Genomic DNA, 230686 nt, shown 5'->3' with positions numbered 1-230686 from the left:
ATTTTAGCTGTTGTATGGCGAAAATGGCTTTTACCGGAAAACTCCTTCAGCACGATGTTGTCGCAGCGATAAACCGTGCAACCTTGGCTGACGGCCTCCATGGCGAGCAACGTGTCCTCCCCAAGCCCGGTATGGGGTGGCGTAAGAATTTGGGGCCGACCCGAAAGCCGGAAGTTTCTGACGATAAACAAGCTGCCCTTGAGATCGTAATTACCGGAAAATATATGGTGGTCCCGATATATGACCGGATCAGCTGACCATATCGTGTTGTGTCCGGGCGGTTTTCCCGGATTGATTGGAAAGAAAAAGTCGATGTCGTCATACGCCCCGGAATCGTTTTTTGCCATCTCCGAAAAGAATGCTGCGCCGCTATTATGATTGGGACTATCATAGAGAATAGCATCGTCGTCCATGATGATTCCCCAAGGATGATCACTCGCATAAAATGCTTCCAGAGCAGCATTCCGATTGAGAACAACGGATTGCGCGGGCGCTTGAATTACACCACCGCCACGCGCCACTAGACGGCCGAGTTCTCGCGCATTCTTCAACGCAAGCGGTCCCCAGTTGGAGGCGATGACGTGAATAGGGATATCGGTCATCAGCTCCCACCAGCGTAGCTGCTTTTCAAGATCGAGCCGCCGCGAGTCCTGATGCTTTTGGTTGTTTGGCATAAAGGAGACGATGTACGCCGCGAAAAGACCGCCGGATGAATACGGCGTATCGGGGAATGTGACGGGTATGCTGCCGTAGGTTTTGTCGATTGTGGGCATTGGTAGACTTTCGTTTTGAGGAGAGTTTGTGGCGAGGCGTTTCCATCTATCTGACGTAGCCATCTGAACTGCCTGCCTCTTCCTCGAGGCTCAGTGGCCTTTTTAACATGAGCGTACGCAAGGAATTGAGGGCCTTGCCCGATTGTCGGCCAGCGAATGTCTCATCGATCAGAGTGATGCAGCGTTGCAGGCTATAGGCCACGGCGGAATTTTTTCCCTGTTGGGCCATGTCTGCTAGGCGGTTCGCCTGCATGATTGCGGAAAGCTCACTGTGAACGGCATGATTAGACACCATCATATTACCGATAGTATCCACTGCGGCTTTGGAAGGATCGTTACCCGGCATGAAATCGCCGTTAGTACATAGGTCGGCCAAAGGGCTGCGGTATGGAAACGGAGCGCCCGGATTAAACTCACCACCGCGGGCAGGAAGCGTATGATTGCTCAACCGAAAGCCGGTATCGGTTGCGACGAGGCCGGTGGTAATCTGACCGTTGCGCTGCGCAATCGCAAAACCAAGAGAGCTATCGAAGCTTACAGAAATATCCGTTCGCACATGTTTCCGCAAAGCACGTTGCAAGGCAGTCGCGAGAACCGCAAAGGTCGGCTGACTGGTGCCGAGGAAATGAATATGGGCGACGTGGTCGAACTTGCCCGCGTCGAGCATGTCGACAAACCTAGCAGCCCAAAACCACATGTCCAGTCTCGTATGGCCGCCGATCGCAAGCCCCTCAAGCGGCAGATCAGCGATTCCACCGCACCAGAGTTTCGCTTCCTTATGGTTCCGTCCCTGGTGAACTGACAGAAGGCGGAGGTCCGGGTTTGACCGGTTATCTTTGGCGAACCTCAGATTATCCATTGTTCGAGTTAGACATTCTTCAAACGATGTGACGCCGCTTTTCGGCACATCGAGACTACGGGTGGGAACGTCGAGAATAATACCAACATCGCAGCACCGCTCCTGCCAAAGAAGAACCTCTTTCCGAAATGACGCCTGAGAAGACTTTACTGCTCCGTTGATCAGCGAAAAGCCGCCGCTGTCCCCAACTACGAAACTCGCGCTGCGGTCGCGCTGGCCGATCATGTCGGGCTGCTTGTCCCCGACTGCGAAGGCAGCTGTGTAAAGAGCGTTGGGCCACGTAAAAAGTTTGCTCCCTGAGCCGAGAAAATCGAAATCCTTCGGCTTCACCTCATGAGGCAGTCGTGCCGATAGTTCGGCGGTTGCAGTCTTGACCGCGAAGTGCGCGTAATTTTGATTGGGCGCGGGTAGATAGAGGGCATAATCCGCCCAAAGTTTCGCAAAATCCATTGAGACGTTCCTTTTAGAGGAAGAGGGGAAGGCCGAGAGCTTTACTCTCGGCCCGTATAGATCACGCCTTGGAGGTGTTCTCACCAGCGTCGGCATCCGCTCCTGCAACGGCCTGCGGCTCCGGCCATGCGACGGGATCAAGCTTCATGATGTGCCGGTTCGAACGAACCATTTTTTGCAACGCCGAAGGAATGTGGATGCTGTAGTGGGCGAACTCAGTCTTGAACGAAATCACCAGCATGTCCGGGTCGATGGCCACACTGAAATCGCCATGGACCTCGACCGTTTTGATCGCTGCGGTGACTGCAAAGAAATCGTCAGGGCGAACATCAACGCGCGCCTTGCTGTTTACTGCGTCGATCTGGACCGCCTCTGTTTTTGAATAACCCGAAAACGAAAGTTTTTCGGCTTCTGCGGTGACCTTTACAGACATGTCGTTTTTCCGCATCTTTTTTGCGGACTGCGATACTGCATCCATCTTGTCCAGCAGCCCCCGCACAGAGCCGAGATCAATTTTTGGGGAGAAGACAGGATCGATGATCAGCGGGAGATTTCCCTGCTTCGAACGAACATGCTCAATTAGCAGCCCCACGTCCTTAAGCTTGTCGGCATCAAAACTTGCAGCAGGAGTCGTAAGTTTGATGCGCCCTACGCCTTCCGTCTCAGCCGCATCGGCCCACTCGAAATCGAAAGCGTCTTGCCTCGCGCCTGCAATGTTGATAGCAGCGCGGCGCCGTCCAAACGTCTGAAACTTGATGTGGCCTTCGACAGTGACATCCAGCAGGTCAAGCTTTGGCTCAACAACGATGACTACACTCGTATCTCTCAAAATCGGCGATACTGTCATTTTCCCATCAGGGTGGAACACATACTGGCGTGATGCCACGCGGCGCGCAGCATAGGCATCATTTGGATCATCTGTCTCCGGGTTCACGAGATGGTCGGTTTTCTCTTCGACAACTGCCTCACCGATCGCGAACAATTCCGCCAGGAAGCGAATTCGGGGATCCGCCAGCTTCAGCTGCGGGTAAATGAAGACCATAGCTTCCGGCGGCAATGACAATGGTTGCGTCACCATTGCATTTTCGTCTTCCCCCGGTTTGGTAACAGCAAGAACGATTTCACCCCGACCAATAAGAAGCCCTTCCCGACGGCTCGCCAGACGGTCTGATGAAAGTACGATCGACTTTAGCTTATCATCTACGATATTGCCGTTTGCGAGGGCCATCGCATTTATACCACCCTCGCGAATGACGATCTTGAGAAGATCGGTAACGCCTTTGGCGTCGTAGCTGACGTTGATCTGACCGCGTTCTATCCCAAGTTCCTTGCGACCCAGGGCGATTAGGCGCTGCCCCGCCGAAACGAGACGATTGAGCGTCTTGGAATTGTCGGTAGCTATCTTTTTGTTCGCGTCGGATACATCAAGCTTAAGGTGCCACGCTATGCCGTATGTCAGCGTTTCCTTTTTCTGCGGAAGCCCCAGGCCCGCCTCTTTAAGTTTTGTCTCGTAGAAGCTGTAGGTATGGAGTTGAGTGTCCATCACGATCATGGCAAATGTCTGCCGGGTCGCGTCCCGTTTTTTGTCGGCAAATGTGATGGCTTCACCGGCACAGGTCTTGGTGGCTTCATGCCAAGTATTAGCGTCGGCAGCACCTGGAGCAGACCCAAGCGATGGAATATTCGGTAAGGCGAGCTGGACATCAGGTTTGTACGCTGCTGCAATAGCGACATCGGATGTCGAAGTAAGAGTTTTGGAGTTCGTAGACATAATTCACCCTTCAATCGAAAGGTGAGCCGAGGCATTTTGCGTTTGCGCACAACAGCTCACCCCCGGAGTTAACCGGTGTTGGTGAGCCGCATCGCAGAACGGTCTCTTGTTGGTGCCGCCTCTATACTGACGGTTCCTATCGTTGCCGATAGCCCTTTGAAGGGGACAGATTTCTCATTCCATACGAATGGAAATTTAACTGTTTTTTTGAACCGCGCCCCTCTCGGAGCTGCACCTGCCTGCTCCATGATGCTGGACGAAACCGACTTAACCTGCTTCAAACAGGAAAGTTGCCCGAAGGCCGCAACATGGATTGGTTTCAGGGCTGCCGCCCTTTTCCACTTACTGCTCTTGTTGTGGAGCAGTCTTCCGGCTGGCAATAAGCCGGAACCACGATGGGCTTTAGATGGAGTAAACCTAGATAATTGTCAATGGAGATAATCAATATATAATTGATTTTTTGAATTATTATGGAAAATTCAGCCATATGTTCCTCTAAGAGGAAGTTTCAGCAAGAGAAGTGTGCAGAATGGCTTTTATTAGGTGGGGTTTAATAGTATTGATGTTTGATCATCTATGATCTTGCTTCATTAAATGCTTGCATATCATTTTAAAGATGTCTTCATCTCCACTGAACCTTATCATCTAATGGTAGAATTCCATTGCCGCTCTTGAGAAGCAGCAGGATTTTTAGACATGCAATGCGCGCAAATGCAACGTAGGCGTGGCCACACGGATTTACGCGTATCTATAGTTCAATGCTTCATAAACTGGCTGACGAGCACGACCTGATCGCCGTCGAACGAAAAGGTTGCCATTTCCTTTGTGCAATAGCCAGCAACGCCAGCAGCATCATGAACGGGCCGGAAATCTGTTGTCCCTGCTTTGGTCAGAACATTCCATTTGCGTGCTGTCAGGAGCGGAAGGTCAACCGTCAGGCTGTCTGGGAACCTGAGCAGTCCGTGGGCGTGTATGTTCGTCTTTGCATGCTCGATGAAAAAGACACCGTTCGTGCGCCTATCGATCGAGTATGTGTGGAACTTATGCCCGCAAATTTCCCGATCCATCATGCCGCAGAACTTGCCGATGAGCCTCGTCATTTCCGCTATTTCACCGATGTCGTTGATAACCAGGGTGACGAATGCATTTGGTTCCATCTGCTCAACGAATTCTACATAACTGTCTCTTAGCCGTTGACGCCGCGCCTGATTGTTCTGTGTCATGCCATCTCCTTGCTGCTCCTTCAGCAGCGACCGTTGATAAATAACTGAGTTATTTATGCCTCAGCAGCACACGGCGGCGCGCTGGGAAGGTTTTCGAAGGAGGATGTTATGGGACAGGATGTCGAGTTGCTTGAGATGCTATATCAACGGCTATCAGACGCCGGATTGGTGCAAAGCAAGGCGGAATTCTCAACTGAGCTGTTGGGCAAAGGTGCGAGCTACCTCACCTCAATGAGTGCGCGCGACCGACAGGTTCCTGAAGCTGTATTACGTTCGCTGCTTGAACGCCTTGAGCTTGATACCAAGTCAGCAGATCATCGCATCATTGAGCTTGAGGCAGAACATCTGCTGTTCCGGGCTCAGCAGTATCAACGGAAACTGGTTCTCCAACTGCTCTTTGAACGGTTCTCGACGGACAAGCCAAGGGGGAGCCTTTATGCCCGCGTCTGGTTGTCTGCGTTGCAGCCCTTGCTGACATCAATCGGCCTCTATCGCATTCGACACGCGGCAACCATGAAAATTCCACACCGCGCTGTCTGAGACGAATCTCACAGTCTTTCCCACATCTATGATCGTATTGGCGAAACTGTTCGGCTGATAGGCCGGATATGCCGCCACCTTCATTGGCTCGTCCCGGTCGTTGACACAATTGAACTGAATGTTCTTCAACGGAACCTGATCGCGGTTGGCCACGTAAAAATCAGTCCTGCCGTCGTTGACGTTGCGTTTAACGCGCAGCTCAATCTTGTATGGCAATGGCGTGACGAACGTTGCGTCTTTCGGCCAGCATTCCATGAGGTTCGGATCACTCCGGTAGCGTTTGAAATCGGTGGGTGTCGCCACAAGCGTCGTCTTGCCGTATCCAGTATCAAGCTGCGCCAACCGGCCAAACCCGCCGTTGAGCAGCTTGGCGACCGGCTCGCCGTTATCGTGAAAGATGCGACACGCTACGTTGGCAGAGATCATTGGGTCTTTGCCAACATTCGTGATGCGGACAGCGCCGGTCGCGCTACCGTTATTGCGCAATATCTCTATCTTGATCGGCACGTTTTCAGTGAGCTTGTACGTAGGCAGATCAAGCGCCCAAAATCTGAAGGTCGCTCCGAGAATATAGGAAAGCCCAATGAGCCCGACGACAATCAACCAGGAATATGCGCCAAGTCCCGCCCACGCGGTCACGCGGATTGCAATGACGCCGCTGACAAATAATGCCAGGAGGATCACGACATAGAACGAGCCGAACATGTAAGAGAACGAGCCACCACCTGCCCACGTGGACAGAACGACCAGAGCGAAAACAATCAGATGAGTCATGCTTCACCTCACAGCAAATCGACGGCGGCTTTCATCATGTCGTCCCGAACATCGATATAGCGTTGAGTGGTGGTGAGGTTACGGTGACCGGCGAGCGTCATGATGACCTTAGGACTGACCCCGGAATGCGCAAGCCGGGTGATGAACCAGCGGCGACCGCTATGCGAGGTCGCCCCCTCAAGCCCGGCCAGCTTGTAAATCTGTCCCATCAACTGGCAGAGTGTGTTTGCAGAAAATGGCGTACGTTTCTGTGTAAGGAGCAACGGCGCGTCAGCATCTCCGCTTTCGGGCCGATCCATGCTGAACCGCTCTATCTCGCGTCGCAGCCGTTCATTCAAAAAGACCGTCCGAGCATGGCCGCCTTTGGTGATTTCAGCCCGAAGCCGCAGTTGCTCCCGAACCTCACGTTCACCGTCGAAGACATCGCGCATGGTTAGCGCCGCAATTTCACCTACACGCAAGCCTGCGAGATGGGAGAGCATCAACGTCAGCCTATTGCGCCCGGCATGTTTCATCTGCGCGACGACAGCCAGTACCCGTTTGAATTCTGTTTCCGTTAAAACCCGAGCTTGCTTCACCTAAACCTCACAAAAAGCAGCGTTTACATGCCATTCGTTATGTTGCCGATGACACGGAAGGGCGAGCAGAGATTGTGCGGAGGACATTGCTCTACGGATCCAAGAGTTTAGTAGGGCTAAGGACTGAAACCTCAGAAAATGTGCATTAAATTATATTTAGATGGACAAATCAGGCTGCCGTTCTGTACCAAATTGACAAGCTTCGCGGATAAGTAGCATTTGGGGGATGCATGCCATATTTTTACGAAAATCTCGATGAAGATCGCTTTCAGCGATTAGCTCAAGCCGTACTGACGACCACATTTCCCAACGTCCAGTGTCTTCCGGTAAAGCAACCCGACGGTGGGCGTGATGCCTTTTTCCCCTACTACCTTAACGGCAAGCAAGAATTTTATGTATTTCAGGTCAAGTTCTCTCGCGCACCCAACACAAAGAGCGAACGTGAGGCCATCGAAGCTGTAATAGCAACAGAGGGCGAAAAGGTTGAAGCTCTAAAGAAAAAGGGAGCGACTGCTTATTATCTAATCACGAACGTGGCTGGCACCGCTCATCCTGACGTAGGTTCGATCGACAGAACTAACGTTGCCCTAAGTGCGGCGTTTGGGATCCCAAGTTACTGTTGGTGGCGGGATGACCTTGATAGCCGAATAGATGCGAATGGCTCGATAAAATGGAGTTATCCCGACATAATAAAAGCTTCGGACTTAATTCCGGTTCTTCTAGGAGGCTTGTGGGGAAGTCAGTCAAGAGAGCAGGCGCTTAAGTCTTATCTTGCGATACAGTATGCAAACGAGGCCGAGGTTAAATTTAAACAAGTGGAGCTTCAAAATAAGCTTCTTGACCTTTTTGTTGACGTTCCAGTGGCGCCTATAAATCAACACGAAGATAGAAATTTTATATATTCCAATATCAGGGCTGGAGTTCTTGTAGCGCAACACGAATTTGTTGAATTCGAAGAGGGGGAAATTGAGTACGCCGAAGATGATGATGGGCCAGTTTATATAAGACATGGCCGACGTTCGCTATCGGCATCATCACTTCTATTGAATTCAACTGTCGATAATAACTGTATCGTTTTGGAGGGCGCTCCGGGGCAAGGCAAATCGACAATCACGCAATACATATGCCAAGTTAACAGGATTAAGTTGCTGGGAAAAGCAGCTGAACGGGAGTTTGTGGACAAAGCCCATCTTGCGGCTCCCACTCGATTTCCTTTTCGAGTGGATCTACGCGACTATGCAGCTTGGCTTGGAGGCAGGAATCCCTTCACCAATGAGTCCTTTAGCCCGCCTAGTATCTCACTCGAAGCTTTTATCGCCGCCCAGGTCGAATTTCTTTCTGGTGGCCATGAATTTTCGGTTGCGGACTTGGTTACGTTTATGAAAAACGGCCACGTATCCGTTGTTCTCGATGGCTTCGATGAAGTCGCCGACATTCCCACTCGCCGAAAAGTTGTTGAGGAAATATCAAAGGCGGCGATCAGGCTTCAAACGCATCAAAAAGACATACAATTCATGGTCACCAGCCGGCCCGCAGCGTTCGCGAATTCGCCTGGGTTTTCGTATGAGGCATGGAACCACTTTGAGCTTCAATCAATGACCCAGGCGCAGATACGCGAATATTCCGGAAAATGGATGAATGCTAGGAGATTGCCCGCTAAGGAAAAGTCTGAATTCAGCAAACTTTTAAACGAAAAGTTGGAACAGCCGCATATGCGGGATCTCGCTCGTAATCCAATGCAGCTAGCGATCCTCTTAGCGCTAATTCACACTCGCGGTCTTTCTCTGCCCGATAAAAGAACGGCGCTATACGATAATTATATGGAGCTTTTCTTTAACAGAGAAGCCGAGAAATCTCGTGTGGTTCGCGAGCACAGAGATCTGTTAATTGATATACATCGGTACATTGCTTGGGAGCTGCATACTTCGGCGGAGCAGGGCGGCAGCGACGGTAGCGTCAGCGAAGCGGAGCTGAGAGCGGTACTAGTGTCATATCTCCAAAAAGAAGGACATGACGGGTCTCTAGTTGATAGGCTTTTCGTAGGTATGATCGAGCGAGTTGTCGCTCTCGTTTCTCGAAAGCAAGGATCTTACGAGTTCGAGGTCCAGCCACTGAGAGAATATTTTGCGGCAAGGCACCTCTATGAGACGGCCCCTTACTCGCCCCCTGGTAAGGAAGTAGGAGGCACTAAGCCGGATCGATTTGAGATCTTGTCTCGGAATTTCTATTGGCTCAATACGACGCGGTTCTATTGCGGGTGCTACAGCCGTGGAGAGCTGTCTTCTCTCGCTGATGGTCTTGAAGAATTATCTCGGCACGGTCTTTACGAGCTTATATACCATCCAAGAAATCTCGCATTGATGCTTCTCGGAGACTGGGTGTTCAGTCAGCAGCCTTTGCTTGTAAAGCGACTAATAAAGTCTCTATTTGAACCCCGCACTCTGAAGATTGTGATCTCAGGAGCTATGCGCGGCCGAGGGGAGCCGATAGCGCTACCTGATAAGTGTGGCCGTCTGGATCTCGCCGAGGGTGCATTAGAAGCCTTATCGCTCAAATCCAGCGAGGAAGATAGGCAAGCTATCCTCCAGATATATCGGGCAAACACTTCTGATCAGGAGCGGCTCGAATGGTGGCTAAAGCAAGTCAATGGTGCTGGCTTTGATTTAAAGGGATGGCTGGAGGACGGCCGTTTATTAGCGTTGCTTGGAACCGTTTCACATGAGAAGATCAGAGAATATTTGGACGGAAATGAGGCCGTTGCAGTCTCCTCCCTACTCGAGGTGAACCGGCTAGATATCCTGCACAGTTCCGATGTTTGGTTAGACGCTTCTATTTCTCTAATAATCTCTGGCCACTTCATGTCGGGCCTTCAGCCGTTCCATCGGAGTCCGCCTTCGGATCTCAGTTACCTTCAGGGGCTGATATCCCCATACCTATTCCACAAGGTATTTTCTGAGCATAAACAAGCTGACATTATCCAAAGCCTTTCACGTTCCTATGGGATATCGATAGCGAAGTTGTCTTCCGACGGTCTGTCTCGTTCTTCCAAACTATTGACGCTCAGGAAGACGATCGAAGTGGCGGTAGAGCTTCTTGTGAACAATAAGAAGAGTTGGAGCTCTGAGCTTCTACCTTGGCAGCAATACGTCGATAACTTCAGGCAATTTCTAGGTAACAGTTGGGCACTGCGAACTCTTTGCGTGATTTCAGCTGGTATTAGGTCTACGACGGAATTGGGCGCTTGGAGCGATCAGGCATGGGTTTTTGATGAGAGGTTTTGTGAACGTATTCGTTTCGCTCGATTGAAGGCTGGCAATATCCAGTGGTGGAAGGCTCAGTTCGAGCAAATCTCCGCCGACGTGGAAGAGCGGCGTACGATGCTCCTCACTTTTGTTGCTTGGGCATCGCCGAAAACTATGCTTGCCTTGGCCTCAGAAATCTCAAGCGTTTTGGATGATATGTCGGATGAGGACTGGAGTCTGCTTCTCAAGGCGTTCCGCCAAGTAAATGCGATCACGGGAAAGACGAAAAGCGTCATCGCAGGGACATTGCCGATACCGACAGACTTAGTTTCTACACGTTATCTAGCGGTGTTAAACATTCGGGGATCAGACGAATATAAATCGGAAATATATCTCAAGTTTGGCCGGTCATATTCAGGTAAGGAGGCTTCAGTGCTAACCGCATTTGCGACGACAGCGCTGAAGCTGGCTAGAGACGCGAAGATCGACTGGGATGAAGCTTTATCCCAGGCAAGGAAAGCATACGGCGAAGGCGCACAGCTCTTTGAGCACGTGCTGGACCCAATTGATCCGCCGCTGTCTGCAGCCAAGCAAATCTGTACGGACGCGTGTTCTTACCCCCAGTTCATCGTACGACGGGCTCAAGGTGTGCTAGCTGCACAAGCTGGAGTAGAGACGGTGAAACTCAAAGACGCATCGGAAGACGGACATTGGTTTGACGAGTGGTTGCCCAGCTTTGAAATGTAGGGAAGACATGACACCGATATAGCACGCCGTTAGCGCACCGCTCATATGCATCAAAGAAAACAACTGGTTGTATCAGTAGCTTCCAGTTGAAAATCCGCGTGTCGGTGGCCCGAAATCCGCCTTCGGGCACCATTTTTCTTCTTCGAATGTCTGATGTCAGGTCAACCGCACGTTAGCGTGGGGACGCAACGTTCTCCAGTTCGTGTGGCGCTCATGCCAACTGTCGCCGATCGTTGTCGCCAGAACCGTTACGCAAATGGTTATTCTGCGTATACTTCGCCAGCGGATGTGATGATCTGCCATTTGCCGTCGATGTTGTTCATGGAAAGCAGGCGGCTGTCGTCGGGGAGGACGGAGCCAATTTGGACGAGGAACATGCCGGATTTGTCTTCGATTAGCGCACGTCCGTTGGAGACGTGGAGGAGTTTGAAGCGGGTGCCGCCGGGGAAGGGTTGGGATTTGCCGTCGCCGTTGGCGTTTCGGGCATCTCCTGCCGCTTGTACGGTTGCCGTCGTCAAGGCATCAATGTCGTTGCGGGTCGCGTCGGTGCGGCCTTCTGACGTCAGGCCCTCTTCGATATGCGGGATGACGGCATCCACGCCGCCGCCTGCGCGCTGAGGGACGTGTTTCAACGCTTCCCAGCCTGCACCGCTCATGCCGAATTTTTCAGGATTGAAGAATACGTACCAGGGCAGGGCTGCTGCGGCTGCCGCGATTACGACGAGGCCGCCCGTCAGTACGCGGTCGAAATCGCGGATGGAGCGTCTCTGCCTGGCCTCGCCGGACTCGGTATTGGTCTTTATTTGCATGAATTTCATCGTCAGGGCCCCCGTCGCTGTATCGGCGCTGGCTGGTTGTTGACCGGTGCGTTTCTCAATGCGTTGGCGAGTTCGGCATAGGCATCGATGACGGTAGGGTCGCCGGGTGATTGCTTGAGAACGTCGTAGACGAAAGGCACCTGCTTGACGGCCATGTCGAGCTCTGCATCGACGCCGGGACGATAGCCGCCGATGAGACGCAGGTCCTTGGTCTCTTCGTAGTTGTGAATGAGCGACTTCAGCCGCGACACCAGCTTTTGCTGATCTGGCGTCCATGCCTTGTGCGACAAACGCGAAATCGAGGCGAGCGGATTGATCGGCGGATATCGGCCCTCATCGGCAAGCGAACGGTCGAGTACGATGTGCCCGTCCAGAATGCCACGCGTCGAGTCGGCAATCGGGTCGTTGTGATTGTCGCCGTCCACCAGGATGGAGATGATGGCGGTCACCGTTCCCGTGCCCTCTTCGCCGGGGCCGGCACGTTCCAAGAGGCGGGGCAGTTCGGTGAAGACGGATGCCGGGTAGCCGCGCGCAATCGGCGGCTCGCCTGCGGCAATCGCCACTTCGCGGATGGCATGGGCAAAACGGGTGATACTGTCGGCGATGAAGAGGACGTTTTCGCCCTTGTCGCGAAAATGCTCGGCCACCGTCATGGCCACCAGCGGCGCCATCTTGCGAAGCATTGGGCTTTCATCGCTGGTCGCGACGATGGCGATGGATTTCTTCATGTTGTCACCGAGTGTGTCCTCGATGAATTCGCGCACTTCGCGGCCACGTTCGCCGACGAGCGCGATGACGACCTTGTCGAAGGCATCCGCGCGGGCCAGCATGGACAGCAGCGTGGATTTACCCACGCCCGATCCGGCGAAAATACCAAGGCGCTGGCCCAAACAAAGCGGCGTGAAAATGTCGATCGCCTTGACGCCGGTGCGGAAACCGGTGTCCACACGGCTGCGCGTCATAGATGGTGGCGGCAGCGTCATGACGGAGCGTTTCTTCGGCCCCTTCATCAACGGGCCCTTATTGTCGATGGGCTTGCACAGCGAGTTGATGGTGCGTCCGCACCAGCTATCGTCGGGCTCGACCCGGAATTCGCCCTCGCGCAGAACGATGTCGTTGACGCCGATGGGGTCGCCCGGTTCGATGGGGCAGACATAGATCAGGTCAGGCTCGACACGCACCACTTCGCCCAGATGCAGGCCGGTTTCGCTCTTGTGCACCACGAATTCGCCGAGACGGACATGGGGTGAAAGGCCGCTGACGGTGTAGTGACCGGCGGCGATGGTTCTGACCCGTCCGCCACGCGCAAGCGGCGTGCCGGATGCGACCTGTGTTTCCACCATCTGCGCCAGAGCGTCGAGTCTGGTGAAGATGTTGGCAGGCGGCGCAAGCACAGGCTTCATCAAGGCCTCTGGCAGGGTGTCGATCTCGGATTCGATCTGGGTTTCCATTTACGTCACGCGCCGCTTACTGGCCGCCGCCCAGAGTCCGGATGGCCTGCGAGAAGGAATCTTCTGTCGACTTCATCAGCGACGAAATGCCTTCGAAGGCGCGATTGACCTGCACCAGCTGCGTCATCTGACTGATGGCATTGACGTTTGACTGCTCGACATAACCCTGAACAACGCCGACGGCGCCGCTGTCTACCACGGGCTGTGGGGCTTCGGAGAAGATGACGCCGCTATTTTCGTAGCGCACGAAGCCCTTGTTGGCATCGGCAGTGAAGAGGCCGAGCTGGGCGACAGTGGCGCCATTCTGAAGAATGCGCCCATCAGAGCCGACGGTTGGTTCACCGGCTGCAGGGTTGAGCTGGATCGGCGCGCCGCCTGCATCCAGAACCGGGTAGCCCTGCGTGGATACGAGTTCACCAGTGATGCCCATGGAAAAGCGGCCATCGCGGGTCATGACCTGACCCGCAGGCGTGTTGATTGCAAACCAGCCGTCGCCCTTGACCGCAAAATCGAAGGAGTTGCCGGTACGGATCATTTCACCATTGCGGGTGGACAGATAGTCGCTGCCCTGTGTCACGAAAGCGATGTCAGCCTTGAGATCATTGCGCGTCTGGCTCATCACCTGGTCGAACTTCACTTCCGTACCGCGAAAGCCGACCGTATTCATGTTGGCAATGTTGTCTGCGATGGTGGTGAGACGACGTTCCAGTGCGATCTGGGAGGATATGCCTACGTAAATACCAGACTGCATGTCGGTCTCCTGTCCATGACTTCAAGAAAAGGCGCACTGGTGACACGGCAACCTCATATTCCTCCCGAAACTAGTCATGCTTGCTTGTGCGAAGCTTTTGAACGGCAGCTTATAAAGGAATGATGGCGGCAGGCTTCTGCAGGGGGCGCAATATGTTGCATTTGCCATGGCGGAAAGACGGCAGCGCGAAACCGCGTTCGCAAGCCAGCCTCGCACAAGGCATGTCGCCTATCCCTTGCAATGCGAAATTGGCATCAGACGCGAGCTTCAGATGAACATTATTATCGGACTAGTCATTACCTTCGGCTGTATCATCGGCGGTTACATGGCCATGGGCGGTCACCTGGACGTGCTTGTCCAGCCGTTCGAGCTTGTCATCATCGGCGGCGCCGGTATCGGTGGCTTCATTATGGCCAACCCGATGAAGGTCGTAAAAGACAGCGGTAAGGCCATCGGTGAGGCGTTCAAGTTCGCGGTGCCGAAAGAGCGCAATTATCTCGATGTGCTGGGTGTTCTCTACTCGCTGATGCGCGATCTGCGCACGAAGTCGCGCAACGAGATCGAAGCTCACATCGACAACCCCGACGAATCCTCGATCTTCCAGACGGCACCTTCGGTTTTGAAGAACAAGGAACTGACCTCGTTCATCTGCGATTATGTCCGTCTGATCATCATCGGCAACGCCCGCAGCCACGAGATCGAGGCGCTGATGGATGAGGAAATCGAAACAATCCTCAACGACAAGCTCAAACCTTATCACGCGATCACGGCCATGGGTGACTCGTTCCCTGCCATCGGTATCGTCGCCGCCGTTCTCGGCGTTATCAAGGCCATGGGCAAGATCAACGAATCGCCTGCGGTTCTCGGCGGCCTCATCGGCGCGGCGCTCGTGGGGACCATGCTCGGCATCATTCTGTCCTACTCGATCTGTAACCCGCTGACGTCGCAGATCAAGATCGTCCGCACCAAGCAACACCGGCTCTACATCGTCGTGAAGCAGACGCTCATCGCCTATATGAACGGTTCGGTTCCGCAGGTTGCGCTTGAATATGGCCGCAAGACGATTTCAGGCTACGAGCGTCCGTCGATCGACGCCGTGGAGCAGGAAATGATGAACCCCGGCGGCGACCAGAAGGCGGCTTGATGATGGCGAATGCTGCACAATCAAATGTTACGCCCATGGAGCCCGCTCTTCTGGCCAAGCTGACGGGTGGTCTGGGTGACAGCAAGAGGGTTGCCAAGATCGGTGCGGATATCGGCCAGATCTATAGCCACTTTCTTCCGGATATCTTTCACAGCGAAACCGGCATTGCCATCGATGTCGATTATCTGGGTTGCGAGTCCGGTCTGATGACCGACCTCGTACAGAAGCTCGGCAAGGATTTTGCCGTTGCAGACTGCTCGCTTCGCAACTGGTGCCCCAATTTTCTGATGGCGACCGGTACGGCCTTCATCATGGCTTTGATGGAGCGCATGCTGGGCGCGGCACCCGATACGATCATGGAGCCGGAGGTTCGGGCGCTGTCGCAGATCGAGCTTGATCTGGCTGCACTCGTCATGGGGCGTCTGGGCGATGTGCTTCGTTCGGCCGTCAACGCGCCCGGTGGTTTTGAAGCAACCATCGATCCGCCCTTCAACGGCAATGGCAAGACGATTTTCGAAGAGGCGATTTCCGCTCAATTCGGCATGCTGATCCGCCTGAAGGTAGAAATCGGCAAGGTTGCGTCTGAATTCGCTCTGGTCATTCCGCAGCGTACGCTGCTGAAGACGACCATTGTTGCGCCCAAGCCATCGGCACAGGCGCTGAAGAAGCAGGAAGAATGGATGGAGATGATCTCCGAACAGGTGAAGCGTTCGCAGGTTACGCTGGAAGCGAAAATACGACTTCAGAGTCTGACTTTGAAGACAATTTCGCGACTGGTGGAAGGCGACGTCATTCCCTTCCGCGACGTTCGACAGGATGACATCTGCGTCGAGGTCAGCGCCAATGGTGCAAATATGTACAACTGTGAATTCGGGCGGGCGGGAGACAGATACACGGTTCGCGTGAAAAACAACGTCAGTACCGACGACGAAATTCTTAGACATTTGATGGGTTGAATGCCGGACACGCCTATTCGAAGGCATGGGCAGCTTGACGCAAGTTTCAAAGGGAATAATTAGCGCATGGCTACGAAAAAGACACCAAAACCCGAAGATGATTTGATGGCTTCGCTGGATGATACCGGCGATCTGGATCAGGCAATCGGTGATCTGCGCGGTGTGCTGAAAAGCGATTCGGAAGGGTCGCTTTCGGACTTCGGCGATTTCGGCGACTTTGGTTCTACCGCCGTCGAGCCGGCAGCGAGCGACGACCTGGGTGCATTCGGTGGCGGAATGGACAGCTTCGGCATGTCCGATTTCGGCTCCAGCGCCGCTACGGTTTCCGCTTCGCCATCACCACTCGGCAGCGGTCTGTCGGACAATCTCGATCTGATCATGGACATCCCAATCGATGTTCAGATCGTACTGGGCACCAGCCGCATGCTGGTGTCGGGCCTGATGGGCCTGGAAGAAGGCGCGACGATCGCTCTTGAGCGCAGGATCGGCGAGCCGGTGGAAATCATGGTGAACGGCCGCTGCATCGCACGCGGCGAAATCACCGTGCTGGAAGATGACGATACACGCTTTGGTGTGAAGCTGATCGAAGTAATGAGTACGAAGAAGACCTAATCCCTGTGGGGACGGAGAGGAAAGACCATGATGGACTTTGAGGATTTCGGTAACCCAATCGCTGGGAAACCGTTGTCTCAGGCTGATAAGGCCGCCGCCGTACTTCTGGCGATGGGAAAAGGCGTGGCCGGAAAACTCCTCAAGTTTTTCACCCAGGCCGAGTTGCAGACCATCATCAATTCGGCCCAGACACTTCGGGTTATTCCGCCAGACGAGCTGGCACAGATCGTGGCGGAATTCGAAGACCTCTTCACCGAAGGCACTGGCCTCATGGACAATGCCAAGGCCATCGAAAGCATTCTTGAAGAAGGTTTGACACCTGAGGAGGTCGATGGTCTTCTGGGCCGCCGTGCGGCATTCCAGGCATATGAGACCTCGATCTGGGATCAGCTGCAGGATGCCGATCCGCAGTTCATCGGCAAGTTCCTGATGCGCGAGCACCCACAGACCATCGCCTACATCCTCTCCATGCTGCCTTCGTCTTTCGGGGCGAAGGTGCTTTTGACCATTCCCGACGAGCAGCGCGCCGACATCATGAACCGTACGGTCAACATGAAGGATGTTAGCCCTGCCGCCACGCAGATCATCGAAAAGCGCGTCATGACGCTGATCGCCGAACTGGAAGCCGAGCGCAATGCGGCAGGTTCGACGAAGGTCGCCGACCTGATGAACGAACTCGACAAGCCGCAGGTCGATACCCTGCTCAGCTCGCTCGAAACGCTCAGCAAGGAATCGGCCAACAAGGTCAAGCCGAAGATCTTCCTGTTCGAAGACCTTCTTTACATGCCACAGCGCAGCCGCGTTTCGCTGCTCAACGACGTCTCGGCAGATATTCTCACCATGGCGCTGCGTGGCGCCACCACCGAGATCAAGGAATGTGTCCTGTCGTGCATCAGCCCGCGCCAGCGCCGCATGATCGAATCGGATTTGGCCGTGCCGACAGCATCGCTCAACACCCGCGAGGTGGCGATTGCCCGCCGCGCGGTTGCCCAGGAAGCCATCCGTCTGGCCAATTCGGGTCAGATATTGCTGAAAGAGACCGCACCCGCAGATCAGCCAGCCGCAGCCTGATATCACAGTCAGGGATAAAAGCTGTGTGGCAGCCAAGGCGCGCTTGCCGGGTGGAAACTACCCCTGTACTTTACCATTAACGGCCCGCCGGATCCGGCGGGCCTTTTCTATTGAGGGGACGTGTCTTGTCCGACGAAGACAAAGACAGTAAAACAGAAGAACCAACAGAGAAAAAACTACGCGACGCGGCGGAAAAGGGAAATGTTCCCTCCTCGCAGGAAGCGTCGTTGTTTGCCTCCACGCTTGCGTTTTACATCTATCTCGTTTTCTTCGTCCCCGATGGCGTCAAGAGGCTGGGGGAGACGCTCGAGGATATCCTCGATCGCCCTGAGCAATGGCGGATGAACAACGCGGCCGACATGATTTCGCTTGGTCTGCATCTGGCCAAGGAAATAGCGGCGATGCTGTTGCCTGCCGCCATTCTTTTCATCCTCTTCGGTCTGGCGCAGTCGTTCGTACAGAACCTGCCCCAATTCGTGCTCGACCGAATCACGCCGAAATTCGAGCGCATATCGCCAGTTGGTGGTTTCAAGCGCATCTACAGCGCCAACGGCATGGTCAATTTCGGCAAATCGCTGTTCAAGGTGGTCGTCGTCGCCATCATCATGGTGATGGTTCTCAAAGCCGACTACTACCGGCTACTCGATGCACTGGTGACCGATCCGCATGCCATGATGTTTACCGGCTACGAAATCCTCAAGAAGATGGTGATCGTGGTGCTGTTTTCGACGGGAATTTTGACCGTCGCCGACTATTTCTGGACCAATTATAAGTGGCACAGCGATCAGCGCATGTCCAAGCAGGAAATCAAGGACGAATACAAGCAATCGCAGGGCGACCCGGTGGTCAAGGCCCGTCAGCGCTCGATTGCACGCGACCGCGCACGACGCAGAATGATCGATGCCGTGCCCAGAGCGACACTCGTCATCACCAACCCAACCCACTACGCCGTCGCGCTTCGTTACGTGAAGGAAGAAAGCGATGCTCCGATCGTCGTTGCCAAGGGGCAGGATCTGATCGCGCTCAGGATCAGAGAGATCGCAACGGAAAGAGGAATACCGATTTTTGAAGACGTGCCGCTTGCCCGCTCCATGTTTGCGCAAGTCTCGGTCGATAGTGTCATCCCGTCAGTATTTTATAAGGCCGTGGCTGAACTTATTCATAAGGTTTACGCCGCACGCCAAAACAAAAGACGGGTAAACTGATCAATATGAAAAAATGCTCATATTCGGCTGAACGGGAAGAAATCTTGGCTCGCGCAATCAGCCCTGTGGCTGCCGAGCTTCGTTTAATCGATGCGGGAGACCTGATCTCCTTTTTAAAATTCGAGTCCTATAGCTCCCTGTCGGATCTCGTCGATTCGGCAGCTGAACTGTATTTCCATCCGGGCACGGTCTATTTCGGCATCGGCGGCGATTATAAACTGGATTGGGACACCTATCCGACCATCACGCTCGATCTGGAAATCAAGCCGAAGGGTGTCACCATCTACGCACAGTTGCTGCTGGAGAAGGACCGCGCCGGGATCAACATCAACTACATCAACTTCCAGAATCCATCCAACGACCCGAACGAGAATACCGCGTTTCTGGCCGACAGCCTGCGCCATGCAGCCTTCAGGCGCGCGAGCGACGCGCCGGTCAGCAACACCACGCACTGATCCAACGCAACAGACCGTGAACGCTGTCACGATTGAAGTCGCACACTCCCGACACAAAACAAGACGCCACCGGCAATCCGAATGATCGCCGATGGCGTCCTGTTTGCGTCAGATGGTCTTTCCGAGAATATAGCTCGACAACCTGTCTGCCGCGTCCTCGATCTGGGCGGGGTTGCGCAGGAAGCAGGCTCGCAGGAACAGTTCGCCACCCGCACCGAAGGCTGTGCCGGGTGCAAGGCCGACGCCAACCTTGTCGACAATGTCGAAGGCAGCCGCGCGGCTGTCGGTGACGCCATCGATTTTCAGAAACGCATAGAGAGCGCCATCGGGCTTCAGCGTCTCGACCCGGTTGGTGGCGATCAGCGCATCGCACAGAATGTCGCGTGATCTGGCGGCGCGGGCGAAGTTCTGGCGAATGAAATCATCGCCGTGATCGAGTGCGGCAATCGCCCCGCGCTGCATGAATTGCGCGACGCCAGATGTCGAATACTGGATGAGATTTTCGATGATCTGGCCGATTTCCGGCGGAGCAACCAGCCAGCCGACCCGCCAACCGGTCATCGACCAGTTCTTCGAGAAGGAATTGGCAAACACGATCCGGTCACCCTCTTCCATGATGTCGAGGAACGATGGAGCGCGTGTGCCGGCATAATGATAGAGCGCATAAATTTCGTCGGCGATGATCCAGAGATCGTGCTTGCGCGCAAGCGCCAGTATATCGCGCAGGTTATCGAGCGTCGCCGTCCAGCCTGTGGGGTTGGACGGGGTGTTTATGAACAGGGCCTTGGTTTTCGGCGTGATCGCCCGCTCCAGCTTGCCGACGTCGATATCCCATTTGCCGTGCGTGAAATCGATTCCCACGGGAACAGCTTTCGCGCCTGCGACGCCGATGGCAGCGACTATGTTGGGCCATGTCGGCGTCAGGTAAACCAGCTCGTCACCCGGTGAGGTCAGCGCCTGTACGGCAAGGACGATGGCCTGCATGCCGGAACCGGTGACGTAGAAATGGTCGGACGAAAGCTCGGCAGCGAAGTGGCGCTGGTAGTATCGGCGCAATGCGTCGCGCAGTTCGGGAATGCCGCGTTGCCAGGTGTAGAAGGTTTCGCCACCCGTGAGCGCGTCTGCCGCCGCCTTTGCGATGAAGGCTGGCGTGGCCAGATCGCCTTCTCCGACCCACAGCGGCAGAAGGTTTTCTCTGGCGTGAGCGTATTTCTTGACTTCAACGATACCGCTTTCAGGTGTTGAAAGAGAGCGGGTACTTAGGCTTTGCAGAACCGACATGAAAAAGGCACTCCAGTGTGAGTGCCTTCTTAGCGCATCAAATGGCTGGCTTGCATGATATTCCGTGAAGAAATCACGGATTTTACTGATGGATCGGCAAGCCGCTATCGATAGATATCAGCGGGTTTTCAACAGATCGCGGATTTCTGTCAGAAGACGCACATCTTCTGGTGGAGGAGCAGGCTCTTTCTTCTCCTCGACCTTCTGGCGTTCGACAGAGGAGCGGAGCTTGTTGACCCCCTTGACCATCAGGAAGATGATCCAGGCGAGAATAAGGAAGTTGATGACGACAGTGATGAAGTTGCCGTATGCAAAGACTGCGCCCTGTTCGCGTGCGGCGTCGAGCGACGTTGCCGTGACTGCCGAACTGAGCGGCAGGAAGTAGTTGGCGAAATCGAAGCCGCCGAAGATGGCGCCGACGATTGGCATGATCAGATCCTTGACCACCGAATCGACGATCTTGCTGAAGGCCGCGCCGATGATGACACCTACGGCCAAGTCCATGACATTGCCGCGGGCGATAAATGTTTTAAATTCGTTGAGCATTCCAGATGTCCCTCTTTCGAGCCCTCTCTGCCGATGCCGGTTGCACGGCTGGCCTATCATAACATTCAATTTTCGAATGTGCAGATATAGGAAGCAAAAAGCGCGTTAGTTCCCTTGTCTTAAACTTTATGCCAAGGCGCGACCAATTCTCATTTTACCGGAACTGTCCTATGCTCAGCGAAGGACGGTGGGGGAGAGCAATCTGGTGCTTCCGGGGTGGATCATATTCGGATCGGCATTCGCCTATATTCTGCTGCTCTTTGCAGTAGCGAGTTATGGTGACGCCAAAAGCCGGGGCAAGCCTCCTTCGAAAAAGGGCAGGCCCGTCGTTTATGCGCTCAGCCTTGCCATCTACTGCACGTCTTGGACCTATTTCGGCGGCGTCGGCCTGGCCTCCGAAAGAGGACTCGAGTTTCTCGGCATCTATACCGGCCCCATCCTTGCCTTCACGCTCGGCATGCCGATCCTGCGGCGCATCGTGGAACTGGCCAAGGCCGAGAAGCTGACCTCGGTGGCCGATTTCATCGCGGCCCGCTATGGCAAGAACCCCACGGTCGCGACATTGGTGTCGATCATCGCGCTGGTGGGGGCTATTCCCTATATTGCATTGCAGTTGAAGGCCGTATCCAACTCGGTCGCCGCCATGGTCGACCCGCGCGATTACGGAATCGGCAGCGGCAACCTCTATTTCCTCGATCTGCCATTGCTGGTGACGGTCGTCATGGCAGGCTTCGCCGTTATCTTCGGAACACGCCATACCGACGCGACAGAACATCAGGACGGTTTGATCCTCGCCATTTCCATGGAGTCTGTTGTCAAGCTGATCGCCATCTGCACAGCGGGTGTCTATGTCGTGTTCTTTCTGTTCGACGGCCCATCGCAGCTTTGGCAACTGGCGTCAGAAAACGGCCAGGTCATGCAAGCCATGTCTTATCAGACGCCGATCAGCCGCTGGATCGTGCTGACGATGCTGTCAGCCTTCGCAATCATCCTGCTGCCGCGCCAGTTTCATGTGACCGTGGTCGAAAACCGTACTCCAAACGAATTGCGCATGGCGGGACTGCTGTTTCCGCTCTACCTCATCGCCATCAATATCTTCGTATTGCCGATTGCCATTGCCGGCCTGTTGACGTTGGGAGCAAATGGCGATGCCGACCTCTATGTGTTGCAACTGCCCCTGATCAACCAGATGCCGGTGGTTTCGCTCATTACCTTCATTGGCGGCTTTTCCGCTGCCACCGCCATGGTCATCGTCGCCTCCGTGGCGCTTTCCATCATGGTCTCAAACGACATTCTGATGCCGATTTTCCTGCGGCAGAAGCTGCTCAATCGCTCCTCGCACCGCGATGACTTCGCCAAGACGCTGCTGAACATCAGGCGAACAGCAATCTTTGCCGTTCTGCTGCTCGGATATGCCTATTATCGGGCGGCAGATAGCGCATCTGGCCTTGCCTCCATCGGTTTGCTTGCCTTTGCAGCCATTGCACAGATGGCTCCCTCACTGCTTGGCGGGCTGGTATGGCGGCGGGCCAATGCACGCGGCGCGATTGCGGGCCTGAGTTCGGGCTTCTTTGTCTGGGGCTACCTGCTGTTTTTGCCCAGTCTAGGAGGACCGGACAACTCCCATATTGCAGCAACGGTTCTGAGCTTCCTCATGCCCGGCACGACTTTGTTCAGCGGACCGGGCGCCGATCCGCTGGTCAACGCGGTTATGCTCAGCCTGCTCGTCAATTGCGCGGCATTCGTTCTGGGCTCGCTGTCGCGCAATCCGCGCCCGGTTGAGCGCATCCAGTCCGGCATCTTTGTCAAACGCCACTCGAAATCCCAATTCGCTACCCGAGGCTGGAAAACGCGCGTTAGCGTGGGCGATCTGAAAACGGCGGTTGCTCGCTATCTTGGGGAAGAGCGTATGCTGCGATCGCTCTCCGCTTACGAAAAGACGGCCGGGCGCAAGCTGGAAGACGACCAGCCGGCAGATATGGCGCTCATCCATTTTTCAGAGCAATTGCTGGGTAGCGCCATCGGGTCGTCATCGGCGCGGCTCGTGCTGTCGCTGATCTTGCAAAAGGCCGAAGATACCAGTGCTGATACCGTCTGGCTGCTGGATCAGGCAAGCGAGGCGCTGCAATATAATCAGGACATGTTGCAGACGGCATTGGCGCAGATGGATCAGGGTATTGCCGTCTTCGATGTTTCGCAGCAACTGACCATTTGGAACCGCCGTTTCCGGACGCTACTGGATCTGCCGGAGCAGTTCGGCCGGGTGGGGCAACCGCTCAATGAAATCGTCGCGATGCTGGAAGAGCGAGGCGATATTGCCGCCGGTCAACAGAAGCATACGATCGATCTTTTCCTGACGATGGACATGCCGTTTTCGCTGGTGCTGGCGGGCGGTGCGCGCATCATCGAGGTCCGTTCCAACGCCATGCCGGACAAGGGCATCGTTGCCACCTTCACCGACATCACCCAGCGCGTGGCGAGCGACCAGGCGCTGAAGCAGGCCAATGAAACGCTGGAGCAGCGCGTGGAGGAGCGCACCGGAGAGCTGACGCGGGTAAACCACGAACTGGCCGAAGCACGGGCGGCTGCCGATGAGGCCAATATCGGCAAGACCCGCTTCTTCGCCGCTGCCGGTCACGACATTCTCCAGCCGCTCAATGCTGCCCGGCTCTATTCGTCCGCTCTGGTAGAGCGGGTTGGCGCTTCCGAAAACGGCTCACTTGTCCAGAACATCGACTCGGCGCTGGAATCGGTGGAGACGATCCTCGGCGCGGTGCTGGATATTTCCCGGCTGGACACCGGCTCCATGAAGCCGCGCATGGCATCCGTTTCGCTCAACGATCTGTTCAAGCGCATCGAGACGGATTTTGCGCCCATGGCGCGTGAGCGAAATCTGGAACTCGTCGTCATGCCGACATCGCTCACCGTGAAGTCCGACGTCAATCTGTTGCGGCGTCTCGTCCAGAACCTTGTCTCCAACGCCATCAAATATACCGTCTCCGGCAAGGTTATCGTTGGGGTGAGGCGTCGCGGCAAGGAAGCGGTCATTCAGGTGGTCGATTCCGGCATCGGCATCCCATCGTCCAAATTCCGCACTATCTTCAAGGAATTCGCACGGTTGGACGAAGGCGCAAAGACCGCTTCAGGTCTGGGGCTGGGTCTCTCTATCGTCGACCGGTTATCGCGCATTCTGCACCATCCGGTTCATTTGTCATCGGTTCAGGGCAGGGGAACCTCCTTCCGCGTTCATCTGCCGCGCGATACCACACAGACCCGCTCCGCAAAGGTGTTGGCCCGCGATGTGCCGCAGACAATTGCGCCGCAACTGCATGGCTTCAGGGTACTGTGCATCGATAATGAACCGAAGATACTAGAGGGGATGGCACTTTTGATGTCCGGCTGGGGTTGCGAGGTCGGCACCGCACCTTCCTTCGAGGCCATCCAGGCCATGATCGAAGGCGAAGACGCAGTGGCCGGCGTCATGCCAGACATCATTATTGCCGATTACCATCTGGACGATGGCAATGGCGTGGACACCGTGCGCCGCCTCAGAGACCTTTATCGAAAAGACATTCCCGCTCTTTTGATCACAGCCGACAGAACACCCGAGGTTCGGGCTCAGGCAGAGAAGGAAGGCATTGCCGTGCAGCACAAGCCGGTGCGACCGGCAGCCCTCAGAGCCTATGTCAATCAGGTCTTCAGCATGACCCGGGCAGCGGCGGAGTGAATAAGAAAAGGCCGCCTGACGGGTGTCAGACGGCCTTTTGCAGGTTTCAATGAAGCGACTACCTCACGCAGCGCGGCTATATCGATCCCGCTGCTGCTGTGGCTGGCCGATCTGGAAGCGTTGAACCAGACCAAGCAGGGCTTCGACTTCTTCCGACAGCATTTGAGTTGCAGCGCTGGACTCTTCAGCCATGGCGGCGTTTTGCTGTGTCATCTGGTCCATCTGGTTGACGGAGCCGTTGACTTCCTGAAGTGCGGAAGACTGGTCGGCCGTTGCTGTCGCGATGGTTTCGACGTGCTTGCTGACGATGACGATCTGCTGGCTGATGTCGGACAGGACCTGCCCGGCTTCCTGGACCAGCAGCGCACCGGTGCCGACTTCATTGGTGGACTGGTTGATCAGCGTCTTGATTTCGCGGGCGGCATCTGCCGAACGCTGTGCAAGTTCGCGAACTTCCTGTGCCACGACGGCAAAGCCCTTGCCTGCCTCACCTGCACGTGCAGCTTCGATACCGGCATTGAGCGCCAGAAGGTTGGTCTGGAAAGCGATGTCGTCGATGACTTCGATGATCTGCTCGATCTTCTTGGATGCGTCCTCGATACGACCCATAGCATCGACCGCGTTCTTGACGACGGTGCCGGAACTGTCGGCGCTTTTCTGCGTGACGCGAACGGCCTGGTTGGCTTCGCGGGCACGTTCCGCAGACGACTTAACGGTTACGGTGATCTCTTCGACGGCAGCGGCAGTCTGTTCCAGAGAGGCAGCCTGCGATTCCGTACGACGCGAAAGGTCATTGGAGGATTCGCGCATTTCCATGCCGTTATGCTGAATGACCAGCGTTCTCTCACGGATCTGTGCCAGAACATCCTTGAGGTTGGCCAGCGAGTTGTTGAAGTCAGAGCGAAGCTGTTCGAGACGGCCCGAGAACGGCGTATCGATGGTTTGCGTCAGATCGCCCTGCGAAAGGCGGGCAAGACCGCCTGCAAGCTGGTTGACGGCAAAGTCGATCTGACGGTCGGTTTCGCGCTTTTCGGCGTCGTTACGACCGCGTTCCGCTTCGGCTTCGGCGCGCTCTTGCGCGCTGCGTCCTTCGATGACCAGCTTTTCGTGCGCATTGTCACGGAAGACTTCGAGGGCGCGTGCAATGTTGCCGAATTCGTTCTTGCGCTGCACATAGGGGATTTCGGTGTCGAGCTTGCCTTCAGACAGCGTCTTCACTGCGTTGGTCAAGACGCCGAGCGGACGAAGGGCGCGGTTGATGACGTAATATCCCAGTGCGCCGAAGACCAGCATGACGCCGAAGCCGCACCAGAGAACAATATCGCGCAGTCCATCGATATGAGCCTGATAGACGGTCATGGGAACGCCCACGAAGAGAATGCCGACGGCAGCGCCGGACTTCGACAGAACCGGTACATAACCAGTCATGTAGTCAGTGCCGAACAGGCGGGCCTGACCGAAATACGCTTCGCCTTTGCTGATCTTCGCATAGGCCGGGCTATCGAGCGCCAGCTTTGTGCCGACGGCGCGTTCACCTTTTTCGTTCTTCACGTTGGTGGAGATACGCAGGAAATCGGAACCCTGAGCCTGGAACACTGTGGCGACGCCGCCATTGGCGATGCCGGTACGGTCCACGAGATCGAAGTCGAGCAGAGTGCCAACGCTTGGTCTGCTCACAGACTTGAGTTCGCCGTTTTCGATGGCAACCTGTGCGCCACCAACCTTCATTTCATAAAGAATGGCCATGCTTCTGACGGCACGCCGCGTATCGAGAAGCGCGCTTTCCATCACGTCTTCCTTCAACCTCATATAGGTTGTCGTACCGACGGCAACGATGCCCATGAAAATGAGTGCGATCGTCAGACAGACCATCTGAACTACGATCGATCTGGAAAAGAAACTCGCCATTACATACCCCGACAATAACTGAATTTCGCCACATTGAGGCAAAAATGTTAATATTCAGAGTACAAGCGCGCCTTGTAAATACGCGATAATATTGAGCTTTCTCATATATTTGATGTCCGTCAAATATAGTATATCATTGCTATTGTTGCAAATTTGGTCCCTGCCTGGCAAAATAAAACCTGTATTACAGCCAGTCAGTTTGGAAGAAAAAACGTCCGGCAAAGTAGAGCTGCCGTGTTTTTGCAGCCGCAAGTATCACAGGCTCTGCCGACTGTTGGGGTTTTGCTCGGCACGGTCTCTGTAAAGTGCGGCTCGACCCAGCAGCATCAATGATACGGGTGTCGTGATCGTCATGAAAATGCCGATAAAAATCTCATGGAAAATCCGACGTTCACCTGAAACCGAGAAATAAATGATCGATGCAATCACGATGCCACCGGTGCCCCAGCTCGTCCCGAGCGTGGGCGCATGCAGTCGCTGATAGAAGCTTTGCAGCTTGGTAAAGCCAATGGTGCCGATCAATGCAAGCGACGAACCGAGAAGCACGAAGAAGGCGACCAGTATGGCGGCCCATAGGGGGAATTCGGCGGCGTTGCTCATTCGATGACCTCCCCGCGCATCATGAATTTTGACAGCGCAACGGTTGAAACAAAGCCCAGTATCGCGATCAGCAGGGACGCTGCGAAATAGACGTCGTTGCCTGTGCGCAGACCGAAGGTCAGCACCAGCAGCATGGCGTTCACATAGAGCGTATCGACACCCAGAACCCGGTCCTGCGCGCGCGGGCCGATGGCAATGCGATAGACCGAGAGCGCCATGGCGATGGCAAGGAAGAACTGGGCGATGGAAAACGACCAGAAAAGGATAACCGAACTCATTCGAATATCTCCATCAGTAGTTTTTCGTAGCGGTTTTTGATGATGTTGCGCCAATGCGCCTCGCTGACCTCGTCCAGAACATGGATGAGCAAGGTGCCCTGCGAGGAGTTATATTCCAGCCATGCGCTTCCCGGCGTCGCCGTCAGCACGATGGCGAGGATCGCAAGCCCCATCGGGTCACGCAAATCCAGCGGCACGGTCATGAAGCCCGCATTGATGTCGCGCTCGCGCCGGAACAGGATGATGGTCGCTACGGCGATATTGGAGCGAATAATATCGTAGAACACGATGGCGATCAGCTTGACCAGCAGATGCCAGTTGCGGATTCGCGGTTTTGGCGGACGCAGCGACGCCATGGCCCAGGAGGCGATCATGGCAACGACTGTTCCCAGCAGCAAATGGCCGGGCGAGAAGCTGTTGATCGTCATCCAGAAGATGGCAAGCGATATCGTCAGCAGAGGGTAGGGTAGGATGCGTCCGATCATGGCGCGGCCTCCGCATTGGTTGCGGCGCGTGGAGCGGTCATGACACCCTGGATATAGCTCTGTGGCAGTCCGCCGATACGTGCCGTTTCCTGCATGTAACGCATGATGGGGCCGGCGGCGATGGTCATGGCAAGCGTCATGCCCAACAACATCAAAATTGGCGCGATTTCGATGACGAGAACGCGTGGCACCGTGCCTTCGAGAGAACCCCAGAAAGTACGAATGCCAGCACGGGTCATGGAAATCAGCGAGGCCAGACCGGAAAAGACGATGAGGAACACCAGCCACCACGATAGCGTCGAGACCGTATCGTTCGCACCCAAGCCGGATGGATTGAGAATAGCCGACAGCATGGAGAACTTGGCAATAAAGCCCGACAGAGGCGGCAGCCCGGCCAGCAGAATACCGCAGGCGGCAAAGCACACACCCAGTACCGCCATCGTGGCGGGCATCGTCACGCCGACTTCGTCTTCGACCTCGTCCTCATCCCCGTCGCCATAGGCTTCCATGGTAACGGCAAGCACGTTGGCGCCCGCATCCTGTCCGCGTTCCACGAGTTCGATCAGCAGGAAGAAGGCGCTGATCGTCAGGGTCGAGGAAACGAGATAATAGAGTGCGCCTGCGGCGACCGTAGGATTGCCCGTACCCATGGCGGCCAGCAGCGTGCCGGACGAGACCAGAACGGAGAACCCGGCAAGACGTCCCAGCGCCTGCGACGCCAGCACACCGATGGTGCCGAAAACGATCGTGGCGATGCCGCCGACCAGAAGGGCATCATGGCCGAAGCCTGCGGAAGCGCCCGCCGTTTCCCCGAACAGCAGGAAGGACAGTCTGGCCACAACGTATATGCCGACCTTGCTCATAATGGCGAAGATGGCGGCAACGGGCGCAGAGGCTGCGCTATAGGCCGATGGTAGCCAGAAATTCAACGGCCACATGCCGGCCTTGACCAGAAAGGCGATGCCGAGAACGGCCGAACCCGTCTCCAGCAGCATGCGCTGATCAGGATTGAGGCCCGCAATGCGCTGGGCGAGATCGCCCATGTTAAGCGTTCCCGTCACCCCGTAGATGAGGCTGACACCAATCAGAAAGAACAGGGCCGCAACCAGATTGATGGCGATGTAGTGCAGTCCGGCCTTGACTCGCAATTGTCCCGAGCCGTGCAGAAGAAGGCCGTAGGATGCCGCAAGCATGACCTCGAAGAAAACGAAGAGGTTGAACAGGTCGCCCGTCAGAAACGCGCCGTTGACACCCATCAGCATCAAATGGAACAGTGAGTGGAAATGCGCCCCCGCCTTGTGCCATTTCGCCAGTGAATAGATGAGCGAGGGTATGGCCAGAAGGGCCACAAGCAGAACCATCAGCCCCGACAGGCGGTCGGCGACGAGCACGATGCCGAAGGGGGCTGGCCAGTTGCCCAGCAGATAGACGCCGGTCGAAATGACGGCTGCGACTTCCGTATTGACCGTGGAGTTGACCTCGATGAACAGGCCGATGGCCACGGCCAGAGACACGAAGGTCGCAAGGACGCTGACAAGAGCTTTTGCGGTGCGCTTGCGCTCGTCGATGAACAACAGGATCGCGCCAGCAATCAGAGGCACCAGGACTGGCGCGATGACGATGTGGACGGGGAAGTAATTCACTTGTTTTCCCTCCCGTCGACATGGTCGGTACCGGTCAGGCCGCGGGCGGCAAGCAACACAACGAGAAAGAGTGCTGTCGTTGCAAAGCCGATGACGATGGCCGTCAGCACCAGCGCCTGTGGCACGGGGTCGGTCAGCGTGGAGGTAATGACGCCATCCAGAAGCAGGGGCGGCGCATTGGTCTTGATGCCGCCGACGCCGAAGATGAAGAGGTTGACGGCGTAGGACAGCAGCGAAAGGCCGATGATGACCTGATAGGTGCGCGGACGCAGGATGAGCCAGACACCCGATCCCGTCATGACGCCGATGCCAATGGCAAGAATGAGTTCCATTACGCCTCCTCCGCTTTTGCGGCGTCGGGCGTACGTACCTTGTAATTACGCAGCGATTGGTGCGCCAATGCTATCAGAATAAGAACGGTTGCGCCGACGACCAGCGAGAAAACGCCAAGATCGAAAAGCAGCGCCGTCGCAGTTGGCATTTTGCCGATGTACGGGATCTCCGTGTACTGGAAATAGGATGTCAGGAACGGGTAACCCAGGAACCAAGACCCCATGCCAGTTGATGCCGCCATCAGCAGGCCAAAACCCATCCAGCGCAGCGGCAGAATACGAATTCGATCCTCAGCCCAGCGGGTACCCCCTGCCAGATATTGCAGCAGGAAGGCGATTGCCAGCGTAATCCCGGCTGAGAATCCGCCGCCGGGAAGGTCATGTCCACGAATGAACAGGAAGAACGAGAAGGTGACGATGACCGGGAACATCCACTGCATGATGACGGACGGCACCAGAAGGTAGTCGCGCACCGTGTCGCCCTTGCTTCGATCGGGATTTTCCGCATCGAACGCATTCTGGATCAACTGCTGTTCAGGCAGGCCGATGCTTTCCTGCGCCGGTCGGAAACGGCGCAGAAGCGCAAAAACGGTAAGGCCGACGATGGCCAGAACCGCGATTTCACCCATCGTATCGAAGCCGCGGAAATCCACCAGAATGACATTGACGACATTGGTGCCGCCGCCTTCCAAATAGGCTTTTTCAAGGAAGTAGTTGGCGATCGTGTTGGGCACAGGCAGTGTCATGACGGCAAAGGCGATGACGCTCATGCCGATGCCGCATGCGACCGCGAGCAGGAAATCGCGTCCACGACGAAGCTGCGAGGGCAACTCGTTGTTGTTGTCCACTTTCACCATGCGCTTGGGCAGCCAACGCAAACCCAGGAGAATGAGAACCATGGTGACGATTTCGACCAGCAACTGTGTGATGGCCAGATCCGGCGCCGACAGCCATACGAAAGTAAGGCAGGTGACGAGACCCGCGACTCCGAGCATGACGAGAGCCGCCAGCCTGTGATATTTGGCCTGCCAGGCTGCGCCCATGGCGGCGATCATGCCGATACCCCAGAGGATAGCGAAAATCGGATCGAAGGTCGTGACGCTGGGCAGGGTCAGGGAAAATTGCGATGACGCCAGCGGCGAAAAGCCCGCAATCAGCGCCACCAGAATCAGCATGCGCAATTGCGGCTGAAGACGGCGCGTGCCGAGTGTGCTTTCCAGCCAGCGCGCCCATTTCCAGGATACGGTCACGATGATGCGTTCGAAGATGCGCTGACCGCGCAGATGGCGAAACACCGGTGGACCATCTTCGCAACGCGAGAAATACCCGCCGAGCGCGGCATAGATCGCAACGCCACCGATCAGCGCCACAAGGCTCATCATCAGGGGCAGGTTGAATCCATGCCAGATCGACAGGCTATAAACCGGCGTCTGCGGACCCAGTACCGACAGCACCGCCGAATGCAGGAACGGGCCGATGGACAGGCTTGGCACGATGCCGACGATCAGGCAGGCAAGAACGAGAAACTCGATCGGGAAGCGCATCCAGCGCGGTGGCTCGTGCGGCTTGGGGTTGGGAATATCGTGCGGAGGCGGGCCGAAGAAGACGGTGTGAATGAAGCGCAATGAATAGGCGACCGCGAAAGCCCCTGATAGCGTTGCGACATAGGGCAATGCTTTGTCCAGCAGCGAATCCGCGTGGGTTTCGACGGATTCGGCGAAGAACATTTCTTTCGACAGGAAGCCATTGAACAGCGGCACCCCGGCCATGGCTGCACTCGCCGCCATGGCCAGCGTGGCGGTGGCGGGCAGAAAGCGATAAAGGCCACTCAAACGCCGCATGTCGCGCGTGCCAGTTTCATGGTCGATAATCCCCGCTGCCATGAAGAGCGATGCCTTGAAGGTGGCATGGTTCATCATGTGGAAGATGGCTGCGACCGCAGCAAGGGGGCTTCCAAGGCTCAAAAGTGTGGTGATGAGGCCGAGGTGGCTGATGGTGGAGTAGGCCAGGAGACCCTTGAGATCCTGCTGGAACATGGCGAAATAGGCGCCGAGCAGAAGCGTCGTGATACCACAAAATCCTAGCAACCAGAACCATTCTGGCGTTCCCGCGAGAACCGGCCAGAGCCGTGCCAGCAGAAACACGCCCGCCTTCACCATGGTGGCGGAATGGAGATAAGCCGAAACCGGTGTCGGTGCCGCCATGGCATTGGGAAGCCAGAAATGGAATGGGAACTGCGCACTTTTGGTGAGCGCGCCGATAAGGATGAGGACGAGGGCCGGAACGTAGAGCGAATGAGCCCTGATATCCGCAGCCTTGGCAATAATGTCGTCCAGATCGTAGCTACCTGCCATATGGCCGAGGATCAACAATCCGGCAAGGAGGCAGAAACCGCCGATACCCGTCACCGTCAGCGCCATGCGTGCGCCATCGCGGGCAGTGGCATTGTGGTGCCAGTATCCGATCAGCAGGAAGGAGAAGACGCTTGTCAGTTCCCAGAAGATCGATAGCAGAATGACATTGCCGGACAGGACGATGCCCATCATCGAGCCCATGAAGGACAAGAGAAACGCGAAGAAGCGGGGAATGGGGTCTTCCGCCGACATGTAATAGCGGGCGTAAAGTACAACAAGGAGGCCGATGCCCGTGATGAGGATGAGGAACATCCAGGCAAAGGCATCCAGCCGCAGCGTGAAGTTGAGGCCGAGCTGCGGCAGCCATTCCACGTCGTATTTTATGACCGCGCCACCCTTGACGCTGCTGTAGAGAAAGATGGTGGCAAGCAGCGCGAAAAGCGCAATGCCACCGGCAACCGAGGCTGGCGCGCGGGCGGCCCCGTCGCGCGGCATCATGGCGGTAATGATGCTGCCGATGAAGGGCAGGGCAATCAAAATGGGAAGAAGGACTTCAAGTCTCATAAAAACAGGCAATTTCTCTGGCGTTGCGATTTGGCGGTCGGTGTGTCCGTCAGCTTCGCCAGACCCGCCACTTAGGAGCGGAAAAATTGGCCGCGACGGCTATTGGGTTGAATTCGGTGGACCACGGGGCGAGACCAGTCCGGCGAGACGAAAACCTTGCGGATCGGTCCGCAGGTCATCAAAGCCGATTTGGGCTTTCGTATAGTCCGTTACCAGCCCGTAACCCGATAAAATTCCACCAACAAAACCGTGATCGAGTGTGGCGCGGCAAAGATCGCACATCGCGTCCGGTCCGGCGGAGCGCGCATCCGACGGCGTGACGTGCTGGGGCAGGTGCGTGCGTTCGAGGCGGTGGGGCTTGAGAACCGGGGTCGCATTGGCAGCGGCCTGAATTCCCATGAAAACGAGCATGCCCGCGACGAAGACGTCGATCAGCCTTGTGGAGTGACGCGGGGCGCTACGGCCTTTCCCCATCCATGGCAAAATCGTGTCTCCTTAGTCGTCGTCAGCGTTTCGTTGAAACATCACCATGGAAGCGGATATCGTGTGATTTTGTTTTAGGGGAACGGTGTTGCCATTGTCCAGCGCGGGAGGGCTAAAAATAAGAAATCTTTTCCAAAAAAGCCGATTCCTGAACGAAGCTTCCGCGTGCTAGACGTTACGAAAGGTAAATTGCATAACAAATTTTAGCATTCGTAGGTGAAACCGAGCTTTATTAACTTTCAAGCAAGGAATTAACCATAAAGATTGGACGTATTTCACGGCGGAACGAGGATTTTACTCAATCTTCTTCCAGGCATGACGCCGCCCTGCCGTACCGGGACTGATCCGGTATTATCTTTGATTGCAGAAGGCTCAGCAGCGTCAGTGTGGCATCCGCTTAGGATGCGCATCACCGTGAACATATCCCCACCGGATACTGGCATTCTCAATCGGTCATCGGCCGGTTTAATCCGGCGAAGTTTTTTGGGGACGTCGCTTGGGGCAGGAATTGCCAACAGATCAAACGCGAAAGGCCACAGGCGGCAGCCTGGCAGGCCGGTTGCGTTTTGCCGGTCTTACCCAAGACCAGTGCGATCTGCTGCGCCGTTACCGCACCATGCTGGAGCCCCACGTCAAGGCGGGCCTGCGCGACCTGATGGTGCGCTTCCAGTCCATGCCGGACTGTTCGCCATCGTTCGAGAGTGAAAACCAGCTTGACCGTCTCCATGATCTGCAGACCGCGCATTGGAGCGTGCTGACGGATGCCCGGTTCGATGCGGTCTATGCGGAGCGCATCAAGGTTCTGTCCGACACCGAAAGCCGCATGGGTCTTGACCCGCGCTGGCACGTAGCCGGACATGCGGTGGTTCTGGAAAATCTTCTGGACGGCCTGATTGCCGATCACGCGCCACGCACGTTTCTGCCCGGCAATCGCAAGCGTCAGCGCGAATTGGCCGAGGCCGTCAAAGCCGTTGTGCGTCTGGTGATGGTCGATACCGAGATTGCGGTGTCATTGCGTTTCAACGAATTGCGCATTCGCCACACGCAGGAACTGGCAAAGCAGCGCGAGGACGATCAGGCAGACGCCAAGCGTCTGCTGGGCGATGCCCTGAATGCCTTTGCCGCAGGCGACCTTACCGCACGTATCAAAGGCGATATTCCCGAGGCCTATCGCGATCTGGCCGAAGCTTTCAATGGCGCGCTGGAAAAGATCGAGGCATCGATGGCATCGGCCCAGGCGGGCGTGCGCGATGCACAGACCGCAGCCGAGCGTATGGCAAACGAAGGCCGCAGCATGGCGTCGTCGTCGTCGCAGCAGGCACAGAAATTCAATGGCGCATCGGAAACGCTCGGTGCCGTCATCGGCGAGGTTCGCGCCAGCAGCGAACGCATCCACGCAGCCGAAACCGCCATGAAGCAGGCCCGCACTGCCGCCACCGATAGCGGCACTGCCGTCGGCGAAGCGATCAGCGCCATGGCCGGTATCGAGCAGTCTGCCGAACAGATCGGGCGCATCATCGGCTCCATCGATGAAATCGCCTTCCAGACCAACCTCTTGGCGCTCAATGCGGGCATCGAGGCAGCCCGCGCAGGCGAAAGCGGTCGCGGCTTTGCCGTCGTGGCTCAGGAAGTCCGCGCGCTTGCGCAACGTTCTGCCGATGCAGCAAGAGAGATCAAGAACCTCGTCAACGGCACCAAGACCCAGGTGGATGAGGGCGTTCGCATGGTCAACCGCACGCAGGAAGCCATTGGCGGCGTTGTCCGTCAGGTCTCCGGCGTCAGCGACATGATCGGCGATGTTGCCCGCCGCACCGGCGAAAACGTGACCAGCCTTCAGGGCGTTGCGGTGGAGCTGGGCTCCATCGGTGCGGAAACGGAACGCTCCGCAAACCGCCTGACGACTGCCTCGCAGGAGGCCGACGACCTACACACGGTTATTCTCGAACTGGGCCGGACCGTGCGGGAATTCCGCATCGCCCGCCAGATGAACGCAGGCGCACAGCCGGCTACGAGACATCAACAGGACAACGTGGCAGCCATGCGTGAAGAGCCCATGGATTACGGCTACGTGCACCAACAATTCAGACGCCAAGGAGTGATTTGATGGCAGGCAGGAAAGCAGCGCAGTCGACATTGAAACTGTCACCGGTGCTGGACCTCAATCAGGCATCCGTCTTGCACGGAAAACTGATGGAAATGAGGGGTGCCCCGCTTGCGGTGGATGCCTCCGAGGTCGAGCGCGTGGGCGTGCAATGCGCCCAGGTCTTGATGGCCGGTATCAAAGCCTGGGAAGCGGATGGCAAATCCTTCTCCTTCTCCAAGGCATCCGACGCTTTTGACAAAACCCTTAAACTGATCGGCGTTGACATCGATCATCTGCTCCCGAAGGAGATACAGAAATGAAGAAGAAGGTTCTGACCGTCGACGACTCCAGAACGATCCGTAACATGTTGCTGTTGACGCTGAACAATGCCGGTTTCGAAACGATCCAGGCAGAAGACGGCATCGAGGGACTGGAAGTCCTCGAAGGCTGTGATCCAGACGTCATCGTCACGGATATCAACATGCCGCGTCTCGATGGCTTCGGCTTCATCGAAGGCGTCCGCCGCAACGAGAAATATCGTGCGGTTCCCATTCTCGTGCTGACCACCGAAAGCGATGCAGAGAAGAAAAATCGTGCCCGCCAGGCAGGCGCGACCGGCTGGATCGTCAAGCCGTTCGACCCTGCAAAGCTGATCGATGCCATTGAACGCGTAACTGCCTGATACGGGACCACTCACGATGGATATGAACGAAATCAAAGAAATCTTTTTCCAGGAGTGCGAGGAGCAACTCGCAGAGCTGGAATCGGGTCTTCTGAAATTAAACGACGGTGACCGCGATCCGGAAACCGTGAATGCTGTGTTTCGTGCCGTTCATTCCATCAAGGGTGGAGCGGGTGCATTCGGCCTCGACGATCTCGTGGCTTTCGCCCACGTTTTCGAAACGACACTGGATTGCGTACGCTCGAACAAGCTCGAACCTGATCAGGACGTTCTGAAGGTCATGCTGAAATCGGCAGACGTTCTGGCCGACCTCACCAATGCTGCCCGTGATGGCGGCAGTGTCGAGGAAAGCCGTACGCGTGGCCTGGTCAAAGAGCTGGAAGCACTGGCGAATGGCGAAAAGCTGGCCCCCGGTTCGTCCGCATCCGAGCCTGCTCCGGCACCGAAAGCGGCAGCACCGGCGGCCGTTGCTGCGCCTGCGCCGACGGATGAAAGTGGTTTCCAGCCCGTCGCTTTTTCCTTCGGCGAATTCGAGGACGATACCACTCCTCTTATGGAAACACCGTCCTTCAGCGTCGTCTTCAAGCCACAGAACTCCCTCTACTCCAAGGGCAACGAGTCCGCTCTCCTGCTGCGTGATCTCTCCCGCATCGGCGAGATGAGCATCAACTGCGATATGTCGGCCCTGCCTGCGCTGGAAAATATTGAGCCTGAAGCGGCCTATTTCCAGTGGAAGATCACGATCAAGACGGACAAGGGTGCCGCTGGCATCCGCACCGTGTTTGAATTTGCGGAATGGGATTGCGATCTGGAGATCACCGAGATCGTTTCCGAAGCGCCGCCTGAAGAAGAACTGCCGATGATACCGGTGCCGTTCGATCTCTCGGTTCTGGATGAAGAGGTTCTGGAAGAGCCCGCCGTTCAGTCCGGCTCTGCCGATGAAAACCTGTCCGCAAAGACGGTCTCGACGGCGGTTGCGGCAACAGAAGTGACACGTGCGGTTTCTGCCGCTGCCGAAAAGAAGGAAACACCGGCTGCTGCTGCCAATGCCGCAGCGGCTGCAAATGCCAGCGCCGGTCAGACCATCCGCGTCGATCTCGACCGCGTCGACCGTCTGATCAACCTGGTGGGCGAGCTCGTCATCAACCAGGCGATGTTGTCGCAGAGTGTTATCGAAAACGACACGACCGGCACGTCTGCCGTGAACATGGGTCTCGAAGAACTTCAGCAGCTGACGCGCGAAATTCAGGACAGCGTCATGGCCATCCGTGCGCAGCCGGTGAAGCCTGTCTTCCAGCGCATGTCGCGTATCGTCCGCGAAGTGGCCGACATGATCGGCAAGCAGATCCGCCTGATCACCGAGGGTGAAAACACCGAAGTGGACAAGACGGTCATCGACAAGCTGGCCGAGCCGCTGACGCACATGATCCGTAACGCCGTCGACCACGGTATCGAAACGCCTGAAAAGCGCGAAGCAGCCGGCAAGAACCCGGAAGGTACGGTCAAGCTGACGGCGAAACACCGTTCGGGCCGTATTCTCATCGAACTTCAGGACGATGGCGCGGGCATCAACCGCGAACGCGTTCGCCAGAAGGCCATCGACAACGATCTGATCGCCGCCGACGCCAACCTGACGGACGAAGAAATCGACAACCTGATCTTCGCACCGGGCTTCTCCACCGCCGACAAGATTTCCGACATTTCGGGTCGCGGCGTCGGCATGGACGTGGTTAAGCGCTCGATCCAGGCACTCGGTGGTCGCATCAGCATCACCTCGCGTCCGGGCCTCGGCTCGACCTTCACCATGAGCCTGCCGCTGACGCTTGCCGTTCTCGACGGTATGGTGGTGACGGTTGCCGGTCAGACGCTTGTCGTGCCTTTGACGGCGATTGTCGAAACGCTGCAGCCGGAAGCCGTGAACATTCACTCCTTCGGTTCCAACCAGCGCCTGATCTCGATCCGCAACTCCTTCTGCCCGCTGGTGGATGTCGGTCGTATCCTCAACTTCCGCGCCACACAGGCAAACCCCGTCGAAGGCGTCGCACTTCTGGTGGAATCGGAAGGCGGCGGCCAGCGTGCTCTGATGGTCGATGCCATCCAGGGTCAGCGTCAGGTCGTGATCAAGTCGCTCGAAGCCAACTACACCCACGTTCCGGGCATTGCTGCCGCAACCATCCTTGGCGATGGCCGCGTGGCTCTCATTCTCGATGTGGATGCCGTTGTCGGCGCGTCTCGTGGCCAGTCGCTCAAGCAAGAGATGTCTCTTGCGGCAGCCGGTTGAAAAGTGGTGATGAATGACAGCGCTCAAATTTAACGATCAACGCCAGTCACCGGACGAAGTGCTCGCCAGCGGAGAATATCCGCTGACGCGCCGCGACCTGTCCGAAATCGCCGCGATGATTTATGCCGATGCGGGCATCTATCTGAACGACACCAAGGCGTCGCTCGTTTATTCGCGACTGTCGAAACACATCCGCAATCTGGGTATTTCCGGGTTTCGGGAATATTGCGTACTGGTCTCCTCTCAGGAAGGTGCCCATGCCCGCAAGGAAATGTTGTCGCATCTGACGACGAACTTCACCCGCTTCTTTCGTGAAAATCACCATTTCGAACACCTGCGCGACGAGGTCCTGCCGGGCCTCATCAATCGGGCCAAGACGGGTGGACGCGTCCGAATCTGGTCCGCTGCCTGTTCCGACGGGCAGGAGCCCTATTCGATTGCATTGACTGTTCTGGCGATGTTTCCGAACGCCGCCGAATATGACTTCAAAATCCTGGCGACCGATATTGACCCGAAGATTCTCGCGCAGGCCCGTGCAGGGGTCTATGACGAGAATGCGCTCGAAACCGTATCGCCCGCCATGCGCAAGCAGTGGTTTCAGGATGTCGATGTTGCCGGTCGTCGCAAGTATCAGATCAGCGACAAGGTCAAGAAGCTCATCACCTTCAACGAGCTGAACCTCATGACGCAGTGGCCCTTCAAGGGCGGCTTCGATGTGATTTTCTGCCGCAACGTGGTGATCTATTTCGACGAGCCGACGCAGGTGAAGATCTGGTCGCGTTTTGCCGGTCTTCTGCCGGAAGGCGGACATCTCTACATCGGTCACTCCGAGCGTGTCTCGGGCGACCCGAAGGCGCTCTTCGACAACACCGGTATCACGACCTATAAATACATCGGCAAGCCAGGCGGGAGGAAAGCATGAGCGCACCCGCACGGGTTCTCGTTGTCGACGACTCTCCCACCATGCGTGGGCTGATTTCCGCCGTGCTGCAGGCCGATCCTGACGTGGATGTTGTCGGTCAGGCCGGCAACGCCATGGAAGCACGCGCCGCGATCAAGGAACTCAATCCTGACGTCGTGACGTTGGACATCGAGATGCCGGAAATGAACGGCCTCGAATTCCTGGAAAAGATCATGCGGCTTCGGCCCATGCCCGTCATCATGGTTTCGACGTTGACCCACCGGGGCGCTGGCGCTTCGCTGGCGGCTTTGGAAATCGGTGCCTTCGATTGCGTCGGCAAACCGTCGCCGGGTGACAGCAGACCGTTTGGCGATCTGGCCGAAAAGGTAAAGGCTGCGGCCCGTTCGCAGCATCAGACCTACCGTAACGTTGCGACGGAGCGTCCTGCCCCGCCACAGCCTATGGCGGTCAGCGACTACCGCGGGGGTCGCAAGATCGTGGCGATCGGTTCCTCGACGGGTGGCGTCGAGGCTCTGATTTCCGTTTTGCAGAAGTTTCCGGCCAATTGTCCGCCAACGGTCATTACCCAGCACATGCCGCCGACCTTCACCAAAAGCTTCGCCGAGCGGCTCAACCGCCTGTGCGCACCTGTCGTGGAAGAGGCGACTGATGGGGCACGTCTCCAGACGGGTAAAATATATCTGGCGCCCGGCGGCGAACGCCATTTGCAGGTCGTTAATCATTCCGCACCAAGTTGCAGGCTTTTGGAAAAAGAACCTGTTAATGGCCATCGTCCATCGGTGGACGTTCTGTTCGATTCCGTGGCTGAACTCGCCGGCCGCAATGCCGTCGGCGTCATTCTGACAGGGATGGGGCGTGACGGTGCTGCAGGTCTTCTCAAGATGCGCCATGCCGGTGCCCGCACCGTTGGCCAGAACGAAAAAACCTGTGTCGTCTATGGCATGCCGAGGGTCGCCTATGAACTGGGTGCCGTCGAACACCAATTTCCGCTCAACGCCATCGGCGAAGAAATTCTGAAACTTACTGCTGCCCGAAAAGAAGGTTCCGACTAATGTCTCTTGCAGAAAAAATCAAAGTTCTGATCGTTGACGATCAGGTGACCAGCCGCCTCCTGCTCAGTGATGCACTGACGCAGCTCGGCTTCAAGCAGATCACCTCCGCTGGCGATGGCGAGCAGGGCATGAAGATCATGGAGCAGCAGCCCCATCATCTCGTGATCTCCGACTTCAACATGCCAAAGATGGACGGTCTCGGTTTCTTGCAGGCGGTTCGCACGAACCCGACCACCAAGAAGGCAGCCTTCATCATTTTGACTGCGCAGGGCGACCGTGCGCTGGTTCAGAAGGCAGCACAGCTTGGCGCTAACAACGTTCTGGCCAAGCCGTTCTCCATCGACAAAATGAAGGCGGCAATCGAAGCCGTATTTGGATCCTTGAAATGATCGAAACTGCAGCCAAGCGCGTGCACATAATTCAGGGCGAATATAAAATCGCCAACGATCCCGATGTGGTGCTGACCACCATTCTCGGCTCGTGCGTGGCTGCATGTCTCAGAGACCCTGTTGCGGGCGTCGGCGGCATGAACCATTTTCTGCTGCCGGGTACAGGGGGCATGGGGGGTGGAGATGCAACCCGTTATGGGGTGCATCTCATGGAGCTTTTGATCAACGGCCTGCTCAAGCAGGGCGCGCGCCGTGATCGTCTTGAGGCAAAGATTTTCGGTGGGGCGAAAACCATTGCCAGCTTCTCGAATGTCGGCGAACAGAACGCCGCATTCGCGGTGCAATTTTTGAAGGATGAAGGCATTCGTCTTGTGGGGTCTTCGACGGGCGGGGAGTCGGGTCGCAAGGTGGAGTTCTGGCCGGTTTCAGGACGGGCGCGTCAGCACCCGCTCAGCGGAGCCGAAACACAGTCGACCGTTGCGCTGGAAAGACGTCCGGCGCCGGCTCCGAAGCCAGTGGCCAACGATATCGAATTTTTCTAAGGCGGCTTACACGAGCGCATTGCTCACGCCGTTTCACCATTTTTTTGAGTGTCGGACCGGGTAAAAGCTCCCGGTCCGGATTCTGGCCACGGAGTATTTCATGCAGGTCGCCGAACACGTAAATCTTTCAGCTTTCGAAGAGGCGCTGCCCGATGTCCTGATGCGGGTCGTTTCCGAATTGCATGACGTGGCCTATCTCATCGAGCGTATCGAGCCACAATTGCTCGAAGCGACCAACGGTGCCGTGACGACCGAGGGCATGCGCCTGTTGCAGGGCATCGACCTTGCCGTCCAGAAGACGCGCGGTCTTGCGGAGTTCATCGACACCATCACCGGCTCCATTCCGATCGACTGGGCCGTGGATGTCTCCACCGCACTCAGCCTCGTCAAGCTGGCGGAAATGCAAAAGGCGCTGGGCGCTGGCCTGCGCCACGGTCATTCCCAGCCGCTCGACAAGGTCTCCGGCGACATCGACCTTTTCTAGAATTCGTTACTTAAAATGGCGGGCAAACGGATTATCTGCCCGCCTAATGGTAATTTCAGCAGCAATTTCACACAATTTTGAGTAAAGCCGCACAGATTTCGTGCAAGTAAAGCGCCGCACAAGCTTCGAAGTATTAATCTGCACTCCGATTTAAAACAGCTATTGGTCCGTGCCTTACGCACACACCAGCTCCGGGGTCTTGATTGATGAACAGTGTCGTAAACAGTGGTTTTTCCAGCCAGCTTTTTCCAAACCTTCTGGAACTGGCCAGAACGCAACGTCTGGCGCTTGGCGACCTGTTCACATTCGCCGAAAACTTCAACGCGGAAGGCCGCAAGAGCGAGGCGGGCGAGCTTTATAAGACCTGGCTCGCGTATAACGAAACACATCCCGGCGCGCAGATGGTCTATTTCAACTATTCCGTCATGCTGCGACAGCTGAATGATATCGCGGGCTCCATCAACGCCATGCGCGCAGCACTGAAGATCGATCCCATGTTCGGGCCTGCCCATATCAACCTGGGCCGCGCCTTTGAAGACAGCGGGTCTTCCCCGCAGGCCATCCAGCAGTGGAGAAGCTTCGTCGAGAGCACCGCCGAGACGACACCTGACCGCCTGTCCTACCGCGTCATGGCGATGCAGCATATCGGTCGCGTGATGGAAAATGCTGGACTTCTGGAAGAAGCCGAGACCGTTCTGTGGGATGCCATGGAGCTGCGCCCTGAAAAGACCGAGACCGGACAGCATTGGAGCGCAATCCGTCAGCGTCAATGCAAGTGGCCAATCATTATCCCATCTAGCCATGTCACCGAGCGCCAGATGATTGATTCGCTGTCGCCGCTGACACTGGGATGCTATTCTGACGACCCCATGTTCCAGCTGGCTCGCGCATACGAATACAACAAGGGTTTTGTCGGTCGCATCGATCTGCGCAATTTCCCGCGCAACAAGGTCAAGCAGAAGACCGGCACGGGCCAGCGCCTGCGCGTGGGCTACGTCTCGTCCGACTTGCGCGACCACGCGGTCGGGTTCGCGTTGCGCGAAGTGTTGGAACTGCATGACAAAGCGAGCGTCGAAATCCACGCCTACTATTGCGGTGACCCGGTTAGCAACGATGCGACGCAGACCCGCATGAAGGCAGCGGTCGATGTCTGGCACGACATTGGCACGCTCACAGACGAGGCAGCGGCCCGCCAGATCGCCAGCGATGAGATCGATATCCTGATTGACGTCAATGGCTATACCAAGCATGCACGGACCAAGATTTTCGGCTACCGTCCCGCACCGGTCATCGTCAATTTCTGCGGCTATCCTGGCTCCATGGGCTCGCCATTCCACCAGTACATGATCGCGGATGCGCAGATCGTGCCGCCTTCGAGCGAAATCTATTACTCCGAAAAGGTTCTGCGGATCGCCTGCAACCAGCCTATCGACCGCAAGCGCTTCATCGCCGAAAAGCCATCGCGCGAAAAAGCCGGTCTGCCGGAGAATGCCTTCGTGTTTGCGTGCTTTAACGGCATGCAGAAGATCACGGCGGGCACGTTCGAACAATGGAAGGCCATTTTGACGGAAACGCCGGGCAGCATTCTGTGGATGCTCAGCGGCAACGAAAAGGCCGATCAGCGTCTGCTCTCCATGTTCGTGGAGGCCGGTATCGACGCCGAACGGGTCATCTTTGCGCCCAAGGTGGCCAATGCCCATCATTTGGCACGTATTGGCGTTGCCGACCTCTTCCTCGACACGTTCCCCTATGGCGCACATTCGACGGCAGCCGATTCGCTGACGGTCGGTCTTCCCGTGCTGACCTTCCCTGGCAAGAGCTTTGCGTCGCGCTTCTGCTCGAGCGTCGTTGCCGCGGCGGGCGTGCCGGAACTGATCTGCGAAGGCCCACAGGATTACGTCGCCAAGGCCATCGCCTATGCTAAAAACCCGGCTGCGCTGAAAGCCGTCAGGGACAAGCTGCAGGCCAACCGCGAAACGAGTGCGCTTCGTGACATTCCGGGGCTGGCACGCCGTCTCGAAGAACTGTATTGGCAAATGCAGGGAGAGGCCGAGCGCGGAGAAACGCCGGTTCCGGACTTCCGTAACATGGACGTTTACTACGAAATCGGTACGGAACTCGTTCTGGAAAATCTCGAATTCGTTGATGAAGCGACCTATCGCGCGCGTTACCTTGAGAAGATGCGCGAGTGGCAGGCCTTCTCACACATTCCGCATGATGCACGGTTGTGGACGCCCGAAGCCGCGGCTACGGCTTGAAGTCTGAATTGCCACAAATCGATATCGCCACGTAAAGCAATATCGCAGGATTAACGCAGCACACCCGCGCATCCAAGATGTGCCGGTGTGCTTATACAAGGCAGGTCGAGAGTGTCTCAGTCCAAGAAGATAGCCATTGTCGGGGCAGGTCTGTCCGGTGCCGTAATCGGTCGCGAACTCGCAAAAGCGGGTCATCAGGTCGAAATTTTCGACAGGCGGGATCATATCGCGGGCAATTGCCACACCGAGCGCGATGCCGAAACCGGCGTGATGGTGCATGTCTATGGCCCACACATCTTCCACACCGACGATGCGGAAGTATGGGAATACGTCAACACGTTTCAGACCTTCATGCCCTACAAGAACCGGGTGAAGACAACCAGCCGCGATCAGGTGTTCTCGCTGCCCGTCAACCTGCATACGATCAACCAGTTCTTCAACAAGACGTTTCGCCCGGATGAAGCGAAGGCCTTTATCGAGGAACAGGCCGACAAGACCATCGAAGACCCGCAGACCTTTGAGGAACAGGCACTACGCTTCGTCGGACGCGATCTGTATGAGGCATTTTTCCAAGGCTATACGCAGAAGCAATGGGGCTGTTCACCGACCGATCTGCCTGCGTCGATTCTCAAGCGGTTGCCAGTGCGCTTCAACTATGATGACGATTATTTCTTTCATAAATATCAGGGTATGCCAGAAACAGGCTACACCCCGATGGTGGAGCGCATTCTCGATCATCCCGGCATTCGCGTTCATCTCAACAGCGATTTCAGCCGTAGCGATGTGGCTGGTTACGACCACACGTTCTATTCCGGTTCCCTCGACGGCTATTTCGAATATGCCAATGGCAGGCTCGGTTACCGCACGCTGGACTTCGAGCGCTTTACCTATGACGGAGATTATCAGGGCTGCGCGGTAATGAATTACGGCGAGGTCTCGGTTCCCTTCACCCGCATTACCGAACACAAGCATTTTTCGCCGTGGGAAAAGCACGAAGGCTCCGTGTGCTACCGGGAGTTTTCGCGAGAATGCGGCCCGGACGACGTGCCATACTACCCAATCCGGCTTGTAGACGAAAAAGAGCAACTGGCTCAATATATCGCGCTGGCCAATAACGAGAAATCCGTAACCTTCGTAGGGCGGCTCGGAACGTATCGATATCTGGATATGGACGTCACGATCCGCGAGGCACTGGACACATCCCGTTTGTTCCTGTCGCTTGAACAAAGTGACAACGCGATGCCGTCCTTTCTCAATCCGCCACTGTAACTGCCCCTCACACGACCAATTTAAAGACACCGCCGCGCGACATTCGTGCGGCGGTTTGCGTTTGTGCGGGAAGCGGCTTGATGCTGGCCTATCGATAAAACTGACAGTTTCGCGCAAGCAACGAAACCTAGGATTGCCGGTGTCGAAATCCGTCTTCAGTCTGTTGTGTACCGTTTGGGCCACACTCTGTTTTCGATCATTGAACTCGCGACCAAGGCCAGCAAATGACGTCGATCGTACCCAGTATCCCCGTTGCACAAATATCGAAACTGTCGACGGCGACGATTTCGAGCTGGACGACAGATGATGTGGAAGCGCTGTCGACAGAGCAGATCGCGGCACTTTCGACCAGACAGATCGGCGCCTTTTCGTCCCAACAGATATCCGCGCTGGAGAATGAAGATTTCGCGGCCATGACGACAAAGCAACGTGTCGGCATCTCTGCCAATGCAATTGTCGGCCTGACGCTCGACCACATCGCCTTGCTGGACAAGCTCGCGATTTCTAGCCTGAGTACGACACAAGTCTCGGCATTGACGGCATCGCAGGTCGAGGCACTCGACCTCGACCAGACGGAAGCGCTGACGCCGGCGCAAATTGCCGCGATGAATTCCAGCCAAATCGCAGCGCTAGACTTTGATGAACTGGCGACATTTTCCAGCGCTGATATGGCGGCTATTTCGGCCAGCGCCATTGCGGGAATAGCCTCTGCTGCAGTTCAGTTTCTCTCTACCGAACAGGTGGCGGCCATTAGTGCCAACGCCATATCCGGCATGACTGTCGATGCCTTGACCGCGATGTCGGACGATCAACTGGGTGCCATCAGCACCAGTGCGATTGGCAGACTGACGACGGACCAGATTACCGCGTTGAGTGCATGGCAGGTAGGTGCGTTCACCTCCGTTCAGATCGCGTCCCTGAAAGCCAATCAGATCGCCGCTCTCGGTGCCGATTACATTGCCGACCTCTCCTCATCCGGTATCGCGGGCCTCAGCACGGCTGCGATCGCCAGTCTGACCACGGCGCAGGTCGCGGCTTTGTCGACCAATCAAGTGTCCGGTTTGACGACCAAGCAGGTTGCCGCTCTTAAATCGGCTCAGATAGAAGTGATCGCCACCACCAATATCGCCGTGCTGTCTGAGGCGCAAATCGCTGCTTTGGGAACGAAAGCCATCGCCGGGCTGACAACAGACCAGATCGATGTGCTATCGACCGCGCAGATCGAAGCTCTGACCCCCGCGCAGGTCAAGGCCCTGAACGCGACTCAGATCGCGGTTTTGGATGCCGAGGACATCGCGACGTTCTCGACGGCGGATATCGCCGCGATTACCAGCGCGACGGCTGCTGGATTGACGCCCGGTGTGGTGGCGTCGCTGAGTGAAGCGCAGGTCGCTTCGATCAGCGCCGGGGCATTTGCCAAGTTGACTGTCGAACAGATCGATGCCTTGAGTGCAAGCCAACTTGGTGCGTTGACTTCAGCGCAAATCGCATCCCTGAGCTCGACGCAGGTTGCGGTACTGACGGCAGAAGATTTCCAGGCTCTGCCGTCTTCGGCGCTCGTTTCGTTGTCGGGCAAAGCAATCTCCGGCTTGAGTACTGACCTGATCTCGGAGTTGACGCCCGAGCAGATTGCGGCACTGTCAACCGCTGCGATTTCCAAGTTGACCACTGAGCAGATCGGTTCGCTGACGCCGGCTTTGGTCGAGGCGCTCACCTCAGCGCAGGTGAAGGTTCTCAGCTCGGCGCAGATCGCCGCTCTGAACGTCGAAGGTATCAAGAAATTTTCGACCGCAGATATCGCAGCCATATCCAACAAAGGAGTCGCTGGGCTGAGCACCGAAGCGGTGGCAGCTCTCACGAAAGATCAGGTCGCGGCGTTAAGCACAATGGCGTTTGCGGCACTTTCCTCTGACCAATTCGGCGCTTTGACTGCGGACCTATTGGCGGCCTTGACGACGAAACAGATCTCGGTGATCAAATCGGCGCAGATCAAGTCGTTGTCGACGGAGTATCTGGGCAAGTTGACCTTGGAGCAAATCCCGTCGCTCAGCACGGGCGCCATTGCGGGTTTGTCGACCGCGCAAATCCAAGCCTTTACACCTCTCAAGATCGGCTCATTCACGCCCCAGCAGGTCAAGGCGTTGACGTCGTCGCAACTGTCCGTCCTGAGCGTTAATGCCATGGCACAATTCTCTTCGGAAGATATGGCCGCCATAACCTCCAAGGCTATCCAGGGACTGAGTACCGATGTCCTGAAAACACTCGAGCCCTTCCAGATTGCGGCCCTTAGCCCATCGGCAGTTGCAGGCTTGACCACGATGCAGGTCGACGCACTCACCGTTCGTCAGCTTGGTTCTATTTCCGCAGCACAGGCCTCTGTTCTTAATTCTGAGCAACTCGGTGTTCTGGGAGCCGACGGCATTGCGGCATTGAAAAATACGGCTATTGGTGCGTTCAGCACAAAAGCGATTTCAGGTCTTTCGACAGAAGCCATCGCATCGATGACAGCAGCGCAAGTGGCGGCACTCAGCACGAATTCCGTCTCAAAGCTTACGACAGGTCAGATTTCTGCCCTGACCCCTACGCAAGTGGCAGCACTCTCGACGGCGCAAGTGAAAGCGCTGGCCTCTACGCAGGTGGCCGCTCTTGCCTCTGATAGGATAGCTGCTCTGACAACCAGTCAGGTCGCTGCATTGACGACCAAGGCGTTAGGTGGCCTCGATGCCGACCAGATATCCGATCTTACCACCCAACAGATCGCGGCGTTGCTGACGGCACAGATCGCTTCCCTGACATCTGCTCAGGTCGCCGGATTCCAAGTGGAAGACATTGCAGCGATGAAAATTGCCGGGGTCCAGGCGCTGAGTGCCTCGGGCGCATCCGGCCTATCCTCCGATATCATCTCCGCCCTGACCGATCTTGAGATCGCGGCTTTAAGCACAGGCGCGATTGGTGGTCTGACGTCGGCACAGATCGGAGCGTTGTCGACAAAACAGGTCGATGCTTTGACGGAGCGGCAGCTTGCAGCACTCAAGTCGACACAGACTGTAGGCCTCGATGTTGACGATATCGCGACCTTTTCGTCCAAGGATGTTGCGGCACTAACGAGCCGGGGCATTGCGGGGCTCAGCACTGCCGTCTTGGCAGCATTGACCACGGCCCAAATACCGGGGCTCACACCGGCGGCCATTGGAGGGCTGACGACTGACCAGGTCGACGTCATGACCTCGACCCAGCTCAATGCACTATCATTGAACCAAATCAGCGCACTGACATCGACGCAGATCGCGGTACTCAGTCCGACAATTCTCGCGTCATTATCCGCGGACAAGATTGCGGCGCTGCGCGAAAATGCAGTCACGAATCTGACTGATGTGCAACTGGCGGCGCTTACGCCTGCGCAGTTGGCCGGTTTGAAACCCTCCCAGATCACCGCCTTCACCTCCACTCAGATATCGGCGATGAGCAACGCCCAGATCGCCGCGTTGACCGGGCCGCAGATCGCAGCCATCAGCACGGCGGGCGTGACCGGTCTTTCCAGCAAGCAGATTGCCGCTCTGTCCACGGAGCAGGCAACGGCGTTGACCAACGTCCAGATTGCCAAGCTGACGGCAGAGCAGTTCGAAGGATTTGGGGCCGATGATATCTCGACCTTCACGGACAAAGAGCTCGGGGCCATTGGTTCCGCAGCGATTGCCGGCATTTTACCTTCGCAACTATCATTGCTCTCGGCCGACAAGGTCGCAATGCTGAGCGAAACGAGTATCCCGGCGATGACGACCGCGCAGATCGCGTCGCTGACGCCGACTCAGGTCGCGGCGTTGACAACCAAGCAGGTGGCAGCTCTGGTCGCCGAGCAGGTCTCGGTGTTGCGCACGCAGGATGTCAAGGCTTTGACGACTGCCCAGATCACCGCATTGAGCACGAGTGGAATTTCCGGTTTGACGACAGGGCAGCTATCGGTGCTCGGTACCGATCAGGCCAAGGCCCTGACGAAAGTACAGGTACAGGCTCTGACCCTTGCGCAGTTCTCAGCCATCTCGGCAGAGGGGATTGCAACCTTTTCGGATGAAGAAATCGGCTCTGTCAGTACCAGCGTCCTCAGTTCATTGCCGACGGCAACGATTGCCGCCTTGACCACGACCCAGATTTCCTACTGGAGCACGGATGCTATTGCCAGCCTGTCGACCAGTCAGATCGCGGCCTTGTCGACGGGCCAGTTGTTCGCATTGTCCACGAAACAGGTAGCAGCGCTGAGTTCACAGCAGGTTTCTGCGTTGGGAGCAGCCAGCCTGAACGCCATGTCGACATCGGCAATTGCTGCGCTGAGTTCGACCGCCATCGCCGGTCTGTCCGCCGACACGATCAAGAACCTTTTGCCTTCGCGGATTACATCTCTCAGCACCTCGGCGATTTCTGGTCTTTCTGCTTCCCAGGTCGCAGCCCTGACCGCCGATCAGGTCGACGAATTGTCGACCGCGCAGGTCTCTCGCCTGACCTCCAGGCAGGTGGCAGCGCTGGGGACACTCGGTGCCAAGGCTCTCACTACCCAGCAGATTGCCGCACTGGGCACCGATGGTATCGCCGGTCTTTCTATAAGCCAGATCGCGATACTGAGCACGGCGCAGACCGAGGCGCTGACGACGGCGCAGGTTGCCGTTCTCAGTTCCGCACAGGTCAGCGCCCTCGGTTCCGACGATCTGGCCGTATTCTCCAACCGCGACGTCATGGCGCTATCCAGCGCAGCGGTTGCGGGATTGACGACCCAGATTCTGGCTGCCTTGCCCGGTAGCGTTATTGCTAACCTGTCGAGCGCGGGTGTGAGCGGACTGTCGACGGCCCAGATTGCGGCGCTGACGTCAGCCCAGATCGGCGTGCTAACGACGGGTCAGGTTTCGGCCCTGGGTTCCAAACAGATCGGAGCTTTGGGGACGGCGGGTGTCTCGTTGCTGTCGACGGCGCAGATTGCCGCGCTCAGCACGGCGGGCATTCCGGGGCTGTCTGCAGAGCAGGTCGCGTCGCTGACGACAAGCCAGGTCGAAGCGTTCAACTCCACGCAGGTCGGCGCCCTTTCATCAATCCAGATGGGTGCTCTCGGCGTTGACGATCTCGGGACCTTTACGACCGCAGAACTCGCCGCACTGACATCGAGCGCCATTCAGGGGCTTTCTTCCGCCACGCTCGCCGGTCTGTCGCCCGAGAGGATCGCCATTCTGGGAACAGCCAGCGTCTCCGGCCTTACGACAACGCAGCTTGCGGCCATGACATCGGAGCAGCTTGCCGCGCTGACAACAGCCCAGATCGCATCGCTCGCCGCAAAACAGGTTGCCGCTTTGGGAACAAACGGGGCAAGGGCTCTTACAACTGCTCAGATCGCCGCCCTGGCTACGGCTGGCATTGCTGGTCTTTCGACTGACCAGATCGCTGTCATGTCCACCGTGCAGATAGAAGCGCTCACGTCCACGCAGGTTGCGGTGCTGACCTCGCTTCAGATCAGCGCGATGGGCACCGATGATCTCGGTGTCTTTTCCACCGCCGATCTCGCGGCCTTGCCATCGAGCGCGCTTCAGGGTCTTTCGACGGATATCATTGCAGGCCTTCCGACGGAACGCGTCGCCGTTCTCGGTACGGCCAGTATTTCCGGCCTGACAACTGCCCAGATTGCGGCGTTGAAGACCGCGCAGTTGGAGGCGCTGACCACAGCGCAGGTCTCCGCACTCGGCTCCAAGCAGATCGCAGCGTTGGGAACGGTGGGTGTTGCCGTGCTATCTACCGCACAGATGATGTCGATGAATTCTGCAGCGATTGCCGGACTGTCTACCGGGCAGGTGGCGGTTCTCTCAACCGATCAGGTCGAATCTCTAACCCCGACGCAGGTGGCGGCGCTGAGTTCAACCCAGCTGGCAGCTTTTGGAGAAGACGACATCGACGTCTTCTCGACCGATGATCTGGCGGCTCTTCCGGCTCACGTCATCCAGGGGCTTTCCACCGCAGTCATCGCATCTCTGTCCACGGCACGGATCGCCATCTTGAGTACCTCGGGCATTTCGGGACTGACCGCCAGCCAGATATCGGCGCTCAGCACCGATCAGGTGGAAGCCTTCACCAGCGATCAGGTGGCGGCGCTGGGCTCCAAGCAGATCGCAGCGCTCGGCCTTGACGATCTCAAGACGTTCTCGACTGCCGACCTTGCGGCGATCAGCGCCGGGGCCATCGTCGGCATTTCGACCTCGACACTGGCGGCGCTCGCCACCGAGACGATACATGCCTTGAGTGCGCTTGGAATTTCCGGTCTCTCGACCGCTCAGGTATCTGCTCTGACAGTCGACCAGATCAGCGTGCTTTCCACGACACAGGTGGCAGCGTTCACGTCGCAGCAGATCGCGGCGCTCGATACGGGTGATATCGCCGCCCTGTCGACAGGGCAGATTGCGGCGATCAGCATGCTTGGCATCACCGGGCTTTCAAGCACTCAGGTGGGCGCTCTCAGTCTCGAACAATTGCATGTTCTGACGACCGGACAGATGGGCGCTTTGACCTCCGCTGCGGTCTCCGGCCTGACGGCAGAGGAACTGGACACGCTGTCAGCGGCTCAAATCTCAGCCATCGGTACTGCAGCCATCGCAGGCTTGCCGACAGACTTTATCGCGGCTCTTTCGCCCACGGAACTGGCCGCTATGGGAACGGCTGGCATTTCGGGCCTGACAAGCAAGCAGGTTGCCGTGTTGAGAAAGGATCAGCTCGAAAGCTTCACCACCGCCCAGATCGCGGCCCTCAGCGCCGATGGCCTTTCGGGGTTGACGACCGAGGGCATGTCGACCTTCTCGACAGCGGATATTGCCGCAATCGCGTCCTCGTCCATCCGTGGCCTGTCGACGGCCATCATTGCCCGCTTGACCACGGAAGAAATGAGCGTGCTGACTCCGGGACAGGTGGGCGCACTCGGTTATAATCAGATTGTTACACTGAGCACCGCGCAGGTGGATGCCCTGTCCACGACGCAGATCAATGCGTTCAACGCGATCCAGGCAGCGGCACTGGGAACGGAAGACATCGCGCTCTTTACCAGTGCAGATGTGGTAGCGTTGAGCACCAGCGCGGTTTCGGGTCTCGCGACAAGCGTCATTGCTGGGTTGACGACGGGTCAGAGTGAAGCCTTGACCCCGGCACAGGTTGGAGCACTGACCTCGTCTCAGGTCGCAGCTTTTTCGAAGGAAAACATTTCGAAGTTCTCCACTGCTGACATCGCGGCCTTCAGTTCGTCGGGCGTGGCAGGTTTGTCGACCGATACGCTGGTCAGTCTGTCCAGCGCACAGATCGATACGCTATTGAACACTCATATGGGTTCGCTCAAACCTGAACAGGTCTCGGCGATCATTTCCGTCTATATGGCGGCATGATCGAACCGCGCGAGCGGCCTCCCTTTAAAAGCCATGTGGGAAACGCTCGCGCAAGCTTCGCCGTCTAATTTGGTATCGAGGCCAAAAGGTCTTCGACTCTTTTGAATGACGGTGCGGGACAGAATGAATCTGTTAAATCAATTCCCTCAGGTTTTAAAGAATTTCGCGGCCCTTGGGCAGACGCGGCTTTTGGTGCTGGGTGGCGTGGGCGTTTTGTCCATGGCGATCATTCTTGCCGCAGCGCTCTATGTGAACAAACCTGCTTACGAAACACTTTATGTCGGCCTGGAAACGATGGATCTGAACAAGATCAGCATCGCACTGGCCGAATCCAACGTCGATTTTCAAGTCGGAGCCGATGGAACGAGCCTTCAAGTGCCAGTCGGCATGACGAGCAAGGCTCGTCTTTTGCTGGCTGAACGCGGTCTACCTGATAGCGCCAATGCCGGTTATGAGCTCTTCGACAATGTCGGTTCACTCGGTCTCACCTCGTTCATGCAGGAAGTTACCCGCGTCCGCGCGCTTGAAGGGGAAATTGGTCGCTCGATCCAGCAGATCGATGGCATCGCTGCAGCACGCGTCCACATCGTCATGCCGGACGTCGGCAATTTTCGCCGTGGCGAGCAGAAGCCAACGGCCTCCGTCATGATTCGCGCGAGCGCCACCGCAGGCCGCAAGGCCGCTTCGTCCATTCGCCACCTCGTTGCCTCGGCCGTTCCCGGCCTTGAGGTCGATGATGTAACGCTGCTCGATTCCACTGGCCAGCTTCTGGCCTCCGGCGACGATGTCGGCAACGGAGCCCTGAATCGCTCGCTGACGCTTTCCCAGAACGTTCAACAGGAACTCGAAACCAAGATCGACAAGGCGCTTGCGCCTTTTCTGGGCATGGATAACTTCCGCTCTACCGTCACAGCCGAGCTGAATACGGATAGCCAGCAAATCCAGGAAACAGTCTTCGATCCTGAATCGCGCGTCGAGCGTTCCGTTCGCACCACCAAGGAAGACCAGAAGTCACAGGAAACGACGCCGGATACGGCTGCAACCGTTGAACAGAACGTACCGCAGGCTGCTCCACAGGGTGGCGGCGGTGGTCCGAAGTCGTCTGACGAATCCGCCAAAAAGGAAGAGCAGACCAACTACGAAATCAACTCCAAGACGACGGCCACGGTTCGCAATGGCTATACGGTCGACAAGATTTCGATTGCTGTCGTTGTCAACAAGGGTCGCCTTGCCAAGATGATCGGCGAGCCTGCCGACCAGGCCAAGGTCGATGCTTACCTTGCAGAAATGCAGAAGATCGTTGCGTCTGCGGCGGGTATTTCGACAAATCGCGGCGACGTCGTCACGATCACCGCCATGGACTTCCTGGAAACCCAGCTACTCGACCAGCCGGTTGCGGGACCGGGCTTCATGGAAGTCGTCAGCCGCAACTCGGCAGGCCTCATCAATTCGCTCGCCTTCGTCGTCGTCGCCTTCCTCGTGGTTTGGCTGGGTGTTCGCCCGATGGTCCGCTCCTTCTCCGGCGGCTCTGCGGCCATGGCGGAAGTGGGTCAGGAAGCGGCTGGTCTGGAACTGCCGGACTTCTCGCCTGCCATGGGTGGTGCCGGCGCAGGCGGCGGTCTCATGGATGGCTTCGGTGCGGACTTCGGCTTCGACAGCACCGACGATCTCCTCTCGGGCGACAGCGACAGCGGCGACTTCAATCGCCGGGTTCGCGAAGGGCCGGAGCGCCGCCTCTCGCGGATGGTGGAAATCAGCGAGGAACGCGCCGCCAAAATCCTCCGCAAATGGGCAATCGAGAAAGCAGCATAAACAAGAAGGCCGGTCTCCGAGACCGGCCTTCTTCCGTTTTATCGCTTGCATCGAAGCGGCGCACATGTTCTGGTTTGGGACGAAGTTAACAGTTTGTTCATCAAGCCGACAATTTACGCTGGAATACTGAAATCAACTCTGTGCGAGGCCGATAACATCAATATGCTTTCGGTGGTATGATCAGGAGATAAATACGGGGAAGTTTTCGACTGCTTATGGTTTTTCCCGTAGCGTCTCCTAAAATGCAATGATTCGGTCGCCAGACATGCAAGCCACGGATTGTGATTGTGTTTCTGAATGGAAATGATTTCCATCCCGGTTAAGTGATCTCCTTTCAGGAGAATAAGAGGGCGTAGGCTATTGAAGGTGGATGTTGATGTTCGCAGGCTTTCAGCTGCGCCGTTTGACAGGTCGGTGAAGTTGCCGCGCGATCAGCTTATTCGGAATATTTCTGTCGCGGCTATGGACGGCAACGTTACAGCTGCCGTGGAAATGCTTGCGTCCTTTGCAGGGGCTGCCCATTATCTCTTGGCCCGCGAAGACCTGCTGCAGGAAGCAGGTCTCAATTTCATCATCACATCCGACTGGCCTTTCGATCTTGTGCGCAGGCTGGGTGCCGAACTGACCAACAATCAGAACCGCGTCAGCGAGATGGAAAAATGCCTGACGCTGTTGAAGCCGCGCATCCTTTTCCTGCCTGAGGATGCCGTGATTGCCCACGGGATAGACCGTAAATATTGCGCCTTGACCTTCTGCGTCGGTCGCGTGCGGTTCTCGCTTTTGCTGCTGTTTGCCGAAGACACCGTGCCTGTCGATGACCGTCTGCGTGAGGCTGCAATGCTGGCGGGATATTTCGCCAGTTCCGGCATCGTGGCGGAATCGCGGATCGAGCGGGACATCGATTTGACCGAGCGTGAGCTTGAATGCCTGTTCTGGATCGCCGAAGGCAAGACCAGCGATGAAATGGCCACGATCCTCGGGATTTCCCGCAATACGATCAACAACTATATCACCAGCGTCATGCGTAAGACGGCAACCAAGACCCGCTCCGAGGCCATAGCCTATGCGGTTCGAAACAATCTCGTATAGGGGCGCCTCGCATGGGTTATTACAAGGACTCCGAAGCGGCCAGCACAGAGCAGGTCATTCCGGCGCGGGCAGGGACCGCCAGCAGCCGTTCTGATCTGTTTCCAAAGCTGGTGGCGATACAGCGCATTCTGGGTGCAAAGAACTTCGTCGTTGTCAGGGCCGTGGCATCGGGCTTTCCCAACAAGCGCAAACTGTTCTGCGAGCTTGAAAACTGGGGCATCAATGCCAGCGACCAGAGCGCGCGTTTAGTGCAGGCCATGGGCGAACGCTTGCTGGAGCATCTGGAACGCTCTCTGTTGCCAGTGACCTGGAAGAGCGACAACGGCTCAGGTTTTGCCGATATTCCCGATGTACCCGCGCTCATGGTGCGTCTTGCCAATGACGATCTTTCCTATGCGGGCCTAGCGCTTCCCGTGCGGCTGGGAACCATTGGCAACGGGTTCGTGGTCTTCTGTGGAGGCAATCTGCTGCTCGATAACGAGATCGTTCTGGAGCAGCACATCAAATGCACCGAGATCATGGTGGATCTGCTGGCTCTCGACGAGCGTCGCGTCACCCCGGCCGAGTCCCTCAGCGAACGGGAAGTCGCCTGCCTCCAGCTTGCCGGAGACGGTCGGATCAGTGAAGAGATTGCCGTGAAGCTGGGTCTGTCAGTCCACACGGTCAACGCCTATCTCGGCTCAGCGACCATCAAGCTGGACTCGGTCAATCGTATCCAGGCCATCGCCAAGGCGATCCGCATGGGCTACATTCACTGACAGCACGTTTCGGCTGCGCGTCTGGACTGCAATACCGTTAGCGAAGCGAGATTGGCCCGATCCTTATGGGATCCGGGCCAATGTGGTCATCGCACTTCGAAGGGGCCGCTGCGTGCTGGCAAGGCCGGGACATCGAGATGGTCTGGTTCAGCGCCTGCTTTCGCCCGCTCGACCATCATCTCATAGGCAGTTTCGAGGTGTCGGCAATAGCGTTCCGCGTCGAAGAGCGGCTTGGTAAACCGGTTTGCATCGATACGGGCGCGAATTTCCTTCAATGGTGTGGGGTCGAGCGCGTAAGCCACAGCCTGATCGGCATATGCAGCTTCGTCCTGGGCAATCAGTTCCGGCACGTCGATGGCATGCAGCAGGCTTTCGCTGACCCGCGAGGCGAAGTTGGTGCCCTTAACCGTCAAGACGGGGAGGCCGGACCACAGTTGTTCCGATGTCGTGGTGTGGCCGTTGACGGGGAAGGTGTCGAGTCCCAGATCGGCAGCCGTGATACGGTTGAGGTGAAGCTCGAAATCCAGCTTTTTCATGAAGAAAACGCGTTTTGCTGGAATCCCCATTGCCAGGAATTTGGTCAGGATATTGGTTCTGCTGTCCTGGCTGTTGTGCAGGATCCAGATGACGCTGTTGGGTGCTCGCTTGAGGATATTGCCCCAGAGTTCAGCTACCTGAGGTGTGATCTTGCGGTTGGCGTTGAAGGACGCAAAGACGAAAGCATCTTCCGGCAGGCCGAGATCGGCGCGGTTGACTTGTTTGGCCAGCGGGCGGTTGACGGGGTCGTTGGGCTGGTATGTTTCCGGCAGCCGGACAAATTTCTCGTAGTAATGCGGCTTGGAGCTATCCGGCAGTACGTGATGGTCGCCAATGACATAGTCGAGATCGACATTGACCGTTGAGCCGGGAAAGCCGATCCAGGCGACCTGAATGGGTGCGGCGCCCATATTGAGGATCGCGGTGCGATTGCCTGCCGTGTGCCCCTTCAAATCGACGAGGATGTCGATGTTGCGCGCCTTGATCTCAGCCAGTGCGTTTTCGTTGCTCATCTCGCGCACGGTTACGACGTCACCCCACAGGCTGCGATCTGCCTCGTTGGTTTCCAGCAGGTCGGGAGCCGAATGGCAAAACAGCGTGACCTCGAAGCGATCACGGTCATGCAGCTCCAGCACCCGCCGGATGAGCTTCATGGTTGCATGCTTGTCGAAAAGGTCGGACGACAGGTAGCCGATCCGTATCTTCTCACCCCATTCATGGGGCAACTGCCGACGGGTCACGCTCATTTCCGGATTGAAGGCTGGCGTGTTGCTGCGTGCAAGCTGGTTAATGTGCTCGTCGCCGCTCCAATGGAGATTGAAGAACGTTCCATCCAGCGAAACGAAGCGGGTTTCGCCGCCAGCGACCACTTCATCAATGATCGGCTGATGCTTCTCGATGGCGTCGAACTTACTGTGCTCGCGGCAAAAGACGAGATACATCAGGCGTACGGCCTGCTGGCGCGGCAATTTGGCCAGAAGCAGGCGGGCCGTCTCGATGTCTTTCGGATCGAAAAGGTCCCAAGTGGTGATGGCGATGCGTGCACCGAGCTTGACGTGCTCGATCGAGTCGCTCTTCATCAGGACGCTTTTCAGTGCCCTGGCAATTCGAGGCTCTCCGCGCTCCAGCAATATCGTGCCCACGATATAGCAGATATCGGGATATTTATGGAAACGGTGGATCAGCTTGTTGGACAGCGAGAGTGCCTTATCCTTCTGCCCGCAATCGTAATAGAGCTTGATACTGTCGACGAGATAGCTTTCCGCATCTATGCCATTTTGCTGATAGGCCAGCTCATAGGATGTCGCTGCCTGTTCCGGCATGCCGATCTGCATGCAGGTTTTGGCGAGCAAAGCGTAGGTGCGCGCATCGCGCTTCGTGTCGATCAGCTTGTTCAGGGTTTGAAGAGCCTGCGTGTACTGACCGGTCTTGAAGTGCTTCGAAGCGGCGGCATAGCTGATTTCGTTTAACATGTGTTCCGTTCTATCTTCTTGCGATCCCGCTTGCAGACAGCGGCCTTCTGAAGGCGCGCGGATACTGCCGATTTAGAAATCCGACAGATCGTATCGGGCGAAGCTTGCCTGAAACAGGTCTTCGTAGGTCCTCAGGTCTGTCTCACCTTGGTTAATCGCTCTGTCTGGGCGTTTGCGTATCGTTAACCAATAGAATCGAGGGGTATCGCAAACCCCTCGAAATTAAGAACTTGGAAATGCTTGCCGCGCATTTTGATCTTTGCGTGACGGGTTTGGTGTCCATTAGAAAACGGAACCGAGTGGCATGATGCCGAACCGTTCGCGCCGGTACTCGTAACCCGGCATGTCCCTCTCTTGTACCGCGTTTTAAGGGGCAACTTATGTCTAGCATCAACTTCAACTCGTCTGCCAGCAATGCACTCCAGACACTGCGCAGCATCAATTCGAACCTAAGCAACACCCAGGATCGCGTGTCTTCCGGTCTGAAAATCGCCGATGCCTCTGACGGTGCAGCATATTGGTCCATCGCGACCACGATGAAGTCCGACAACAAGGCGCTTGGTGCAGCGACGGACGCGCTCGGAATCGGCGCAGCCAAGGTCGATACGGCTTATGCCGCCATGGACAGCGCCATCGACGTCGTCAACGAAATCAAGGCCAAGCTGACCACCGCCAGCGAAAGTTCCGTTGACAAGGACCAGGTTCAGCTTGAAATCAAAAAGCTCCAGGAGCAGCTGACCGCTATCGGTCAGGCCGCTTCGTTCAACGGTGAAAACTGGGCAATTCAGGATAGCGGCTCCTCGACGACTGTTGTCGATGGTTTCATCCGCAACTCGGACGGTACCGTCAAGGTTACGACAGCGACGTTCAACGCTGGCTCCTACGCAATGTTTGAAACCATTGCCGGCGGCGTTGGCAGCGGCGGCCTCCTGGCCGCGGTCATGACCATTGCACTGAGCGACACGTCCACGCAGGGCGCCATTGATGGTTACTTGTCGACTGTTGAAACGGCTCTCGGCGAACTTACCAAGGGCGCAGCCGCTCTGGGTGCTCTTTCGACCCGTATCGATCTTCAGGACGAATATTCCAGCAAGCTGAGTGACGCTATGGATGCTGGCGTAAGCCGTCTGGTTGACGCCGACATGGAAGAAGAATCTGCACGTCTTTCGGCCCTGCAGACCCAGCAGCAGCTGGCAGTACAGTCGCTGTCGATTGCGAACTCCAGCTCGCAAAGCATCCTCTCGCTCTTCCGCTAATACGAATTTCAGTATCGAAAAAATTGGCCGGACCGAAAGGTCCGGCCTTTCGCGTTTTATCCGTTAACAAAGTATTACTAAAAATTATCTAAAATTAACTATTTATTTATATAATATTTGTAAGTTCTTAACCTTAATGATGTTAGATCGGTCTATCGAAACGGCGGCCGAAAAGTAAATATATTACTCGGCAGGCATGAGGCTGATTGTCGTTTACCGGTAAAACCGGAATGTCCCTTCAATTGTACTTGCCAAAGGGGCAATCAATACTATGACCAGTATCCTTACGAACACATCTGCTATGTCTGCACTGCAGACTCTGCGCACGATCAATTCAAACCTTTCCACGACGCAGGACCGCGTGTCGTCTGGTGAAAAGGTCGGTAAAGCTGCTGATAACGTTGCCTACTGGTCGATTTCCACGACAATGAATTCCGACAACAAGGCACTCAATGCTGCAACAGACGCTCTGGGTGTCGGCGCAGCCAAGGTCGATACGGCTTATGCCGCCATGGACAGCGCCATCGACGTCGTCAACGAAATCAAGGCCAAGCTGACCACCGCCAGCGAAACTTCCGTTGACAAGGACCAGGTTCAGCTCGAAATCACCAAACTGCAGGAGCAGCTGACGGCTATCGGTCAGGCCGCTTCGTTCAACGGTGAAAACTGGGCCATTCAGGGTGACACGGGTTCCTCGACGACCGTCGTCGATGGTTTCATCCGCAACTCGGACGGTTCCGTCAAGGTTACGACAGCGACGTTCAACGCTGGCTCTTACGCTCTGTTCAACTCTATCGCCGGCGGCGTCGGCAGCGGCGGCATTCTGGCCGACGTCATGACCATTGCGTTGAACAGCGCTGCCACACAGGGTGACATCGATGCGTTCATGACAATCGTCGAAACTGCTCTCGACACTCTGACAATCGGTGCTGCCGCTCTGGGTGCATTGTCCACCCGTATCGACATGCAGGACGATTATTCCTCCAAGCTCAGCGACGCTATTGAAGCTGGCGTAAGTCGTCTCGTCGATGCGGACATGGAAGAAGAATCGGCGCGCCTCTCGGCCCTGCAGACGCAGCAGCAGCTGGCGGTACAGTCGCTGTCGATTGCGAATTCCAGCTCGCAGAACATCATGACCCTCTTCAGAGGCTAATGATCGGCACGTTCAATAGAAAAGCCGCGCCCCTAGCGCGGCTTTTTTCGTAAAAAATTTTAACTTGTGAGAATTTTAAAATATTCATATTTAACAATAAGTTAGTATTTATTAACGGCTCCATTTGAGTTTAATCTTTCCTTCAACAAGGTAAAAGAACTCCTACCATTAAACCTTTGTTAACCAAAAACCTGTTTTCTGTGGTCATCGAAACAGCGCACCGGTCACTTCGATCGGGAAGCATGAAGCTGCCTGCTGCGTTTCCCGGCTTGGACCGGAATGTCCCTTCTTAAAAAATTTGCCAAAGGGGCGACCTACAGATGACTAGTATTTTGACAAACACCTCTGCAATGTCTGCCCTTCAGACGTTGCGCTCGATCAACACCGACCTGTCCAACACACAAGATCGCGTTTCGTCCGGTTACCGGGTAGGTCAGGCAAAGGATAACGTCGCTTACTGGTCCATCTCCACGACCATGAATTCCGACAACAAGGCGCTGAATGCCGCTTCGGACGCACTGGGCGTCGGTGCCGCCAAGGTCGATACGGCCTACGCCGCCATGGAAAGCGCGATCAGTGCCGTCGACGAAATCAAGGCAAAGCTCGTCACCGCCAGCGAGCAGTCCACGGACAAGGCTCAGATCCAGCTTGAAATCGGCAAGCTTCAGGAGCAGCTTTCCGCAATCGCACAGGGCGCATCCTTCTCCGGCGAAAACTGGATGGTATTGGGCGACGCCACGCAGGCAAGCGTTGTTGACGGCTTCATCCGTACAGCCAGCGGTGGCGTCAGCGTCACCACTGCGAAGTTCAACATTTCCTCCTATGCCATGTTCGAGACCATCGCCGATGGGATTGGTGAAGGCGGAATTCTCGGCAGCGTCATGAGTGTTCAGCTAACAAGCGCGTCGACGCAAGGCGACATCGACGCTTTCATGGACATCGTCGAATTTGCGCTCAGCAACCTTACGGACTCCGCTGCGGCTATCGGTGCCCTTCAGACTCGTATCGATCTGCAGGATAGCTACTCGGCCAAGCTTTCAGACGCGATGGAATCGGGCGTCAGCCGTCTGGTCGATGCCGACATGGAAGAGGAATCGGCCAAGCTCTCTGCTTTGCAGACACAACAGCAGCTTGCGATCCAGTCCCTGTCGATTGCGAACTCCTCTGCACAGAACATCATGTCGCTCTTCCAGCAGTAAGATCGATATCCTGCCCATTCAGGCCGCGCCCTCTGAAAAGGAGGCGCGGCTTCTTCGTTTTTTCTGGCAAGGGCTTAAAAAGACGATGCTTTTGGCTTTAAAGACGCATCGCGCAAGTTTCGCCATAGCTTGGGCGGGTATAACACTTGTCACGGGTTTAGCATTTCGTTAACCCTAAGCCGTGCGATGCTTCGTGTCATGTCGCGTCTGTGCCTCTTCATGATGAGAGTGCGGCTTTGCGCCAGAGAGTTCTGGCATGTCCCCGTTCCTCCCGGCCCGATGTAGGTACCATGACCAAGATTATTTCCTCCGGCAGCGTGCAGAGTGCGCTTCAAACGCTCCTCTTCAGTAACGACACCCTCCAGAAAACGCAGGAGCGCGTGACGTCAGGTTACAAGATCGCGTCTGCTGCTGATAATTCGGGCTACTGGTCGACGGCTACCAATCTGAAATCGGACGGAAACGTGCTGAGCAGCGTCGGTGACGCGCTCAATCTGGGCGCATCGAAAGCCGATACCGCCTACGAGGCTGTTTCGTCGATGATTGATGTCGTCGATCAGATCATGACGCAACTGACGACGGCCTACGAAACGGGCGCTGATCGCGGTCAGATCAACAACGCCATGGATGCGCTGAAGGAAAATCTTTACACAATTGCGCAAGCTGCGACGTTTTCCGGCGACAACTGGTTGTTCAATTCCAGCGAACAGCTTCCTGCAGAAAAATCGGTGCCATTCTCGTTCCACAAGAATGTGTCCGGTGCGATATCGCTTGAATATCTCAGTGTAAACACGACCGAAACGACGATGGTCGATACCAACGACGCCAGTCGGGGCTTGATGACGGCAGGGATGGATGCCAGCGCGCGTGACGGTGATCCAAGCTCGACGCCACGAGAATATTATCTGCTCGATGCCCAATCCTCGAATCCTGCATCGGGAACGGAAATTTCCGTATCGGATGCAACGACGCGCGAAGAGCTCGATGACATGGTTTATGTGGTCGGCCAATTGTCCGTGAAGCTCAACCAATTGGGCAGCTCGCTTGGTACGATGTCGAACAGGATGGACCAGCAGACGACGTTCGTCAGCTCGTTGAAGGATTCCATGGACAAGAGCGTCAGCCGTCTGGTGGACGCCAATATGGAAGAGGAATCGACCAGGCTGACAGCTTACAAGACGCAGCGCGATCTAGCCGTTGAAGTCGTATCCATGGCCAATAACCATCGCAGAAGCCTGGCTGGCCTGTTTGGGTGATGTGCGGTAGGGTTCATCCTCGCACAAGTTTGGCTCTCTATTTTGAAATACTGAATTGCTGCCGGGTTTTCGCACTCATGACGATGCGACACGACCCTGCTGGCCCTCTCTGAACGCCTTGCGGATAATTTCATGATTCTCTTCTCGACAGAAAAGACAAGCACGATGATGGGCGAGGTGCGGCTATGAGCGGGGCGCTGGCAAAGTATCTCAAGGATTTCAGTCAACACACACCGCCGCCTGAACCCGTGGCAACGTTTGAACTCGACACTCCCGTCTCCACCTTCGAAAGCGACTGGCTATCCGAACCTGAAGTCGTCGTTGATCTCGAAGCAGAAAAACAAAAGGCCTTTTCCGATGGTCAGGAGGAGGGCAAGCGCAAACAGCTTCTCGTCCAGGAGCAGGAACTCGATGCCTTGCGCGCGCTCCATGACAAGGAGATGGAAGCGATGCGCAACCGCTATGAGGACGAGATCGCGATGCATCTGGCGACATCGGTGACGTCAATGAAGCAGGCGATCGCCAGCAATGTGGAATCTGCCTGCCTTCGCCTCTTCGCCACGGTGATGGAGCGGGAACTGGCAAAAACTGCAGCGGCAGATGTTTCGGCCCAGATCGTGCGTGAAATCGAAGACGGTTTTGCCGGAACGATCAAGATCACCGGACCGGATGCGCTCTTGTCGCAGATACGCGAAAAGCTTGGCCATGTGGACAATCAGGTCGATTACGACGTGTCCAACGATATCGATATCAAGGTTCAGATGGATAGTTCGGTCTTGATGACCAGACTGTCCGAGTTCTTCCAGAATGCAAGAGGTCTAGCCGATGAGTGAAGGCGAAAATCACCATCACGGCAAAAACGAGATCATCATCGTCAAGCGCCACAAGGGCGGCCACGATGGCGCCCATGGTGGTGCGTGGAAAATTGCCTATGCGGATTTCATGACCGCCATGATGGCCTTCTTTCTGGTGATGTGGTTGGTCAATGCCGCCAACGAGGAAACCAAAGCCTCGGTGGCTAGCTATTTCAATCCCATCAAACTGACTGACGAAAAGCCTGCCGATCGGGGCATGAAGCAACCTGCCAAAACCGCCAAGGGTGAGCAGACGCAGCAGACCTCTGACACAAAATCCGAAAAGCCGCAGGACGCCGCCGCCGCCGCAAGCGGTGAGGATATGACGTCGTCCGCTGGCGACAAGACGGCCTATTCGGAAGCAGCGCTTTTTGAAAATCCCTATGCTGTTCTAGCCGAGATCGCTCAGGAGGTTGGCCAGCAGGCAAATGTGAGCGCTAAAGGCGAGGGTGGCGCAAGCGATTCCGGTCCTTCGACCGGTGCATCCGGTGGCGAGGCCTATCGCGACCCCTTCGATCCGGATTTCTGGAGCAAGCAGGTCGAGGTGCGTCCTGATCAGAACGGTACGGCCATTCAGGATACGGCATTGCCCGAAAAGGCGCAGAAAAAGACCGATGCGAAAGCCGACACCGTTCCGCAGGACATCGCCAGTGTCATCGAAGATAGCGATCCCGCCACGCCACAGACGAATATCAAGACGCAGAAGGTCGATCCGGGTTCTGTTGATGAGATAGGCGAGGAGACCACCAAACCCGCACAGTCGAAATCGGCCAAGGCCGCGGATGCCGCACAAACGCAGGAAGAGACTGCAGAAGAACTGCGCGAAGAGATTGCCCAGCAGGTCGCTGGTGTCGCCGGCAAGCTTGCGGAGGGCATCGTCGTAACGCCGGCCGAAGGCGGTACGCTGATCACTATCTCCGAGAAATCCAATGCAGCAATGTTCGACGTCGGTTCAGCCGTGCCGCAGAGGGATCTCGTTCTTGCCATGCAGAAAATCGGCGAGGTTCTCAGCAAGCAGAAGGGCGCGATCGTCATACGCGGTCATACGGATGCGCGGCCCTATAGCAGCGGCGGAAAAGACAACTGGACGCTGTCGATGGATCGTGCCCATGCAGCCTACTACATGCTGGCGCGTGGTGGTCTCGATGAGACACGTATCAAGCAGCTTTCCGGTTTTGCGGATCGGCGCTTGCAGAGCACCAGCGATCCGCTGGACGGCGCCAACCGCCGCATCGAAATATTGTTAGAGGATAGTTGAGGCAGCGGATGATGAAAGCGACCCGCATAGCTGCCCTGTTGATGGGCATATCCTGGCTGGCCAGTGCCGGTGAGGCATATGCTCAAAGCGACCTGCCGCCTGCAAAAATTCTGCGGTCGCTGCAGTTCGTTCAGGATTCCGTCGTTCTGGGCGATCATTCCGCACGTGACATGCAGAAATACTTGCTGGAAACGATCGATACTACACTGCGAACAGCCGATGCGTCTATTTTCGAGGATTCGCGCAATGCGGATGCCGCGCTTGCCTATATCATGAGCGGTGGCAATCCGCAGACACTGGATTATCTGGTTGCGCGCGACGTGCAGGGTCACTTCGACTCGCGTGTCATCAACGTCCTGCAAAAATACTTCAACGGTCGCGGCATTCAGGCGGAAAAGATCATCACCGATATTCTTCCCGAATATCGCAAGGGAGTTCTCGGGCCCTATTTGATGCTTATCGCCGGCAACATCGTCGTCAACAAGGATCCCGTCGGATCGCTTGCCTTCTTCGACGATGCCCGCTTGACAGCACCTGGGACGATTATCGAAGAGGCTGCGCTGCGTCGCTCGATCATTGCGATGATGCAAGCCAAGCAGTCGGACAAGACGCTTGAATATATCCGCAAATACGCCGTGAGATTTCTGCACTCCCCCTACGCCTCCCAGTTTGCCGATCTTTTCGTCAGCTTCGTGGTGGAGAGTCATGGCTCCGTTCAGCAGGACAAGATAGCTGAAATCGCGCAGCTGATGGACAAGGAGCGTGCAGAGGAAATCTATCTTCGCATCGCTCGGCAGGCGTCGTTGCGCGGTGAAGTCGATCTTGCGCGCTTTGCGACGGAGCAGTCCATGGCGCTGACATCGCAGACAGGCGATGCCACCCGGGTGCCTTTGTCGAAGCTGTATTCCGGTCTTGCCAGTGTGCCAAGCGAGGCGGTTCATAGCGCCAGCGACACCTTGGCAAGCATACCGAACGAGGAGCTTTCGCCCAGAGATATTGCTCTGCGCGACGCCGCGCAGGCAATTGCCGAACAGATCGTCAGAAAACCTGCCTTCGAGACTTCGCAGGGAGGTGCCGACGGCAATTCCACTGGAGACAAGGCAATTCTGCAGGCCAACAGTGATGACATTCTGCCCCAGAAACAGTCAGGGCAGGCCGTGGCGGGGGCGCCTTTGGAAGAATTCTTCGACAAGAGTCGGGCTCGCTTGAACGAGATCGACTCCTTGCTGGAGCAGGAGGAGAGATAAGATGAACGTTGCACAGACCATTGTTCCCGGTAATTCCGACGTCGTAAAGCAGACCGGCAGGCAGGACAGGGATAGCGCGTCTAAAAAGGGCGGCTCGGGCTTTTCCGATACGCTGGGTTCGCTCGACAAGAAAAGCTCCGCTCCGCAGTCCTCGTCCAGCGCGTCTGGTAACTCTTCTACGGCGTCTTCGACGACCGCCACTGCGACGAGCGGTCAGCCGACCGCAACGACGGTGGCGGACGGCGGCAAGACGCCGGTGAACGATGGTACGACCCCGATGTCACCCGTCGCCAATGGTCTCGCAAAGCCCGTGGCACCGAATACCTTGTTCATGGATGCGACCCAGACCCTCGTGGGGCAGCCGAACGATGGCACTTTTGTCAATGGCGCTGATGCCGCGAAGCTGGTGGAGACGGTATCCAACACAGTCCCGCAGCTCGCCAATACGGAAACCGATGCTGCTGTCCTCCCTGAAATGAGCGATCTTGCCAAGCTGGTGACCGCCCTGAGCAAGCCGATCGCTTCCACTGCATCATCGCAAGGGGACGCAACGGTGGAGGGCACCAGCGACGCCGAGGCGGAAACAGATGCTCCGGCTACAGATGTGGCGGGCGAGGGCATGGATTTGTTGTCCCTGCTTGCATCAACGACCATGCCGGTCAACCAGGCAGCGCCATCATCGAACCAGGCTGCAAATCCGTCCTCGGAGGGTTTGGCTGGCATGGCGCTTGATCAGGCCGCCCCTGCTGAAGTCGGCACGACATCATCGACGGTGGTCAGGTTGCAGAAGCAGGATACGCCTGCAATCGATTTTCACATTGAGACACAGGAAGATGGATCTGCAAAGCTTGATGTTTCTGCGGCTGCAGGCGATGTTTCCAATGTCGTGCAAGTCGTTGAAAGCAGACGTTTTGTCGGCATGGCAGCCGCTTCCAATGCAGCGGCGATTTCGAGCGCGATGGTCGCCGATCCTGATTGGGCAACCACCATGGCGGGCCAGACCAGCAACGGGCCGATGATCTCTAGCACCGGGCAGGTGGTGCATGTCCTCAAGATTCAGATGAGCCCTGTCGAGCTCGGTCACGTCACCGCAGCGATGAAGCTGGTCGGCGATGAGTTGAGCGTACAGCTGACGGCCCACACACTGAAGGGCTATAGCGAGTTGCAGAAGGACAGTTCCGATATTCTGGACGCCTTGAAATCCCAGGGCTTCAGCGTCGATCAGGTCACGGTAACGCTGGCCAGCGGTGCGGACCGACAAGATAGCAGCACCAGCAACCGACAGCCCCCGGATTCTGGCCACCAAGGTGCGCAGCAGGGCCAGCGCGGCAACGAAGAGAAGTCGCAGGAACAGTTCTACCGGCAGTCTGGCGGCCGCGCACGTGAGGAGACCATTAGTCATGAGAGCACTTCACAGCCTGAAGTACCTGCTCGCGTTACCAGCGCTCGTCCTGACCACGTTTACCTGTGAGGCCTCTCAATCGTCCTTGCGGCTCGATTGTGAGCGGCAGATACAGGCAGCGGCGGGGCACTACGGCATCCCTGAAGGCATCCTTTACTCAGTGGGACTGACGGAAACAGGACGTAAGGGTTCTCTCAGTCCCTTTGCCATCAACATCGAAGGCAAGGCCTATTTTCCCGAAAATCTTCCAGAGGCCTACAAGCTGGTGGATGATGCCAGACGCAACGGCGCCAAGCTGATCGATATCGGCTGCATGCAGATCAACGTCTATTTTCACGGTGCGGAATTCAACTCCGTTGCCGAAATGTTCGACCCTGCAAAGAACGTCGCCTATGCCGCAAAATTCCTCAAAAGCCTTCATGACCGTCACGACACATGGACGATGGCCGTCGCGCGTTACCATGCCGGACCCAACAATGACCCCGCCCAACAGAGATATGTGTGCCGTGTCATCAGCAATCTGATTGCCACAGGCTACGGTCAATGGACTGCCAATGCGAGAAATTTCTGCCTCGGCTAGACAACCTGTAATTGTTTGACCGTCAGCCATAAAGACCTGTTAGACACTCAAACCCAAATGTGGCGAGATTCCATCCAAAAATGGCAAGCAAGCACAAAGTGACTTGACTCGCACTTTTCCACCAAAAAAATATCCTTAATTTTGAAAGGGCATACTATATATAGATCAAATCGGGACAATATGGTTAATCAATTATTAATTAATGCCTGTATGTTTTTGTAGTTGTGAGAGATTCACGCGATTCGTACACCTCAGCATGTAGATTGGCTACACTGATTCGGAGGCGGACGAATGATCGTGGTAGTTGATGAGCGCAAGCTTGTTAAAGACGGGTACACAGCCCTTTTTGGGCGAGAGGGAATTCCCTCAACTGGATTTGATCCAGTGGAATTTGGTGAATGGGTAAACACGGCGGCAGATTCTGACATCGCGGCAATTGAGGCATTTCTGATCGGTCAGGCAGAGATGACTCAGGAACTGCCGCGTGCGATCAGAGATCGTTCGCAAGCACCTGTGATTGCGGTAAGCGACCAGCATTCGCTGGATGCGACACTGGCACTGTTTGATTGCGGCGTGGACGATGTCGTCCGCAAGCCGGTTCATCCGCGTGAAATCCTGGCACGCGCAGCGGCTATCCGCCGACGCTTGGCTGTTCTCACGAACTTCACGGATGCTGGACCTATCCGGGTCTTTTCCGACGGACGCGACCCCGAGGTCAGCGGTGAGGTTTTCCCTCTGCCGCGTCGCGAACGCCGTATTCTGGAATATTTAATCGCAAACCGTGGCCGCCGTGTTTCCAAGGCGCAGATCTTCAACGCGATCTACGGCATCTTCGATGAGGAAGTCGAAGAGAACGTCGTCGAAAGCCACATCAGCAAGCTTCGCAAAAAACTGCGTAAGAAGCTCGGTTTCGATCCGATCGATTCCAAGCGGTTTCTGGGTTACTGCATCGACTGGAGCTGATCACGCTCTACCCGGAAATCCTGATACGGATTTTGGGAGAAACACATGCAACTTCATCGTTGACACGCCGTGGATTGAAACAGTCCGCGGCGTTTTTCTTTCAACTTATTTTGCACTTCAAAGCATTTTTCATCACCGACGGTTGCTTAAACCCGTGTCTCAAAGATTGGTTCCCACCAATTTCTCTTTTTTCTCGATATCGCCAGCCAGTGAGAAAAACAGACAGCCTCACGCAAGGCCCGCATCCTAACTTCACAGCAGATGAGAACAGAGGATTCGAAATGAGCCTTTTTGGAACGATGAAAACCGCCGTATCCGGCATGGGTGCTCAGGCAAACAAACTGGGGACAGTCGGCGACAACATCGCCAATGCCAGCACGACTGGATACAAGAGCGCATCGACCGCATTCTCCTCGCTCGTCTTGTCGTCTGCAGGTGGGAACTACAATTCCGGCGGAGTCGAAACCAAAGTTAATTATTCGATTTCCCAGCAAGGCGCAGCCGTTGCAACGCAGTCCTCCACAGACCTTGCGATCAATGGCGATGGCTTCTTTGTCGTCCAGGACACTGCAGGCAACGTTTTTCTGACACGCTCCGGTTCGTTTACTGCTGATGACAACGGTAACCTCGTCAACGACGCTGGCTTCACACTTTTGGGTTATGAGTACACCGGCACGACTCCAACCACCGTCATCAACAGCTATGACGGTCTGGTTCCGGTGAATGTCTCTGCCAACGGCATGACGGCAACGCCTTCTACTACCGGCAGCATTACAGGCAACCTAAGCGACTCCGCTCCTATCGTTGATCCCACGAAGCTCCCGAGTGAAAATAGCGCTACGGTAAATGTCGATCAGATCGGAACGCTCAAAACATCGGTTACGGGATACGACAGCCTAGGCAACGAAATTAAATACGATTTCTATTTTGCCAAAACGGAAGACAACGTCTGGGAAGTCACAGTTTACAATGCTGCGGATGCCTCTGCCAACGGGTCTTTTCCGTATAGTGGCGACCCGGTGGCTTCTGACATCATGAATTTTGACCCAGACACAAAAACGTTCGACCTCAAGAGCTTGACGCTTGATGATACCGAAAACGATTTGAGCATCTTGGTCGATCTATCTGGTATGACGCAATTGGCTGCTACGAACTCGACGATCGAAAAGGGCGGGATCAATGGTAACCCAGCCGAGCAGGTGCGCTCGGTGTCTATCGACAGTGACGGCACGGTTTACGCAACCTATGCCAAGTCCGCGTCTCGAGCGCTCTACCGCATTCCTCTGGCCGATGTTGCTAGCCCCGACAATCTTTCTGTTCTCTCCGGAAACGTTTTCCAGCCGAGCGCAGACTCCGGTGTGGTGACACTTGGTTTCGCGGGGCAGACAGGGTTTGGCAGCATCGCATCGAAGCAGCTGGAATCTTCTAACGTCGATATCGCAACCGAGCTGACTGAAATGATCCAGGCGCAGCGCAGCTACACCGCAAATTCCAAGGTCTTCCAGACGGGTTCCGATCTCATGGAAACACTCATCAATCTGGTACGGTAACGCTTTAAAGGACGGGTGAATGTCGCTTGCTTCGGCGCTAAATACGACAAAAGCAACTCTGAGCAATACGGCTCTTCAGAGTGGCGTCGTTTCGACCAATATTTCGAACGCCAGTTCTGCGGATTATAACCGCCGCACTGCGATCACGACCACCAATACGACTACAGGTGCGATCACGGTCAAGATCGAGCGCACGGAAGACGCTGCACTTTTGAAGCAGACGCTCAGTGCAACGTCTGACGATGCGGGAAAGCAAGCGTTTCTCGACGGCATGAACTCGTTAAGCGTCGTCTTGGGCGGAGCGGAATATTCTGCGGCACCTTCCAGCTATCTGGCTGCACTGCAGGAAGCGATGCAGACTTACGCTGCGTCGCCAGGTGACGTGACTTTGGCTTCGGCGGCAATCAACGCTGCGAGCGACGTTGCCAACTCGTTGAATACATCGACGCAAGCGGTACAGCAGTTGCGTACCGATGCCGACCGGGAAATCTCGACGACCATCGGAACGCTCAACCAGCTTCTTTCGGATTTCGGTAAAGCCAACAGCAATGTTACCATGGCTAATGCATCCGGCGGCGATCCTAACAGCGCGCTCGATCAGCGCGAGGCTATTCTCAAACAGATTTCTGAGATCGTCGGCGTGTCGACGTCGGTTCGCGCCAACAACGACATGGTCATCTATACCAGCGATGGCACCACTCTCTTCGAAACGAACCCAAGAAAAGTGTCGTTCGATGCCAGCGCTGGTTACGATGCAACCACGATAGGTGGAAGCATCTATATCGATGGTGTCGCCGTCAAGACAGGATCCGGCAGCAACACCGATGCGAAAGGCAGTTTGCCAGCGCTTCTTCAATTGCGCGACGAAGTCTATCCGAACTATCAGGCGCAATTGGACGAGATCGCCCGTACCGTGATGGGCGCATTCGCTGAAACGGACGCAAATGGGGACCCGGTTGCAGGATTGTTCACGACGTCGGATGCGTCCGTGGTCGATTTTGGCACAGCCGAAATCGTGCCCGGCCTTGCCGGTCTGATCAAGGTGTCGCCCGACGCCGTTGCATCGCCGACGAAGCTTCGTGACGGTAATATTGCCGACGAAAACTACAATACCGATATATCTTCGGGCTATTCGGACCTGCTGTACAAATACGCAGCTGCATTGAATGCACAGGTCGAGTTTGATCCGAAGGCGGGCATCTCGACCAACGTTTCTCTACTCAGCTTCGCATCCGACTCGGTTGGCTTCGTGGAAGAATACCGCAGCAATGCGACAACGGCTGCTGAAAGCACATCGGCCATGTTGAACAAGTCGAAGGAGGCCTACTCCAACTCGACAGGCGTCAATCTGGACGAAGAGCTGATCCAGATGCTGGACATCGAACAGTCTTACAAGGCTGCGGCTAAGCTGATGTCCACCATTGACGACCTTTTGAAGACACTGATGGAGGCCGCGGGCTGATATGAAAACGACACCCATTTCTTCTCTTTCCATCAGCAGCGCCATGCAATTGACCGTTTCCAACGCACAGACGGAGATCACAAAGTTGCAGACCGAAGCCGTGACCGGAACCTATGCGGATGTGGGCCTGGAGCTGGGCACACGAACATCCACGAGTGTGGATTACAACCGCGAAAGCAGCCGTTTGCAATCCATCATGGACTCCAATTCCATCGCCGAACAGCGCATGGACGCGTCCCAGTTGGCCATGGAAAATATGTCCGCTTCGGCCCAGACCCTGCTGAATTCTGTCATCGCTCTCAGCGGCAACACGGACGCCAGCAGCTTGAGCGTTGCCAAGACCACGGCCATGTCCACGCTCGAAAACTTCGTCAGCTACTCCAACACTTCGGTCAACGGCGAATTCCTCTTCTCCGGTATCAACACCGATGTTCAAACGCTGAGCGATACGTTCATCACTGACATCACCGACGATTTCAACACGGCTTTCTCGACGCAATTCCCCGACCCTTCGTCGGTGACTGCGGACGACATGAAGGCTTTCCTCGCCGACTATCAGGATGGCCTTGACTGGTCGTCGTGGACAGGCGCGTCGGAAACCACCATGAGCAGCCGCGTTAGCACTTCAGAAACCGTATCTACATCCACCACTGCCAATTCGGACGGTTTCAAAAACCTTGTGCTTGCAAGTGTGATATCGTCACAACTGGTAAATTCCGGATTGAATGCAAGTGCGCTGGCCGTCGTTAACGACACCACCACAAGCCTGGCCGGGTCGGCGATTTCCGGCATCGATACCCAGCGCGCGCAGATTGGCTTGTCGCAGGAACGCGTGGAAAAGGCGAATACCTACATGAGCGCCCAGAAGACCATCATCGATACGCAGCTCAACAACCTTGTCGGTGTCGACACATATGAAGCGTCCACACGCCTGACGACGCTGCTCAACCAGGTCGAGACATCCTACACGATCACCTCGAAAATCCAGGGCCTGAGCCTTGTCAACTATCTCTGACGAAAACAAGAAACGCCTATGAAGGGCGCGGTTTAGACCATGAAGGAAAGATGAATGTTCCAGTTTTCATACGCGGAGATAATGGAGGATGACCCCAATATCGCCCGGGACAGAGAAAAACAGGTCCTAGAAAGATCGATTGAACTTCTACAAGCCGCCAAGGCGCATGACCATTACGGCAAGGACGGCATCGAAGCGGTATTCTACACACGACGCGTTTGGACCAGGCTCATCGACGATCTGAAACAACCGGAAAATGAGCTGCCAGTTGAACTAAAAGCCAACCTGATATCCATCGCTATCTGGATTCTTAGAGAGTGCGAGCAGATACGCAAACGTAATTCCAAGAATTATCAGGGCATAATCGACGTTACAACCATCATCAAGGATGGATTAAAATGAAAAGTACGCTGCGGATCTCTTTGAAGTCTGGGGAAAAAATCTTCATCAACGGTGCAGTCCTGCGCGTTGACAGAAAAGTCTCTCTGGAATTCCTCAATGACGTGACATTCCTTCTGGAAAACCACGTCCTGCAACTTGAGGACACGACAACGCCTTTGCGGCAGCTCTATTTCATCGTCCAGATGATGCTGATCAACCCTGAAGGCAAGGAGCAGTCCTTGTCACTGTTCCGCAAGTCGATCACCATGTTGCTGACCACGTTCAAGAACGAAGAAATTCGCTCGGAACTGAAGCGCATCGACGCGACGGTTTCTTCGGGCCGTCCATTCGACGCACTCAAGACCATCCGCGGCCTTTACGCCAAGGAAGAAGCCATTCTCAACAGTCACGAGATCACGCCTGCCGTGGTCAATGAACTCAGACGGGAAATCGCACCATGGCGGTAGACGGCGTCACGACAACGACAGCAACGACAAACACTGCAGCCAAGACGTCGACCGCCAAGTCGGATGCGTCGAAGGCGTCGCTGGATTACGATAACTTCCTGCAGTTGCTCATCACCCAGATGAAAAATCAGGATCCGACGGATCCGATGGATGCCAGCGAACAGGTCGCCCAGCTTGCGACCTTCTCCCAGGTGGAGCAGTCCATCAAGATGAACACCAATCTTGAAAGCCTGCTTTCCGTCAATACGCTGTCCAACGCGTCGTCCTATATCGGCAAGACGTTGACCAGCGCAGACGAGAAGACCACCGGTGTGGTCGCCTCAATCAAGGTTACGGCAGACGGTTTGACAGCCACCACGACGACTGGCGGCACGATTGCGATCACGTCGGGCATCAAAATCGCCGATACGCCGAAGACCACGTCTTAACGGCCTGTTGCGAATCATATACCGCTATATATAGACGGAAACGGCGTCACTGAAACTTTGAGACTTTCTTCGGCTTCGTGACGCCGATTACCCCGAGCGGACTGAGATGAACGAGGCCGACGCTCTCGATATTATGCAGAATGCGATCTGGACCGTCCTGATCGCCTCTGGCCCTGCCGTGCTTGCAGCCATGACAGTCGGCATCATCATCGCTTTCATTCAGGCGCTGACGCAAATCCAGGAAATGACGCTCACCTTCGTCCCGAAGATCATTGCGGTCATGGTAGCAATCGGCATCACTGCGCCCTTCGTCGGCGCGCAGATCGCCATGTTCACGAATATGGTTTTTTCCCGCGTGCAATCCGGGTTCTAGGCTTTCGGCAAACATCGCAGCGGGCTTGACGCTTTCCAGCACGCAATACGCGGTTGCTCTCTCATGACATATTTGACCTTGGCATCACGCTTGGAAGGACTGCAGACCCACAGGGCGATGCGGCAGAGTACCTTTGATCTACGACCCTCTGTTTTTACTGCATTTTCTGAGTGACGTGAGATCGAAAGCGGCGGACACTCACGGCCTTCGATCCGGTACAATTCATTCTCGAATGATGAAATGAAATGGTGCTGCGAAAGAGGATTGAACTCTCGACCTCTCCCTTACCAAGGGAGTGCTCTACCACTGAGCTACCGCAGCATCCGACGTCGAAGCAGTTGCCTGACATCAAGTTGGGGGCCTATTGCCATAGGTTTATGACGAGTGCAAGCCGCAATTTCAGACTTCGTCATTCATGGGGGCAAAAATCGGCGGGGGCTGTTGAAAAGCCTGAAATTCAGCTAGTGATGCGGTCATGGACGAAGATCACGATGTTTTAACCGATCATTCGGCAGCGTCATCGGGCCAGAATGGTCCGGGCGACAGAGCCAAAAGGCAGGAGGCCGAACGCAAGGCGCGGGCGGCCAAAAAGCTGCGGGAAAACCTTGCCCGCCGCAAACAGCAGGCGCGCGCCCGGCGGGCGGGAGAGGCGGACGAAACAATCGGTTTGCCTGCCGCAAAAACGGACGAATCGTGCTGACAAAAGAGATTCATCAGAAATTTGAAATGGTAAGGCGTTTCCTCTACTGCATAATCTAAACGAGATCATGCGGCAGGCGCGCCGTTCAGACCATGTCATAAGATATCATAGACCGGATCGGCTGGAGAGGCCCTCCGTTCCAAAGCACTCAGGAAAGGCGGGCTAAAGCCCGTAGGGACGTATGGATCGCATCAGAATTACCGGCGGGAACGAACTCAACGGCATTATTCCCATTTCGGGCGCCAAGAACGCGGCCTTGCCGTTGATGATCGCGTCGCTGCTGACGAGCGATACCCTGACGCTGGAAAACGTACCGCATCTGGCCGATGTCGAGCAGCTCATCCGTATTCTGGGTAACCATGGGGTCGATATTTCGGTCAACGGCCGTCGTGAAAGCCAGAGTGAAAGCTATTCCCGTACGTTGCATTTCACCTGCCGTACTATTGTCGATACAACGGCACCCTACGAGCTGGTTTCCAAGATGCGTGCAAGCTTCTGGGTCATCGGGCCGCTTCTGGCGCGTGAGGGCAAGGCACGCGTATCGCTGCCCGGCGGCTGCGCCATCGGCACACGTCCCGTCGATCTTTTCATCGAGAGCCTAGAGGCACTCGGTGCCAACATGGAGATCGATGGCGGCTACATCAACGCGACCGCCCCCTCCGGCGGTCTCGTCGGCGCGACCTACACGTTCCCCAAAGTTTCCGTAGGTGCAACGCATGTCATGTTGATGGCCGCATCTCTGGCACGCGGCACCACCGTCATTCACAATGCCGCACGCGAGCCGGAAGTCGTCGATCTCGCCGATTGCCTCAAGGCCATGGGTGCAAAGATCGATGGCGCAGGCACATCCACCATCACCATCGAAGGCGTGACCTCGCTTTCCGGCGCGCGCCATCGCGTCCTGCCGGACCGTATCGAAACCGGCACCTATGCCATGGCCGTTGCCATGACCGGCGGCGATGTCGTTCTGGAAGGCACACGCGCCTCGCTGCTCGATAATGCCCTGGAAACGTTGAAGCTCGCTGGCGCGACCATCACCGAGACCGACACAGGCCTGCGCATCGTGCGCAATGGCAATGGCATTCACCCCGTAGATGTCGTAACAGAGCCTTTCCCAGGCTTTCCCACGGACCTTCAGGCGCAGTTCATGGCGCTGATGACGCGGGCACAGGGTGTATCCCACATCACGGAAACCATTTTCGAAAACCGGTTCATGCACGTGCAGGAACTTGCACGTCTGGGCGCGAAGATTTCGCTGTCCGGCCAGATGGCACGCATCGAAGGCGTTTCGCGTCTCAAGGGTGCACCGGTCATGGCGACGGACCTTCGCGCCTCGGTGTCGCTGGTCATCGCCGGGCTGGTGGCGGAAGGCGAGACCATGGTGTCGCGCGTCTATCACCTTGACCGTGGTTTCGAGCGGCTGGAAGAAAAGCTCAACCGTTGCGGCGCGCAGGTCGAACGCGTCAGCGATTGATCGATGCCATTCCTCATCGAAGTCCGCTGGTTGTAGAGCGGTCTTCGACTGCCTATCTCCATATCAGATATTGGACATAAGCGGCTTGCCCGCGCAAAGAGGACATAGACACGATGAGCGGCCTTAAATTGATGGCGCTGGATGGGGAGGATCTCTCCATCATCTCTACACACATGCAGGATAGCGTCTTCAAGCTGAAAGACGCCTCTTTCGATCGCAGAAGCGGCCAGTTCCTTGTTTCGGCCAACCGGTTCGTCTGGGAAAGCGTCAGCAGGAAAGGCCAGTCGCCTGAGCGTTGCCGCAGCGTTCTTGCCGTGAAAAGGGTGGGCAACGTCCGTTCCTACGGTTTTGATCGCGGCAACAAGGAGCAGGTGCTGTCCCTGCTTGCCATTCAGTTTACCCAGAACGGCGAAGGCCCGGAAGGCACCGTTGAACTGACACTGTCTGGCGGTGGCGCAATCGCGCTTGATGTGGAGTGCATCGAGGCACAATTGACCGATGTCAGCGGTGGCTGGGAAACGGTGTCGAAGCCTCAGCATCCGCAAGACTGATTTTCAACACGCTCTTATAATCCAGGCGGACAGGGAATTGCCTTGCCCGCCTGTTTCGATTTATGCCACATACCCAGAAGCGCACGTGCAAACGTGCAGGCCAAAAGCATTCGCCCCGCCCGGTGGACGGGGCCTTAAGAGGGTAGGTTACGTGGCAATCTGGCTGGAGCAGGCGTCGGCGAATTTCGAACAGGCTTTCGCGGCATTCCTGACGACGAAGAGAGAAGTATCCGAGGACGTTAACGCGGTCGTGCGCGATATCATCGATGATGTCCGCAAACGTGGCGATGAGGCTCTGGCCCATTACTCTCTCAAGTTCGACAAGCTCGATTTCTCCAGAACCTCCATGCGGGTTACGGCTGCGGAAATCGATGCGGCGATTGCCGAGGTCGAACCGGCTGTTCTGGACGCCCTGAAGCTTGCGGCGGCGCGGATCGAAAAGCACCATGCGCGGCAAATGCCCAAGGATGATATTTACGAAGACGATATCGGAGTGGGTCTCGGTTCGCGGTGGACGGCGATCGAAGCTGTCGGGCTTTATGTGCCGGGCGGTACCGCAAGCTACCCAAGCTCCGTGCTGATGAATGCCGTGCCTGCCAAGGTTGCCGGCGTGGAGCGTATCGTCATGGTCGTTCCAGCCAATGGTGGCACCATAAACCCGGCAGTGCTGGCGGCAGCGCGCATAGCGGGCGTCGAGGAAATCTACCGCATCGGTGGCGCTCAGGCCGTGGCGGCACTTGCTTATGGCACCCAGACGATTGCGCCAGTCGCCAAGATTGTCGGGCCTGGGAACGCCTATGTCGCAGCTGCCAAGCGGCACGTCTTCGGCACTGTCGGCATCGACATGATTGCCGGTCCATCCGAAGTGCTCGTCATTGCAGACGGGAATAACGACCCGGAATGGCTGGCCGCAGACCTTCTGGCGCAGGCGGAGCATGACGAGGGCGCGCAGTCCATTCTGATCACCGATGATGCCGATCTCGGCAAGGCAGTGGAGCAGGCCGTGGAACGGCAATTGACGCTGCTGTCCCGCTCGAAGACGGCGACGGCCAGCTGGCGGGATTTCGGCGCGATCATTCTGGTAGATGATCTTTCCAAGTCCGTTCCCCTCGCCAATCGCATCGCCGCTGAGCATCTCGAACTGGCGGTGGACGATCCCGATGCTTTGATGGCAGGCGTGCGCAATGCGGGCGCCATCTTCGTCGGTCGCCACACGCCAGAGGTCATCGGCGATTATGTCGGCGGCTCCAACCACGTTTTGCCGACCGCACGGTCTGCCCGCTTCTCGTCCGGATTGTCGGTGCTGGACTTCGTCAAGCGCACATCGATCCTGCGTTTGGGTCCCGATCAGCTGCGGCAACTGGCTCCGGCAGCGATAACCCTTGCCCATTCCGAAGGGCTGGATGCGCATGCCCGCTCTGTCGCCATCCGTCTCAATCTGGAAGGATGAGAGATGGCCGACAGCGTTTTCAGACTCTGCGACGTGGTTCTGGACGAAAGCATCGGCCGGTCCACCCCTGATGTCGAACACGAACGCGCCGTCGCCATTTTCGATCTTATCGAAGAAAACTGTTTTGAACCGGTGGGGCATGTCGGCGGGCCGTACAAGCTCAATATTTCGCTGGTTGATTCAAAGCTGGTCTTTGCGATCAACACGGAGGACGACAAGGCGGTCGCGACCCACATTTTGTCGCTGACACCGTTTCGCCGGATCATCAAAGACTATTTCATGATCTGCGAAAGCTATTACGAGGCGATCCGGTCCTCGACGCCGAGCCAGATCGAAGCCATCGACATGGGCAGGCGCGGTATTCACAATGACGGTTCCCAAACATTGATGGACCGTTTGTCCGGCAAGATAAAGGTGGATTTCGATACTGCCCGGCGTCTCTTTACGCTTGTCTGTGTGCTCTATTGGCGGGGCTAGGCATGCAGGATCCGGCGGTGCTCGACTTGAAAGAAAAGGCCCCGCGCGCCATATTGTTCATGTGTGGCATGAACTCGATCCGCTCTCCCATGGCCGAGGTTCTCGCCAAACAACTCGTTGCTCCCGGCATCTACATCCAATCGGCAGGGGTGCGCGCAGGAGAGCGTGACCCTTTCGTCGATGCGGTGCTGGATGAGGCGGGACTGACGCTCGGCAAACACAAGCCGAGAACGCTGGATGAAATCGAGGATGATTTCTTCGATCTCATCATCACGTTGACGCCGGAAGCCCATCACACGGCGCTCGAATTGACACGATCGAATGCGCTTGATGTGGTCTATTGGCCGACGATGGATCCAACTGTCGCCACCGGCACGCGTGATCAGATACTGGACGCATACCGAGAGGTGCGGGAACACCTGAAAACATTGATTTCGGAGCGCCTTCCGCAACGCGCGAAGCCATTTTCCGAGACACTTTAAAACGAATGACAATTTAGGTTCACAAATGTGCGGCGATTGTGTAGTTTCCGCGCAATTTTCCCGGACTGTTCAGTCCGGCAATATCAACAGGAAGAAAAACCCTATATGACCAAAGAAGAAGTCCTCGAGTTTCCGGGCGTCGTGACCGAACTTTTGCCGAATGCCACGTTCCGCGTGAAGCTGGAAAACGAACACGAAATCATCGCCCATACGGCTGGCCGCATGCGCAAGAACCGTATCCGCGTTCTGGCGGGCGACAAGGTGCTTGTCGAAATGACGCCTTACGATCTGACCAAGGGTCGCATCACCTATCGTTTCAAGTAATCGCCCGGCTGATCGGACGACTGGCAGACCATGACAGACGCAAAACAAAAGCTCATACTGGCTTCCGGATCGCCCCGCCGTCTTGAGCTGTTGCATCAGGTAGGCATCGAGCCTGCACGTCTGATGCCGATGGATATCGACGAGACACCCGCCAGGCTCGAACACCCGCGCACGCTCTGCCGTCGGCTTTCGCTGAGCAAGGCCGAAGCCGCTTACAAGGCGGTGAAGGGTGAACTCGCCTGGAAGGGCGCTTATGTCCTGGGTTCCGATACGGTTGTCGCCGTCGGTCGGCGTATCGTCGGCAAAGCCGAATATATCGAAGACGCGTCTGCTGCGCTTCACCTTCTGTCCGGGCGCAGTCACTGGGTCTATACCGGCGTTTGCCTGATGACCCCCAGCGGCAAGGTACGCCAGAAGGTGGTTGAAACCAAAGTGCGTTTCAAGCGTCTTTCCCAGCACGAAATCGAAAACTACATCGCGTCGGGCCAATGGCGCGGCAAGGCAGGCGCTTACGGCATTCAGGGCATCGCCAGTTGCTTCGTGCAGAAATTGACGGGCTCCTACACCAACGTCGTCGGGCTACCGCTCTATGAAACGGTGTCGCTTCTGGCCGGTGAAGGTTTTGAGGTGGCTTCCGCCTGGCAGGAAGGTTGATATCATGACAGATTCCACCGTCACTCCGTTGCGCAAGACACAGCCTTGCCCGGAATGCAAACGACCCTCGACCCGCGAGGATTATCCGTTCTGTTCCGACAGATGCCGCTCTCTTGATCTTTCGCGCTGGCTGAAAGGCTCATACGCCATTCCCGTTGCCGATGATGAGCGCAATGCGGAAGAAACGGAAGAGCGACGCCGCGGCGATGAGGACTACTGACACCGTCAGATGCGGATATTGTTACCAACCTTGATAAAGGCCCGATATCGCAGGATTCGGGCCTTTTCCTCATCTGGCGGACAATTGAGCCACTGCCAGAAGCGTATCGGCGCTGATCGATGTTCCGCTGCTGCTCGTAAGAATAGAGAGCGATGGAGACGAAGCAGTGTTGTTCTGGACGTCGTAGAGCGCGGTAAAGCGCTTGAGGAGTTTGCTGACGTAATCGGGATCCTGAAGCTGCTTCAGGTCTACGAACTTGTTGACCATTTCCGCCTGCTTGGTCACATCCATGTTGGCGATGGTGCTGGGCAGGCTGAAACTGGTCTTGAAGAACTGGAACAGGGCGTCATCACTGAGGAAGCTATAGGCGCTGGTAATGGTCGGCGCCATGCGTTCGAAATACATCGCGAGGCGTACGCCCGCATTGCTTTCGCCCTGCTGCTCTTCCAGCGTCTGACGGAAATATTGATTGGTCGTTTCCAGAAGCGCACCGCGCTGCTGTCCGCCGCTCACGGTCTCGGGGTTTAGCTCCCCCTTGGCATCGAAGTTGAAGGAGCCGACAAGCTCGGCAAAGGCCCCATTTTCCTGCGTGTTGACGAAGCTCTTCGGATCGGAAAGATCGGAGGCAAACATCTTCTTGAGATCGGCAGTCTCGACACTTTTCGGGTCGATGCCGCTACCCACGAGCATGAAATCCGTCAGACGGCTGTCGGCCAGAAGATCGGCCACCGTCTTGATCGATTTCATCTGCTCCGTGTAATACTCGATTTCCGTGTCGGCCTTCGTAGTCGCCGTCTTTTTAGCTTGCCCCGATAATGTGCGCAGCTGGCTGGCCTTGTAATCATCCGCCAGCTTGTCGGTCATGGCTTCGGACTGTGCCAGAACCGGTGCCTTCAACTGCCCGTCGGCGGTGAAGTTGAAAGCCTTGTTGAGCTCCACGAAACGCTCGTCTTTCAGCGAATTGACGTAGCTCTTCTTGTCGGACACATCGCTGGTGAGAACACGCTTCAACTCTGAAGCGCTGACTTCGTCAGGATCTATACCGAACGCTCTCAGCGCCACGTCCCAAACCTCGGTCACGTCGTTATTCTTTTGATCTTTGTCTTTCTTGTTCGAGACGAAGAAATCATCAATGTTTTCGAAACTCGAGATACGGGTCTTGTAATTGGCAACGGCGGCATCGCTTGCTGTGGACTGGTCGGCGGAAAAGGCCGTGTCGTAAAGCTTGGCAACATCAGAGGTCTGGGTCGCCGTCTGCGGCGTGTCGCCATTGGCCAGCGTTCCGTCCGTTTGAAAATTGAACTTGTCCAGCAAAGCCGTATTGCCGTAGTTCGTCGCAAAACTTTCACTCGACATGAGGCTGGCGACGCTGCTGGGCAACATGATGGAGTTGAGGCCGAACGCCGTCTTGACATAAGCCAGCATGCGGCTGTCTGAGACCAGTTCTGTAGCCGTCGTGACCTTCGCCACATTCTTCTCGAAATAGCGGTTGTTCGCTTCGGCCAATGTGTCTGAGTTGAACGTCGATTTTTTGAAGATATAGCCCAGTTTCAGATCTTCGGTCTGATCCGCCGTCTGTGCGCTGACGCCAGTGTCGAGCGTGCCATCGGCATTAAAATTGAAGGCTTCCGCAAGTGTCTTCCATGCCTTGTTCTTGGCTTGGTTGGCAACACTGTTCTCGTCGTCCAGATCGCTGGTCAGCACCTGTTTCAGGTAGCTTTTGGAAACGAACTCTGAATCAAGGCCGACGGCGTCGAGCATATAGGTCTGCAGCCTGCTGTTCTTGAGCAGGTCGTCGACACTGGTGAAGGTGCCTATCTTGCTGGCAAAATAGGTCGCATCGTCCTTCAGTGACTTTTCCTCCGCAGCAAAGGAGGCGCTATAGGCGTCGGTCAGGCTGGTGGACTGGGCGGAATTCTGCGCGACCTTCTTGTCACCGGCAAAATTGAAGGCCTCGGCAAATTGAACATAACGCTTGTCGGTCAGCGAGTTGGCGAAGCTGGAACTGTCAGTAAGGTCGCTCTCCAGCACCTTGCGCATGAAGGCCTTGCCGTAGGTCATGTCCTCAAGGCCATAGGCCTTCATCGCATAGGAATAAAGCTTGTAGTCGCCGAGAAACTCATCGACGGTCGTGACCTTGCCGATGTTTTCCTTGTAATAGGCTGTATCCTTGGCCACCGAGGATTGATTGGCCACCGTAGACAGCGATGACTTCAAATCCCGGTTCACGGTCAGATAACTTGCATAGGTGGAAATCGTCGCCATCGGGTAGCCTTGCAGGGTTTGGCCGTCAATCATGGCCTGCGTGCACGCTCTCATCGCGCGAATAACTTGCCGCGAATATATTACAGAATTGGTGTGAACCAAAGCCTAAATCTCGCGCATAGACCTATCTTTGCAGCATTGGCGATACTCGCCATTCCATCCACTCTCGCGCAAGCTTGGATGCTTAAACCCGGGGCGTCGATCTCTGTCCAATGGGTCGGCAGGCTTTCCCATGAGGGGAGGGCTGAAATGCTTCTACAGTTTCTCATGAAGAGATGGAGTTAGAATGGCAGCGCCGACCAGCATATTGCCCCTTCCGAAGGTCGCCCCGCGCGGTCGCGATGTCGGGTTTGCCGTGGGCATCGTGTGCATTCTGTGCATCCTCTTCCTGCCAATCCCAGCATTCGTCATCGATTTGGGCTTGGCGTTTTCGATTGCCTTTTCCGTTTTGATCCTGATGGTGTCGCTGTGGATCCAGCGCCCGCTGGATTTCTCGTCTTTTCCGACCATTCTTCTGATCTCGACCATGATCCGTCTGGCGCTGAACATCGCCACGACGCGCGTTATTCTTTCGCACGGAAACCAGGGACATGATGCCGCCGGTGGCGTGATTGCGGGCTTTTCCAGCCTCGTCATGTCCGGCGACTTCGTTATCGGTCTGATCGTCTTCCTCATTCTCATCGTGGTGAACTTCATCGTCATCACCAAGGGTGCGACGCGTATCGCGGAAGTCGGCGCGCGCTTCACCCTCGATGCCATTCCAGGCAAGCAGATGTCGATCGATGCCGACCTGTCTGCCGGTATCATCAACGAAAAGGAAGCACAGCTTCGTCGCCGCGAACTCGAAGAAGAAAGCGCCTTCTACGGTGCGATGGACGGTGCGTCCAAATTCGTGCGCGGTGATGCTGTCGCCGGTCTTCTGATCACCGCCATCAATATTTGCGGTGGCATCATCATCGGGGTCTTCCGCCATGGCATGCCCATCGGCGAAGCCGCCGACGTGTTCGTGAAGCTCTCCGTCGGTGACGGTATCGTCTCGCAGGTGCCGGCGCTGATCGTTTCGCTGGCAGCGGGTCTGATCATCACCCGTGGTGGCACGCTGGGCTCTACCGACACCGCCGTCATCAACCAGCTGAGCGGCTATCCAAAGGCGCTATCGGTCGCATCCGGACTGATGTTCGTCCTGTCGCTCGTTCCCGGCCTGCCTTTCATCCCCTTCTTCTTTCTGGGCGGCTTGCTGGCATTCGGCGCCTGGTTCATTCCACGGCAGATCGCGCAGCAGAAGGACGCAGAGCGCGTTGCGGAAGAACAGCAGACGAGCAAGACGGAAGAAGCCGAAAAGGATACCGTCAAGAACTCGCTGCGCACCACGGAAATCGAACTTGCACTGGGCAAGCAGGTTTCGCCCCGGCTCTTGGGCGCGCATCAGGAACTGGGCTTCCGCGTCGGCAAGATGCGCAAGAAGTTCGCCACGCAATACGGTTTCGTCGTTCCGGAAATCAAGGTCACCGACGACATCGCTATTCCCGACAAGTCCTATCAGATCAGAATTCACGGCACGACCGTTGCGGCCAGCACCTTGCGCGTCGGCGAAGTTCTCGTCATCACCGGCAAGGGTCGCAGACCGTCTGTTCCGGGTGACGAGGTTCGCGAGCCAGCGTTCGGCATGCCGGCCGTCTCCGTGCTCGAGCACTTCGTGGAAGACCTCAAGCGTGAGGGCTTCCATCCGATTGACAACATCTCGGCACTGCTGACCCACGTCAGTGAAGTCATCCGCAACAATCTGCCGATGTTGTTGTCCTACAAGGACGTCAAGGTTCTCATCGAGCGGCTGGATCCGGAATACAAAAAACTGGCGGATGAAATCTGCTCGTCGCACATGTCCTATTCCGGCCTCCAGGCCATTCTCAAGCTGCTGCTGGCCGAGCGTGTCTCGATCCGCAATCTTCACCTCATTCTCGAAGCCGTGGCGGAACTTGCACCCCATCTTCGCCGTACCGAACAGATCGTTGAACATGTTCGCATCCGCATGGCGCAGCAGATTTGTGGCGACCTTTCCGACAACGGTGTTCTGCGGGTGCTGAGACTGGGCACGAAGTGGGACGTCGTGTTCCAGCAGGCCATCAAGCGCGATCCGAAGGGTGAAGTCATCGAATTCGACATCGATCCGCGGCAGGTGGAAGAGTTCTCCAACGAGGCAAGCAAAGTTATCCGTGAATACATGGATGTCGGGCTGCCATTCGTACTTGTGACTTTGCCTGAAACCCGGTCTTATGTCCGCATGATTACGGAACGCCTCTTCAGCACGCTGCCGGTGCTGTCACACGTCGAACTGGCCAAGGGCACGGAAATAAAGATACTCGGCTCGATCTCATGATCTCAGACCCACAGGGAACGGTTATGGCGCTGTTTCTGGCATTTTGTCGGATCGGCGCCTGCTTGATGGTGATGCCGGGATTTTCCTCGGCTCGCCTTCCCATGCAGGTCCGCCTGTTGCTCGCCATGGCCCTTGCCATGGCGATTTTGCCGTTGTTGTGGACCACCATCTATCCGGTGGTCAAAGCCGACAGCATCACATTCCTGAAGTTCATGTTCTTCGAATCACTGGTCGGCGCCACCTTCGGCATGATTGCGCATCTTTACGTGCTGGGAATGCAGTTTGCCGCGACCGCCATGGGTACGGCCATTTCCTTCACCGGCCCCCCCGCGCAGGACGTGCTGGAAGACACCTCGGAAAACCAGTTGGCGAGCATGCTGTCCTACGGTGTGCTTCTGTTGCTGTTCATCCTCGACTTCCACCATGTGGTGTTTCGCGCCATCGTGGATTCCTACGGCTCCATCCCGCTGGGCGGCATGATCAGTGTGCAACGTATGCTGATCACGCTCACCGATACGCTCGTCGCCGCCATGAACATCGCTCTGCGCGTGGCCAGTCCTTTCATTCTCTACGGCTTTCTCTTCAACGTCGCCATTGGCTTGATCAACAAGCTTGCTCCCCAGATACCGGTCTATTTCATATCCACCCCGTATGCGTTGGGCGGCGGTCTGTTGCTGCTCTACTTCGGAATTGCAGCACTGGTGAACCAGTTCGTCACCGGGTTCTTTCGTGTCTTTGCGAATATGTGAGGTCAGTGATGGACGATTCGAAATCCAAGAAGCTCAGCCGCCTGGTCAAGGTGCAGGGACACCTGAAACAGATGGCTGAAAACGAGCTTGCCATCACCACCCGTGAGCGCAACGAGCTTGCGGAGAAGATCGACTCGCTCAGCGGTTATCTGACCTCGCTCGATCCTGTGCATCAGGACATGCTCAAGCATTATGTTACCCGCCACAGCAGGCTGAAGTCGCGCGATGTGCGTCTGGAGTCCATCGAGAAGGCGCAGGAACAGCATGTACTGAAAGAGACGAAAAAGGGCGAGCGCCTCGAAGACAAGCGCGATGCCGCTCGCGCCGACGAGCAGCGCGTGCGCGAGGATAATAGCGTCTACGAGATGATCGATCTTCAGATGAGCCTGAAAGACACCAGCCTCCAGCAAGGTTAGGCAGGTATCGTCATCCGATCATTACGGAAAGGATGACGACGTGGCCATTTCTCCTCCAAGCGATCTTGTGCTTGATGTTGTGAATGCGGCGGACCCGACACAGGTTCTGGCGGCACGGGAAAAACTGCGCTCGGTGAGCGCCACCCATGAGGCATCGGTTCTGACGGCCAGCAATGCCGGCTTCGAATCGGCCATCAACAGCATTGACACGGCTGCGAGCAAGGCAGGCGTCGGCAACATCCACCACATCAAGTCCGACGAGAAAATTCCCGAGACCTATCGCAAGTTCGAAGCCAGCGTTCTGTCGACCATGTTGCAGAACATGATGCCAAAGGAAAGCGAAGAAGTTTACGGCAAGGGATCTGCGGGCGACTTCTGGAAAAGCATGATGGCCGAGCAGATGGCGGATGCCGTTTCCAAGCGTGGCGGCATCGGCATTGCCGAGCAGGCCTATTCTCAGGCGATGCAGAAGGTGCGCAACGCCGAGGCACCCACCAGTGTGAACGAAGATAGCAAGAGCCTTGCCGTCAGCATGGTGACGGACTTCCAGCGGCGCATATTTTCTGTAGCCGAAACCAACAAGACTGAAAGTTAAGCGGCGGAGCGCTGAAAATGATGGAAATCGTCAATAACGACTACAGAGCACAGGCCATTCTGGGCCGTCTTGAAACGGTGATCGACAACGAAAACCAGCGAATCGGCAAAGACCCCGATTTCGATTTCAAATTGTCCAATGCCCATAAAAGCCGCTGCCTTTATGAACTCAGCATGCTGTTGCGAGATGTGGACGGCGCAAAGCTTGCGGCAGCGCACAAGCGTCAGATCCTCGACATCAAGGCAAAGCTTGCCATCAATACCCGTCGCGTCGAAGCCAATCTCCATGCCGTCAAGGCTGTGGTCGATCTGCTGAAGACGGCGGCCAAGCGTGCTGAAGACGACGGCACCTATTCGCTGCAACAGTTTGCGAGCGGGGCGCAATGATCAAGCTGATCGCGACCGGGATATGGATTCTCGTCGTAACGCTCGGCGGCGTCTATGCTGCCGTGACTTTTGGAAATCATGGTGGGGATCAATCCGCTGAGGTTGTCCACCCCCCGCATTTCGTGCAGAGCGAAACCGTTACGCTGCCCGTTGTTTCCGATGGCAGCGTCTCCGGTTACTTCCTCTTGCGCGCAAGCCTCCAGGTGGATGAAGACGCGCTGAAGGAAGTCAACGTTCCGGTGCCGACGTTTCTGACCGACGAGCTTTATACGCTTCTGGTGGGCGACAAGCTGGTAGATGTCAAGGACGCCGACAAATTCGACGTGAACGGCTTCAAGACGAAGATCAAGGACGGGCTCAACGCAAGGCTCGAAAAGCCGTTGGTCAAGCAGGTTCTCATCCAGCAGATGGACTTTATCTCCAAGGAGGAGATCGAGGCGCGGGACCCCAATAGAAAGCCTCGCAAGATCGTCGTTGATACAGACCCCGAGCCGCCAAAACCTGCGGCTGCCAGCTCCGGTCACTGAACCGTTCTGCTTCATGAATTCAACCGCTCGAACCGCATCACGCCGGTTCGGGCGGTTCTTCTTTGCGGTGTTGCCCGCCATCCGCCCGGCCCACAGCTTCATTTCAGACCACTGGGTGTGGCCCTCTTCGGCGGAAAATAAGGGGTGCTGGTCTACGATGCGAGAGAAGGCGTGGGGACAACGGGACTGAAACGGTCACTCGTTCGGTGTTGAGATCACGCATGGATCAAGCGTTGCGGTGATCTCGACGGCCATATGAAGGCGTCAGATCAATAGAACGATCTGACGAGCGAGCCGACAAGCAGGTTCCAGCCATCGATCAGAACGAAGAAGAGGATCTTGAACGGCAGCGAGATCGAGGTCGGCGGAAGCATCATCATGCCCATGGCCATGGTGATGGTCGCCACCACCATGTCGATGACGAGGAACGGCAGGATGATGAGAAAGCCGATTTCGAAACCGCGGCGAATTTCCGAGAGCATGAAGGCGGGAATGAGAACGCGATATTGTGGTACGTTGCCATTCATCGTTTCCTGACCGCGCTCATTGGCGAGGTCGACGAAAAGGGCAAGGTCCTTGGGACGGGTGTTGGCCACCATGAACCCACGGAATGGCTCGGCGGCGCGCTCCAGCGCCTGCGCCTCGTTGAGCTGGTTCTGCAACAGCGGCTGAAGACCGTCCTGCCAGGACCGCTCGAATGTTGGCGCCATGACGTAGAAGGTCATGAACATGGCCATGCTCGTCAGGATCATGGTGGACGGCGTCGTTCCCAGGCCCATTCCAGACCGCAGGATCGAGAACGCGATGATGAACCGCGGAAAGCTGGTCACCATGATGAGGATGCCGGGCGCGATCGACAGGACCGTCAAAAGCCCGAATGTGCGAATGATCCACGAGGCTGCAGACCCATCAAGCGGCAGATTGAGCAAATCCGCCGGCGTTTGTTGGGCGAGCGCAAGTCCCGGTGTCAGGACTATAACCAGCAGAAGGAAAAGTTTTCGAATCATTCTATCACAAAGGTTCTGAAGAGAACCTTGGATACGCGCCCTTTTGATCTGAGGTCAACGATTTCTCTCAGGTCATCCCTAAGATATTGAAAGCCGCGCGGGCCCTGCAACTGCTGGAGAGAAACCGTTCTGAGATAAGCCATCAGTTCCTGATGCAGGTCCTGGGCAAGACTGGTGTCGCCCGGACCATTGAACTGCAAGGCAATTTCGAGCCTGACCCAGTTATCCGAGGGGTAACCGAGATTGGTAACGATGGGATCGAGCGGGATGAGGCTTGGAGCTGCAGCCGCTGCGCCGTGTTCGCCGCCGGCTGCCGGAGCGCCGTGGCCACCCTCGGCAGCGGCCGGTGCATGGTCCGGCGCGGGTGCTGCCGGTGTGGCGGCCGCGGGAGCAGGCGCAGACGGGACCAGCAGGGTCTTGCCGACGAACCAGCCGCCGCCGATGCCCAGAAGCGAGAGCACGGCAATGGCACCCGCCGTCACGATGACGGATGGCTTTTTCGGAGCAGCAGGTTCGATGGTCGTGAGGCTCATGATCGCTTCTAACGTCTGTCTTGGCTGACGGCCCCTGCGGAATGCAATGGGCCGGATGCTCTGGAATAGTTTCGATCCCTAGGATCAGATCGGCGAGAACAGGTCCACGACCTGCTGGCCGACCGGCGGCTGCTGGATTTCCGTGATGCGACCGCGACCACCGTAGGAAATACGGGCTTCGGCGATCTTCTCGTAGGAAATGGTGTTTTCGGAGTTCACGTCCTGCGGACGCACGATACCTGCGACGTTCAAGATACGAACCTCGTGGTTGACGCGCACTTCCTGCGAACCGCTGATCAGAAGGTTGCCGTTTTCGAGCGTGCCGGTCACGACCGCCGCCACCAGCAGCGTCAGCTTTTCGGCGCGGCTGATGGAGCCCTTGCCATTGGCCTCGCTGGTGTTATCGAAGCTCAGGTTGGAATCGGCCTGAGGCTTCCAGCCCAGAATTTCGGCGTTGGCTTTCCAGCCCGTCTCACGGTTGTTTTTCCGCGTCCGGTCGGTTTCGTTGTCGAAGGTCGCCTTATCGTTGATCTGGATGTTGACCGTCAAAATATCGCCGATGTTGAGCGCACGGGCATCCTTGAACAAGGCGGCCTTGCTGTCGCTCCACAGCGAGTAGCCGCTGGACGAGCGCAAGGGCTGCTTGGGATAGGACGCAAGCTGCGGCGCCTGGCTGAATTGCAGGCCGCTGCCGATCGGGCTCATGGACGGCGCGTTGCCGATTTCCCGCAATGTCTGGTTCTGCGTGATGCTGGAGCAGCCCGTAAGAACGCTTGCGGCGGAAAGGACAAGGATGAGCGCTTTGTTCATGACGGATCTCTTGATGTGGTTTTGTCTGTCGCGCTGGACATGATCGATGCGACGACGGCGGCCTTCTTGGCGTCCATTTCGGCGAGGATCAGACCGGATTGCCGCGGCGGCAGCTTCATGATGATGGCAGCTGCAAGGGCCGGATTGACCTCTGCCAGCTGTGGTGCCGCAGCGTCGGCCTTCATCGTCTTGTAGACATTGACGAGATTGGCTTCGGCCTGTTGCATGAAGTCGTTGCGCCGCTTGAGCCAGTCTTCATATTCGGCCTTGCGGGCCTCCATGACAGCGATGCGATTGTCGACATCCTGTTGCAACCGCTCCAGATCCTGTTTTTGCAGGAGGTAGCGCTGGTCGCGGGCCTGGTCGATGACATTGGTGCAATATTGCTGGATTTCCTGCCCGCTCGTATCGCCCGTTGTGACTCGGACCTGTTCCTGCGCCTTGGCGGAGGGAAGGGCGGCAGCCATCACGAAAAGAGCGATCAGCGTGCGACGCGGTGTCAGGATGTCTGAAAGTCGATCCATCATTGTAGCACCAGTTCTGCTTGCAGCGCACCGGCTGACTTTATGCCCTGAAGAATGGCGATGATGCCGTCCGGCTTGACACCAATATTGTTGAGACCGGCCACCAGCGAGCGAAGGTTGGGACCTTCCAACACGGCAACTGGCCCGCCTTTGTCGATGACGGCGATATCTGTCTGGGGCTGGACGGCGGTCTGGCCACGGCTGAAAGGTTGTGGCTGGATGACCTGCGGTGTTTCGGTAACCTGGACGGTCAACGTGCCATAGCTCACAGCGACCTGGGAGATGCGCACGTCGGCGCCGATGACGATGGTGCCCGTACGCTCGTTGATGACCACTTTGGCCGGGGTATCGGTTTCGACCGCAAGGTTTTCGATATTGGCCATCAGGCGGGTCAGGTCGGCGGTCCGCGGCTTCTGGATGAAGACGACCTGGCTGTCACGCGCCTCGGCGATGGGTTCGCCGAATGCAGTGCGGGCATAGGCGTTGATTGCGTCTGCTATGCGGGTCGAGGTGGAAAAGTCCGGATTGCGCAGTTGCAGTACCAGATTGACGGAATCCTTGAACTGCGATGGCAATTCGCGCTCGATGATCGCACCGCTCGGCACGCGTCCAGCAGTGGTCACGCCCTGCGTCAGCTGGGCTGCCTGTCCCTCCGCGTTGAAACCGGACACGATGACAGATCCTTGTGCCACAGCGTAAATCTGGCCGTCAGCACCCGACATGGAGGTCATGATGAGTGTACCGCCACGCAGGGACGACGCATCGCCCAGCGAGCTGACATTCACGTCCAGCCGGCTACCGGGGCTGGCAAAGGGGGGCAGGTTCGCAGTGACCATAACGGCGGCGACGTTCTTGGAACCACTCTGATTGCCCTGCATTGAAATGCCGAGGTTCTGCAGCATCGCCTTCATCGATTGCTCGGTGAAGGGTGATGAACGCATGCTGTCGCCGGAGCCCTGAAGCCCGACGACCAGACCGTATCCGATCAGCTGGTTCTCGCGTCCCGCCTGAAGCGAAGCCACGTCCTTGACGCGGGCATTGGCTTGAGAATAGGCCGGTGGCGTCGACACGATGAGCGTGGCGACGATCAAGGCGGCAGACATGATGCCTCGACGGAAACTCATTTCTGTAACACCTCCACGGTTCCATCCTGCATCGCCATTCCGCTGATGGTGACCCCCGTGTCGCGATTGCGAACGCGAACGACCTCACCGGCCATGCCATCTTCGATGGCCGTTCCGGATGCCGACAGGTTCATGCCGCCCATGTTGTAGGTAATGCGGATGGTTGCGCCGCGCTGTACGGCGAAGGGATCGCGAAGATCGCCGACCGGAATGGTTCGACCGGCAACCAGAGTGCGCTTGGAGACCTTGCCCACCACAGTCTGGATGCTTTCCGCATAACCGGGTGCAAGATTGGGATTGGTCACCGCAACTTCCGTTACGCGTTCGCGGGTAATGATGTCGCCGGGGAAAATTGTGCCTGTTGGAACGACGGCGTGTCCTTGCTGCGAAAAAGCAGGCTGCGGCGCGAACGCCGCCATACCGGCCATGAGCGCCAGCGCCATTGTGCAGAGACTGCCAGGCACGATTTTCGGGCGGAACTTCATGTTACCCTACCTTTGCGTTACTTCAGGTTCTGACTGACGATCGTCGCCATCTCGTCTGCGGTGGTGATGACCTTGGAGTTCATCTCATAAGCGCGCTGCGCGGAAATGAGGTCGGTGATCTCCTTGACGGAATCGACGTTCGAGCTTTCGAGATAATGCTGCTTGATGTAGCCGAAGCCTGTCGACTGCGGGGCTGCTTCAACCGGGTTGCCCGACGCTTCCGTCTGCGAAAACAGGTTGTCGCCGAGCGGCTTCAGTCCTGCCTCGTTGGCGAAGTTGCTGAGGCTCAGCTGGCCGAGTTCGGTAAGCGTCGTTGCTGTACCGATACGCACCGACACGATACCATCCGTGCTGATCGTAACTTCCGTCGCATCCGTAGGAATAGTGATGTTGGGCTGTACGCCGTAACCGTCGATCGTGACCAGACGTCCGGTCGAATCCTTGTTCAATGCGCCGGCACGCGTATAGAGCGTGGTGCCATCCGGGCCGTCCACCTGCAGCCAGCCCTTGCCGACGATCGCCACATCGAGATCGTTGCCGGTCTGCGAGATTTCGCCCTGGATATGGAGCTTTCTGACTGCGGATGTCTGCACGCCGAGGCCGATATTGGCGCCTTCAGGCACCACGGACTGGTTGGCGCGGTTCATCACACCCTGCGCACGCTCTGTCTGGTACAGCAGGTCGGTAAATTCGGCGCGGCCGCGCTTGAACGCAGTCGTGTTGATGTTCGCGATGTTGTTCGCGATGACCTCAAGGTTCGTCTGCTGGGCATCCATGCCCGTCGCTGCAATGGCTAGTGCTCTCATTTTTTGTGTCCTTAAGCGTCAAATCTGCATTTTCACGATGTCGAGATAGGCCGAGACGATCTTGTCTCGCAGGGCAACCGCAGTCTTGAGCGTCTGGTCCGCCTGCATAACGGCATCCACGACCTCACGGGTGTTGGCCTTTCCCTGAATGCCAGCGAAAGACATCGCTTCACCCTTTTTCAGGGAGTCGATGGCATCGGTTGCCACGCCGCCCAGTACGCTGGCAAATGTCGGGCCGGTGGCAACGGTCGCGGCGGTGGAAACGGCGCTTTCGGCGAGGGAGCCGAGGCTGGACGATACGCCTTTGAGGCTGTCCATTGCGGAATTGCCTGTCAGTGATTTCAGGCTGCTAACAGAGTCGATCATCACTAACCCTTCAATAAGTCGATGGTGGAGCTGATCAGGTCGCGAGTTTGCTTGATGACCTGAAGATTGGCGTCGTAGCTGCGGTTGGCTTCGCGAAGGTCGGCCATCTCGATCAGCATGTTGACGTTTGGAAGCTTGACCATGCCCTTCTCGTCGGCGGCCGGGCTGTCGGGGTCGTATTCCTGAACGAAATCGGAACGGTCGACACCCAGCTTCTTGACCTCGACGAGGTTCGTCTGGCTGGCACGGTCCAGTTCCGTTGCGAAGGTGATCGTCTTGCGCCGATAGGGATCGGCACCCGGCGTGTCACCCGTCGTGCGGGAGTTGGCGATATTTTCAGAGACGATGCGCAGGCGCGTGGCCTGAGCCTCCATCCCGCTTCCTGCAATCTTCAATGAAGACGAAAGACTGTCCATTTTACTTGCCCACCGCGGTCAACATCATGTTGTGAAAGGAGCGAACGAGTTGCGTGTTCAGTTCGAACTGACGTTTGATCTCGCCCGTTTTCGCCATTTCGGTCGAAAGGGAAACGGAGTTGCCGGATTCCTGCATGCCGATTTCATTGGCCAGAGGCGCGTCGGTCAGTCCGATCTTGCCTGCACCTGTGACCGCCAGTTCCATGTGCGCAGCGTTGGTGCGCGCCATCTGCATGCCGACCTGCTGCAATTCCGTATCAAAAGGAACGATGTCCTTGGCATGGAACTTCGGTGTGTTGGCATTCGCAATGTTGCTGGCGACGACTTCTTGACGCACAGAAAGCCATTCGGCCTGCCGGGATGCCAGCGAGAAAAGCTGAATCGGCTGCATGACAATTCTCCGTGTTTAACTTGTCCCCGGTTTAGGGCGACAATCTTGCGCGGGACTGACCGGCCATCCCTTTCTCGAGCGGGTTCGGAAATGCCCTTTAACTGTGCTGTTTTGGCCATCGTTAACCATTTGTTTGCCTTGTCGCTTTAGGCTTCGTTTATATTTACACCAGCGGAAGTCCTGCCTGGACACTGTGTAACCCTATGGGTTTGCGATGGTTTTTGAGAACAACAGAGCTGTAATGCCGAAATGGGCCCTGCTTCGCGGCAAGCTCGCAGGCATGTCCTTGCGTGAGCACCTGTTGTCTGCAGGCCTGATTCTGTCGCTGACGGCATCCGGCTTTCTGTTGCCGGGCCTTTTGCTCGATCCGGGCCTGAAGGGCTATGTATCGACGGCCAGCGTCAAGGTGTCCAATCCCCGCGCCGCAACGTCCGGCGTGGAGCGCATGGCTTTGCAGCTTCGTGAAAATCTGCTGTCGCCCATGGCTTTGGGGTTGATGGTTTCAGACATGAAGCTCCAGTCGCAGGACCTGACAGGTGCGCAAACGCCTGGGCATATGGCAGTCCTGCTCGATTTGCTCGCCGGTGGTGGACAAGATGGCACCCCCGTCGTGGGTGCGACGGAGACGGCGCTCAAAAGTGCGGTCACCCTATCGCCTGAGCCTTCGCGCAGTGAAATCGGCATAGAGGTCACGGCCGCTAATGCGCAGGCGGCGCAGCGCATCGCCGACTATCTTGCCTTGCGCGTCGTCAAGGAGATCGGAGCCGAGCGCCACGATCCGCAACTTCAGGCCGTTGAAGCGGCAAGGGTTGCTCTCGACAGTGCCGAGGCGGCATTGACGGGTTTTCAGATGCGCCACGGCAATGATGCCGTCTCGCGCATTCAAAGCCTGCAGCAGAAAATACGTGAAGATGAGGCCGAAACGACAAGCCTAGCCGCCAGCCAACGGGAGTTGAGCGACGCGCTGGCGTCTGCTTCATCCATGAAGCTGGACGATGTGTTGAGCCGCAATCTTCCTCCAGTAGCCGCCTTTGCGCCACTGGAGACCATCCGTCAGAATTACACCGCTGCCAAGCTGGCTTTGGCCGAGGTCAGCGTCGACCACGGGCCGAAACATCCGCGTACCATTGCTGCCCAGGCGACATTGGATGCCGCACGCGCTACCGCCATGCCCGCGCTTCGTCGCGTCCGTGCAACGCTGGCTCAGGAGCAGGCAGGCGTGCAGGCATCCCTGGACGCGCATGCCAGCACCAGAGCCGATCTGGGTGGCCAGCTGCAGGCCATGGGCGACGCGCCGTCGGATCTTGCCCGGCTGGAGGCGGCGCTGGAAAAAGCGCGCAGCGATTACATTCTGTCCAGTCAGGCAGCAGGTACGTTTTCACCGGTTCCACGCGTCAGCGCGGCACTCGCGCAGGCGGCTGAGCCGGGGATGCCGAATTACGACAGCTTTACCGCAAATAGCATGGCCGTTGCCGGTGGCGTAGCGGGTCTGCTGCTGTCGCTTCTTGTCCTGAGTTTCAGGAGGAAGGATGAGGAAGGGGTCGAGATCGCGCAGGCTGAGATGCTGGAGCCAGTTGCTGTTGTCACAGAGGCTCCTGTGGAGCCGCATGCAGCCCCCGCCATTGAAATAGAGCCCGCGATATTCGAGGATGTCGACGCTACCGAAGAGACGCTGGAGCCCGTTGCCGAGATGCCTGCTCACGTCGAAGACGCCGCCGGTATCACGCAGGAACATCAGCTTGATGTCGTCGATGAATTCGATGAACCAGCCAATGACGTGCCGCTCGACCAGCGGGTCCGTCAGGTGCTGATGCGCAATGCCGTTCCTGCACCGCGCGAGGAAAACTCGCCCCCGGCCTTCAAGCTTCCGCCGCTTCTGGCAGCGGCGCTGGCAGGCCAGGCCTCACACCCGCAGGCAGAAACGGAAGAGCTGCGCGCACTGCGTCAGGAACTGGTCGTTCTGCGGGAGCGCCTGTCGCGCCTGGCCGAAGAAGAGCGTGCAAACTACCGCGCCTGATTTCTCGTTACACCGCGATTTCCCTTGCATTCCAACAGCCTGCGAAGCATTTAGGTCGATAGACAACGATCGAATACCCAGGAGGCAGGCATATGGTTGTGGTGATCGACGGCAAGGCAAAGGCAGCATCTGTAGTCGAGACTGTCCGAAAGGCAGCAGAGCAGCTTGAACAGCAAACGAGCGTGAAACCGGGGCTTGCCGTGGTGATCGTCGGCAACGATCCGGCCAGCCATGCCTACGTCAATTCCAAGAGCAAGATGGCTAAGGAATGCGGGTTCAAGTCTGTGCAGCACACGCTGCCGGAAGAAACCACGCAGGCTAAGCTGGAGAGGCTGGTTGCCGAATTGAACGCCGATGCCTCCATTCACGGCATCCTCGTACAGTTGCCGCTGCCCAAACATCTGAATTCCGATCCCGTCATCCAGTCCATTCTGCCGGAAAAGGATGTCGACGGCCTCAGCTTCGTCAATGCTGGAAAGCTTGCTGCTGGCGATCTGGAGACGGGGATGATCTCCTGTACGCCAGCAGGCTCCATGCTTCTGGTTCGCAGCATTCACGGCGATGACCTCTCCGGTCTTAACGCCGTCGTCATCGGTCGCTCCAACCTGTTCGGCAAGCCCATGGGGCAGTTGCTTTTGAACGCCAATGCGACCGTCACCATGGCGCATTCCCGCACCAAGGATTTGGCCGCCGTGTGCCGCAATGCCGATATTCTCGTGGCTGCCGTTGGTCGCCCGCAAATGGTCAAGACCGACTGGATCAAGCCCGGTGCGACCGTCATCGATGTCGGCATCAATCGCATTCCGGCACCCGAAAAAGGCGAGGGCAAGTCCCGGCTGGTGGGGGACGTGGCCTATGACGAGGCAAGTGCGGTTGCGGCTGCCATCACGCCTGTTCCGGGTGGTGTCGGGCCTATGACCATTGCGATGCTGATGGCCAACACCGTCATTGCCGCGCACCGGGCGCTTGGAAAACCTGCGCCGACCTTCTGATCAAACGGCGGGCAGGGCTCAGCTTTGCGCCGGGCCCGTCGATCCGCGCACCACGAGTTCGGCCTTCCACAATTCCTGAAGACTGTCCTTCTGGCCGCTCTTGATCTGGCCGATCAGCCGTTCTGCAATCCGCACACCTGCTGCCCTCAGTGATGACCGCGTGGTGGTCAAAGGCACAGAGAAATTGACGGGTTTCAGCAAAGGCAATACATCGTCATGGGCGATGATCGATATGTCCTTGCCGGGCTTCAGCCCTCGCTGATTGAGCGCCCGGACGGCGCCGAGCGCCAGAGCCGTGGAGGCGCAGATGACGGCAGTGGGTCGATCCGTGCGCGACAGCAACGTTTCCATCTTCACATAACCCGCTTCATCGCTCATGAAGCTGTGGCTGACATTGATAGGCTCCAATGTGCGCCCATGCTCGGCCAGCGCCGCAGCCACGCCGCGCTGGCGGCGATAGGTGAAGTCGTATCCTTCCGGGCCATTCAGCAGCGCGATGTTGCGGTGGCCGAGTTGTAGGAGAAGCGAGGTCGCATCGCGAAACGCTGCCTCATTGTCGACATCCAGATAGGGATAATCCGTCTCCACGCCCCAGGAGCGTCCATGCACCATAAAGGGTATCGACAGGTCTTTCATCATTGCGATGCGAGGATCGTTCTTCTTCATGTAGGCAAGGTAGATGCCGTCGACATTGCCGCTGGCGGCAAGTCCGCGCAGGGCCTCTTCCTCATCGGCGGGATCGGTTGGCATGATGACGAGGTGAAACCCGTGGCGGGCGGAGGCTTCACCCAGACCACTCAAAAACTCGCCGAAATGCACATCAGACTGATGTTCGGGCCCGGTTGGCATGACGAGGCCGATGGAGCCCATCTTGCCGGTGGCCAGACGTTGGGCGGCAGCATTGGGCCGATAGCCGGTTTTCTGTGCGGCCTCGATGATTTTGCGCCGGGTTTCGGCGTTGACCTCCGGGTAGCCGTTCAGGGCGCGGCTGATGGTGGTTTGCGAGATGCCGAGCAGCTGCGACAATTGTTTTAGGTTCACGATCCGCAGCCCTCCCTTATTTGCTGAATATGTATGGAACCTTTATTCGCCCAGTGAGTTCCCAAACCGCTTTGAAAGATAGCGGTTCTTATTGTCGTTCACAATTGGAAAGTGATATTTGTTCGCGTACAATCTTTATATTGCGCTGCGAGATATCGGGGTGGAACGTCATAGTTGCGCAGAGGTATTGACTCATGTTCCATCTCAATGAGATGAATAGGTAGCCAAAGCGCTTTGAGTATTTTTACGGGCGATAGCCTGACAATGTGATGGGAGGTAGATCACATGAAGAAGACTTTCTGGACGACCGTGGCCATAGCGACGCTTTTTTCCGGTGCAGCCCTTGCGGCAGACCTGAAGTTCAAACCGGGTGAAGACGCAAAATTCAACTGGAAAAGCTACGAAGACTACAAGGCTGCCAATGCCAGCCTGAAGGGCGAAACGCTGACGATCTTCGGACCATGGCGTGGTGAAGACGAGGCCCTGTTCCAGTCGGTTCTGGCCTATTTTGCCGATGCGACCGGCGTCAACGTTCGCTACTCCTCTTCTGAGAACTACGAGCAGCAGATCGTCATCGATACGCAGGCCGGTTCTCCTCCCAACGTTGCCATCCTTCCCCAGCCCGGCCTCCTGGCCGACCTTGCTGCCAAGGGCCTTCTGACGCCGCTGGGCGATGAGACGGCAAACTGGGTCAAGGAAAACTATGGCGCGGGCCAGTCCTGGGTCGATCTGGGCATGTACCCCGGCAAGGATGGTCAGAAGGCCTATTTCGCCTTCCCGTTCAAAGCAGACGTGAAGTCGCTGGTCTGGTATGTGCCTGAAAACTTCGAAGAAGCAGGCTACGAGGTTCCCAAAAGCGTGGAAGACCTCGTCAAGCTCAGCGACCAGATTGTAAAGGACGGCGGCACGCCGTGGTGCATCGGTCTCGGTTCCGGCGGTGCGACGGGTTGGCCGGGCACGGACTGGGTCGAAGACTTCATGCTGCGCACCCAGCCGCTGGATGTTTACCTGAAGTGGACGACCAACGAGGTGAAGTTCAACGATCCGCGCGTCGTTGCCGCCATCGAGGAATTCGGCAAGTTTGCCAAGAACGACAAGTACGTCTCGGGTGGCGCAGCCGCCGTTGCCTCCACCGACTTCCGTGATAGCCCCAAGGGTCTCTTCGACATTCCGCCGAAGTGCTACCTACACCGTCAGGCCTCGTTCATTCCGTCCTTCTTCCCTGAGGGAACCAAGGTCGGAACGGATGTCGACTTCTTCTACATGCCGACATTTGCGTCCAAGCCTGAACTCGGAACGCCGGTTCTGGGTGCCGGCACGCTCTTCACCATCACCAAGGATTCCAAGGCCGCCCGCGCGCTGGTCGAATTCCTGAAGACGCCGATTGCCCATGAGGTCTGGATGGCGCAGTCCGGCTTCCTCACACCGTACAAGAAGGTCAACCTCGACGCTTACGCCAGTGAGCAGACCAAGCGTCAGGGTGAAATCCTCACCACCGCCACCAGCTTCGGCTTCGATGGTTCGGACCTCATGCCCGGCAAGATCGGTGCCGGTGCCTTCTGGACCGGCATGGTCGATTTCGTTGGCGGCAAGTCTGCGCAGCAGGTCGGCGACGATATCCAGAAGGCTTGGGACGGCCTGAAATAATCTGATAACTCCGCCCGGCGGTGGCTATCCGCTGCCGGGCCGTTTCTCTGCAAGTCTCTGCCGAACAGAATGATGCTGTCGCGCCGGGTATAGAACGGAATACGGGGAGGGAATATGATAACCCAGATCGTGTCAGCGCTCGGCGTGATGATCGTCGGCGTTTTCGCCTGCGCCGCCTATTACTGGCTGTCGGATAAAGCGCTTCAGCTTATCTTTCCAGTCAAAGATGGTGACGTGATCCACGCATCACGCAACCTGAACCGGCGTGCGGCCATCCGCCCCTGGCTCTTCGTCGGCCCGGCTCTACTGCTGTTGATCGTCTATCTCGTCTACCCCGTCGTCGCGACCTTCATCCTCTCCTTCTATGACCGCACAGGTGACAATTTCGTCGGGCTCAACAATTATCGTTGGGCGTTTTTTGATGCGGGTTTCCGCCAGTCGATTTTCAACAACATCCTGTGGCTTGCTGTCGTCCCCGCCGCCTGCACCTTCTTCGGCCTTGTCATCGCCGTCATGACCGACCGCATCTGGTGGGGTAATATTGCCAAGTCCATCGTGTTCATGCCCATGGCCATTTCCTTCGTTGGCGCGTCGGTCATCTGGAAATTCGTCTATGAATATCGCGGTGAGGGGCAGGTCCAGATCGGCCTGTTGAACGCGATCGTCGAGTATTTTGGCGGTAACCCGGAGGTCTGGATTTCCATGCCCTTCTGGAACAATTTCTTCCTGATGATCATCCTCATCTGGATCCAGACCGGCTTTGCCATGGTCATACTGTCAGCGGCGCTTCGCGGCATTCCCGAGGAAACTGTCGAGGCCGCCGTCATCGATGGTGCCAATGGCTGGCAAATCTTCTGGAAAATCCTCGTGCCGCAGATATGGGGCACCATCGCTGTCGTCTGGACGACCATCACCATCCTCGTTCTCAAGGTCTTCGACATCGTGCTGACCATGACCAACGGGCAGTGGAACACCATGGTTCTCGCCAACCTCATGTTCGACTGGATGTTCCGGGGCGGCGGGGATAGCGGCCGCAGCGCCGTCATCGCACTCGTCATCATGGCAGCGGTGACGCCGATCATGATCTGGAACATTCGCCAGGCAAACCGTGAGATGGAGGGTCGCTGAGATGAACATAGCAACACGTCTTCGCCGCATCGGCCTGCCACGCCTTATCGTCCACATCAGCGTGCTCTTCGTCGTTCTCTTGTGGCTTCTGCCGACGCTCGGCATTCTCGTCAGCTCGTTACGAGATAAGGACCAGCTTGTCGTTTCCGGCTGGTGGACCGCATTTTCCAGCTCCAGCCAGACACAGGCCCTTCGCCTCGCTGATCCGGCGACGCAGAAGCAGGAAGGTGACCGCTTCGTCATTTCCGGTAACGTCTTTGAAAACGGCGCAGGCGGCAAGATTTCCGCCTTCGGTGTGCGCGTGCAGGACCCTGAAGCCTTTCCGGCAGGTGAGGCGGCTGATCTGGGTGATGGCGAAAGCCTTCTGATCAACGAAGACGGCACCTATCAATATAGCAAGAATGCCAGCTTCGAAGGTTCTCGCGCCAAGCGCGTCTATCTTGCCGTGGCGACACCACCGATCTTCACGCTGGACAATTACCGCACGGTGCTGACGTCGGAAGGCATCGGCCAGTCCTTCGTCAACTCGCTGACGGTTGCCATTCCTGCAACGGTGATCCCGATCCTAATCGCAGCCTTTGCGGCTTACGCGCTGTCATGGATGAAGTTCAGCGGCCGCTCTCTGATGATCGCCATGGTCGTCGGCCTCATCGTCGTGCCCTTGCAGATGTCGCTCATTCCGCTGCTGCAGCTCTATAACTGGATCGGCAATGTCTTCGGCGTGCCATCCAAAACTTATGCGGGCATCTGGCTGGCGCATACGGCCTTTGGCCTGCCGCTCGCCATCTATCTGCTGCGCAACTACATTGCCGGTCTGCCGAAAGAAATCATCGAAAGCGCGCGCGTGGACGGCGCCAGCGATTTCGAAATTTTCGTCAAGATCATTCTGCCGCTGTCTTTCCCGGCACTCGCATCCTTCTCCATCTTCCAGTTCCTGTGGACATGGAACGACCTTCTGGTCGCCATGGTGTTCCTCGGCACACAGAAGGACGAGCTGGTGCTGACGGGTGCACTGAACGCGCTGCTCGGTTCGCGCGGCGGCAATTGGGAAATCCTCACCGCATCGGCCTTCGTCACCATCGTGGTGCCGCTTTGCGTCTTCTTCGCTCTCCAACGTTACCTTGTGCGCGGCCTGCTGACAGGCTCGGTCAAGGGAGGCTGATCCACAATGAATGCCCATACCACACAGGACACTGCTATGACGTCTTCTGCTCTCGTGCGCGATAAGGATTGGTGGCGCGGTGCCGTGATCTACCAGATCTACCCGCGCTCCTATCAGGATTCCAACGGCGATGGCATCGGCGATCTCAAGGGCATCACCTCCCGCCTGGAACACATCGCCAAGCTCGGCGCGGACGCGATCTGGATTTCACCCTTCTTCACTTCGCCGATGAAGGATTTCGGATATGACGTCTCCAACTATGTCGATGTCGATCCGATGTTCGGCACGCTGGCGGATTTCGACGGGCTGATCGCAGAAGCGCACCGCCTCGGCATCCGCGTCATGATCGACCTCGTTCTGTCGCACACATCCGACCAGCATCCGTGGTTCGTCCAGAGCCGCTCCAGCCGCCAGAACCCCAAGGCGGATTGGTATGTGTGGAGCGATGGCAAGCCGGATGGCACGCCGCCCAACAACTGGCTCTCCATTTTCGGCGGTTCCGGCTGGCAGTGGGACCCGACGCGCATGCAATATTACATGCACAACTTCCTCACCTCGCAGCCGGACCTCAACCTGCATAATGAGGAAGTGCAGCAAGAGCTGCTGAACATCACCCGCTTCTGGCTGGAACGCGGCGTCGATGGTTTCCGTCTGGATACGATCAACTTCTACTTCCACGACAAGGAACTGCGCAACAACCCGGCGCTGGCACCGGAGCGCCGCAATGCCTCGACCGCGCCTGCGGTGAACCCCTACAATTTCCAGGAACACATCTACGACAAGAACCGCCCCGAGAATATCGCCTTCCTGAAACGCTTCCGCGCCGTGCTGGACGAGTTCCCGGATATCGCTGCCGTCGGTGAGGTGGGCGACAGCCAGCGCGGTCTCGAAATCGTCGGCGAATACACCTCCGGCGATGATAAGATGCAGATGTGCTACGCCTTCGAATTTCTGGCGCCCGATGCGTTGACCCCGCAGCGCGTAGCCGATGTGCAGGCGGATTTCGCCCGTGCCGCACCCGAGGGATGGGCCTGCTGGGCGTTTTCCAACCATGACGTCGTGCGCCATGTCAGCCGCTGGGGCGACGTGGTGGAGGACAAGGACGCTTTCGCCAAGGTTCTCTCAGCTCTGCTGATGACCCAGCGCGGCTCGGTCTGCATCTATGAGGGTGAAGAGCTTGGCCTTAGTGAAGCCGATATCGCTTTCGAAGATTTGCAGGACCCATATGGCATTCAGTTCTGGCCGGAATTCAAGGGCCGTGACGGTTGCCGCACGCCGATGGTCTGGGACGCAGGCCATGCGCTGGCAGGCTTCTCGACAGCCGAAAAGGGCTGGCTTCCCATTCCGCCCGAGCACAAGCAGCGCGCCGTCAGCACCCAGCAGGGCGATGAGACATCCGTGCTGGAGCATTACCGCCGCTTCCTGACGTTCCGCAAACTGCATCCGGCCTTTGCCAAGGGCAGAATAGAGTTCCAGCCGGTGGTCGGCACGGTTTCCAGCTATACGCGCACGCTCGGTAACGAGACAGTGCTGTGCCTCTTCAACCTGTCGGCAGAACCCTCCGTGGTGACGTTGCCGCAGGGTGACTGGCAGGCTCTGGACGGTCACGGCTTTACCGCAGAGCAGAGCGGCAACGAAGTTACATTACCGGCATGGGGCGCTTACTTCGCCCGCCACGGCTGAAGATTGAGGGAGGACACGGCATGACTGGCGTTATTCTGAAGGATATCCGCAAATCCTACGGGCAGGTCAAAGTCCTGCACGGCATCGACCTCGACATCAAACAGGGCGAATTCATCGTCTTCGTCGGCCCGTCGGGCTGCGGCAAGTCCACACTGCTGCGCATGATTGCGGGTCTGGAGGAGATCACCGGCGGCGAGATGTATATCGATGGCCAACTGGTCAACGAGATCCCGCCCTCGCGGCGCGGCATCGCCATGGTGTTCCAGTCCTATGCGCTCTATCCGCATATGACCGTCTACGACAACATGGCCTTCGGCATGAAGATCGCCAAGGAGAATAAACAGGAGATCGACCGTCGCGTGCGCGCCGCTGCCGATATCCTGCAACTGACGCAGTATCTGGAACGCCTGCCGAAGGCACTCTCCGGCGGTCAGCGCCAGCGTGTCGCCATCGGTCGCGCCATTTGCCGCAACCCGAAAGTCTTCCTGTTCGACGAGCCCCTGTCGAACCTCGATGCTGCGCTTCGTGTCGCGACCCGTATCGAGATCGCCAAGCTCTCGGAGCAGATGGCGGATACGACGATGATCTACGTGACCCACGATCAGGTGGAGGCCATGACGCTGGCTGACCGCATCGTCGTGCTGAATGGCGGTCGCGTCGAGCAGGTGGGTGCGCCGCTGGAGCTTTACGAGAACCCGGCCAACCTGTTCGTTGCCAAATTCATCGGCTCACCTGCCATGAACATTATCGCAGGCAAGATCAAGGCGACGGGTGCGCATACGGCGCTGGAACTTGCCGATGGCAAGCCGCTCAACGTGCCAATTGCCACCCCCGCGGGAGAAGAGGGCAAGGCCGCGTCCTTCGGCGTGCGCCCGGAAGACCTTTCGATTTCGACAGGAGACGATTACCTCTTCGAGGGCAAGGTTGCCATCGTGGAAGCACTCGGAGAAGTCACCTTGCTCTATCTGGAAGCACCTGCCGGACAGGAGCCGATTATCGTCAAAATCCCCGGCATCGCGGAAGCCAAAAAAGGTCAGGTTTTGCGCTTCTCCGCACCGTCCCAAAAGTTGCATTTATTCGATGCTGAGGGCCAGACATATCGCCGATAAGAGGCGTTTTGGAACGGCTTTTTAACCATGGAATAAAGCCGTTCCTTTTTGAATTTCCTGCTTTGAAATCCATTTAGCGCTGTCTTTTCAAGCCGTTAATTTCCTTGCCAGCCTGCTTCGTATACGCATTCTAAGATATCCATAGCGACATTTCGCACCTGTTTCATATCGAAACGGCGTGAGAAATTATTAATGAGTACTGGCTAGTCTTTATCCTTGAAAAACAACAAGAGGATTTCGGCAGTGAACGCCCGGGCAGACATCGGCAAACCCACCTATCTCAGCAAGGAAGAATCTTTCATGTACGACCGCGAAGGTCGTTTCAAAATGGAAGATACGATGAATGCCGCGCGTATCGAGTATACCGAAAAAGCCGTGATGAACATGGCATCGCGCCGCTGCGACGTTCTCAAGATTTCGCAGTCGGAAGCGATCCTTGCGCTGATGACGCAATACAACCTGCCGAAGCAGTTCTACCTCGACATTCCCGACGCACGCATCACCAAGATCGGCTGCGTGCTGATGAAGGTCAATGCCAACAACACCATCCACGTCCGCTTTCTGTCGCTTCTGAGCAAGAAAGAAATGGACCGCATCTTCATCTTCAGCACACACCCGGCGCACCGTGACCGCAAGCTCGATATTCGGGCCTGGTAATAGAAATCATCCAATAGAAAGGCCGCGTTTCATCCGAAACGCGGCCTTTTTGTTATTGAGCCATCAATCAATGAAAGACGCTGGCACCCTGATCGGCTGCGCCGACGCCGCGGCGGAAGGGCGCAAACAATTCGCGGCCCATGCCCCACTCATTGCCGGACAGGTCAGCCGTTGCGGGCTCACGGGCTGCGAGCTCGGCGGATGAGACCAGAACTTCGATGGTGCCGGTGATAGCATCGAGGCGGATCATGTCGCCATCGCGAATGCGCGAGATCGGGCCGCAATCGACCGCTTCCGGCGTCATGTGAATGGCGGCAGGCACCTTGCCGGATGCGCCGGACATGCGACCATCCGTAACCAGAGCCACCTTGAAACCACGGTCCTGCAACACGCCAAGCGGCGGTGTCAGCTGGTGCAGTTCCGGCATACCATTGGCTTTCGGTCCCTGGAAGCGCACCACAGCCACGAAATCGCGGTTCAGCTTGCCTTCCTTGAAGGCGGTCTGAAGGCTCTGCTGGTCGTGGAAGATGATGGCTGGAGCCTCGATGATGTGACGTTCGGGTTTGACGGCAGAAATCTTGATGACGGCCTTACCGAGATTGCCGGTCAGCATCTTAAGGCCGCCTGTCGGCTGGAACGGCGTTTCGATGCTGGCCAGAACCTTCGGGTCATGGCTGACTTCTGGCGAAGACGTACGGCTCACGCCACCGTTCTCATCGAGCGTCGGCTCGATCGTGTAGGCCTCAAGCCCATGACCGAACACCGTGCGGACATCATCATGCACGAAGCCCTGCTTGAGCAGCTGTTTGATCAGGAAGCCCATGCCGCCTGCCGCGTGGAAATGGTTCACATCCGCCAGACCGTTCGGGTAAACGCGGGCCAGAAGTGGCACCACGTCGGAGAGGTCGGAAATATCCTGCCAAGTCAGCACGATGCCTGCTGCCCGCGCCATCGCGATGAGGTGCAGCGTGTGGTTGGTGGAGCCACCCGTGGCGTGCAGGCCGACGACGCCGTTGACGACGGAACGCTCATCGATCATCTCGCCCGCAGGCGTAAACTCGTTGCCCTGCGCGGTAATCGCCAGCGCCCGCTTGGTGGCTTCACGCGTCAGCGCGTCGCGCAACGGCGTATTGGGGTTGATGAAGGACGAGCCGGGCATGTGAAAGCCCATGATTTCCATCAGCATCTGGTTGGAGTTGGCGGTGCCATAGAAGGTGCAGGTGCCGGGGCCATGGTAGGATTTGGACTCGGCTTCCAGCAATTCGGCACGCCCAACCTTGCCTTCGGCATAGAGCTGGCGAACGCGGGACTTTTCGTCATTCGGCAGACCCGATGTCATTGGGCCTGCGGGAATGAAGATGGATGGCAGATGGCCGAAGGAAAGGGCCGCAATCACCAGACCGGGAACGATCTTGTCGCAGACACCGAGGAAAACGGCTGCATCGAACATGTTGTGCGAAAGGCCGATGCCTGCCGCCATGGCAATGGCATCGCGCGAAAACAGCGATAGCTCCATGCCTGGCTGTCCCTGCGTCACGCCATCGCACATGGCCGGAACCGCACCGGCGACCTGCGCAATGCCACCCGCTTCCTTCGCCGCGTCGCGGATGATGGTCGGGTAAACCTCAAACGGCTGATGCGCCGAGAGCATATCGTTATAGGCGGTGATGATGCCGAGATTGCCGACCCGGTCGCCGGCAAGGATGTCCTTGTCGGCGGGGGAACAGACCGCAAAGCCGTGCGCCAGATTGGCGCAGGAGAGAACGGAGCGATGCACGCCCTTGGTGACCTGTAGCCGAAGCCTTTCGAGATAAATCTCGCGGTAAGGTTTCGAGCGCTCGACGATACGGGCTGTAATAGCCTGAATGCGCGGGTCGGCAGCCATGGGCGTTCATCCTGTCCTTCTGTGGACCATCGGCCAGACGCTTGGGAACGTTGGCCAACGGTCATGTTGCTGTTTCAAGCTGGCGCTTAGGGCGCCCAGTAGATATTCACCTGCGAATCCGCGCGGTTGAGCACGGCTCGGATGGGCATCTCTTCCTCGTCCAGATCGGACTTCGCCTTGTCCAACGTTTCCTTCTTGGCCGCACCTTCGATGTGCAGCACGAGGAAACGGGCATCGTGAAGCGCTGAAAGATTGAACGTCAACCGTTCTTCACCAGCGGTTTCAGCGGCCATCGGCAGAACGGCGCGGTCCTCGTCCAGATCAAGCGCTTCTTCGAGGTTGTCGCCGCCGGGGAAGAAAGAGGCCGTGTGGCCGTCCGTTCCCATGCCCAGAATGACGACGTCGAAGGGATCGCAGATCGCTTCCGTCTTGACCGTGGCCAGCGTCGCTGCATCTTCAGGCGTGGCGAAGAACTGGTAGAGCGGCACAAAGTAAGCATGGGCCGCTGCGTTTTGCAGCAGGTTGTCTGCCACCAGCTTATGGTTGGAACGGTCGCTTTCCGGCGGCACGAAACGTTCGTCCACCAGCGTCACGCTGATGTTCTTCCAGTCCAGCTGATGTTTCGAAAGCTCCTGAAAGAAGCGCTTCGGCGTAGAACCGCCGGAGACCGCTATGCTGGCCGTGCCGCGTTCGGAAATCGCGTCTTCAAGACGCTTGGCAACGTCCTTTGCCAGCGTCTCTGCCAGTTCCTGACCGTTTGTGAAGATATGCTCCTGCCCAATCATCTGCATATCCCCTTAATCGGCTTCGTGCCATGTGCGGCCATCGCGCTCGATCAGCGCGATCGAACCGCTTGGGCCCCATGTGCCTGAGGTATAACCCTGCACGCCCTGACCAACCGCTTCCCAGCTTTTGAGAATGGGATCGACCCATTTCCACGCCGCTTCCACTTCGTCACGGCGCATGAACAGGGCCTGGTTGGAGCGGATCGTGTCCATCAACAGACGTTCATAGGCATCGGGGCTGCGCACGTTGAAGGCCTGGGCAAAGCTCATATCCAGCGAGACCTGACGCAGGCGCATGCCGCCCGGACCGGGGTCCTTGATGAGCAGCGACTGCTTGACGCCCTCATCCGGCTGCAGGCGAATGACCAGCTTGTTGGCCTCGACCTTGCCAGCGGCATCATCGAAGATCGAATGCGGGATCTGCTTGAAGGTGACGACGATTTCGGACACGCGAGTTGCCAGACGTTTGCCGGTGCGGATGTAGAAGGGCACGCCCGCCCAGCGCCAGTTGGCGATTTCGGCCTTGATGGCAACGAAGGTCTCGGTGTTGGAGACGCCGCCTTCCAGCTCTTCCAGATAGCCCTTGACGGGACCACCGGCAGACGCACCGGCGCGGTACTGGCCGCGCACCGTCAGCTTCTCGACATTGGATTCGTCGATCAGCTTCAGCGAACGCAGAACCTTGACCTTTTCGTCACGCACGGCTTCCGCATCCATGGAAGAGGGGGGTTCCATGGCAACGAGGCACAGCAGCTGAAGAATGTGGTTCTGCACCATGTCGCGCAGCGCACCAGCCTTGTCGTAATATCCGGCACGGCCTTCCAGACCGACGGATTCGGCAACGGTGATCTGCACGTGGTCGATATGGGCGGAATTCCACAGCGGCTCAAACAGGGCATTGGCAAAGCGCAGCACCATCAGGTTCTGCACGGTTTCCTTGCCGAGGTAGTGGTCGATACGGAAGATCTGCTCTTCCTTGAAGACATTGCCCAGCGTGTCGTTGAGTTCCAGCGCAGAGGCCAGATCACGGCCAATCGGCTTTTCCACGACGATGCGGGTGGATTTGGTGATCAGCTTGTGGTCGCGGATCTTGAAGGCGATATCGCCGAAGATGCCTGGGGCGACAGCCAGATAGAAAGCGCGAATGCGGTCCTTGCCCTCATCCAGAAGCTTCTTCAGCTTGTCCCAACCGCCATCGGATTTTGCATCGACGGGAACGTAGAACAGGCGCGCGCAGAATTTTGCGACCTGCTCTTCGTCATATTCGCCCTTCTTGAGATGCTCTTTCAGAGCATCCTGCGCGAATTTACGGTATTCGTCATGCGTCATTACCGAACGGGAAGCACCGATGATGCGTGTCGGTTCCGACAACTGGTTTTCCACCTGACGGTGGTAAAGGGCTGGCAGAAGCTTACGCTCGGCCAGATCGCCAGTGCCGCCGAAGACGACGCAATCGAAGGGCTCGACTGGAATGATTTGACTGCTCATACCGATTCTCTCGATCTTTCCGTGTTGAGGGCATCCATAATCTAATCGATTTAAAAATGCCAGACTTGTTGTGCGAAATTATGTTTTTTGCTCGTAAGCTATTGGTTTTGCTTTGTCCGAGCGTGGTTCCTATGCCTTTGTTCTTAACTGTCTCATCAGAACCTGTCGCGCAATGCGTACCATGAAAGCGCCAGAAACAGCAGGGGCGCCCGCAACCGCGTGCCACCCGGGAAGGACGGCACATCCAGCGCGGCGAATTGCTCCAGCGCTTTGTCCCTGGAAATGATCATATCCGCATAAAGCTTGCCGCAATAGTTGGCCAGCATCACCCCATGGCCGGAATAGCCGCCGATGGACATGACACCCGGCATCACTTCACGCACGAAGGGCTGACGAGTCAATGTAATGCCCACCGATCCCCCCCAGGCATGGGTCATCTCGATGTTTTGCAAAGCGGGATAGATTTCCGCGATCTGCTTGCGAATATGTTTGGAAATGTCGCGCGGCGAATCCGCCGTATAGGCCTCACGCCCGCCAAACAGCAGGCGATTGTCAGGCGTCTTGCGGAAATAGCGCACGACGAAGCGGCTGTCGGCTACCGCCTCTTTTCCCGGAATGATCGTGGGGAAAGCATCCAGCGGCACGGTTGCGCCGATGAAGGAGCGGATCGGCATCACATGCGCTGCCGTCACCGGCTCTAGGTTGCCGATATGGGCATTGGTGGCAATCAAAACTCGGTTGGCGGTGATGGTGCCGGATGGCGTTTCGATCAGCGTCTTGCCGCCGGTCTGTGTGATGGATTTTGCAGGCGTCATCTCGAAGATTTGCGCACCTGCCGCCTGCGCCGCTTTTGCCAGTCCGATGACAAGCTTCAGCGGATGAATATGCCCGGTGCCGGTGTCGCGCACGCCGAAATGATAGTGGCTGGAGCCAAGCCGTTCCGCCGTCTCTGCCTTCTCCATGAAGGAGACATGGCTGTAACCGTAGCGGCTGGACATGGCCTCAACGCTTTTGCGATAGTCTTTTTCGTAGGACGCCTTGTGCAGTACGTTCAACTGACCGGGCAGGAAATCCATGTCGATGGCCTGGTCGCGGGCGAAATCCAGCACGTAATGCTTGGCATTTTCCGCGATGTCGAACAGCGCCTTGGAACGCTCGAAGCCCACTTCCTTTTCCAGATCGTCCGGCCATGCGCGCTGGCCGGTGCCGAACTGCCCGCCATTGCGCCCGGACGCGCCATCGCCAAAGCGATAGCCCTCGATCAAGGTCACCGAAACGCCAGCCTTGGCCAGATTATGGGCCGCCTGCAAGCCGGTGAAGCCGCCGCCGATGATGGCGACGTCCACCGTGCGTGAGCCGTCCATCGCCGCATATTGTGGCCTGTCGCCGGAACTGTCCTGATACCAGGAAACGCCGGGCGATATCGGGCTTTGCCATGTCATGCTGCGGCCCTCACACGTTCAGCAGCAGGAATTCCCGCTCCCATGGGCTGATCACCTGCATGAAGGTTTCGAATTCGCCACGCTTCAAGCCGGCATAGAGGCCCACGAACTCATGGCCGAAGACGCGCTCCAGCTGTGGTTCGCCTTCCAGCAGCGCCACGGCTTCCAGCAGGCCGCGCGGCAGCTCGATAGAGCCTTCGTTTGCCGTCTCATAGGTCGGCTCTGTCGGCTCGATATTGTTCATGATGCCGAGCCAGCCGCAGGCGAGCGATGCCGCAAGTGCCAGATAGGGGTTCGCATCTGAACTTGGCAGACGGTTTTCCACACGTCGTGCCGAAGGGCCCGATATCGGCACGCGGAATGCCGTGGTGCGGTTATCGTAACCCCAGGCATTGTTCACAGGGCAGGCCATATCCGGCGTCAGACGACGGTAGGAATTCACGTAGGGCGCAAGCATGACAAGCGCATTTGGTACATAACGCTGCATGCCGCCGACGAAGGCGAAGAACTCCTTGGAGGGGCTGCCATCCTTGTTAGAAAACACATTCTCACCGGTCTCGATATCGATGACCGACTGGTGAATGTGCATGGCCGAACCCGGCATGCCCTGCATGGGCTTGGCCATGAAGGTGGCATAGATGCCATGTTTCAGCGCTGCTTCACGAATGGTGCGCTTGAACAGGAAAACCTGATCGGCAAGCTCGATGGGGTCGCCATGGCGCAGGTTGATTTCAAGCTGTGCCGGACCCTCTTCATGGATCAACGTGTCGATCTCCAGCCCCTGCTTTTCCGAGAAGTGGTAGATATCGTCGATCAGCTCGTCGAATTCGTTGATACCGGCAATCGAATAGCTCTGCCCGCCGACGATGGAACGACCCGAGCGGCCCTTTGGCGGATGCAGCGGGTAATCCGGGTCGTCATTCATGGCGACGAGATAGAACTCGATTTCAGGGGCAACGACCGGCTTCCAGCCCTTGTCCTTATAAAGATCGAGCACGTTTTTCAGCACGTTGCGCGGCGTATAGGGAACATATTTGCCTTCCTGATCCACCACATCGCAGATGACCTGCGCGGTGGGATCGCTTTCCCACGGCACGACGCAGAGCGTGGAAAGATCGGGCACCAGTTTCAGGTCGCTATCGCGCGGCTCATAGCGAAAGTTCGCCGTCTCATCCGGGTATTCGCCTGAAATCGTGTGGCGGTAAAGCGCCGAGGGCAGGGCGAGCGAGGTGTCGCCGGTAAACTTCGCAGTCGGCATCATCTTGCCGCGGGGAACGCCCGCAAGGTCTGGCGTAATGCATTCAATATCCTCGATACCGCGGGCCTTGAGCCATTGGGCGGCTTCCCGCCAGGAGGCGCAACCGCGTGTGGAGGAAACGTCGACTTGTATCTTCTTTGCCATGTTTGCCGGTTTTTTCGGACGGAGCATGGTTTTCTTGGGGGGCATAAATCACCGGGTGTGTGTTTCGATTGGGGCTATCATAACCAGACTTTGTCAATTGGCGAGGGGGGAAAGCGCCATTGACATCAGGGCTGACTTCGAAAAGAGGAAGTACACCGAAACTAGGGAAACTCCATGACGGAAAAATGTAACGTGCTGATATTGGGCGCAGGCGCCGCTGGCATGATGTGCGCCATCCGTGCCGGTCAGCGCGGCCGTTCCGTTATCATCCTCGATCACGCCAAGGCACCGGGCGAGAAAATCCGCATCTCAGGCGGCGGGCGCTGCAACTTCACCAACATTCATGCAGGCCCGAAGAACTACCTCTCCGGTAATCCGCATTTCGCCAAATCCGCATTGGCACGCTACACGCCGCGTGATTTCATTACCCTTGTCGAAAAGCACCGCATCCCCTGGCACGAAAAGACTTTGGGCCAACTCTTCTGCGATGACAGCGCCAAGGATATCATCCGCATGCTGCTGGCAGAAATGCAAGCGGTTGGTGCGAAGCTGCGGCTGCAAACGGAGACCGCTTCGGTGGAAGCCATTCCAACCGGCGGCTTTCGTGTTGCGACCTCATCAAGCATCATTGAGACTGACAGTCTGGTTCTGGCAACCGGTGGAAAATCCATTCCAAAAATGGGTGCGACGGGCTTTGCCTACCGCATTGCCGAACAGTTCGGCCTCGGCATCATCGAAACACGTCCCGGCCTCGTGCCACTGACGCTGGAGCCAACGCAGCTTGAAAAGCTCTCGGCCCTCTCCGGCATCGCCGTTCCAGCCGAAATTTCCCACGGTAAGACATCATTCAATGAGGCGCTGCTGTTTACCCACAGAGGGCTGAGCGGCCCATCCATCCTGCAAATCTCATCATACTGGCGCGAGGGTGATGATATTAGGCTGAAGATGGAGCCCGATCTGGACATTATCGGCCATCTCAAAGCAGCAAAAAAGACCAATGGCCGCCAGTCCGCCCAGACCGCGCTGGGCGACATTCTGCCGAAACGACTGGCGCAGCATGTAGTGGAGCGGGCAGGGGTTACCTGCAACATCGGCGATATGTCGGACAAGACGTTATCGGCGCTGACAGCCGCCGTACAGGAGTGGTCCATAAAGCCCTCCGGTTCGGAAGGATATCGCACCGCTGAAGTCACGCTCGGCGGTGTCGATACCAGTCATCTCGACTCCAAATCCATGCAGGCCAAAACGGTTCCGGGCCTCTATTTCATTGGCGAATGCGTGGACGTGACGGGCTGGCTGGGCGGCTATAATTTCCAGTGGGCATGGGCATCCGGCCACGCCGCCGGGGAATCTGTGTAAAGCCCCGACATCTTAATGCCTTATTAAGAGACGCGGAGTCATGCTGATCGAATGCCAGCACAACGCAAGTTGATACATGATGTCCCGCTGGACGCCGGAACCCGGCATCGATCGGTTATGTTTCTCGTTCAGGAAGCCGCTCATGATGATGTCCAGAAAACCTGCCCGCGCCATCGCAATTGCTCGCACCGCCAATGACAACGCTGTCTATGCTTTCCGCCTCAGCCTGATTTCGGCTGGCGCGATTGCTGCGTTTCTGGTGCTGTTGCATTAAGTTTTTCACAACGTTGCTGAAATGAGTGATCGCAGCTTTGGCAAATCGCCACGGCGCTGATGCTTTTGCGGCGTCTGCATAGAACCTGTCCTCTTTCTCCCGCGCGTTTCGTGGCCTGTTCGGGTGCGTGATCCTCAATAAAGCCAATGCTGAATAAAGCTCCTGCATGATTGCCTCCATATTTCGAGGCTTAAACATGCGCGCCATTTTTTGATTTATATGCAGCCGAGAATGCCCTATGTTTTTCACCTATGAAAAACTTCGGCTGGGATGCATTTCAGATTTTCCTCAATGTCGCCCGCAGCGGTGGCCTCACCGGCGCGACCTCAACGTCGGGCCTCAGTGCCGCGACCATCGGGCGGCGGATGCTGGAGTTGGAGCAGACGCTCGGCAAATCACTATTCCTGCGCAGTCAGACGGGCTACGTGCTGACCGCCGATGGTCGTGCGCTGCTGGACCAGCTTCACGCCATGGAAGATGCGGCCCGCACTATCGATGGCTGGCGCAAATCCGGGGCGGCTTCGTAACTGGTGCGCATTGCCGCAGGAACCTGGAACGCGCATCTGCTGACCACTAATTTTTCAGCGATTTGCAGCGAGCGAGATGATTTCCGCATCGATCTGTTCGTCGCCGAACAACGGGCCAGCCTTTCGCACCGGGAAAACGATATCGGCATCCGGGCCTTCGAACCGGAAGAGCGCAATCTCGCCGCCATCAAAACCGGCAATGTTGCCTATGCGGCCTATCGATTGCGCAATGCCGCAGCATCCATCCGGGATTGCTGGGCAGCTGTTTCCACCGACAGCGCGATTTCCGCTTACCTGCGTTGGCCGCACGAAAACAGGGCCGGAAACATCGTGGTTACGGTCAACCGCCCCACGGCCTTGCTGGACTTGGCACTGGCTGGTGCGGGCGTTGCCGTGCTGCCCTGTTTCATCGGTGATGCTGATGCCCGACTGGTGCGGGAGGGCGAGATCATCGACGATCTGCGCCACAAACAGTGGATCGTCATGAACAATGAAGACCGCCACCGTCGTGATATCAGGACGGTGGCGGATCGTATGGTGAAATTGATCAAGGGGCATGCTGATCTCTTTGCCGGACGGCACAGCCGCCCGGTTTGAGACGTGGGTTCAAGCCGCCGCCTTGCCCTGTGCAACGATGACGGGGATCAGCAAATCGCCCCAGTTTCCGTCACCGCCATGGTGGCGGGCGGAGCGGACGAGCTCTACGGATACACCGGCTTCGACCGCATTCATGACGGCCTGGTTGAGGCGGTGCAGGTCGTTGGCTAGCATGCGGATCGCGCTTTGCTGATCCTGGCTCATGGATGAGGATTGCTCCTCGGTGCGTTCCTTAACTCTGGAAATTGAAGCCATTGTCTTTCCTCCGTTCAATGGACTGGTTTACTTATGCCGCAGCCGGGCGGAACTGGTCGTGTTCGGTGGATTCCTTCATCGCCGTGGTGGATGAGGTGCCGCCGGAGATGGCGACGGAGACCGCATCGAAATAGCCGGTGCCGACTTCGCGCTGGTGCTTGGTGGCGGTGTAACCGTTGATTTCTGCGGCGAATTCCGCTTCCTGAAGCTCCGAATAGGCTGCCATCTGCCGGTCCTTGTAGCCGCGTGCCAGTTCGAACATGCCGTAGTTGAGTTGGTGGAACCCGGCAAGGGTGATGAACTGGAACTTGTAGCCCATGGCACCCAGTTCGCGCTGGAACTTGGCAATCGTCGCATCATCCAGATGTTTCTTCCAGTTGAAGGATGGCGAGCAATTGTAAGCCAGCTTCTTGCCCGGATGCACCTTGTGCACGCCTTCCGCAAAGCGCTTGGCCTGCTCCAGATCCGGCTTGGAGGTTTCGCACCAGATGAGATCGCAATAGGGCGCATAGGCGTTCGCGCGGGCGATGCACGGCTCAAGACCGTTCTTGACCTGATAAAAGCCCTCGACCGTGCGGCCTGCATCGTAATCCACGAAGGGCCGATCGCGCTCATCGATGTCGGAGGTCAGAAGCTTAGCGGCTTCTGCATCCGTGCGGGCGATGACCAGCGTTGGCGTTCCCATCACGTCTGCGGCAAGACGTGCCGCCGTCAGATTGCGGATATGCGCCGCAGTCGGGATCAGAACCTTGCCGCCCAGGTGGCCGCATTTCTTTTCAGACGCCAGCTGGTCTTCGTAATGAACACCGGCAGCGCCAGCCTCGATAAAGGCCTTCATGATCTCGAACGCGTTGAGCGGCCCGCCGAAACCGGCCTCGGCATCGGCAACGATGGGCGCAAACCATGTATCGACGGACAGGCCCTTGCCTTCTGCTGTCTCGATCTGGTCGGCGCGCTGCAAGGTCTTGTTGATGCGCTTTGCCAGTTCCGGCGCTGCATTGGCCGGGTAAAGCGACTGGTCCGGGTACATGGCGGATGCCGTGTTGGCATCTGCCGCAACCTGCCAGCCCGAGAGATAGATTGCCTTCAGACCGGCACGAACCATCTGCATGGCCTGATTGCCGGAGAGTGCGCCAAGCGCATTGATATAGCTCTCTTCATTGATGAGCTTCCACAGCCGGTTCGCGCCCATTTCCGCCAGCGAATGCTGGATGGTGACAGAGCCGCGCAGCTTCTCCACATCCGCTGCCGTATAGGTGCGCTCGATACCGTCGAAACGACCCTGTGGCGCATTTGGAACCAGTTTGTAAAAATCAGTCATGTCTCTCTCCCTTGTCAGAACTGTCAAACCACCCACACATCCTTACTCCGTTGAGATGTGTGATCCGATGTGACTGAATTTACAATTATGAGAATTTTTACGCCATATAAAAAGGAAAATCAGTGACTTGAAAGAGGTCATGCTGTATCGTCTTTGACAGAGTGGAATTGTAAAACTGTAAATTTTGTAAAAACCGCGAACGCTCAATGTTGTGTGGATTTTGTAAAGGAGGAGGTTTTGGTGGAGGCCAAGATATTTGCAGGACCGCGCGTTCGGCGCGTGCGCAACGGGTTGGGTCTAACACAGACGGCCATGGCCGAGGCGCTGTCGATCTCGCCGTCCTATCTCAATCTTATAGAGCGCAACCAACGCCCGCTCACTGTGCAACTGCTGTTAAAACTCAGCTCCGTCTATAAGGTCGATTTGGATGACTTGCAGGGCGAGAGCGGTGGCATTGCCAGCCAGTTGCGAGAAGTCTTTGCCGATCCGCTGCTGGCGGGCGAAGTGCCATCCGGGCAGGAACTGGTCGAGGTGGCGGAAGCTGCACCCAATGCGGCCAGTGGCATCACCAAACTTTATCGCGCCTATAAGGAGCAGGCGCAGCGCCTGAGCGATCTCTCCGATCTCTTAGCGCGTGAAGGTCATCAGACGACGCTGTCGGCCACCCGCCTGCCCATTGATGAAGTCAGGGAAATCTTCGAGCGGCGCGCGGCGCATTTTGCGCAATTGGATGTGGCGGCTGAAGGATTCCATGCGGCGCTGTCTCCCGGGGATGATCTGGCGCAGGCACTGAAAAACTGGCTGCAGAAAAACCACGGCATCGTCGTGCGCTCCATGCCGGTTCACGCCATGCCCAATCTGCGCCGCCGTTATGACCGCCACTCCATGCGGCTGTTTCTGTCCGAGCGCCTGTCGCAGCAGGACCAGTTGCGGGAGATGGCGATGGAGGCCTGTCTTCTGGCGCTGACGGAGGAGATCGGAACTGAGCTACAAGCCCTGGCTCTCTCAGGCGAAGAAGCAAAGCGCATCGCCCGCTTCGAGCTTGCCCGTTACGCAGCCCATGCACTGATGATGCCCTATGGCGCATATCTGGCTGCCGCCCAGCGCGCGCGATATGACATCGACATATTGCGCGGGCGCTTCAACGTGTCTTTCGAACAGGCTGCAAACCGCCTCGTCACGCTGGCGCGTCCTGGTGTTTCAGGCATTCCATTTTTCCTGATGGAGATCGACAGCGCAGGAAACCGCTTCCGCAAGGCAGGCGCGCAGGGCTTTCCGCAGGCGCGGTTCGGGGGGCTCTGTGTGAAGCTCAACGTTCACGCCGCCTTTGCCCAGCCGGGGCAGGTACTGGCAGAGCAGGTGGAGATGCCGGATGGCGGGGCGTACCTTACCATCGCCCGCTCGCTGGATGGGCCGCAGGCAGGTTTTGGAGAACGCATTCGTCGCACGGCTGTCATGGTGGCCTGCGATGCATCGCTGGCGAAAGAAACGGTGTATGGCGATGTCGTCGGCATCAAGGCGGGCAGCATTGCCATCGGCCCATCCTGTCGGCTGTGCGAGCGGCAGGGCTGTCTTTCGCGGGCGGAGGCACCGCTGACGCGTCCGCTGGGGCTGGATGAAATGGTGACGGGCTTGAGTGTTTTCGATTTTCAGTAGTGGCCTTCAAACACAATTGTTTGAAATTGCCGCGCTGCACATTTCCCGCTTGCCGACACAAGTTTTCCTTTCTAGTCTCTGGCAAAACAAGGGGATCACGCGCTTTCCCACGGCGCGTTCAAACAGGAGATACCATGAAACATCGTTCGCTTCGTTTCAGCCTCGCCGTTGCCGCCTCCGTTCTGGCCGCTGGCACGGCATTTGCGCAGGAAAAGGTCGTCCACGTTTACAACTGGTCCGACTATATCGATCCTGCCCTTCTGGAAGAATTCACCAAGGAAACCGGCATCAAGGTCGTTTACGACGTCTATGACGGAAACGAGGTTCTGGAAACCAAGCTCTTGGCCGGAAACTCCGGTTATGATGTTGTCGCGCCGACATCGCCGTTTCTGGCGCGTCAGATCAAGGCTGGCGTCTACCAGAAGCTGGACAAGTCCAAGCTGCCGAACCTCAAGAACATGTGGCCGGAAATCACCACGCGCCTGTCGCAGTACGATCCGGGCAACGAATATGCCGTCAACTATATGTGGGGCACCACGGGCATCGGCTACAACGTCGCCAAGATCAAGGCTGCCCTCGGCGATGATGTGAAGGTCGATAGCTGGGATATTCTGTTCAAGCCGGAAAATGCGGCCAAGCTGAAGTCCTGCGGCATCAACATTCTCGATGCCTCCGACGAAACTTTCGCCATTGCGATGAACTATCTCGGCAAGAACCCGGACAGCAAGGAAACCGCTGATCTGGAAGCGGGCGGCGATGTCTACAAGGCGATCCGTCCTTCGGTCAAAACCTTCAATTCGTCGGCCTATATCGATGAGCTTGCCAATGGCGATAGCTGCATCACCATCGGCTGGTCGGGTGATATTCTTCAGGCCAAGACCCGCGCCGAAGAAGCCAAGAACGGCGTTGAAGTCAACTACGTCATCCCCAAGGAAGGCACCTATATCTGGATGGATTCCTTCGCCATCCCGAAAGATGCCAAAAATGTCGATGCTGCCCACGCCTTCATCAACTTCATGATGAAGCCTGACGTGGCCGCCAAGGCTTCGGATTATGTGCAATATGCCAACGGCAACCTGGCTTCCCAGGCGCTGATGGACGAGGCCGTTTCCAAGAACCCGGGCGTTTACCCGGACGCCGAGACGATGAAGAAGCTCTTCACCATCTCGCCCTATGGACCGAAAGAACAGCGCGTTCTGAACCGCGTCTGGACCCAGATAAAAACCGGCAGCTGACCGGGTTTTAAAAAGGGGCGGGTGGAAAATCCTGCCCCTTTCTCGTTCAGCCTTTTCATAAAACAAATGGGATAGTTCATGGCGAAATCTCTTGGTCCGGTAAAACGCAAATTCTCACCATGGACCGATCCGGCATCGGCTCCCTTCATCCGCTTCGAGAATGTGACCAAGAGGTTTGGCGATTTCGTCGCCGTCGATAATCTGACGCTGGATATTTACGAGAAGGAATTCTTCTCGCTGCTCGGCCCATCTGGCTGCGGCAAGACGACATTGATGCGCATGCTGGCCGGGTTCGAAGAGCCGACGCAGGGCCGCATTCTGTTGCAGGGCAAGGATATCTCAGGCGTGCCGCCCTATAAGCGGCCGACAAACATGATGTTCCAGTCCTATGCGCTGTTTCCCCATATGACCGTGGAAAAGAACATCGCCTTCGGTCTGGAGCAGGACAATCTGCCAAAGGCCGACATCAATGCCCGTGTCGAGGAGATGCTGCGTCTCGTGAAGCTCACCGAGTTCGCCAAGCGCAAGCCAAGCCAGCTTTCCGGGGGGCAGCGTCAGCGCGTGGCATTGGCCCGGTCGCTTGCCAAGCGCCCCAAGGTTCTCTTGCTGGACGAGCCGCTGGGTGCGCTGGACAAGAAGCTGCGCGAAGAAACCCAGTTCGAGCTGATGGATTTGCAGCAGACGCTCGGCCTCACCTTCCTCATTGTCACGCATGATCAGGAAGAGGCGATGACGGTGTCCGACCGCATTGCCGTTATGGACAAGGGCATCATCATGCAGGTGGCAACGCCTGCGGAAATCTACGAGGCGCCGAACAGCCGCTACGTGGCCGATTTCATTGGCGACATCAATATTTTCGAGGCGGAGATCAAGGAAAAGGCACCCGCCAACGGCAAGCCCGCAGCGGTGGTGCTTGATTGCGAAGGTCTGGCTGTCGCCGTCGAGCAGGATTGCTCGGCCGTTGCCGGCAACAAGGTAGCCTTTGCCATTCGCCCGGAAAAGGTGCGCATTTCGCTGGACCAGCCGGAGGATAAATCCGTCAACGTCGCCCATGGCGAAGTCTGGGATATCGGCTATCTCGGTGACTTCTCGGTTTTCATCGTCAAGCTGGACGATGGTCGTATCATGCGCGCGGCACAGGCCAACGTCTCGCGTCTCGTTGACCGGCCCATCACCTTTGGCGATATGGTCTGGTTGAACTGGAAAGCCGATTCCGGTCTGGTTCTCACACGCTGAGGGAGGGTTAGCATGGCGATTTCGTCACCTGAAAACCGGCAGAGCCCGATGCGCTGGCTGGTTATTGCCGTTCCCTATTTGTGGCTCGCGCTGTTTTTTGCGGCCCCCTTCCTCATCATCGTCAAGATTTCGCTGTCCGATACCGCCATCGCCATGCCGCCCTATGTGCCGGTCTTCGATGGTTTCAGCCAGATCGGCGATTTCTTCTCGCAGCTGGATTTCGAGAACTACCTGTTCCTGACGGAAGATCCGCTTTACATCGAAGCTTACCTCTCGTCGTTGCGCATCGCACTCATCTCCACGGGTCTGCTGCTGCTCATCGGTTACCCGATGGCGCTGGCGATGGCGCGGGCACCCAGTACCATTCGCCCGACGCTGGTCATGCTGGTCATCCTTCCCTTCTGGACCTCATTTCTGATCCGCGTTTATGCATGGATCGGCATTTTGAAGCCGGAGGGCTTGCTGACGGTTCTGTTCCAGACCATCGGCATTCTGGGACCGGACCAGCAGGTCAATATTTTCCGCACGGACACATCCGTCTTCATCGGTATCGTTTATTCCTACCTGCCATTCATGGTGCTGCCGCTCTACGCGGCACTGGAAAAGCTGGATGCGACCTTGCTGGAGGCCGCTGCCGATCTGGGTTGCCCGCCATGGAAAGCCTTCTGGAAAATCACCTTTCCGCTGTCGCTGCCGGGCGTCATTGCTGGCTCCATGATCTGCTTCATTCCCATCACCGGCGAGTTCGTCATCCCCGATCTATTGGGCGGTGCCGAAACGCTGATGATCGGCAAGACATTGTGGACGGAGTTCTTCGGCAACCGGGACTGGCCGCTGGCGTCCGCCGTTGCGGTGCTGTTGCTGCTCGTGCTCGTCGTGCCTATTGCCATCTTCCAGAACCAGCAGAAGAAGGTGGCGTGAAATGAAGCGCGGCAAGTTCGATACCACCATCCTCACCCTCTGCTTTGCCTTTCTCTATATCCCGATCATCATTCTGATCATCTATTCCTTCAACGCCTCCAAGCTCGTCACGGTCTGGGGCGGGTTTTCGCTGCAATGGTACAGGTCCATGTGGTCCAACGAGGGATTGATGGATGCGGCCTGGATCACGGTGCGGGTGGCGATCCTCAGTGCCACCATCGGCACGATCCTCGGCACGCTGGCTGCGCTGTCGCTCACGCGCTTTGCGCGTTTTCCGGGGCGCATGCTGTTTTCCGGCATGATCTACGCGCCGCTCGTCATGCCTGAAGTCATCACCGGCCTGTCGCTGCTGCTGCTCTTCGTCTCTATCGGCGTCGACAGAGGCTTCTGGACGGTGGTCATCGCCCACACCACCTTCACCATGTGCTACGTCGCCATCGTCGTGCAGTCACGCCTGCTGACTTTCGACCGCAGTCTGGAGGAAGCGGCACTCGATCTCGGCTGCCCGCCGGTCAAAACCTTCTTCCGCATCACGCTGCCGCTCATCCTGCCGGGTGTGGTTGCGGGCTGGATGCTCGCCTTCTCGCTGTCGCTGGACGATCTCGTCATTGCCAGCTTCACCACGGGACCGGGTGCGACGACGCTGCCGATCAAGATCTATTCGCAGGTGCGCCTTGGTGTAACGCCTGAGATCAACGCCATCTGCACGATTTTGATCGCACTTGTAACGATCGGCGTCATCTGCGCCTCGATCACCTCGAAACGTAGCGAACTACAGCGCATGCGCGACGAACACGCGGCGGCAAAGGGGTGATCCAGCGTGGCCTTGGGGCCTTGCTTCGGAAAAATCCAGTGGGTGGGGTTAGCAGTTTATTGTCCCTAAATGGTGTAGTCACCTTTTAACCCTTTGTTAAAAGGCCCTGTTCCAAATGGTAGGCAACGCGGGTGCACTCAATGAGAGGGTGACCGGGCCGGTGGCCCAAAGACATGATGTTGTTTTATTCCGACTCTCGTTAATTAGCACAAACTTTCAAGGCAGCCTCGGCTGCCTTTTCTTTTGCTGTGGTTCGCCTGACAGCCGGTCAAGACTGCTCCACCTCCAGAAGAATTTTTTCCAGCATCAGACGTCCGTATTCGACATTGGCATGATAATCGCCGGGTTGCTTTGCAAAGACGTCGAACATTGCGCCATCTTCATCATAAACCGAGGCCGGTGGATGGTGGCAAGCGACACCCAAATCGCCCAGCAGCGCTGTCGCGCGGTCGCGGAACCGGTTGTAGATGAACGCAATCTCGCCATCTGCGAATTGGGTTTTCCCCGCCAGTCTTTGATAGCTGGCTGGTACAGGGCAGCAGGAAGCGACCGAGAAATCCACGTTCATGCTAACCAATGTACGGAAGAACGACAGAGGCTCGTTCAGCGTGTGATCGATAATTGCATTGAACCCGTTTTCAGAAACGAACTGACGATCCGCAGACCATAATGCAGCGGTGTGTGTCGTCCAGTGCTTTTCATTGATACCAAAACTCGGATAGAGACCGAACATGAAGACGAAACGTCGCGGGTCATCTCGGCAAATGACGGCGGGATGATCGGGGTTGATCTTTTGGAAGATCGCTTTGGCAGGCGGCTGCGTAAAGGCGACGGCATCGTTTTCGACGGAAAAGAACGGCTCCAGAAAGTTGTAACCATGTCCCATCTGGGCGATGCGCAATTGCCCATGTCGGCTGGTGAAGGAAATTTGCTTTGTCGCTTCCGCAAGCGCGATGATGTGCGAGTCCCCGATGATTTCAAGCATAACCAAGCTCCTGCGCCTGCATCATTTCCTCGCAGACGATCTCATGGTCGCCAATCTCGATTGGCCTGATTACAGTCGTTGCTGCCGCAGGCGTATCGTCACTGTGCTGTTTGAAAAAATGTGACATGACGTAATCGACGCCTGCAGGCGTCACCGTGCGCAGATTGGGATCGTAGAAAATCCCGCGCCCGCTGGGGGCCGCGATGATTTCATAGGATGGGAAATAATCAACGAAGTCGGCTTCATTCGAAAGATGACCCGCCACCGCACGAAGCACGGATTTGGAGTATAGCGATGCGGCAAGGACGTGATCATCGCTTTTGGTTGCGGTCAAAGGAACGGGTGAGACCGTGAACACGAACTTGATATTGGCGTTGATCTCGCGCCAGCGAGTTATTATGGCGACGAGGTCCTCGAAAATCTCGAAATAGTTGAAGTTCTTGAATTCATAATCGCTCTCATTAAACCGACCGGCAACCGTGCCGGGGCAAAGCGGGAAGACAGCGCCATCGCTTTTGGCGATCCAGGCTTCGGTCATGCCCAGGGTGAATACGAAGACATCCGTCTTTGTAAAAAGGTCTCGTACCGCAGCGTAATGAGACTGGCGGGAGCGTTCCAGTTCGGCGACGCTTGAAAAGGGTTCAGGCTCCAGCAGGGGACGGAATGGGTCAACCACGCCATCGCCTTTGCGCCAAGCCTGCTCAGCAGGAGCGAACCGGCCAAATGCCCGATCAAACGTCTGGAGCAATTGCCGTGCGCTATAAATGTTGCAATAGCGTGCGGAATAGACCCCGTAATTGTAGCTCTTGGCCTGCTGTGGCGGAAACAGAGACGGGGCAGGTTCGAAGTCCCTGAAGGCAAATCCATTCTTTTTCAGGGACGTTGCAACATGCTGCGCAAAGCAGCTGCCAGCTGTCGCGATCGTCGTTTGAGGGGAAATGTCGAATTTCTTTTTGTACAGATTTTCCAATCGCAACGCATGGGTTTCGGCCACGGCCTTGCGCCAGATCGCCCGATCGGGCAGGGCGCTGTAGGGGTGGGAGCCAAGCTCGGCGTTTGCGGAATCTGTTTGTGCGATACCCATACGTATCCTCCGTGCCTCTTCTCGATCCAGGCTGGAAAGAAAGGGCTTGAGGAATGAGCAGCATTACTTTCCTTGCGAAACATATTAGGCAAGGCTTTCTTCAGGCTGGTGCAGATGGGTGTATTACTGCCTGCCTGCCTCGTTTTTACGGTCCAGCGAGCGCGAAACCAGCAATACGGGTATCAGCCCGGCAGCAATGATGATGAGGGCGGGGATGGAGGCGTCTTGCACCTTGGAGCGTGAGGCATCTTCGTAGACGAGGGTTGCCAGCGTGTTGAAATTGAAGGGCCGCAGCATGATGGTGGCGGGCAGTTCCTTCAGGGATTCGATGAAGACAAGCAGCGCCGCTGTGATGGCGGCAGGCCGGATGTTGGGCAGCAGAACGGCGATAAGGGTCTGCGTGCGAGTGCGACCGAGCGTTCTCGCAGCCATGTCGATATGCGGCGAGAGCTTTTGAAACCCGGCATCGATGGTGCCTTCCGCCAGCGTCATGAAGCGCACGCTGTGCGCATAGATGATGGCAAAGGCGGTGCCTGATAGCAGGAGTCCTGTCGAATAATTCAGGTGCAGTCGCAGCCACCCATCCAGCGCATTATCGAGCGCCGACAGAGGCAGCAGCACGCCGATGGCGAGCACCGTGCCGGGTATGCCGTAGCCGAGCGAGCCGATGCGGCTTGCCGATCGCGCCAGCGGCGATGCATTGACCCGCTGCACATAGGCAAAGATGAAGCCGCAGACGAGGGTGATCAGCGCCGCGGACAGCGAGACCTCGAGACTGTGCCCGAGTGCTTTCACGAGTTTGGGGTCCGAGAGCGCACCCAGCCGTTTGACCGCATAACCACCCAGAACCAACACCGGGATGGCAAAGCCAGAGAGGATCGGCAGCAGGCAGAACGCCGTGGCAGCCCAGCCCCGTGTGGCTGGAAGCGGCTTCAGCGCAAAGCGCTGCGTCATTGCCGTGGCCTTGGTGGACGCGAAGCGCTGTCGGCTGCGCGCCCGCCTTTCCGTGATGATGAGCGCTGCAACGATGAGGATGAGGACCGAGGCGATCTGTGTTGCGCCTGCCAGATTGCCCCGGTTCAGCCATGTCTCGTAAATGGCAAAGGTCAGCGTGCGAACGCCAAGATATTCCACGGCGCCGATGTCGTTCAGCGTTTCCATCATGACCAAAGCGAGGCCGATGATGATGGCGGGTCTTGCCATGGGCAATTGCACGGACAGAAATATGCGCAACGTGCTTGCCCCCAGCGTTCTGGCGGCTTCCGTCGCATAACGGCCTTGCAGGCCGAAGGCTGCCCTGACCGACAGATAGACGTAAGGATAGAGGACCGAACTCAACACCAGTACCGCGCCGCCCAGCGATCGGATATCGGGGAACCAGTAGTCGCGGATGGACTGATAACCAAACAAGGCCCGCAAGGCGCTTTGCACGGGGCCGGTGAAGTCAAGGAACTCACCGAACGCATAGGCCGCGAGATAGGACGGGATGGCAAGCGGCAGTACCAGTGCGACCGACAACAGGCGACGCATCGGGAAGGTAAAGGTGCTGATAAGCCATGCCGACCCAATCCCGAATATCGAGGACATCAGCCCAGTCATCACAAGAAGCAGTACCGTCTGTCCACCGGCGCGCGGCAGCACATTGATCAGCAGATGTCGCCAGCCATCGGTTCCGCCCGTGATGGCCATGGTGAAGATCGCGATCAGTGGCATCGCAACGGCTGCGGCAAGCACCAGCGTCCCCAGCGATAGTGCCGAAGGTCTCACGCTTCTGTAAAGCTCGCGGGCAGGTGGTGCAGGCGATAGGGGCAAGCTCTTATCCTTCCGTCACCGGAAGCAGCCGATGCGAAGACCAAAACAGGAAGAGCGTTCGACGCTCCGGGATATTGCTAATCCCGGATGGGTTCAGTTCGCAAGCACGCGCTGCGAGGGAAAGCTGATTTCCACCAGCGTTCCCTCGTTGGGAGCCGATGTGATGGAAAAATTGGCTCGGTTGGCATCGACCATCGCCTTGGTCAGCGGCAGGCCGAGGCCCGTTCCGTCGCCGCGCACCCGGTTGCTGGAGGCGGAAACCTGACGGAACGGCTTCATCGCCTGCTCCAACTCCGAGCGCGTCATGCCGATGCCGGTATCGCGAATGCGAAGGATGACGCTGCCATTGGCTTCGTATGCCGTGGAAACCACGATCTGCCCGCCGGACGGTGTGAACTTGATGGCATTCGACAGGATGTTGAGCATGATCTGCTTGATCGAACGAAGATCGGCGACGATCTGCGGGACCGATTGCGACAGTGCTGTACGGATGATGACGCGCTGGTTGTTCGCCTGTGGTTGGACAATGGACACCGCTTCGGCAATCGTATCGTTCAAGGCAACCGCCTTGAAGTCGACATCCATCTGTCCAGCCTCGATCTTGGAAATATCGAGCAGGTCGTTGACGATGTCCAGAACATGCCGCCCGGAACGGACGATATCGTTGGAATATTCGATGTAACGCGGATGACCAACAGGGCCGAAGCGTTCCGTCGCCATCATGTCCGCAAAACCGATGATTGCGTTCAAGGGGGTGCGGATTTCATGGCTGACCCGCGCCAGGAAGTCCGTCTTGTGGGCATTGGCGGTTTCTGCGACACGCTTGGCGTTTCGCAGGTCTTCTTCGGTCCGCTTCCACTGCGTGATGTCGCGAATGACGGCGCAATATCCGTTGGAAGACTTCAGCCTGCCGATCGTCATGAACAAGGGCAGAAAGCCGCCGGAAGCTTCGCGCCCGATGACTTCGCGCCCGTCATTGAGCACGCTGGCAACACCGTTGTTGGCGAGGCCCGAAAGATAATCCAGGACAGCACGCTGGCTCTCATGGGCAAACAGCGTCACGAACGGCTTGGCCGAAATTTCATTATTATCGTAATTGAAAAGGGCGCTTGCCGAACGGTTGAGAGAGCGGATCGTGCCGTCTTCGGCCAGGAGAACCACGCCGTCTGTTGCTGTTTCGAGAATGGAATGCAGTTCCTCGACCTGACCCTTCAGGCTGCTGACCTCGGTTTCATCGAGGCTTGTCTGTACCTGCGCGTTTTCATTGGCGGGCACAGGATTGCTGCCAGGTTCGTCCGTCGGGATCAACGACAGCATCAACGCCGCGGCATCTTCCCAACGGATGGACTGTAACCGCGCCTTGACGGGGATAAGGTCATTTTCAGCCGTCACGGCAATCATGCCGCCGGACCGCTCGGAAACGGCGTCGAGTTCGTCACGTTGCAGCAAGGCGTCGAGACCGCCGACCTCTGCCAGTTCATCGATGGAGCCGTAACCCGTCAAACGCAGAAATTCCGGGTTGGCGTGGATCAAACGATCACCGCTGTGAATGAGGAGCGCGACCGGCATCTGGTCGACTGTTTCGCCGCTCAAAGCCACGGGGCGTTGCGGCACATGGGTTTCGATAGCAGGCGTTTCTATTTCGGTGAACCGAGACGCAGGCTGAGGAGCAATAAAGCTTACCGGCTCGTCGCCACGCGTATAGTCGGCAAAATCATCTTCGTCCTCGATGAGAGGAGATACAGATGCTGCCTCCTGCTCGGTGGACACCACAGGCGATGCCTCGGGCACGGCTTCCATACCGTGGTCGTCGTCATGCATTGGCTCCGGCGCAGATGGGGCAACGTCTGGCACCTCCAGAGCCTCGATGTCACGGACATCGTCAAGCGCATCAGATTCGTCCTGCACCGGCTTTAACGTGCGGGCGATTTCCTGGAATGCGGCTTGCTCATTGGCGGTCAAAGGCTCGCGGCTTTTGGCGCGACGATCTTCGAACTGCACTATCTTGTCCGAATAGCGCCGGTTCGGCGTTTCGGTGATCTTGAGAACAGGCACTTCCTGTTCCGGCGGCGTGAAGCGAACGCCTTCCTCGGCGACATTCTCATTTACCGCCTGCGGCCGACCAATAGTCGGGGCGTCAGTCTCCTCATCGGCATGCGGTAGCGAAAACAATGTGTCTTCGTCGACAAGCACCTGTTCGACAACATCCGCTGTCGGTGGTTCCTCAGACAAAGACGTTCCCGCAAGTGTCAGGCCGACTGCATTCGGATCTTCCACGGCATCGCCAATGCGCACGATGCCGAAGCCACGAAAGCCATCGAACTCGCGCGAGCGCGTGTAGGTCGGCAGGGCGGCCAGATCGATGGGAACGGTCAGCGATGTGCCCTCGACCGGCCAGTGGATGGTTTTGCCGGACCAGGTGTCGCGACGGTTCAGCAATTCGATGATCTTGCCTTCGGGGTCCAGATTGAACAGCGCCGCCAGATCGGCAAAGCTCATACCCTCGACGTCGGCTGCATTCGGGCCTACTGCCTCTGCGAACTCGTGAGAAATCGAGCTGAAGCGGCCTGCCGCGTCAATCTTCCACACGAAGCGGGACGCTCGTCGATTGGGATCGAAAGAAAAAGCTGCTTCTTCGCTCGACAAGGCCGCAACCGTTTCAACGGGCTCTTCTTCCCTATCTTCCGCGGGCGCAGCGGCCAAAGGCGTAACGTCTGCTTCCTCATCCGCTGCCGGAAAGGCTGGTACGTCCTGTTTGATCTGCGCAAACTCGGTCGCGCCTTCGACCGCCTGATCATCCGCTGTCGGAAACAGCTCTTCAGCCGCATCCTCTTCGCCAACGGCGTCGCCAACGATCTCGGATGTTTCCGGCTCAAAACTGTCTTCGGCAAGCGCCTCGACTTCAGGCCGTTCGGCGACGAATTGTGCACTATTGTCCGACGCTTCTTCGACGGAGATCACGGGCTCGTCGTTTTGAACCCGCTGTTGCGGTACCGGTTCCGCCTTGGTCTGGGTGAACTCTGACGACGGATCGAGTGTACCGATGACGGTTTCGACCACGAAGAGGAGGTTCAGCTCCGGGTCCTGTGACAATTGTCCTGCTGCGGCAGGCAGATAGCCCTTGCCTGCAGGTACGGGACGCTTCACCAATTTGCCGCGTTGGCCGGAGGCCATGGAAACGAGCGTGCGGGTTGTGACCGGTGTAATGCCGAGTTTGTCGAAGCCGGGTGATGCTGCGAGCACCTTGCTGTCTGCATCCAGCACGGCCATGTGAATGTCCGGGTCATCGAAACCCTCGATCATCCGCCGCGCTCGCTCTGCCAGCGAAGGGGTGACGGTATCTATCGGTGCAGTGAAGAGAATGGCAGGCTGGCCAGGTTCCACCTCGATGATCTCTGCGGTAGCGATGACCGATACACTCTTGAAACCGGAGTGGATTCGGATGGTGAACTGGCCGCTGTCGCCGGTCCTGCTCAAACGCGCAGCGGTCGCCGAAAACTGGCGGAAGGTCACATCCTGTTGTCTGGGCCCGTGCTCGATAAAATCGTAGATCATCGGGGTGCCGAACAGCGCCGCACCGCGTCCGTTTGCCCAGAGCGCGGTTTGCAGATCCATGGAGAACAGGGCCATGGCTTCGCCGCGACCGAAATGGTCACGAACACGCTCATGAACGGCAATGTCTATAAATGGATATTGAACGGCGGGCATGTGGAGACCTATTCTGGCACGACCTGACCTCAAGCAACCGCAAGACCTCATCATGAGGAACCATACAGCCTGCATCGGCTCGATGTTAACAGAATCTTAAATAACTTCACAGGGTGGATAGGTCCATCATCTGCGACGGGATTTGCCAATTACAGTTAATTCGCAAGCCCAATGCTAAGAACTGCACATCGCAGTGAATGTGTGGTCGCACGCTTCAATTTGCAATCCGCAATCACCATGTCGCTCCCGCAATCCAAAGCCTTTTTGCACCCTGCTCGCTGGCTTAGTGAAACAGGCTTGCTTTCCCAAGCTTTTTTCGCAAAAATTGCGCAAGGACTTGCAAAACGGAAAAACTCCCCGTATGTGAGCCCCCGTGACGCCAACGCGGCGTTTCGTATGCGGTTGTAGCTCAGTTGGTTAGAGCGCAGGTTTGTGGCACCTGAGGTCGGAGGTTCAATTCCCCCCAACCGTACCATTCCTCTACATTTAAATTGGATACGAAACCAAGGTAGCCCGTGCGTTTGGGCGCCATGCCGCGAGCATCCTTACGTCTTCACCTCTCTTGCGATACTGTTTGCAGAGGCACAGCCGTCACATAATGCCTACAGGTTGTGTTTACCAATGGTTCACGCGAATATCGTTATCGTTGTGATCTACCTGCCGCTGCAAAGTAACGTCCGGGACCGATAAGATGCACGATATCGCCAGAATGCTGGACCTCATCTACGAAGCCGCCTTCGTGCCGGAAATGTGGGTTCAGGTTCTTGATGAGATGGCGAAGGCTGCCAATTCTCACGGGAGTGCGCTGTTCAACTCAAATGCGCAATCAAGCAGGGTGATAGCATCTGCAGCGCTGGAAGACCTCGATCAGAAAATGCTCCGAGAGGGCTGGATTACGCGAAACACGCGTGCCGAAAAGCTCCTGACGATCGATCATCAGGGCTTTATCGACGAGTCGCAATATTTCACCGAGGAAGAATGCAACACCCAGCCGATTTTCACAGAGGTGATGCGTCCGCTTGGTTATGGTTTTGGAACGTCAACCTTCATTACCGTGCCCAGCGGTGACCGGATGATTTTCGCGGTGGAGAAAAAGCAGGTGACTGGCCCGGTCACTGCGGCCGCCATTTCCTATCTCGATCAGTTGCGCCCACATTTGGCGCGTGCAGCCATGATGTCGAGCCGGCTGGAATTCGAGCGCATCAATGCCGCCATGGAAGCACTGCAAATCAGCGGCTTGCCCGCAGCGGTTCTCCAGGCCGATGGACGTATCATCGGCACGAACCGCCTGCTGGAGGACATGACGCCGCAAATTACCAGTTCCGCCTTCGGTCAAGTCCGCTTTCATCATTCACCTGCCAACATACTTCTGCTGGATATCTTGAATCGGCATCGCTTTCAGGGAAGCCTGGCCAGCCTCTCATTTCCCCTGCCGCATTTGAACGAGCAGCCGCCGGCGGTCATTCATATCGTTTCCGTGGAGGGGAATGCCCGCGACATCTTTACCAATGCGGCGGTGTTGATGATTGTAACGCCCATCGATCGCCAACGCGTACCTTCTGCCGAAACTATCCAGGGGCTGTTCGATCTCACGCCTTCCGAGGCAAAGGTAGCGCGAATGTTGGCGGCGGGGCAGGATGTAAAGGCAACAGCCGCGCAACTCTCCGTCAGCACGGAGACCGTACGCACGCACGTCAAAGCCATTCTATCGAAGTCCGGCATGCCGCGTCAGGCGGATTTCTTGGCGGCAATTGCCAGCATCAGGCCGCTTTGACGAGGTGTGGCCCCGCTTGATGCCGAAGATGATAAGGAATGGCCAGAAGATGATCTATCGCAACCCGACAAACCACAAGGGCAAGTGCGATTGACTTTATCCAGTGAAGTCAATTGTTTAATGTCCAGAAGGCATGCCGCTTTTTTTAATTGTAAATTTTTGTGTGGTTGTGGACGTTGAGAAAAGGTCGAATTTTCCCTTTCCCATCGGGAATGTATTGACGCCACCGCAAGAATATATTGCGTCGTCCGCAGATAAAGCTGTCAAAATCTGATTTTTCTGAATATTCAGCGATATTTATATTTGATGAGTCTCATTATTTGCAACTGTAACGCATCAGCTTCAAGCAAGTTTTCTCTTCTATCCACCTATCAACAGTAGATGGAGTGAATGATGAGTGTTGAGCTTGACGATCTGTCGCTTGAGCGATTGATGAAGGAGCGGTTGTGGACTTTCGGGCAGGCTGGCGCCGGCGATGTATTCGCATCCCGCATTGCCTTTGAAAGTGGTGGTTGGCTCAAAGGTTACTCCCACGACAACGAGCATACCTGGCGCGTCAAGGGTGGAGCGGTTGAGTTCCTCAATAAGAGCGCACAGGTGTCGACACGATTCGACACGATCAAATCTGTCGATGGAAAAATTGAAATGGAGGGACGGTTCGCACTCTCCAGCGACATTCGTTTCAACGAACTGAAGGAAAGCGTGGAGGTTGAGAAACCGAAGAACCGGACCGCGCTTATCGTCCCCATCCATGACGCCTATTTCATTTATGGCGTCAATTTGCTGTTCCAGAGCATGGGCGCGGACTACGATATTGTTTTCGTGTTTTCGACCGACGCGGACCGCATGCAATTCAAGGAAATGCATCAGGCATCTCCGTTCCTAAATTACGCCTCCATCGTCCTAGCAGATTATTTTTCAGGTAGCGCGATGTCGGACATCGCTGAAAAGCGGGTATGGCCGACGATCAAGAAGTTCCTTGCGCTGTCGCTGACGCATCCATATTACGATTATCTTCTTTGCGTGGATGCTGAAACCTTCATCCTCAGCCCAACAGGCTGGACCGCTGCAGCAGAAGAGGTCATCAACAAGGCGACGTGGTATGCTGGATCGCTGGGTGTCGACAATCTTGCCGAGCGTCACATCATGCATGCGTCGTCCGTGGCGCTTGCACCTGTCGAAGATTTACAAACCATTCAAACCATGTCTCGAGATTGGACCGTTTACACCTGGTGGTGGGATATTCCGGTCTACGCTTCGCAGAGCGTCCCAGGCTTTCTGGATTGGATTGGCTGGAATCCAAGCCTCCAATTTGTGGAGCGACTGAATCATAGTGTCTTCGATCACATAACCTACCAATTCTACATGGTCTTGCATGGTGGTTTTTCATTCAAGCTTGTGAACGGGGTCAATCACGCCATGGAGTTCTGCGGGGCCAAAATGGTTGCTGGCGTCCATCAGCAGATCCATCCGATGCGATGGACAAACGCCTTGGCCTATTCTCAGAATCCGGACTTCTTTAAGCAGAACGACTATCTGGCGATCTACCACATCGACAGAAAGACTTTTCCCGTATTCAATCCAGCCTGAGTTCCAGAAGGGTTGACATCAGACGCGGGTTGGACCGCTTCCGTGGTTCCCGCGTCTGGATGCCGTGGTTGGCTTTGGAGTGCCGCTCTGCGGGCTGCTGCCAAAAATCTGTTGGCTAAAATGCCTTGCGCTGGTATGGTTGCACCAACGTAACCTTTATGGACGCCAGCAGCATCGCTTCAGGCTTTCGCGCGGCGGAATGGATAGAACAGTGACTGACCCCGGTAACGGCATAAAGCCGTCGGAATCAGGGGCGTCGGCGGTGGAAAAAGGGAATGCCAAGCGTTCCCGTCGTGGCAAGAGCAGGCGTAACGGTAAGCCCCGTGACGCGTCTGTTTCGCCGCAGCTTCATAATGCCGATTCCCGCGCAGATTCCACAACCACTGGCCATCCGGAGCGTGACTCCGAACCGCGAAAGCGCAAGCGGCGCAGGCGGTCCCGTGGTCAGGGGGGAGGGCAGGCCTCTCATGATGGTGTTGCAGGCTCTGCCGTCAGTGTTGGCGTCGATGCTTCCGCTCAACCGCAACCGTCTCCAGGCAAGCGCAAGTCGCATGGTGGAAAGCGTTCGCACCGTGGCCCGCAAGGCAGGCCGCTTGTGCCCACGCATGCGCCGAAGTCTTCCGCTCGGTCCAGCGGAGCTGCGTCACCCGCCCATTCTCCTTCGACGTCAGATCAGTCGGGACGGGGTCACGGTCGCGCTCAGGCGCATTACCGCGAGACCGGCGTGGATACGAATGCCGATATGTATGCGGCGCTTGACCTCGGAACGAACAATTGTCGGCTCCTCATCGCGCAGCCGACCCGCCCGGGCCAGTTTCGCGTGGTGGACGCGTTTTCGCGCATCGTACGACTGGGAGAAGGGCTGGTTACAACCGGTCGCTTGTCTGATGACGCGATGGACCGGGCCGTCGAGGCGCTGCGCATCTGCGCCTCCAAGCTGGCCGGTCGCTCGATCCGACGTATGCGGTTGATCGCGACGGAAGCCTGCCGCCAAGCCGTCAACGGGGAAGAATTCCTGTCGCGCGTCACCCGCGAAACGGGACTTCAGCTGGAAATCATCAGCCGCGAGACGGAGGCCCGTCTTGCGGTATCCGGTTGCTCGTCCCTTGTCGGACGCGAGGCGCGTTCGGTCGTCTTGTTCGATATCGGTGGCGGCTCGTCGGAGATAGCGGTAATCCGCGTGGGCGAAAACCGGTCCAACAGGCTTGCCAACCACATTACGCATTGGACCTCACTGCCCGTTGGCGTGGTGACCCTTTCCGAGCGGCATGGCGGACGCGATGTGACACCGGATGTCTTTGCCGCCATGGTGGGTGAGGTCGAGGGCCTGCTGAATTCGTTTCACTGCCCGCCACTTGGCGAGGACCTGCCGCACGAGGATTTTCACCTGATCGGAACATCGGGAACGGTGACGACACTGGCGGGCGTGCATCTGGACCTGCCGCGCTATGATCGCAGGCGGGTGGACGGACTGTGGCTTTCCGACGACGAAGTCACAGCCATGCAGGACAAGCTACTGGCATGGGATTTTGCAGGCCGCGCAGCCAATGCCTGCATCGGGCCGGATCGGGCCGATCTGGTGCTGGCCGGCTGCGCCATTCTGGAAGCAATCCGCAGGCGTTGGCCCGCGCGGCGCATGCGGGTGGCGGACAGGGGGCTTCGCGAAGGGCTTTTGACGGATATGATGGCAGATGATGGCGCATGGCGCCGCAACAGAATTCGCCGTGCGCAGATGCAGGGCAAACCGGAACGGAAAGGTTGATATGAGCAAGGCGCCCACGAGTACCAACCGTACCGGACGCAAGATCGGGCAGAAGGTTAAGAAGGCGAAGCTGAAGCCTTCTTCACGCGCCTGGATCGAGCGTCACATCAACGATCCTTATGTTCAGCGCGCAAAGCTGGAGGGCTACCGCGCGCGAGCGGCGTTCAAGCTGCTGGAGATCAACGACAAGCATCAGATCTTGAAGGGCGCGCGCCGCATCATCGATCTGGGTGCGGCTCCCGGAAGCTGGTCGCAGATTGCCGCCAAGGTCACGGATTCGACCGAAGACGATATTCGCGTTGCGGCCATCGACTTCCTCGAGCTCGATCCCATCCCCGGCGTCAAGATCTTGCATCTCGACTTTCTCGATCCGGCTGCGCCTGAGCGCCTGATGGACGCCGTCGGCGGCACGCCTGATCTTGTTCTCTCCGATATGGCGGCACCCACCACCGGCCACCAGAAAACCGACCATATCCGTACCATGCATCTGTGCGAAGTGGCTGCCGACTTTGCCGTTCAGGTCCTGGCCGAAGGCGGGCATTTCCTTGCCAAGACCTTCCAGGGCGGTACGGAAAAAGCTCTGCTGGATATGCTCAAGCAGAACTTCAAGCAGGTCATTCACATCAAGCCCGCATCGTCGCGCTCTGAATCGGTGGAAATGTTCCTGCTCGCCAAGCACTTCAAGGGCAGAAAACCCGGCGACGCCACGACGCGGAAACAGGATGTCGATCTCGACACCGTCGAACTGGGTCCCGATCCACGGGATGACGACTACGAAGACATGGATATGCGCTGAAACCAGCGCATATCGTTATTCCGCTGGCTGCGATGCCTTTTCGCGATGGCCGGAAACGGCGGCCCCTGCGCTGCGGTCCATCGCGATGAGCGGTGTAATGGCGATCAGCGATACGCCAGCCACGATCATGAATGCGGTATGGAAATCTGCCAGCTGCAAATGCGAGCCAGACATGAAGCTGCTGACCTCAAGAATGGTCGCGGCAAAGGCCACACCCAGCGCCAGGCTGATCTGCTGCAACACGGACGCCATCGAGGTCGCCTGACTTGCCTGTGAATCGTCGATGTCGGAGTAGCTGAGCGCGTTCGTTCCGGTGAAGAAGAAGGAGCGGGCAAAACCTGCCGTGACCAGAAAGATCATGATCAGCGGATAGGGTGTGTTGTGAGTGAAGAAGGAATTGGCCAGCGTGGTACAGGCACCGACGATGCCCGCGCTGATCAGCACGGATTTAAAACCCGTGGCCGCAAAGACGCCTCGCGCCATGAATTTGGTGGTGATGGCACCGATGGCGCCTGCAAAGGTAATCATGCCGGATTGGAACGGGTTGAGCCCGAAGCCGATCTGCAACATCAGCGGCATGAGGAAGGGGATGGCCCCCGTCGAGATGCGGAAGATCGTTCCGCTGACAGACGCTGCCCGGAATGTCGCGTTCTGGAAAATCTTGAAGTCTAGGATCGGCGCGGGGTGGTTCTTTGCGTGCTGCACATACCAGTAGCCGCAGATGAAGCCGATGATCGTGGCCGCGATGCCGACATAGGGCGGCAAAGCAGGCAGGCTGACGACGGAAACGCCGAAAACCACGCCCGATGCGGCGATGCCCGAAAGGATGAAGCCTTTGGTATCCATGGGCGGCGGATTGGTGGTGTCGATCTCCGGCAGAAAGATCGTTGCCAGCCAGATGCCGATGACGCCGATGGGCACGTTGATGAGAAAAATCCAGTGCCAGGAGAAATAGGTGGTGATGAAGCCGCCAATGGGTGGGCCGGTCAGCGGCCCGACGAGACCGGGGATTGTCAGCAGCGCCATGGCCGAGACGAGTTCGGTGCGCTTGGTGGTGCGCAGCAGAACCAGACGTCCGACCGGTGTCATCATCGCCCCGCCCATGCCCTGCAGGAAGCGGGAGATGACGAATTCGACCACCGAAGACGAGACCGCGCAGCAGATGGAGCCCATGACGAAAATGGCAATCGCGATGCGGAAGATTTTCTTCGCGCCGAACTTGTCCGCCATCCATCCGCTGATGGGAATGAATATCGCCAGCGCCACCATATAGGAGGTTAGGGCCAGCTTCAGGGTAATCGGCCCGACATTGAGATCGGCAGCGATTGCCGGCAGCGATGTCGCGATGACGGTGGAATCCATCTGCTCCATGAAAAGGGCGACGGCCAGTATGAGTGGAATGATGCGGTTCATGAGATGATTGCGGCGCACCGCATCCTGCAAGGTCTTTTCCTTTACCTACGCCCATGCGCAGGCTTTGCCAACTAAACATTCGGCAATTTTCGCCTTTCCATCACGTCTGTGTGAGGGCTCTCTTTTCTGCACATTCTGGGCGCTTTACGGGTGATGGTGCGTCGCATATCGTCTCGATCAATGGAGGATTTTCATGAGCAGTTTTTTAAAGATGAATAGGCGGGGCCTTTTTGCCTCGGCGGGACTTGGGGTTATCGCAGCACCGTTCGTCCTGCGAGGCGGTACGGCGTTTGCACAGGCAACCCAACCACAAACATCCATGAAGGTCGATCACGCCATGCCACCCGAAACAAACCGCTTCAAACTCGGAAATTTTGAAATTCTCGTCGTAAAGGACGGAGCCCGTGCGTCAGGCAAGCCCAACGAGACATTCGGTACCAATCAGAGTGCCGACGCTGTGGGTGAATTGCTGGACAAGAATTTCCTTCCCAAGGATCAGTTCGTCAACAGCTTCTCTCCAGCACTCATCAATACAGGGTCTGACATGGTGCTGTTCGATACGGGCTTTGGCGAAAGCGGTCGTGAAGCAGGCAATGGTCGTCTGCTCGAAGGCCTTGCTGCCGCAGGTTACAAGCCAGAAGACGTGACCGTGGTGGTGCTGACGCATATGCACGGCGACCATATTGGCGGCCTGATGGAAAAGGGCGCTCCGGCCTTCCCGAAGGCACGTTATGTCATGGGCCAGGCTGAATATGATTTCTGGACGGACGCCAAGCGCGTCGGCACTCCCGCAGAGGGCGGGCAGAAAGGCGTGCTGGCCAACGTCAAGCCGCTGGCCGAAAAGGCGACGTTCATCGGTGATGGTGCAACGGTCGTTCCCGGCATTACCAGCGTTGCCGCCTTCGGCCATTCGCCCGGCCACATGATTTTCCGTGTCGAGTCGGAAGGTAAGCAGTTGGTGCTGACGGCCGATACCGCCAACCACTTCGTCCTGTCGCTTCAGCGCCCGGATTGGGAAGTGAAGTTCGACATGGACAAGGCTGCCGCTGCTGCCAGCCGCAAGAAGGTCTTCGACATGATCGCCACGGACCGCCTGCCGTTCCTCGGTTATCACATGCCGTTTCCTGCGGTCGGTTACGCGGAGAAACAGGACGTCGGTTATCGTTTCGTCCCCAAATCCTACCAGTTCGACATCTGATATCTGCTGCAATGCAGCAACAGGAGAAGCCCGGATTTCGCATCCGGGTTTTTTCTATTCCCTTCCTGTCATGAACGTGTTACGAGCCCTCGCCAACTTCCAAGCAATCCTTTGCAAGGGCCGCCGGGGTGAACGTATCGTTCCGGAACGGCTATGCATTTTCAAAACAGGAATTTGGCCATGGCACGCATTATCCAAACCCCAACCGGTCTCGACGCCCTGACGTTCGACGATGTGCTTCTGCAGCCGGGGCATTCTGAAGTGATGCCGGGTCAGACGAATATCTCCACCCGCATTGCCCGCGATATCGAGTTGAACCTGCCGATCTTATCCTCAGCAATGGATACGGTCACTGAAGGTCGCCTTGCGATCGCCATGGCCCAGGCCGGCGGCATTGGCGTCATCCACCGCAACCTCACCCCCATCGAACAGGCCGAAGAAGTTCGCCAGGTCAAGAAGTTCGAAAGCGGCATGGTCGTCAACCCTGTCACCATCGGCCCGGATGCCACGCTTGCCGAGGCGCAGGCTCTGATGAAATCCCATGGTATTTCGGGCATTCCGGTTGTTGAAAATGGCGGTGCGGGCGGGCACAAGGCCGGTCGTCTCGTCGGTATCCTTACCAACCGAGATGTGCGCTTCGCATCCGATCCGGCCCAGAAGATTTACGAGCTGATGACGCGCGAAAATCTTGTGACCGTCAAGGAAAGCAGTGTCGATCAACAGGAAGCCCGCCAGCTTCTTCACAAGCACCGCATCGAAAAACTGGTCGTGGTGGATGGTCAAGGCAACTGTGTCGGCCTCATCACCGTCAAGGATATCGAAAAGTCGCAGCTCAACCCCAACGCCACCAAGGATGCGCAGGGTCGTCTTCGCGCCGCTGCCGCCATCAGCGTGGGGGCTGACGCCATCGAACGTGCAGAACGCCTCATTGCAGCCGGTGTCGACCTTCTGGTGGTCGATACCGCCCATGGTCACTCCCAGCGCGTTCTCGACGCCGTTACGCACGTCAAGAAGATGTCGAATTCGGTTCGCATCATCGCTGGCAACGTGGCCACGGCCGATGGCACCAAGGCGCTGATCGATGCCGGTGCGGATGCGGTCAAGATCGGTATCGGCCCGGGCTCGATCTGCACCACGCGTATCGTCGCCGGCGTCGGCGTTCCGCAGCTTGCGGCCATCATGTCGGCGGTCGAAGCGGCGCAGGCGGCTGATATTCCTGTCATCGCCGATGGCGGCATCAAGTTCTCGGGCGACCTGGCCAAGGCCATCGCCGCCGGTGCATCCGCCGTCATGATCGGCTCGCTGCTGGCGGGTACGGATGAAAGCCCGGGCGAAGTGTTCCTCTATCAGGGCCGTTCCTTCAAGGCCTATCGCGGCATGGGCTCCGTTGGTGCCATGGCACGCGGCTCGGCAGACCGTTACTTCCAGGCGGAAGTGCGCGATACGCTGAAGCTGGTTCCCGAAGGCATTGAAGGTCAGGTTCCCTACAAGGGCCCGGTCTCCGGCGTGCTGCACCAGCTGGCTGGCGGCCTCAAGGCTGCCATGGGTTATGTCGGCGGCGGCACCATCAAGGACTTCCAGGAGCGCGCCACCTTCGTGCGCATCTCCGGTGCAGGCCTGCGCGAAAGCCACGCCCATGACGTCACGATCACCCGCGAGAGCCCGAACTACCCCGGCGCAGTTTGATCTTTCGTCCACAAACGTAACATGCCAATAGATACACGCTCTCCGAACAGACCCGTTCGGAGAGCGTTTTGCTGAAAGGAAGAGATATGTCACCGACAACCGCAATGTTCTGGCCCATGATAGCCCACGCCTTTCTGGTTTTCGGTCTCTATGTCCTGCTCTTCATTCGCCGCAAGAAGTTTACATTCACCGACAAGGACGCCTTCAAACGCTTTCGCGATGCAGGGGAAGAGGCGGTTCAGAGCCAGCTCGTCAACAAGAACATCGCCAACCAGTTCGAAATTCCCATGCTGTTTCATGCGGTGTGCCTGCTGCTTTACATCACGGATGCGGACAATATCGGCACCATCATTCTCGCATGGATCTTCGTCATCGCCCGCTACGCGCATTCCTATGTGCATGTCACCAGCAACCGCCTGCGCTACCGTGCACCTGCCTTTGCAGTGAGTTTTGCAGCACTCGTCCTGATGTGGGGCTGGATGGTCGTCTGGCTCGCACTGGAATAGCACTCGGCATCGCCTACGGGATCGCGAAAAATTGTTTTTCCGATCCCGAAGCCTTGCATCCCTTTGCTTTCGTTTAGGCTAGTCTCGCCCGTGGCCGTTCACATGGGAGAAGATGATGACCGACAAGCCAAAGATCACACAGGCAATGATCGATGCCTATGATGAGTACACCCATCTCAGCCTCGACCGACGCAAATTCATGGAAAAGCTCTCACTTCTGGCAGGCTCCGGTGCCGCCGCCGCGGCCATTGCGCCCATGCTGGCGGCAAGCGGCGCGCAGGCCGCCATCGTTCCGGAAACCGATGCCCGTCTGAGCGCGGAAAACGTGACCTATCCCGGCGCAAAGGGTGAGATGAAGGGCTATCTCGTCACGCCCAAGGCTGCATCTGCGCCGCTGGGCTCCGTCATCGTCATTCACGAAAACCGTGGCCTCAACGAACATATCCGCGATGTCGCCCGCCGGATGGCGCTGGAAGGTTTCGTGGCGCTCGCGCCCGATTTTCTGTCGCCGCAGGGCGGCACGCCAGCCGACGAAGACAAGGCGCGTGAAATGTTCAGCGGTCTTGATATGAACGCCACCGTTGCTGATGCGGAGGCGACGCGTGTGTGGCTATCCAAACGTCAGGGTGCCAACGGCAAGGTCGGCGCTGTCGGCTTCTGCTGGGGCGGGGGCCTCGTCAATCGTCTGGCTACCAAGTCAGCTGGTCTCAATGCCGGCGTCGCCTATTACGGCGCCCAGCCCCCGGCAGAAGACGTCCCGCCCATCAAGGCCCCTTTGCTGCTGCACTATGCCGGTCTGGATGAACGCATCAACGCGGGCATAGATGCTTATCGCGAGGCGCTGGAAGCCAATGGCAAGACGTTCGAAATCTTCGTCTATGATGGCGTCAACCACGCGTTCAACAATGATACGTCCAGTGCGCGGTACGACAAGAAGGCTGCGGATCTGGCGTGGAGCCGGACGGTGGATTTCTTTCGGAAGAATTTAGGGTGATTTGGGTGAGGGGTGGTCGAGGATGGATAGTGCGGCGGGTGTGGCTTCACCCCCCTCTGTCCTGCCGGACATCTCCCCCACAGGTGGGGAGATCGACTCGTTGAGACCTTTCGCCCATCTCGAAGGCTGCGGATAGAGTGGAGATCACGCGTCTGGCCGATCTCCCTCCTTGTGGGGGAGATGTCCGGCAGGACAGAGGGGGGTAAATCACACTCGCAGTTACCTACTATCTAGCCGCCAAAAACCCATCACCACCCCGGAGCCAACTGCCCCGTCCGCACCCGTGCCAGCTTCGGAAACGACTTGATCTCCGCATCCAACTCCTCCGGCGGTGATGCCAGCGAAATGTTGTCCAGACACGCGGTGATGTGGTCGGTAATAGCGTTTATGAGCGAAGGCGAGAGGCCGGGGCGTTTCATCAGGCCGATCTGGACCGGCGGCAACGGCGGGAAGCCATCTGCTGATGTCAGCACCTTCATGCCTGTTCGCAGTGTGGATTCTGGCAGCACCGAAACGGCCATTCCAGCGAGAACGGCGGCGGCTATGACGGTGGAGGACCAGCTTGTAAACAGAACCTGATAATCGCGGCCATCGGCATCGAGTGCCGAGGCGGCCAGTTGCCGCCAGTGACAATCACGACGTCCGACCGCCAGCGGCACGGGGACATCGTCGCGCAGCGGATGGTTGGCGGAGGCCACCCAGCAGAGCGGTTCGGTGCGAACGATATCGGAGGTACGGGCGCGTGGATTGTGGGTGACGAGCGCGATATCCAGCTCGCCGCGTGCCATCTTCTCCGCAAGGCTGACGGATGGCTCACAGACGATGTAGAGCTCGACATTCGGATGGGTCTTGGCAAAGCGACCGATGATCTCCGGCATGTAGCGGTCGGCATAATCATCCGGTGTGCCGATGCGCAGCGTGCCTTCCAGCCGGTTGTCATCAAAGGCAGCGACGGCTTCATTGTTGAGGCGGATGATACGGCGGGCGTAGTGCATCAGCTTTTCGCCTTCCGCTGTTAGCCGGTTGCCACGTCCATCCTTCGCAAACAGCTGTTTTCCCAAGCGTTCTTCCAAGCGTCGCATCTGCATGGAAACGGCTGATTGCGTCTTGAAAACCCGGTCGGCGGCTTTGGTGAAGCTGCCGGAATCGACGATGGCGATGAAGGTGTGCAGCTGATCTATGTCGAGAGGTGCGGACATGGCGGTCACCCATAAGAATGATTGATGACTGACATTAGAAACATTCGTTGGACTGATCAATGGTCTTGCGACATTTTGACGCTCGAAACATCAAATAACCAAATGGTCATCCGCCGATGACCGAACTGGCGGCTTTCACGATGGGTGTGAAGGCGGTGCCTCATCGTGCCTAAATGAAGGGATAGTGTCATGCGCACGGCAGAACGGAGAATGGAACTGGGTTTGATCGCACCGCGTGCAGCTTCCGGGCAGCAGGTCGTGGCGACGGTACGCAAAGGTTTCGTGACGTTTCTGCGCCGCATCGCCAATCGCATGAAGGCCAATCGCCTTATGGAGATGGATGACCATCAACTGGCAGATATCGGCCTGACCCGCAACGATGTCAGGACTGCGCTCAATTTGAGGCTTACGGACGATCCAACAACGCAGCTTGCCCGCTGTGCCAGAATGGCCGCGGCAAAGGCGTTGTAAGCCACCGCCTCATACAGTTTCCCCGCAGGGTGATTTGCCAATAAGCCCTGCCTTTTGCCCGGTGTTCGGTCCCAAGCCGCACCGGGCTTTTTTATGCATGCGGATCAGTATTGGTACTCGTCGAACACCGGCAGGACAGACTGGTTCCAGCGGCCATTGTAAAGCGCCAGCAAATCCTCAGCCATCGTCGCCTTCTTCGCCAGAACCTCATCCAGCGGGTTGAGGAACACGCTTTCGTCCTGTCCGTCCTCGTTGAAGCGCTTGCGGTTGCGCAGGCCATCGCGGGAAATCGATACGGTTTCGCGCGCGACATCCAGCAGGGAGCGACCTGCGACAGATGCCTTCAGACCCTGCGTAGGCACGGCATCGCGCATGCCGATGACGTCTTCGACAGTCCAGTCTGCCGTCAATGCATCTGCGGCGCTAAGCGCGCTGTCATCATAAAGCAGGCCGACCCAGAAGGCAGGCAGGGCGCAGATGCGACGCCATGGGCCACCGTCGGCGCCACGCATTTCGAGGAACCGCTTCAGACGAACATCGGGGAAGAGGGTCGAAAGATGATTGGTCCAGTCACCCAGATTGGGCTGCCATTCGGTAATCTGGCCTTTCAGCGCACCGGCCATGAACTGGCGGAAGGTAATGTCGGTACAGTCGCGATATTTGCCGTCGCGCACGATGAAATACATCGGCACATCCAGCGCCCACTCGACATAGTCCTTGAAACCGAAGTCCGGCTTGAAGGCAAAGGGCAGCACGCCGGACCGGCGGTTGTCGGTATCGCGCCAGATATCGCCACGCCAGGAGAGCAGACCGTTCGGCTTTCCCTCTGTGAAAGGCGAGGATGCGAACAGGGCGGTTGCCAGCGACTGAAGTTTCATCGAAACGCGCATCTTTTGGCGCATGTCGTCTTCAGATGAGAAGTCGAGGTTCACCTGGATCGTGCAGGTGCGGTACATCATGTCGAGACCCTGCGTGCCGACCTTGGGCATATAGCGGGTCATGATGGCATAACGGGATTTTGGCATCTGCGGCGTTTCGTCATAAGTCCACAGCGGACTGCCACCGATCCCGAGGAAACGAATACCCATCGGCTCGGCAATCTCGCGCACGGTCGCCAGATGTCGGTTGGATTCCTTGCAGGTCTCGTGCAGGTTTTCCAACGGCGCGCCTGATAGTTCGAACTGGCCGCCCGGTTCGATGGAAATCGCGCCCATGCCGGAGGGTTCGCCAAGGCCGATAATGTTGCCCTCATCGATGATGGGATCCCATCCCAGTTTCGCCTGCATGCCTTTCAGAAGAGCCGAAATGCTGGCGTCGCCGAAATAGGGAACCGGCGTGTTGTCGTCCTTGAAGAAGGCGAATTTCTCGTGCTCGGTGCCGATACGGAATTTCTCGACCGGCTTGCAGCCTTCCGCCAGATAATCGGTCAATTCCTGCGCAGAGGAAATCGGTGTCTGGTCGGTGGTGTCGCGGGCCATGGAATTACCTTGTGGTCGATTGTGCCGGTCGGGCTTTTAATTTTGCTGATAGGGTGCTGCAGGGCCGCACGCAAATGAATTTCTTTTAAGCATGGGATAGTAGGTTTGTTTTGTGCCGTTGCCGTGACGGATCGGTGTCTACTTCCAATCGCCCAACGTCGCCTGAATGACAGCAAGCGCTGCCACCGCTGCCGTATCGGCCCGCAGGATGCGTGGTCCAAGCGGGATGGGTGTCACGCACGGATGATTGCGCAGCATGTGCCGCTCCTGCCCTGAAAAGCCGCCTTCGGGGCCGACCAGAAGCGCGATTTGCCTTTCTTCTATCTGGTTGAGGACAGCCAAGGGGTTCTGCCCCTCGTCTCCTTCGTCGCAATAGATGATGCGACGGTCAGCAGGCCATGTGTCCAGCAGATCTTTCAGTTTCACGGGCTCTTCCACGGCGGGAATCGCCAGAATGCCGCATTGTTCGGCGGCTTCCGTCACATTGGCGCGCAGCTTGTCGAGATTGGTGATCTTGCCCTGCACATGCTGGGTCATGACCGGTTGCAACAGACCGGCACCCATTTCCACGGCCTTTTGGACAAGATAGTCCATGCGCCCGGTTTTAAGCGGCGCAAAAAGATAGTGAAGATCGGGTTTGCTCGGCTGCGGTCTGGTCTGTTCGGTCGCCATCAGCAGGATTTTCTTGCGGGTGGGGTAGGAAAGGGTGGCTTTCCACTCGCCGTCACGCCCATTGAACAGAAGAATTTCAGCGCCGTCGGTCATGCGCAGCACATTGGCGAGATAGTTGAACTGGTCGCTGTCAGCCTCGACCGCTTCACCGGCGGTCAGGGCATGGCTCACGAAAAGCCGCTGCATTCGAAAATTGGCGCGCATGTGTCTCTTCTGTCTCGATTGCCCGCAACGCGACCTCGCGCGTCATACGAACAGCATATACATAATTCCATAAAGCGCCGCCGCCAGGGCGGCGCTGGTGGGAACGGTAATAACCCATGCGGCGACGATCGTCATGAAGTGTGAACGTCGCACCAGGTAGCGGCGACGGACTTCAGAGGTGTTTTCATTGTCTTCATCGTCGCCCGGTTCTACTCGTGCCGGTTCCAGACGGCTTCGCGCGCGCTGCGTATACCATTCGCGAAAAAAGCCGACGCCGAAAATCGCGCCGATTGCCGTGTGCGTCGTGCTGACGGGGATGCCGAAGCGTGAGGCGACCAGCACCGTCAACGCCGTGGACACCGACACGCAAAAGGCGCGCATCGGATTAAGCTTGGTGATCTGCTCGCCCACCAGACGAATGAGGCGTGGTCCAAACAGAAGAATGCCGCAGGACAGTCCGAATGCGCCGATCAGCATTACCCATTCCGGCGCCCGTGCCGTATCGCCGACAACCTGACCCTGCATGGCGCGCACGATGGCGACCACCGGTCCGATTGCGTTGGAAACGTCATTGGCACCATGGGCAAAGGACATCATGGCTGCGGCAAAGATCAACGGCCACTGAAACAGTTTGCGCAGCGACTGATTGCGGTTTTCAAGTCCCTGAGACTGGTTTCGGATCAGCGGCACACAAAGCCGCCAGCCGATCAGCCCCACCGCAAAGCCGATGAGGCTTACGGTGCTCATGGGCACGATGACGACGTTGTGCAGCCCAACCCAGATGAGATAAGCCGTGAAGACGCCGCTCATGACCCCGAGAAGCACCGGAACCCATTTTTGTGCAGCCGCAATCTTGTCCTCACGGTAAATGATGAACTCCTTGATGAAGGCGAGGAACATGACCGCGAAAAAGGCGCTGATGAAGGGCGTCGTCATCCAGGCCATGGCAATCTTGGACAGCGAAAACCAATCCACTGCGCCGAAGCCGTAGGCTGCGGTTCCTGCTCCTGCCACCCCGCCCACCACGGTATGCGTGGTGGAAATCGGCGCCTTGACCAGATTGGAGAGATTGACGAGCAATGCCGCCGTGATCAGCGCCGCCAGCATCGCCCACGTGAAAATTTCCGGATCGGGAATGGTATTGATGCTGATGATGCCGCGCGAAATGGTTTCCACCACATTGCCGCCGGTGATCAGTGCCCCCGCCACTTCACAGATTGCGGCGACGACCAGCGCAACGCCGATCGGTATCGCTTTTGCGCCGACCGCGGGGCCGACGTTGTTGGCCACATCCTTTGCGCCGATGTTCATGGCCATGTAGGCACCGATGATCGACGCCGCGATGACGATCATGCCGCCGCGTGTCCCCATGACGTAGGCACTGGCAAAGACGGCGGTCATGATCAGGAACAGCAAGCCGACACCGGGTGCTGTCAGGCGATCGGTGATGTGAAACGTAGCTTCCTCGACACGCGTCATCTTCTCCAGATCCTTGTCCAGAGTCGGTTTCATGCGGGGAGAGGGAGGCTGCGCCATGGGTCTGCTTTCGTCTGCGGCTTTTGCCGCGTTTGCAGGCGCAGGAGCGGCATGATGTATGAAGTTACAAGCTTACGGTTTTTTGGTCGGGCTGCTGTTGTGTTTGCGCCATTTGCTTGCCGAAGGAAAGGAAAAGTTCTTTCAGTTCAGGCTCGTTGACGCGGAGCGACGCTTCCTGTGGCGTCACCCATTCCAGCGTTCGACTTTCCCGCTCGGGAAAGTTCTTGACCAGATCGACGACCTCGAGCAGGTGAACCTGCACGCGGCAAATGACCTTTACACCGTTGCGAAGTTTTTTCTCGTAATCGAAAAAGCCGAAGTGGTTCTTGTCGACATGGCCGCGAACGCCCGCTTCTTCAAAAGCCTCGCGCTCCGCTACTGCATGTGCTTTCTTGCCTTCCATCGGCCAGCCCTTGGGAATGACCCAGCGTCCAGTGTCCCGGCTCGTCAGCAGCAGGACCTCCAATTCGTTCGTTTTCTTTTTACGGCGATAGCAAATCGCTGCGTATTGCTGGCGTGGTGGACGACGCAGCATCAGGCAGACATCATTTGCCAATCGGGTTAGAATGTTCAAAGCCGTGCGCGTCCTTTGGTGCGGGTTTTAATATACGATAACTCTAAAGTATTGGCCAGCCGCGATGGATCGCTGCTGGCTTTGGTATTAAACGATTCGCTTAATTGTCCGGCTGTCGCGGACCTACGTCAATGCATCGACGGTCGGCGTACAAGCATTTTTGATGTAGAGCAAACATCAGATGTGAACGCCGGTTGCGGCATTATCATGACAGCCAGTGTTTCAGGCCTGATATGATGCCGTCCGCTTCCGCTTCTTGAGCGGAAAAAATCGTATCTCGGCCTTCCGCCAGCGCTTTCAGTTCCGGTAAGGCATTGGCGGGACTGATGGCGCGCACCCCGGGCAGCTCGAACATGGCCCTATCGTTTCCGGTATCCCCGGCCACGACGACCTCATCACGGCAGATGTTCAGATGTCGGCATAACCACGTTATGGCCGCGCCCTTGTCGGCAGCGCTGGGAAGGATGTCGAGATCACGATTGCTTGAATAGACGATTCGCGCGTCGATATTGGCCGCACGAAGCCGTTCTTCGATGGCTGCGATGGCAGCCTCATCGGCATCATGAAGGTACCAGCTCGACTTCATTGCATGCTGGTACCGTTCAGGCTGTTGGTTCATGCCGGAAATGTCCGACACCAGAGCCCTGATTTTTTCCGTGTCGAAGGTTTCGCCAAGTGATGCGCTATAAGCCTCGCTGAGTGAGGGTTGGTCCCGACACGACAGCATGGTGCCGACGCCTCCGATGACATAATCAGGGGTTGGCAGAGGAACATCTCGCATCAGCTCGAACTGGTCGTCCAGAAGCCTGCCGCTGTTGAGCACGAGCAACGGTCGGGTGGCGGCGGGCAGGGACTGCCAGTAATCGCGGAAACGTGCCGTGGCGGCATTGTCGCCGACCACGGTTCCGTCCAGGTCAGTGGAAAAAAGACGAACCGGTTTCAATCGCCGTCATTCCATGGTTCGGCCCAATCGGACTCTTCCAGCACAGGCATCATCGGGCGACCCTCGACAACGGCCAGAAGCTGTTGTGCGATGCCTGTCCATGTAAACAGACTGCGGGCCTTGTGTGCACCCATGCGCGACAGGCGACCATAGAGCCGCTCGTGCTTGAACGGCTTCATCATGGTGATGCCGAGATCTTCCTTGTCGAAAGGATCGGCGAACAGCGCATGACGACCATAGCTGACGGCGCGGAACAGGCCACCGTGGATGGTGACGACTGTCGGCGTGCCGCTGGCCATAGCTTCGATAGCGGTCATGCCGAAGGGTTCGTAGCGGCTGGAAAGCACGAAGAGGTCCGCCGCGCGGTAGATATCCGGCAGGTCTTCATCGGCGACGTAGCCGGAGAAGATGACCTTGTCTTGAAGGTTCAGAGATTTCACCCGGTCCTTCAACTGGTTGAGGATCGTCGTTTCCTGCTCGTCCATGTTTTCGCCGCCGACGGCAAGATGAAGGCGTGCCTCCGGCTCGCGTTCAGCCAGAACGGAGAAGCCATCGATCAGCAGATCATAGCCCTTGTTGGTGGCCAGACGACCGAGCGCCAGAACCGTCTTGCCCTCGAAGCCAAAGCGCTGACGCAGCATCTGGCGGGAGCCTTCCGAGACAGGGAAGAAGCGGTTGTCATCATAACCCGGCGGGATCATGTGGATGTGTTTGCGCTTCAGGCCGTAATCTTCGATCAGCACATCCAGCTGCACCGGCGTCGTCGCGATGACCATATCGCAGCTGCGATAGATGATCAGTTCGTGCTGAATGCGTTCCTTAAAGTTGAACTCCAACTCGAACGTATCGGCCTTTTCGGGATAATCCGTCTCCATCTGGCGCTTTTTCCAGATGCCGATGGAATGTGGCGTGTGCAGATGCGGCACTTTCAGTGCTTCGGACAGGCGTTGGCCTGCCACGCCGGCATCCCAGTAATGGCTGTTGATGAAGGAGTAGTTGAGGTTTTCTTTCTTGATGAAACGCAATGCGTTCTCGCACCATTCCATCAGATGGCGGTGCAGATATTCCTTTGGGATGAAATCCTTGCCGCCGCAGGGAATGCGCACGACGCGCACGCGCTCATCCACCTCGTCAAACGCAGGCTGGTCTTCGAACTGGCGGGTATAGAGATCGACGGTATATCCAAGTTGGCCCAGTTTTTTGGCGAGTTCCAGGACATAAACAACCTGTCCGCCGGTATCTGCTGCGCCGAGTGGCGGCTGTGCGGCTACGTAGCCATGCGTCGATATGAGTGCTATCCGGGGATAGCGTTCAGTTTCGCTCGTGGTAATCATAGCGTCCCATCGTAGTAAAAATTTCCAAATAGCCTCATCAAAATGGTGCCCTGCGGAAAAAGTTCCATCAACAGGCGATAAAATTGATCAAATCTGATCCCAATAGGGAACTGGACCATAGAGCTCCGTGAGGTAATTGATGAACAGCCGCACCTTGGCCGGAAGGAAGCGGCGGCTGGAATAAACAGCCGAAAGCGCGACACTTTTCGAGCTTTCATAAGCGGGCAAAACCTGCACCAGCGCGCCTGATTTCAGCTCTGCGCCAATGTCCCATGTGGAGCGCAGGGCAATTCCGAGGCCGGAAATCACGGCTTCGCGGATGACTTCGCTGGAATTGGTTATCAGCATGCCCTCGGGTCGCAGGCTTACCGAACCATCCGGCCCTTCCAGCCGCCAGAGATCATTGTTATGCGCGGGCAAGCAGCGGTGCTGCTTCAACTCTTCGATGGTCTGCGGCGTGCCGTGTTCGGCGATGTAATTTTGCGATGCACACAAAACCCGCCGCACCGGCGCCAAGCGCTTCGCAACAAGACTGGAATCCGAGAGATCGGCAATGCGGATTGCCAGATCATAGCCACCGGCGACGATATCGATGAACTCATCGCTCAGTACCAGATTGATCGACAGGCCGGGATGGCGATCCATGAAGGCTTTGAGGTGAGGTGCCACATGCATGCGCCCGAAGGAGGTGGACGCCGAGACCTTCAGCGTTCCATTCAGCGTGTTGGAACGACCGGAGACGAAATCCTCAGCCTCCTCCAGCCCTTCCAGCACCGCCAAGATACGCTGATGGAAACCGTGCCCTGCCTCTGTCAGAGAAATCTGGCGCGTCGTGCGCTGGAACAGCCGGGCGCCGAGCTTTTCTTCCAGTCGTTTGATCCGCTTGGAAATGACGGCGGGGGAATAGCCGAGTTCTTTTGCGGCGTGAGACATGCTGCCGGAGGCGGCAACGCTGGCAAAAACTTCCAGATCACCCAGATTTGTCATCGGTCCGCGCCCATTCTTTCCCTTTTGGAAACAATCTCTAGCATTTGCGCGACTTGCGTCCAAGCCATAAAGGCCCATAAACTCAAAGCTCTGCATCGCAAGGAGGAGGCCTGTGGAGCAACCATGTCGCAAACCATAGAGTTTCTGAAACCGCGCTCCTCGGTGCTCGACAACCGCGCGAGGATCGTCGCGGACCTCGCCGATCTCCTGCCGCCGGAATGTCTGGTGCATGAGGCGCGGGAACTGGTGCCATTCGAAACGGACGCTTTCGTTTCCTATCGCAAACTTCCTCTGGCAGTCGCCTTGCCGAAAACGACGGCGCAGGTGGCTGCTGTTACGAAATATTGCCATCGCTACGGCATTCCCATCGTGCCGCGCGGGGCAGGAACGTCGTTGTCAGGCGGGGCGATTCCGCAGGAAGATGCCGTTGTGATCGGCCTCTCGAAGATGTCGCAGATTCTGGAGCTGGACCTGTTCAACCGCACCGCCACAGTGCAGGCGGGCGTGACGAACCTTTCGATTTCCGATGTCGCTGGCCCGCAAGGTTTCTTTTATGCGCCGGACCCCAGCTCGCAGCTGGCCTGCACCATCGGCGGCAATATCGGCATGAATTCCGGCGGCGCGCATTGCCTGAAATACGGGGTAACCACCAACAATCTGCTGGGCGTGAAAATGGTGCTGGTGGATGGCACGGTGCTGGAACTGGGCGGCAAGCATCTGGATGCTGGTGGTTACGATCTGCTGGGCCTCGTCTGCGGGTCGGAAGGCCAGCTTGGTATTGTCACGGAAGCCACGGTGCGGCTGATTGCCAAGCCGGAAGGCGCGCGCCCGGTTCTCTTTGGTTTCGAAACCTCCGAGGAGGCAGGTTCGTGTGTGGCAGATATCATCGGCGCGGGCATCATTCCTGTGGCCATCGAATTCATGGACAAACCGGCAATCGAAATTTGCGAGGCCTTTGCCAAGGCCGGATATCCGCTGGATGTCGGCGCGCTGCTGATTGTCGAGGTGGAGGGGTCGGAAGACGAAATGGACGCCATGCTGGCCGATATCGTCGCCATTGCCCGCAACCATGGTGTGAAGACCGTGCGCGAATGCCAATCCGCCATGGAAGCTGCCGCCATCTGGAAAGGCCGCAAATCCGCCTTCGGCGCGACGGGCCGCATTTCGGATTATATCTGCATGGATGGCACGGTACCACTCAGCCAGCTGTCTTACGTGCTGAAAAAGACGGGCGAAATCGTTGATAGCCTCGGGCTGCGCGTCGCCAATGTCTTCCATGCGGGCGATGGCAACATGCATCCGCTCATTCTGTTCAACGCCAACGACCCGGAGGAGGCCGCGAAAGCCGAGGAAGCAGGCAATCAAATCCTGCGCCTCTGTGTCGATGCGGGCGGTTGCTTGACGGGAGAGCATGGTGTCGGCATTGAAAAACGGGACCTGATGCGCCACCAATATTCCGACGCCGATCTGGCGCAGCAAATGGCGGTGCGGTCCGCCTTCGATGCGGGCTGGATATTGAACCCTTCCAAAGTCTTCCCGCTGGAGGGACGGCCTGGGTCATGATGGACATGTTTTTGCCAACCAGTGAAATCGAAGCTGCCGATATCATCCGTGACCATGCCGAGGCTCGCCGGGCGTTGGCGATCTTTGGCGGCAACACGCGCTCCCGCTTCGGCAATCGCGTCGAGGCCGAGGCGGCGCTGTCATCGCGCGCAATCACCGGCATCGTCGCCTATAACCCCGCCGAAATGGTCATGACGGTGAAAGCCGGAACGCCCGTGGCAGAAGTCGAGGCGGCTTTGTCAGCGGCCAAACAAATGATGGCATTCGAACCCATGGACCACCGCGTCGTGATGGGCACGGTCGGTGAACCAACCATCGGCGGAATCTTCGCCGCCAACGTCTCCGGCCCGCGCCGTTATGTGGCGGGCGCGGCACGTGATAGCCTTCTCGGCATCCGCTTCGCCAATGGTCAGGGAGAGGTCATCAAGGCGGGCGGGCGGGTGATGAAGAACGTCACCGGGCTTGATTTGGTGAAGCTGCTGGCGGGCTCCTACGGAACCCTCGGCTTTCTCACCGAAGTCACCTTCCGCGTTCTGCCGGTGCCGCCTGCGCAAACCACGCTGGTGATATCCGGCCTTGAAGACGAAGCCGCAACCCACGCCATGGCTGTTGCCATGGCGACCAGTGTCGAGGTATCAGGTGCTGCGCATCTGCCTGAAAGTGTCAAGTCACGCTTCGTGAGCGGATCGCTACCGGACGGCGCGGCAACCGTACTGCGGCTAGAAGGGCTCGGTGCGTCAGTCAAGGCACGGTCGCAGAAATTGCAGGCCATCCTGTCGGCACTCAGTCCTTCTCTGTTTCTCGGTGAGGACCAGAGCAAGGCGCTGTGGCGGGAGATCCGCGATGTGACGCCCTATGCCACCAATCCTGCAAAACCGCTCTGGCGCGTGTCCGTCGCTCCCTCCCAAGGCCACAAGCTGGTGGCGGCGCTTCGGCTGGAAGCGGGTATCGATGCGTTTTATGACTGGCAGGGCGGGTTGGTCTGGATGCAGATGGAGGCCCAGCCGGAAGCGGAGCTTCTGCGGCACTACGTGAAGGCGGTCGGCGGTGGCCATGCCACACTGGTGCGAGCTGACGCTCGGGAGGGCATTGCAGCGTTTGAGCCACTTTTGACTGTAGAGGCTACGCTTTCGGGGCGGGTGAAGGGGAAGCTTGATCCCGCCGGAATTTTCAATCCGGGGAGAATGGGAATATCGTGATGATCGAGTTTATGGCTCACCCCCCTCTGTCCTGCCGGACATCTCCCCCACAAGGAGGGAGATCGACCCGGGGCGACCTCTCGCCCATCTCTGACGTTGACGGTGGAGCGACGTCCGTGCGCCCAGCCGATCTCCCCACCTGTGGGGGAGATGTCCGGCAGGACAGAGGGGGGCGCATCCGCACTTACGCCCGAGGTCTCGCCTAATGCAAACCTCCTTCACCCCCCAACAACTCGCCGATCCCAATATCGCTCAATCAGAAGCGATCCTGCGCAAATGCGTGCATTGCGGGTTCTGCACGGCCACCTGTCCCACCTATGTGACGCTTGGCAACGAGCTGGATAGTCCGCGCGGGCGCATCTATCTCATCAAGGATATGCTGGAAAATGACCGCCCGGCGGACGCCCAGGTGGTGACGCATATTGATCGTTGTCTCTCCTGTCTGGCCTGCGTGACCACCTGTCCCTCCGGCGTGGACTATATGCATCTGGTGGATCACGCCCGTATCCATATCGAAAAAACCTACCGGCGACCCATCATGGATCGCCTTATCCGCAATCTACTGGCCTTCGTGTTGCCTTATCCCGCACGCTTCCGAACAGCGCTCAAGCTCGCCCGCCTAGGCCAACCTTTCGCGTCCTTGTTTCGCAAGACTAAAGCGCTGCGGCCCTTGGCATCGATGCTTGATCTGGCTCCGAAAACCACTCCCACACCATCGACCGTCGCCAATCCCGGCACTCATGCCCCACAGGCCGAAAAGCGCGGACGGGTTGCCATCCTCACCGGCTGTGCTCAGCCCGTACTCGACCCTGAGATCAACGACGCGACCATCCGGCTTCTGACCCGGATTGGCATCGAAGTCGTTTTGCCGGAAGGTGAGGCCTGTTGCGGGGCGCTGGTGCACCATATGGGCCGTGAGGAGCAGGCGCTGGCATCGGCAAGGCGCAATGTCGATGTTTGGATGCGCGAGATCGAACGCGGCGGTCTGGATGCCATCATCATCACCGCATCCGGCTGCGGCACCATCATCAAGGACTACGGCCATATGCTGCGGCTGGATGCCGCCTATGCAGACAAAGCTAAAGAGGTCTCGGCACTGGCGAAGGATATCACCGAATATCTCGCGGGTCTCGACCTGCCGCCGCTGGAGCGCAACGGCCTGACGGTCGCCTATCATTCCGCCTGTTCCATGCAACATGGCCAGAAGATCACCATGCCACCGAAACTGCTGCTGAAGGCAGCAGGCTTTGCCGTGCGCGATCCGGCGGAAGGGCATCTCTGTTGTGGCTCGGCGGGCACCTACAATATTCTGCAGCCGGAAATTTCGGCGCAGTTGAAGGCCCGTAAGGTGAAGAACATCGAAGCGACGAAGGCTGATATCATCGCCACCGGCAATATCGGCTGCATGACGCAGATCGCCAGCGGCACCGCTATTCCCATAGTGCACACCGTACAATTGCTGGACTGGGCCTATGGCGGCAAGAAACCGAACAGGATCGAAGCATTAAAATAAAAAACGAGCGGTTTGACCCGCCCGTTTTTTAATATCCGGCGTGCAGCTTTAAAGCGCTTCCGGCGCCTTGACGTCCCCCGCCAAAGTTTATGCTCGGAACTTAACGCATTTCAGCCATCCGGCAAGCACGTTCAGTCCGTTTCACAACTCTCCGGCGTGAAGAATGACTTCAGCGTTGCTATCAGATCACTATGACCTTCGTGCCGACATTCACGCGTTCGTAAAGATCGGTCACATCTTCATTGCGCATGCGGATGCAGCCCGACGAATTGTTGCTGCCGATGGTCCATGGCTGGTTGGTGCCGTGAATGCGGTAAAGCGTGGAGCCGAGATACATGGCGCGGGCACCCATCGGGTTGGCCGGACCGCCTTCCATGAAGGCAGGCAGGTAATGGCCCTTTGCGGCTTCGCGAGTGATCATTTCCTGCGGCGGCGTCCAGCTTGGCCATTCGTTCTTGCGGGTGATCTTATGCGTACCGGCCCATTCGAAGCCCGGCTTGCCAACGCCCACGCCGTAGCGGCGCGCTTTTCCATCTGCCATGACGAGATAAAGGAAGCGGTTGGGCGTATCGATGACGATTGTGCCCGGCGCTTCCTTGCCCTGATACTGCACCATCTGCGGCAGGAATTGCGGAGCGATGCGCATATTTGGCGTATTCGGTCTTGCGGCCACGGCCTGCGCGCGCGGTTGTGCAACGGGTCGCTGGAACAGCGAAGGACGCGCAGGGCGCTGAGGATAAACCACCGGGTGAACCTGCGCACCGCCCAGCTGCATCACCCATGGGGCCGTCAGATCAGGGCTGACGACGACGGGTGGACGCTCTCGGTAACGATCATTGGCAAGGGCTGGCATGGAGAAGGCGCAGACAAGGCTCAGCGCCATAAAAACGGGTTTCATCGACATCGGGTGGACTCTCTACATGACACCGGAACATAACCGTCACGTTCGCACCTCCGAGACAGCGAATGGTAAATGGCCGTTCATGAAAAGCCGCGATTTGGCCGAAACCTTTTAATAAGGTTAGCGCACGGTTTTGAAACAGAGTGAATCAATGGTAATCACCGGCAGACAATGGAAAAGAGCATGGGCGCGATGAGTGAAACCGGACTTTCGACGGGTGAAGACGGCCTCATTCGCTGTTCCTGGCAGCAGGGGCTGGCGGATTACGCGCTCTATCACGATGAAGAATGGGGACACCCGGTCAAGGACGACACGCGTCTGTTCGAAAAGATTTGTTTGGAAGGCTTTCAGTCCGGCCTCTCCTGGCTGATGGTGCTGCGCAAGCGAGAAGCCTTTCGCGCCGCTTTCTGCGGCTTCGATTTCGAAAAGGTCGCAGACTTCGGTGAGGCGGATGTCGAGCGTTGCGTCGCCGACAAGGGCATCATCCGCCATCGCGGCAAGATCGTGTCCACCATCAACAATGCCCGCCGCGCCATCGAGATGCGCGATGAGTTTGGTTCGCTCGCCCGCTATTTCTGGGGTTTCGAGCCGGAGCCGGAAGAGCGTCCACCGGTCTTCGATTACGCAACCCTGCGCGCCAACCCCATTACGCCCGCGTCCACGCGCCTGTCGAAAGACCTGAAAAAGCGCGGCTGGACCTTTGTCGGCCCCACCACCATTTACGCCTTCATGCAGGCCATGGGCATGGTCAACGACCACATTGAAGGTTGCCATTGCCGCCCGCGTATTGAAACGCAAAGGCTGGAGTTTTCACGCCCATGACCCGGTTTCCCCAGATTCTTTTGGTATTCCTTCTCGCCCTGTCGGCGTTGGCTCCCGCCCATGCCGAAGGCCGCAATGTTGATGGCATCTGGTTGGATGACGGCGAAAAGCTGCAACCCGCCACCATGCCAGCCTCCGGCCCACTGGTGCTGAATGGCTGGACGCGACAGGGCCGCGGCGATGTCTATCGCCTCAAGGTCAAGGCCGGAGAGAAGCTGAAAGTAACCCTCGCCAGCCGAAGCGAATTCGTGGTCATGGCCATTTTCGATTTTGCCAAGCCCGAGGACGACGCAATCTTCTTCAGCGATGCGGGCAATAACACGGCACTGCTGACGCCCAAGGCAGAGACGGAATGGCTGATCCGCCCCATCCTCGTCCTCAGCGCTTCGCGCCGTGGCCTGGGTGCCAATTACACGATTACGGTGGAGAGGCAGCCATAGGCCGCCCCTGCGCAGTTATTCAGTGGCCCTTTGATTTCAGCCATTCTTTCATCATGGCAATTTCCGCTTCCTGCGCTTTGATGACCTCTTGCGCCAGTTTGCGGATTTCCGGGTCCTTGCCATATTGCAATTCCACCTTGGCCATATCGATAGCGCCTTGATGATGCGGGATCATGCCGCGCACGAAATCAACATCGGCATCGCCTGTGTACTCCGCCGACATATCCTCATGCATCTTTTTGCTGGCTTCCATGAAGGCCTGTGTCGAGGCGTTTTTGGATGGCGTCCCCTTGGACATGGTGTGGCCCGCATGTCCGCCGTCTTGAGCGTAAGCTGGCATCATGAAAGCGGCGCCGAGTGCTAGCACGAGGGAAATGGTTTTGACAGACATGGATTATCCTTCCTGTGTGACGGTGCGTTCGATTGACCTGATATTCATGTCATTTCGCTGGCAATCACCTTATGAATGATCTGATAATCCCGGCTTTCCTCGCCAAAGGGCACGACCGGCCAGTTCCATTCGCGTGCGATGCTTGGCACCGACACGCCATACAAGAGGTCTTCCTGCTGCTGTAGCCCGCCGTTCTTATCGATCACCTCGAAGCCGGTATCGGTGAGAAGGCAGGCCTTGCAGGGCAGGCCGGAAAGGCCATCGATATGGGCCTGGATAAGCCGGGGCAGGGTATCATCCGACATGGTGTTTGCATTCTCTTTCTCAAGACGGTTCTGCACGCCCGTTCCGATCTGCGACAACAGATTGGCGGAAATGACGAGATCAAGATAAGGTACCTGACGCAGAAAACTCAAAGGCTCCGGTTCTTTACCCGCTTGCAAGGCATCGAAACCCGAGAGATCGCGATAATTGAGGACGACGCTTTTGGCATGGCGCCAAAGTCCCGCGCGCACGCTGGCCAGATGCACCAGATCGACCAGCACGACGGTATCAAAAGCCGCAGCCAGTTGCTTGAGCGGCACGTCCCGCAGGAGGCCGGAACCAAGCACGACTGCCGTGCGGCGATGTTTAAGTTTCGCAGCGGAAGCCAGAATGAAATTGCGGCTATTCTCCTCATGCTCCGCCCATGCTTGTTTGCAACGGTTCGCCCGCGCCCAGAGATTGACGGAGTAACGAACATAAGGCCGAAATTCCGTCGGCGTCTTGGCATAGGTCGCGGCGTAATTGATGGCTTCGAGGATCATGATTCAGCGGTAGATTTCCCGGCGGTGGCCGATTTCGATGACGAGTACCACAAGCTTGTGGTCCTGAATGTCGCAGAGGATGCGGTAGTCGCCCACGCGGTAGCGCCAGTAATTGCCCAGTTCGGAGCCTTTCAGCGCTTCACCTATCTTGCGGGGATTATCGAGTTGCGCCAGTCGCTCTTGCAGAAAAGAACGAATGCGATTTCGAGCTTGCGGATCAAGTTTCTTGATCTGTTTCTGGACAAGAATATCGTACTCAATTGTCCAGATCACGCCAGAACTCCTCGGCGCTTACAACCTTTGATTCACCGCGCTGAATGCGCCGCGTCGCCTCTTCAGCCAGATACAAATCCTCCATATCCTCGATATGCTTTTCAATCGCCTCGCGGATGTAATAGGCGGATGTCCGGCCCGTGCGCTCGGAAAGCGCTTTCAGGCGCTCATAGGTTTCATCCGGCAGGCGGATGGCGGTCTGTTTGCTCATGGTTCTTTTCTCCCGAAAGTCGAGTGGGATGCGTGTATCCCATTTAGCATGGCGACCGTGACTTTGCCAGCAATTCCCATCGGCCACGCCCTTGCCGCACAGGGCTTCATCCTCTAATACACCGGCTTGATTTCAAGAGATAATTGGACCGGCATCATGAGCGAAAAAGCAAAAAAGCCTCAGAAACTGAAAGCCCGCCTGCCGCGCGGCTTCGTGGATCGCTCGAGCGCCGATATCCATGCCACCAATGAGATGATCGAGAAAATCCGTGGCGTCTACGAACTCTACGGCTTCGATCCCATCGAGACGCCGCTGTTCGAATATACCGATGCGCTCGGCAAATTCCTGCCCGATAGCGACCGCCCCAACGAAGGCGTGTTTTCGCTGACGGATGATGACAACCAGTGGATGAGCCTGCGCTACGATCTCACCGCACCGCTCGCGCGCCATGTCGCTGAGAACTTCAACGAAATCCAACTGCCCTTCCGCACCTACCGCGCCGGCTATGTCTTCCGCAACGAAAAGCCCGGCCCCGGCCGCTTCCGCCAGTTCATGCAGTTCGATGCCGACAGCGTCGGCGCACCGGGCGTGCAGGCCGATGCCGAAATGTGCATGATGATGGCGGATACGCTAGAAGCTTTGGGCATCAAGCGCGGCGATTATGTGATCCGCGTGAACAACCGCAAGGTTCTGGATGGCGTCATGGAAGCCATCGGACTTGGTGGTGAGGAGAATGCAGGGCGTCGTTTGAACGTGCTGCGTGCCATCGACAAGCTCGATAAGTTCGGTGTTGAGGGTGTGACGCTGTTGCTTGGTCCGGGACGTAAAGACGAGTCCGGCGATTTCACCAAGGGTGTGAACCTTTCTGATGCAGAGATCGACATTGTTATCGCATTTCTGAATGGAAAAGATGCGGATAATCTTTCGACGGCCAACAAGTTGGCAATGCAATTCACATCGAAACCTATTGGTTATGAAGGTTGTGAAGAGTTGCGGACGATGGCCCAGCTGTTCGCTGCTGCAGGATATAGCGAAGATCGTGTTTTGATCGACCCATCCGTCGTCCGTGGCCTCGAATACTACACCGGGCCGGTCTACGAAGCCGAACTCACCTTCGATGTCACCAACGAAAAGGGCGAAAAGGTCGTCTTCGGGTCTGTCGGCGGCGGTGGCCGTTATGATGGTCTGGTGTCGCGTTTCATGGGCCAGCCGGTTCCGGCAACCGGCTTTTCAATCGGTGTTTCGCGTCTGATGACGGCGCTGAAGAACCTTGGCAAGCTCGGTCAGGTCAAGCCGCTCGCGCCGGTTCTCGTCACCGTCATGGATGGTGATGTGGAGAGTATGGGGCGCTACCAGCGCTTCACGCAGGCGCTGCGCAAGGAAGGCATTCGTGCCGAGATGTATCAGGGCAACTGGAAGAAGTTCGGCAACCAGCTGAAATATGCCGACCGCATGGGTGCCCCCATCGCCATCATTCAGGGCGGCGATGAACGTGCCGAGGGCGTCGTGCAGATCAAGGACCTGATCGAGGGCAAGCGTCTGTCCGGCGAGATCGAGGACAACGCCGCATGGCGCGAGGCCCGCGTGGCGCAGGAAACGGTGCCGGAAGCGGAACTGGTCGCCAAGGTGAAAGAGATTCTGGCAGCACAGGCCGAGGATCGCCGCCGGGCAGAGAGCAACTAAACCGATGAGCCCAGCCAGCAGCCCCTCTCTGCCCTGCCGGGCATCTCCCCCACAGGTGGGGAGATCGAATCGTAGCACCGTCTCGGCCATCTTTAACGCGGCGGAATGGGCAAGGAGCTTACGTCTTGCTGATCTCCCTCCTTGCGGGGGAGATGCCCGGCAGGGCAGAGGGGGGTATCCCGCACTCTACGCAGGAGATCGTCCATGCCTCTGATCGATATGCCAGACTTTTCCGCAGAGCTTCTGGATGAATTCGCCGCCCGAAAGACGGCGCGTGTCAATACGCCTGTCATCCAGCCCGCCGAACCGTTTCTGGATATGGCCGGGGAAGACCTGCGCCGACGGATTTTCATGACGGAGAGCGAAACGGGCGAGAGCCTGTGTCTGCGCCCGGAATTCACCATTCCCGTTTGTCTGCGCCATATCGAAACCGCAACCGGTACGCCGAAGCGCTATTCCTATCTGGGCGAGGTTTTCCGCCAGCGTCGGGACGGATCGAGCGAGTTTTATCAGGCAGGCATAGAGGATTTGGGCGATACGGATATCGCCAGCGCCGACGCCCGCGCCATCAGCGATGCGACCGGGATATTGAAGCGCCTGCTGCCGGGCCGCAAGCTGACGATCACGTTGGGCGATCAGCAGGTGTTCGAGGCAGTCGTCGCTGCGCTCGGCTTGCCGCAAGGCTGGCAGAAGCGGCTGGTGCAGGCCTTTGGCGACACCGTGCAACTGGATACGCTGCTGCAAAGCCTCGTCAGCCCCAAGCCTATGACCGGGCTCGATGCACGCGTGGCGGGACTGCTCGCCACCGGCGAGGAAAAGGTGTTGGTCGACTATATCGATAGCGTTATGCAGGATACAGGCTACTCCACCAATGCCAGCCGCGCGCCGCAGGAAATCGCCCGGCGTCTGCGTGAAAAACTGGCGCTTGCCGCCACGCGCCTGCCGGATGAAAGTTTTGAGTTGTTGAAGCAGTTCCTGTCCCTGCAAGCGCCGCTGTCGCAGGCATCGCAGACGCTGTCCGACTTTGCCGATAAGGCAAAGCTGAAACTGGATGCTGCCTCGTCTGCTTTCGATGCCCGCGTGGCAGCACTGGCCAATGGCGGTCTCGATCTTGAAAAGATCACCTATGGTGCGGCCTTCGGGCGCCCGCTGGATTATTACACCGGCCTCGTTTTCGAAGTCAGCGTGGAAGGCGAAAGCGCCGTTCTGGCTGGCGGCGGTCGGTTTGACCGGCTGATGACGCTGCTCGGCGCAAAGGACAAAATACCGGCGGTCGGTTTCTCGCTCTGGCTGGATCGCATCGAAGCCATGAGGGCCACGGCATGACCATCACCATCGCTTTGCCCTCCAAGGGCCGCATGAAGGAAGACGCCTCCGCCATTCTGGAGCGCGCAGGCCTCAAGGTTCTCGCCATCGGCAATGACCGCTCCTATCGCGGTCGCGTCGAAGGCCGTGACGATATCGAAATCGCCTATCTCTCGGCCTCCGAAATTGCACGAGAAATCGGCAATGGCACCGTGGATTTCGGCGTCACCGGCGAAGACCTGGTGCGCGAAGATTTAAGCGATGTCGAAAACCGCGTCGAATTCTGCGCCCGCCTCGGTTTCGGCCATGCCGATGTCGTGGTTGCCGTGCCGGAGATATGGCTCGATGTGGACAGCATGGCCGATCTTGGCGATGTCGCCTCCGAATTCCGCGCCCGCCATGGCCGCCGCCTCGCCATCGCCACCAAATACTGGCGGCTGACACAGCAGTTCTTCTCGCGCCAGCACGGCATTCAGCTTTACCGCATCGTGGAAAGTCTCGGCGCGACCGAAGGCGCACCGGCAGCGGGGCAGGCGGATATCATCGTCGATATCACCTCCACCGGTTCGACGCTGAAGGCAAACCACCTGAAAATCCTGACCGATGGCATCATCCTGCGGTCCGAAGCCTGCTTCGTGCGGGCCCGAAAGCCGGAGCATGAGAGTGACGCGGTGGTGAGCGATATTGTTTCCCGGCTGAAGTCTGCCGTTTAGAGACTGCGATATAACAACGAAAAAAGCCGCCGGATCGCTTCCAGCGGCTTTTTCTATGAAGGTTGGATCAGCTTATGCGCGGGCAAGGCTGAGGCCACGGCGGGCGTCCAGCGAGTAGGCACCGGCGCCAAACGTTGCGAGCAAGATGTAGGCACCGGCCAGCGTGATGTTCTTCATCAGCATGATGCCGTTCAGCGTGTTGATCCAGCCCAGGGCCGCATCAGGCCAGCCGGGAACGGCAACCGTGCCGCTGTGGAAGACGAGGCCGGTGAACACGCAGAATACAGCGAGCGCCCAAGCAGCGATGCGGGTTTGGAAACCGACCAGCACTGCAAGGCCGGTGACGAGTTCAAACGCGCCAGCGAGATAGGCAAGAGCGGTTGCGGCAGGAAGGCCAGCGCCGGTGATCATGCCAGCCGTACCGGCAGGATCGGTCAGCTTGCCGAAGCCGGACAGGATGAAGATGAAGGAAAGAAGGATGCGTGCAACAAGCACGAGTGCGTTCTGGCTGCTAGACATGGAAGTCTCCAAGGATGGTGCCCGTGGGCATGAATTGATGCCAACCATATGCGCCAAATTGTCACTCCCGAACAGATGAACAAGTGGAGACTATTTGTTCACTATTTGAAGACAGTGGAGCCCCGCTTTTGATCACTCGTATAGGCTGACTCCAGTTCGGATCAACCGACTTCCAGGCCCTAGCGCCTCGATCTCATAGGGCGCGAGGTCCTTCAGTGGGACGAAGGTGGATGATTGCCCATGTGAGAGGAGCAAACCTTCAGCCTTTTCGATGAAGGTATACGCATCGCACGGCACTGTCGTGCCGGAGCGAAGCGGCACCGTCTTATCGGCCTCGCAAGCCGTTGTCTTGTGAGTGTTGGAGAGGAGCATGGAAACTGCCCATCCGCCAGCCAGCCATATCGCCAGAAACAGCACATATCCAACGGGTCCATTGGCCAGCAGTCTGGGCGTTACATAAAGCGTAATTCCGACAGCTAACAAGAAAACGATACCGGAGAGGCCGAAGATAAGAAGGAACGGTGAGATAAACACAAGCGGGCCGATAATGACGGCAGCGTAAGGGTTTTTCAAAACCCAGCCTGGGAAGTCCCATTTTCGATTTTCGTGATCGACGGGTGGAGAGTTGAAGATCCTGCCAAAATATATCAGGCCATTCATTACGGCTATCGATTGGAAGCTGAAGACGGCGGAATACAGTAGGGCGGTTAGAAAACTAATAGTGTTAAATGGTATGGGAGCAGGCAGGCTGCTGACGTCGTAAGCGCATGATCCTGCAGCAAACATCAGCACCGCAGCGACCAGAAGGGACAGTCGTTTATAAAAGAGAGACGATGGGATTTTCGTACGTGCTGCCACTGGCTCCGCTTCTATGTTTGACACTTAACCTCCGTCTCTTTGGTTGCGTAGTCTGTTCTGCGCTCGTTTGACGATATAGCGTCTCCAAAATCGTCACAATGAAAAAAGGCGGCCCGTGAGGACCGCCTTTCGTATTCCAAAGGATATCGACTTCTTAGAAGTCCATACCGCCCATGCCACCGCCTGGCATTGGAGGCATTGCAGATTCCTTCTTAGGGAGTTCTGCAATCATGGCTTCCGTCGTGATCAGCAGGGAAGCAACCGAAGCTGCGTTCTGCAGAGCTGTGCGAACAACCTTGACCGGATCGACGATACCCATGGCAATCATGTCGCCATATTCAGAGGTCTGGGCGTTGTAGCCCCAGTTCTCTTCGTTCTTTTCGAGGATCTTGCCAACAACGATGGAGGCTTCGTCACCTGCGTTTTCAGCGATCTGGCGAACCAGCGACTGGAGAGCGCGGCGAACGATGTTGATGCCAGCTTCCTGGTCGTCGTTTGCACCCTTGACGGTGATCTTCGTGGAAGAGCGCAGGAGAGCCGTACCGCCGCCTGGGACGATGCCTTCCTGAACAGCAGCGCGCGTCGCGTTCAGAGCGTCGTCGATGCGGTCCTTGCGTTCCTTCACTTCGATTTCCGTGGAGCCGCCAACGCGGATAACGGCAACGCCGCCAGCGAGCTTGGCAAGACGTTCCTGCAGCTTTTCGCGGTCATAATCGGAAGAAGTTTCTTCGATCTGAGCCTTGATCTGTGCAACGCGGCCTTCGATGTCGGACTTCTGGCCCGAACCGTCGACGATCGTCGTGTTTTCCTTGGAGATCGAAACCTTCTTCGCCTTGCCGAGCATGTCGAGCGTGACGTTTTCGAGCTTGATGCCGATGTCTTCGGAGATAACCGTACCGCCGGTCAGGATCGCGATGTCTTCGAGCATGGCCTTGCGGCGATCGCCGAAGCCAGGAGCCTTGACAGCAGCAATCTTCAGGCCGCCACGCAGCTTGTTGACGACGAGCGTAGCAAGAGCTTCGCCTTCGACGTCTTCAGCGATGATGACGAGTGGCTTGCCGGTCTGAACGACAGCTTCGAGAACAGGCAGCATGGCCTGAAGGTTCGAAAGCTTCTTCTCGTGGAGAAGAATGTAGGCGTCTTCCAGGTCAGCAACCATCTTTTCAGGGTTGGTGACGAAGTAAGGCGACAGGTAGCCGCGGTCGAACTGCATGCCTTCAACGACTTCGAGTTCGGTTTCTGCGGTCTTGGCTTCTTCGACGGTGATAACGCCTTCGTTGCCAACCTTCTGCATGGCTTCAGCAATGTCCTTGCCGACCTGCGTGTCGCCGTTTGCAGAGATCGTGCCGACCTGTGCAACTTCTTCCGAAGTGGAGATCTTCTTTGCCTTGGACTGAAGGTCCTTGACGACTTCCGACACAGCGAGGTCGATACCGCGCTTCAGGTCCATCGGGTTCATGCCGGCCGCAACAGCCTTGTTGCCTTCGCGAACGATGGCCTGTGCAAGAACGGTCGCAGTCGTGGTGCCGTCACCGGCGATGTCGTTGGTCTTCGAAGCAACTTCGCGGACCATCTGTGCGCCCATGTTTTCGAACTTGTCTTCGAGTTCGATTTCCTTGGCGACAGAAACACCGTCCTTGGTGATGCGCGGAGCGCCGAAGGACTTGTCGATGATGACGTTACGGCCCTTAGGACCAAGCGTTACCTTCACTGCGTCTGCGAGAACGTCGACGCCCTTGAGCATCTTTTCGCGCGCTGTGCGGCCGAATTTAATTTCTTTAGCTGCCATTGTAGAAAACTCCCGGGCTCATTGCCCATTGGTTGTCATGTAAGGATGAGAAAACCGGCTAAATCAGCCGATAACGCCCATGATGTCGGATTCCTTCATGATCAGAAGGTCTTCGCCGTCGAGCTTGACTTCAGTGCCGGACCACTTGCCAAACAGCACGCGGTCGCCAGCCTTGACGTCCAGAGGAACGAGCTTGCCGCTATCGTCGCGAGCGCCGGTGCCAACAGCGACGATTTCGCCTTCCTGTGGCTTTTCCTTGGCGGTATCAGGAATGATGATGCCGCCCTTGGTCTTTGCTTCAGACTCAACGCGACGAACAACGACGCGGTCATGCAGCGGACGGAAAGTAGTGCTTGTCATTGTCTAATCCCTCGATCAAATGACCTGTACGAACCCATCAAAGGTCCGCGTGATAAGTGTTAGCACTCCTCATTGGAGAGTGCTAGCGAGGCAGAGATAGGGCTGTGCCTGTGGTGAGTCAAGAACGCCCTGTCGGAAATATTTCATGTAAAATGGTTATCAGCGGTTCATGACAGATATTATAAACCCGCCACCCGCAGCCAAACCGTCTCTCGCCGAACTCACATCCGTCTTCGCCCGCATAGGCTGCCTCAGCTTCGGCGGTCCCGCCGGACAGATCGGCATGATGCACCGTGTGGTGGTGGATGAGAAACGCTGGGTGTCTGAAGCCCGCTTCATGCATGCCCTCAATTATTGCATGCTGCTGCCGGGGCCGGAGGCACAGCAACTGGCCACCTATATCGGCTGGCTCATGCATGGTGTGCGTGGCGGCATCATCGCCGGAACGCTCTTCATCCTGCCGGGCTTCTTCGCCATCGTGGCACTTGCTGCCGCCTATTGCCTCTATCAGGACACCCATTGGCTGCCGGGCCTTTTGTTCGGCCTGAAGGCCTGCGTGCTGGCCATCGTTATCGAAGCCTTGATCCGGGTGGCCAAGCGGGCGCTGGTCAGTCGTTTTCTTGCAGGCATCGCAGCGGCGGCCTTCATTGCGCTATTCGTCTTCGGTCTGCCGTTTCCGCTCGTCATCTTCGCGGCTGGCCTGATCGGCTTTCTGCGTGCGCGTCATGCCGCCGTTGAACTAAGTGAAACGGATGCAGAGGCGGCACCAGTCACGCTTCTGTCTCGGGTGAGGGGCCTCGTGCTGGGACTGGTGATCTGGCAGATCCCGCTGGCGCTGATTTTCCTTTTCTCCGCGCCGGAAACGCTGGCGACCTTACAAAGCTTCTTCTCGCGCATGGCCGTCGTCACCTTCGGCGGGGCCTATGCTGTGCTGGCCTATGTCGCGCAGGTGGCGGTGGAAACCCATGTCTGGCTCAGCCCCGGCGAAATGCTGGATGGTTTGGCGCTGGCCGAAGCCACGCCGGGGCCTCTGGTGCTGGTGCTGCCCTATATCGGCTTTCTGGCCGGGTTTCGCCATGGGGAGTGGCTGGACCCGATGGTCGCAGGCATGCTTGGCGCGACAGTAACGGCGTGGGCGACATTCGTGCCCAGCTTCATCTTCATCTTTCTCGGCGCACCCTATGTCGAAAAACTGCGCAACAATCGCGCTCTATCGTCAGCTCTTTCGGCCATCACGGCAGCGGTCGTGGGTGTCATTCTCAACCTTTCCATCTGGTTTGGGCTGCATGTGCTGTTTGGCGAGGTCAAGCGCATCGCTGTTCCGCTAAGCTTCGGCCCCGGCCTATCCTGGCCGGTCTGGAATACGCTCGATCCCTTTGCGACAGGCCTACTGGTCCTGTCCTTGCTGATGCTGATGCGCTGGAAAGTCGGCATGGTTCCGGTGCTGGCGCTTGGCATCGCAGGCGGTGTTCTTCGCCTCTGGCTGATGTGATGTGCCGCCGCATGAGGTGGCGGCACATCTGATTACTTGCCTTCGACAGCAGGCCGCATCGTTGCTACAGACGGTGTGCGGTGCGTCTTCGATCGGTAGAACGGCCGCTCCACATATTTATGCGCGAGGTAAGAGAAGGGGATGGCCGTGGCGAAGGTCAGCGCCGCCAGCATGGCGAAATAGGTGCCTTGGCTGAAACCCTGATCGTTCAGCACATACATCCAGCCATAAAGCGGGATCATGTGCAGCAGATAGAGCGAGTAGGAGACCGTGCCGAGGAACATCATGGCGGGATGCTCCAGAAACATCGCCACGAAACCCTTCTTGCGGCCCTTGTCGCGCACCATGATGGCGCTGGTGAAGACGAAAATCCAGGCGCCGATGGCCAGATCGAAATAACCGACAATGGCGGCCAGAGGCAAAACCACAGGCGGCGACATGAAGGGCTGGTCGTCCCAACGCATCTTCCAGAGATAATAGCTTGCAATGCCTGCCGCAAAATAGATGGCGTAGTTGGCGAGGATTGCCCCATTGGGCCAATGGCGGAAATACCAGACGCCGACAACGGAGGCCGCAAGGAAGCCGACGCGCACGATGTTGCTGGAATGGTGGAGGCACCAGAACGCCAGCGGCGCAATCAGGTAGAACTGGAACTCGGTGGAAATATTCCAGGCCTGACCCAGAAACGCATAGGCACCGAGCGGCAGCCAGCTATCGGGAATGATGCCATGCAGCATGGTCATATGGGCAAGCGCGTTCATTTCCCAGTTCTCGAAACTGCGGTTGAGAATGGCGATGCGGCCCGCATTGCGCACGCTTTGGAAATCGGCTGTGTGCAGCGCTTGATAAGCCACCCAGGCAAAGGCAATCGACAGGAAAAACGCGAAAATATAGACGGGATAAATGCGTTTGATGCGCCGCGTGATATAAGTCGAATAGTCTTCCGATAGAGAGGACATCATGACGAAAATCACGAAACCGCTCATGATGCAGAAGATTTGCACGCGGATTTTCTCGTTGATCAGGGGTTTCAGCGCACCCATGCTGTCTGGGTCGATACCGGCTGCGGGCAGCAGGTGAACCAGAACAACCCATGCGGCCAGAAGACCGCGAAGACCCTCGAGCTGGTCAATTCTCTTCATCGATGGCTCCTCGGTTGAGTAAGCCAGCCCCACCCCTATAAAAACACGTCAGGCGTGCGATCACAACATGTTGCAGTGCAAAAAGGCGAACTCGGCGATCTGGTTGCCGGTTCGCGGGACACCTTTTTGCTTGTAATCGGCCTGCCGGTTTGCCATGTCACGCCCAAGCGTTTTTGCAAAATCTGGCATTTTTGAAAGTCTGGAAGCAGCTCATGGCCCACCGCATTTCCACCCTTGGCGAAATCACAGATCGGTTCGACGTCGTTTTGTCGGATGTCTGGGGTGTGCTGCACAACGGCGTTTCGGCGTTTCCGCAGGCGTCGGTCGCGCTGGAAGCGGCACGCAAGGCCGGCAAGACGGTCGTGCTCATCACCAATTCTCCACGCCCGTCGAATGGCGTCATCCCACAGTTGCGGGCGCTGGGCGTTCCCGATAGCGCCTATGACCGGATCATCACCTCGGGCGATGTCACGCGTGAGCTGATTGCGCAGGGACCGAAAAAGGTCTTCCTTCTGGGACCAGAGCGCGACTTGCCGCTGCTGGAAGGTCTCGATGTCGAGGTCGCACCGGAAGCGGAAGCGACTGTGGTAGTCTGCACCGGCTTTTTCGATGACGAAACCGAAACGCCGGAAGACTATACCGATATGCTCAAGGGCTTCGTTGCCCGCGGTGTGCCGATGATCTGCGCAAACCCCGATCTGGTGGTGGAGCGCGGCGAGCGTATCATTCCCTGTGCCGGTGCTGTGGCCGCTTATTACGAGCAACTGGGTGGCGAGGTCCGCATCGCGGGCAAACCGCATGCACCGATCTACGAGGCCTGCCTGGTTGCGGCCAAGGAAGTACGCGGCGATTTTGCCAAGGATCGCGTGCTGGCCATCGGCGATGGCATGCCGACCGACGTCAAGGGTGCCATCAATGCCGGTCTTCAGTTGCTGTATGTCAGCGGCGGCATTCATGCGGCGGAATATACGCTGAACGGCGAGACGGACGAGGCCTTGATGAACGCCTATCTGAAAGGCCAAAATGCAGCCCCCGGCTGGTGGATGCCGCGTCTTGCCTAACCGTGTGGCACCAGCATAGAGTTCGCCCATGACCGTTTTTCACCGCAATGAAAAAAAGGAGCTGCTGCCCGAAAACCTGAAGGGCGGCGTCATCGCCATTGGCAATTTCGATGGCGTGCACCGTGGCCATCGCGCCGTGCTGGACCATGCGCTGGAGCTCGCCGCATCCCGCAACGTTCCAGCCCTTGTCCTGACATTCGAGCCGCATCCGCGCACAGTGTTTCGCCCCGAAACGCCGGTTTTCCGGCTCACGCCCGCATCCGTTAAGGCGCGGGTTTTGGAAGCGGAAGGGTTCAACTCCGTCATCGAATACCCGTTCGACCGGGATTTCTCGCAGCGATCTGCGGAAGATTTTGTCAAATCCATTCTGGTCGACTGGTTGGGTGCGAGTGCTGTCGTCACCGGCGTGGATTTCCACTTCGGCAAGGGCCGCGAAGGCGGTCCGGCATATCTCATGGCGGCGGGGAAAAAGCATGGCTTCGATGTCATGCTGATCGATTCCTTCCGCGACGAGGGTGCGGAAATCGTCTCCTCCAGCCGCATCCGGGAATTACTGTCGCAGGGCGATGTCGCCGGTGCCGCTGGCCTGTTGGGTTATCGTTACACGGTCGAGGCCGAAGTCATCGGCGGGCAGAAGCTCGGTCGTACGCTGGGCTACCCCACTGCCAACATGGCGCTGCCGCCGGAAACGGAGCTGAAGCCCGGCATCTACGCCGTCCGCTTTCGCCGCCCCGATGGCATGCTTTATGATGGCGTTGCCAGCTTCGGCTACCGCCCCACCGTCACCGACAACGGCGCGGCCCTTCTCGAAACCTTCCTCTTCGATTTCTCCGGCGATCTCTACGGCGAAATCTGCGCCGTGTCCTTTTTCGGCCATCTACGGGACGAGCTGAAATTCGATGGGCTGGAGCCGCTGGTGGCGCAGATCAAGCGGGATGAGGAAGAGGCGAGGGCGCTGCTGTCAGGCGTCACGCCGCTCAGCGAGCTGGACGCGAAAATCGCATTTTGATGGTTGGTGTCGGATTTGGCGACAGACATGCGCATTCAAACCGACAAACCTCTTCCTTTTTGCGGGAAAAACGCATAAACAACCGCCATGTACCAATTTCGGTTGACGTTCATTTCCCGAATTATTGGCCCGGCCTTTCGCGCGCAGTAAGCAGCCGAAAGGTCCGGGATTTCGGCGCTTGCCGCAAGCGCCTCTCCGCTTTGCCCCTCTTGCACTCAAGACGGCGCAACCCTGAAATTCTTTGGCAATTTCGGGCACGCCGCATAACGGTATGATCATGAACGACACCGCACAGACAATCGATTATTCCACCACGCTGTATCTGCCGCAGACGGATTTTCCCATGCGCGCCGGTCTGCCCCAGAAGGAACCGGAAACGGTTGCCCGCTGGCAGCAGATGGGGCTTTACAAGAAGCTGCGCGCTTCAGCCGCCGGCCGCGAAAAATTCGTGCTGCATGATGGCCCTCCCTATGCCAACGGCAACATCCACATCGGCCACGCGCTGAACAAAATCCTGAAAGACGTCATCACCCGCTCTTTCCAGATGCGCGGTTTCGACGCCAACTACGTCCCCGGCTGGGATTGCCACGGCCTTCCCATCGAGTGGAAGATCGAGGAAGCCTATCGCGCCAAGGGCAAGAACAAGGACGAGGTTCCGATCAACGAATTCCGGCAGGAATGCCGTGAGTTCGCGGCTGGCTGGATCGAAAAGCAATCCGCCGAATTCAAGCGCCTCGGCATCGAGGGCGATTTCGAACAGCCCTACACGACCATGAACTTCCACTCGGAAGCCCGCATCGCTGGCGAACTGCTGAAGATCGCCAAGAGCGGCCAGCTTTATCGAGGGTCGAAACCAGTCATGTGGTCGGTTGTCGAGCGCACGGCTTTGGCTGAGGCCGAGGTTGAGTACCACGACGTTGAAAGCGACACGATCTGGGTGAAGTTCCCGGTTCGGTCTGCTGGCGGCACAGTCGGTGAAGGTGGTGATAACCCGGACGACTTCAAGTCGGCGAGTATCGTCATATGGACAACAACGCCTTGGACAATACCGGGTAATCGCGCGATCTCGTATTCGTCAAAAATCTCCTATGGTCTGTACGAGGTTACCGCAGCAGCCAACGATTTCGGGCCACGCCCTGGTGAAAAGCTAATCTTGGCTGATAGTCTTGCTGAGGAATGCTTCAATAAGGCAAAGCTTGAGTTCAAGCGACTGAGGGATGTCAAAGCGTCAGCTCTTTACGGCATGACGTGCTTCCATCCTTTGTTCGCGTATCCAGAAAATTGGAACGACGCACCTTACTCGTTTCAGGTCCCTGTCCTTGATGGCGATCACGTCACCGATGACGCGGGTACCGGCTTCGTGCACACGGCTCCCGGTCATGGTCGTGAGGACTTTGACGCGTGGATGTCTCAGGCGCGCGATCTGGAAGCACGCGGCATCTCGTCCAAAATCCCCTTCACCGTTGGCGATGACGGCTTCTACACCGAAGATGCCCCCGGTTTCGGCCCATCTGCCGAAGGCGGCGCTGCCCGCGTGATGGACGATAACGGCAAGAAGGGTGATGCCAATGAGCGTGTGATCAAGGCGCTGATCGTGGCCAACAACCTGTTTGCCCGTGGCCGCCTGAAGCACAGCTATCCCCATAGCTGGCGCTCCAAGAAGCCGGTCATCTTCCGCAACACGCCGCAATGGTTCGTCTATATGGACAAGGAACTGGGCGATGGCACCACCCTGCGCTCGCGTTCGCTTTCGGCCATCGACGATACCCGTTTCGTGCCAGCCGCTGGCCAGAACCGTCTGCGCGCCATGATCGAAAACCGCCCGGATTGGGTGCTATCGCGCCAGCGCGCCTGGGGTGTGCCTATCGCTGTCTTTGCCGATGAAAAGGGCGAAGTGCTGCTGGACGAGGCCGTCAATGCCCGCATTCTGGAAGCCTTCGAGGCCGAAGGTGCCGATGCCTGGTTTGCGGATGGTGCCAAGGAACGCTTCCTCGGCAACGATCACGATCATGCCAAGTGGCATCAGGTGCGCGATATCCTCGACGTCTGGTTCGACTCGGGCTGCACGCACACCTTCACGCTGGAAGATCGCCCTGACCTGAAATGGCCAGCGGACGTCTATCTGGAAGGCTCCGACCAGCATCGCGGCTGGTTCCACTCGTCGCTGCTGGAAAGCTGCGCGACGCGTGGCCGTGCGCCTTACAACGCCGTCGTCACCCACGGTTTCACCATGGACGAGCAGGGCCGCAAGCAGTCCAAGTCGCTCGGCAACGTCGTGGCTCCGCAGGACGTGATGAAGGAGTCCGGCGCGGATATCCTGCGTCTGTGGGTCATGACCACGGATTACTGGGAAGATCAGCGTCTGGGCAATGCCATCATCCAGACCAACATCGATGCCTATCGCAAGCTGCGCAACACCATCCGCTGGATGCTGGGCACACTGGCGCACGACAAGGGCGAAGAGATCGCCTATGCCGATCTGCCGGAGCTTGAACAGCTGGTGCTGCACCGCCTGTCCGAGCTGGATCAGGTCGTGCGTGACGGTTACGATGCCTTCGACTTCAAGAAGATCACCCGCGCGCTGATCGATTTCGCCAATGTCGAGCTGTCGGCCTTCTACTTCGATATCCGCAAGGATGCGCTCTATTGCGACGCCCCGTCGTCGCTGAAGCGTCGTGCCTCGCTGTCGGTCATCGCAAAGCTGTTCGATTGCCTCGTCACCTGGCTTGCCCCTATGCTGCCGTTCACGACGGAAGAGGCATGGCTTTCGCGTTACCCCGATGCGGAATCGGTGCATCTGGTTCAGTTCCCGGAAGTGCCTTCGGAATGGAAGAACGAGGCGCTGGAAGCCAAGTGGGACAAGATCCGCAAGGTGCGCACTGTCGTAACCGGCGCTCTGGAAGTAGAGCGCCGCGAAAAGCGCATCGGCTCCTCGCTGGAAGCAGCACCCGTGGTGCATGTGGCCGATCCTGAACTGCTGGCTGCACTCGAAGGTCAGGATTTCGCTGAAATCTGCATCACTTCCGCCATCTCGGTTGTGGCAGGCGAAGGTCGGGCGGATGCCTTCCGTCTGAGCGAAGTGCAGAAGGTATCGGTCGAGCAGAAGCTCGCCGAAGGCCGCAAATGCGCTCGCTCATGGCGCATCACCACCGATGTCGGCTCCGATCCTGCGTTTCCGGACGTATCGGCGCGTGATGCCGTCGCGCTGCGAGAGCTGGGTGTGGTCCATTAAGAAAAGTACCGGATGAATTGCACTTTGGCCGTTCATCCGGTAAACCTGCCTGAAATTGGCCGGATTTTAGCATCAATGCGGGCTGGCGGTCGTCGGGACGACTAGGGCGGAAGGGTTTCAAAGAGTATGACGCAGAGTTTTCGCATGTACGGCACCATTGCGGGCGTAATATCTGTCAGCCTGGCTTTGAGTGCGTGCACCAGCCCGACCTATGGCACGGGCAAGACTGCTGCTGAGCAATTGGTAGACGACCTTGGTAATGCGACGTCCATTACCGGCGATCAGTCCAAGCGCAGTGTGAAATACAATCCCCGTCCGGGCCTCGTCGTGCCTGCTCAGGCGCGTGGCGAACAGCTTGCGCAGCCGCAGCAGAGCCTTGCCAACAGGGAAACGAACCCGCAATGGCCGGAAACGCCGGAAGAAGCGCGTGAACGCCTGCGCAAGGAAGCCGACGAAAACCGCGACAACCCGCACTATCGTTCGCCGCTTCTGGCAGGTAACGGCACCAATGGCCAGATGACCGAAAGCCAGAAATGGGAAGCCTTTCGCAAGGCCAAGGCCGACGCGCAGGGCGGCACCATCGTCAACAGCAATCAGCGCAAATTCCTGACCGATCCGCCGGTAGAATATCGTAGCGTTCCTCAGGACCAACTGACGGATCTCGGCACACCGGAGGCCAAGAAGGAAAAAGAGCGCAAGAAGAATGCCGCGCTCGCGGGCACCGGCAAAAGCTGGTGGAACCCGTTCCAGTAAGAGTTGATTGGCGGCTGTGCGTTCTTTTTTGTAAGCCCACACCGCTACCTCCGTCATCCTCGGGCTTGTCCCGAGGATCTGACGGACCCCTACGTCGAACGTGGGTAGACCCTCGGGACAAGCCCGAGGGTGACGTTGAATGTGAGGCGAGCGTCGCATCCGCTCCAACCCACCTTACACACCATCATCATTCCGCTTCCCCTGAAAAAACCCGCGCAAGATCTCCGCACTCTCCACCTCCGCCATGCCGGAATAGACCTCCGGGGCATGGTGGCATGTCGGCTGGTTGAAAAAACGCACGCCGCTTTCCACCGCACCACCCTTCACGTCATTGGCGCCATAATAGAGGCGGCGGATGCGGGCAAAGGATATGGCGGCGGCACACATGGTGCAGGGCTCCAGGGTCACATAAAGGTCTGCGCCGGGAAGCCGTTCCTGCCCCAGTTCTTCGCAGGCCATGCGGATTACAGCGATTTCGGCATGGGCGGTCACGTCGTTCAGTTCGCGGGTTCTGTTGCCCGAACGCGCGATCACGCGCCCATCCAGCACCAGCACGGCACCGATCGGCACCTCGTTTCGTAAGGCTGCTGCCTGTGCTTCGGCGAGCGCCAGGTCCATGAAATGCGTCGTTTCCGCCATCGTCAGTGCAATTTCCTCTTAACCAGTGCCGCGTGACCTGATAGGACACGGCAAACAACAGGCAAACAACAAATGACATTCAAAGACAAGCCGAAGCGCGCTGGCGGCAAAACATTCGACCGTGACAGGAAGCCGACATCTTCGGCAAAGCCTGATGCGGCGCGCGAAAAGAAGCCATTTGCCGCAAAGGCCGAGACTGTCGTGAGTGAGACGGCACCTGCCAAGCCAGAGCGCATCTCCAAAATCATGGCCCGTGCGGGCGTGGCCTCGCGCCGCGATGTGGAGCGCATGATCATGGAAGGTCGCGTTTCGCTGAACGGCGTCAAGCTGGAAAGCCCTGCGGTCAACGCCACCCTCGATGACAAGATCGAGGTCGATGGCGCGCCGATCCGCGGTGCGGAGCGCACGCGGCTGTGGCTCTACCACAAGCCATCAGGTCTGGTGACGACCAATTCCGATCCCGAGGGTCGCCCCACGGTTTTCGACAATCTGCCCAAGGAACTCCCGCGTGTCCTGTCCATCGGACGTCTGGATATCAACACCGAAGGCCTGTTGTTGCTGACCAATGACGGCGGCCTGTCGCGCGTTCTCGAACTGCCGACCACCGGCTGGCTACGCCGTTACCGCGTGCGCGCCTATGGTGAGGTGGACCAGGCCGCACTCGACAAGCTGAAAGACGGCATTGCCGTCGATGGCGTTCTCTACGGTGCCATCGAAGCCACGCTGGATCGCACCCAGGGCCACAATGTCTGGATCACCATGGGTCTTCGCGAAGGCAAGAACCGTGAGATCAAGAACGTGCTGGGCGCCATCGGCCTTGAGGTCAACCGCCTGATCCGCATTTCCTATGGTCCGTTCCAGCTGGGTGACCTGCCGGAAAGCCAGGTGGTGGAAGTGCGCGGTCGTATGCTGCGCGATCAGCTCGGCCCGCGCCTCATCGAAGCTGCCGGGGCCAATTTCGATGCGCCGATCTACGATGCCGTTACCGAAGACGACGAAGCTCCAGCCCAGCGTCCCGTAAAGTCCGAATGGACCAAGCGCGGCGATGCCGAGCAGAACCCGCGTGGCGGCAATTTTGCGGAAAAGCGCGACAATCCGCGTGACCGCGCGCAAGGCAAGCCCGATGCGAAGCGTCCCGGCAAGCCTTTTGCAAAGAGCCGCGATGACGAGCGCGACGACGACCGTCCAAAGCGTCCGCAGATGGGCAGCAACCGCACCGCCAATGTGTGGATGGCCCCCGGTGCCAAGCCAACGCGTGATGGCAAGGAGCGCAAGTCCGTGCGCGCCGAAGCCGAAAGCGTCTTCAAGCCATCGGCAGAAGCCGATGCGCGTCGCGCTATCGTCAGACATAGGGACGTCGATGGCGAATGGATACGCGCAGACAAGCCCGCGCAGGACGAAAGCCGTGGTCGCGGCAGAGGCGAACGAGGTGGCGAGAAATCCTTTGGAGATCGCAAGCCGCGTGACGCAGGCGACCATGGTGATCGCCCCCGTGGCGACCGTCCCTTCAGCGCACGCCCGGATCGCGGCGACCGCCCGGCCCGGACAGGAGAACGGAGCGAACGCCCTTACGGCGACCGCAAGCCACGCGATAATGCAGAGCGCAGTGACCGTCCTCGCGGCGAACGCTCATTTGGTGATCGCCCCGCCCGTGCGGAACGGCCCTTCGGCGACCGTCCGGCCCGCAGCGAGCGCCCCTTCAGTGACCGCAAGCCGCGCGAAGAGGGTGACCGTCCACGCGGTGAGCGTCCGTTCGGTGATAAGCCACGCGGCGCAAAACCCTTTGGCGACAAGCCGCGTGAAGGTCGTCCGTCCGGTGGTAAGCCGGGTGGGTTCGGCGGCAAGCCAGCATTCGGCAAACCGCGCGGCGAGCGCTCCGAAGGCGGATTTTCCGGCAAGGGGCCTGCTGGTGGCGGTAAAGGCGGAGATCGCAAGGGCCCGGGTAACGGTCCCGGCGGCAAAGGCCCAGGTGGCAAACCTTCTGGAGGCAGGGGAATGACGCGTAATGCGGATCGTAGGCGGTGAGTTTCGCGGCAGGTCTCTTGCCGCTCCGAAATCGAATACAATCAGGCCCACCATCGACCGTACGCGGGAAAGCCTCTTCAACATACTGAGCCACGCCTATCCGGAAAGTCTGGATGGGACGCGCATCCTCGATGTTTTCGCGGGCACCGGTGCGGTCGGGCTTGAGGCTCTGTCACGCGGCTGCCGCGTGGCGCTGTTCGTTGAGAACGGCGTCGAGGGCAGGGGTCTGCTGTGGGAAAACATCGATGCTCTCGGCCTGCATGGTCGTGCGCGCATTCTGCGCCGTGATGCCACTAAGCTTGGCAGCGTCAACAATATCGAGCCGTTCGATATGCTCTTCGCAGACCCGCCTTATGCGCAGGGGCAAGGCGAAAAAGCATTCTTGGCGGCTCATCTGGGCGGTTGGCTGGTGCCGGGTGCACTGGCCATTCTCGAAGAGCGCGCCGATGTGCTGGTTACGGTCGATCCGGCGTTCAAGCTTCTGGAAAGCCGGACCTTCGGCGATTCCATCATGCATTTCTATCGCTACGAGCCTTGAGTGACGGCGGTGACGCGCGGCTAAGTGTTGCGCGTCACTCTCCTGTCGTCTTTGTGTCATAGAGCGGGACGGCACATGACATGAAGGAGAGGCCGCGCCATTGGCTGACAAGAAAAAGAAACTCTCAGGCAAAAAGCGCAAACGCAAGGACGCAGCGAGAGACAATTCCGTAGCGCAAGTCCGTGATCCGACATTTGCACTGGCGCTGGGGGGCGGTGGCGCACGCGGCATCTGCCATATCAACATGGTCGAAGCCCTAGATGAACTGGGCATTCGCCCGACGGCCATTGCGGGCTCCTCCATCGGCTCCATCATAGGTGCCGGCATGGCAGCCGGGATGAGCGGACGCGATATCCGCGAATATACGCTGGAACTCATGGGCAAGAAGGGCAGTGTCGCCAACAAGCTCTGGAGCCTTGGCCCAGCCTCCATGCGCCACGCCGTTTTCGGCTTCCGTTTGGGTCAGTTTAATCTCGAACTCGTTCTCGATGCCCTCCTGCCATCGGCCATGCCTAAGACCTTCGAAGGGCTGAAAATTCCGCTGAAGGTCACGGCGACGGATTATTATGCGCAGTCCGAAGTCATCGTCGAAGATGGCGATCTCAGGCAGGCGCTTGCTGCATCTTCCGCTATTCCCGCCCTGTTCATGCCCATCCGCATGAATGACCGGATCATGATCGATGGCGGCATTTTCAATCCCGTTCCTTACGATCATCTGCTGGACAAGGCGGATATCGTGATCGCGGTGGATGTCGTCGGCGGGCCGGAAGGCGATGGCACGACAATGCCCAGCCGCTTCGAGAGCCTGTTCGGTGCCAGCCAGTTGATGATGCAATCGGTCATTTCCCTGAAGCTGCGCATGCACCCGCCGCACATTTTCCTGCGCCCTCCAGTCAACCGCTTCAAGGTGCTGGATTTCCGCAAGGCGCACGAAATCCTGGCCGAATCTCAGGTCAGTAAGGACGATCTCAAACGGCAGATCGAGATGCAGGTGGAGCTTTATCATCGCGGTCACGGCGTGGACGCGTAAGCATTTCGCTCAATTACCGGTGAAATGCGGCTTTGGCCTTGATGCGGCAGATGGGCCGCAATAAATGAAGGTCAACGAAAGGCTTAGCCCATGTCCTCAGATATCGATTCCTCCAAGCTTCTCGAGCGCGCCAGTGAACTGGTCGATCTGGCCCGCCGCGCAGGCGCGGACGAGGCGGACGCCGTCATCGTGCGCTCGCGCTCGCAATCCGTCGGCGTGCGGCTCGGCAAGGTGGAAAGCACGGAATCCTCCGAAAGCGACGATTTCTCGCTGCGCGTCTTCGTGGGCAAGCGCGTCGCCAGCGTTTCGGCCAATCCCGGTTTCGACCTGAAGACATTGGCCGAACGCGCCGTCGCCATGGCCAAGGTTTCGCCTGAAGACCCCTATGCCTGCCTTGCGGACAGCAACCGGCTGGCAAATTCCTATGACGACCTGCAACTCTTCGACCCGACCGAAGTCTCCGCCGATGAGTTGCGTGAGGCGGCGATGGCGGCAGAAGAAGCGGCGCTCGCTGTGCCCGGTGTCAGCAATTCCTCGGGTGCCGGGGCCTCCAGCGGCATGGGCGGCCTTGTACTGGTCACCTCGCATGGCTTTGCAGGCAGTTACATGGGCAGCCGCTTCGGTCGCTCCGTCAGCGTCATTGCTGGTGAAGGCACCAAGATGGAGCGCGATTATGAATACGACAGCCGTCTCTATTTCGCCGATCTCGACAATCCTGAAGACATCGGCCGCCGTGCGGGTGAAAAAGCGGTCAAACGTGTCAATCCACGTCAGGTCGATACCGGCAGCAACGTGACGGTCGTGTTCGATCCGCGCATCGCCCGTGGTTTCGTCGGCAGCATCGCCGGTGCCATCAATGGCGCATCGGTTGCGCGCAAGACCAGCTTTCTGCGCGACAAGATGGGACAGCAGGTGCTGAAGAAGGGCCTGTCCATCACCGACGACCCGCAAATCGTGCGCGGCCCATCCTCCCGACCCTTCGATGGCGAAGGCGTGCGCGGTGAAAAGCTTGTGATGATCGAGGACGGCGTGCTGAAGCACTGGTTCCTCTCGACATCGACGGCGCGTGAAATCGGTCTGGAAACCAATGGACGCGGAGTGCGCGGCGGAACGTCGGTCTCTCCGGCCTCCACCAATCTGGCACTGGAACCGGGCGATATCTCACCGCAGGATCTGATCGCCCAGGTTGGCACCGGTTTTTACGTCACCGAACTGATCGGCCATGGCGCCAATCTGCTGACGGGTGAATATAGCTGCGGCGCGAGCGGTTTCTGGATCGAGAATGGCGAAAAAACCTTCCCGGTCTCTGAGGTTACGATTGCCTCCAACCTCAAGGGCATGTTCATGCGGGTCACGCCTGCGGATGACATAGACCGCAAATATGGTGTGGCTTCACCGACGCTCGCCATAGAAGGCATGACCATAGCGGGACGCTGATACCGCCATTCGGCGGTTGATTTGGCTGGCTTGGCGTGCGCATGTTCAGGCATGGAAAAACTGTCTTCAACGGGCCGCGCAACAAACGACGATACCATGAACGATATTTCAGGACGCGACTGGCGCACCGACCTCGACCTCATATTGGACGCAGCCCGACAGGCGGGCCGCGTCGCCTTGCAGTTCTTTCGCAAGGACCCGGAGGTGTGGTGGAAAAAGGGTCATTCTCCCGTCAGTGCCGCCGACTATGCCGCAAACGAACTCTTGGAAAGCGTTCTTCGAAAGGCGCGGCCGGATTATGGCTGGCTGTCCGAAGAAACGGACGATGACGAGGAACGTCTGTCGAAAGAGACGCTGTTCGTCGTCGATCCCATCGATGGGACACGCGCCTTCATCGGAGGCAAGGACACATGGTGCGTCAGTGTCGCCGTGGTCCATGATGGCAGACCCGTGGCCGCCGCATTGGTCGCACCCGCTTTCGAGGAAGAGTTCAGCGCGCTGACGGTCGGCCCCGCCATGAAGAACGGACGACCGCTTTCTGTCAGCGCAGAGGGCGAGAACGAGATAAGGCTCGCGGCTCCCGAAGATGTGATTGCACGTCTGCCACAGGTGGTGAAGGCACGGGTGCACCGCATTCCGCATGTGCCGTCGCTTGCCTATCGACTGGCGATGGTGGCGGATGGGCGCATCGACGGTACTCTCGTCAAGGCCAATTCGCATGACTGGGACCTTGCAGCTGCCGATCTCATCCTGGAAAGGGCAGGCGGAAGCCTCGTCGATCTCAACGGAGCGCGGCTCACCTATAACCGCCGTCAGGTCACGCACCCGGAATTGTGTGCAGCTGCCGATCACATCATGCCGGTTCTGCTCCAACCCCTCAACCTGTCTGACAGAGGTTGATTTTCCCACTGAAATCCCGCAAATGAGGGGCTCTTCGGGCAATTGACTATTAGAAAGAAGAGATAAATGACTGCAGCGGGCGACCAGAAACAGCTTCTTCACCTCGTATTCGGCGGCGAACTTGAAAATCTGCAGGACGTGCAGTTTCGCGATCTGAAGGCCGTCGATATTGTCGGTATCTTCCCCGACTATGCATCGGCACTGACGGCGTGGAAGTCGAAGGCACAGCAGACTGTGGATAACGCCCATATGCGTTATTTTATAGTGCATATGCATCGTCTACTTGATCCTGACAGCAAATAATCGCTGCTTTCCTACTTCCTTTGTACTATACCAGACAGAGCAAAAGGTTGTGCGCGTCCCCTTAGGGCACGCACAACATCTGGGGTGGACGTGCATTTTTTCGCAGATCGATTTTGTCCTGAAACAAAAAAGACGCATTTTTATACGAAGTAGGCCTCCAAGCATCGAGCTCGCACCGCCGGGGCGGTTTGCAAGATCCGATGTCTTACCAACAAGATAGAGCGGCGCGGGTATATCCGTATATGTGGCGTTAAGCTCCGGCAGGGATCACAGGGGAAAGCATTGCGCGAAATGATCGAAGGCAGCATGTCATGAACAGCCGTATCGCACGTTTCGCCCTTTCGGGTTACAGAATTGCTGGCGTCGCCGCTTACCCGTTTGCCCGACCCTACCTGATGTATCGTTCCGCCAAGGGCAAGGAAGACAAGCGCCGCCGTATGGAGCGTTTCGGCCATGCGAGCGCGGATCGCCCGCGGGGGCCTTTGGTCTGGTTTCATGCCGCAAGCGTGGGGGAGACCCTGGCCCTCGTGCCACTGATCCGCGAAATCCGCAAACGCGACATTCACGTTCTTTTGACCACCGGCACCGTCACCTCGGCAGAGCTCAGCAAGACACGTCTGGGTGATGACATCATTCACCAATATGTGCCGCTGGACATCAAAATTTCCATAAACCGGTTCCTGAGCTACTGGATGCCGGACGCAGCCATCACTGCCGAATCCGAGATATGGCCGGTGACGATGATGGAACTCGAGCGTCGCCACATTCCGCAAATTCGCGTCAATGCACGCCTTTCTGACCGCTCTTTCGGTCGGTGGCACAGCCGCTCGGATTTTGCCGAAGCCCTGTTCAGCAAGCTTGCTCTTGTCGTGGCGCAGTCGGATGTCGATGCCGAACGGTTCCGCGATCTGGGTTCGTGGCCTGTCGTCGTTTCCGGCAACTTGAAGGGTGACACCGATCCGCCCCCATGCGAGGCCACGGCTCTCGACACCTATCGTCGACAGATCGGCAATCGCAAGACATGGGCCGCCATTTCGACCTTCGACGGCGAAGAAAAGGCTGCGGGCACTGTTCATAACGCGATCAAATCGCGTGACGGGCAACTGACCATCATCGTGCCACGTCACCCAGAACGCGCCGATGACATCGAAACCATGCTGAAGGGCATGAACCTGACCGTGGCGCGCAGAAGCCGCAATGACGCTATCACCCCGCAGACCGATATTTTTCTGGGCGACAGCATCGGCGAGATGGGGCTTTATCTCCGTCTGACGGAACTGGCTTTCGTGGGTCGTTCGCTGATGGCGGAAGGCGGGCAGAACCCGCTGGAGCCCGCCATGCTGGGCTGCGCGGTGCTATCAGGCGCGCATGTGCAAAATTTCCGCGAAGCCTATCAGAAACTGCTGCGGTCCGGCGGCGGTCGCATCATTCGCGACGTCGAAATGCTGGCCAAGGCCGTGCATTACCTGCTCGTCAACGACAATGAGCGCTATAAGATGATCGATGCCGGCGGCAAGGTCATTCAGGACATGCGCGGTGCGCTGTCTTCGACGGTCAAGGCGTTGGAGCCCTATATCAATCCATTGACGGTGACGGCGAAGCTGCAGCCTCGCAGTGCGGTTGGCTGATCGTGCCGTTGGGGAGTGATGCCCGATCACCCGCGTCCATAGCGGCCATTCTGTTCGACAAGGACGGAACGCTGATCGGCTATGATGCGAGCTGGGGACCCGTTAACCGGGAGCTTGCGCGGATCGCCTCGCAGGGAGATGCTGCGTTGGCAGATCGCCTGCTCCTTGCCTGCGGCATGGACCCCGTAACCGGGCATGTCGAAGCCGACAGCCTGCTTGCTGCCGGCAATACCGCGCAGATCGCCCATGGGCTCGTCGCGGCAGGTTCACCCTGTGATATTGCCGACCTGACCGCCCGTCTCGACCGCCTGTTCACCGAAGCTGCCGGACAATCGGTTGCCGTGACCGATCTCAAGGCGCTGTTTGCAAGGCTCAAGGCAAGGGGCTATCGCCTCGGTATCGCATCCAGCGACAATGAGGCGTCGATCCGGCAGCTTGCCAAACGCTTCGGTTTCGAGACCGATCTCGATTTCGTCGCAGGGTATGACAGCGGCCATGGTACCAAGCCGCAGCCCGGCATGGTCCTTGGTTTCTGCGCCGCCATCGGTCTGTCACCGGATCGCGTCGCTGTCGTGGGTGATAACAATCACGATCTTCACATGGGCAGGAATGCAGGCGCCGGTCTGTGCGTTGCCGTGCTGACCGGCACGGGTTCCAGAGAAAGCCTTGGCGGCGATTGCGACTACTGTCTTGCCGATATCACCGGGCTGGAAAGCCTGCTGCCCACCCGCATTGCGCCCTGAGGTCTTGCCCGGCAACGGGCGGTCTTTGCAAAATCCTTACTTTTCTGGCAGATAGCTGCTGCGACCAATAAGGGAACGCGGGAGTTTGGGGACGGATGGTTTCGGAAGCGCCGCCATTCTGGTGGGAAAAGTCCGGTTGGCAGGCCTGGGCGTTGGCACCCTTTTCATTTCTTTACGGTAAAGTCGCCGGCAAGAGGATGAAAACGGCAAAGCGTGCCTCCGTTTCGGTTCCAGTCATCTGTATCGGCAACTTCACCGTCGGCGGCGCGGGCAAGACGCCTACCGCCATTGCCATCGCACGGGCTGCTCTGGACAAAGGCCTCAAGCCGGGTTTTCTCAGTCGCGGCTATGGTGGCACGCTGGACGTCACAACACTGGTGGATGCCGATCATCATCGGTCTGTCGATGTGGGCGATGAGCCCCTGCTGCTGGCGCGAGAGGCGATCACCGTCATTTCTCGTCGACGGGTCGAGGGCGCACGCCGTCTTGTTTCGGAAGGCGTGGATCTGATCATCATGGATGATGGTTTTCAAAGCGCGCGGCTGACGCTTGACTATGCGCTTGTGGTGATCGACACGCAGCGCGGCATCGGCAATGGTCATCTCGTTCCCGGTGGCCCGGTTCGTGCGCCTCTCGACGAGCAGATGCGGCAGCTGACCGCCATCCTGAAAGTTGGTAACGGGCAGGCAGCGGACGCCATCGTGCGCACCGCGGCACGCGCCGGAAAGCAGATCTTCGTTTCATCGATCCAGCCACGGCCTCAGCCCGATTTTGTGGGAAAGCGCGTGCTCGCCTATGCGGGCATCGCCGATCCCGCGAAGTTTCACCGCACGATCGAGCAACTTGGCGGGAACATCGTCACCAAACGATCTTTTCCGGATCACCATCATTTCAGCGATGAGGAAGTTCGCGATCTTCTGGATGAGACGTCCAGGCAGAACCTGTTACCGGTCACCACAGCCAAAGACGCCGTGCGGCTCAAAGGGCACCACGGCGATGCCGCCAGATTGCTTGAGACTACGTTGGTCATCGATATCGACATGGTATTTGACGATCCGAATGCTGCCGGTGCGATCATCGATACCGCCGTACAGAATTGCCGTCGCCGCAAGCTTCAGCAGGCCTGACCTCGAAAGCTCCGGCTACAGCACACACCGTCGCGGCACCATGTCAGTCTGTGCCGAATATATGAGCCGAAGGAACTATCTGCCTTTCGGATGCTTATCCTGATGATATGAGCGCCGTTTTGTTCGCTCTCTGGTTTCAGGAGGATTTTCATGCCGCAGGAAAATACGGAAAAGAAGGTGTTCACCCCCCGCGAAAGTCGCCAGGGTTTTAAGGGTAGCCCCGTTTTGGTGATTCTGATCATCAGTCTCCTGCTTGCGGGAGCAGTCTGGCTCGTAGCCGAGACATGGGGCGAAAGCACCGCGCCCGCCACGACAGAAACCCAGCCCGCACCCGGCCCCGCTTCTTCAGCACCTGCGGCCAATCCAGGAGCGCAGAGCGGTCAGGGTTTCGACAACAACCAGCCTTCTGGCTCGGCCCCCGCCACAGAGGGCACGGATCGCAATCCAAGCTCCACCAATACTACCTCACCTTAAAGAAAAAGCCGGGCTTGAAACCCGGCTTTTTTGTTGGTGAGTCATGCTAGAGTGTTTCTATCTAACAAGGCAACGCTCTGGGATCAGGCGTTGCGCTTCTGGTTGGGCAAGGCGCCCGCCCGTTTTTCTGCTTCCAGTGACGCCGCCGCATCCGCATAGGGTTCCTGGCGCAGAACGTTCCAGTAACGGAGTTCATCGAGCGGGATCTGTTTGCCCGTCATTGCGCAGATGACATGCGATCCGGTCTGCACGATGCGCATGTCGCCATCGAGATATTCGACCTTTGCTTCGCGATTGCCGCCGCCTTCAAATCTGTTCATCCGTCTCATCTCCTGACACACCGCCTTTTTAGTGAAGCCTACGCCATAATGCCAGACTGCTGGCGGGGAATATCTCAGCTTCTGCCGAACAGCTTTTCGATGTCGGAAAGCTTGAGTTCGATATAGGTGGGACGACCGTGGTTGCACTGGCCGGAACCTGGAGTGTTTTCCATCTGGCGCAAGAGGGCATTCATCTCCTCCGGGCGCATACGGCGACCAGCGCGGACCGACCCGTGGCACGCCATAGTCGCGGCCACATATTCCAGCTTGCTCGCAAGGCTGCCAGCCGTGTCCCATTCGGCAATCTCATCGGCAAGCTGGCGGACAAGGCCCTGCACATTGACCTCGCCCAACATGGCGGGTGTTTCCCGCACGGCAACGGCACCGGGTCCGAACCGCTCGATGGCAAGGCCCATACTGTCGAAGCTTTCGGCATGCTCCATCAACCGGTCGCAATCCTCCTCCGGAAGGTCGACGATTTCGGGAATAAGCAGAACTTGCGACGCAGGGCGCTTGGAATGCAGCGCCTTGCGGATTTCCTCGAACACCAGACGTTCGTGCGCGGCATGTTGATCGACGATCACAAGGCCGTCTTCCGTCTGGGCGACGATGTAATTGGCATGGACCTGCGCCCGGGCCGCTCCGAGTGGAAAGCGGGATGGCTCGTTCGCACCGGCACTGTCGCCTGAGGTGCCAGCTGTGTCGGTTCGCGCCGTCGGCATGGTGATATCGGCGAATTGAGACTGCGGCGTTTCGTGCAGGGCCAGATCGTTCGGCATAGAGAGGGGGCGTGAGGGCGAGGAGGCAGGCGTCCACGCTTGCGATGCGTAAGAGCGAACCGTCGAAGGGCTGTAGCCGGGGCGAAACGCACTCATCATCTGGGCAGCCCCCGTTGTCGAGGCGCGGTCGCCCTCGCGGGTCAAGGCCTGGCGCACGGCACCGACGATCAGTCCACGGATCAGGCCGGGGTCGCGAAAACGGACATCGGATTTTGCCGGATGCACGTTGACATCCACCAACGCCGGATCAAGCTGAAGCGACAGAACGGCGATCGGGTAACGGCCATGCGGTATCGTTTCCGCATAGGCACCGCGCAGGGCTGATAACAGCAGCTTGTCCTGAACGGGGCGACCGTTGACGAACATGTATTGATGCGCCGAGTTGCCGCGATTGAAGGTCGGCACGCCCGCAAATCCCGTGAGGGTGACGTCTTCGCGCTCCGCATCGATTTCAATGGCGTTGTCCTTGAAATCGGCACCGAGAATTTGCGCCATGCGCGCGAGATGATCATCGCCGGTGGCTGGAAATTCTAGCGTGGAGCGGTCTGTCCCCGAAAGCACGAAGCGGATGTTCGGAAAGGCAATCGCCATGCGCTTGACGACGTCTGTAATTGCCGCAGCCTCGGCCTTTTCCGTCTTGAGGAATTTCAGGCGAGCGGGCGTGGCGAAGAAGAGATCGCGAACCTCCACGATCGTGCCGGTATTGGACGGCGCGGGTCTGACGGGCGACAGTTTGCCGCCGGCGACGGAAATGATGGCACCTTCCTGTGCGCCTTGCTGACGGCTGGTGATGGTCAGCTTGGCGACGGAACCGATCGAGGGCAGGGCCTCGCCGCGAAAGCCCAATGTGCTGATATCGTCCAGCGTCGTGGAAATTTTCGAGGTGCAGTGCCGGCGGATCGCCAGTTCGAGATCGGAGGCCGACATGCCACAGCCATTGTCGGAGATGCGCACAAGCCCCTTTCCACCTCCTGCCGTGGCGATCTCGATGCGCGTCGCGCCCGCATCGATTGCGTTTTCGATCAACTCCTTGGCCGCGCTGGATGGTCGCTCGATGACCTCGCCTGCTGCGATCTGGTTGATCAGTGTTTCGGAAAGCTGCTTGATGGACATGGGGTCATTTTCGTGGATTCGCGGGTCTTGTGAAAGAGAATTCGTGCACAGAACGGCATATAGGCCGGTTGTCCCGCCAATTTTTCCAAATGGCGATGTTAAGTGCCTTTTAAGGTAAAGGGTTTACTCTGTCTTCAGCTTGAAATGAGTGCAGCATTCATGATCCCGTTGGTTTGACGGGGCATGCGACGGAAAGCTGGGGCCGTCGCATCATATGAAAAGGTTTGCTTCAAGTCTCAACCCCGCATGTCCATAAATTTTATCCATTTCCGTACGGTCATTGGCCAATCTTTTTGTGAGTGAAAATTTCGCTTGAGACGTGCGTGTGAGGAATTGCAATGACGAATGAGGCGCCGATCTGCGCAGACATTCATACTGCCATGTTCGACGCCGTTTGCGACGCGATCTCCTCTGCGCTGATCATCTACGACCGTCACGACCAGATTGTCTTTGCCAGCCGCCGTGTCCTTACTCACTTCGCCGTGTGCGAAACCAAAGTCGCTGTCGGCACTCGCCTGCGCGACTTCTTGGCCGCACTTTACGATTGCCAGCGCGCATCGGGTGATGAAGCGCTTTCCCACAGCGTGGAGCGGGAAGACTGGATTGCCGAACAGCTTGCATCACACTGGAAAGAGCGATCCGAATCCGTAGAGCAGACCGCTGGCGATCGCTGGCTGCGCGTCATGAAGCGCCGCATGCCGTCCGGCATCGGCATCTGCGTCATCTCCGATATTTCCGAACAGAAGAAGCGCGAAGACCAGTGGCGCTCGGACATCGAGCGGGTCCAACTGACCGAGGAAATCCTGGATACGCTGCCTTTGTCGATCTTCGTCAAGGATCGCCACACGACCTATGTCGCGGTCAACAAGGCGGGCTGCACGCTTTTGGAAACGTCCAGCGATCTCATTCTTGGTCGCACCGTCTCAGACATTCATTCAGACCCGCTTGCCTCGCGCATCGATGCCATGGACCGGCATGTTCTCGAGACGGGAACGCCCGCCATTCTGCCTGAGCGGATAACCCGGTTAACCGGCGAAGAGGTCCTCGTCATCACCAGAAAACAGCGCGTGGGCAAGCCCGGTCGCTATTTTCTCGTCACGACCATGGACGATGTCACAGCCTTCTCGACGGCAGGCTCCGATGGCAAAAGCGTCATCCGAGGTCTGGAGCACATCTCCTTCGTCGCGTCGTCTTATATGGACGATGAAAATCATCAGGCGGCCCAAATCCTGAAGGGCCGCAGCATGTTGCTGGTGACGCCGAATGCGCTGCTCGGTGAAGTCGCCCGCAAGAAAATGGTAACCGTGGGTGTGGATTGCGCGGTCGCTGCAAGCCTGACGGAGCAGAGGGCATTCATGGAATTTGCCGCATCGGCAGGCGTGCGGATCGACCTCGTCATCGTCGATGTGCAGCTAGACATGGCCTGTCTCGATCTACCGCAGTCCTTCGGTGTGGACGTCCTTACCGTGGACGATTTTCTGCTGGAAAGCTCGCTTATCAGCCAGCTCACCAGACATTTTCGGCTGAACAGCCAAGTGCTCGCGTCCTTGCCGTCGCCCGACAGCGCCTGGGAGATTTCGACAGGTGTCGGCCCGGCACCCGTCAAAAAGACCGCTCTCGATGTTCTCGTCGTCGAAGACAACAACATCAATCAGATCGTTTTCTCCCAGATTATGGAAAGTCTCGGCTTGAGCTACAAGATTGCGGCGACCGCCAAGGATGCGCTTCAGGCCTTTGAGCAGGAACGGCCTTCTTTCATTCTGCTGGACACGACATTGCCGGATATGGATGGTTTCGAGGCGGCACGCCGATTGCGCAACATGATGGGCGCGGAGCGCGATCGCACCCCGATCATTGGCGTCGTCTCGCTTGCTTTCGATGGCGACCGGCAGGCCTGTCTTGCTGCGGGGATGGACGATATGCTTCTGAAACCCGTCAGCCCGGATATGGTGGAAGTGCTGTTCAAGCGTCATCTTCCGCAACGGGAGTATCAGGTGCGCGGCTAAGCCAAAGACTGCACCTTAACAGCGCACTTTACCCTGAAAATCTGTGGCTATTTTATACAGTTCAGCGATAGTGCTTCGCAAGAATCAGAATGATGAAGCCGTGCACGTTTCCTACAATCCATCAATCGGGATGCGCGAATGAAATCGCCAGAGTCCAATGCGCCGCAGGTAAGCCAGCACGAGTTGCAGGCCATGGCCTATAGCGATCCGTTGACGGGTCTGGGAAACCGCTATCGGCTTCGCGACAAGGTCCGCATGCTGGCCGCAGAGCGGGCAAGCGACCCGGCACCCTTTACGATCGGCGTTGCGAATATTGACGGTTTCAAGCCGATCAACGATCTCTTCGGCATGCAGGCGGGCGATGAGATCCTGTGTCAGGTGGCGCATCGTCTCAAGGCCTGTGTGCCTGATGGTGCGATTGTCACCCGCCATGACGGTGATGAGTTCGCTTTCGTGCTGCCGCTCGTGTTTGAGCGCACCGGTGCAGAGCGCGTCGGCCAGATGATCAAGGACGTGCTGTCTGCACCCTATGATCTGGGAGACAGAAACGTTCGCCTGTCCTCTTCCTTCGGTTTTGCGATCTACCCATTTGCAGGCGATGACTTCGAGGATTTGCTGAAGAGCGCAGAAACGGCACTTTACCGTTCCAAGCGTCGCGGCAGAGGTCAGATCACGGTCTATTCGCGCGAAATCGCTCAGGAAATGAAAAGTGCCACGCAACTCGAACAGGCATTGAGACACGCGATCATCACTGATTCCGTCGATGTGCATTTCCAGCCCATCGTCCGTCTGACGGATGCGACGGTGATTGGTTTCGAGGCTTTGGCGCGCTGGAACGATCCCGATCTCGGCTTTGTCTCTCCTGCCGTGTTCGTTCCGCTGGCGGAAGAGCGCGGTTTCATCGACGCACTGTCGGAAATGCTGCTTCGTAAGGCAGCTGAAGCTGCGCTGTCCTGGCCACGGGAGCTTTTTCTGTCCTTCAACCTGTCTTCGGCACAGTTGATGGATCCGGGTACGGCTGCGAATATTTTGTCCATCCTACGGCGGGTCGGGCTCGATCCACGTCGTGTGGAGCTGGAGATTACCGAGACGGCGGTCATGACATCGGCTGATACGGCGCAACGCATTCTCACCGAACTGCAGAATGCCGGTATTCGAATTTCACTCGATGACTTCGGAACGGGACAGTCTAGTCTTGGGCGGCTCCGTGACTTCTCCTTCGATAAGGTCAAGATCGACCGCGCCTTCGTGTCGCGCATCAGCACGGATCGTCCATCCGAACATATCATCAAGGCCATCGTCGCGATGTGCGATGGCCTTGATCTCGAGGTGGTGGCAGAGGGTATCGAAGAAAAGAGCGAGGCTGAGAAGTTGCGCAGCCTGGGCTGCGCCATGGGGCAGGGCTATTTTTACGGTCGCCCGGTCGATGCCGCCGCGACCCATCGCTACCTGCAGGAAAATTACCGCGACATGGCGTCGGTCAGCCGTTCGACCTGATCGCGATCCTTGCAACGGTTTAAAGGATCGCGATTGTCAGCCTTTGGGCTTGCCGGTTGAGGTATCAAGCCTTGTAGGCGTGGTCCAACATGCCGTTGACCTCGATACCGAGATCGAAGGTGGCACCGAAGAGCGGATTGGCCTTGATGGTCGCGTCGTCCAGCCCTTCACAGGCCGATGTCACGCCGATACGATTGGCCGATGCGCCGAAGAACACGGGGCAGGTCGTCTGCTTGGCGGGCACCTTGTAGCGCGCGACATGCCGCCCATCGGCGGAATAGCGATCCACGGCACCCATACCCCAGCGCGCATTCCAGATATTGCCATCGGCATCGCAGACAGCCCCATCGATTCCGCCGTCTTTTCCGGCCTGATCGACGAAAACCTCGGCTTTGGCTGTTGGTAGTCCCGTGTCGGGGTCGAGAGCAACGCGCATCAGCCGGTTCGCGCGCGTGTCGACATAGAAGCCGGTTGCTCCATCTGGTGAAAAGCACATGGCATTGGTGATGCTGATGTTTTCGAACAATGTCGTCACGACGCCTTTGGCGACGTGATAAATGGCGCCTGCACCGTCCTCGGCTTTCTTGCCCATGGTGCCGATCCACAGCGCGCCGCTCTGATGCACGCGCCCGTCATTGGAGCGATTGCCTGGCTTGCCCGGTTCGAAATCCGCATGCAGGAAGAGATCGCCGGTTGCGCGGTCCCGAATGAACAGACCTTCGTCCGATGCCAGCAACTGCTTTTTGTCGTCGATGCGTGCCACCACGCTTGCCATGAAGGGCAGGGCGTGAACCGTTTTGGTCTGTGTGCCCAGATCCAGTTCGTGCAATTCCTTGCCCAGTATGTTCAGCCAGCACAAGGTGTTGGTGATGGGATCGAAACTTGGACCTTCGCCCAGCATCATCTGTGCCGGGTCGAGAACCTTACCTGCAAATTCGTGGATTTCGGCCATGGTTCATGCTCCCATTGCTGCATCATAGGCGGTGACGGTGGCAATCGCACGTTCCCGCACGCCGCCTGCCGTCATTCCAGGCTTGTAGAGGCTGGTGCCAAGACCGAAGGCCGTGATCCCGGTGCTTGTGTAGTCGGTGAAATTCTTGTCGGACACACCGCCGACTGCCGCCACCAGCGTGTCATTCGGCAGAATGGCACGGATGGCGTTGATGCCAGATGGGCCAAGCACGCTGGCGGGGAAGAATTTCAAACCTGTCGCACCGGCCTTGAGCGCAAGCAGCGCCTCCGTCGGGGTCAATACGCCCGGCATGGTCACCATGCCTTTGTCGGAGGCGGCCTTGATGACATCGACATCCACATTGGGGCTGACCATCAACCGGCCACCGGCCGCATCGAGTTTCGCCACGTCGTCCACGGTCAAGACAGTGCCAGCCCCAATGAGTGCATCGGCGGGCGCAAGCTTTGCCGCAATTTCGATGGAGCGGAAGGCGTCGGGAGAATTAAGCGGAATTTCGATGGCGCGCAGGCCGCTTTCGAGAAGCGCCGTGACGACGCTTTCGCTTTCTTCAGGTCGGATGCCGCGAAGAATTGCGACCAGAGGGTACTTCATTTGAGGGAAGGGGATGCGTGTCATGATGACTTCCTTAGTGCCAAATGGCGTTTGCGGCTGTGATAAGTCCGCGGCGAACCGCCTCATCGGCGTCGATGGTGACGTAATCCATGGAAAGTGCTGCGAATGCTGCCTTGTAGAGTTCGCCGAGAGAACCGGACGCAATCAAAACCACCTTTGCGGCTTTCGCAGCATTGGCGTGCGCGCCGGCAATCTCAAGCCCGATCATCGTGCCGGAAAGCTTGGCTTTGGCATCGGTGGCGGACAGGCCATGCAGCAATTGTCCCGAGCGCACCGTAAACAGCCGGTTCGTCGCCATATGCGGGTTGGCATAGCTGTCGGTCACAGCATCGCGGAAGGCAGGCAGATCGCCGGTAAAGGCGTCCGCGTTGGCAACCGCATGCGAGAGGATGGAATGTTTGGAAATAACGTCGAACAGCTCTCCGGTCATGAAGGTCGAAAATCCGGTTACTTTCATATCGCGGACATTGACCCATTTTGAATGGGTTCCGGGCATGCAAACAAGCTGTTCGCCGGTTTCATAGTCGGCGGAAAGCGCGCCCAGCAACTGGGTTTCCTCACCGCGCATCACATCCGGCGTTTGCGCGGACCGCTGGGCGAGCCCCGGCAGAATGCGAACGTCGCTCGCTTCGCCCGACACAGTAACCGCGCCCTTCAGGACATCCTTGAGATCGGCGGGAACATCCACGTAACCGGCTTCGACCCAGCCCTGTCGCGCACCCGCCATGCCGCAAATGATCACCGGCAATCCCGATGGCGCAGACAGCGCCGAAAGATGCGAGGCGAGGACCTTGGAAAAACCTGCCTGCATCGCCGTGGTCATGCCTTCGGAACTGCGTCTTTCGCCCAGAATTTCGCCGGATCTGCTGATCAGCCAAAGCCGGAAACTGGTCGTACCCCAGTCCACGGCAACGAATGCGGCATCGGACATTACAATAGACCTCCATCGATGATGATTGTTTGCGCCGTCATGGCGGCGGATGCGGAAGAGGCCAGAAAGAGGCAGGGTCCCACAAGATCTTCCGCAGTCAGCGCACGTTTAAGACATTGGCGGGCGACAGTTTGCGAAATCGAATCGTCCGTCAGCCAAAGCTGCTTCTGTCTCTCCGTGACGATCATTCCCGGTAGAACGGCATTCACGCGAATATCTTCGCGGCCCAGTCGACCGGCAAGGCTCTTGGTCAGTCCCACGATACCGGCCTTTGCGGCGGTATAGGCCGGCAATTCGCCCATATTCAGAAGATAAGAAATCGACGAGAAATTGATGATAGATGCACCCCGCGCCTGGCGCAGGTGCGGCAGCGCCGCCTGGGTGACGAAGAAGACGGGCTTCAGATTGACGGCATGATTTTGGTCCCAGTAGTCGCTGGTGACGGTGTCGATGTCGTGCCGGTCGTCCCACGCGGCATTGTTGATCAGAACCTTGATGCCGCCGGTTGCCCCGGCAGCGTCGGCTACGGCTCGTTCCAGTTGCGACTGGTCGCGGAGATCGGCATGGACGAAGGATACTGGATGTCGTGTCCGTAAAGACAGTGTTTCGGCCAGCTTCCGCCCGGCAGCCTCGTTGATGTCGATGAAGGCGACCTTCGCGCCGTGCTCGGCGAAAGCCTCCACAAGCGACGCACCGATACCCGAACCGCCGCCGGTGATGAGAATACCCTCATCTGCAAATTCGGAAAGCTGCTCGGAATTTTTCAGCGTCATGACACCAGACAAGGATTGCAAGTTCCATTATTTGGAACTAAGTTTCATTTGTCGGAATAGTGCCCTTGCCCTCGACCCTATGTCAAGCACGGCATGTGCGCGCGTGGAGAATAATATGGCAGGCGTTGATGACAGGCGGACTGGTGAAAGCACAACAGGCACGCTCGGCAAGGCGATCTCCCTGCTTGAACTTGTGGTCATGTCGCCGCAACCGCCCCGCTTTACAGATATACTGCAGCGGTGTGGCCAGCCACGCGGCAGCCTTCACCGTCAGCTTGCCCACCTTCTCGAAGAAGGTCTGCTCGAGCAGAGGGGCGATCAGACTTATGTCGCGGGTATCCGCCTGTTGACCTTTGCTTCGCAGGCATGGAGCGGAAGCGATATCCGCTCGGTAGCCGTCCCGCACCTGCGGCTTCTGCACGAGAAGACGCAGGAGTCGGTTCACCTTGGCATCTTGCGCGGGGCGGAAATCGTCTATCTCGACAAGCTGGATGGGAAGCACGCCGTGCGCATGCATTCGCAGATTGGTCGCGTCTCCCCGGCCCACTGTACCGGGGTGGGCAAGGCAGCCTTGTCGCTTCTGACGGAAAGCGAACTGGAGGGGGCACTCTTACGCATGGTGTTTCAACCCTACACTGCAAATACCATTACCTCACCCCACCGCCTCAGGCAGGAGGTGGAGGCCATTCGCAAGCAAGGTTACGGCTTCGATCTGGAGGAACACGAAGTCGGAATCCAATGTATTGCGGTTCCTGTTTCTGCCCCGGGAAGGCGTATCCACGCGGCAATTTCAGTTACCGGCCCCGCTTATAGATTGACACGGGAACGACTGGAAAGTTGGTCGGCGCTTATTATTGAGGCAGCGCGAAACATTTCTTGTGAACTAACGGTGCGATTGCCACCATCGCATGAGTAAGAAAACAGAATTTAAGCAATAAAACTTAAAAACAATACTCGGACATCACGCGTGCGATGCACGGGCTGATCAACTTTTGTTTGCAAAAAATTGACGTCTTGATATTCAAGACACAACAATTTTCTGCTACCAATACACTTCATTTCAAGTTCGCCTCGCAAAGAATTTAAAACCTATGTTGAACAGAGACGTCTCTCAGCTTTCCGTCCCCGGCGCAGAAATCGCGCAAGAGGTGGCTGGGCTCAAAACCCAATTCGATATCTTCCGCTTTCTCAAAAAATTGACCGAAGCATGGGGCATGAAAGCCTTCATGGTCGTCCACATTCCGTCCCACATCGCCCTTGAACTTTCTCAATATACGGTCATCACCAATTGGCCTGCGGAACTGCTTCATCAGTATGACCATGAGGGACTCTTGCCGCGCAGCAATGTTCTGCGCGCTTTAAAGCAGTCCTGCGTGCCATTCGTCGTAGACGCCGAATTCGTATCCCGCGGTCAGGACGATGCCATGGCCAAGACCATCACGGAGCTGTTCGGCCGCTTTGATATGGTCCATGCGCTCTGGTGTCCGGTGCAGGACGCGACTGGCCAGCGGGGAGCGATTTCGTTTCACGGCAACAAATCCGATTTCACGCCGAGATTCGTGGCCGAGATCGCCTATGTATCGGCTCATGTGTTCAGCCACCTTGCCTATGTTCGCAGCCTCGATGCGCGTGTTCCGGGTACGCTCACGGATCGTGAGATCGACTGTCTGAACTGGACGGCGGCAGGAAAAACCAGCGCGGAAATCGCCGAGATTCTTGCCCTGTCGGAACATACCGTCAATCATTACCTAAACCGGGCCACCAAGAAGCTCGATACGGTCAACCGAACGCAGGCCGTGGCAAAGGCATTGCGCGTAGGGCTAATAAAATAGGAATATTTTCGATTTTTCGATTGTTATATGTGCCAACGTGCGCAATTCTCATAGGTGCTGGCGGCAGAGGAGATTCGTTTGGCAGCTTCGAGAAGCTTCAAGGCCGGATTTTCTCCGACGATTGATTGCGCGGTCCTCGTTGTTGCTGCTGAAAAGGGATTTGCCGCCGACGAGGGCGTCGCCCTAAGCCTGATGAAAAAGCCGTCTGTGCGCGATCTTCTGACCGAATGGCACGCCGGTGACCTACAGGGGCTGCATCTTCCCGCATCCATTCCCGTTGCGGGCGCACTCGGCGTACCCGAACTTCCATCAGACCTTGTCGCGCCCTTTGTGCTGGCAACGGGCGGCGCGGCATTCGTGGTTTCGCAGGAACTGCACGATGATCTGGCCGAGCAGGGGATGAAGGTTCCCGATCCCGGCACACTTGCCCGCGCTGTGTCCCGCGTCGCAGCCTCGCGGCAGGCCGCGCAGTTAAAGCCACTGGTTCTTGCCGTGGAGCATCTCCTGTCGGTTTCGATGTTCGAACTGCGCTACCTGCTGGACAGTGCACACCTGAAAAACGGACGCGACGTCACGCTTGTCGAAATGCCGCCTGCGGACATGCCGCACAAGCTTGAAGCGGGTGAGATCGATGGATTTTACGGGGCCGAACCCTATGGGAGCGCCGCTGTCCTGCATGGTACTGCGCGCATTGCGACCACCAAGATGCATATCTGGCAAAACGCGCCTGAGAAGGTGCTGTCGGTGTCTCGCGATTGGGCGGACGCCGAGCCTGCCACGTTGGAAGCGCTGCTGCGTGCGCTCTACAGGGCAGGAGAATGGTGCTCCAGCCATGCCAATATAGAGGAACTGGCAGGCATTCTTTCATCGCCTCACTATCTGGCGGTGGAGGGCGATCTGATTTTGCCCGCGTTGACCGGCTATATTCCGCACTCGCCCGCCCGCCTGCTCGAATGCCACGGCTTTTTTTCCACGAGCAGCAAGGCCGCGAATTTTCCGTGGCAGAGTCAGGCTTTGTGGTTTTTCAGCCAGATGCTGCGCTGGCAGGACTGCCCGCCGGAGTTCGCGACGGATGCAAAGGCTTATGAAGCCGCCTGCGAAGCTTTTCGTCCCGATATCTTCCGCAAGGCGGTCAAGCCGATCTTCGCGCCCGTTCCATCAGCCAACATGAAGCTGGAGGGCACGTTGCAGGTGCCCGTTCACGTCGGCGCCTCCCGCTCCGGCCTTGTTCTCGGCCCTGACACATTCTTTGACGGACGCATCTTCGATCCGGAGAAGTTCGACGCTGGCCTAGATACCTGACGCCAAAAGCGTCCGCCGGTCGCTGAAGCGTAGGGCGTTGCGCTTTATCATTGGCGAAACCGCAGCACTTGGGTATGGAGTGGCTGTGGATGAAGCGCAATGGAAACAGACATGACACAGGCCGACAGGAAGCAGATCGAGCGGGCACTCGAAAGCGTCGTCTATCCGGGCAGCGATAAAGGCATCGTCGCGCTGGGCATGGTGTCGGAAATTTTCATTGCAGATGGCAAGGCCTTTTTTTCCATAACCGTTCCGGCAGAGAAAGCCGATGATATGGAGCCGCTGCGGCTTGCCGCTGAAAAGGCAGCCCTCTCCGTGCCGGGCGTAAAATCGGCCATGGTCGCGCTGACGGCAGATCGCAAACCCGGCTCCGCTCCGGCTGCGCGCTCCGGCTCTGCCTCAAAGCCGCAGCCATCGACGGCGTCGTCCGGTCAGCCATCACGCAGCAAGGCGGGCGTACCCGGCATTGGCGCCATCATCGCCGTGGCATCTGGCAAGGGCGGCGTCGGTAAGTCCACCACCGCCGTCAATCTTGCATTAGGCCTTCAGACGTTGGGCCTGCGCGTCGGCATACTGGATGCGGATATTTACGGCCCCTCGCTGCCGCGATTGCTGAAGCTGTCCGGTCGCCCGCAGCAGGGCGAAGGCCGCACCATTATTCCTATGGAAAATTACGGCCTCAAGGTCATGTCCATGGGCTTTCTGGTGGATGAGGAAGCCGCGATGATCTGGCGAGGTCCCATGGTGCAATCGGCGCTGATGCAGATGCTGCGCGAAGTGGCGTGGGGCGAGCTGGATGTGCTGGTCCTGGATATGCCGCCCGGCACCGGGGACGCGCAGTTGACCATCGCCCAGCAGGTGCCGCTGGCAGGCGCCGTCATCGTCTCGACACCGCAGGACCTCGCGTTGATCGATGCCCGCAAGGGGATCACAATGTTCAGGAAGGTCGAAGTGCCCTTGCTGGGTGTCATCGAAAATATGAGCTATTTCATCGCGCCGGACACCGGTGCACGCTACGATATTTTCGGCCATGGCGGTGCCAAGGCAGAAGCGGAACGGATCGGTGTTCCCTTCCTCGGTGAAGTGCCGTTGACGATCTCCATCCGGGAGTTATCGGATGCCGGAACCCCCGTGGTCGTGGCCGAGCCAGATGGCCCGCAGGCGCTGATCTACCGCGAGATCGCACAGGGCGTCTGGAACCAGATCGGAGCGGGTCTACGCAAACCGGCACCGCGCATTGTTTTCGATTAGGAGCCGCAATCGATGCACCTTACGCATAGCACTCGTTCTTTCGTACGGCTTGACACTGCCGCGTTTAAGTAGTGTTGCCGGACACATTTCTGGTTTAGCGGGAAGAATGTCAGATGTACGAACTATGACCAAGCCGTTGATAAAGAATGTTTATTATTGCATATAGGATTGGCCTCGTCAGACTTTTCCAACGCAAAGATGCGCCCGGTGCCCCGTCTTTCGGTCCTTTGATGTGACGGGACCGTGAAAAATACTCCTTGATTCTTGTGGGCATAAAGAGCATACGCCGCGCCGTTTGATCCGCCGTCCATTCTGGACGTTTGCGGAAGCCACACATGATGTGTTAGAGCAGCTTTCCGGCACTTGTCGGTGTGCTGACCGGAGAAACTGATTGATCAAAGCCTATCGCTCGAATTGCGAGGCAATCAGCCTGTCGGCGGACCCAGAGGTCCTGCAGATTTCGGATGATATTGTCTGGATCGACCTGATCAACCCGGAGCGGGCCGAGGAAATACATGTCGAGAAGCTGCTCGGCGTGGAGTTGCCCACGCGCGAAGATTTGAAGGACATCGAGCCGTCCAGCCGCCTCTATATGGAAGACGGCAATGTCTTCATGACGGGCTCTCTGGTCTGGAACGCCGACTCGACCGATCCGCGCCTGACCGACGTTGCTTTTATTCTGGCGGGAAAACGGCTGGTCACCATTCGTTACGCGGAGCCGAAATCCTTCAACCTCTTCATCGCCGCCATTACCCGCGTGCCGCATGAAATGCGAAGCGGCACCGCGCTGCTGTTGAAACTTCTCGAAACCATCGTGGACCGCACGGCGGAAATTCTCGAAAATTCGGTGATCCGCATCGATATGGTCGCCGCCGGTATTTTCGGGGAACAGGCGCGCAGTAAGCGCAAGGCTCCACGCTATCTGGAAGACAAGCTTGCCGATATCTCCGGGTATCACCGGCTGATTTCCAAAGTTCGCGACAGCCTCGCCTCGCTTGCCCGTCTGCAGTCGTTTCTGCAGGCAACCCCGAATGTCCAGCAGGACAAGGAAGCCAAGGAAATGGGGCGCTCCATCGGCCGGGACATTCAGTCCCTGTCGGAGCATGCCTCCTTTATATCAGGCAATCTCACCTTCCTGCTGGATGCGTCGCTCGGCATCATCAATGTTGAGCAGAACGCCATCATCAAGATTTTCTCCATCGCGTCGGTCGTCTTTTTACCGCCAACGCTGGTGGCCTCCGTTTACGGAATGAACTTTCAGGTCATGCCGGAGTTGCAATGGTCCTACGGGTACCCATTGGCAGTTTTCATCATGCTCATATCGGCCATCATTCCGTTCATCATTTTCCGTTGGAAGGGCTGGCTCTAACCGGTCAGAAACACCATGTCTCATGCCTTGGATAAGGAAAGCCACGACAAGCCGGAAGCGGGTGATCACCGTCTGAAGGGTCTGTTTGCGGCAATGCTGGGTTCGATCGGCGTCGTCTATGGCGATATCGGCACCAGCCCGCTCTATGCTTTTCGGGAAGCGCTGAAGCCCATCTCGCACGACGGTCTGACGGAAGCGGAGGTCATCGGCCTCATTTCCCTGATGATCTGGTCGCTGACCATTATCGTCACCATCAAATACATCTGTTTTCTGCTGCGTGCGGACAATGATGGCGAAGGCGGCACGCTGTCGCTTCTGGCGCTGCTTATGAAAAAAGCCGGCAACAAGCGCGGCTTCCTCATCATGCTGGGTTTGATCGGTGCGGCGCTGTTCCTCGGCGACGCCATGATTACGCCAGCGCTGTCGGTGCTGTCAGCGGTCGAAGGTCTCAAACTCGTCACGCCGCAGATGGATGAGTTCATCATTCCCATATCCGTGGGCATTCTGGTCGGGCTTTTTGCCATCCAGTCCCATGGAACGGAGGTCGTTGCCAAGTTCTTCGGTCCGATTACGGCTGTCTGGTTTCTGGTCATGGGCTTTGTCGGACTGATCCATATTTCCGACGACTACAGCATTCTCTATTCCTTCAATCCTTACCACGCCGTCGAGTTTCTGCTGGCCGAAGGCTTTTACGGCATTGTCGTTCTTGGTGCGGTGTTCCTCACCATCACCGGCGCCGAAGCCCTCTATGCGGATTTGGGCCATTTTGGCCGCAAACCCATCCAGTGGGCATGGTTTGTGTTGGTGTTCCCGGCGTTGACACTGAACTATCTTGGGCAGGGCGCTCTGGTTCTCAAAGACCAGGCTGCGATGTCCAACCCATTCTACCTGATGTTCCCGCAATGGGCCTTGCTGCCTGCGGTCATTCTGGCAACGGCGGCCACCATCATCGCGAGTCAGGCAGTCATAACAGGTGCCTTCTCGCTGGTCCGTCAGGCCATCCACCTCGGCTATCTGCCGCGCATGGAAATTCTCTTCACGTCTGAAACCAACACCGGGCAGATTTATCTTCCTTCGGTCAACACTATCCTGCTGTTCGGGGTCGTCGCTCTGGTGTTGACCTTCAAGAGCTCGGACGCACTGGCAACGGCCTATGGCATCTCGGTCACGGGTGCGATGGTCGTCACCAGCCTGCTGTTCTTCCAGTTCGCCCGCAGCCATTGGAAGTGGTCGCGCACCGTCGCTGCACTGGTTATCTTCCCCTTCATCTCGCTCGAGCTGATCTTCCTTGGCGCAAACCTGCTGAAGATTCATGATGGCGGCTATGTGCCGGTGCTGCTGGCCGTGGCTTTCGTCATCATCATGACGACGTGGCAGCGCGGATCGAAAATCCTGTTTGCCAAGACCCGCCGCACCGATGTTCCGCTGAAAGCATTCGTGTCATCGGTCGAAAAGGAAAGCGCCCATGCGCCGGTCCGCATTCCCGGCACGGCAATCTTTTTGACCGGCGATCCTGAAACTGCACCGGCTGCGCTGCTGCATAATCTCAAACACAATCACGTCCTGCACGACAAGAACGTCATCCTGACCATCCGCACGGAAGACACGCCACGTGTCCATCCGGACAAACGCTACACGATCACCAAGGTCAGCGAACGCTTCGTCGTCGTCGAACTGCATTTCGGCTTCATGGAGACGCAGAACGTCACGCAGGCCTTGGGTTATCTGCGCCGCACCGGCTACAAGTTCGATATCATGTCGACGTCGTTCTATCTGGGTCGCCGCAAACTGGTGCCAGACCCGAAGTCGGGTATGCCCGGCTGGCAGAACAGGCTGTTCATAGCGCTTGCCGAAACGGCAGCCGACCCCTCGGATTATTTCCGGTTGCCTGCCAACCGCGTGGTCGAACTCGGCTCCCACGTCGTGATCTGACGCAGACTGTCTTCTTATATGCAACGTTCGAACGCCACCCCGACAGTCCGGGGTGGCGTTTTTGCGTCGGCACACGTTAACGTGAAACCCCGCTTGAGCAGGGCGTTAACCAAGCATCAAGGTTAATGAGTGATTATCCAGACCTGTAGCAGTGAGTTGCGTTGTGTCCGGAGTGCTGGTTTTGCGTTCAAAGAAAGTATCGCGTCGCGGTTTCTTCTTCTCATGTGAGAAATGGACATCGCCTGTCGTTTTCGGTCTGGCCGCCTGGCTTGCCCTCCCGTCCATCGCCGCCCGCGCCGATCTGGCCTCGCTGCTCGCCGGTCTGGATGCCGGGGGAGAACAATGGCGAATGGTCCTGACCAACTCACCTGCGGGCTCCGTTCACAATGCCTCGCTGGCTTTCAACGAAGCCGCTCCTGCATCTGCCCTTACCGGCTCTGGCATGATCACGCCCGATGGCCGCAAGGTCGCCTTCGTCACGTCAAAGAGCGGCAAGGAAACGACGCCCGATAGCGACCGCGTCAATCGCGGCGCCAAGAAGGGCAGGGTGGTCGCCACAGAAATGATGCAGCCGCCGAAGGCCTTTACTGCGGGCTCCGTTCTACAGCGCACCAGCATGCTGGATATAGAGCCGCTGAAACGGAAGGACCGCACCGCCTTCGTCAAGCAGAGGAAAGAAAAGGACATCGAGCTGGCGTCCTTTTATTTCCGCCGCGATGAGACGAAGAACGAACAGAACGTCTCGCCCATGGTCGCAGCGCTGATCAACAACCGTACGCCGGATGTTCTGGCCACCGCTTATGCCCCGGCAAAACCGGACTTCGCCCGCGAATCGCCCTTCGATGCCATCCTGAAAAAGCCCGAAACGGGCCGCTTCATTCCCAATATCGCCTCCGACGACCACGCCTGGGCCGCGACCCCGCTTCCGGCAGAGGTGTTTTCCGCAGCCGAACAGCAGTGCCTCGCATCCGGCATCTATTTCGAAGCGCGTGGCGAATCGGTCAAGGGCCAGGCTGCCGTCGCGCAGGTCATCCTCAACCGCGTGCGCAATCCCGCCTATCCGAAAACCATCTGTGGCGTGGTTTATCAGAACAAGGATTGGCGCAATCGCTGCCAGTTTTCCTTCGCCTGCGACAATATAAAGGATCGCATCAACTCCGAGCGTCACTGGAAGATGGCCCGTGAAGTGGCCATGGCGACCACGGCAGGCAAGATCTGGCTCACCGAAGTCGGCTCCGCCACCCACTACCATGCGGTCTATGTGCGCCCTGCCTGGGGCAAATCGATGAAAAAGGTCGGCAGAATCGGTCTTCACGTCTTCTACCGGACCTATGGCGGTGGCTGGAGCTAAGATTGCGGGCTTTTTACCGGGATAACGTCACGAAAATTGCCGATTCCGGGCAACATTGACGCCACAAATTCGCGAATATGAAGTAAGTTATTGTTTTGTATCGATAAATTTGTATTCCATGAAGCGCAGCCGGTGCCTTGACTAGCGAAGTCCCTAAAACTATGTTGCGCGCGACTTCAGAGCGGGCTGGAACAGGCTTGAAGCCCTGCCGTTTACAACTCCAAAGAGTTCTGGCAATGCCAGTATGGAGACAAAGGGTGGGGATTTGACGATGACCGGCAACCGTAACGATAGTCTGGATGAGCGCCGCAAGCGCCTGGCCGATGAGTTGGCAAAGGTGAAGACGGAGGACGACGCGGAGGCGCGGACGGAGCAGAACGCAGCGGAAAGCCGAAAAGGCTTTGCAATGGCGATAAAGCTTTCTTCCGAATTCATTTCCGCAGTGATCGTCGGCGCGATGCTGGGTTATCTTCTGGACCATTTTGCTGGCACGTCGCCGTGGGGGATGATCGTTCTTCTTCTTCTCGGTTTCTGTGCGGGCGTGCTGAACGTCCTGCGTTCCGCTGGGGTGGTGGCCAAGCCGCCGCTTCTGGAAGCTGGACTGGGGAAAGACAAGGGTGGAGAGCAGGGCGACTGATCGCTCCTTTCCATAGACAGTTAAGTGCCGTCACGCGCGGCAAAGGTAAAGAGGGCAGCCGGTGGCAAACGATCCGACGCATCAGTTCATTGTACAGCCGATCATCCCGATTGAGATCGGTGGCGTGGATTTTTCGTTCACCAACGCGTCTCTGTTCATGGTTGCCACTGTCGCTGCCGCCTCGGGTTTTCTCTATTTCGCAACGTCGAACCGCGGTCTGATTCCGACCCGCATGCAGTCGGTTGCCGAAATGTCCTATGAGTTCATCGCCTCCATGCTGCGCGAAGGTGCGGGCAAGAAAGGAATGGTCTTCTTTCCATTCGTTTTCTCGCTGTTCATGTTCGTCTTGACGGCAAACCTTCTGGGCATGTTCCCTTACTTCTTCACAGTGACGAGCCAGATCATCGTGACCTTCGCACTGTCGTGCCTCGTCATCGGTACGGTCGTTGTTTACGGTTTCTACAAGCACGGTCTGCACTTTCTCGGCATCTTTGCGCCGCAGGGTGTTCCAGCGGTTCTTCTGCCGCTTGTGTCTTCGATTGAAATCATCTCCTTCCTGTCGCGTCCGATCAGCCTTTCCGTTCGTCTCTTTGCGAACATGCTGGCCGGTCACATCACGCTGAAGGTCTTTTCGGGCTTCGTCGCCTCCATGGGTGCGCTTGGCGCGCTCGGCATTGGTGGCGCAATCCTGCCCCTCATCATGACGGTCGCAATGACCGGTCTGGAATTTCTCGTCGCCTTCCTGCAGGCATACGTCTTCGCGGTACTGACTTGCATGTACCTGAACGACGCCGTGCATGGCGGTCACTGAGAAGTAAAGTCGCTGGCCCCGGAACCGGGTGTCAAAAATAGCCGCAACAACCCATTCTAAGGAGCTTAACATGGAAGCGGAAGCAGCAAAGTACATCGGCGCAGGTCTCGCATGCCTCGGCATGGCTGGCACGTCCCTCGCTCTCGGCCGTATCTTCGGCGATTTCTTGTCGGGCGCACTGCGCAACCCGTCTGCCGCTGACAGCCAGTTCGGCCGTCTGGTATTCGGCTTCGCCGTTACGGAAGCTCTGGGCATCTTCTCGCTGCTCGTAGCTCTCCTTCTCCTGTTCGCTGTCTAATATCGGCATCAGGTATGGATCACGGCTCGCCAAGCGTGCCGTGATCCTTCGCATTTGCACTACCCCTGGAGGTGAGCATGTTCGTGACCGAGGCTTTGGCCCAGTCAGCACCGGCGACAAGTGAAACGAATACCGGAACTCCGGCTGTCGGTCAGACCGCTCCGGAAGCAACGCATACGGAAACGGGAGTGGCACATGATGCCGGTCACGCATCCGCAGTGTTTCCGCCGTTCGATCAGTCCACTTACGCATCCCAGCTTCTTTGGCTGGCCATTTCGTTCGGCCTTTTCTACGTGCTCATGAAGAAGGTCATCGTGCCGCGCGTCGGTGGAATTCTCGAAGACCGCCACGGCCGTATCGCACAGGACCTCGATGAAGCATCCCGGCTGAAGGCCGAGGCAGATGCCGCCATCGAAACCTATGAAAAAGAATTGAGCGCCGCTCGCGCCAAGGCCGGCTCCATTGCCGCTGCCGCCCGCGAAGCTGCGAAAATCAAGGCAGATGCAGATCGTGCCGCAATCGAAGCTGATCTCGCCCAAAAGGTCGCAGCAGCGGAAGCGCACATCCAGACCATCAAGCAGCAGGCCTTTGCCGATGTCGGCACCATTGCCGAGGAAACCGCGACCGCAATCGTCGATCAGCTGATCGGCACCAAGGTCAAGGAAGCGGATGCAAAGGCAGCCGTTTCAGCTGCATCTGCAGTGAAGGGAGCTTGATATGGCGTTCGATGCAACATTTTTCGCTCTCGTCGGCCTTATCCTCTTCTTCGTCCTGATCGCCTATCTCAAGGTTCCAGGCATGCTGGCAAGCTCGCTCGATGAGCGCGCTGGCAACATCAAGGAAGAGCTGGCGGAAGCCAAGCGCCTGCGCGAAGAGGCTCAGCACCTGCTGGCCGAATATCAGCGCAAGCGCAAGGAAGCAGAAGCAGACGCTGCCAACATCATCGCGGCTGCCGAACGCGAGGCTGCTGCGCTGACGGCAGAAGCCAAGCTCAAGACGGAAGAATTCGTCGCCCGCCGCAACGCCCTGTCGGAACAGAAGATCAAACAGGCTGAAACCGACGCTATCGGTGCCGTTCGCGCTGCCGCCGTCGATCTCGCCATTGCCGCGTCCGAAAAGCTCATTGCTGAAAAGACGACAGCTTCTGCGAAAACTAAGCTTTTCAACGCTGCCGTAAGCGACGTTAAGACACGTCTTAACTAACAGCATCGCTTATCCCAGGATTTTCAAGACCCCGCTGAGCAATCGGCGGGGTTTTTCGTTTGCCGACTTGGCAGGAGGAGCCTGGTAGGAGGCAGCGGCTAAAAGCCACGGCACGCGTTGCCACATTGATTATTACGTACAAGTAAAATTTAATAAAATGTCAAGGATGTGGGTGCAATATATCCATCATATCCAGCCCTCCTATATTTGCATAATGGTGCTGTCGCGTTGTTTATCTATTCGCTCCAAGTTTTGGGCGAAGAAATACTATGCGACATATGATTGTATTTTCCACATCGAGGAACCGTTATGAAACTATCCATTGGTGTTGTTCTTGCTGGCCTCTCGGGGGTGATGTTGCTCGTCGCAGGCGTGCAGGGAAGCTTCTCCATTGCCTCCCTCAACCAGATCCGAGGCGGGATCGACACCATCGTGGGTGATCGCGTTCCATCCTTCATCATGTTGGGGAAGATAAACGGTGAGGTCGGCAATATCCGCAATGCGCAGAGCTCGATGGTGATGGCGACGCCGGATAGCTGGCCGCAATTCGAATCGCAAATTCAGGCATCGCGCGCGACGCTGGCGTCCGACTTTCGCGAATACCAGACCTACTTGGTGGACGAAGCGGACAAGAAGCATTTCGCGGCTTTTGACGAGAAGTGGAAAGAGTCTGAAGCACGCTGGAATGACGTGAAGGTCATGTTGACGGCAGGAAAGATCGCCGAGGCACAGGCAAGCTTCGTAGGCAACGCGCTGGTGGCTTATGATGAGGCCAAGACCGTGCTGCATGCGGCCGTCGACGATATGGAAGGTGATGTGCGCGGCGAGGGTGACGCAACAACGCAGATCGCAGAATCTGCTGCGACGCTCAACTACATCTCTCTGGGACTTGCCCTTGCCGTCGGTGTGGGCGCAGTTCTCGTTGGCTATTTTCACATCGCCAGACCACTGGGACGGATGACGGGGGTCATGCGTCGCCTGTCCGACGGCGATACGGACATCATCATTCCTGCGCGCGGGCGCAAAGACGAGGTCGGCGCCATGGCCGAGGCTGTCGAGGTTTTCCGTCGCGCCGCGATCGAAAACAGAAGACTGGAAGCTGAGGCCGAAACCAACCGCAAGCAGGCAGAGATCGAGCGTCTTGCTGCGCAAGAGAAGGCAGAGGCCGATGCACAGGAAAGACTGAGGATCGCCACGTCAGGATTGGCGGATGGTTTGCACCGTCTCGCATCGGGCGATCTCGCCTTCCAGATCGATGATGTCTTTGCCCCGGATTTCGAACAGCTGCGCCACGATTTCAATCGGTCGCTCAAGCAGTTGGGCGCGACACTGTCGGAAATCTCCCATTCCATCGATGCCATGAACAATGGCACGCGGGAAATCGCCGAGGGTTCGGTCGACCTGTCGAAGCGCACGGAACAGCAGGCTGCCACATTGGAAGAAACGGCTGCCGCTCTCGACGAGATCACTGTCAATGTCGCCAACTCCACCAAGCGCGTGCAGGAGGCAAGACGTGCGGCCACGGAAGCCAACCATGCAGCGAAGATGTCGGGCGACGTCGTTGCCACCGCTGTCGATGCCATGCACCGTATCGAGCAATCGTCAGGCCAGATTTCCAACATCATCGTCGTGATCGATGAGATCGCTTTCCAGACCAATCTTCTGGCGCTGAACGCGGGTGTCGAAGCGGCACGCGCGGGCGAAGCCGGCAAGGGCTTTGCTGTCGTTGCCCAGGAAGTGCGGGAACTGGCCCAGCGTTCCGCCAAGGCCGCCAAGGAAATCAAGGAACTGATCGGCAAGTCGTCGGCAGAGGTGGAAAACGGCGTCAATCTCGTGCGGCAGACGGGTGACGCCTTGAAGACGATCGGAAGTCATGTAACCGTCATGAACGAGCACATGGGCGCGATTGCCTCTTCTGCGCAAGAACAGTCGACCGGTCTGGCTGAACTCAACAACTCCGTCAACCAGATGGACCAGACCACTCAGCAGAATGCGGCGATGGTGGAAGAAACGACATCGGCCACATCGGCTCTGGCCAGCGAAAGCGAAAAGCTGCGCAGGCTCCTCCAGCAATTCCAGCTCTCTCATGGCGGTTCGCAGTCGAGCGACTACGATGCTTATGAAATGCGGCGCGCTGGCTAGAAAGTTTCCGTTCAGGAAAGAAATGCTCTGATTATTCTATCCGCATGGGTCGGAAGCTCATGCGGTGCAGCGGGCAGGGGCCGTGGGCCTCGATGGCGCGCAGATGGGTCGGCGTGCCGTAACCCGCATGCGCCTCGAAGCCATAGGCCGGATGGATCAATCCTGCTCTTTCCATCATCCGGTCACGGGTAACCTTGGCGACGATGGAGGCTGCGGCAATCGACACGGAACGCGCATCACCCTTGATGACGGCTTTGCCGGCGCAGAGGATGCCGGGGGGAATATCGCGGCCGTCGGCCAGCACGAGCTGTGGCGTGATGTGAAGACCCAGCACGGCACGGCGCATGGCATCCAGGCTGGCGCGCAGAATATTCATGCCGTCGATGAGGACGGGGCCGGATGAGGCGATGGAGACGACCGATGTTTCCAGGATTTTCGCAAACAGAAACTCGCGTCGTGCCTTCGAAAGTTTTTTGGAATCGTTCAGACCGTCTGGAATATTGTCGGGATCGAGAATGACCGCGGCGGCCACGACGGGTCCCGCCAGCGGACCCCGCCCGGCTTCATCCGTACCGGCCACGGGCCACTCGCCACGTCTTTTCGCCTCCAGCTCCAGACTGAAATCTGGGCCCGTGTCGATCAGGTCGAAGAGGGCAGGAGAATCGGATGCTGTGCGTTGCTTCATTGGGCGAAACTGGCACAGGCAACCGATCTCCTGCAAGCCCCCGGTCGCAGAGTGTGCAACAGCCCAAGGGGTGGAGGGCTGTTGCGTGAGGTCTCATGACCTCCAGCTCTTTCGATCGGGGCGAAAAGAGCTGGAACCCCTGCGAGGCGGCAGACACCGGGGGCATGTAACCCGTAGCGTAGGGCATAGACGCTATGGGTATTTCTGAACATCGGCATGAACCGCAAGCGCGTTTCGGGCCGATGTTATTGAGTGGCAGGAACGATTGTCCCTCGTTCCACCAAAATTCTTGGGCAATAACCCAGCTTCATCACAGCAAAGATAGCTGTACGCCTGCACCTCCCGGTGCAGTGAAGAGATCATCGCGAAGCTGAATGCCACGACGGATGAGCCCCAGCCTCTTGGTCGTCATTTCGAAACGCCGTCCAATCTGCCAGGCGTAGGGACCGGCACCCTTCATCCGCTTGCCGAACTCGGCATCGTAATCCTTGCCATCGCGCATGGAGCGCACCAGCGACATGACGTGCTGATAGCGGTGCGGATAGTTGCGCAGCAGCCATTCGCGAAACAGCGGGCTGACCTCGAGCGGCAGACGCAGCAGCACATAGGATGCCTCTGTCGCCCCAGCCGCCTTTCCAGCCTCCAGCACCCGTTCGATTTCGTGATCGTTTAGCGCCGGAATGACGGGTGCCATCATCACGGCCACGGGAATGCCCGCATCCGTGAGCGTCTTGATGGCCTCCAGTCGCTTCGTTGGCGTGGATGCGCGCGGTTCCATGCTGCGGGCGAGCTTGCGGTCCAGCGTGGTCACCGAAATCCCGACCTTCACCAGCCCTTTTGCAGCCATGGGACCCAAAATATCGATATCGCGGGTAATAAGCCCCGACTTGGTGACGATGGCGACTGGATGCTCAGCCTTTTCAAGCACCTCGAGAATCTGCCGCATGATGCGCCATTCCCGCTCGATCGGCTGGTATGGGTCGGTATTGGTGCCGATGGCAATCACCCGCGCCTTATATCCCGGCTTGCCCAGTTCCCGTTCCAGAAGCTTTGCAGCATCCGGTTTGGCAAACAGCTTGGCCTCGAAATCCAGCCCTGCCGAAAGCCCCATATAGCTGTGGCTCGGTCTTGCGAAACAATAGATGCAGCCATGCTCGCAACCGCGATAGGGATTGATGGACCGGTCGAAGGGAATATCCGGCGAATCATTGCGGGTGATGATCGTGCGCGGTTTTTCCACCTGCACTTCGGTGCGAAATTCCGGCAGTTCCTCGATGATCTGCCAACCATCATCCACAGGCTCATGCTGCAGGGGCTCGAAGCGCCCGCCGGGATTGATGCCCGCACCACGCCCACGACGACGGTCGATCTCGATCCGCAGACCGGATGCATCGGCCAGCGCATTGGCAATATCTGGCGTATGGCCCGGCTGGAAGGCAGCCTGCCCGGAAAGCACATGTTGTCTCATCTGGATGCTCCTGACCGGCATGAAACCGGCTTGGTGGATGAGGAGATTCTTAGCCCAACGATGAGAACAATACAAGAACAAAATGCCGAAACACGCGATAGCTATTTCTTTTGCATTGCGGTAGGAATTTTGTGGATGAAATGTTGTAGGAAGAGCTTCTTCTCTCGCTCGTAACGGATCACAAGCTGATAGACATATGCTGACAGTCATCATGGAATGCCGGGATCAGGAGCCGGAGCTTGCTCACACCCTCTCCACGCTCGTTTCGGGCGCTGTGGAAGGGCTGATCAGTGACGTCATCGTGCTGGATCACGCCTCCAGCGATGGTTCCTCACGCGTCGCGGAAGCTGCCGGTTGCCGATTTCATACGGAATGGGACATCCGGGATATCGTCGCCTCTGCGCGCGGCGAGTGGATTTTGATGATGGAGCCGGGCAGCCGCCCGCAAAGCGGCTGGATCGAGGATATCAGCGAATATACGGCGCTGAACAAGGTGCCAGCCCGCTTTGCGCCTTCTCGGCATTATCGGCCATCGTTTCTGTCGCGTTTCATTTGCCGCAGACCGCCATTGGAATACGGCCTGTTGCTGCGCAAGGACGAGGCCCTGTCGATTGCCAAATCCGGCATGCCGCTCGATCATTTTCCGAAATCGCAGAAAACCCGCCGCCTCAGCGCCGAGCTTATACCTTCCTGGGTGCTGCGCGCTGCGCGGTAATTACCCTTGCGCCTTGCCGCGCTTCAGATGCTCATCCAGACGCGGCATGATTTCCACGAAATTGCAGGGCATGTGGCGGTAATCCAGCTGTGCCTTCAAGATGCCGTCCCACGCGTCCTTGCAGGCACCGGGAGAGCCGGGCAGCACGAAGACGAAGGTGGAGTTGATGAGCCCCGCCGTTGCGCGTGACTGGATGGTGGATGTGTTGATCTTGTCATAGGAAATGCGGTGGAACACGGCGGAAAAGCCATCCATGCGCTTTTCGAACAGGGGTTCCAGCGCGTCGGGCGTCACATCGCGTCCGGTAAAGCCTGTGCCGCCGGTGGTAATCACCACATCGATTTCGTCCGACAGCGTCCAGGCGCGCACCTGTGTCTCGATGGCCGCCTTGTCATCCGCCACGATAGCGCGATCCACCAGCAGATGGCCCGCCTCTGCAATGCGGGCAACCAGCGTATCGCCGGATTTGTCATCCGCCAGCGTGCGCGTGTCGGAGACAGTCAGCACCGCGATGCCGACGGGAATAAACGCTCTTTCAGCACTCATTTCAAAAGTCCGCCTATTGTTTTCGTTGCCTGAATATACCAGCCGGGACGTTGCTGGCGAAGGTGGCTGGCCGCAGATTCGGCATCATCCGCCGTGGCGAAGAGCCCGAAGCAGGTCGCACCGGAGCCGGACATACGCACGAGCGATGCACCCGCACGCCTCAGCAGATCAGAGACCTCGGCAATGTCAGGCAACACAGCGCGCGCTGGCGGTTCGAGATCGTTGCGGCTTTGCTGGATGAATTCTATCCAGTCCCGCGCACCGCGTTCTCCAAGCGGTGGATTATTCTTGTTCGTCAAGCGTTTGAAGACCTCGGGTGTCGAAACACCCTTCAGCGGATTGACGAGAACGAGCGGCATTGAAGGCATATCGTCAAGCATGGTGATGTCTTCACCGATCCCGCGCGCCATCAGCGGCTGGCTGGCCAGGCACATCGGCACATCCGCCCCCAGTGTCAGCGCCAACGCCTCAAGCGTTCCGGGCGCGAGCGTAATATCCCAATGGCCGCACAATCCCCGCAGCGTGGCGGCTGCATCCGCAGAACCGCCACCTATACCCGAGGACACCGGCAGGTTCTTCTCCAGATGAATGGCAACCGGTCGGGTTTCGGTTTCAGCGGCCTTCCGCAACCCATCGCGCGCTTTCAGCACGAGATTGCCACCGGCATCCCCTTGCTGGAGAATGTCGGCAAATGGCCCTGAGATCGAAAACCCATCCTCCGGCGCATCCTTGATGCGGATGACATCTCCCGCCTTGGTAAAGGTCACCAGAGATTCGAGCAGATGGTATCCATCTGCCCGCTGTCCGATCACATGCAGTGCCAGATTGATCTTGGCGGGAGCGGCCTCAATTGTCTCAACCGCTCCGGCAGGCTCATGCGAGAGCATAATACGTCAGGATTTCTTGTCCGGGGCAGGGGCAGGTGCCACGGGTGGTGGTGGGGCCTGATCTTTCTTGGCGGTGTTCTGAGCGTCCTTTTCCAGAGGCGGCAGGCCGTTGGCGATCTTTTCCTTGACCTTGGACTTGTCGACATCGTCGCTCTCGCCGATCAGCGCGCGGTTCCACTGGTAGACCGCCTCGATCTTGCGACCGACACGCCAGTAGGCATCACCCAGATGGTCGTTAATCGTCGGATCACCGGCGCGCAGCTCGATGGCGCGTTCCAGCTCCGTCACCGCCTCATCGAAGGCACCGAGGCGGAAATGCGCCCAGCCGAGCGAATCAACGATATAACCGTCATTCGGGCGAAGTTCGACAGCGCGGCGGATCATTTCGATCCCCTCATCAAGGTTGATGTTTCGGTCCACCCAGGAATAGCCCAGATAGTTCAGCACCTGCGGCTGGTCCGGGTTCAGCTCCAGCGCCCGCTTGAAATCAGGCTCTGCCTTGTCCCACTGCTTCAGACGCTCGTAGGCGATGGCGCGCTGGAAGAAGATCGTCCAGTCCGTCTTTTTCGGCACGGCACCGATGACCTCGACCGCCTTGTCGTAGTTGGCGGCCATCGCCGCATAGTCCTTGGCGTCGGACAGAACCGAACCATAAGCAAGGTAGGACCGGATATCGGAAGGATCGGATTCCAGTAGGGACTTCAGGTGCTTGCGCGCCTCTTCCACCTTGTCGGTCTGCGCCAGCGTCAGGCCCAGCTGCAATTCGGAAATGCGGTGCATCGGCGAATCCGCAGGCACTTCGCGATAAAACGCAATGGCGCGGTCCGGCTGCTTCTGCGCCTCGGCAAGGCCACCAAGAAGGATGAGCGTATCAGCGCTTTTCGGGTCGAGCGCGCGTGATGTCTGAAGGTAAAGCGTGACAATTTCCTCGGCACCTTCGCGGTTCAGCGCACCGGCAATGGAGAACATCACGGCGGCGGCACCCTCGATGGGCGTCTCAACCTGCTGCTCCGGCTTCTCGCCTTTTTCAATGCTTTGTCGCAAAGCCTTCAGCGGCGCATAATTCGGCGCGAACGTATCGCCCACGGAAATCGTGTCGAGCGCCTTTTGCTTGTTGCCAGCCTTGGCTTCCAGCCGCGCCAGCGCCATCACCGCGCGCATATAGGTGTCGGTTGCGGTCGCGCCACCTTCACGGTCGGTCACCGCGTCGTTGAGGTTTTTGCGCGCGGCTTCCGTGTTGCCGGTCACCAGTGCAATGGCTCCGGCGTGGTACTTCTGGAAGATCGAAATCCAGCCCGGTCCCTTCATGTTGTTGACCAGCGTCAGGGCTTCCTTACCCTTGCCGGCACCGGCGCGCGCCCATGCGGTCAACAGCGTGTTGACCATGCGGTCCAGATCATTCGGGCCGCTGTATTTCAGGATTTTTTCCGCGCTGGAAAATTCCTTGTGCTTGATGGCGGCCAGCGCACGAACGATGGTCGTAACGCGTTCCACGGAGGAATCGTCCTTCAGGCTGTCGGCGATCTTCGCGCCTGCCTCGAAGTCGCCGCTCAGCAATTGCGCGATCATCAGGCGCTGGCGTATCTCCACGTTCGCCGTGTCGAACTCCAACGCTTTCTGGTAGAGCGTAATCGCGGTGGCGAAATCCTGATCCACATCCGCAGTGCGGGCTGCCAGAAACGCGCCCGAGAAGGTGTTGACCTTTGCTGGATCGAAGGTCACGGTCTCGGCGGCCTTGTCTGCTGGCTTCGTCTCGGCAAAGGCAGGCGCAGAGCCTGCACCGATGGAAAGGGCGGCAATGAAGGCCGCGCCGCAGAGAAGACGAAATGCTGGTTTGCGCCGCATGAAGGAACCTTTGCTTTTGTGCATCTGCACCGAAAAATCAGTTTCCTGCCTTACAGTTCGGGGCAAAGCAGCTGCACCGGAACGCTGTAACGCTTGAATTGGACCGTTGTGCCTGAACCGGAATCAGTTCACGCAATCACACACCACGTCACGACAGAATGGCTTTTTTGGAGCAAGCCTGCAACAAAATCTGCCGGTGATTTTGGATTCGTGATTTGTCGGCATCGCGGTTATTCCACGATGCCTGAAAAGCGTTCAGTTCACGCGCTCGATGCAGAAGTCGATGACTTCCATGAGGGCTTTCTTCCACGGGCTTTGCGGCAAAGGTGCCAGCGCATCACGCGCAATGGTGCCGTAGTGGTTGGCGCGGGTGATCGTATCGGCCAAGCCATTGTATTTTTTGATCAGGCCGAGCGCCGTTTCCAGATTTTCATCTGTGCTTTCGCCCTGCTCGATGGCGCGTTTCCAGAACTCGCGCTCCTCCGCCGTGCCGCGACGATAGGACAGAATGACCGGCAGCGTGATCTTGCCTTCGCGGAAATCATCGCCGGTGTTCTTGCCGAGATCAGCGGATTTGCCGCCGTAATCCAGCACGTCGTCCACCAGCTGGAAGGCGAGACCGAGATTCATGCCGTAGGATTTCAGCGCGCTGCGGGTCGCCTTGTCCGTCTTGGCAACGATGGGGCCGACTTCGGCGGCGGCGGCAAACAGCGCTGCCGTCTTGGCGCGGATGACCTGAAGATAATCGTCCTCGGTCGTTTCCATGTTCTTGGCAACGGAAAGCTGAAGAACCTCGCCCTCGGCAATGACGGAAGCGGCAGTGGACAGCACATCCAGCGCATCCAGCGAGCCGACATCCACCATCATGCGGAAGGCTTGGCCCAGCAGGAAATCACCGACCAGAACACTCGCCTGATTGCCCCAGATGGTGCGGGCTGTGGATTTTCCACGGCGCAAGTCACTCTCGTCCACCACGTCATCATGCAGCAGCGTTGCCGTGTGCATAAATTCCACGCTGGTCGCCAGCTTGATGTGATGGTCGCCCTGATAGTTGAACATGGCAGCGGATGCGAGCGTCAGCATCGGCCGCAGGCGCTTTCCACCCGAGGAGATCAGATGGTTGGCCACTTCGGGTATCATCTGGACATCCGAACCCGCTTTGGAAAGAATAAGCTGGTTAACCCTTTCCATATCTGGACGGGTCAGGTCGACAAGCGGCTTGACGGATGCGAGTTTGTTTTTGCTTTCTTCAAGCGGTATGACGACGCCCAACGGACCGGACTCCTGTTCGATATTGGGGCCGACAATAGAAAGCGGCGGTGCAAGCGGCAAGGGGCGAATTGCCTCACACCGTTCAAAAAGATGGGATTTGGGGTGGAAACTGACCTATGCGTGAACTGATCCGTACCAACGACGCCGTTCTGCTGTCCTTTGCGCAGAGCCTGATGAAGGATGCCGGCATTCACAGCCTCATCGCCGATCAGGGAATGAGCATTCTCGAGGGATCGCTCGGGCTTCTGCCCCGCCGCTTTCTGGTGGAGGAAGAGCGCGGCGACGAGGCCCGCCGCATCCTGACCGATGCCGGACTGGCAGACGAGTTGCGCGAAGACAAGGCCTGAGCGCCATGGCAACCACCGTCTTCGAAACCGTCGACGCGTTTCATCGCGGCCGCTTCGAGATTTTGCAGCCAAAGGGCAGGGGCCACAGGGCGGGCATGGACGCCATGCTGCTGGCCTCTCTGGTCGTGGATGACACTGCCTGCCGCATCGCCGATCTGGGAGCAGGTGCCGGTGCCGCAGGCATGGCGGTGGCCTCGCGTCTGGAAAAGGCTGAGGTCACGCTGTTCGAGTTTTCGCCTGAAATGGCCGATTTCGCTGAGCGCAGCCTTCAACTTACCGCCAACAAGGCTTTTGCGGACCGCGTTTACGTCAGACAAGCGGATGTCACGCTGCGTGCCGATGCCCGCAGGCAGGCAGGGCTGCTGGACAACCATTTCCACCACGTCATCATGAACCCGCCTTATAATGACGCAGGCGACCGCAAGACGCCGGACGCGCTGAAAGCCACCGCCCACGCCATGACGGACGATCTCTTCGAGAACTGGCTCAGAACCGCCGCCGCGATCCTTATCCCCGGCGGCCAACTCTCCCTCATCGCCCGCCCGCAATCCATCTCCGACATCATCACCGCCTGCGGGCGCCGCTTCGGCGGTCTGGAAATCACCCTCATCCACCCAAGATCCGGCGAAGACGCCGTCCGCATGCTCGTCACCGCCATCAAAGGCTCCCGCGCAAGGCTGACGTTTCGCGCACCGCTGACGATGCATGAGAACGATAGTCATGCGTTCTTGCCGATGGTGGATGATTTGAGCAATGGGCGGGTGGGGTATGAGCGGAATGACGCAAATACGCTGGGCAAGAGGCAGCAAGCCTCATCATGAGTTACGTAGCTCAACTGCGGAATCGCCTCCGCAGTTGTCGACCTAGAGCTGGGGATCAACGGTAGCAGCCCTCATCCTGAGGTGCGGAGGCAAAGCCGGAGCCTCGAAGGACGAGGGTCGCGGGCTGCTTTGCTCAAATGGGCGAAAATCCCATAGTTTTCAGTGTTGAATTGCTTCTGCAGACACAGCAAACTTCCCGCTATGGAAGTAACCGTCTATATCGTTCGTTGTTGCGATGGATCATATTATACCGGACTGACCAAGCAGTCCGTTGAAGCCCGTGTGTGGGAACACAACGCCGGTATTTATGATGGCTACACCTCCAAACGACGCCCCGTGGAGCTGGTGTTTACCGAAACCTACGATCGCATTGTCGATGCCATTGAGCGGGAGCGCCAAATCAAGGGCTGGTCCCGGCGCAAGAAGGAAGCTTTGATCGCGATGGCCTATGAAACACTGCCGGAGCTTTCGCGCAGGGGGCCTGCGGTCGCCAAGCAGTCAGCCTAAACCAGTGGCCGCCCCCGATGGTTCGAGGCTCCGCCCTCCGGGACTGCGCACCTCACCATGAGGGCGGGGGAGACGCTGTAGCATCTTAATCGGCTTCCAACCACCCGCAGCCCCCGCCCTTCGAGGCTCCTGCGGGGCACCTCTCCTTCGGCAAGCTCAGGATGATGGGTGAGGGCCGCTACCGTTGTGGAACCATCACTAGAACTCCGCGGAAACCGCGGAAACTTAAGTAATACGCATCGCGTGAAGTCGAGCTACAGGCGCAACGTAGAAACCCTCACTCCGGGCCTGCCGAAGAAGAGGTATTCCCTGAGCCGGGCTCGACGCAGCAACCCTCATCCTGAGGTGCGGAGGCGAAGCCGGAGCCTCGAAGGACGAGGGTTGCGGCAAGTTGCATAATACAGTTCAAGCCCCCACCCACCCACTCCTCACCAAATTATCAGCACCCCCACCATTGTCTTTGCCCCCGCCATACCCACATCGGTTCACACGAACGAATGACTGACAATGAGGACGACATGGCCGGAATTTTGAAGCGACTGGTGCCCAAGCGGTTTCGCAAGACGGAGCTGATCATTCCCGTGGTGCGCATGCATGGCGCGATCATGGCGGGCGGCAGTCAGTTTCGTCCGGCGCTCAATCTGGCCTCTTACGCGCCTTTGCTGGACAAGGCGTTCGGCATGAAGGAAGCACCCGTCGTTGCCATTACGCTCAATTCGCCCGGCGGTTCGCCGGTCCAGTCGCGGATGATCTACAATCGCATCCGCCAGTTGGCCGAGGAGAAGAACAAGAAGGTTCTGATCTTCGTGGAAGATGTGGCGGCATCCGGCGGCTACATGATTGCGCTCGCCGGCGATGAGATCATTGCCGACCCAACCTCCATCGTCGGCTCCATCGGCGTCGTCTCCGGCGGCTTCGGTTTTCCCGAGATGCTCAAAAAGATCGGCGTCGAGCGGCGCGTTTATACGGCAGGCCAGAACAAGGCGATTCTCGATCCCTTCCAGCCTGAGAAAGAAGGCGATATCGAATATCTGAAATCGCTCCAGCTCGAAATCCACAATGTTTTCATCGACATGGTCAAGCAGCGCCGCGGCTCAAAGTTAAAGGCCGATCCGGCGATCTTCTCCGGCCTGTTCTGGACCGGCATGCGCGGCCTCGACCTCGGCCTCATCGATGGTCTGGGTGACATGCGCGATGTGCTGCGTCGCCGTTACGGCGACAAGGTCAAGCTTCAGCTGGTCAGCGGTGCGCGCAATTTCTTCGGCAAGAAACTGCCGGGTGTCGATCTCCACGCCCAGTCGATTGCCGCATCCGCCGCCTCGGGGCTTGCGGAAGTGGCGGAAGAAAAGGCATTGTGGGCGCGTTACGGATTTTGATGGACAAACGATAGATGGCCCAATTGATAACCATCGCCCTGCTCGTTTTCGGGGCGATCATCCTTTACAAGCGTTTCGTGAAAGACGCTGAAAAACTGTCCGCCAAATCCAAACGGCAGGAAAAAGAGCGCGAAACCGGCGCCACCGGCACGCTGATCAAAGACCCAACGACGGGTGAATACCGCGTGAAAAAGGAAGACGAAGTCTGATTAGACCTCAAGCGGCTGGCCTACCAGCCGCCACCTCCGCCGCCACCACCCCCAGACCCAGACGAACCGCCGCCACCGGAAAAGCTGGAGGAGGAAGACGAGCTCGTCTGCTGCGGAATGGTAGACGCAATCGTTGATGCCATGGATGACGAGAAACCGCCAATCCTCTCTCCGAAATTGTTGTAATTGCCGCTGTACCAGTTAGGCGCGTAGGCTCCGGCAGCAGCACCCGCCGCTGCGCTGGCAAGCCATGTCTCGAACGCCGCACTCCATGGCTTTTCCACGCCCAACGCCACCGCGTATGGCAATAGCGTCTCGAAATGCTGCGGCGACATCGCCGGTGCGCCCTGCATGTTCATCCGGTCTTTTTCGGCCACGGTCAGGTATAGGCGCAGTCCTTCTATGCCGTCCATCAGCTTGCGCCCCAGCGGCGTCGGCGCGCCCATGAGCATCAGGAATAGAACGTTGGTTGCGATGATACCGGCAACGGACATGATCGCTGGAATGTGCAGCGCCTCGAGTGTTTTCAGCGAGACCACGCTAATCGCACCGCCAATACCAGAGATCAGCATTGACCCCACCAGCGCGAGCACTACGATCATGCCTATGCGCTTGAGCAGAGAGCCACCACGCGTCAACGACTTCCCGAATAGGAGTGCAAAAATCGTTCCGACAAAGGACATGATGCCGATAACGAACATCGTAACAAGCGCTTCAGGCTCGAAATTGCCGAAGACGACAACGGCGAAGACGACGATGATGGACAGGGCAACGCCCAGCGCAATAAAACCGGAATTCGCATGGTAATATTTGCCGCTATGTTCCGTTTCGATCGCTTTGCGGAAAGCATTGCCGAGCGATACGACCCGTGATCCATTTTTCTTGTTGATCTCGAATGCGAGACTCGGCTCATCGACCGTGTTGATGATCTTTGCCTCGCCCGCCTGTAACTTTTCCTTTATCGGCTTTTCGGTGCGGCGAATGACGAGCGAACTCTTCAAATCCTCCAGCACGACATAGCCCTTGACCGCAAGGTCGAGGGCGGCGGCGGAAAAGGCCGTCCAGCCATTTTCGGAAAATCCGTGATTATCAACATAGTTGACGAGCGCAGGCGACAACCCCTCCGGCGCATCCCAACGCGGCACGATGATGCCTTTGGCGGGGTCGCGGCCAACGGCTGACCAGGCCCGGTAATAATAAAGCAGGATGAGAATGAAGCCGGAAACACCCAGCACCGAGCCCAGATGGTCCTGCCACCACCAGCTCCGCTCCTGCGCCGCCGACGGCGCATCGATCGCACCCTTCGGCAGCTTCACAGCAACCGTCATGCCTTCGCCCTGATAGAAGGGGCGCGTCGAGGCGAAGAAGACTTCGTTACCCTCCGTCATTATGCGTGCGTCCTTGCCCTTCGCACCGAGAGGTCCGGTGAAAACGGCGGTGTCGGTTGGTGTCACACCTTGCGGCAGCGAAACGGTGGCCGAGATATCGCGCATGGCAAATTGCCAGCCATTGCCGGTTACGTTCCACGTCAGCTCGTCATAGGTGTCGAAATAGCGGATTTGCCGGTCGGTGGTGTAGGTAATCTGGAAGACATGATCGCCGGTGGGCAGGAACCGGTCGGCATTGCCGGTATAGATACGGATGCCGCCATCGATGCTTTCGGTGCGCCAGTCCTCCGGCGAGCCATCGCGCTCCACGGAGAGAACCTTGAAGCCGACCTTGGTGCGGTTGCCATTCTTGTCCAGCGCATAGAGCGGAAAGTCGCGGAAAATGCCGCGCTTGATCCGGTCGCCCTCGGCCCGCGCGGTAATCGTCTCCGTCACCGTCAGCTCGCCGCTTTTGGCGACATCCACCACCGAATGGTAGGAGCTGATGAACTCCTCAGCCGCCGCGGGCAGGGCCGCAAGCATGAAGACGAAAAGTGCGAGACATCTTGCAGCAATGGTCTTCACGGGCGGCCCTTTCTGACGTTCAGTCCTGTCCGGTTTCGCGGTAGCTGACACCCAGCGAGGCCAGCGCCTTCCAGTAACCGGGGTAGGTCTTGCCCACGCAAACCGGGTTCTGAATGGCGATGCCACCGGTTTTCAAACCCGCCAGCGCAAAGCTCATGGCTATGCGGTGATCGTGGAACGTGTCGATAGAGGCAGAGACCGTCTGCCCCGCCAGCGCTGGATCGGCATGCACGATCAGATCGTCACCGTCCTCTTCCGCCAGTCCTGCGCGAATGCCATTGAGGCCGAGCGACAGCGCACGAATACGGTCACACTCCTTCACCCGCAGATTGGCAATGCCCACGAAGCGCACCCGCGTGGTGTTGTAGGCGGCCAGCACGGCAATGGTGGGAATGGCGTCCTGCATCTGGCTGCCATCGATTTCGGCAGGCAGATGAGGGAACTGCGCCATCACGGCATAGGCCTTGGCATCCGGCTGGGTGAAGGCATCCGCAGGCGTGCCGATATCTATCTGGCCGCCCGTCAGCAGTTCCGCACCCCACAGATAGGTGGCGGCGGAGGCATCCGGCTCGATGTGGAAATCGGTCGCCTTATAGCCGGTCGGGTGCACGCGCCAGATGGCGTTGCTCACCCGCTCCACCTTGGCGCCGAAGGCTTCCATGGCAGACACTGTGAGATCGATATAACCCTTCGCGCCGATATCTTCACCCGCCAGAACAATGTCCAGCGGCTGTGCGCCACAAGGTGCTGCCATCAGCAGCGCCGACACATACTGGCTGGAAAGATTGGCGTCGATGGTGACGCTGTCCTTGGTGAAACCCTGTCCGTTGCCCTTCACCATTACCGGCGGGCAACCCGTTGCCGCTTCCGCTTCGATGCCGAGCGCGTTCAGCGCCTCCACCAGCGGCTGAATGGGGCGCTTGCGCATATGCTCATCGCCATCCACCACGACAGTGCCGTTAACGGAGGCAACCGCTGCCGTCAGAAACCGCGTCGCGGTTCCAGCATTGCCGAGGAAAAGCGGCTTGGCTGGTGCGCTCAGCACGCCATTGCTTTCCACTACGAAACTTGTCGCATCCGGTTCCGTCACCGTCACGCCCATGGCGCGCAGCGCTTCGGCCATATAGAGCGTATCATCGCTTTTCAGCGCGCCGGTCAAAAGGCTTTTGCCCTTGGCAAGACCCGCCAGCAGCAACACGCGGTTGGTAATGGATTTGGAACCGGGCGGTTCCACCTTGCCGGACAGCGGATGGTTGGGCGGTGTAATGGTCAGTTCAATCATGGCTTTATCGTTTTCTCAACCAGCCGGGGCCGGTTCTTTGGCTCAGAATTTCACGGAAGGAACGGCGCGGTCCGCCTCGTTGGTGATCTCGAAAAACGGCGCTTTGGCAAAGCCGAAATTGCGCGCCACGAGGTTGGAAGGGAAGCTCTCAACCTTCACATTCAGGTCGCGTGCCGAACCATTGTAATAGCGCCGCGACATCTGGATTTCGCCCTCGAGCGTCTCCAGCGATGCCTGCAATTCCAGAAAGCCCTGATTAGCCTTGAGGTCGGGATAGGCTTCCGCCAGCGCAAACAGCTTGCCCAGCGCCTGGCTCAGCAACCCTTCCGCCTGCGCACGTCCCTCGACATCACCCGCAGGCACGGCCTGAGCGCGGTTGCGCATGGCCACCACCTCTTCAAAGGTGCTTTTCTCGTGCGCCGCGTAGCCCTTCACGGTTTCGATCAGGTTGGGAATGAGATCGGCGCGGCGCTTCAACTGCACGTCGATGCCGGACCAAGCCTCTTCCTTCATCTGCCGCGCGGTGACGAGGCCGTTATAGATGAAGACGACATAGACGGCGATTGCCGCGATGATTGCCAGTGCGATATACATGTCCCAGTCCCCCTCATGAAACCTTATGGTCTGGCCGGACGATAGTCGTTCCGGCCCGCCCTGTCATCGCCTGTCAAAACAACGCGTCAGGCTGCGTCCTTATTCCAGTTCGCGCCACCCGCATCCGTCATCAGGAAGGCCTCGCCGCATGCCTTGGACAGCGTGCGAACGCGCAGGATGTAGCTCTGCCGCTCTGTCACGGAAATCACGCCGCGCGCATCCAGCAGGTTGAAAACGTGGCTCGCCTTGATGCACTGGTCATAGGCCGGAAACACGCATTTGTGCAGCATCTGGTTGGCGTTATCACCCGGCGCACCGGCATCCAGCAGTGCCTTGCATTCTTTCTCGGCATCGATGAAGTGGCGGTGCAGCATGGCGGTATCGGCATATTCGAAGTTATGGCGGGAATATTCCTGCTCGGCCTGCAGGAAAACATCGCCGTAGGAAATCTTCTCGTCACCTTCGCGGCCATTGAAGTTCAGGTCGTACACATTGTCCACGCCCTGCACATACATGGCCAGCCGCTCAAGACCATAGGTCAACTCACCGGCAACCGGCGAGCATTCGATGCCGCAGACCTGCTGGAAATAGGTGAACTGCGACACTTCCATGCCGTCGCACCAGCATTCCCAACCCAGACCCCACGCGCCCAGTGTCGGGCTTTCCCAGTCGTCTTCCACAAAGCGCACGTCATGCAGGAGGGGATCAAGCCCGATGGCCTTCAGCGAGCCGAGATAAAGCTCTTGGAGGTTCGACGGATTGGGCTTCAGAATGACCTGATACTGGTAATAATGCTGCAACCGGTTCGGGTTTTCGCCATATCGACCATCGGACGGGCGGCGCGACGGCTGCACATAGGCAGCCTTCCACGGCTTCGGCCCCAGCGCGCGCAGCGTCGTGGCAGGGTGGAACGTGCCGGCGCCCACTTCCATGTCATAAGGCTGCAACACCGCACAGCCCTTGTCCGCCCAGTAATTATGCAGCGTCAGGATCAGCGCCTGAAAGGAACGCTTCGGGTTCATATGGTCTGGAACGTCGGTCATTGCAGTCATCACGGCCATCGATTGTTGTCGGTAAGTGCTTGCGCACTTTGGATGCGGACAGGTGCCATGGGTAGGGGCTGCGGGTCAAGGCTTCTGTGTGTGGGGAGGTTGCCTTGCGCGGATGCGACGGTAGCTACCCTCATCCTGAGGTGCCCCGTAGGGGCCTCGATGGACGAGGGTAGCGGGATGAGGCCACAGAGTGTGCGGCGGATGCTTCGAGGCTTTGTCCTTCGGCCAAAGCACCTCAGCATGAGGGCGGTGGGCGTGGCTGCTACGAAGACAACAGGTATAAGTCACATACTCGACGCCAACGGCACAACGCCCCACCCGATATTACCATTGTGCATCCGCCTCAAATTTTGCTAGCAGAGGCCAACGAAAATCCATGACACCGGAAAATAGATATGCCTGATCTTCTGCTCGAACTTCGCTCCGAGGAAATCCCTGCCCGTATGCAGCGCAAGGCGGCTGGGGATTTGAAGAAGCTCGTCACCGATGCGCTGGTGGAACGAGGGCTGACCTATGAGGGTGCGCGCGAATATTGGACGCCACGCCGCCTGACGCTGGATATTCGTGGGCTGAATGCGCGCTCTGCCGATGTGCGTGAAGAAAAGAAAGGCCCCCGCACGGACGCAAACGAGAAGGCCATCGAGGGCTTTTTGCGCGGCGCGGGTCTCAGCGATATTTCGCAGGCGCAGGTCGTGTCAGACCCGAAGAAGGGTGATTTCTATATCGCCATCGTCAACAAGCCCGGCCGTGCGGCAGAAGAGATCATTGCCGAAGTGATGCCCGGCATCATAAGGGGCTTTGCCTGGCCGAAATCCATGCGCTCCGGCCCGGCTTCCATGCCGAAGGGCTCGAGCTATGGCGGCATTGAGGGCAAGGGTTCGGAAAGCCTTCGCTGGGTGCGCCCGCTGCAATCCATCGTTTGCCTGTTCGGCCCCGAACATGACGAAACGCAGGTCATTCCCTTCGAGATCGATGGCATCGTGGCTGGCAACGTGACCTATGGCCACCGTTTCCACGCGCCAGACGCCATCACCGTGCGCCGTTTCGAGGATTATGTGTCGAGCCTCGAAAAGGCCAAGGTCATCTTGGATGCCGAGCGTCGCAAGGACATTATTCTGCATGACGCCAAGGATCTGGCTTTCGCGAATGGCCTCGACCTCGTGGAAGACGAAGGCCTGCTGGAAGAGGTCTGCGGTCTCGTGGAATGGCCGCAGGTGCTGATCGGCACGTTTGAGGAAGATTACCTCGAAATCCCCGCCGAAATCATCCGCCTCACCATCAAGACGAACCAGAAGTGTTTCGTCACCCGCCCTCAAGGTGCGACGGAAGGCCTGTCCAACCGCTTCATTCTGGTTTCCAACATTGAAGCCAAGGATGGCGGTAAGGAAATCATCCACGGCAACGGCAAGGTCGTGCGCGCCCGCCTGTCGGATGCCAAGCATTTCTGGACCCGCGATCAGGGCGATCTGCCGGACCTCGAAACGCTGAAAGCTTCCGCCGCGAAATTCGACCTCGACCTGAAAAAGCCGCTGGACCAGCGCATGGCCAAGCTCGACGCGCTGAACGTGACCTTCCACGCCAAGCTCGGCACACAAGGCGAACGCGTCGCCCGCATCCGTGAACTGGCGAAGCAGCTTGCGCCGGTCATCGGTGCCGACGCTGATCTGGTAGACCGCGCCGTGGTTCTGGCCAAGGCCGATCTGCGCACCGAAGCCGTCGGTGAATTCCCTGAATTGCAGGGACTGATGGGCCGCAAATACGCATCGCTTCAGGGTGAAAACGAAAGCGTCGCCGCCGCCATCGAAGACCACTGGAAGCCGAATGGCCCGTCGGACCGTTTGCCGCAAGACAAGGTCGGCCTGACCGTGGCACTGGCCGACAAGCTCGACACATTGGTCGGCTTCTGGGCCATCGATGAAAAGCCAACAGGCTCGAAGGACCCGTTTGCGTTGCGCCGTGCGGCACTGGGTGTTGTGCGGATGATTTTGGAGCGGAATGTTCGGTTGGAGTTGCGAGGTTTTCTTTCGCTGGTCAACGCCGGGTTTTATCCTGAAAGTTCTCGCAAAGAGGTGCTTGATCTAATAAATCTAATAAACCCAACCCGGGGTAATCTAGAGGAGAAAGCTCTTTTCGAGCGGTTTAACGATGAGAAAGCTACGTACTCGAACGGTCGTTTCGTGGCTCAACCATCTGTCTATTCACTCATGGAGTTCTTCCACGACCGTCTGAAAGTCTACCTCCGCGATCTCGGCGCACGCTACGATCTCATCGAGGCCGTACTCACGCCTGAGACCGACGATCTCCTCATGGTCGCCCGTCGTGTCGAAGCGCTGACGGCTTTCGTGACGGATCAGGATGGCATCAACCTTCTGGCCGGCACCAAGCGAGCCACCCAACTTCTGGCTGCGGAAGAAAAGAAGGGCACCGTGGTGGCCGACAGCGTCTCGGAAGATCTGCTGAAGCTCGACGCCGAAAAGGCACTTTACGCTGCCATCAAGACCGCCTCTGCCGATGCCGCCAAGGCAGTTGAGGCGGAAGACTTCCGCTCCGCCATGCAGGCGCTCTCGACGCTGCGCGCGCCGGTCGACACGTTCTTCGAGGACGTGCTGGTCAACGATGAAGGCAACGCCATCCGCGCCAACCGGCTGGCTCTGCTCAAGGCCATCAGGGAAGCGACAGGAACGGTTGCGGACTTCTCGAAGATCAGCGGGTGAGTTGGATAAAGGGGGCGTTGTGCGTGTGGCTCACCCCCCTCTGTCCTGCCGGACATCTCCCCCACAAGGAGGGAGATTGGCTGGCCGGACGCTCTGCGGTTCATCCGCACCATCACCACGAAACGCGTTCGCAACGTGCAAGATGGTCGAACGCTATCCGCGAGTCGATCTCCCCACCTGAGGGGGAGATGCCCGGCAGGGCAGAGCGACTGTCTTGGCAGTCAAGCGTTTTGCCATGGTTTATTCTCCCGGACGATGGCGTTGAGGATGGTCAGCAGCTTGCGCATGGTGGCTACGATGGCGACGATCCTGGGCTTGCCGGACGCCACGAGACGATCGCGGAATTCCTTCAGCAACGGGTTGTGGCGAGACGCGACCAGTGCTGCCATGAACAGCACGGCCCGCACCTTGGTGCGCCCGCCACCGATGAAGCTCTTGCCTTTCCACTTGCCCGATTGCCGCGTCCACGGCGCCAGTCCCGCAAGCGATGCGATCTGACGTCTGTCGAGACTACCCAGTTCCGGCATTTCGGCCAGAAGCGTGCGTGCCGTGGCCCGTCCCACACCCGGAACCGAGGTCAGCAAGGCCTCGCGCACACGCCACAGGGGCGACTTGCGGATATGGTCATCCATGTCGGCATCGATGCTCTCCATCTCGCGACGCAGTGCCGCCAACAACCGTTTGATGCTCTTGTGCGTGCTCTTGTCCAACGCCATCCGCAGCCGGTTTTCCTCCGCCACGATCATCTGAACGATCTGTCGCCTGCGATCGACAAGGGCCGATAAGGCCTGGGTTTGCGCATCGCGCAGCGGGCGGATCTGCGGTTTCGTCGCCACGACGAAAGCGGCNATAGTGGGATTCCTCTTCCCTGAATTTCTCGATGCCGTCTGCCTGTCTCTCACCGTCATTCCGGCCTTGTGCACGATCTGTCGCCTGCGATCGACAAGGGCCGATAAGGCCTGGGTTTGCGCATCGCGCAGCGGGCGGATCTGCGGTTTCGTCGCCACGACGAAAGCGGCAATCAGGGCTGCATCGATCGTATCGGTCTTGGCACGCCGGCCGATGGCACTGGCATAGGCCCGCACCTGCGCCGGGTTGACGACGATCACGCAGATGTCGCACGCCGCAAGNATCGATCGTATCGGTCTTGGCACGCCGGCCGATGGCACTGGCATAGGCCCGCACCTGCGCCGGGTTGACGACGATCACGCAGATGTCGCACGCCGCAAGTTTTGCGACCGCCAGCGTTTCGAAACCGCACGTCGCCTCCAGCGCGACGAGATCGGCCTTTTCCGCCTTGAGACGACGCACCAGTTCTTCGATGCCGTCATGGTCGTTTCCGACGCGAAAGCTTGCGCCACACGGTGAAACCGCAACGTCGAGGCTGTCCTTGGAGACATCTATGCCAACGATAATATCCATCTTATCCCATCCTTGCCTAAGCGGGCTTTGCTCGCGCA

General features: G+C 57.6%; 204 protein-coding genes, 2 tRNA genes and 4 pseudogenes (1 of these 210 cut by a window edge). 126 read left to right on the top strand and 84 right to left on the bottom strand.

Translation table 11 applies throughout. From position 1 onward, the window contains the following. From ASF29_RS12100 to ASF29_RS12085, 4 genes are all read right to left on the bottom strand, one after another. A protein-coding gene (locus ASF29_RS12100) for a hypothetical protein (protein WP_062450926.1) crosses the window boundary here: on the bottom strand, positions 1–773 show its 5' portion. The gene continues 142 nt to the left of window position 1, outside the view; the window shows 773 of its 915 coding nt (coding positions 1–773); its start codon is at positions 771–773; its stop codon lies off the left edge, out of view. Positions 774–819: 46 nt separating this feature from the next. Then, a complete protein-coding gene (locus tag ASF29_RS12095; RefSeq protein WP_062450925.1) occupies positions 820–2082 on the bottom strand; it encodes a hypothetical protein in 1263 nt (420 codons plus the stop codon). 61 nt (positions 2083–2143) lie between these two features. Further along, positions 2144–3853, bottom strand: a complete 1710-nt coding sequence (locus ASF29_RS12090) for a hypothetical protein (RefSeq protein ID WP_062450924.1) — start codon at positions 3851–3853, stop codon at positions 2144–2146. Positions 3854–4608: 755 nt separating this feature from the next. Beyond that, the gene (locus tag ASF29_RS12085) at positions 4609–5076 is read right to left on the bottom strand and encodes a hypothetical protein (protein WP_062450923.1); all 468 of its coding nucleotides are present in this window, start codon (positions 5074–5076) and stop codon (positions 4609–4611) included. A 108-nt stretch (positions 5077–5184) separates the two neighbouring features. Between ASF29_RS12085 and ASF29_RS24390 the strand changes: the two genes are divergently transcribed. Next, positions 5185–5616, top strand: a complete 432-nt coding sequence (locus tag ASF29_RS24390; protein ID WP_156462643.1) for a DUF6626 family protein — start codon at positions 5185–5187, stop codon at positions 5614–5616. Here the strand turns inward: ASF29_RS24390 and ASF29_RS12080 are convergent. Continuing rightward, positions 5554–6321 carry a hypothetical protein gene (locus tag ASF29_RS12080; RefSeq protein WP_156462642.1) on the bottom strand — a complete coding sequence of 256 codons (768 nt, stop codon included), beginning with the start codon at positions 6319–6321 and terminating at the stop codon, positions 5554–5556. The genes ASF29_RS24390 and ASF29_RS12080 overlap by 63 nt on opposite strands. Positions 6322–6398: 77 nt before the next feature. Beyond that, entirely contained in the window at positions 6399–6968 is a 570-nt protein-coding gene (locus tag ASF29_RS12075; RefSeq protein ID WP_062450921.1) for a site-specific integrase, read from the bottom strand. Positions 6969–7198: 230 nt separating this feature from the next. Between ASF29_RS12075 and ASF29_RS12070 the strand changes: the two genes are divergently transcribed. Beyond that, entirely contained in the window at positions 7199–10957 is a 3759-nt protein-coding gene (locus tag ASF29_RS12070) for a hypothetical protein (protein WP_062450920.1), read from the top strand. 260 nt (positions 10958–11217) lie between these two features. On the opposite strand, the gene ASF29_RS12065 is transcribed toward ASF29_RS12070, so the two are convergent. From ASF29_RS12065 to flgF, 3 genes are all read right to left on the bottom strand, one after another. Beyond that, positions 11218–11766, bottom strand: a complete 549-nt coding sequence (locus tag ASF29_RS12065) for a flagellar protein (RefSeq protein WP_156462641.1) — start codon at positions 11764–11766, stop codon at positions 11218–11220. 11 nt (positions 11767–11777) lie between these two features. After that, entirely contained in the window at positions 11778–13118 is a 1341-nt protein-coding gene (gene fliI, locus ASF29_RS12060) for a flagellar protein export ATPase FliI (protein ID WP_280136427.1), read from the bottom strand. Between the two features lie 124 nt (positions 13119–13242). Beyond that, the gene (flgF, locus tag ASF29_RS12055; protein ID WP_062450918.1) at positions 13243–13977 is read right to left on the bottom strand and encodes a flagellar basal-body rod protein FlgF; all 735 of its coding nucleotides are present in this window, start codon (positions 13975–13977) and stop codon (positions 13243–13245) included. A gap of 271 nt (positions 13978–14248) precedes the next feature. Between flgF and motA the strand changes: the two genes are divergently transcribed. The 6 genes from motA (at position 14249) to ASF29_RS12025 (ending at position 19420) form a co-directional block, all read left to right on the top strand. Further along, positions 14249–15121, top strand: a complete 873-nt coding sequence (gene motA, locus ASF29_RS12050) for a flagellar motor stator protein MotA (protein WP_062451037.1) — start codon at positions 14249–14251, stop codon at positions 15119–15121. A 2-nt stretch (positions 15122–15123) separates the two neighbouring features. After that, positions 15124–16077, top strand: a complete 954-nt coding sequence (locus ASF29_RS12045) for a FliM/FliN family flagellar motor switch protein (RefSeq protein ID WP_162237899.1) — start codon at positions 15124–15126, stop codon at positions 16075–16077. 66 nt (positions 16078–16143) lie between these two features. After that, positions 16144–16689, top strand: a complete 546-nt coding sequence (gene fliN, locus ASF29_RS12040; RefSeq protein ID WP_062450916.1) for a flagellar motor switch protein FliN — start codon at positions 16144–16146, stop codon at positions 16687–16689. A 27-nt stretch (positions 16690–16716) separates the two neighbouring features. Continuing rightward, positions 16717–17760 carry a flagellar motor switch protein FliG gene (fliG, locus tag ASF29_RS12035; protein ID WP_062450915.1) on the top strand — a complete coding sequence of 348 codons (1044 nt, stop codon included), beginning with the start codon at positions 16717–16719 and terminating at the stop codon, positions 17758–17760. 125 nt (positions 17761–17885) lie between these two features. Next, entirely contained in the window at positions 17886–18965 is a 1080-nt protein-coding gene (gene flhB, locus ASF29_RS12030; protein WP_062450914.1) for a flagellar biosynthesis protein FlhB, read from the top strand. Beyond that, complete coding sequence (locus tag ASF29_RS12025) at positions 18965–19420, top strand: hypothetical protein (RefSeq protein ID WP_200925537.1); 456 nt, start codon at positions 18965–18967, stop codon at positions 19418–19420. Before flhB ends, ASF29_RS12025 begins: the two co-directional genes overlap by 1 nt. Positions 19421–19528: 108 nt before the next feature. Here the strand turns inward: ASF29_RS12025 and ASF29_RS12020 are convergent, their stop codons facing one another. Continuing rightward, complete coding sequence (locus ASF29_RS12020) at positions 19529–20701, bottom strand: pyridoxal phosphate-dependent aminotransferase (protein ID WP_062450912.1); 1173 nt, start codon at positions 20699–20701, stop codon at positions 19529–19531. Between the two features lie 117 nt (positions 20702–20818). Next, on the bottom strand, positions 20819–21247 hold the full coding sequence (gene mscL, locus ASF29_RS12015; RefSeq protein WP_062450911.1) for a large conductance mechanosensitive channel protein MscL: 429 nt from the start codon (positions 21245–21247) through the stop codon (positions 20819–20821). Between the two features lie 205 nt (positions 21248–21452). Between mscL and ASF29_RS12010 the strand changes: the two genes are divergently transcribed. Continuing rightward, entirely contained in the window at positions 21453–24974 is a 3522-nt protein-coding gene (locus ASF29_RS12010) for a PAS domain-containing hybrid sensor histidine kinase/response regulator (protein WP_062450910.1), read from the top strand. 63 nt (positions 24975–25037) lie between these two features. Here ASF29_RS12010 and ASF29_RS12005 read toward each other — a convergent pair whose 3' ends face one another. The 8 genes from ASF29_RS12005 to ASF29_RS11970 form a co-directional block, all read right to left on the bottom strand. Continuing rightward, complete coding sequence (locus ASF29_RS12005; RefSeq protein WP_062450909.1) at positions 25038–26882, bottom strand: methyl-accepting chemotaxis protein; 1845 nt, start codon at positions 26880–26882, stop codon at positions 25038–25040. A 255-nt stretch (positions 26883–27137) separates the two neighbouring features. Beyond that, the gene (gene mnhG, locus ASF29_RS12000; RefSeq protein WP_062450908.1) at positions 27138–27482 is read right to left on the bottom strand and encodes a monovalent cation/H(+) antiporter subunit G; all 345 of its coding nucleotides are present in this window, start codon (positions 27480–27482) and stop codon (positions 27138–27140) included. Next, on the bottom strand, positions 27479–27760 hold the full coding sequence (locus tag ASF29_RS11995) for a K+/H+ antiporter subunit F (protein ID WP_062450907.1): 282 nt from the start codon (positions 27758–27760) through the stop codon (positions 27479–27481). The genes mnhG and ASF29_RS11995 overlap by 4 nt, the downstream gene beginning before the upstream one ends. Then, positions 27757–28245, bottom strand: coding sequence for a Na+/H+ antiporter subunit E (locus ASF29_RS11990; RefSeq protein WP_062450906.1), 489 nt, complete (start codon positions 28243–28245; stop codon positions 27757–27759). The genes ASF29_RS11995 and ASF29_RS11990 overlap by 4 nt, the downstream gene beginning before the upstream one ends. Beyond that, positions 28242–29888: a monovalent cation/H+ antiporter subunit D gene (locus ASF29_RS11985; protein ID WP_062450905.1), complete on the bottom strand. Its 1647-nt coding sequence runs from the start codon at positions 29886–29888 to the stop codon at positions 28242–28244. The genes ASF29_RS11990 and ASF29_RS11985 overlap by 4 nt, the downstream gene beginning before the upstream one ends. Then, positions 29885–30220: a Na+/H+ antiporter subunit C gene (locus ASF29_RS11980; protein WP_062450904.1), complete on the bottom strand. Its 336-nt coding sequence runs from the start codon at positions 30218–30220 to the stop codon at positions 29885–29887. The genes ASF29_RS11985 and ASF29_RS11980 overlap by 4 nt, the downstream gene beginning before the upstream one ends. Continuing rightward, a complete protein-coding gene (locus tag ASF29_RS11975) occupies positions 30220–33138 on the bottom strand; it encodes a monovalent cation/H+ antiporter subunit A (protein WP_062450903.1) in 2919 nt (972 codons plus the stop codon). The genes ASF29_RS11980 and ASF29_RS11975 overlap by 1 nt, the downstream gene beginning before the upstream one ends. 99 nt (positions 33139–33237) lie before the next feature. Further along, a complete protein-coding gene (locus ASF29_RS11970) occupies positions 33238–33621 on the bottom strand; it encodes a hypothetical protein (RefSeq protein WP_156462640.1) in 384 nt (127 codons plus the stop codon). 508 nt (positions 33622–34129) lie between these two features. On the opposite strand from ASF29_RS11970, the gene ASF29_RS11965 reads away from it, so the two are divergent. The 15 genes from ASF29_RS11965 to ASF29_RS11895 all read left to right on the top strand — a co-directional run bounded on the left by ASF29_RS11965 (position 34130) and on the right by ASF29_RS11895 (position 56642). Continuing rightward, the gene (locus ASF29_RS11965; protein WP_244473540.1) at positions 34130–35725 is read left to right on the top strand and encodes a methyl-accepting chemotaxis protein; all 1596 of its coding nucleotides are present in this window, start codon (positions 34130–34132) and stop codon (positions 35723–35725) included. Next, entirely contained in the window at positions 35725–36024 is a 300-nt protein-coding gene (locus ASF29_RS11960; protein ID WP_062450901.1) for an STAS domain-containing protein, read from the top strand. The genes ASF29_RS11965 and ASF29_RS11960 overlap by 1 nt, the downstream gene beginning before the upstream one ends. After that, positions 36021–36386, top strand: a complete 366-nt coding sequence (gene cheY1 / locus ASF29_RS11955) for a chemotaxis response regulator CheY1 (RefSeq protein WP_062450900.1) — start codon at positions 36021–36023, stop codon at positions 36384–36386. The genes ASF29_RS11960 and cheY1 overlap by 4 nt, the downstream gene beginning before the upstream one ends. Before the next feature lie 16 nt (positions 36387–36402). Further along, the gene (locus ASF29_RS11950) at positions 36403–38667 is read left to right on the top strand and encodes a chemotaxis protein CheA (protein WP_062450899.1); all 2265 of its coding nucleotides are present in this window, start codon (positions 36403–36405) and stop codon (positions 38665–38667) included. Between the two features lie 13 nt (positions 38668–38680). Further along, the gene (gene cheR, locus ASF29_RS11945; RefSeq protein WP_062450898.1) at positions 38681–39589 is read left to right on the top strand and encodes a protein-glutamate O-methyltransferase CheR; all 909 of its coding nucleotides are present in this window, start codon (positions 38681–38683) and stop codon (positions 39587–39589) included. Next, on the top strand, positions 39586–40641 hold the full coding sequence (gene cheB, locus ASF29_RS11940) for a protein-glutamate O-methylesterase CheB (RefSeq protein ID WP_062450897.1): 1056 nt from the start codon (positions 39586–39588) through the stop codon (positions 40639–40641). The genes cheR and cheB overlap by 4 nt, the downstream gene beginning before the upstream one ends. Then, positions 40641–41030, top strand: coding sequence for a chemotaxis response regulator CheY2 (gene cheY2 / locus ASF29_RS11935; protein WP_042618009.1), 390 nt, complete (start codon positions 40641–40643; stop codon positions 41028–41030). Before cheB ends, cheY2 begins: the two co-directional genes overlap by 1 nt. Next, positions 41027–41572 carry a chemoreceptor glutamine deamidase CheD gene (gene cheD, locus ASF29_RS11930; RefSeq protein ID WP_062450896.1) on the top strand — a complete coding sequence of 182 codons (546 nt, stop codon included), beginning with the start codon at positions 41027–41029 and terminating at the stop codon, positions 41570–41572. The genes cheY2 and cheD overlap by 4 nt, the downstream gene beginning before the upstream one ends. Positions 41573–41672: 100 nt before the next feature. After that, positions 41673–42056, top strand: coding sequence for a hypothetical protein (locus ASF29_RS11925; RefSeq protein WP_062450895.1), 384 nt, complete (start codon positions 41673–41675; stop codon positions 42054–42056). 206 nt (positions 42057–42262) lie between these two features. Further along, complete coding sequence (locus tag ASF29_RS11920; protein WP_062450894.1) at positions 42263–44314, top strand: glycosyl transferase; 2052 nt, start codon at positions 42263–42265, stop codon at positions 44312–44314. A 111-nt stretch (positions 44315–44425) separates the two neighbouring features. After that, positions 44426–45583 (top strand): UDP-galactopyranose mutase, encoded by a 1158-nt coding sequence (gene glf / locus ASF29_RS11915; RefSeq protein ID WP_062450893.1) that lies wholly within the window; start codon positions 44426–44428, stop codon positions 45581–45583. Positions 45584–45807: 224 nt separating this feature from the next. Beyond that, positions 45808–52983 (top strand): hypothetical protein, encoded by a 7176-nt coding sequence (locus ASF29_RS11910; RefSeq protein WP_062450892.1) that lies wholly within the window; start codon positions 45808–45810, stop codon positions 52981–52983. Between the two features lie 123 nt (positions 52984–53106). Beyond that, positions 53107–54795 (top strand): flagellar basal-body MS-ring/collar protein FliF, encoded by a 1689-nt coding sequence (fliF, locus tag ASF29_RS11905; RefSeq protein ID WP_062450891.1) that lies wholly within the window; start codon positions 53107–53109, stop codon positions 54793–54795. 360 nt (positions 54796–55155) lie between these two features. Further along, positions 55156–55884, top strand: coding sequence for a helix-turn-helix domain-containing protein (locus ASF29_RS11900; protein ID WP_062450890.1), 729 nt, complete (start codon positions 55156–55158; stop codon positions 55882–55884). 11 nt (positions 55885–55895) lie between these two features. Then, positions 55896–56642 (top strand): helix-turn-helix transcriptional regulator, encoded by a 747-nt coding sequence (locus ASF29_RS11895; RefSeq protein WP_062450889.1) that lies wholly within the window; start codon positions 55896–55898, stop codon positions 56640–56642. An 86-nt stretch (positions 56643–56728) separates the two neighbouring features. Here the strand turns inward: ASF29_RS11895 and ASF29_RS11890 are convergent, their stop codons facing one another. Further along, the gene (locus ASF29_RS11890; RefSeq protein ID WP_062450888.1) at positions 56729–58651 is read right to left on the bottom strand and encodes a glycosyltransferase family 41 protein; all 1923 of its coding nucleotides are present in this window, start codon (positions 58649–58651) and stop codon (positions 56729–56731) included. A 380-nt stretch (positions 58652–59031) separates the two neighbouring features. Between ASF29_RS11890 and ASF29_RS11885 the strand changes: the two genes are divergently transcribed. The 17 genes from ASF29_RS11885 (at position 59032) to fliQ (ending at position 75495) form a co-directional block, all read left to right on the top strand. Further along, positions 59032–59907: a flagellin gene (locus tag ASF29_RS11885; RefSeq protein WP_062450887.1), complete on the top strand. Its 876-nt coding sequence runs from the start codon at positions 59032–59034 to the stop codon at positions 59905–59907. A gap of 271 nt (positions 59908–60178) precedes the next feature. Continuing rightward, on the top strand, positions 60179–61060 hold the full coding sequence (locus ASF29_RS11880) for a flagellin (protein ID WP_062450886.1): 882 nt from the start codon (positions 60179–60181) through the stop codon (positions 61058–61060). A gap of 320 nt (positions 61061–61380) precedes the next feature. Then, complete coding sequence (locus tag ASF29_RS11875; protein ID WP_062450885.1) at positions 61381–62259, top strand: flagellin; 879 nt, start codon at positions 61381–61383, stop codon at positions 62257–62259. Between the two features lie 290 nt (positions 62260–62549). Beyond that, positions 62550–63515: a flagellin gene (locus ASF29_RS11870; protein ID WP_062450884.1), complete on the top strand. Its 966-nt coding sequence runs from the start codon at positions 62550–62552 to the stop codon at positions 63513–63515. Between the two features lie 185 nt (positions 63516–63700). Then, entirely contained in the window at positions 63701–64348 is a 648-nt protein-coding gene (locus tag ASF29_RS11865; RefSeq protein WP_062450883.1) for a hypothetical protein, read from the top strand. Continuing rightward, positions 64341–65627 (top strand): MotB family protein, encoded by a 1287-nt coding sequence (locus ASF29_RS11860; RefSeq protein WP_062450882.1) that lies wholly within the window; start codon positions 64341–64343, stop codon positions 65625–65627. The genes ASF29_RS11865 and ASF29_RS11860 overlap by 8 nt, the downstream gene beginning before the upstream one ends. A gap of 8 nt (positions 65628–65635) precedes the next feature. After that, positions 65636–66874: a chemotaxis protein gene (locus ASF29_RS11855; protein ID WP_062450881.1), complete on the top strand. Its 1239-nt coding sequence runs from the start codon at positions 65636–65638 to the stop codon at positions 66872–66874. A 1-nt stretch (position 66875) separates the two neighbouring features. After that, the gene (locus ASF29_RS11850; protein ID WP_062450880.1) at positions 66876–68345 is read left to right on the top strand and encodes a flagellar hook-length control protein FliK; all 1470 of its coding nucleotides are present in this window, start codon (positions 66876–66878) and stop codon (positions 68343–68345) included. After that, positions 68275–68856: a transglycosylase SLT domain-containing protein gene (locus ASF29_RS11845; protein WP_156462638.1), complete on the top strand. Its 582-nt coding sequence runs from the start codon at positions 68275–68277 to the stop codon at positions 68854–68856. Before ASF29_RS11850 ends, ASF29_RS11845 begins: the two co-directional genes overlap by 71 nt. 291 nt (positions 68857–69147) lie before the next feature. Beyond that, on the top strand, positions 69148–69819 hold the full coding sequence (locus ASF29_RS11840; protein ID WP_062450879.1) for a winged helix-turn-helix domain-containing protein: 672 nt from the start codon (positions 69148–69150) through the stop codon (positions 69817–69819). A gap of 281 nt (positions 69820–70100) precedes the next feature. Next, positions 70101–71369 carry a flagellar hook protein FlgE gene (locus ASF29_RS11835; protein ID WP_062450878.1) on the top strand — a complete coding sequence of 423 codons (1269 nt, stop codon included), beginning with the start codon at positions 70101–70103 and terminating at the stop codon, positions 71367–71369. Between the two features lie 19 nt (positions 71370–71388). Next, positions 71389–72831: a flagellar hook-associated protein FlgK gene (flgK, locus tag ASF29_RS11830; protein ID WP_062450877.1), complete on the top strand. Its 1443-nt coding sequence runs from the start codon at positions 71389–71391 to the stop codon at positions 72829–72831. Position 72832: 1 nt separating this feature from the next. Further along, on the top strand, positions 72833–73846 hold the full coding sequence (locus tag ASF29_RS11825; protein WP_062450876.1) for a flagellar hook-associated family protein: 1014 nt from the start codon (positions 72833–72835) through the stop codon (positions 73844–73846). A 54-nt stretch (positions 73847–73900) separates the two neighbouring features. After that, positions 73901–74248, top strand: a complete 348-nt coding sequence (gene flaF, locus ASF29_RS11820) for a flagellar biosynthesis regulator FlaF (protein WP_062450875.1) — start codon at positions 73901–73903, stop codon at positions 74246–74248. Beyond that, positions 74245–74694, top strand: a complete 450-nt coding sequence (gene flbT, locus ASF29_RS11815; RefSeq protein WP_062450874.1) for a flagellar biosynthesis repressor FlbT — start codon at positions 74245–74247, stop codon at positions 74692–74694. The genes flaF and flbT overlap by 4 nt, the downstream gene beginning before the upstream one ends. Then, a complete protein-coding gene (flgD, locus tag ASF29_RS11810; protein WP_062450873.1) occupies positions 74685–75122 on the top strand; it encodes a flagellar hook assembly protein FlgD in 438 nt (145 codons plus the stop codon). Before flbT ends, flgD begins: the two co-directional genes overlap by 10 nt. A 106-nt stretch (positions 75123–75228) precedes the next feature. Then, positions 75229–75495 (top strand): flagellar biosynthesis protein FliQ, encoded by a 267-nt coding sequence (gene fliQ, locus ASF29_RS11805; protein ID WP_062450872.1) that lies wholly within the window; start codon positions 75229–75231, stop codon positions 75493–75495. Positions 75496–75741: 246 nt separating this feature from the next. Here fliQ and ASF29_RS11800 read toward each other — a convergent pair. After that, positions 75742–75816, bottom strand: a tRNA-Thr gene (locus ASF29_RS11800). A 154-nt stretch (positions 75817–75970) separates the two neighbouring features. Here ASF29_RS11800 and ASF29_RS11795 point away from each other — a divergent pair. The 9 genes from ASF29_RS11795 (at position 75971) to yacG (ending at position 81827) form a co-directional block, all read left to right on the top strand. Then, the gene (locus ASF29_RS11795) at positions 75971–76195 is read left to right on the top strand and encodes a hypothetical protein (protein WP_062450871.1); all 225 of its coding nucleotides are present in this window, start codon (positions 75971–75973) and stop codon (positions 76193–76195) included. 181 nt (positions 76196–76376) lie between these two features. Continuing rightward, the gene (murA, locus tag ASF29_RS11790; RefSeq protein WP_062450870.1) at positions 76377–77669 is read left to right on the top strand and encodes a UDP-N-acetylglucosamine 1-carboxyvinyltransferase; all 1293 of its coding nucleotides are present in this window, start codon (positions 76377–76379) and stop codon (positions 77667–77669) included. A 113-nt stretch (positions 77670–77782) separates the two neighbouring features. Next, the gene (locus tag ASF29_RS11785; RefSeq protein ID WP_062450869.1) at positions 77783–78220 is read left to right on the top strand and encodes a DUF2948 family protein; all 438 of its coding nucleotides are present in this window, start codon (positions 77783–77785) and stop codon (positions 78218–78220) included. A 151-nt stretch (positions 78221–78371) separates the two neighbouring features. Continuing rightward, complete coding sequence (hisD, locus tag ASF29_RS11780) at positions 78372–79670, top strand: histidinol dehydrogenase (protein ID WP_062450868.1); 1299 nt, start codon at positions 78372–78374, stop codon at positions 79668–79670. Between the two features lie 3 nt (positions 79671–79673). Continuing rightward, positions 79674–80147 carry a UPF0262 family protein gene (locus tag ASF29_RS11775; RefSeq protein WP_062450867.1) on the top strand — a complete coding sequence of 158 codons (474 nt, stop codon included), beginning with the start codon at positions 79674–79676 and terminating at the stop codon, positions 80145–80147. A 2-nt stretch (positions 80148–80149) separates the two neighbouring features. Continuing rightward, the gene (locus ASF29_RS11770; protein WP_062450866.1) at positions 80150–80629 is read left to right on the top strand and encodes a low molecular weight phosphatase family protein; all 480 of its coding nucleotides are present in this window, start codon (positions 80150–80152) and stop codon (positions 80627–80629) included. A 105-nt stretch (positions 80630–80734) separates the two neighbouring features. Further along, entirely contained in the window at positions 80735–80953 is a 219-nt protein-coding gene (gene infA / locus ASF29_RS11765) for a translation initiation factor IF-1 (protein WP_027673809.1), read from the top strand. A 30-nt stretch (positions 80954–80983) separates the two neighbouring features. Beyond that, positions 80984–81607, top strand: coding sequence for a Maf-like protein (locus tag ASF29_RS11760; RefSeq protein WP_062450865.1), 624 nt, complete (start codon positions 80984–80986; stop codon positions 81605–81607). Between the two features lie 4 nt (positions 81608–81611). Next, positions 81612–81827, top strand: coding sequence for a DNA gyrase inhibitor YacG (yacG, locus tag ASF29_RS11755; protein WP_062450864.1), 216 nt, complete (start codon positions 81612–81614; stop codon positions 81825–81827). A 69-nt stretch (positions 81828–81896) separates the two neighbouring features. On the opposite strand, the gene ASF29_RS11750 is transcribed toward yacG, so the two are convergent. Further along, positions 81897–84125, bottom strand: coding sequence for a DUF1217 domain-containing protein (locus tag ASF29_RS11750; RefSeq protein ID WP_244473539.1), 2229 nt, complete (start codon positions 84123–84125; stop codon positions 81897–81899). A 253-nt stretch (positions 84126–84378) separates the two neighbouring features. Between ASF29_RS11750 and flhA the strand changes: the two genes are divergently transcribed. Genes flhA through ASF29_RS11720 form a run of 6 tightly spaced genes read left to right on the top strand, consistent with a single transcriptional unit; the run spans position 84379 to position 89142 of the window. Next, positions 84379–86469: a flagellar biosynthesis protein FlhA gene (gene flhA, locus ASF29_RS11745; RefSeq protein ID WP_062450863.1), complete on the top strand. Its 2091-nt coding sequence runs from the start codon at positions 84379–84381 to the stop codon at positions 86467–86469. Further along, on the top strand, positions 86466–87218 hold the full coding sequence (gene fliR, locus ASF29_RS11740; protein ID WP_062450862.1) for a flagellar biosynthetic protein FliR: 753 nt from the start codon (positions 86466–86468) through the stop codon (positions 87216–87218). The genes flhA and fliR overlap by 4 nt, the downstream gene beginning before the upstream one ends. An 8-nt stretch (positions 87219–87226) precedes the next feature. Next, complete coding sequence (locus tag ASF29_RS11735) at positions 87227–87634, top strand: hypothetical protein (protein ID WP_082453471.1); 408 nt, start codon at positions 87227–87229, stop codon at positions 87632–87634. Between the two features lie 40 nt (positions 87635–87674). Further along, positions 87675–88229, top strand: a complete 555-nt coding sequence (locus tag ASF29_RS11730; RefSeq protein WP_062450861.1) for a rod-binding protein — start codon at positions 87675–87677, stop codon at positions 88227–88229. 20 nt (positions 88230–88249) lie between these two features. Then, positions 88250–88615 carry a hypothetical protein gene (locus tag ASF29_RS11725; protein WP_062450860.1) on the top strand — a complete coding sequence of 122 codons (366 nt, stop codon included), beginning with the start codon at positions 88250–88252 and terminating at the stop codon, positions 88613–88615. Then, the gene (locus tag ASF29_RS11720) at positions 88612–89142 is read left to right on the top strand and encodes a hypothetical protein (protein ID WP_062450859.1); all 531 of its coding nucleotides are present in this window, start codon (positions 88612–88614) and stop codon (positions 89140–89142) included. Before ASF29_RS11725 ends, ASF29_RS11720 begins: the two co-directional genes overlap by 4 nt. 269 nt (positions 89143–89411) lie before the next feature. Here the strand turns inward: ASF29_RS11720 and fliP are convergent, their stop codons facing one another. The 10 genes from fliP to flgB form a co-directional block, all read right to left on the bottom strand. Continuing rightward, on the bottom strand, positions 89412–90149 hold the full coding sequence (gene fliP / locus ASF29_RS11715) for a flagellar type III secretion system pore protein FliP (RefSeq protein ID WP_062450858.1): 738 nt from the start codon (positions 90147–90149) through the stop codon (positions 89412–89414). Continuing rightward, positions 90146–90682, bottom strand: coding sequence for a flagellar basal body-associated FliL family protein (locus tag ASF29_RS11710; protein WP_062450857.1), 537 nt, complete (start codon positions 90680–90682; stop codon positions 90146–90148). Before ASF29_RS11710 ends, fliP begins: the two co-directional genes overlap by 4 nt. Positions 90683–90766: 84 nt before the next feature. Beyond that, positions 90767–91492: a flagellar basal body L-ring protein FlgH gene (gene flgH, locus ASF29_RS11705; RefSeq protein ID WP_062450856.1), complete on the bottom strand. Its 726-nt coding sequence runs from the start codon at positions 91490–91492 to the stop codon at positions 90767–90769. Next, the gene (locus ASF29_RS11700) at positions 91489–91959 is read right to left on the bottom strand and encodes a MotE family protein (RefSeq protein WP_244473546.1); all 471 of its coding nucleotides are present in this window, start codon (positions 91957–91959) and stop codon (positions 91489–91491) included. Before ASF29_RS11700 ends, flgH begins: the two co-directional genes overlap by 4 nt. A gap of 56 nt (positions 91960–92015) precedes the next feature. Next, positions 92016–93119, bottom strand: coding sequence for a flagellar basal body P-ring protein FlgI (locus tag ASF29_RS11695; protein WP_244473545.1), 1104 nt, complete (start codon positions 93117–93119; stop codon positions 92016–92018). 17 nt (positions 93120–93136) lie between these two features. Continuing rightward, positions 93137–93625 (bottom strand): flagellar basal body P-ring formation chaperone FlgA, encoded by a 489-nt coding sequence (flgA, locus tag ASF29_RS11690; protein WP_244473538.1) that lies wholly within the window; start codon positions 93623–93625, stop codon positions 93137–93139. Positions 93626–93642: 17 nt separating this feature from the next. Then, the gene (flgG, locus tag ASF29_RS11685; protein ID WP_062450853.1) at positions 93643–94431 is read right to left on the bottom strand and encodes a flagellar basal-body rod protein FlgG; all 789 of its coding nucleotides are present in this window, start codon (positions 94429–94431) and stop codon (positions 93643–93645) included. An 18-nt stretch (positions 94432–94449) separates the two neighbouring features. Next, positions 94450–94797 carry a flagellar hook-basal body complex protein FliE gene (locus tag ASF29_RS11680; protein WP_062450852.1) on the bottom strand — a complete coding sequence of 116 codons (348 nt, stop codon included), beginning with the start codon at positions 94795–94797 and terminating at the stop codon, positions 94450–94452. A 2-nt stretch (positions 94798–94799) separates the two neighbouring features. Then, positions 94800–95213 carry a flagellar basal body rod protein FlgC gene (gene flgC / locus ASF29_RS11675; protein WP_062450851.1) on the bottom strand — a complete coding sequence of 138 codons (414 nt, stop codon included), beginning with the start codon at positions 95211–95213 and terminating at the stop codon, positions 94800–94802. 1 nt (position 95214) lies between these two features. Next, a complete protein-coding gene (gene flgB / locus ASF29_RS11670) occupies positions 95215–95604 on the bottom strand; it encodes a flagellar basal body rod protein FlgB (protein WP_062450850.1) in 390 nt (129 codons plus the stop codon). 241 nt (positions 95605–95845) lie between these two features. Between flgB and ASF29_RS11665 the strand changes: the two genes are divergently transcribed. Beyond that, positions 95846–97621: a hypothetical protein gene (locus ASF29_RS11665; protein WP_062450849.1), complete on the top strand. Its 1776-nt coding sequence runs from the start codon at positions 95846–95848 to the stop codon at positions 97619–97621. A 92-nt stretch (positions 97622–97713) separates the two neighbouring features. After that, the gene (folD, locus tag ASF29_RS11660; protein WP_062450848.1) at positions 97714–98613 is read left to right on the top strand and encodes a bifunctional methylenetetrahydrofolate dehydrogenase/methenyltetrahydrofolate cyclohydrolase FolD; all 900 of its coding nucleotides are present in this window, start codon (positions 97714–97716) and stop codon (positions 98611–98613) included. Between the two features lie 18 nt (positions 98614–98631). On the opposite strand, the gene ASF29_RS11655 is transcribed toward folD, so the two are convergent. Then, the gene (locus ASF29_RS11655) at positions 98632–99654 is read right to left on the bottom strand and encodes a substrate-binding domain-containing protein (protein WP_062450847.1); all 1023 of its coding nucleotides are present in this window, start codon (positions 99652–99654) and stop codon (positions 98632–98634) included. A 285-nt stretch (positions 99655–99939) separates the two neighbouring features. Here ASF29_RS11655 and ASF29_RS11650 point away from each other — a divergent pair, with 285 nt between their 5' ends. The 6 genes from ASF29_RS11650 to ASF29_RS11625 all read left to right on the top strand — a co-directional run bounded on the left by ASF29_RS11650 (position 99940) and on the right by ASF29_RS11625 (position 107040). Continuing rightward, on the top strand, positions 99940–101301 hold the full coding sequence (locus tag ASF29_RS11650; protein WP_062450846.1) for an ABC transporter substrate-binding protein: 1362 nt from the start codon (positions 99940–99942) through the stop codon (positions 101299–101301). Positions 101302–101415: 114 nt separating this feature from the next. Next, the gene (locus tag ASF29_RS11645; protein ID WP_062450845.1) at positions 101416–102429 is read left to right on the top strand and encodes a sugar ABC transporter permease; all 1014 of its coding nucleotides are present in this window, start codon (positions 101416–101418) and stop codon (positions 102427–102429) included. Position 102430: 1 nt separating this feature from the next. Continuing rightward, positions 102431–103591 (top strand): carbohydrate ABC transporter permease, encoded by a 1161-nt coding sequence (locus ASF29_RS11640; protein WP_062450844.1) that lies wholly within the window; start codon positions 102431–102433, stop codon positions 103589–103591. A gap of 6 nt (positions 103592–103597) precedes the next feature. Next, positions 103598–105274 (top strand): alpha-glucosidase family protein, encoded by a 1677-nt coding sequence (locus ASF29_RS11635; RefSeq protein WP_062450843.1) that lies wholly within the window; start codon positions 103598–103600, stop codon positions 105272–105274. 20 nt (positions 105275–105294) lie between these two features. After that, on the top strand, positions 105295–106383 hold the full coding sequence (ugpC, locus tag ASF29_RS11630; RefSeq protein ID WP_062450842.1) for a sn-glycerol-3-phosphate ABC transporter ATP-binding protein UgpC: 1089 nt from the start codon (positions 105295–105297) through the stop codon (positions 106381–106383). 300 nt (positions 106384–106683) lie between these two features. Then, positions 106684–107040 (top strand): hypothetical protein, encoded by a 357-nt coding sequence (locus tag ASF29_RS11625; protein WP_062451032.1) that lies wholly within the window; start codon positions 106684–106686, stop codon positions 107038–107040. A 67-nt stretch (positions 107041–107107) separates the two neighbouring features. On the opposite strand, the gene edd is transcribed toward ASF29_RS11625, so the two are convergent. The 5 genes from edd to ASF29_RS11600 form a co-directional block, all read right to left on the bottom strand. Continuing rightward, entirely contained in the window at positions 107108–108925 is a 1818-nt protein-coding gene (edd, locus tag ASF29_RS11620) for a phosphogluconate dehydratase (RefSeq protein WP_062450841.1), read from the bottom strand. 86 nt (positions 108926–109011) lie between these two features. Next, on the bottom strand, positions 109012–109710 hold the full coding sequence (gene pgl, locus ASF29_RS11615) for a 6-phosphogluconolactonase (RefSeq protein ID WP_062450840.1): 699 nt from the start codon (positions 109708–109710) through the stop codon (positions 109012–109014). Positions 109711–109722: 12 nt separating this feature from the next. After that, positions 109723–111198, bottom strand: coding sequence for a glucose-6-phosphate dehydrogenase (zwf, locus tag ASF29_RS11610; RefSeq protein ID WP_062450839.1), 1476 nt, complete (start codon positions 111196–111198; stop codon positions 109723–109725). Positions 111199–111353: 155 nt separating this feature from the next. Beyond that, a complete protein-coding gene (locus tag ASF29_RS11605; protein ID WP_062450838.1) occupies positions 111354–112640 on the bottom strand; it encodes an FAD-binding oxidoreductase in 1287 nt (428 codons plus the stop codon). A gap of 10 nt (positions 112641–112650) precedes the next feature. Further along, positions 112651–114087 (bottom strand): glutamine synthetase family protein, encoded by a 1437-nt coding sequence (locus ASF29_RS11600; RefSeq protein ID WP_062450837.1) that lies wholly within the window; start codon positions 114085–114087, stop codon positions 112651–112653. A gap of 129 nt (positions 114088–114216) precedes the next feature. Here ASF29_RS11600 and ASF29_RS11595 point away from each other — a divergent pair, with 129 nt between their 5' ends. Continuing rightward, positions 114217–115401, top strand: a complete 1185-nt coding sequence (locus ASF29_RS11595) for an NAD(P)/FAD-dependent oxidoreductase (RefSeq protein WP_062450836.1) — start codon at positions 114217–114219, stop codon at positions 115399–115401. A gap of 115 nt (positions 115402–115516) precedes the next feature. Here ASF29_RS11595 and ASF29_RS24800 read toward each other — a convergent pair whose 3' ends face one another. Continuing rightward, positions 115517–115843: a hypothetical protein gene (locus ASF29_RS24800; protein ID WP_156462637.1), complete on the bottom strand. Its 327-nt coding sequence runs from the start codon at positions 115841–115843 to the stop codon at positions 115517–115519. Positions 115844–115926: 83 nt separating this feature from the next. On the opposite strand from ASF29_RS24800, the pseudogene ASF29_RS11585 reads away from it, so the two are divergent. Beyond that, positions 115927–116799 (top strand): annotated as a pseudogene (locus ASF29_RS11585) (LysR family transcriptional regulator). Positions 116800–116808: 9 nt separating this feature from the next. Here the strand turns inward: ASF29_RS11585 and ASF29_RS11580 are convergent. Further along, the gene (locus ASF29_RS11580) at positions 116809–117054 is read right to left on the bottom strand and encodes a hypothetical protein (protein ID WP_045229770.1); all 246 of its coding nucleotides are present in this window, start codon (positions 117052–117054) and stop codon (positions 116809–116811) included. Between the two features lie 31 nt (positions 117055–117085). Next, the gene (aceA, locus tag ASF29_RS11575) at positions 117086–118375 is read right to left on the bottom strand and encodes an isocitrate lyase (protein WP_062450834.1); all 1290 of its coding nucleotides are present in this window, start codon (positions 118373–118375) and stop codon (positions 117086–117088) included. A gap of 237 nt (positions 118376–118612) precedes the next feature. Between aceA and ASF29_RS11570 the strand changes: the two genes are divergently transcribed. From ASF29_RS11570 to ASF29_RS11550, 5 genes are all read left to right on the top strand, one after another. Next, entirely contained in the window at positions 118613–120031 is a 1419-nt protein-coding gene (locus ASF29_RS11570; RefSeq protein WP_062450833.1) for an XRE family transcriptional regulator, read from the top strand. A 134-nt stretch (positions 120032–120165) separates the two neighbouring features. After that, positions 120166–121266 carry a polyamine ABC transporter substrate-binding protein gene (locus tag ASF29_RS11565; RefSeq protein WP_062450832.1) on the top strand — a complete coding sequence of 367 codons (1101 nt, stop codon included), beginning with the start codon at positions 120166–120168 and terminating at the stop codon, positions 121264–121266. A gap of 78 nt (positions 121267–121344) precedes the next feature. Further along, the gene (locus ASF29_RS11560; RefSeq protein WP_062450831.1) at positions 121345–122502 is read left to right on the top strand and encodes an ABC transporter ATP-binding protein; all 1158 of its coding nucleotides are present in this window, start codon (positions 121345–121347) and stop codon (positions 122500–122502) included. A gap of 12 nt (positions 122503–122514) precedes the next feature. After that, positions 122515–123423 (top strand): ABC transporter permease subunit, encoded by a 909-nt coding sequence (locus tag ASF29_RS11555; RefSeq protein ID WP_062450830.1) that lies wholly within the window; start codon positions 122515–122517, stop codon positions 123421–123423. Position 123424: 1 nt separating this feature from the next. Continuing rightward, complete coding sequence (locus ASF29_RS11550) at positions 123425–124237, top strand: ABC transporter permease (protein WP_062450829.1); 813 nt, start codon at positions 123425–123427, stop codon at positions 124235–124237. A gap of 268 nt (positions 124238–124505) precedes the next feature. Here the strand turns inward: ASF29_RS11550 and ASF29_RS11545 are convergent, their stop codons facing one another. The 4 genes from ASF29_RS11545 to ASF29_RS11530 all read right to left on the bottom strand — a co-directional run bounded on the left by ASF29_RS11545 (position 124506) and on the right by ASF29_RS11530 (position 131826). Beyond that, entirely contained in the window at positions 124506–125222 is a 717-nt protein-coding gene (locus tag ASF29_RS11545) for a hypothetical protein (RefSeq protein WP_062450828.1), read from the bottom strand. After that, complete coding sequence (locus ASF29_RS11540) at positions 125215–126306, bottom strand: GSCFA domain-containing protein (RefSeq protein WP_082453470.1); 1092 nt, start codon at positions 126304–126306, stop codon at positions 125215–125217. The genes ASF29_RS11545 and ASF29_RS11540 overlap by 8 nt, the downstream gene beginning before the upstream one ends. A gap of 123 nt (positions 126307–126429) precedes the next feature. Next, entirely contained in the window at positions 126430–128019 is a 1590-nt protein-coding gene (locus tag ASF29_RS11535; protein WP_156462654.1) for an iron ABC transporter permease, read from the bottom strand. 192 nt (positions 128020–128211) lie between these two features. After that, positions 128212–131826 (bottom strand): ATP-binding protein, encoded by a 3615-nt coding sequence (locus ASF29_RS11530; RefSeq protein ID WP_062450826.1) that lies wholly within the window; start codon positions 131824–131826, stop codon positions 128212–128214. 398 nt (positions 131827–132224) lie between these two features. Between ASF29_RS11530 and ASF29_RS11525 the strand changes: the two genes are divergently transcribed. The 5 genes from ASF29_RS11525 (at position 132225) to ASF29_RS11505 (ending at position 137748) form a co-directional block, all read left to right on the top strand. Continuing rightward, positions 132225–132301: transfer RNA gene (locus tag ASF29_RS11525), tRNA-His, on the top strand. 216 nt (positions 132302–132517) lie between these two features. After that, positions 132518–133600 carry a helix-turn-helix transcriptional regulator gene (locus tag ASF29_RS11520; protein ID WP_062450825.1) on the top strand — a complete coding sequence of 361 codons (1083 nt, stop codon included), beginning with the start codon at positions 132518–132520 and terminating at the stop codon, positions 133598–133600. A 393-nt stretch (positions 133601–133993) separates the two neighbouring features. Next, positions 133994–135190 carry a hypothetical protein gene (locus tag ASF29_RS11515; protein WP_062450824.1) on the top strand — a complete coding sequence of 399 codons (1197 nt, stop codon included), beginning with the start codon at positions 133994–133996 and terminating at the stop codon, positions 135188–135190. Between the two features lie 199 nt (positions 135191–135389). Further along, positions 135390–136952, top strand: coding sequence for a Ppx/GppA phosphatase family protein (locus ASF29_RS11510; RefSeq protein ID WP_082453469.1), 1563 nt, complete (start codon positions 135390–135392; stop codon positions 136950–136952). Position 136953: 1 nt separating this feature from the next. After that, positions 136954–137748, top strand: a complete 795-nt coding sequence (locus ASF29_RS11505; RefSeq protein WP_062450822.1) for an RlmE family RNA methyltransferase — start codon at positions 136954–136956, stop codon at positions 137746–137748. Positions 137749–137763: 15 nt separating this feature from the next. Here ASF29_RS11505 and ASF29_RS11500 read toward each other — a convergent pair whose 3' ends face one another. Beyond that, positions 137764–139161 (bottom strand): MFS transporter, encoded by a 1398-nt coding sequence (locus ASF29_RS11500; RefSeq protein ID WP_062451031.1) that lies wholly within the window; start codon positions 139159–139161, stop codon positions 137764–137766. A gap of 193 nt (positions 139162–139354) precedes the next feature. On the opposite strand from ASF29_RS11500, the gene ASF29_RS11495 reads away from it, so the two are divergent. From ASF29_RS11495 to ASF29_RS11480, 4 genes are all read left to right on the top strand, one after another. Then, positions 139355–140359, top strand: coding sequence for an MBL fold metallo-hydrolase (locus tag ASF29_RS11495; protein WP_062450821.1), 1005 nt, complete (start codon positions 139355–139357; stop codon positions 140357–140359). Between the two features lie 180 nt (positions 140360–140539). Continuing rightward, a complete protein-coding gene (gene guaB / locus ASF29_RS11490; protein ID WP_062451030.1) occupies positions 140540–142045 on the top strand; it encodes an IMP dehydrogenase in 1506 nt (501 codons plus the stop codon). An 86-nt stretch (positions 142046–142131) separates the two neighbouring features. Continuing rightward, positions 142132–142551, top strand: coding sequence for an MAPEG family protein (locus ASF29_RS11485; RefSeq protein WP_156462636.1), 420 nt, complete (start codon positions 142132–142134; stop codon positions 142549–142551). 115 nt (positions 142552–142666) lie between these two features. Further along, entirely contained in the window at positions 142667–143545 is an 879-nt protein-coding gene (locus ASF29_RS11480) for a dienelactone hydrolase family protein (protein ID WP_062450820.1), read from the top strand. Between the two features lie 248 nt (positions 143546–143793). Here the strand turns inward: ASF29_RS11480 and ASF29_RS11475 are convergent, their stop codons facing one another. Next, complete coding sequence (locus ASF29_RS11475; RefSeq protein ID WP_062450819.1) at positions 143794–144744, bottom strand: LysR substrate-binding domain-containing protein; 951 nt, start codon at positions 144742–144744, stop codon at positions 143794–143796. Positions 144745–144933: 189 nt separating this feature from the next. Here ASF29_RS11475 and ASF29_RS11470 point away from each other — a divergent pair, with 189 nt between their 5' ends. After that, a complete protein-coding gene (locus ASF29_RS11470; protein WP_062450818.1) occupies positions 144934–145215 on the top strand; it encodes a DUF1127 domain-containing protein in 282 nt (93 codons plus the stop codon). A gap of 104 nt (positions 145216–145319) precedes the next feature. Here ASF29_RS11470 and ASF29_RS11465 read toward each other — a convergent pair whose 3' ends face one another. From ASF29_RS11465 to ASF29_RS11435, 7 genes are all read right to left on the bottom strand, one after another. Further along, the gene (locus ASF29_RS11465) at positions 145320–146693 is read right to left on the bottom strand and encodes a glutamate--cysteine ligase (RefSeq protein WP_062450817.1); all 1374 of its coding nucleotides are present in this window, start codon (positions 146691–146693) and stop codon (positions 145320–145322) included. A 138-nt stretch (positions 146694–146831) separates the two neighbouring features. Continuing rightward, complete coding sequence (locus ASF29_RS11460) at positions 146832–147569, bottom strand: 16S rRNA (uracil(1498)-N(3))-methyltransferase (RefSeq protein ID WP_062450816.1); 738 nt, start codon at positions 147567–147569, stop codon at positions 146832–146834. Between the two features lie 42 nt (positions 147570–147611). Continuing rightward, positions 147612–149105: an inorganic phosphate transporter gene (locus ASF29_RS11455; RefSeq protein WP_062450815.1), complete on the bottom strand. Its 1494-nt coding sequence runs from the start codon at positions 149103–149105 to the stop codon at positions 147612–147614. A gap of 64 nt (positions 149106–149169) precedes the next feature. Next, positions 149170–149679, bottom strand: a complete 510-nt coding sequence (locus ASF29_RS11450) for an NUDIX hydrolase (RefSeq protein ID WP_200925534.1) — start codon at positions 149677–149679, stop codon at positions 149170–149172. Positions 149680–149884: 205 nt separating this feature from the next. After that, complete coding sequence (locus tag ASF29_RS11445; protein ID WP_062450813.1) at positions 149885–150622, bottom strand: HAD-IIB family hydrolase; 738 nt, start codon at positions 150620–150622, stop codon at positions 149885–149887. Then, entirely contained in the window at positions 150619–151956 is a 1338-nt protein-coding gene (locus ASF29_RS11440) for a glycosyltransferase family 1 protein (RefSeq protein WP_062450812.1), read from the bottom strand. Before ASF29_RS11440 ends, ASF29_RS11445 begins: the two co-directional genes overlap by 4 nt. A gap of 87 nt (positions 151957–152043) precedes the next feature. Further along, positions 152044–152943, bottom strand: coding sequence for a LysR family transcriptional regulator (locus tag ASF29_RS11435; protein ID WP_062450811.1), 900 nt, complete (start codon positions 152941–152943; stop codon positions 152044–152046). Positions 152944–153066: 123 nt separating this feature from the next. Here ASF29_RS11435 and ASF29_RS11430 point away from each other — a divergent pair, with 123 nt between their 5' ends. The 3 genes from ASF29_RS11430 (at position 153067) to glcF (ending at position 157218) form a co-directional block, all read left to right on the top strand. Continuing rightward, positions 153067–154506, top strand: a complete 1440-nt coding sequence (locus ASF29_RS11430) for an FAD-linked oxidase C-terminal domain-containing protein (protein WP_062450810.1) — start codon at positions 153067–153069, stop codon at positions 154504–154506. A gap of 5 nt (positions 154507–154511) precedes the next feature. After that, the gene (glcE, locus tag ASF29_RS11425; protein ID WP_062451028.1) at positions 154512–155705 is read left to right on the top strand and encodes a glycolate oxidase subunit GlcE; all 1194 of its coding nucleotides are present in this window, start codon (positions 154512–154514) and stop codon (positions 155703–155705) included. A 205-nt stretch (positions 155706–155910) separates the two neighbouring features. Next, the gene (gene glcF, locus ASF29_RS11420; RefSeq protein ID WP_062450809.1) at positions 155911–157218 is read left to right on the top strand and encodes a glycolate oxidase subunit GlcF; all 1308 of its coding nucleotides are present in this window, start codon (positions 155911–155913) and stop codon (positions 157216–157218) included. Positions 157219–157399: 181 nt separating this feature from the next. On the opposite strand, the gene ASF29_RS11415 is transcribed toward glcF, so the two are convergent. Then, positions 157400–158122, bottom strand: a complete 723-nt coding sequence (locus ASF29_RS11415; protein WP_062450808.1) for a L,D-transpeptidase — start codon at positions 158120–158122, stop codon at positions 157400–157402. Between the two features lie 189 nt (positions 158123–158311). Between ASF29_RS11415 and ASF29_RS11410 the strand changes: the two genes are divergently transcribed. Further along, complete coding sequence (locus ASF29_RS11410) at positions 158312–158941, top strand: DNA-3-methyladenine glycosylase I (RefSeq protein WP_062451027.1); 630 nt, start codon at positions 158312–158314, stop codon at positions 158939–158941. Next, positions 158938–159381 carry a hypothetical protein gene (locus tag ASF29_RS11405; RefSeq protein ID WP_062450807.1) on the top strand — a complete coding sequence of 148 codons (444 nt, stop codon included), beginning with the start codon at positions 158938–158940 and terminating at the stop codon, positions 159379–159381. The genes ASF29_RS11410 and ASF29_RS11405 overlap by 4 nt, the downstream gene beginning before the upstream one ends. A gap of 19 nt (positions 159382–159400) precedes the next feature. Here ASF29_RS11405 and ASF29_RS11400 read toward each other — a convergent pair whose 3' ends face one another. Genes ASF29_RS11400 through ASF29_RS11385 form a run of 4 tightly spaced genes read right to left on the bottom strand, consistent with a single transcriptional unit; the run spans position 159401 to position 161062 of the window. Further along, complete coding sequence (locus tag ASF29_RS11400) at positions 159401–159772, bottom strand: DUF305 domain-containing protein (RefSeq protein ID WP_062450806.1); 372 nt, start codon at positions 159770–159772, stop codon at positions 159401–159403. A 44-nt stretch (positions 159773–159816) separates the two neighbouring features. Then, a complete protein-coding gene (locus tag ASF29_RS11395; protein WP_062450805.1) occupies positions 159817–160578 on the bottom strand; it encodes a hypothetical protein in 762 nt (253 codons plus the stop codon). Between the two features lie 3 nt (positions 160579–160581). Then, positions 160582–160851: a type II toxin-antitoxin system RelE/ParE family toxin gene (locus ASF29_RS11390; RefSeq protein ID WP_062450804.1), complete on the bottom strand. Its 270-nt coding sequence runs from the start codon at positions 160849–160851 to the stop codon at positions 160582–160584. Then, positions 160835–161062, bottom strand: coding sequence for a DUF6290 family protein (locus tag ASF29_RS11385; protein ID WP_013635548.1), 228 nt, complete (start codon positions 161060–161062; stop codon positions 160835–160837). The genes ASF29_RS11390 and ASF29_RS11385 overlap by 17 nt, the downstream gene beginning before the upstream one ends. 156 nt (positions 161063–161218) lie before the next feature. Here ASF29_RS11385 and hisS point away from each other — a divergent pair, with 156 nt between their 5' ends. The 3 genes from hisS to hisG all read left to right on the top strand — a co-directional run bounded on the left by hisS (position 161219) and on the right by hisG (position 164763). After that, positions 161219–162745, top strand: a complete 1527-nt coding sequence (gene hisS, locus ASF29_RS11380; protein ID WP_062450803.1) for a histidine--tRNA ligase — start codon at positions 161219–161221, stop codon at positions 162743–162745. Between the two features lie 204 nt (positions 162746–162949). After that, a complete protein-coding gene (locus ASF29_RS11375) occupies positions 162950–164071 on the top strand; it encodes an ATP phosphoribosyltransferase regulatory subunit (protein WP_062450802.1) in 1122 nt (373 codons plus the stop codon). Next, positions 164068–164763, top strand: a complete 696-nt coding sequence (gene hisG, locus ASF29_RS11370; protein ID WP_062450801.1) for an ATP phosphoribosyltransferase — start codon at positions 164068–164070, stop codon at positions 164761–164763. The genes ASF29_RS11375 and hisG overlap by 4 nt, the downstream gene beginning before the upstream one ends. A gap of 72 nt (positions 164764–164835) precedes the next feature. Here the strand turns inward: hisG and ASF29_RS11365 are convergent, their stop codons facing one another. The 4 genes from ASF29_RS11365 to groES form a co-directional block, all read right to left on the bottom strand. Then, positions 164836–165282 (bottom strand): DoxX family protein, encoded by a 447-nt coding sequence (locus ASF29_RS11365; protein WP_062450800.1) that lies wholly within the window; start codon positions 165280–165282, stop codon positions 164836–164838. Positions 165283–165414: 132 nt separating this feature from the next. Further along, entirely contained in the window at positions 165415–166140 is a 726-nt protein-coding gene (locus ASF29_RS11360; protein ID WP_156462635.1) for a hypothetical protein, read from the bottom strand. 154 nt (positions 166141–166294) lie between these two features. After that, a complete protein-coding gene (gene groL, locus ASF29_RS11355) occupies positions 166295–167929 on the bottom strand; it encodes a chaperonin GroEL (RefSeq protein WP_062450798.1) in 1635 nt (544 codons plus the stop codon). 63 nt (positions 167930–167992) lie between these two features. Beyond that, positions 167993–168289, bottom strand: coding sequence for a co-chaperone GroES (groES, locus tag ASF29_RS11350; protein ID WP_045229730.1), 297 nt, complete (start codon positions 168287–168289; stop codon positions 167993–167995). 169 nt (positions 168290–168458) lie between these two features. Between groES and chrA the strand changes: the two genes are divergently transcribed. Continuing rightward, positions 168459–169781 carry a chromate efflux transporter gene (chrA, locus tag ASF29_RS11345; RefSeq protein WP_062450797.1) on the top strand — a complete coding sequence of 441 codons (1323 nt, stop codon included), beginning with the start codon at positions 168459–168461 and terminating at the stop codon, positions 169779–169781. 32 nt (positions 169782–169813) lie between these two features. Here the strand turns inward: chrA and ASF29_RS11340 are convergent, their stop codons facing one another. Next, complete coding sequence (locus ASF29_RS11340) at positions 169814–170923, bottom strand: acyltransferase (RefSeq protein ID WP_062450796.1); 1110 nt, start codon at positions 170921–170923, stop codon at positions 169814–169816. Positions 170924–171135: 212 nt separating this feature from the next. Here ASF29_RS11340 and ASF29_RS11335 point away from each other — a divergent pair, with 212 nt between their 5' ends. The 4 genes from ASF29_RS11335 to ASF29_RS11320 all read left to right on the top strand — a co-directional run bounded on the left by ASF29_RS11335 (position 171136) and on the right by ASF29_RS11320 (position 176978). Beyond that, positions 171136–171984 (top strand): TIGR01459 family HAD-type hydrolase, encoded by an 849-nt coding sequence (locus ASF29_RS11335; RefSeq protein ID WP_062451026.1) that lies wholly within the window; start codon positions 171136–171138, stop codon positions 171982–171984. 28 nt (positions 171985–172012) lie between these two features. Next, positions 172013–172993: a bifunctional riboflavin kinase/FAD synthetase gene (locus ASF29_RS11330; protein WP_062450795.1), complete on the top strand. Its 981-nt coding sequence runs from the start codon at positions 172013–172015 to the stop codon at positions 172991–172993. A gap of 277 nt (positions 172994–173270) precedes the next feature. After that, the gene (ileS, locus tag ASF29_RS11325; RefSeq protein ID WP_062451025.1) at positions 173271–176225 is read left to right on the top strand and encodes an isoleucine--tRNA ligase; all 2955 of its coding nucleotides are present in this window, start codon (positions 173271–173273) and stop codon (positions 176223–176225) included. A 126-nt stretch (positions 176226–176351) separates the two neighbouring features. After that, positions 176352–176978 carry a hypothetical protein gene (locus ASF29_RS11320; RefSeq protein ID WP_062450794.1) on the top strand — a complete coding sequence of 209 codons (627 nt, stop codon included), beginning with the start codon at positions 176352–176354 and terminating at the stop codon, positions 176976–176978. Positions 176979–177152: 174 nt separating this feature from the next. Here the strand turns inward: ASF29_RS11320 and ASF29_RS11315 are convergent, their stop codons facing one another. Beyond that, complete coding sequence (locus ASF29_RS11315) at positions 177153–177617, bottom strand: nucleoside deaminase (RefSeq protein ID WP_062450793.1); 465 nt, start codon at positions 177615–177617, stop codon at positions 177153–177155. Positions 177618–177689: 72 nt separating this feature from the next. Here ASF29_RS11315 and ASF29_RS11310 point away from each other — a divergent pair, with 72 nt between their 5' ends. The 10 genes from ASF29_RS11310 to ASF29_RS11265 all read left to right on the top strand — a co-directional run bounded on the left by ASF29_RS11310 (position 177690) and on the right by ASF29_RS11265 (position 187822). Then, entirely contained in the window at positions 177690–179642 is a 1953-nt protein-coding gene (locus ASF29_RS11310; RefSeq protein ID WP_062450792.1) for a pseudouridine synthase, read from the top strand. Beyond that, entirely contained in the window at positions 179623–180180 is a 558-nt protein-coding gene (gene rsmD, locus ASF29_RS11305; RefSeq protein WP_062450791.1) for a 16S rRNA (guanine(966)-N(2))-methyltransferase RsmD, read from the top strand. Before ASF29_RS11310 ends, rsmD begins: the two co-directional genes overlap by 20 nt. 199 nt (positions 180181–180379) lie before the next feature. Beyond that, complete coding sequence (locus ASF29_RS11300; RefSeq protein ID WP_062451024.1) at positions 180380–181210, top strand: patatin-like phospholipase family protein; 831 nt, start codon at positions 180380–180382, stop codon at positions 181208–181210. A gap of 90 nt (positions 181211–181300) precedes the next feature. Then, positions 181301–182647 (top strand): TldD/PmbA family protein, encoded by a 1347-nt coding sequence (locus ASF29_RS11295; RefSeq protein WP_062450790.1) that lies wholly within the window; start codon positions 181301–181303, stop codon positions 182645–182647. 96 nt (positions 182648–182743) lie between these two features. Beyond that, positions 182744–183547 (top strand): 3'(2'),5'-bisphosphate nucleotidase CysQ, encoded by an 804-nt coding sequence (locus ASF29_RS11290; protein WP_062451023.1) that lies wholly within the window; start codon positions 182744–182746, stop codon positions 183545–183547. Positions 183548–183613: 66 nt separating this feature from the next. Continuing rightward, positions 183614–183850 carry a DUF4170 domain-containing protein gene (locus ASF29_RS11285; RefSeq protein ID WP_062450789.1) on the top strand — a complete coding sequence of 79 codons (237 nt, stop codon included), beginning with the start codon at positions 183614–183616 and terminating at the stop codon, positions 183848–183850. A gap of 311 nt (positions 183851–184161) precedes the next feature. After that, a complete protein-coding gene (waaA, locus tag ASF29_RS11280) occupies positions 184162–185478 on the top strand; it encodes a lipid IV(A) 3-deoxy-D-manno-octulosonic acid transferase (protein ID WP_062450788.1) in 1317 nt (438 codons plus the stop codon). 2 nt (positions 185479–185480) lie between these two features. Further along, a complete protein-coding gene (locus ASF29_RS11275) occupies positions 185481–186221 on the top strand; it encodes an HAD family hydrolase (protein WP_082453467.1) in 741 nt (246 codons plus the stop codon). A 95-nt stretch (positions 186222–186316) separates the two neighbouring features. Further along, positions 186317–187348 carry a tetraacyldisaccharide 4'-kinase gene (gene lpxK / locus ASF29_RS11270; RefSeq protein WP_062450787.1) on the top strand — a complete coding sequence of 344 codons (1032 nt, stop codon included), beginning with the start codon at positions 186317–186319 and terminating at the stop codon, positions 187346–187348. A gap of 150 nt (positions 187349–187498) precedes the next feature. Continuing rightward, a complete protein-coding gene (locus tag ASF29_RS11265) occupies positions 187499–187822 on the top strand; it encodes a hypothetical protein (RefSeq protein ID WP_062450786.1) in 324 nt (107 codons plus the stop codon). Between the two features lie 83 nt (positions 187823–187905). Here the strand turns inward: ASF29_RS11265 and ASF29_RS11260 are convergent, their stop codons facing one another. Both ASF29_RS11260 and mutL read right to left on the bottom strand, forming a co-directional pair. Continuing rightward, positions 187906–188142: a DUF2093 domain-containing protein gene (locus ASF29_RS11260; RefSeq protein ID WP_062450785.1), complete on the bottom strand. Its 237-nt coding sequence runs from the start codon at positions 188140–188142 to the stop codon at positions 187906–187908. 74 nt (positions 188143–188216) lie between these two features. Then, positions 188217–190034, bottom strand: coding sequence for a DNA mismatch repair endonuclease MutL (mutL, locus tag ASF29_RS11255; protein ID WP_062450784.1), 1818 nt, complete (start codon positions 190032–190034; stop codon positions 188217–188219). Positions 190035–190372: 338 nt separating this feature from the next. Between mutL and ASF29_RS11250 the strand changes: the two genes are divergently transcribed. Continuing rightward, on the top strand, positions 190373–192040 hold the full coding sequence (locus ASF29_RS11250) for a response regulator (RefSeq protein ID WP_062450783.1): 1668 nt from the start codon (positions 190373–190375) through the stop codon (positions 192038–192040). A gap of 138 nt (positions 192041–192178) precedes the next feature. Then, positions 192179–193537, top strand: coding sequence for an EAL domain-containing protein (locus tag ASF29_RS11245; protein WP_062450782.1), 1359 nt, complete (start codon positions 192179–192181; stop codon positions 193535–193537). Positions 193538–193601: 64 nt separating this feature from the next. Here the strand turns inward: ASF29_RS11245 and ASF29_RS11240 are convergent, their stop codons facing one another. Genes ASF29_RS11240 through ASF29_RS11225 form a run of 4 tightly spaced genes read right to left on the bottom strand, consistent with a single transcriptional unit; the run spans position 193602 to position 196826 of the window. Next, positions 193602–194489 (bottom strand): SMP-30/gluconolactonase/LRE family protein, encoded by an 888-nt coding sequence (locus ASF29_RS11240; protein ID WP_062450781.1) that lies wholly within the window; start codon positions 194487–194489, stop codon positions 193602–193604. Positions 194490–194492: 3 nt separating this feature from the next. Continuing rightward, a complete protein-coding gene (locus ASF29_RS11235) occupies positions 194493–195125 on the bottom strand; it encodes a 2-dehydro-3-deoxy-6-phosphogalactonate aldolase (protein WP_062450780.1) in 633 nt (210 codons plus the stop codon). 10 nt (positions 195126–195135) lie between these two features. Then, complete coding sequence (locus ASF29_RS11230; RefSeq protein ID WP_062450779.1) at positions 195136–196053, bottom strand: 2-dehydro-3-deoxygalactonokinase; 918 nt, start codon at positions 196051–196053, stop codon at positions 195136–195138. Then, a complete protein-coding gene (locus tag ASF29_RS11225; RefSeq protein WP_062450778.1) occupies positions 196053–196826 on the bottom strand; it encodes an SDR family oxidoreductase in 774 nt (257 codons plus the stop codon). The genes ASF29_RS11230 and ASF29_RS11225 overlap by 1 nt, the downstream gene beginning before the upstream one ends. 115 nt (positions 196827–196941) lie before the next feature. Here ASF29_RS11225 and ASF29_RS11220 point away from each other — a divergent pair, with 115 nt between their 5' ends. From ASF29_RS11220 to ASF29_RS11160, 13 genes and pseudogenes are all read left to right on the top strand, one after another. Next, on the top strand, positions 196942–197742 hold the full coding sequence (locus ASF29_RS11220; RefSeq protein ID WP_062450777.1) for an IclR family transcriptional regulator: 801 nt from the start codon (positions 196942–196944) through the stop codon (positions 197740–197742). 175 nt (positions 197743–197917) lie between these two features. Further along, entirely contained in the window at positions 197918–198658 is a 741-nt protein-coding gene (locus ASF29_RS11215; RefSeq protein WP_062450776.1) for a LuxR family transcriptional regulator, read from the top strand. Positions 198659–198736: 78 nt separating this feature from the next. Next, positions 198737–199960 carry a CmpA/NrtA family ABC transporter substrate-binding protein gene (locus tag ASF29_RS11210; RefSeq protein ID WP_062450775.1) on the top strand — a complete coding sequence of 408 codons (1224 nt, stop codon included), beginning with the start codon at positions 198737–198739 and terminating at the stop codon, positions 199958–199960. Positions 199961–200071: 111 nt separating this feature from the next. Next, complete coding sequence (locus tag ASF29_RS11205) at positions 200072–201211, top strand: Mrp/NBP35 family ATP-binding protein (protein WP_062451021.1); 1140 nt, start codon at positions 200072–200074, stop codon at positions 201209–201211. Between the two features lie 391 nt (positions 201212–201602). Beyond that, positions 201603–202580, top strand: coding sequence for a magnesium transporter CorA family protein (locus ASF29_RS11200; protein ID WP_062450774.1), 978 nt, complete (start codon positions 201603–201605; stop codon positions 202578–202580). Positions 202581–202676: 96 nt separating this feature from the next. After that, a pseudogene (locus ASF29_RS11195) lies at positions 202677–204512 on the top strand (potassium transporter Kup); the annotation flags it as partial. A gap of 181 nt (positions 204513–204693) precedes the next feature. Continuing rightward, entirely contained in the window at positions 204694–205863 is a 1170-nt protein-coding gene (locus tag ASF29_RS11190; RefSeq protein ID WP_062450772.1) for a cell wall hydrolase, read from the top strand. A 271-nt stretch (positions 205864–206134) separates the two neighbouring features. Next, positions 206135–206500, top strand: coding sequence for an AtpZ/AtpI family protein (locus tag ASF29_RS11185; RefSeq protein ID WP_062451020.1), 366 nt, complete (start codon positions 206135–206137; stop codon positions 206498–206500). Positions 206501–206561: 61 nt separating this feature from the next. Further along, positions 206562–207311: a F0F1 ATP synthase subunit A gene (locus ASF29_RS11180; protein WP_062450771.1), complete on the top strand. Its 750-nt coding sequence runs from the start codon at positions 206562–206564 to the stop codon at positions 207309–207311. Positions 207312–207381: 70 nt separating this feature from the next. Further along, the gene (locus ASF29_RS11175) at positions 207382–207609 is read left to right on the top strand and encodes a F0F1 ATP synthase subunit C (protein WP_027673924.1); all 228 of its coding nucleotides are present in this window, start codon (positions 207382–207384) and stop codon (positions 207607–207609) included. 77 nt (positions 207610–207686) lie between these two features. After that, positions 207687–208325, top strand: coding sequence for a F0F1 ATP synthase subunit B (locus tag ASF29_RS11170; RefSeq protein ID WP_062450770.1), 639 nt, complete (start codon positions 207687–207689; stop codon positions 208323–208325). A gap of 1 nt (position 208326) precedes the next feature. Beyond that, positions 208327–208812: a F0F1 ATP synthase subunit B gene (locus ASF29_RS11165; RefSeq protein WP_062450769.1), complete on the top strand. Its 486-nt coding sequence runs from the start codon at positions 208327–208329 to the stop codon at positions 208810–208812. 309 nt (positions 208813–209121) lie between these two features. Then, positions 209122–210954, top strand: coding sequence for a methyl-accepting chemotaxis protein (locus ASF29_RS11160; protein ID WP_062450768.1), 1833 nt, complete (start codon positions 209122–209124; stop codon positions 210952–210954). Positions 210955–210985: 31 nt separating this feature from the next. Here the strand turns inward: ASF29_RS11160 and ASF29_RS11155 are convergent, their stop codons facing one another. Together ASF29_RS11155 and ASF29_RS11150 are read right to left on the bottom strand one after the other, a co-directional pair. Beyond that, a complete protein-coding gene (locus tag ASF29_RS11155; RefSeq protein ID WP_062450767.1) occupies positions 210986–211639 on the bottom strand; it encodes a ribonuclease HII in 654 nt (217 codons plus the stop codon). A 310-nt stretch (positions 211640–211949) separates the two neighbouring features. Further along, the gene (locus ASF29_RS11150; protein ID WP_062450766.1) at positions 211950–213107 is read right to left on the bottom strand and encodes a PA0069 family radical SAM protein; all 1158 of its coding nucleotides are present in this window, start codon (positions 213105–213107) and stop codon (positions 211950–211952) included. 196 nt (positions 213108–213303) lie between these two features. Here ASF29_RS11150 and ASF29_RS11145 point away from each other — a divergent pair, with 196 nt between their 5' ends. Beyond that, the gene (locus tag ASF29_RS11145) at positions 213304–213822 is read left to right on the top strand and encodes a hypothetical protein (protein ID WP_062450765.1); all 519 of its coding nucleotides are present in this window, start codon (positions 213304–213306) and stop codon (positions 213820–213822) included. Here the strand turns inward: ASF29_RS11145 and moaB are convergent, their stop codons facing one another. From moaB to ASF29_RS11125, 4 genes are all read right to left on the bottom strand, one after another. After that, on the bottom strand, positions 213823–214368 hold the full coding sequence (gene moaB, locus ASF29_RS11140) for a molybdenum cofactor biosynthesis protein B (protein ID WP_062450764.1): 546 nt from the start codon (positions 214366–214368) through the stop codon (positions 213823–213825). Next, on the bottom strand, positions 214365–215255 hold the full coding sequence (locus ASF29_RS11135) for a 4-(cytidine 5'-diphospho)-2-C-methyl-D-erythritol kinase (protein ID WP_062450763.1): 891 nt from the start codon (positions 215253–215255) through the stop codon (positions 214365–214367). The genes moaB and ASF29_RS11135 overlap by 4 nt, the downstream gene beginning before the upstream one ends. A gap of 6 nt (positions 215256–215261) precedes the next feature. After that, positions 215262–217100, bottom strand: coding sequence for a tetratricopeptide repeat protein (locus tag ASF29_RS11130; protein WP_062451019.1), 1839 nt, complete (start codon positions 217098–217100; stop codon positions 215262–215264). A gap of 255 nt (positions 217101–217355) precedes the next feature. Next, on the bottom strand, positions 217356–218372 hold the full coding sequence (locus ASF29_RS11125; protein ID WP_062451018.1) for a polyprenyl synthetase family protein: 1017 nt from the start codon (positions 218370–218372) through the stop codon (positions 217356–217358). A 116-nt stretch (positions 218373–218488) separates the two neighbouring features. Between ASF29_RS11125 and ASF29_RS11120 the strand changes: the two genes are divergently transcribed. The 5 genes from ASF29_RS11120 to ASF29_RS11100 all read left to right on the top strand — a co-directional run bounded on the left by ASF29_RS11120 (position 218489) and on the right by ASF29_RS11100 (position 221632). Next, entirely contained in the window at positions 218489–218719 is a 231-nt protein-coding gene (locus ASF29_RS11120) for a DUF2007 domain-containing protein (RefSeq protein ID WP_062450762.1), read from the top strand. A 5-nt stretch (positions 218720–218724) separates the two neighbouring features. Further along, positions 218725–219540: a methyltransferase gene (locus ASF29_RS11115; protein ID WP_062450761.1), complete on the top strand. Its 816-nt coding sequence runs from the start codon at positions 218725–218727 to the stop codon at positions 219538–219540. Positions 219541–219741: 201 nt separating this feature from the next. Continuing rightward, on the top strand, positions 219742–220047 hold the full coding sequence (locus ASF29_RS11110) for a GIY-YIG nuclease family protein (protein WP_062450760.1): 306 nt from the start codon (positions 219742–219744) through the stop codon (positions 220045–220047). 518 nt (positions 220048–220565) lie between these two features. Beyond that, positions 220566–221423 carry a S49 family peptidase gene (locus ASF29_RS11105; RefSeq protein WP_062450759.1) on the top strand — a complete coding sequence of 286 codons (858 nt, stop codon included), beginning with the start codon at positions 220566–220568 and terminating at the stop codon, positions 221421–221423. Positions 221424–221437: 14 nt separating this feature from the next. Further along, on the top strand, positions 221438–221632 hold the full coding sequence (locus tag ASF29_RS11100; RefSeq protein WP_062450758.1) for a hypothetical protein: 195 nt from the start codon (positions 221438–221440) through the stop codon (positions 221630–221632). 20 nt (positions 221633–221652) lie between these two features. Here ASF29_RS11100 and ASF29_RS11095 read toward each other — a convergent pair whose 3' ends face one another. From ASF29_RS11095 to ASF29_RS11080, 4 genes are all read right to left on the bottom strand, one after another. Continuing rightward, positions 221653–223584 (bottom strand): DUF2207 domain-containing protein, encoded by a 1932-nt coding sequence (locus ASF29_RS11095; protein ID WP_062450757.1) that lies wholly within the window; start codon positions 223582–223584, stop codon positions 221653–221655. A 19-nt stretch (positions 223585–223603) separates the two neighbouring features. Continuing rightward, positions 223604–224866, bottom strand: a complete 1263-nt coding sequence (locus ASF29_RS11090) for a 3-phosphoshikimate 1-carboxyvinyltransferase (RefSeq protein ID WP_062450756.1) — start codon at positions 224864–224866, stop codon at positions 223604–223606. A 42-nt stretch (positions 224867–224908) separates the two neighbouring features. Beyond that, the gene (locus ASF29_RS11085; protein WP_062450755.1) at positions 224909–225460 is read right to left on the bottom strand and encodes a LemA family protein; all 552 of its coding nucleotides are present in this window, start codon (positions 225458–225460) and stop codon (positions 224909–224911) included. 86 nt (positions 225461–225546) lie between these two features. Continuing rightward, positions 225547–226503, bottom strand: coding sequence for a glycine--tRNA ligase subunit alpha (locus tag ASF29_RS11080; RefSeq protein ID WP_062450754.1), 957 nt, complete (start codon positions 226501–226503; stop codon positions 225547–225549). A 404-nt stretch (positions 226504–226907) separates the two neighbouring features. Here ASF29_RS11080 and glyS point away from each other — a divergent pair, with 404 nt between their 5' ends. Beyond that, the gene (gene glyS, locus ASF29_RS11075) at positions 226908–229226 is read left to right on the top strand and encodes a glycine--tRNA ligase subunit beta (RefSeq protein WP_062450753.1); all 2319 of its coding nucleotides are present in this window, start codon (positions 226908–226910) and stop codon (positions 229224–229226) included. 221 nt (positions 229227–229447) lie between these two features. Here glyS and ASF29_RS24920 read toward each other — a convergent pair. The 3 genes and pseudogenes from ASF29_RS24920 to ASF29_RS24375 all read right to left on the bottom strand — a co-directional run. Continuing rightward, a pseudogene (locus tag ASF29_RS24920) lies at positions 229448–230074 on the bottom strand (transposase); the annotation flags it as partial. Between the two features lies 1 nt (position 230075). Continuing rightward, positions 230076–230356: pseudogene (locus tag ASF29_RS24380) on the bottom strand (transposase); the annotation flags it as partial. Position 230357: 1 nt separating this feature from the next. Further along, positions 230358–230648, bottom strand: a 291-nt coding sequence (locus ASF29_RS24375; protein ID WP_156462648.1) for a transposase, incomplete at its 3' end; no start/stop codon positions are given. Positions 230649–230686 lie beyond the last annotated feature (38 nt).

Origin of the sequence: Rhizobium sp. Leaf262 (assembly GCF_001422245.1) — a bacterium.
In the GTDB taxonomy this organism is placed as follows: domain Bacteria; phylum Pseudomonadota; class Alphaproteobacteria; order Rhizobiales; family Rhizobiaceae; genus Agrobacterium.
This window is presented reverse-complemented; position numbering and strand designations above follow the sequence as displayed.

Excerpts from the sequence above, each read along its gene's own strand:
- ASF29_RS12095 (WP_062450925.1), bottom strand. The coding sequence starts at position 2,082 with ATGGATTTTGCGAAACTTTGGGCGGATTATGCCCTCTATCTACCCGCG.
- ASF29_RS12090 (WP_062450924.1), bottom strand. The coding sequence starts at position 3,853 with ATGTCTACGAACTCCAAAACTCTTACTTCGACATCCGATGTCGCTATT.
- ASF29_RS12085 (WP_062450923.1), bottom strand. The coding sequence starts at position 5,076 with ATGACACAGAACAATCAGGCGCGGCGTCAACGGCTAAGAGACAGTTAT.
- ASF29_RS24390 (WP_156462643.1), top strand. The coding sequence starts at position 5,185 with ATGGGACAGGATGTCGAGTTGCTTGAGATGCTATATCAACGGCTATCA.
- ASF29_RS12080 (WP_156462642.1), bottom strand. The coding sequence starts at position 6,321 with ATGTTCGGCTCGTTCTATGTCGTGATCCTCCTGGCATTATTTGTCAGC.
- ASF29_RS12070 (WP_062450920.1), top strand. The coding sequence starts at position 7,199 with ATGCCATATTTTTACGAAAATCTCGATGAAGATCGCTTTCAGCGATTA.
- ASF29_RS12065 (WP_156462641.1), bottom strand. The coding sequence starts at position 11,766 with ATGCAAATAAAGACCAATACCGAGTCCGGCGAGGCCAGGCAGAGACGC.
- fliI (WP_280136427.1), bottom strand. The coding sequence starts at position 13,118 with ATGGTGGAAACACAGGTCGCATCCGGCACGCCGCTTGCGCGTGGCGGA.
- flgF (WP_062450918.1), bottom strand. The coding sequence starts at position 13,977 with ATGCAGTCTGGTATTTACGTAGGCATATCCTCCCAGATCGCACTGGAA.
- motA (WP_062451037.1), top strand. The coding sequence starts at position 14,249 with ATGAACATTATTATCGGACTAGTCATTACCTTCGGCTGTATCATCGGC.
- ASF29_RS12045 (WP_162237899.1), top strand. The coding sequence starts at position 15,124 with ATGGCGAATGCTGCACAATCAAATGTTACGCCCATGGAGCCCGCTCTT.
- fliN (WP_062450916.1), top strand. The coding sequence starts at position 16,144 with ATGGCTACGAAAAAGACACCAAAACCCGAAGATGATTTGATGGCTTCG.
- fliG (WP_062450915.1), top strand. The coding sequence starts at position 16,717 with ATGATGGACTTTGAGGATTTCGGTAACCCAATCGCTGGGAAACCGTTG.
- ASF29_RS12020 (WP_062450912.1), bottom strand. The coding sequence starts at position 20,701 with ATGTCGGTTCTGCAAAGCCTAAGTACCCGCTCTCTTTCAACACCTGAA.
- mscL (WP_062450911.1), bottom strand. The coding sequence starts at position 21,247 with ATGCTCAACGAATTTAAAACATTTATCGCCCGCGGCAATGTCATGGAC.
- ASF29_RS12005 (WP_062450909.1), bottom strand. The coding sequence starts at position 26,882 with ATGGCGAGTTTCTTTTCCAGATCGATCGTAGTTCAGATGGTCTGTCTG.
- mnhG (WP_062450908.1), bottom strand. The coding sequence starts at position 27,482 with ATGAGCAACGCCGCCGAATTCCCCCTATGGGCCGCCATACTGGTCGCC.
- ASF29_RS11995 (WP_062450907.1), bottom strand. The coding sequence starts at position 27,760 with ATGAGTTCGGTTATCCTTTTCTGGTCGTTTTCCATCGCCCAGTTCTTC.
- ASF29_RS11990 (WP_062450906.1), bottom strand. The coding sequence starts at position 28,245 with ATGATCGGACGCATCCTACCCTACCCTCTGCTGACGATATCGCTTGCC.
- ASF29_RS11980 (WP_062450904.1), bottom strand. The coding sequence starts at position 30,220 with ATGGAACTCATTCTTGCCATTGGCATCGGCGTCATGACGGGATCGGGT.
- ASF29_RS11975 (WP_062450903.1), bottom strand. The coding sequence starts at position 33,138 with ATGAGACTTGAAGTCCTTCTTCCCATTTTGATTGCCCTGCCCTTCATC.
- ASF29_RS11960 (WP_062450901.1), top strand. The coding sequence starts at position 35,725 with ATGGCAGGCAGGAAAGCAGCGCAGTCGACATTGAAACTGTCACCGGTG.
- cheY1 (WP_062450900.1), top strand. The coding sequence starts at position 36,021 with ATGAAGAAGAAGGTTCTGACCGTCGACGACTCCAGAACGATCCGTAAC.
- ASF29_RS11950 (WP_062450899.1), top strand. The coding sequence starts at position 36,403 with ATGGATATGAACGAAATCAAAGAAATCTTTTTCCAGGAGTGCGAGGAG.
- cheR (WP_062450898.1), top strand. The coding sequence starts at position 38,681 with ATGACAGCGCTCAAATTTAACGATCAACGCCAGTCACCGGACGAAGTG.
- cheB (WP_062450897.1), top strand. The coding sequence starts at position 39,586 with ATGAGCGCACCCGCACGGGTTCTCGTTGTCGACGACTCTCCCACCATG.
- cheY2 (WP_042618009.1), top strand. The coding sequence starts at position 40,641 with ATGTCTCTTGCAGAAAAAATCAAAGTTCTGATCGTTGACGATCAGGTG.
- cheD (WP_062450896.1), top strand. The coding sequence starts at position 41,027 with ATGATCGAAACTGCAGCCAAGCGCGTGCACATAATTCAGGGCGAATAT.
- ASF29_RS11925 (WP_062450895.1), top strand. The coding sequence starts at position 41,673 with ATGCAGGTCGCCGAACACGTAAATCTTTCAGCTTTCGAAGAGGCGCTG.
- ASF29_RS11920 (WP_062450894.1), top strand. The coding sequence starts at position 42,263 with ATGAACAGTGTCGTAAACAGTGGTTTTTCCAGCCAGCTTTTTCCAAAC.
- ASF29_RS11910 (WP_062450892.1), top strand. The coding sequence starts at position 45,808 with ATGACGTCGATCGTACCCAGTATCCCCGTTGCACAAATATCGAAACTG.
- fliF (WP_062450891.1), top strand. The coding sequence starts at position 53,107 with ATGAATCTGTTAAATCAATTCCCTCAGGTTTTAAAGAATTTCGCGGCC.
- ASF29_RS11895 (WP_062450889.1), top strand. The coding sequence starts at position 55,896 with ATGGGTTATTACAAGGACTCCGAAGCGGCCAGCACAGAGCAGGTCATT.
- ASF29_RS11890 (WP_062450888.1), bottom strand. The coding sequence starts at position 58,651 with ATGTTAAACGAAATCAGCTATGCCGCCGCTTCGAAGCACTTCAAGACC.
- ASF29_RS11885 (WP_062450887.1), top strand. The coding sequence starts at position 59,032 with ATGTCTAGCATCAACTTCAACTCGTCTGCCAGCAATGCACTCCAGACA.
- ASF29_RS11880 (WP_062450886.1), top strand. The coding sequence starts at position 60,179 with ATGACCAGTATCCTTACGAACACATCTGCTATGTCTGCACTGCAGACT.
- ASF29_RS11875 (WP_062450885.1), top strand. The coding sequence starts at position 61,381 with ATGACTAGTATTTTGACAAACACCTCTGCAATGTCTGCCCTTCAGACG.
- ASF29_RS11870 (WP_062450884.1), top strand. The coding sequence starts at position 62,550 with ATGACCAAGATTATTTCCTCCGGCAGCGTGCAGAGTGCGCTTCAAACG.
- ASF29_RS11865 (WP_062450883.1), top strand. The coding sequence starts at position 63,701 with ATGAGCGGGGCGCTGGCAAAGTATCTCAAGGATTTCAGTCAACACACA.
- ASF29_RS11860 (WP_062450882.1), top strand. The coding sequence starts at position 64,341 with ATGAGTGAAGGCGAAAATCACCATCACGGCAAAAACGAGATCATCATC.
- ASF29_RS11855 (WP_062450881.1), top strand. The coding sequence starts at position 65,636 with ATGATGAAAGCGACCCGCATAGCTGCCCTGTTGATGGGCATATCCTGG.
- ASF29_RS11850 (WP_062450880.1), top strand. The coding sequence starts at position 66,876 with ATGAACGTTGCACAGACCATTGTTCCCGGTAATTCCGACGTCGTAAAG.
- ASF29_RS11845 (WP_156462638.1), top strand. The coding sequence starts at position 68,275 with ATGAGAGCACTTCACAGCCTGAAGTACCTGCTCGCGTTACCAGCGCTC.
- ASF29_RS11840 (WP_062450879.1), top strand. The coding sequence starts at position 69,148 with ATGATCGTGGTAGTTGATGAGCGCAAGCTTGTTAAAGACGGGTACACA.
- ASF29_RS11835 (WP_062450878.1), top strand. The coding sequence starts at position 70,101 with ATGAGCCTTTTTGGAACGATGAAAACCGCCGTATCCGGCATGGGTGCT.
- flgK (WP_062450877.1), top strand. The coding sequence starts at position 71,389 with ATGTCGCTTGCTTCGGCGCTAAATACGACAAAAGCAACTCTGAGCAAT.
- ASF29_RS11825 (WP_062450876.1), top strand. The coding sequence starts at position 72,833 with ATGAAAACGACACCCATTTCTTCTCTTTCCATCAGCAGCGCCATGCAA.
- flaF (WP_062450875.1), top strand. The coding sequence starts at position 73,901 with ATGTTCCAGTTTTCATACGCGGAGATAATGGAGGATGACCCCAATATC.
- flbT (WP_062450874.1), top strand. The coding sequence starts at position 74,245 with ATGAAAAGTACGCTGCGGATCTCTTTGAAGTCTGGGGAAAAAATCTTC.
- flgD (WP_062450873.1), top strand. The coding sequence starts at position 74,685 with ATGGCGGTAGACGGCGTCACGACAACGACAGCAACGACAAACACTGCA.
- fliQ (WP_062450872.1), top strand. The coding sequence starts at position 75,229 with ATGAACGAGGCCGACGCTCTCGATATTATGCAGAATGCGATCTGGACC.
- ASF29_RS11795 (WP_062450871.1), top strand. The coding sequence starts at position 75,971 with ATGGACGAAGATCACGATGTTTTAACCGATCATTCGGCAGCGTCATCG.
- murA (WP_062450870.1), top strand. The coding sequence starts at position 76,377 with ATGGATCGCATCAGAATTACCGGCGGGAACGAACTCAACGGCATTATT.
- ASF29_RS11785 (WP_062450869.1), top strand. The coding sequence starts at position 77,783 with ATGAGCGGCCTTAAATTGATGGCGCTGGATGGGGAGGATCTCTCCATC.
- ASF29_RS11775 (WP_062450867.1), top strand. The coding sequence starts at position 79,674 with ATGGCCGACAGCGTTTTCAGACTCTGCGACGTGGTTCTGGACGAAAGC.
- ASF29_RS11770 (WP_062450866.1), top strand. The coding sequence starts at position 80,150 with ATGCAGGATCCGGCGGTGCTCGACTTGAAAGAAAAGGCCCCGCGCGCC.
- infA (WP_027673809.1), top strand. The coding sequence starts at position 80,735 with ATGACCAAAGAAGAAGTCCTCGAGTTTCCGGGCGTCGTGACCGAACTT.
- ASF29_RS11760 (WP_062450865.1), top strand. The coding sequence starts at position 80,984 with ATGACAGACGCAAAACAAAAGCTCATACTGGCTTCCGGATCGCCCCGC.
- yacG (WP_062450864.1), top strand. The coding sequence starts at position 81,612 with ATGACAGATTCCACCGTCACTCCGTTGCGCAAGACACAGCCTTGCCCG.
- ASF29_RS11750 (WP_244473539.1), bottom strand. The coding sequence starts at position 84,125 with ATGATTGACGGCCAAACCCTGCAAGGCTACCCGATGGCGACGATTTCC.
- flhA (WP_062450863.1), top strand. The coding sequence starts at position 84,379 with ATGGCAGCGCCGACCAGCATATTGCCCCTTCCGAAGGTCGCCCCGCGC.
- fliR (WP_062450862.1), top strand. The coding sequence starts at position 86,466 with ATGATCTCAGACCCACAGGGAACGGTTATGGCGCTGTTTCTGGCATTT.
- ASF29_RS11735 (WP_082453471.1), top strand. The coding sequence starts at position 87,227 with ATGGACGATTCGAAATCCAAGAAGCTCAGCCGCCTGGTCAAGGTGCAG.
- ASF29_RS11725 (WP_062450860.1), top strand. The coding sequence starts at position 88,250 with ATGGAAATCGTCAATAACGACTACAGAGCACAGGCCATTCTGGGCCGT.
- ASF29_RS11720 (WP_062450859.1), top strand. The coding sequence starts at position 88,612 with ATGATCAAGCTGATCGCGACCGGGATATGGATTCTCGTCGTAACGCTC.
- fliP (WP_062450858.1), bottom strand. The coding sequence starts at position 90,149 with ATGATTCGAAAACTTTTCCTTCTGCTGGTTATAGTCCTGACACCGGGA.
- ASF29_RS11710 (WP_062450857.1), bottom strand. The coding sequence starts at position 90,682 with ATGAGCCTCACGACCATCGAACCTGCTGCTCCGAAAAAGCCATCCGTC.
- flgH (WP_062450856.1), bottom strand. The coding sequence starts at position 91,492 with ATGAACAAAGCGCTCATCCTTGTCCTTTCCGCCGCAAGCGTTCTTACG.
- ASF29_RS11700 (WP_244473546.1), bottom strand. The coding sequence starts at position 91,959 with ATGGCTGCCGCCCTTCCCTCCGCCAAGGCGCAGGAACAGGTCCGAGTC.
- ASF29_RS11695 (WP_244473545.1), bottom strand. The coding sequence starts at position 93,119 with ATGTCTGCCGCCTTGATCGTCGCCACGCTCATCGTGTCGACGCCACCG.
- flgA (WP_244473538.1), bottom strand. The coding sequence starts at position 93,625 with ATGAAGTTCCGCCCGAAAATCGTGCCTGGCAGTCTCTGCACAATGGCG.
- flgG (WP_062450853.1), bottom strand. The coding sequence starts at position 94,431 with ATGAGAGCACTAGCCATTGCAGCGACGGGCATGGATGCCCAGCAGACG.
- ASF29_RS11680 (WP_062450852.1), bottom strand. The coding sequence starts at position 94,797 with ATGATCGACTCTGTTAGCAGCCTGAAATCACTGACAGGCAATTCCGCA.
- flgC (WP_062450851.1), bottom strand. The coding sequence starts at position 95,213 with ATGGACAGTCTTTCGTCTTCATTGAAGATTGCAGGAAGCGGGATGGAG.
- flgB (WP_062450850.1), bottom strand. The coding sequence starts at position 95,604 with ATGCAGCCGATTCAGCTTTTCTCGCTGGCATCCCGGCAGGCCGAATGG.
- ASF29_RS11665 (WP_062450849.1), top strand. The coding sequence starts at position 95,846 with ATGCCGAAATGGGCCCTGCTTCGCGGCAAGCTCGCAGGCATGTCCTTG.
- folD (WP_062450848.1), top strand. The coding sequence starts at position 97,714 with ATGGTTGTGGTGATCGACGGCAAGGCAAAGGCAGCATCTGTAGTCGAG.
- ASF29_RS11650 (WP_062450846.1), top strand. The coding sequence starts at position 99,940 with ATGAAGAAGACTTTCTGGACGACCGTGGCCATAGCGACGCTTTTTTCC.
- ASF29_RS11645 (WP_062450845.1), top strand. The coding sequence starts at position 101,416 with ATGATAACCCAGATCGTGTCAGCGCTCGGCGTGATGATCGTCGGCGTT.
- ASF29_RS11640 (WP_062450844.1), top strand. The coding sequence starts at position 102,431 with ATGAACATAGCAACACGTCTTCGCCGCATCGGCCTGCCACGCCTTATC.
- ASF29_RS11635 (WP_062450843.1), top strand. The coding sequence starts at position 103,598 with ATGAATGCCCATACCACACAGGACACTGCTATGACGTCTTCTGCTCTC.
- ugpC (WP_062450842.1), top strand. The coding sequence starts at position 105,295 with ATGACTGGCGTTATTCTGAAGGATATCCGCAAATCCTACGGGCAGGTC.
- ASF29_RS11625 (WP_062451032.1), top strand. The coding sequence starts at position 106,684 with ATGTACGACCGCGAAGGTCGTTTCAAAATGGAAGATACGATGAATGCC.
- edd (WP_062450841.1), bottom strand. The coding sequence starts at position 108,925 with ATGGCTGCCGACCCGCGCATTCAGGCTATTACAGCCCGTATCGTCGAG.
- pgl (WP_062450840.1), bottom strand. The coding sequence starts at position 109,710 with ATGATTGGGCAGGAGCATATCTTCACAAACGGTCAGGAACTGGCAGAG.
- zwf (WP_062450839.1), bottom strand. The coding sequence starts at position 111,198 with ATGAGCAGTCAAATCATTCCAGTCGAGCCCTTCGATTGCGTCGTCTTC.
- ASF29_RS11605 (WP_062450838.1), bottom strand. The coding sequence starts at position 112,640 with ATGACATGGCAAAGCCCGATATCGCCCGGCGTTTCCTGGTATCAGGAC.
- ASF29_RS11600 (WP_062450837.1), bottom strand. The coding sequence starts at position 114,087 with ATGCCCCCCAAGAAAACCATGCTCCGTCCGAAAAAACCGGCAAACATG.
- ASF29_RS11595 (WP_062450836.1), top strand. The coding sequence starts at position 114,217 with ATGACGGAAAAATGTAACGTGCTGATATTGGGCGCAGGCGCCGCTGGC.
- ASF29_RS24800 (WP_156462637.1), bottom strand. The coding sequence starts at position 115,843 with ATGCAGGAGCTTTATTCAGCATTGGCTTTATTGAGGATCACGCACCCG.
- ASF29_RS11580 (WP_045229770.1), bottom strand. The coding sequence starts at position 117,054 with ATGGCTTCAATTTCCAGAGTTAAGGAACGCACCGAGGAGCAATCCTCA.
- aceA (WP_062450834.1), bottom strand. The coding sequence starts at position 118,375 with ATGACTGATTTTTACAAACTGGTTCCAAATGCGCCACAGGGTCGTTTC.
- ASF29_RS11565 (WP_062450832.1), top strand. The coding sequence starts at position 120,166 with ATGAAACATCGTTCGCTTCGTTTCAGCCTCGCCGTTGCCGCCTCCGTT.
- ASF29_RS11560 (WP_062450831.1), top strand. The coding sequence starts at position 121,345 with ATGGCGAAATCTCTTGGTCCGGTAAAACGCAAATTCTCACCATGGACC.
- ASF29_RS11555 (WP_062450830.1), top strand. The coding sequence starts at position 122,515 with ATGGCGATTTCGTCACCTGAAAACCGGCAGAGCCCGATGCGCTGGCTG.
- ASF29_RS11550 (WP_062450829.1), top strand. The coding sequence starts at position 123,425 with ATGAAGCGCGGCAAGTTCGATACCACCATCCTCACCCTCTGCTTTGCC.
- ASF29_RS11545 (WP_062450828.1), bottom strand. The coding sequence starts at position 125,222 with ATGCTTGAAATCATCGGGGACTCGCACATCATCGCGCTTGCGGAAGCG.
- ASF29_RS11540 (WP_082453470.1), bottom strand. The coding sequence starts at position 126,306 with ATGGGTATCGCACAAACAGATTCCGCAAACGCCGAGCTTGGCTCCCAC.
- ASF29_RS11535 (WP_156462654.1), bottom strand. The coding sequence starts at position 128,019 with ATGCCACTGATCGCGATCTTCACCATGGCCATCACGGGCGGAACCGAT.
- ASF29_RS11530 (WP_062450826.1), bottom strand. The coding sequence starts at position 131,826 with ATGCCCGCCGTTCAATATCCATTTATAGACATTGCCGTTCATGAGCGT.
- ASF29_RS11520 (WP_062450825.1), top strand. The coding sequence starts at position 132,518 with ATGCACGATATCGCCAGAATGCTGGACCTCATCTACGAAGCCGCCTTC.
- ASF29_RS11515 (WP_062450824.1), top strand. The coding sequence starts at position 133,994 with ATGAGTGTTGAGCTTGACGATCTGTCGCTTGAGCGATTGATGAAGGAG.
- ASF29_RS11510 (WP_082453469.1), top strand. The coding sequence starts at position 135,390 with ATGGATAGAACAGTGACTGACCCCGGTAACGGCATAAAGCCGTCGGAA.
- ASF29_RS11505 (WP_062450822.1), top strand. The coding sequence starts at position 136,954 with ATGAGCAAGGCGCCCACGAGTACCAACCGTACCGGACGCAAGATCGGG.
- ASF29_RS11500 (WP_062451031.1), bottom strand. The coding sequence starts at position 139,161 with ATGAACCGCATCATTCCACTCATACTGGCCGTCGCCCTTTTCATGGAG.
- ASF29_RS11495 (WP_062450821.1), top strand. The coding sequence starts at position 139,355 with ATGAGCAGTTTTTTAAAGATGAATAGGCGGGGCCTTTTTGCCTCGGCG.
- guaB (WP_062451030.1), top strand. The coding sequence starts at position 140,540 with ATGGCACGCATTATCCAAACCCCAACCGGTCTCGACGCCCTGACGTTC.
- ASF29_RS11485 (WP_156462636.1), top strand. The coding sequence starts at position 142,132 with ATGTCACCGACAACCGCAATGTTCTGGCCCATGATAGCCCACGCCTTT.
- ASF29_RS11480 (WP_062450820.1), top strand. The coding sequence starts at position 142,667 with ATGACCGACAAGCCAAAGATCACACAGGCAATGATCGATGCCTATGAT.
- ASF29_RS11475 (WP_062450819.1), bottom strand. The coding sequence starts at position 144,744 with ATGTCCGCACCTCTCGACATAGATCAGCTGCACACCTTCATCGCCATC.
- ASF29_RS11470 (WP_062450818.1), top strand. The coding sequence starts at position 144,934 with ATGCGCACGGCAGAACGGAGAATGGAACTGGGTTTGATCGCACCGCGT.
- ASF29_RS11465 (WP_062450817.1), bottom strand. The coding sequence starts at position 146,693 with ATGGCCCGCGACACCACCGACCAGACACCGATTTCCTCTGCGCAGGAA.
- ASF29_RS11460 (WP_062450816.1), bottom strand. The coding sequence starts at position 147,569 with ATGCGCGCCAATTTTCGAATGCAGCGGCTTTTCGTGAGCCATGCCCTG.
- ASF29_RS11455 (WP_062450815.1), bottom strand. The coding sequence starts at position 149,105 with ATGGCGCAGCCTCCCTCTCCCCGCATGAAACCGACTCTGGACAAGGAT.
- ASF29_RS11440 (WP_062450812.1), bottom strand. The coding sequence starts at position 151,956 with ATGATTACCACGAGCGAAACTGAACGCTATCCCCGGATAGCACTCATA.
- ASF29_RS11435 (WP_062450811.1), bottom strand. The coding sequence starts at position 152,943 with ATGACAAATCTGGGTGATCTGGAAGTTTTTGCCAGCGTTGCCGCCTCC.
- ASF29_RS11430 (WP_062450810.1), top strand. The coding sequence starts at position 153,067 with ATGTCGCAAACCATAGAGTTTCTGAAACCGCGCTCCTCGGTGCTCGAC.
- glcE (WP_062451028.1), top strand. The coding sequence starts at position 154,512 with ATGTTTTTGCCAACCAGTGAAATCGAAGCTGCCGATATCATCCGTGAC.
- glcF (WP_062450809.1), top strand. The coding sequence starts at position 155,911 with ATGCAAACCTCCTTCACCCCCCAACAACTCGCCGATCCCAATATCGCT.
- ASF29_RS11415 (WP_062450808.1), bottom strand. The coding sequence starts at position 158,122 with ATGTCGATGAAACCCGTTTTTATGGCGCTGAGCCTTGTCTGCGCCTTC.
- ASF29_RS11410 (WP_062451027.1), top strand. The coding sequence starts at position 158,312 with ATGAGTGAAACCGGACTTTCGACGGGTGAAGACGGCCTCATTCGCTGT.
- ASF29_RS11405 (WP_062450807.1), top strand. The coding sequence starts at position 158,938 with ATGACCCGGTTTCCCCAGATTCTTTTGGTATTCCTTCTCGCCCTGTCG.
- ASF29_RS11400 (WP_062450806.1), bottom strand. The coding sequence starts at position 159,772 with ATGTCTGTCAAAACCATTTCCCTCGTGCTAGCACTCGGCGCCGCTTTC.
- ASF29_RS11395 (WP_062450805.1), bottom strand. The coding sequence starts at position 160,578 with ATGATCCTCGAAGCCATCAATTACGCCGCGACCTATGCCAAGACGCCG.
- ASF29_RS11385 (WP_013635548.1), bottom strand. The coding sequence starts at position 161,062 with ATGAGCAAACAGACCGCCATCCGCCTGCCGGATGAAACCTATGAGCGC.
- hisS (WP_062450803.1), top strand. The coding sequence starts at position 161,219 with ATGAGCGAAAAAGCAAAAAAGCCTCAGAAACTGAAAGCCCGCCTGCCG.
- ASF29_RS11375 (WP_062450802.1), top strand. The coding sequence starts at position 162,950 with ATGCCTCTGATCGATATGCCAGACTTTTCCGCAGAGCTTCTGGATGAA.
- hisG (WP_062450801.1), top strand. The coding sequence starts at position 164,068 with ATGACCATCACCATCGCTTTGCCCTCCAAGGGCCGCATGAAGGAAGAC.
- ASF29_RS11365 (WP_062450800.1), bottom strand. The coding sequence starts at position 165,282 with ATGTCTAGCAGCCAGAACGCACTCGTGCTTGTTGCACGCATCCTTCTT.
- groL (WP_062450798.1), bottom strand. The coding sequence starts at position 167,929 with ATGGCAGCTAAAGAAATTAAATTCGGCCGCACAGCGCGCGAAAAGATG.
- groES (WP_045229730.1), bottom strand. The coding sequence starts at position 168,289 with ATGACAAGCACTACTTTCCGTCCGCTGCATGACCGCGTCGTTGTTCGT.
- chrA (WP_062450797.1), top strand. The coding sequence starts at position 168,459 with ATGACAGATATTATAAACCCGCCACCCGCAGCCAAACCGTCTCTCGCC.
- ASF29_RS11340 (WP_062450796.1), bottom strand. The coding sequence starts at position 170,923 with ATGAAGAGAATTGACCAGCTCGAGGGTCTTCGCGGTCTTCTGGCCGCA.
- ASF29_RS11335 (WP_062451026.1), top strand. The coding sequence starts at position 171,136 with ATGGCCCACCGCATTTCCACCCTTGGCGAAATCACAGATCGGTTCGAC.
- ASF29_RS11330 (WP_062450795.1), top strand. The coding sequence starts at position 172,013 with ATGACCGTTTTTCACCGCAATGAAAAAAAGGAGCTGCTGCCCGAAAAC.
- ileS (WP_062451025.1), top strand. The coding sequence starts at position 173,271 with ATGAACGACACCGCACAGACAATCGATTATTCCACCACGCTGTATCTG.
- ASF29_RS11320 (WP_062450794.1), top strand. The coding sequence starts at position 176,352 with ATGACGCAGAGTTTTCGCATGTACGGCACCATTGCGGGCGTAATATCT.
- ASF29_RS11315 (WP_062450793.1), bottom strand. The coding sequence starts at position 177,617 with ATGGCGGAAACGACGCATTTCATGGACCTGGCGCTCGCCGAAGCACAG.
- ASF29_RS11310 (WP_062450792.1), top strand. The coding sequence starts at position 177,690 with ATGACATTCAAAGACAAGCCGAAGCGCGCTGGCGGCAAAACATTCGAC.
- rsmD (WP_062450791.1), top strand. The coding sequence starts at position 179,623 with ATGCGGATCGTAGGCGGTGAGTTTCGCGGCAGGTCTCTTGCCGCTCCG.
- ASF29_RS11295 (WP_062450790.1), top strand. The coding sequence starts at position 181,301 with ATGTCCTCAGATATCGATTCCTCCAAGCTTCTCGAGCGCGCCAGTGAA.
- ASF29_RS11290 (WP_062451023.1), top strand. The coding sequence starts at position 182,744 with ATGAACGATATTTCAGGACGCGACTGGCGCACCGACCTCGACCTCATA.
- ASF29_RS11285 (WP_062450789.1), top strand. The coding sequence starts at position 183,614 with ATGACTGCAGCGGGCGACCAGAAACAGCTTCTTCACCTCGTATTCGGC.
- waaA (WP_062450788.1), top strand. The coding sequence starts at position 184,162 with ATGAACAGCCGTATCGCACGTTTCGCCCTTTCGGGTTACAGAATTGCT.
- lpxK (WP_062450787.1), top strand. The coding sequence starts at position 186,317 with ATGGTTTCGGAAGCGCCGCCATTCTGGTGGGAAAAGTCCGGTTGGCAG.
- ASF29_RS11265 (WP_062450786.1), top strand. The coding sequence starts at position 187,499 with ATGCCGCAGGAAAATACGGAAAAGAAGGTGTTCACCCCCCGCGAAAGT.
- ASF29_RS11260 (WP_062450785.1), bottom strand. The coding sequence starts at position 188,142 with ATGAACAGATTTGAAGGCGGCGGCAATCGCGAAGCAAAGGTCGAATAT.
- mutL (WP_062450784.1), bottom strand. The coding sequence starts at position 190,034 with ATGTCCATCAAGCAGCTTTCCGAAACACTGATCAACCAGATCGCAGCA.
- ASF29_RS11250 (WP_062450783.1), top strand. The coding sequence starts at position 190,373 with ATGACGAATGAGGCGCCGATCTGCGCAGACATTCATACTGCCATGTTC.
- ASF29_RS11245 (WP_062450782.1), top strand. The coding sequence starts at position 192,179 with ATGAAATCGCCAGAGTCCAATGCGCCGCAGGTAAGCCAGCACGAGTTG.
- ASF29_RS11240 (WP_062450781.1), bottom strand. The coding sequence starts at position 194,489 with ATGGCCGAAATCCACGAATTTGCAGGTAAGGTTCTCGACCCGGCACAG.
- ASF29_RS11235 (WP_062450780.1), bottom strand. The coding sequence starts at position 195,125 with ATGACACGCATCCCCTTCCCTCAAATGAAGTACCCTCTGGTCGCAATT.
- ASF29_RS11230 (WP_062450779.1), bottom strand. The coding sequence starts at position 196,053 with ATGTCCGATGCCGCATTCGTTGCCGTGGACTGGGGTACGACCAGTTTC.
- ASF29_RS11225 (WP_062450778.1), bottom strand. The coding sequence starts at position 196,826 with ATGACGCTGAAAAATTCCGAGCAGCTTTCCGAATTTGCAGATGAGGGT.
- ASF29_RS11220 (WP_062450777.1), top strand. The coding sequence starts at position 196,942 with ATGGCAGGCGTTGATGACAGGCGGACTGGTGAAAGCACAACAGGCACG.
- ASF29_RS11215 (WP_062450776.1), top strand. The coding sequence starts at position 197,918 with ATGTTGAACAGAGACGTCTCTCAGCTTTCCGTCCCCGGCGCAGAAATC.
- ASF29_RS11205 (WP_062451021.1), top strand. The coding sequence starts at position 200,072 with ATGACACAGGCCGACAGGAAGCAGATCGAGCGGGCACTCGAAAGCGTC.
- ASF29_RS11185 (WP_062451020.1), top strand. The coding sequence starts at position 206,135 with ATGACCGGCAACCGTAACGATAGTCTGGATGAGCGCCGCAAGCGCCTG.
- ASF29_RS11175 (WP_027673924.1), top strand. The coding sequence starts at position 207,382 with ATGGAAGCGGAAGCAGCAAAGTACATCGGCGCAGGTCTCGCATGCCTC.
- ASF29_RS11170 (WP_062450770.1), top strand. The coding sequence starts at position 207,687 with ATGTTCGTGACCGAGGCTTTGGCCCAGTCAGCACCGGCGACAAGTGAA.
- ASF29_RS11165 (WP_062450769.1), top strand. The coding sequence starts at position 208,327 with ATGGCGTTCGATGCAACATTTTTCGCTCTCGTCGGCCTTATCCTCTTC.
- ASF29_RS11160 (WP_062450768.1), top strand. The coding sequence starts at position 209,122 with ATGAAACTATCCATTGGTGTTGTTCTTGCTGGCCTCTCGGGGGTGATG.
- ASF29_RS11155 (WP_062450767.1), bottom strand. The coding sequence starts at position 211,639 with ATGAAGCAACGCACAGCATCCGATTCTCCTGCCCTCTTCGACCTGATC.
- ASF29_RS11150 (WP_062450766.1), bottom strand. The coding sequence starts at position 213,107 with ATGAGACAACATGTGCTTTCCGGGCAGGCTGCCTTCCAGCCGGGCCAT.
- ASF29_RS11145 (WP_062450765.1), top strand. The coding sequence starts at position 213,304 with ATGCTGACAGTCATCATGGAATGCCGGGATCAGGAGCCGGAGCTTGCT.
- moaB (WP_062450764.1), bottom strand. The coding sequence starts at position 214,368 with ATGAGTGCTGAAAGAGCGTTTATTCCCGTCGGCATCGCGGTGCTGACT.
- ASF29_RS11135 (WP_062450763.1), bottom strand. The coding sequence starts at position 215,255 with ATGCTCTCGCATGAGCCTGCCGGAGCGGTTGAGACAATTGAGGCCGCT.
- ASF29_RS11130 (WP_062451019.1), bottom strand. The coding sequence starts at position 217,100 with ATGCGGCGCAAACCAGCATTTCGTCTTCTCTGCGGCGCGGCCTTCATT.
- ASF29_RS11120 (WP_062450762.1), top strand. The coding sequence starts at position 218,489 with ATGCGTGAACTGATCCGTACCAACGACGCCGTTCTGCTGTCCTTTGCG.
- ASF29_RS11115 (WP_062450761.1), top strand. The coding sequence starts at position 218,725 with ATGGCAACCACCGTCTTCGAAACCGTCGACGCGTTTCATCGCGGCCGC.
- ASF29_RS11110 (WP_062450760.1), top strand. The coding sequence starts at position 219,742 with ATGGAAGTAACCGTCTATATCGTTCGTTGTTGCGATGGATCATATTAT.
- ASF29_RS11105 (WP_062450759.1), top strand. The coding sequence starts at position 220,566 with ATGGCCGGAATTTTGAAGCGACTGGTGCCCAAGCGGTTTCGCAAGACG.
- ASF29_RS11100 (WP_062450758.1), top strand. The coding sequence starts at position 221,438 with ATGGCCCAATTGATAACCATCGCCCTGCTCGTTTTCGGGGCGATCATC.
- ASF29_RS11090 (WP_062450756.1), bottom strand. The coding sequence starts at position 224,866 with ATGATTGAACTGACCATTACACCGCCCAACCATCCGCTGTCCGGCAAG.
- ASF29_RS11085 (WP_062450755.1), bottom strand. The coding sequence starts at position 225,460 with ATGTATATCGCACTGGCAATCATCGCGGCAATCGCCGTCTATGTCGTC.
- ASF29_RS11080 (WP_062450754.1), bottom strand. The coding sequence starts at position 226,503 with ATGACCGACGTTCCAGACCATATGAACCCGAAGCGTTCCTTTCAGGCG.
- glyS (WP_062450753.1), top strand. The coding sequence starts at position 226,908 with ATGCCTGATCTTCTGCTCGAACTTCGCTCCGAGGAAATCCCTGCCCGT.